At 58.2% G+C, this 230686-nt stretch carries 204 protein-coding genes, 1 tRNA gene and 11 pseudogenes (1 of these 216 cut by a window edge); 88 read left to right on the forward strand and 128 right to left on the reverse strand.

What is annotated here, in order from left to right:
• Positions 1 to 191: 191 nt before the first annotated feature.
• Both F8N62_RS14645 and F8N62_RS14650 read right to left on the reverse strand, forming a co-directional pair.
• A complete protein-coding gene (locus F8N62_RS14645; protein ID WP_150709252.1) occupies positions 192 to 1634 on the reverse strand; it encodes a catalase in 1443 nt (480 codons plus the stop codon).
• A 72-nt stretch (positions 1635 to 1706) separates the two neighbouring features.
• Positions 1707 to 2531 carry an alpha/beta fold hydrolase gene (locus F8N62_RS14650; protein ID WP_150709251.1) on the reverse strand — a complete coding sequence of 275 codons (825 nt, stop codon included), beginning with the start codon at positions 2529 to 2531 and terminating at the stop codon, positions 1707 to 1709.
• Positions 2532 to 2857: 326 nt separating this feature from the next.
• On the opposite strand from F8N62_RS14650, the gene F8N62_RS14660 reads away from it, so the two are divergent.
• Positions 2858 to 5662: an ATP-binding protein gene (locus F8N62_RS14660; RefSeq protein ID WP_150709250.1), complete on the forward strand. Its 2805-nt coding sequence runs from the start codon at positions 2858 to 2860 to the stop codon at positions 5660 to 5662.
• 121 nt (positions 5663 to 5783) lie between these two features.
• Here F8N62_RS14660 and F8N62_RS14665 read toward each other — a convergent pair whose 3' ends face one another.
• A complete protein-coding gene (locus F8N62_RS14665; protein ID WP_150709249.1) occupies positions 5784 to 7229 on the reverse strand; it encodes an ATP-binding protein in 1446 nt (481 codons plus the stop codon).
• Between the two features lie 175 nt (positions 7230 to 7404).
• A complete protein-coding gene (locus F8N62_RS14670; protein ID WP_150709248.1) occupies positions 7405 to 8355 on the reverse strand; it encodes a GlxA family transcriptional regulator in 951 nt (316 codons plus the stop codon).
• A 307-nt stretch (positions 8356 to 8662) separates the two neighbouring features.
• Here F8N62_RS14670 and F8N62_RS14675 point away from each other — a divergent pair, with 307 nt between their 5' ends.
• Complete coding sequence (locus F8N62_RS14675; protein WP_150709247.1) at positions 8663 to 9385, forward strand: pirin family protein; 723 nt, start codon at positions 8663 to 8665, stop codon at positions 9383 to 9385.
• A gap of 115 nt (positions 9386 to 9500) precedes the next feature.
• On the opposite strand, the gene F8N62_RS14680 is transcribed toward F8N62_RS14675, so the two are convergent.
• Entirely contained in the window at positions 9501 to 10376 is an 876-nt protein-coding gene (locus F8N62_RS14680; RefSeq protein WP_150709246.1) for a LysR family transcriptional regulator, read from the reverse strand.
• Between the two features lie 112 nt (positions 10377 to 10488).
• Between F8N62_RS14680 and F8N62_RS14685 the strand changes: the two genes are divergently transcribed.
• The 3 genes from F8N62_RS14685 to F8N62_RS14695 all read left to right on the forward strand — a co-directional run bounded on the left by F8N62_RS14685 (position 10489) and on the right by F8N62_RS14695 (position 13979).
• Positions 10489 to 11706 carry a YbfB/YjiJ family MFS transporter gene (locus tag F8N62_RS14685; protein WP_150709245.1) on the forward strand — a complete coding sequence of 406 codons (1218 nt, stop codon included), beginning with the start codon at positions 10489 to 10491 and terminating at the stop codon, positions 11704 to 11706.
• 118 nt (positions 11707 to 11824) lie between these two features.
• A complete protein-coding gene (locus tag F8N62_RS14690; RefSeq protein ID WP_150709244.1) occupies positions 11825 to 12763 on the forward strand; it encodes an NAD(P)H-quinone oxidoreductase in 939 nt (312 codons plus the stop codon).
• Positions 12764 to 13022: 259 nt separating this feature from the next.
• Positions 13023 to 13979 carry an alpha/beta hydrolase gene (locus tag F8N62_RS14695; protein WP_150709243.1) on the forward strand — a complete coding sequence of 319 codons (957 nt, stop codon included), beginning with the start codon at positions 13023 to 13025 and terminating at the stop codon, positions 13977 to 13979.
• A gap of 3 nt (positions 13980 to 13982) precedes the next feature.
• Here the strand turns inward: F8N62_RS14695 and F8N62_RS14700 are convergent, their stop codons facing one another.
• From F8N62_RS14700 to F8N62_RS14710, 3 genes are all read right to left on the reverse strand, one after another.
• Positions 13983 to 15797: an ABC transporter ATP-binding protein gene (locus F8N62_RS14700; protein ID WP_150709242.1), complete on the reverse strand. Its 1815-nt coding sequence runs from the start codon at positions 15795 to 15797 to the stop codon at positions 13983 to 13985.
• A gap of 162 nt (positions 15798 to 15959) precedes the next feature.
• Complete coding sequence (locus F8N62_RS14705; RefSeq protein ID WP_150709241.1) at positions 15960 to 16556, reverse strand: DUF6338 family protein; 597 nt, start codon at positions 16554 to 16556, stop codon at positions 15960 to 15962.
• Positions 16557 to 16726: 170 nt separating this feature from the next.
• Positions 16727 to 17755 carry an AraC family transcriptional regulator gene (locus tag F8N62_RS14710; RefSeq protein WP_150709240.1) on the reverse strand — a complete coding sequence of 343 codons (1029 nt, stop codon included), beginning with the start codon at positions 17753 to 17755 and terminating at the stop codon, positions 16727 to 16729.
• A gap of 166 nt (positions 17756 to 17921) precedes the next feature.
• On the opposite strand from F8N62_RS14710, the gene F8N62_RS14715 reads away from it, so the two are divergent.
• The 3 genes from F8N62_RS14715 to F8N62_RS14725 all read left to right on the forward strand — a co-directional run bounded on the left by F8N62_RS14715 (position 17922) and on the right by F8N62_RS14725 (position 19923).
• Complete coding sequence (locus tag F8N62_RS14715; protein ID WP_150709239.1) at positions 17922 to 18773, forward strand: 3-hydroxybutyryl-CoA dehydrogenase; 852 nt, start codon at positions 17922 to 17924, stop codon at positions 18771 to 18773.
• The gene (locus F8N62_RS14720) at positions 18760 to 19419 is read left to right on the forward strand and encodes a TetR/AcrR family transcriptional regulator (protein ID WP_150709238.1); all 660 of its coding nucleotides are present in this window, start codon (positions 18760 to 18762) and stop codon (positions 19417 to 19419) included. Before F8N62_RS14715 ends, F8N62_RS14720 begins: the two co-directional genes overlap by 14 nt.
• A gap of 90 nt (positions 19420 to 19509) precedes the next feature.
• Positions 19510 to 19923: a VOC family protein gene (locus F8N62_RS14725; protein ID WP_150709237.1), complete on the forward strand. Its 414-nt coding sequence runs from the start codon at positions 19510 to 19512 to the stop codon at positions 19921 to 19923.
• Positions 19924 to 20179: 256 nt separating this feature from the next.
• Here the strand turns inward: F8N62_RS14725 and F8N62_RS14730 are convergent, their stop codons facing one another.
• A complete protein-coding gene (locus F8N62_RS14730; protein WP_008032823.1) occupies positions 20180 to 20395 on the reverse strand; it encodes a TOBE domain-containing protein in 216 nt (71 codons plus the stop codon).
• Positions 20396 to 20760: 365 nt separating this feature from the next.
• Here F8N62_RS14730 and F8N62_RS14735 point away from each other — a divergent pair, with 365 nt between their 5' ends.
• The 3 genes from F8N62_RS14735 (at position 20761) to F8N62_RS14745 (ending at position 24764) form a co-directional block, all read left to right on the forward strand.
• Positions 20761 to 22830: a type VI secretion system tip protein VgrG gene (locus F8N62_RS14735; protein ID WP_150709236.1), complete on the forward strand. Its 2070-nt coding sequence runs from the start codon at positions 20761 to 20763 to the stop codon at positions 22828 to 22830.
• Positions 22827 to 24071 carry a DUF4123 domain-containing protein gene (locus F8N62_RS31890; protein WP_224791324.1) on the forward strand — a complete coding sequence of 415 codons (1245 nt, stop codon included), beginning with the start codon at positions 22827 to 22829 and terminating at the stop codon, positions 24069 to 24071. Before F8N62_RS14735 ends, F8N62_RS31890 begins: the two co-directional genes overlap by 4 nt.
• A gap of 345 nt (positions 24072 to 24416) precedes the next feature.
• Positions 24417 to 24764 (forward strand): DUF6124 family protein, encoded by a 348-nt coding sequence (locus F8N62_RS14745; protein ID WP_150709235.1) that lies wholly within the window; start codon positions 24417 to 24419, stop codon positions 24762 to 24764.
• A gap of 200 nt (positions 24765 to 24964) precedes the next feature.
• Here F8N62_RS14745 and F8N62_RS14750 read toward each other — a convergent pair whose 3' ends face one another.
• The 5 genes from F8N62_RS14750 to F8N62_RS14770 form a co-directional block, all read right to left on the reverse strand.
• Positions 24965 to 25762 (reverse strand): energy transducer TonB, encoded by a 798-nt coding sequence (locus F8N62_RS14750; protein ID WP_150709234.1) that lies wholly within the window; start codon positions 25760 to 25762, stop codon positions 24965 to 24967.
• Positions 25759 to 26205: a protein TolR gene (gene tolR, locus F8N62_RS14755; RefSeq protein WP_150709233.1), complete on the reverse strand. Its 447-nt coding sequence runs from the start codon at positions 26203 to 26205 to the stop codon at positions 25759 to 25761. Before tolR ends, F8N62_RS14750 begins: the two co-directional genes overlap by 4 nt.
• Before the next feature lie 13 nt (positions 26206 to 26218).
• Positions 26219 to 26920, reverse strand: a complete 702-nt coding sequence (gene tolQ, locus F8N62_RS14760; RefSeq protein ID WP_150709232.1) for a protein TolQ — start codon at positions 26918 to 26920, stop codon at positions 26219 to 26221.
• A gap of 74 nt (positions 26921 to 26994) precedes the next feature.
• On the reverse strand, positions 26995 to 28902 hold the full coding sequence (locus tag F8N62_RS14765) for a phytase (RefSeq protein ID WP_150709231.1): 1908 nt from the start codon (positions 28900 to 28902) through the stop codon (positions 26995 to 26997).
• Positions 28903 to 29010: 108 nt separating this feature from the next.
• The gene (locus F8N62_RS14770) at positions 29011 to 31530 is read right to left on the reverse strand and encodes a TonB-dependent receptor (RefSeq protein ID WP_150709230.1); all 2520 of its coding nucleotides are present in this window, start codon (positions 31528 to 31530) and stop codon (positions 29011 to 29013) included.
• A gap of 433 nt (positions 31531 to 31963) precedes the next feature.
• On the opposite strand from F8N62_RS14770, the gene F8N62_RS14775 reads away from it, so the two are divergent.
• Together F8N62_RS14775 and F8N62_RS14780 are read left to right on the forward strand one after the other, a co-directional pair.
• Positions 31964 to 32878, forward strand: coding sequence for a GGDEF domain-containing protein (locus F8N62_RS14775; protein WP_150709229.1), 915 nt, complete (start codon positions 31964 to 31966; stop codon positions 32876 to 32878).
• Between the two features lie 9 nt (positions 32879 to 32887).
• Positions 32888 to 33925: an AraC family transcriptional regulator gene (locus tag F8N62_RS14780; protein ID WP_150709228.1), complete on the forward strand. Its 1038-nt coding sequence runs from the start codon at positions 32888 to 32890 to the stop codon at positions 33923 to 33925.
• 66 nt (positions 33926 to 33991) lie between these two features.
• Here F8N62_RS14780 and F8N62_RS14785 read toward each other — a convergent pair whose 3' ends face one another.
• A complete protein-coding gene (locus F8N62_RS14785; RefSeq protein ID WP_150709227.1) occupies positions 33992 to 34186 on the reverse strand; it encodes a hypothetical protein in 195 nt (64 codons plus the stop codon).
• A 232-nt stretch (positions 34187 to 34418) separates the two neighbouring features.
• Here F8N62_RS14785 and F8N62_RS14790 point away from each other — a divergent pair, with 232 nt between their 5' ends.
• The 3 genes from F8N62_RS14790 (at position 34419) to F8N62_RS14800 (ending at position 38276) form a co-directional block, all read left to right on the forward strand.
• Positions 34419 to 34625 carry a hypothetical protein gene (locus F8N62_RS14790; protein WP_150709226.1) on the forward strand — a complete coding sequence of 69 codons (207 nt, stop codon included), beginning with the start codon at positions 34419 to 34421 and terminating at the stop codon, positions 34623 to 34625.
• Positions 34626 to 35109: 484 nt separating this feature from the next.
• A complete protein-coding gene (locus tag F8N62_RS14795) occupies positions 35110 to 36180 on the forward strand; it encodes a toll/interleukin-1 receptor domain-containing protein (protein WP_224791323.1) in 1071 nt (356 codons plus the stop codon).
• Complete coding sequence (locus F8N62_RS14800) at positions 36177 to 38276, forward strand: ATP-binding protein (protein ID WP_150709224.1); 2100 nt, start codon at positions 36177 to 36179, stop codon at positions 38274 to 38276. The genes F8N62_RS14795 and F8N62_RS14800 overlap by 4 nt, the downstream gene beginning before the upstream one ends.
• A gap of 21 nt (positions 38277 to 38297) precedes the next feature.
• Here F8N62_RS14800 and F8N62_RS14805 read toward each other — a convergent pair whose 3' ends face one another.
• The gene (locus tag F8N62_RS14805) at positions 38298 to 39185 is read right to left on the reverse strand and encodes a hypothetical protein (RefSeq protein WP_224791322.1); all 888 of its coding nucleotides are present in this window, start codon (positions 39183 to 39185) and stop codon (positions 38298 to 38300) included.
• Between the two features lie 361 nt (positions 39186 to 39546).
• Between F8N62_RS14805 and F8N62_RS14810 the strand changes: the two genes are divergently transcribed.
• From F8N62_RS14810 to F8N62_RS14835, 6 genes are all read left to right on the forward strand, one after another.
• On the forward strand, positions 39547 to 41856 hold the full coding sequence (locus F8N62_RS14810; protein WP_150709223.1) for a dynamin family protein: 2310 nt from the start codon (positions 39547 to 39549) through the stop codon (positions 41854 to 41856).
• A gap of 10 nt (positions 41857 to 41866) precedes the next feature.
• Entirely contained in the window at positions 41867 to 44119 is a 2253-nt protein-coding gene (locus F8N62_RS14815; protein WP_150709222.1) for a dynamin family protein, read from the forward strand.
• A 68-nt stretch (positions 44120 to 44187) separates the two neighbouring features.
• Positions 44188 to 44718: a hypothetical protein gene (locus F8N62_RS14820; RefSeq protein ID WP_150709221.1), complete on the forward strand. Its 531-nt coding sequence runs from the start codon at positions 44188 to 44190 to the stop codon at positions 44716 to 44718.
• Positions 44715 to 45422, forward strand: a complete 708-nt coding sequence (locus F8N62_RS14825; RefSeq protein WP_150709220.1) for a hypothetical protein — start codon at positions 44715 to 44717, stop codon at positions 45420 to 45422. Before F8N62_RS14820 ends, F8N62_RS14825 begins: the two co-directional genes overlap by 4 nt.
• Positions 45397 to 46128 (forward strand): hypothetical protein, encoded by a 732-nt coding sequence (locus tag F8N62_RS14830; protein ID WP_150709219.1) that lies wholly within the window; start codon positions 45397 to 45399, stop codon positions 46126 to 46128. Before F8N62_RS14825 ends, F8N62_RS14830 begins: the two co-directional genes overlap by 26 nt.
• A 5-nt stretch (positions 46129 to 46133) precedes the next feature.
• Positions 46134 to 47651 (forward strand): dynamin family protein, encoded by a 1518-nt coding sequence (locus F8N62_RS14835; RefSeq protein WP_191632331.1) that lies wholly within the window; start codon positions 46134 to 46136, stop codon positions 47649 to 47651.
• Between the two features lie 158 nt (positions 47652 to 47809).
• Here F8N62_RS14835 and F8N62_RS14840 read toward each other — a convergent pair whose 3' ends face one another.
• Both F8N62_RS14840 and F8N62_RS14845 read right to left on the reverse strand, forming a co-directional pair.
• Complete coding sequence (locus F8N62_RS14840) at positions 47810 to 48007, reverse strand: hypothetical protein (protein ID WP_150709217.1); 198 nt, start codon at positions 48005 to 48007, stop codon at positions 47810 to 47812.
• A gap of 151 nt (positions 48008 to 48158) precedes the next feature.
• Positions 48159 to 48377 (reverse strand): hypothetical protein, encoded by a 219-nt coding sequence (locus tag F8N62_RS14845; RefSeq protein WP_150709216.1) that lies wholly within the window; start codon positions 48375 to 48377, stop codon positions 48159 to 48161.
• A 541-nt stretch (positions 48378 to 48918) separates the two neighbouring features.
• On the opposite strand from F8N62_RS14845, the gene F8N62_RS14850 reads away from it, so the two are divergent.
• The 3 genes from F8N62_RS14850 to F8N62_RS14860 all read left to right on the forward strand — a co-directional run bounded on the left by F8N62_RS14850 (position 48919) and on the right by F8N62_RS14860 (position 51091).
• Positions 48919 to 49128, forward strand: coding sequence for a hypothetical protein (locus tag F8N62_RS14850; RefSeq protein ID WP_150709215.1), 210 nt, complete (start codon positions 48919 to 48921; stop codon positions 49126 to 49128).
• Positions 49129 to 49333: 205 nt separating this feature from the next.
• On the forward strand, positions 49334 to 50236 hold the full coding sequence (locus tag F8N62_RS14855; RefSeq protein WP_150709214.1) for an FRG domain-containing protein: 903 nt from the start codon (positions 49334 to 49336) through the stop codon (positions 50234 to 50236).
• 309 nt (positions 50237 to 50545) lie between these two features.
• The gene (locus tag F8N62_RS14860; RefSeq protein ID WP_150709213.1) at positions 50546 to 51091 is read left to right on the forward strand and encodes a hypothetical protein; all 546 of its coding nucleotides are present in this window, start codon (positions 50546 to 50548) and stop codon (positions 51089 to 51091) included.
• A gap of 173 nt (positions 51092 to 51264) precedes the next feature.
• On the opposite strand, the gene F8N62_RS14865 is transcribed toward F8N62_RS14860, so the two are convergent.
• From F8N62_RS14865 to F8N62_RS14870, 3 genes and pseudogenes are all read right to left on the reverse strand, one after another.
• The gene (locus F8N62_RS14865) at positions 51265 to 52356 is read right to left on the reverse strand and encodes a methyl-accepting chemotaxis protein (RefSeq protein WP_412071961.1); all 1092 of its coding nucleotides are present in this window, start codon (positions 52354 to 52356) and stop codon (positions 51265 to 51267) included.
• A gap of 207 nt (positions 52357 to 52563) precedes the next feature.
• Positions 52564 to 52830: pseudogene (locus F8N62_RS32295) on the reverse strand (PAS domain-containing protein); the annotation flags it as partial.
• A 140-nt stretch (positions 52831 to 52970) separates the two neighbouring features.
• Positions 52971 to 53549, reverse strand: coding sequence for a lecithin retinol acyltransferase family protein (locus tag F8N62_RS14870; protein ID WP_150709211.1), 579 nt, complete (start codon positions 53547 to 53549; stop codon positions 52971 to 52973).
• A 36-nt stretch (positions 53550 to 53585) separates the two neighbouring features.
• On the opposite strand from F8N62_RS14870, the pseudogene F8N62_RS14875 reads away from it, so the two are divergent.
• Together F8N62_RS14875 and F8N62_RS14880 are read left to right on the forward strand one after the other, a co-directional pair.
• A pseudogene (locus F8N62_RS14875) lies at positions 53586 to 54224 on the forward strand (tyrosine-type recombinase/integrase); the annotation flags it as partial.
• A gap of 294 nt (positions 54225 to 54518) precedes the next feature.
• On the forward strand, positions 54519 to 55973 hold the full coding sequence (locus F8N62_RS14880; RefSeq protein WP_057005066.1) for a tyrosine-type recombinase/integrase: 1455 nt from the start codon (positions 54519 to 54521) through the stop codon (positions 55971 to 55973).
• A gap of 205 nt (positions 55974 to 56178) precedes the next feature.
• On the opposite strand, the gene F8N62_RS14885 is transcribed toward F8N62_RS14880, so the two are convergent.
• The 17 genes from F8N62_RS14885 to F8N62_RS14965 all read right to left on the reverse strand — a co-directional run bounded on the left by F8N62_RS14885 (position 56179) and on the right by F8N62_RS14965 (position 73203).
• Entirely contained in the window at positions 56179 to 57381 is a 1203-nt protein-coding gene (locus F8N62_RS14885; protein WP_057005065.1) for an MFS transporter, read from the reverse strand.
• The gene (locus tag F8N62_RS14890) at positions 57381 to 58121 is read right to left on the reverse strand and encodes an alpha/beta fold hydrolase (RefSeq protein WP_057005064.1); all 741 of its coding nucleotides are present in this window, start codon (positions 58119 to 58121) and stop codon (positions 57381 to 57383) included. The genes F8N62_RS14885 and F8N62_RS14890 overlap by 1 nt, the downstream gene beginning before the upstream one ends.
• 42 nt (positions 58122 to 58163) lie before the next feature.
• The gene (locus tag F8N62_RS14895; protein ID WP_057005063.1) at positions 58164 to 59021 is read right to left on the reverse strand and encodes a cache domain-containing protein; all 858 of its coding nucleotides are present in this window, start codon (positions 59019 to 59021) and stop codon (positions 58164 to 58166) included.
• A complete protein-coding gene (panC, locus tag F8N62_RS14900; protein WP_126588901.1) occupies positions 59018 to 59902 on the reverse strand; it encodes a pantoate--beta-alanine ligase in 885 nt (294 codons plus the stop codon). Before panC ends, F8N62_RS14895 begins: the two co-directional genes overlap by 4 nt.
• A gap of 4 nt (positions 59903 to 59906) precedes the next feature.
• Positions 59907 to 60458: a glutathione peroxidase gene (locus tag F8N62_RS14905; RefSeq protein ID WP_057005061.1), complete on the reverse strand. Its 552-nt coding sequence runs from the start codon at positions 60456 to 60458 to the stop codon at positions 59907 to 59909.
• Positions 60459 to 60482: 24 nt separating this feature from the next.
• Positions 60483 to 61607 (reverse strand): acyl-CoA dehydrogenase family protein, encoded by a 1125-nt coding sequence (locus F8N62_RS14910; RefSeq protein ID WP_150709210.1) that lies wholly within the window; start codon positions 61605 to 61607, stop codon positions 60483 to 60485.
• Positions 61608 to 61649: 42 nt separating this feature from the next.
• Positions 61650 to 62450: a crotonase/enoyl-CoA hydratase family protein gene (locus tag F8N62_RS14915; protein WP_057005059.1), complete on the reverse strand. Its 801-nt coding sequence runs from the start codon at positions 62448 to 62450 to the stop codon at positions 61650 to 61652.
• Positions 62447 to 63520 carry an acyl-CoA dehydrogenase family protein gene (locus F8N62_RS14920; protein ID WP_057005058.1) on the reverse strand — a complete coding sequence of 358 codons (1074 nt, stop codon included), beginning with the start codon at positions 63518 to 63520 and terminating at the stop codon, positions 62447 to 62449. Before F8N62_RS14920 ends, F8N62_RS14915 begins: the two co-directional genes overlap by 4 nt.
• Positions 63520 to 64668, reverse strand: coding sequence for an acyl-CoA dehydrogenase family protein (locus F8N62_RS14925; protein WP_057005057.1), 1149 nt, complete (start codon positions 64666 to 64668; stop codon positions 63520 to 63522). Before F8N62_RS14925 ends, F8N62_RS14920 begins: the two co-directional genes overlap by 1 nt.
• Before the next feature lie 110 nt (positions 64669 to 64778).
• Positions 64779 to 66086 carry an amidohydrolase family protein gene (locus F8N62_RS14930; protein ID WP_057005056.1) on the reverse strand — a complete coding sequence of 436 codons (1308 nt, stop codon included), beginning with the start codon at positions 66084 to 66086 and terminating at the stop codon, positions 64779 to 64781.
• 113 nt (positions 66087 to 66199) lie between these two features.
• A complete protein-coding gene (locus tag F8N62_RS14935) occupies positions 66200 to 67477 on the reverse strand; it encodes a cytochrome P450 (protein ID WP_057005055.1) in 1278 nt (425 codons plus the stop codon).
• A 139-nt stretch (positions 67478 to 67616) separates the two neighbouring features.
• Positions 67617 to 68120 carry a carboxymuconolactone decarboxylase family protein gene (locus F8N62_RS14940; RefSeq protein ID WP_169850674.1) on the reverse strand — a complete coding sequence of 168 codons (504 nt, stop codon included), beginning with the start codon at positions 68118 to 68120 and terminating at the stop codon, positions 67617 to 67619.
• Position 68121: 1 nt separating this feature from the next.
• Entirely contained in the window at positions 68122 to 69297 is a 1176-nt protein-coding gene (locus F8N62_RS14945; RefSeq protein WP_057005054.1) for a thiolase family protein, read from the reverse strand.
• A complete protein-coding gene (locus F8N62_RS14950; RefSeq protein WP_057005053.1) occupies positions 69294 to 70196 on the reverse strand; it encodes a 3-hydroxyacyl-CoA dehydrogenase in 903 nt (300 codons plus the stop codon). The genes F8N62_RS14945 and F8N62_RS14950 overlap by 4 nt, the downstream gene beginning before the upstream one ends.
• Before the next feature lie 13 nt (positions 70197 to 70209).
• Positions 70210 to 71061, reverse strand: a complete 852-nt coding sequence (locus F8N62_RS14955; RefSeq protein WP_057005052.1) for a fumarylacetoacetate hydrolase family protein — start codon at positions 71059 to 71061, stop codon at positions 70210 to 70212.
• On the reverse strand, positions 71061 to 72125 hold the full coding sequence (locus F8N62_RS14960; RefSeq protein WP_020300781.1) for an amidohydrolase family protein: 1065 nt from the start codon (positions 72123 to 72125) through the stop codon (positions 71061 to 71063). Before F8N62_RS14960 ends, F8N62_RS14955 begins: the two co-directional genes overlap by 1 nt.
• Positions 72126 to 72471: 346 nt before the next feature.
• The gene (locus F8N62_RS14965; protein ID WP_057005051.1) at positions 72472 to 73203 is read right to left on the reverse strand and encodes a TetR/AcrR family transcriptional regulator; all 732 of its coding nucleotides are present in this window, start codon (positions 73201 to 73203) and stop codon (positions 72472 to 72474) included.
• 183 nt (positions 73204 to 73386) lie between these two features.
• Between F8N62_RS14965 and F8N62_RS14970 the strand changes: the two genes are divergently transcribed.
• Positions 73387 to 75018 carry an ATP-dependent acyl-CoA ligase gene (locus F8N62_RS14970; RefSeq protein ID WP_057005050.1) on the forward strand — a complete coding sequence of 544 codons (1632 nt, stop codon included), beginning with the start codon at positions 73387 to 73389 and terminating at the stop codon, positions 75016 to 75018.
• 128 nt (positions 75019 to 75146) lie between these two features.
• Here the strand turns inward: F8N62_RS14970 and F8N62_RS14975 are convergent, their stop codons facing one another.
• On the reverse strand, positions 75147 to 75947 hold the full coding sequence (locus F8N62_RS14975; RefSeq protein WP_126588877.1) for an SDR family NAD(P)-dependent oxidoreductase: 801 nt from the start codon (positions 75945 to 75947) through the stop codon (positions 75147 to 75149).
• A gap of 101 nt (positions 75948 to 76048) precedes the next feature.
• Here F8N62_RS14975 and F8N62_RS14980 point away from each other — a divergent pair, with 101 nt between their 5' ends.
• Positions 76049 to 76789 carry a DUF2889 domain-containing protein gene (locus F8N62_RS14980; protein WP_057005048.1) on the forward strand — a complete coding sequence of 247 codons (741 nt, stop codon included), beginning with the start codon at positions 76049 to 76051 and terminating at the stop codon, positions 76787 to 76789.
• 84 nt (positions 76790 to 76873) lie between these two features.
• Here the strand turns inward: F8N62_RS14980 and F8N62_RS14985 are convergent, their stop codons facing one another.
• The 4 genes from F8N62_RS14985 to F8N62_RS15000 form a co-directional block, all read right to left on the reverse strand.
• The gene (locus F8N62_RS14985; protein ID WP_057005047.1) at positions 76874 to 77449 is read right to left on the reverse strand and encodes an aromatic-ring-hydroxylating dioxygenase subunit beta; all 576 of its coding nucleotides are present in this window, start codon (positions 77447 to 77449) and stop codon (positions 76874 to 76876) included.
• A gap of 90 nt (positions 77450 to 77539) precedes the next feature.
• On the reverse strand, positions 77540 to 78940 hold the full coding sequence (locus F8N62_RS14990) for an aromatic ring-hydroxylating dioxygenase subunit alpha (RefSeq protein WP_057005046.1): 1401 nt from the start codon (positions 78938 to 78940) through the stop codon (positions 77540 to 77542).
• Positions 78941 to 79063: 123 nt separating this feature from the next.
• Positions 79064 to 80062 carry a fumarylacetoacetate hydrolase family protein gene (locus F8N62_RS14995; RefSeq protein WP_020300788.1) on the reverse strand — a complete coding sequence of 333 codons (999 nt, stop codon included), beginning with the start codon at positions 80060 to 80062 and terminating at the stop codon, positions 79064 to 79066.
• Positions 80059 to 80760: an SDR family NAD(P)-dependent oxidoreductase gene (locus F8N62_RS15000; protein WP_020300789.1), complete on the reverse strand. Its 702-nt coding sequence runs from the start codon at positions 80758 to 80760 to the stop codon at positions 80059 to 80061. Before F8N62_RS15000 ends, F8N62_RS14995 begins: the two co-directional genes overlap by 4 nt.
• A gap of 139 nt (positions 80761 to 80899) precedes the next feature.
• Between F8N62_RS15000 and F8N62_RS15005 the strand changes: the two genes are divergently transcribed.
• Entirely contained in the window at positions 80900 to 81298 is a 399-nt protein-coding gene (locus F8N62_RS15005; protein ID WP_020300790.1) for a Zn-ribbon domain-containing OB-fold protein, read from the forward strand.
• Positions 81298 to 82488: a thiolase family protein gene (locus F8N62_RS15010; RefSeq protein ID WP_020300791.1), complete on the forward strand. Its 1191-nt coding sequence runs from the start codon at positions 81298 to 81300 to the stop codon at positions 82486 to 82488. Before F8N62_RS15005 ends, F8N62_RS15010 begins: the two co-directional genes overlap by 1 nt.
• Positions 82489 to 82497: 9 nt before the next feature.
• Here F8N62_RS15010 and F8N62_RS15015 read toward each other — a convergent pair whose 3' ends face one another.
• The 6 genes from F8N62_RS15015 to F8N62_RS15040 all read right to left on the reverse strand — a co-directional run bounded on the left by F8N62_RS15015 (position 82498) and on the right by F8N62_RS15040 (position 87947).
• A complete protein-coding gene (locus F8N62_RS15015; RefSeq protein ID WP_020300792.1) occupies positions 82498 to 83283 on the reverse strand; it encodes an IclR family transcriptional regulator in 786 nt (261 codons plus the stop codon).
• Positions 83284 to 83371: 88 nt separating this feature from the next.
• Positions 83372 to 84958, reverse strand: a complete 1587-nt coding sequence (locus F8N62_RS15020) for an MFS transporter (RefSeq protein WP_020300793.1) — start codon at positions 84956 to 84958, stop codon at positions 83372 to 83374.
• Between the two features lie 38 nt (positions 84959 to 84996).
• Positions 84997 to 85881, reverse strand: a complete 885-nt coding sequence (locus F8N62_RS15025; RefSeq protein WP_020300794.1) for a fumarylacetoacetate hydrolase family protein — start codon at positions 85879 to 85881, stop codon at positions 84997 to 84999.
• 1 nt (position 85882) lies between these two features.
• Entirely contained in the window at positions 85883 to 86833 is a 951-nt protein-coding gene (locus F8N62_RS15030; RefSeq protein WP_032904513.1) for a VOC family protein, read from the reverse strand.
• Between the two features lie 66 nt (positions 86834 to 86899).
• A complete protein-coding gene (locus F8N62_RS15035) occupies positions 86900 to 87658 on the reverse strand; it encodes an SDR family NAD(P)-dependent oxidoreductase (protein WP_020300796.1) in 759 nt (252 codons plus the stop codon).
• Positions 87659 to 87710: 52 nt separating this feature from the next.
• Positions 87711 to 87947: a ferredoxin gene (locus F8N62_RS15040; RefSeq protein WP_020300797.1), complete on the reverse strand. Its 237-nt coding sequence runs from the start codon at positions 87945 to 87947 to the stop codon at positions 87711 to 87713.
• 361 nt (positions 87948 to 88308) lie between these two features.
• Here F8N62_RS15040 and F8N62_RS15045 point away from each other — a divergent pair, with 361 nt between their 5' ends.
• The 4 genes from F8N62_RS15045 (at position 88309) to F8N62_RS15060 (ending at position 92094) form a co-directional block, all read left to right on the forward strand.
• Positions 88309 to 89571, forward strand: coding sequence for an MFS transporter (locus F8N62_RS15045; protein ID WP_150709209.1), 1263 nt, complete (start codon positions 88309 to 88311; stop codon positions 89569 to 89571).
• A 27-nt stretch (positions 89572 to 89598) separates the two neighbouring features.
• A complete protein-coding gene (locus F8N62_RS15050; protein WP_020300799.1) occupies positions 89599 to 89919 on the forward strand; it encodes a 2Fe-2S iron-sulfur cluster-binding protein in 321 nt (106 codons plus the stop codon).
• A gap of 20 nt (positions 89920 to 89939) precedes the next feature.
• On the forward strand, positions 89940 to 91175 hold the full coding sequence (locus F8N62_RS15055; RefSeq protein ID WP_020300800.1) for an NAD(P)/FAD-dependent oxidoreductase: 1236 nt from the start codon (positions 89940 to 89942) through the stop codon (positions 91173 to 91175).
• 85 nt (positions 91176 to 91260) lie between these two features.
• A complete protein-coding gene (locus F8N62_RS15060; protein WP_020300801.1) occupies positions 91261 to 92094 on the forward strand; it encodes an oxidoreductase in 834 nt (277 codons plus the stop codon).
• 43 nt (positions 92095 to 92137) lie between these two features.
• Here the strand turns inward: F8N62_RS15060 and F8N62_RS15065 are convergent, their stop codons facing one another.
• The 5 genes from F8N62_RS15065 to F8N62_RS15090 all read right to left on the reverse strand — a co-directional run bounded on the left by F8N62_RS15065 (position 92138) and on the right by F8N62_RS15090 (position 97161).
• Positions 92138 to 92488: a nuclear transport factor 2 family protein gene (locus tag F8N62_RS15065; protein ID WP_020300802.1), complete on the reverse strand. Its 351-nt coding sequence runs from the start codon at positions 92486 to 92488 to the stop codon at positions 92138 to 92140.
• A 23-nt stretch (positions 92489 to 92511) separates the two neighbouring features.
• Positions 92512 to 93813 carry an MFS transporter gene (locus F8N62_RS15070; RefSeq protein ID WP_057005043.1) on the reverse strand — a complete coding sequence of 434 codons (1302 nt, stop codon included), beginning with the start codon at positions 93811 to 93813 and terminating at the stop codon, positions 92512 to 92514.
• A 32-nt stretch (positions 93814 to 93845) separates the two neighbouring features.
• Positions 93846 to 94634, reverse strand: a complete 789-nt coding sequence (locus F8N62_RS15075) for an SDR family NAD(P)-dependent oxidoreductase (protein WP_020300804.1) — start codon at positions 94632 to 94634, stop codon at positions 93846 to 93848.
• A gap of 166 nt (positions 94635 to 94800) precedes the next feature.
• On the reverse strand, positions 94801 to 95832 hold the full coding sequence (locus F8N62_RS15085; protein WP_020300805.1) for a hypothetical protein: 1032 nt from the start codon (positions 95830 to 95832) through the stop codon (positions 94801 to 94803).
• A gap of 51 nt (positions 95833 to 95883) precedes the next feature.
• Entirely contained in the window at positions 95884 to 97161 is a 1278-nt protein-coding gene (locus F8N62_RS15090; protein WP_020300806.1) for a cytochrome P450, read from the reverse strand.
• 182 nt (positions 97162 to 97343) lie between these two features.
• Here F8N62_RS15090 and F8N62_RS15095 point away from each other — a divergent pair, with 182 nt between their 5' ends.
• Entirely contained in the window at positions 97344 to 98009 is a 666-nt protein-coding gene (locus F8N62_RS15095) for a TetR/AcrR family transcriptional regulator (protein ID WP_020300807.1), read from the forward strand.
• 99 nt (positions 98010 to 98108) lie between these two features.
• Here the strand turns inward: F8N62_RS15095 and F8N62_RS15100 are convergent, their stop codons facing one another.
• The 8 genes from F8N62_RS15100 to F8N62_RS15135 all read right to left on the reverse strand — a co-directional run bounded on the left by F8N62_RS15100 (position 98109) and on the right by F8N62_RS15135 (position 109348).
• Complete coding sequence (locus F8N62_RS15100) at positions 98109 to 99713, reverse strand: phytoene desaturase family protein (protein ID WP_020300808.1); 1605 nt, start codon at positions 99711 to 99713, stop codon at positions 98109 to 98111.
• A gap of 97 nt (positions 99714 to 99810) precedes the next feature.
• Positions 99811 to 100632: an SDR family NAD(P)-dependent oxidoreductase gene (locus F8N62_RS15105; RefSeq protein ID WP_032904481.1), complete on the reverse strand. Its 822-nt coding sequence runs from the start codon at positions 100630 to 100632 to the stop codon at positions 99811 to 99813.
• A gap of 30 nt (positions 100633 to 100662) precedes the next feature.
• Positions 100663 to 101481 carry an enoyl-CoA hydratase/isomerase family protein gene (locus tag F8N62_RS15110; protein ID WP_057005042.1) on the reverse strand — a complete coding sequence of 273 codons (819 nt, stop codon included), beginning with the start codon at positions 101479 to 101481 and terminating at the stop codon, positions 100663 to 100665.
• Positions 101478 to 102449, reverse strand: a complete 972-nt coding sequence (locus F8N62_RS15115) for a hypothetical protein (protein ID WP_020300811.1) — start codon at positions 102447 to 102449, stop codon at positions 101478 to 101480. The genes F8N62_RS15110 and F8N62_RS15115 overlap by 4 nt, the downstream gene beginning before the upstream one ends.
• A gap of 46 nt (positions 102450 to 102495) precedes the next feature.
• A complete protein-coding gene (locus tag F8N62_RS15120; protein WP_020300812.1) occupies positions 102496 to 105027 on the reverse strand; it encodes an efflux RND transporter permease subunit in 2532 nt (843 codons plus the stop codon).
• A 35-nt stretch (positions 105028 to 105062) separates the two neighbouring features.
• A complete protein-coding gene (locus F8N62_RS15125) occupies positions 105063 to 106193 on the reverse strand; it encodes a WD40/YVTN/BNR-like repeat-containing protein (protein WP_020300813.1) in 1131 nt (376 codons plus the stop codon).
• A 95-nt stretch (positions 106194 to 106288) separates the two neighbouring features.
• Positions 106289 to 107656: a DUF1329 domain-containing protein gene (locus F8N62_RS15130; protein ID WP_020300814.1), complete on the reverse strand. Its 1368-nt coding sequence runs from the start codon at positions 107654 to 107656 to the stop codon at positions 106289 to 106291.
• 30 nt (positions 107657 to 107686) lie between these two features.
• Positions 107687 to 109348, reverse strand: coding sequence for a DUF1302 domain-containing protein (locus F8N62_RS15135; protein ID WP_149417026.1), 1662 nt, complete (start codon positions 109346 to 109348; stop codon positions 107687 to 107689).
• A 419-nt stretch (positions 109349 to 109767) separates the two neighbouring features.
• On the opposite strand from F8N62_RS15135, the gene F8N62_RS15140 reads away from it, so the two are divergent.
• Positions 109768 to 110613, forward strand: coding sequence for an SDR family oxidoreductase (locus F8N62_RS15140; RefSeq protein WP_020300816.1), 846 nt, complete (start codon positions 109768 to 109770; stop codon positions 110611 to 110613).
• A gap of 64 nt (positions 110614 to 110677) precedes the next feature.
• Entirely contained in the window at positions 110678 to 111562 is an 885-nt protein-coding gene (locus F8N62_RS15145; RefSeq protein WP_150709208.1) for a DMT family transporter, read from the forward strand.
• Here F8N62_RS15145 and F8N62_RS15150 read toward each other — a convergent pair.
• The 8 genes from F8N62_RS15150 to F8N62_RS15185 all read right to left on the reverse strand — a co-directional run bounded on the left by F8N62_RS15150 (position 111559) and on the right by F8N62_RS15185 (position 121309).
• The gene (locus tag F8N62_RS15150) at positions 111559 to 112344 is read right to left on the reverse strand and encodes a tyrosine-protein phosphatase (protein WP_020300818.1); all 786 of its coding nucleotides are present in this window, start codon (positions 112342 to 112344) and stop codon (positions 111559 to 111561) included. The genes F8N62_RS15145 and F8N62_RS15150 overlap by 4 nt on opposite strands.
• Before the next feature lie 2 nt (positions 112345 to 112346).
• Positions 112347 to 113534: a phosphotransferase gene (locus F8N62_RS15155; RefSeq protein ID WP_082643858.1), complete on the reverse strand. Its 1188-nt coding sequence runs from the start codon at positions 113532 to 113534 to the stop codon at positions 112347 to 112349.
• On the reverse strand, positions 113531 to 114568 hold the full coding sequence (locus F8N62_RS15160; protein ID WP_020300820.1) for an amidohydrolase family protein: 1038 nt from the start codon (positions 114566 to 114568) through the stop codon (positions 113531 to 113533). The genes F8N62_RS15155 and F8N62_RS15160 overlap by 4 nt, the downstream gene beginning before the upstream one ends.
• A gap of 209 nt (positions 114569 to 114777) precedes the next feature.
• Positions 114778 to 116139, reverse strand: coding sequence for a DUF1329 domain-containing protein (locus tag F8N62_RS15165; protein ID WP_020300821.1), 1362 nt, complete (start codon positions 116137 to 116139; stop codon positions 114778 to 114780).
• Positions 116140 to 116166: 27 nt separating this feature from the next.
• A complete protein-coding gene (locus tag F8N62_RS15170; protein WP_020300822.1) occupies positions 116167 to 117834 on the reverse strand; it encodes a DUF1302 domain-containing protein in 1668 nt (555 codons plus the stop codon).
• A 64-nt stretch (positions 117835 to 117898) separates the two neighbouring features.
• On the reverse strand, positions 117899 to 119389 hold the full coding sequence (locus F8N62_RS15175) for an aldehyde dehydrogenase family protein (protein WP_020300823.1): 1491 nt from the start codon (positions 119387 to 119389) through the stop codon (positions 117899 to 117901).
• Positions 119386 to 121005 (reverse strand): GMC family oxidoreductase, encoded by a 1620-nt coding sequence (locus F8N62_RS15180; RefSeq protein WP_057005038.1) that lies wholly within the window; start codon positions 121003 to 121005, stop codon positions 119386 to 119388. The genes F8N62_RS15175 and F8N62_RS15180 overlap by 4 nt, the downstream gene beginning before the upstream one ends.
• A 52-nt stretch (positions 121006 to 121057) precedes the next feature.
• Positions 121058 to 121309 (reverse strand): ferredoxin, encoded by a 252-nt coding sequence (locus F8N62_RS15185; protein ID WP_154220403.1) that lies wholly within the window; start codon positions 121307 to 121309, stop codon positions 121058 to 121060.
• 294 nt (positions 121310 to 121603) lie between these two features.
• Between F8N62_RS15185 and F8N62_RS15195 the strand changes: the two genes are divergently transcribed.
• Complete coding sequence (locus F8N62_RS15195; RefSeq protein WP_032904483.1) at positions 121604 to 122227, forward strand: TetR/AcrR family transcriptional regulator; 624 nt, start codon at positions 121604 to 121606, stop codon at positions 122225 to 122227.
• A 5-nt stretch (positions 122228 to 122232) separates the two neighbouring features.
• Here F8N62_RS15195 and F8N62_RS15200 read toward each other — a convergent pair whose 3' ends face one another.
• Positions 122233 to 123144 carry a LysR family transcriptional regulator gene (locus F8N62_RS15200; RefSeq protein ID WP_020300825.1) on the reverse strand — a complete coding sequence of 304 codons (912 nt, stop codon included), beginning with the start codon at positions 123142 to 123144 and terminating at the stop codon, positions 122233 to 122235.
• Positions 123145 to 123286: 142 nt separating this feature from the next.
• Here F8N62_RS15200 and F8N62_RS15205 point away from each other — a divergent pair, with 142 nt between their 5' ends.
• A complete protein-coding gene (locus F8N62_RS15205; RefSeq protein WP_020300826.1) occupies positions 123287 to 124192 on the forward strand; it encodes a helix-turn-helix domain-containing protein in 906 nt (301 codons plus the stop codon).
• A 39-nt stretch (positions 124193 to 124231) separates the two neighbouring features.
• Here the strand turns inward: F8N62_RS15205 and F8N62_RS15210 are convergent, their stop codons facing one another.
• From F8N62_RS15210 to F8N62_RS15245, 8 genes are all read right to left on the reverse strand, one after another.
• The gene (locus F8N62_RS15210; protein WP_020300827.1) at positions 124232 to 125158 is read right to left on the reverse strand and encodes a quinone oxidoreductase family protein; all 927 of its coding nucleotides are present in this window, start codon (positions 125156 to 125158) and stop codon (positions 124232 to 124234) included.
• A gap of 94 nt (positions 125159 to 125252) precedes the next feature.
• Positions 125253 to 126500, reverse strand: a complete 1248-nt coding sequence (locus F8N62_RS15215) for an MFS transporter (protein WP_020300828.1) — start codon at positions 126498 to 126500, stop codon at positions 125253 to 125255.
• Between the two features lie 11 nt (positions 126501 to 126511).
• Positions 126512 to 127333: an SDR family NAD(P)-dependent oxidoreductase gene (locus F8N62_RS15220; protein WP_020300829.1), complete on the reverse strand. Its 822-nt coding sequence runs from the start codon at positions 127331 to 127333 to the stop codon at positions 126512 to 126514.
• A 59-nt stretch (positions 127334 to 127392) separates the two neighbouring features.
• Positions 127393 to 128757, reverse strand: a complete 1365-nt coding sequence (locus F8N62_RS15225) for a phosphotransferase family protein (protein WP_150709207.1) — start codon at positions 128755 to 128757, stop codon at positions 127393 to 127395.
• Between the two features lie 38 nt (positions 128758 to 128795).
• Positions 128796 to 129245, reverse strand: coding sequence for a nuclear transport factor 2 family protein (locus F8N62_RS15230; protein WP_020300831.1), 450 nt, complete (start codon positions 129243 to 129245; stop codon positions 128796 to 128798).
• Positions 129246 to 129278: 33 nt separating this feature from the next.
• Positions 129279 to 130097: an SDR family NAD(P)-dependent oxidoreductase gene (locus F8N62_RS15235; RefSeq protein ID WP_020300832.1), complete on the reverse strand. Its 819-nt coding sequence runs from the start codon at positions 130095 to 130097 to the stop codon at positions 129279 to 129281.
• 64 nt (positions 130098 to 130161) lie between these two features.
• Positions 130162 to 131514 carry a DUF1329 domain-containing protein gene (locus F8N62_RS15240; protein ID WP_057005036.1) on the reverse strand — a complete coding sequence of 451 codons (1353 nt, stop codon included), beginning with the start codon at positions 131512 to 131514 and terminating at the stop codon, positions 130162 to 130164.
• A gap of 66 nt (positions 131515 to 131580) precedes the next feature.
• Positions 131581 to 133251, reverse strand: coding sequence for a DUF1302 domain-containing protein (locus tag F8N62_RS15245; protein WP_090234955.1), 1671 nt, complete (start codon positions 133249 to 133251; stop codon positions 131581 to 131583).
• Positions 133252 to 133480: 229 nt separating this feature from the next.
• Between F8N62_RS15245 and F8N62_RS15250 the strand changes: the two genes are divergently transcribed.
• From F8N62_RS15250 to folE, 3 genes are all read left to right on the forward strand, one after another.
• The gene (locus F8N62_RS15250) at positions 133481 to 133930 is read left to right on the forward strand and encodes a hypothetical protein (RefSeq protein WP_082643857.1); all 450 of its coding nucleotides are present in this window, start codon (positions 133481 to 133483) and stop codon (positions 133928 to 133930) included.
• Positions 133931 to 134125: 195 nt separating this feature from the next.
• A complete protein-coding gene (locus F8N62_RS15255) occupies positions 134126 to 137689 on the forward strand; it encodes an indolepyruvate ferredoxin oxidoreductase family protein (protein WP_057005035.1) in 3564 nt (1187 codons plus the stop codon).
• A gap of 84 nt (positions 137690 to 137773) precedes the next feature.
• On the forward strand, positions 137774 to 138331 hold the full coding sequence (folE, locus tag F8N62_RS15260; RefSeq protein ID WP_057005034.1) for a GTP cyclohydrolase I FolE: 558 nt from the start codon (positions 137774 to 137776) through the stop codon (positions 138329 to 138331).
• Positions 138332 to 138359: 28 nt separating this feature from the next.
• Here folE and F8N62_RS15265 read toward each other — a convergent pair whose 3' ends face one another.
• From F8N62_RS15265 to F8N62_RS15285, 5 genes are read right to left on the reverse strand one after another with little or no spacing between them, the layout of a single operon-like run.
• Positions 138360 to 139115 (reverse strand): SDR family NAD(P)-dependent oxidoreductase, encoded by a 756-nt coding sequence (locus tag F8N62_RS15265; RefSeq protein WP_126588869.1) that lies wholly within the window; start codon positions 139113 to 139115, stop codon positions 138360 to 138362.
• An 18-nt stretch (positions 139116 to 139133) separates the two neighbouring features.
• On the reverse strand, positions 139134 to 140186 hold the full coding sequence (locus F8N62_RS15270) for a phosphotransferase family protein (RefSeq protein WP_126588868.1): 1053 nt from the start codon (positions 140184 to 140186) through the stop codon (positions 139134 to 139136).
• Positions 140183 to 141478 (reverse strand): acyl-CoA dehydrogenase family protein, encoded by a 1296-nt coding sequence (locus F8N62_RS15275; protein ID WP_057005031.1) that lies wholly within the window; start codon positions 141476 to 141478, stop codon positions 140183 to 140185. The genes F8N62_RS15270 and F8N62_RS15275 overlap by 4 nt, the downstream gene beginning before the upstream one ends.
• Positions 141479 to 141502: 24 nt before the next feature.
• Positions 141503 to 142240 (reverse strand): SDR family NAD(P)-dependent oxidoreductase, encoded by a 738-nt coding sequence (locus F8N62_RS15280; protein WP_126588867.1) that lies wholly within the window; start codon positions 142238 to 142240, stop codon positions 141503 to 141505.
• Between the two features lie 50 nt (positions 142241 to 142290).
• On the reverse strand, positions 142291 to 144528 hold the full coding sequence (locus F8N62_RS15285; RefSeq protein ID WP_057005029.1) for a CoA transferase: 2238 nt from the start codon (positions 144526 to 144528) through the stop codon (positions 142291 to 142293).
• 192 nt (positions 144529 to 144720) lie between these two features.
• Between F8N62_RS15285 and F8N62_RS15290 the strand changes: the two genes are divergently transcribed.
• On the forward strand, positions 144721 to 145128 hold the full coding sequence (locus tag F8N62_RS15290) for a VOC family protein (RefSeq protein WP_057005028.1): 408 nt from the start codon (positions 144721 to 144723) through the stop codon (positions 145126 to 145128).
• Here the strand turns inward: F8N62_RS15290 and F8N62_RS15295 are convergent.
• From F8N62_RS15295 to F8N62_RS15305, 3 genes are read right to left on the reverse strand one after another with little or no spacing between them, the layout of a single operon-like run.
• A complete protein-coding gene (locus F8N62_RS15295; RefSeq protein ID WP_057005027.1) occupies positions 145125 to 145904 on the reverse strand; it encodes an SDR family oxidoreductase in 780 nt (259 codons plus the stop codon). The two genes, F8N62_RS15290 and F8N62_RS15295, sit on opposite strands and share 4 nt — an antisense overlap.
• A 24-nt stretch (positions 145905 to 145928) precedes the next feature.
• On the reverse strand, positions 145929 to 146957 hold the full coding sequence (locus tag F8N62_RS15300) for an aromatic ring-hydroxylating dioxygenase subunit alpha (protein ID WP_057005026.1): 1029 nt from the start codon (positions 146955 to 146957) through the stop codon (positions 145929 to 145931).
• 17 nt (positions 146958 to 146974) lie between these two features.
• Positions 146975 to 147916 carry a Rieske 2Fe-2S domain-containing protein gene (locus F8N62_RS15305; protein WP_126588865.1) on the reverse strand — a complete coding sequence of 314 codons (942 nt, stop codon included), beginning with the start codon at positions 147914 to 147916 and terminating at the stop codon, positions 146975 to 146977.
• A 376-nt stretch (positions 147917 to 148292) separates the two neighbouring features.
• Here F8N62_RS15305 and F8N62_RS15310 point away from each other — a divergent pair, with 376 nt between their 5' ends.
• Positions 148293 to 149474, forward strand: a complete 1182-nt coding sequence (locus F8N62_RS15310) for an HlyD family secretion protein (protein WP_057005024.1) — start codon at positions 148293 to 148295, stop codon at positions 149472 to 149474.
• Positions 149467 to 150993 carry a DHA2 family efflux MFS transporter permease subunit gene (locus F8N62_RS15315; protein WP_057005023.1) on the forward strand — a complete coding sequence of 509 codons (1527 nt, stop codon included), beginning with the start codon at positions 149467 to 149469 and terminating at the stop codon, positions 150991 to 150993. Before F8N62_RS15310 ends, F8N62_RS15315 begins: the two co-directional genes overlap by 8 nt.
• Here the strand turns inward: F8N62_RS15315 and F8N62_RS15320 are convergent.
• Positions 150981 to 151535: pseudogene (locus F8N62_RS15320) on the reverse strand (methyl-accepting chemotaxis protein); the annotation flags it as partial. The gene F8N62_RS15315 and the pseudogene F8N62_RS15320 overlap by 13 nt on opposite strands.
• A 50-nt stretch (positions 151536 to 151585) precedes the next feature.
• On the opposite strand from F8N62_RS15320, the gene F8N62_RS15325 reads away from it, so the two are divergent.
• Genes F8N62_RS15325 through F8N62_RS15335 form a run of 3 tightly spaced genes read left to right on the forward strand, consistent with a single transcriptional unit; the run spans position 151586 to position 154654 of the window.
• Positions 151586 to 153355 carry an acyl-CoA dehydrogenase family protein gene (locus tag F8N62_RS15325; protein ID WP_150709206.1) on the forward strand — a complete coding sequence of 590 codons (1770 nt, stop codon included), beginning with the start codon at positions 151586 to 151588 and terminating at the stop codon, positions 153353 to 153355.
• A gap of 17 nt (positions 153356 to 153372) precedes the next feature.
• On the forward strand, positions 153373 to 154206 hold the full coding sequence (locus F8N62_RS15330; protein ID WP_032902055.1) for an enoyl-CoA hydratase/isomerase family protein: 834 nt from the start codon (positions 153373 to 153375) through the stop codon (positions 154204 to 154206).
• A 10-nt stretch (positions 154207 to 154216) separates the two neighbouring features.
• On the forward strand, positions 154217 to 154654 hold the full coding sequence (locus F8N62_RS15335) for a hypothetical protein (RefSeq protein WP_032902057.1): 438 nt from the start codon (positions 154217 to 154219) through the stop codon (positions 154652 to 154654).
• Positions 154655 to 155001: 347 nt separating this feature from the next.
• Here F8N62_RS15335 and F8N62_RS15340 read toward each other — a convergent pair.
• From F8N62_RS15340 to F8N62_RS15365, 6 genes and pseudogenes are all read right to left on the reverse strand, one after another.
• Positions 155002 to 155166, reverse strand: a pseudogene (locus F8N62_RS15340) (PfkB family carbohydrate kinase); the annotation flags it as partial.
• Between the two features lie 108 nt (positions 155167 to 155274).
• Entirely contained in the window at positions 155275 to 156243 is a 969-nt protein-coding gene (locus F8N62_RS15345) for an LLM class oxidoreductase (RefSeq protein WP_044275553.1), read from the reverse strand.
• A 64-nt stretch (positions 156244 to 156307) separates the two neighbouring features.
• Positions 156308 to 156613 (reverse strand): ArsR/SmtB family transcription factor, encoded by a 306-nt coding sequence (locus tag F8N62_RS15350; RefSeq protein WP_017735055.1) that lies wholly within the window; start codon positions 156611 to 156613, stop codon positions 156308 to 156310.
• Between the two features lie 106 nt (positions 156614 to 156719).
• Positions 156720 to 157844 carry an alkene reductase gene (locus F8N62_RS15355; protein WP_032902060.1) on the reverse strand — a complete coding sequence of 375 codons (1125 nt, stop codon included), beginning with the start codon at positions 157842 to 157844 and terminating at the stop codon, positions 156720 to 156722.
• 166 nt (positions 157845 to 158010) lie between these two features.
• A complete protein-coding gene (locus tag F8N62_RS15360) occupies positions 158011 to 158313 on the reverse strand; it encodes a putative quinol monooxygenase (protein ID WP_150578558.1) in 303 nt (100 codons plus the stop codon).
• 181 nt (positions 158314 to 158494) lie between these two features.
• Entirely contained in the window at positions 158495 to 159490 is a 996-nt protein-coding gene (locus tag F8N62_RS15365; protein ID WP_032902064.1) for a zinc-dependent alcohol dehydrogenase family protein, read from the reverse strand.
• A 289-nt stretch (positions 159491 to 159779) separates the two neighbouring features.
• Here F8N62_RS15365 and F8N62_RS31895 point away from each other — a divergent pair.
• The 3 pseudogenes from F8N62_RS31895 to F8N62_RS31900 form a co-directional block, all read left to right on the forward strand.
• Positions 159780 to 159908, forward strand: a pseudogene (locus tag F8N62_RS31895) (Na+/H+ antiporter NhaA); the annotation flags it as partial.
• 97 nt (positions 159909 to 160005) lie between these two features.
• Positions 160006 to 160221: pseudogene (locus F8N62_RS15375) on the forward strand (chromate transporter); the annotation flags it as partial.
• Positions 160215 to 160433, forward strand: a pseudogene (locus F8N62_RS31900) (site-specific integrase); the annotation flags it as partial. The pseudogenes F8N62_RS15375 and F8N62_RS31900, both read left to right, overlap by 7 nt.
• Positions 160434 to 160479: 46 nt before the next feature.
• Here the strand turns inward: F8N62_RS31900 and F8N62_RS15385 are convergent.
• From F8N62_RS15385 to F8N62_RS15410, 6 genes and pseudogenes are all read right to left on the reverse strand, one after another.
• Positions 160480 to 160717, reverse strand: a pseudogene (locus F8N62_RS15385) (transposase); the annotation flags it as partial.
• 354 nt (positions 160718 to 161071) lie between these two features.
• Positions 161072 to 162334 carry an OprD family porin gene (locus F8N62_RS15390; protein ID WP_077748054.1) on the reverse strand — a complete coding sequence of 421 codons (1263 nt, stop codon included), beginning with the start codon at positions 162332 to 162334 and terminating at the stop codon, positions 161072 to 161074.
• A 104-nt stretch (positions 162335 to 162438) separates the two neighbouring features.
• The gene (locus F8N62_RS15395) at positions 162439 to 163614 is read right to left on the reverse strand and encodes a 3-hydroxybenzoate 6-monooxygenase (RefSeq protein WP_077748053.1); all 1176 of its coding nucleotides are present in this window, start codon (positions 163612 to 163614) and stop codon (positions 162439 to 162441) included.
• Positions 163611 to 164468, reverse strand: coding sequence for a fumarylacetoacetate hydrolase family protein (locus F8N62_RS15400; protein ID WP_020300858.1), 858 nt, complete (start codon positions 164466 to 164468; stop codon positions 163611 to 163613). Before F8N62_RS15400 ends, F8N62_RS15395 begins: the two co-directional genes overlap by 4 nt.
• Positions 164465 to 165511 carry a cupin domain-containing protein gene (locus tag F8N62_RS15405; protein ID WP_020300859.1) on the reverse strand — a complete coding sequence of 349 codons (1047 nt, stop codon included), beginning with the start codon at positions 165509 to 165511 and terminating at the stop codon, positions 164465 to 164467. The genes F8N62_RS15400 and F8N62_RS15405 overlap by 4 nt, the downstream gene beginning before the upstream one ends.
• Before the next feature lie 18 nt (positions 165512 to 165529).
• The gene (locus tag F8N62_RS15410) at positions 165530 to 166918 is read right to left on the reverse strand and encodes an MFS transporter (RefSeq protein WP_020300860.1); all 1389 of its coding nucleotides are present in this window, start codon (positions 166916 to 166918) and stop codon (positions 165530 to 165532) included.
• Between the two features lie 264 nt (positions 166919 to 167182).
• On the opposite strand from F8N62_RS15410, the gene F8N62_RS15415 reads away from it, so the two are divergent.
• Positions 167183 to 167929 (forward strand): IclR family transcriptional regulator, encoded by a 747-nt coding sequence (locus F8N62_RS15415; protein ID WP_032904489.1) that lies wholly within the window; start codon positions 167183 to 167185, stop codon positions 167927 to 167929.
• Between the two features lie 14 nt (positions 167930 to 167943).
• On the opposite strand, the gene leuD is transcribed toward F8N62_RS15415, so the two are convergent.
• Together leuD and leuC are read right to left on the reverse strand one after the other, a co-directional pair.
• Positions 167944 to 168588, reverse strand: a complete 645-nt coding sequence (gene leuD, locus F8N62_RS15420; protein WP_020300862.1) for a 3-isopropylmalate dehydratase small subunit — start codon at positions 168586 to 168588, stop codon at positions 167944 to 167946.
• A gap of 6 nt (positions 168589 to 168594) precedes the next feature.
• Positions 168595 to 170007, reverse strand: a complete 1413-nt coding sequence (leuC, locus tag F8N62_RS15425; protein ID WP_020300863.1) for a 3-isopropylmalate dehydratase large subunit — start codon at positions 170005 to 170007, stop codon at positions 168595 to 168597.
• Between the two features lie 291 nt (positions 170008 to 170298).
• On the opposite strand from leuC, the gene F8N62_RS15430 reads away from it, so the two are divergent.
• From F8N62_RS15430 to F8N62_RS15440, 3 genes are all read left to right on the forward strand, one after another.
• Entirely contained in the window at positions 170299 to 171894 is a 1596-nt protein-coding gene (locus F8N62_RS15430; protein WP_032904492.1) for a GMC family oxidoreductase, read from the forward strand.
• 49 nt (positions 171895 to 171943) lie between these two features.
• The gene (mdlD, locus tag F8N62_RS15435) at positions 171944 to 173269 is read left to right on the forward strand and encodes an NAD(P)-dependent benzaldehyde dehydrogenase MdlD (protein WP_020300865.1); all 1326 of its coding nucleotides are present in this window, start codon (positions 171944 to 171946) and stop codon (positions 173267 to 173269) included.
• A 236-nt stretch (positions 173270 to 173505) separates the two neighbouring features.
• Positions 173506 to 174942, forward strand: coding sequence for a carotenoid oxygenase family protein (locus tag F8N62_RS15440; protein WP_106118106.1), 1437 nt, complete (start codon positions 173506 to 173508; stop codon positions 174940 to 174942).
• A 155-nt stretch (positions 174943 to 175097) separates the two neighbouring features.
• Here F8N62_RS15440 and F8N62_RS15445 read toward each other — a convergent pair.
• Both F8N62_RS15445 and F8N62_RS15450 read right to left on the reverse strand, forming a co-directional pair.
• Positions 175098 to 176486, reverse strand: a pseudogene (locus F8N62_RS15445) (aldehyde dehydrogenase family protein).
• Positions 176487 to 176504: 18 nt separating this feature from the next.
• Positions 176505 to 178301: an FUSC family protein gene (locus F8N62_RS15450; RefSeq protein ID WP_020300869.1), complete on the reverse strand. Its 1797-nt coding sequence runs from the start codon at positions 178299 to 178301 to the stop codon at positions 176505 to 176507.
• Between the two features lie 114 nt (positions 178302 to 178415).
• On the opposite strand from F8N62_RS15450, the gene F8N62_RS15455 reads away from it, so the two are divergent.
• Genes F8N62_RS15455 through F8N62_RS15480 form a run of 6 tightly spaced genes read left to right on the forward strand, consistent with a single transcriptional unit; the run spans position 178416 to position 185646 of the window.
• Positions 178416 to 179879, forward strand: a complete 1464-nt coding sequence (locus tag F8N62_RS15455) for an MFS transporter (protein ID WP_224787691.1) — start codon at positions 178416 to 178418, stop codon at positions 179877 to 179879.
• A 19-nt stretch (positions 179880 to 179898) separates the two neighbouring features.
• Complete coding sequence (locus F8N62_RS15460) at positions 179899 to 180750, forward strand: fumarylacetoacetate hydrolase family protein (protein WP_020300871.1); 852 nt, start codon at positions 179899 to 179901, stop codon at positions 180748 to 180750.
• A gap of 1 nt (position 180751) precedes the next feature.
• The gene (locus F8N62_RS15465; protein ID WP_020300872.1) at positions 180752 to 181573 is read left to right on the forward strand and encodes an IclR family transcriptional regulator; all 822 of its coding nucleotides are present in this window, start codon (positions 180752 to 180754) and stop codon (positions 181571 to 181573) included.
• A gap of 29 nt (positions 181574 to 181602) precedes the next feature.
• Positions 181603 to 183258 carry a bifunctional 3-(3-hydroxy-phenyl)propionate/3-hydroxycinnamic acid hydroxylase gene (locus F8N62_RS15470; RefSeq protein ID WP_191632330.1) on the forward strand — a complete coding sequence of 552 codons (1656 nt, stop codon included), beginning with the start codon at positions 181603 to 181605 and terminating at the stop codon, positions 183256 to 183258.
• Between the two features lie 14 nt (positions 183259 to 183272).
• Positions 183273 to 184121 carry a VOC family protein gene (locus tag F8N62_RS15475; RefSeq protein ID WP_020300874.1) on the forward strand — a complete coding sequence of 283 codons (849 nt, stop codon included), beginning with the start codon at positions 183273 to 183275 and terminating at the stop codon, positions 184119 to 184121.
• A gap of 43 nt (positions 184122 to 184164) precedes the next feature.
• Complete coding sequence (locus tag F8N62_RS15480; RefSeq protein ID WP_047531102.1) at positions 184165 to 185646, forward strand: aldehyde dehydrogenase family protein; 1482 nt, start codon at positions 184165 to 184167, stop codon at positions 185644 to 185646.
• A gap of 63 nt (positions 185647 to 185709) precedes the next feature.
• Here F8N62_RS15480 and F8N62_RS15485 read toward each other — a convergent pair whose 3' ends face one another.
• A complete protein-coding gene (locus F8N62_RS15485) occupies positions 185710 to 186774 on the reverse strand; it encodes a hypothetical protein (RefSeq protein WP_020300876.1) in 1065 nt (354 codons plus the stop codon).
• Between the two features lie 306 nt (positions 186775 to 187080).
• Between F8N62_RS15485 and F8N62_RS15490 the strand changes: the two genes are divergently transcribed.
• The 19 genes and pseudogenes from F8N62_RS15490 to F8N62_RS15575 all read left to right on the forward strand — a co-directional run bounded on the left by F8N62_RS15490 (position 187081) and on the right by F8N62_RS15575 (position 205543).
• The gene (locus F8N62_RS15490) at positions 187081 to 188376 is read left to right on the forward strand and encodes a PucR family transcriptional regulator (RefSeq protein WP_020300877.1); all 1296 of its coding nucleotides are present in this window, start codon (positions 187081 to 187083) and stop codon (positions 188374 to 188376) included.
• 221 nt (positions 188377 to 188597) lie between these two features.
• Positions 188598 to 189593 carry a hypothetical protein gene (locus F8N62_RS15495; RefSeq protein ID WP_090406428.1) on the forward strand — a complete coding sequence of 332 codons (996 nt, stop codon included), beginning with the start codon at positions 188598 to 188600 and terminating at the stop codon, positions 189591 to 189593.
• Between the two features lie 96 nt (positions 189594 to 189689).
• Entirely contained in the window at positions 189690 to 190688 is a 999-nt protein-coding gene (locus tag F8N62_RS15500) for a transporter (RefSeq protein ID WP_032904495.1), read from the forward strand.
• A gap of 798 nt (positions 190689 to 191486) precedes the next feature.
• Positions 191487 to 191753: pseudogene (locus tag F8N62_RS32300) on the forward strand (HAMP domain-containing protein); the annotation flags it as partial.
• 69 nt (positions 191754 to 191822) lie between these two features.
• Entirely contained in the window at positions 191823 to 192611 is a 789-nt protein-coding gene (locus F8N62_RS32305; protein ID WP_371101270.1) for a methyl-accepting chemotaxis protein, read from the forward strand.
• A gap of 248 nt (positions 192612 to 192859) precedes the next feature.
• Entirely contained in the window at positions 192860 to 193612 is a 753-nt protein-coding gene (locus F8N62_RS15510; protein WP_150709205.1) for a hypothetical protein, read from the forward strand.
• 115 nt (positions 193613 to 193727) lie between these two features.
• A complete protein-coding gene (locus F8N62_RS15515; RefSeq protein WP_020300882.1) occupies positions 193728 to 193958 on the forward strand; it encodes an AlpA family transcriptional regulator in 231 nt (76 codons plus the stop codon).
• A gap of 4 nt (positions 193959 to 193962) precedes the next feature.
• Entirely contained in the window at positions 193963 to 194805 is an 843-nt protein-coding gene (locus F8N62_RS15520) for a ParA family protein (protein ID WP_020300883.1), read from the forward strand.
• Positions 194806 to 194890: 85 nt separating this feature from the next.
• Positions 194891 to 195100, forward strand: a complete 210-nt coding sequence (locus F8N62_RS15525) for a hypothetical protein (RefSeq protein WP_076964377.1) — start codon at positions 194891 to 194893, stop codon at positions 195098 to 195100.
• A 14-nt stretch (positions 195101 to 195114) separates the two neighbouring features.
• A complete protein-coding gene (locus F8N62_RS15530) occupies positions 195115 to 196701 on the forward strand; it encodes a ParB family protein (RefSeq protein ID WP_020300884.1) in 1587 nt (528 codons plus the stop codon).
• Positions 196698 to 197246 (forward strand): DUF2857 domain-containing protein, encoded by a 549-nt coding sequence (locus tag F8N62_RS15535; protein ID WP_032903632.1) that lies wholly within the window; start codon positions 196698 to 196700, stop codon positions 197244 to 197246. The genes F8N62_RS15530 and F8N62_RS15535 overlap by 4 nt, the downstream gene beginning before the upstream one ends.
• On the forward strand, positions 197243 to 198433 hold the full coding sequence (locus F8N62_RS15540; RefSeq protein WP_020300886.1) for an STY4528 family pathogenicity island replication protein: 1191 nt from the start codon (positions 197243 to 197245) through the stop codon (positions 198431 to 198433). The genes F8N62_RS15535 and F8N62_RS15540 overlap by 4 nt, the downstream gene beginning before the upstream one ends.
• Positions 198434 to 198697: 264 nt before the next feature.
• Positions 198698 to 199453, forward strand: coding sequence for a PFL_4669 family integrating conjugative element protein (locus F8N62_RS15545; RefSeq protein ID WP_020300887.1), 756 nt, complete (start codon positions 198698 to 198700; stop codon positions 199451 to 199453).
• A complete protein-coding gene (locus tag F8N62_RS15550) occupies positions 199450 to 199968 on the forward strand; it encodes a DUF3158 family protein (RefSeq protein WP_032903630.1) in 519 nt (172 codons plus the stop codon). Before F8N62_RS15545 ends, F8N62_RS15550 begins: the two co-directional genes overlap by 4 nt.
• Entirely contained in the window at positions 199965 to 200465 is a 501-nt protein-coding gene (locus tag F8N62_RS15555) for a single-stranded DNA-binding protein (RefSeq protein ID WP_224791321.1), read from the forward strand. The genes F8N62_RS15550 and F8N62_RS15555 overlap by 4 nt, the downstream gene beginning before the upstream one ends.
• Complete coding sequence (locus tag F8N62_RS15560) at positions 200386 to 200901, forward strand: TIGR03749 family integrating conjugative element protein (RefSeq protein ID WP_263597215.1); 516 nt, start codon at positions 200386 to 200388, stop codon at positions 200899 to 200901. The genes F8N62_RS15555 and F8N62_RS15560 overlap by 80 nt, the downstream gene beginning before the upstream one ends.
• Positions 200891 to 202411, forward strand: coding sequence for a TIGR03752 family integrating conjugative element protein (locus F8N62_RS15565; RefSeq protein WP_020300908.1), 1521 nt, complete (start codon positions 200891 to 200893; stop codon positions 202409 to 202411). Before F8N62_RS15560 ends, F8N62_RS15565 begins: the two co-directional genes overlap by 11 nt.
• On the forward strand, positions 202374 to 202790 hold the full coding sequence (locus F8N62_RS15570; protein WP_032903625.1) for a TIGR03751 family conjugal transfer lipoprotein: 417 nt from the start codon (positions 202374 to 202376) through the stop codon (positions 202788 to 202790). Before F8N62_RS15565 ends, F8N62_RS15570 begins: the two co-directional genes overlap by 38 nt.
• The gene (locus F8N62_RS15575) at positions 202790 to 205543 is read left to right on the forward strand and encodes a conjugative transfer ATPase (protein ID WP_150709204.1); all 2754 of its coding nucleotides are present in this window, start codon (positions 202790 to 202792) and stop codon (positions 205541 to 205543) included. The genes F8N62_RS15570 and F8N62_RS15575 overlap by 1 nt, the downstream gene beginning before the upstream one ends.
• A 37-nt stretch (positions 205544 to 205580) precedes the next feature.
• Here the strand turns inward: F8N62_RS15575 and F8N62_RS15580 are convergent, their stop codons facing one another.
• The 3 genes from F8N62_RS15580 to F8N62_RS15590 form a co-directional block, all read right to left on the reverse strand.
• Positions 205581 to 206315 (reverse strand): zeta toxin family protein, encoded by a 735-nt coding sequence (locus F8N62_RS15580; protein ID WP_020300911.1) that lies wholly within the window; start codon positions 206313 to 206315, stop codon positions 205581 to 205583.
• On the reverse strand, positions 206312 to 206560 hold the full coding sequence (locus tag F8N62_RS15585; protein WP_020300912.1) for a hypothetical protein: 249 nt from the start codon (positions 206558 to 206560) through the stop codon (positions 206312 to 206314). The genes F8N62_RS15580 and F8N62_RS15585 overlap by 4 nt, the downstream gene beginning before the upstream one ends.
• 365 nt (positions 206561 to 206925) lie before the next feature.
• Positions 206926 to 207183 (reverse strand): LasR-specific antiactivator QslA, encoded by a 258-nt coding sequence (locus F8N62_RS15590; RefSeq protein WP_076964374.1) that lies wholly within the window; start codon positions 207181 to 207183, stop codon positions 206926 to 206928.
• A gap of 169 nt (positions 207184 to 207352) precedes the next feature.
• Between F8N62_RS15590 and F8N62_RS15595 the strand changes: the two genes are divergently transcribed.
• From F8N62_RS15595 to F8N62_RS15605, 3 genes and pseudogenes are all read left to right on the forward strand, one after another.
• The gene (locus F8N62_RS15595; RefSeq protein ID WP_020300913.1) at positions 207353 to 207607 is read left to right on the forward strand and encodes a helix-turn-helix domain-containing protein; all 255 of its coding nucleotides are present in this window, start codon (positions 207353 to 207355) and stop codon (positions 207605 to 207607) included.
• A 105-nt stretch (positions 207608 to 207712) separates the two neighbouring features.
• Positions 207713 to 208669 (forward strand): TIGR03756 family integrating conjugative element protein, encoded by a 957-nt coding sequence (locus F8N62_RS15600; protein ID WP_032903622.1) that lies wholly within the window; start codon positions 207713 to 207715, stop codon positions 208667 to 208669.
• Positions 208666 to 209097, forward strand: a pseudogene (locus F8N62_RS15605) (integrating conjugative element protein); the annotation flags it as partial. The gene F8N62_RS15600 and the pseudogene F8N62_RS15605, both read left to right, overlap by 4 nt.
• On the opposite strand, the gene F8N62_RS15610 reads toward F8N62_RS15605, so the two are convergent.
• From F8N62_RS15610 to thrS, 10 genes are all read right to left on the reverse strand, one after another.
• A complete protein-coding gene (locus tag F8N62_RS15610; protein WP_224791320.1) occupies positions 209033 to 211375 on the reverse strand; it encodes a DEAD/DEAH box helicase in 2343 nt (780 codons plus the stop codon). The pseudogene F8N62_RS15605 and the gene F8N62_RS15610 sit on opposite strands and share 65 nt — an antisense overlap.
• Positions 211376 to 211969: 594 nt before the next feature.
• Positions 211970 to 212046, reverse strand: a tRNA-Pro gene (locus F8N62_RS15615).
• 89 nt (positions 212047 to 212135) lie between these two features.
• Positions 212136 to 212492, reverse strand: a complete 357-nt coding sequence (locus tag F8N62_RS15620; RefSeq protein WP_003179985.1) for a MerR family transcriptional regulator — start codon at positions 212490 to 212492, stop codon at positions 212136 to 212138.
• The gene (gene ihfA, locus F8N62_RS15625) at positions 212473 to 212775 is read right to left on the reverse strand and encodes an integration host factor subunit alpha (RefSeq protein ID WP_002553164.1); all 303 of its coding nucleotides are present in this window, start codon (positions 212773 to 212775) and stop codon (positions 212473 to 212475) included. The genes F8N62_RS15620 and ihfA overlap by 20 nt, the downstream gene beginning before the upstream one ends.
• 3 nt (positions 212776 to 212778) lie before the next feature.
• A complete protein-coding gene (gene pheT / locus F8N62_RS15630) occupies positions 212779 to 215160 on the reverse strand; it encodes a phenylalanine--tRNA ligase subunit beta (RefSeq protein WP_150709203.1) in 2382 nt (793 codons plus the stop codon).
• Positions 215161 to 215186: 26 nt separating this feature from the next.
• Positions 215187 to 216203 (reverse strand): phenylalanine--tRNA ligase subunit alpha, encoded by a 1017-nt coding sequence (pheS, locus tag F8N62_RS15635; RefSeq protein ID WP_150709202.1) that lies wholly within the window; start codon positions 216201 to 216203, stop codon positions 215187 to 215189.
• Between the two features lie 109 nt (positions 216204 to 216312).
• The gene (gene rplT / locus F8N62_RS15640; RefSeq protein ID WP_007905879.1) at positions 216313 to 216669 is read right to left on the reverse strand and encodes a 50S ribosomal protein L20; all 357 of its coding nucleotides are present in this window, start codon (positions 216667 to 216669) and stop codon (positions 216313 to 216315) included.
• Positions 216670 to 216697: 28 nt separating this feature from the next.
• Entirely contained in the window at positions 216698 to 216892 is a 195-nt protein-coding gene (gene rpmI, locus F8N62_RS15645) for a 50S ribosomal protein L35 (protein WP_002553160.1), read from the reverse strand.
• Positions 216893 to 216952: 60 nt separating this feature from the next.
• Positions 216953 to 217504 carry a translation initiation factor IF-3 gene (gene infC, locus F8N62_RS15650; RefSeq protein WP_176469887.1) on the reverse strand — a complete coding sequence of 184 codons (552 nt, stop codon included), beginning with the start codon at positions 217502 to 217504 and terminating at the stop codon, positions 216953 to 216955.
• Entirely contained in the window at positions 217504 to 219426 is a 1923-nt protein-coding gene (thrS, locus tag F8N62_RS15655; RefSeq protein ID WP_150709201.1) for a threonine--tRNA ligase, read from the reverse strand. Before thrS ends, infC begins: the two co-directional genes overlap by 1 nt.
• A 371-nt stretch (positions 219427 to 219797) precedes the next feature.
• Between thrS and F8N62_RS15660 the strand changes: the two genes are divergently transcribed.
• Positions 219798 to 220100, forward strand: a complete 303-nt coding sequence (locus F8N62_RS15660; protein WP_150709200.1) for a hypothetical protein — start codon at positions 219798 to 219800, stop codon at positions 220098 to 220100.
• Positions 220101 to 220391: 291 nt separating this feature from the next.
• Positions 220392 to 220604, forward strand: a complete 213-nt coding sequence (locus F8N62_RS15665; RefSeq protein WP_007905882.1) for a cold-shock protein — start codon at positions 220392 to 220394, stop codon at positions 220602 to 220604.
• Positions 220605 to 220676: 72 nt separating this feature from the next.
• Here F8N62_RS15665 and F8N62_RS15670 read toward each other — a convergent pair whose 3' ends face one another.
• Both F8N62_RS15670 and F8N62_RS15675 read right to left on the reverse strand, forming a co-directional pair.
• Positions 220677 to 220997, reverse strand: a complete 321-nt coding sequence (locus tag F8N62_RS15670) for an I78 family peptidase inhibitor (RefSeq protein ID WP_150709199.1) — start codon at positions 220995 to 220997, stop codon at positions 220677 to 220679.
• Between the two features lie 165 nt (positions 220998 to 221162).
• Positions 221163 to 221468, reverse strand: coding sequence for a hypothetical protein (locus F8N62_RS15675; RefSeq protein WP_150709198.1), 306 nt, complete (start codon positions 221466 to 221468; stop codon positions 221163 to 221165).
• 132 nt (positions 221469 to 221600) lie between these two features.
• Here F8N62_RS15675 and F8N62_RS15680 point away from each other — a divergent pair, with 132 nt between their 5' ends.
• Positions 221601 to 221813: a hypothetical protein gene (locus F8N62_RS15680; RefSeq protein WP_150709197.1), complete on the forward strand. Its 213-nt coding sequence runs from the start codon at positions 221601 to 221603 to the stop codon at positions 221811 to 221813.
• Positions 221814 to 221845: 32 nt separating this feature from the next.
• Here F8N62_RS15680 and F8N62_RS15685 read toward each other — a convergent pair whose 3' ends face one another.
• The 8 genes from F8N62_RS15685 to F8N62_RS15720 form a co-directional block, all read right to left on the reverse strand.
• On the reverse strand, positions 221846 to 222874 hold the full coding sequence (locus F8N62_RS15685; RefSeq protein WP_150709196.1) for a nucleoside hydrolase: 1029 nt from the start codon (positions 222872 to 222874) through the stop codon (positions 221846 to 221848).
• Positions 222875 to 222917: 43 nt separating this feature from the next.
• Positions 222918 to 223322 carry a D-ribose pyranase gene (rbsD, locus tag F8N62_RS15690; protein ID WP_150709195.1) on the reverse strand — a complete coding sequence of 135 codons (405 nt, stop codon included), beginning with the start codon at positions 223320 to 223322 and terminating at the stop codon, positions 222918 to 222920.
• On the reverse strand, positions 223319 to 224236 hold the full coding sequence (rbsK, locus tag F8N62_RS15695; RefSeq protein ID WP_150709194.1) for a ribokinase: 918 nt from the start codon (positions 224234 to 224236) through the stop codon (positions 223319 to 223321). Before rbsK ends, rbsD begins: the two co-directional genes overlap by 4 nt.
• Positions 224237 to 224285: 49 nt before the next feature.
• Positions 224286 to 225305 (reverse strand): LacI family DNA-binding transcriptional regulator, encoded by a 1020-nt coding sequence (locus F8N62_RS15700; protein ID WP_150709193.1) that lies wholly within the window; start codon positions 225303 to 225305, stop codon positions 224286 to 224288.
• Positions 225306 to 225308: 3 nt separating this feature from the next.
• Complete coding sequence (locus tag F8N62_RS15705) at positions 225309 to 226286, reverse strand: ABC transporter permease (protein WP_150709192.1); 978 nt, start codon at positions 226284 to 226286, stop codon at positions 225309 to 225311.
• Entirely contained in the window at positions 226283 to 227836 is a 1554-nt protein-coding gene (locus tag F8N62_RS15710) for a sugar ABC transporter ATP-binding protein (protein WP_150709191.1), read from the reverse strand. Before F8N62_RS15710 ends, F8N62_RS15705 begins: the two co-directional genes overlap by 4 nt.
• A 55-nt stretch (positions 227837 to 227891) precedes the next feature.
• The gene (locus F8N62_RS15715; RefSeq protein WP_150709190.1) at positions 227892 to 228848 is read right to left on the reverse strand and encodes a sugar ABC transporter substrate-binding protein; all 957 of its coding nucleotides are present in this window, start codon (positions 228846 to 228848) and stop codon (positions 227892 to 227894) included.
• A 186-nt stretch (positions 228849 to 229034) separates the two neighbouring features.
• Entirely contained in the window at positions 229035 to 229484 is a 450-nt protein-coding gene (locus tag F8N62_RS15720; RefSeq protein ID WP_150709189.1) for a hypothetical protein, read from the reverse strand.
• A 352-nt stretch (positions 229485 to 229836) separates the two neighbouring features.
• Here F8N62_RS15720 and F8N62_RS15725 point away from each other — a divergent pair, with 352 nt between their 5' ends.
• Positions 229837 to 230686 carry the 5' portion of an asparaginase gene (locus F8N62_RS15725; protein ID WP_150709188.1) on the forward strand. 239 nt of this gene lie beyond the right edge of the window, so 850 of the gene's 1089 nt are visible here — the first part of the coding sequence; it begins with the start codon at positions 229837 to 229839; the stop codon falls past the right edge of the window.

Genomic DNA, 230686 nt, shown 5'->3' on the forward strand with positions numbered 1-230686 from the left:
GGTGTACACACAACGCTGTAATGCGTGGGTTGGAAACAAAAGATCGCAGCCTTCGGCAGCTCCTACAGGTGTACACACAACGCTGTAATGCGTGGGTTGGAAACAAAAGATCGCAGCCTTCGGCAGCTCCTACGGGTGTACACACAATCCTGTAGGAGCTGCCGAAGGCTGCGATCTTTTGATCTTTTCGATCAGCCCAACGGCACCAATCGCTCCAGCGCCTCGGCCACACCAAACCCGTACGCCGGATCAGCCTTGGTGCAGTTGTCGATATGGCGCTGGCGGATCGCCTGCGGCACGCCGTTCATGGCCCGCGCGGTGTTGTCGAACAGCAGTTGCTTGCGCACCGGATCGAGTAATCGGAACAGGTTGCCCGGCTGTTCGTAATGATCCTCTTCCAGCCGATGGTCGTAGTGCTGGGCAAAGCCTTCCAGCGGCAGCGGCGGTTCGGCCAGTTCCGGCGAATCCTGCCATTCGCCGACGCTATTCGGAAAATAACTCGCGGTGCCCCCCAGATTGCCGTCGGTGCGCATGGCGCCGTCGCGGTGGTAACTGTGATGCGGACAGCGCGGCGCGTTGACCGGAATGTGATTGAAGTTCACCCCCAGGCGATAGCGCTGCGCATCGCCATAGGAAAACAGCCGCGCCTGAAGCATGCGGTCTGGCGAGAAGCTCACACCTGGCACCACGTTTGCCGGCGAGAAAGCTGCCTGTTCAATTTCGGCGAAGTGGTTTTCGGCGTTGCGGTTGAGCTCCATGACGCCCACTTCAATCAACGGGAATTCACCGTGCGGCCAGACCTTGGTCAGGTCGAACGGGTTGTGTCGATAGTTCAGCGCCTGCTGCTCTTCCATCACCTGAATGCACAGTTTCCAGCGCGGAAAGTTACCTTGCTCGATCTCCTCGTACAGATCGCGCAGATTGCTCTCGCGGTCCTGGCCGACCACCGCTGCAGCTTCGGCGTCCGAGAGATTTTCGATGCCCTGCTGGCAGACAAAGTGAAATTTCACCCACACCCGCTGATTGTCGCGGTCAATCAGGCTGAAGGTGTGACTGCCGAAGCCGTGCATGTGGCGGAAACTGGTGGGAATTCCGCGATCGCTCATGACGATGGTCACTTGATGCAGCGCCTCCGGCAGCAGGGTCCAGAAATCCCAGTTGCTGGTAGCGTTGCGCAGGCCGGTGCGCGGGTCGCGTTTGACCACGTGGTTGAGGTCGGAGAAACGCAGCGGATCGCGAAAGAAAAACACCGGCGTGTTGTTGCCGACGATGTCCCAGTTGCCTTCGTCGGTGTAGAACTTCACCGCGAAGCCACGGATATCGCGCTCGGCATCCGCCGCGCCACGCTCGCCGGCCACGGACGAAAAACGCACGAACAGCGGGGTTTCCTTGCCCACTGAGCTGAAGATATTGGCTTTGGTGTAACGCGTGACGTCATGGGTGACGGTGAAGGTGCCATAAGCCCCGGCACCTTTGGCATGCATGCGGCGCTCGGGAATCAGTTCCCGGTCGAAATGGGCAAGCTTTTCCAGCAGCCAGATGTCTTGCAACAACGCCGGCCCACGAGGGCCGGCGGTCTGAATATTGAGGTTGTCTGCCACCGGGGCGCCGGTGGCGTTGGTCAGCTTTTTCATCGTCAGGTTCTCGAAGGATTCGGCTCATCAGGAGCAAAAAACCGGCGCGGCTCTACGTCCGCGCCGGGCACATCAACCCTTGAGGAACGCCAGCAGGTCGGCGTTGAGCTGATCTTTATGGGTATCAGTCAAGCCATGGGGCGCGCCGGGGTAGATCTTCAGCGTAGAACCTTTCACCAGTTTTGCCGAAGCAATGCCGGCGGCCTCGATCGGCACCACCTGATCCGCGTCGCCGTGCACCACCAGCGTCGGGATGTCGAACTTTTTCAGGTCGTCGGTGAAGTCGGTTTCGGAGAACGCCTTGATGCAGTCATAAGCATTCTTGTGGCCGGAGGTCATGCCCTGCATCCAGAACCAGTCGATCATGCCCTGGGAAGGTTTGGCGTCCGGTTTGTTGAAGCCGAAGAACGGACCGCTGGCGAGGTCGATGTACAGCTGCGAACGGTCGGCCAGGGACGCTTCCCGAATGCCGTCGAATACCTCGATCGGCAGGCCACCGGGATTGGCTTCGGTCTTGAGCATCAGCGGCGGCACCGAAGAAATCAGCCCGGCCTTCGCCACGCGGCCGGTGCCATGACGACCGATGTAGCGTGCCACTTCACCACCACCGGTGGAAAAGCCGAACAACACGGCGTCTTTCAGGTCCAGCAGTTTGATCAACTCCGCCAGGTCGTCGGCGTAGGTGTTCATGTCGTTGCCGGTCCATGGCTGGCTGGAGCGGCCGTGGCCACGGCGGTCATGGGCGATCACCCGGTAGCCTTGGGAGGCGAGGAAGATCATCTGCGATTCCCAGCTGTCGGCGTTCAGCGGCCAGCCATGGCTGAAGACGATCGGCTGACCGGTGCCCCAGTCCTTGTAGTAAATTTCGGTGCCGTCTCGGGTGGTGAAGGTGCTCATGCGATGTCTCCTTGGCGAGTGTCGGGATGAATCAAATCGGTGTGCGCTACCTATGTCAGTCGGCGCGCCGAAGTGTGGGAGCGAGCCTGCTCGCGAAGGGGTTGCATCAGGCAACAACGGCGTTGAATGTGCCGGTGCTTTCGCGAGCAGGCTCGCTCCCACAGGTTGTGCACAAGCCCCGTGCGGCGGGCGTTGAATCAGCAGAGTCTTGGCTGTGGACATGCGGCTGCACGAGTTAAACGTTGTTAATTTTTGCTTGGCGGGGCCAAACCTGACGAATATGCTCGGAAACCGCGTACCAGACGGCTGCAAGCAGGAGTTCCCCGTTGACCCTTTCCCCCTCACAGGCCATCCGTTTCGGCCCTTACCGGATCTATCCCGGACAACGTCTGGTGATGGAGGCGGACCAGCCATTGCGCCTGGGGCGGCGGGCCATGGACATTCTGTTGATCCTGCTCAAACACGCCGGGAAGGTGGTCAGCAAACAGGAACTCATCGCCGGGGTCTGGCCCAAGAGCGTCGTCGAGGACATTAACCTGCGCGTGCACATGGCCGCGTTGCGCAAGGCCCTCGGCGATGGCCAGGCCGGCCAGCGCTACATCGTTACCGTAGCCCAGCGTGGCTACAGTTTTGTGGCGCCGTATGCGCTTGAGGACGTCGGGCAACAACCGGCCAGCGCAGCCACCGCGCCGAGCGGCCACAACCTGCCCGTGCGGCGGACGCGGATGATCGGGCGCCAGTTCATCGTCGACAGCCTGGTATTGCAACTGCCGCGCAAGCGCTTTGTTACCCTGGTCGGCCCCGGCGGGATCGGCAAAACCACCGTGGCCCTGCGCGTCGCCGAGCAATTGATCGGGCGCTACCGGGACGGCATTCGCCTGCTGGACCTGGCGCCGATCAATGATCCGTCGATGATCACCGCTCACCTGGCAACCTTGCTTGAACTGTCATTGCACGACGCCGAACCCATGAGCGGCCTCGCCGCCTATTTGCGCGACCGGCAAATACTGCTCGTCATCGATAACTGCGAACACCTGGTCGAGGCCATCGCCCTGCTGAGCGAAAGCCTGCTGCGCGCCGCGCCCGGGGTCCATATTCTGGCCACCAGCCGCGAGAGCCTGCGCGCCGAAGGTGAATACGTGCAGCGTCTGGACTCGCTGGACTGCCCTCCCCCGATCGCCGTGCTCGACCGCGCGCAGGCCCTGACGTTTTCGGCGCTACAGCTGTTCGTCGAACGGGCGATGGCCAGCCATGACAGTTTCGAACTGAGCGACGACGAGTTGCCGCTGGCGATTGAAATCTGCCGGCGTCTGGACGGCATTCCACTGGCGATCGAATTGGCGGCGGCGCAAGTCGGCGTCCTCGGCGTGAGCGGATTGCTCCTGCAGCTGCAAGGCAGTTTTCGCTTGCTCACTCAAGGTTGTCCCGCCAGCCTGGGCCGGCACCAGACGTTGCGCGCCACGCTGGACTGGAGCTTCGAGCTGCTCAGTGCTTGCGAGCAAACCTGCCTGCGCCGACTGGGTGTGTTCAGGGGGGGCTTCACCCTCGAATCGGCGGCGGCGGTGATCGTCGGCGAACAGATCGAACCCGCAGAAGTGTTTGGCTCGATCACACAACTGGTGGCCAAGTCGCTGCTGAACGTGGAAGTCGGCGATGAAGAAGTGTTTTACCGTTTGCTCGACACCACGCGCAGTTACGCGCTGGAAAAACTCGATCAGGCCGCCGATCTGCCCGATACCCGTGGACGTCACGCCGAGCGCTGCCTGGCCTTGATGCGCCAGGCCCAGCAGGAGTGGGAACTGATCCCGACGGGGACGTGGATCGAGCGTTACGCGCGCGGTCTGGAGGACATTCGCTCGGCGCTCGACTGGGGCTTGAACGCACAGGGGCCGCAAGCCTTGGCGATCCGCCTCACTGCGGCGTCGGCGCCACTGTGGCAGGAAATGTCGCTGCTCAAGGAGCATGGCGTGTACGTGCGCCAGGCACTGGCCTTGCTGGACGCCACGCCCGAACCGGATCCACGGCTGAAAATGGCCCTCAAGCTCGCCCTCGGCAGCGCCTGCTATCACACTCAGGGCGGGTCGACGGAAACCATCGAAGCCTTCGTCAGCGCCAGCCACCTCGCAAGGGAGTGCAACGATCTGGCCGGTCAGTTGCGCGCGGTGTCCGGGCACCTGGCGGTCAATCTCAGTTGCGCCCACTATCAAACGGCGCTTGAGCAGAGTCGCCAATTTGACCAGCTGGGGCTGAACGGCGATGCGCTGTTGTCTCTGAGTTCCCACCGCTTGCGGGTGCTGGCCCTGCACTTTGCCGGCGACCAGCAACAGGCGCGGACAGATGCCGAGCAGGTGCTGCAGCGCATGGCCCAGAGCGGACAACTCAATCGCTTCACCCATGGTTTTGGCGTGCACTACGATCAGAGCGTCGCCGCCCTGACGATTCTGGCGCGCATCCTTTGGGTTCAGGGCCAACCGGAACAGGCCTGGCGCACCGCCCGGCAGGCGCTGGACATAGCGCTGCAGATCGATCACGGCACCTCCATCTGCTACACCCTGGCGCTGGCCGGTTGCCTGATCGCGCATTACAACGGCGATACCCGCACCGCTCGCGCACTCTTGCGCCAACTGCTGGAACAAGCGCAGAAACACTCGGTGCTGCTGTTCTACACGTGGGCCCGGCACTATGCGCAGGTGATCGACCGCACCGAGACACACTCGCCGCTGCAACCCGGCGTGGGGCTGATCAAAGACATTATGGTCACGCTGGACGGCGCTTTCGTCGATGAGGATTTATTGCTCAGGGCGGACATGGGCACGGCGGGCTGGAGCACTGCGGAAATTCTGCGCGCCCGGGCCAATGCGCTGCTCGCCGAGGACTGCCCGCTGCAAACCGAAGCGGCCGAGGCCGTGCTGATCCGCGCATTGAACGTGGCAAAACACCAGGGTGCCCTCGCCTGGGAATTGCGCAGCGCCACCGCGCTGGCCGAAGTCTGGCAGGGCCAGGGTCGATACCGGCAAGCCCACGCGCTGCTGGCGCCGATCTACCAGCGCTTCACCGAAGGTTTCGCCACCCCGGACCTGACGAAAGTGCGGCGGTTACTCGACGCGTTGCAGAGCCAGATGCTCACCTGAAGGCACTGTTTTTTCTGTAGGAGCGAGCTTGCTCGCGATGGACGTTAACGATGACGCGTGTTCTCTGAATGCACGCATCGCTCTCAAGTCCATCGCGAGCAAGCTCGCTCCTACAGTTAAATTAACGGGTGCGGCTGATGTAACGGGCGTAACGTCGTTCTACGTCACGCAACTCACCGCTGTGTTCGAGTTTTTCCTCGGCGTAGGTGCGGGTAGTGTTGAGGAAACGGTAAAGGGTCAGACCGCCCCCCTGCTCCATGGACAACAGCGATTTCAACGCCAGGCTTTCCACCCCTTCGATCAGACGCCCGGGCAGCAGCACCGCGCAACAGATCACGCCAATCGCCGCGTCCAGGGTGAACGCCATTTTGAACACCGCCAAGCGCTGCAACACCGTTTGTTCCAGCGGGCTGAGCTGTTCGTAGCTCCAGTCCAGCGCCGCTTTCAAGGTTTGATGCCGGGCCACCGCGGTGCGCCGGCCCTGGGTCAGCAGTTGCAGGCAGTTATCGAGTTGGGCTTGCAAGCCCACCAGTGCCAACGCGTCGATTTGCGCGGCGGCCAGCTCAATCGCCAGCGGCAAACCATCGAGCCGGCGACAGATGTCCCCCACCACCTCGATGTCTTGTTCGCGCAGGACGAACCCTTGCTGGCGGGCACGGGCTCGGCTGACGAACAACTGCACGGCCGAATAGCCCATGGCCTCGGCGACGCTGTGCAACGCCGAAGCCGGAGGCACCGCCAGCGGCGACAAGCGCTGGACCGTTTCCCCCAGCGCCTGGAGCGGTTCGCGACTGGTGACCAGGATCGACAGCCGTGGCGCGGTGTGCAGCAACGCTTCAACCAACGTCCGGCAACGCTCGAGCAAGTGTTCGCAGTTATCCAGCACCAGCAACGTATGGCGCCGGGTCAACGCATCGAGTGTTGTCCCGACCTCCAGTTCCAGGGTTCGGGTGAGTTGATCGACCACTTGCGCCGGATCATCGATGGCGGCCAGATCCACCAGCCAGACGCCGTCCCGATAGTGCTGCAGCAGCAGTTCGGCCACACGCAACGCCACGGTGGTCTTGCCGATGCCGCCGGGACCGACCAGGGTCATGAAGCGTCGAACCGGCAACTGGCGCACCAGGCTGCCGACAATCGAGTCGCGACCGGTGACCGGCGTGAGCCGCGCGGGCAAGTTGTGTTGAGGTTTGTGCGCGGTATCGATCGAGGCCAGCGTGCTTGCGGGCACCCGCTGCACCGCAGCGATAAAGCTGTATCCACGCTGGGGAATGTTGACGATGTAGCGCTGGCCGTTCTGCCCGTCGCCCAAGGCGCGACGCAACGCGGCGATGTGCACGCGAAGGTTGATTTCCTCGACCACGGACGTCGGCCAGACCCGCCTGATCAGTTCGTCCTTGCTCACCACCTCGCCTGCGCACTGCACCAGCACCTGCAAAATATCCAGGGCGCGACCGCCCATGCGCAGCGGCCGGTCACCGTCGAGAATCAGCCGTTGTTGCCAGTGGAACGCGTACGGGCCGAATTGCAACACCGCTTCGTTATTCAGGTCTGTGAAGCTGTTCATGCTCATTCATGCGTGCAAACCGCAACGGCGCAAAGGACCTGGAATCCATTACGCGCCAGACTCGCACGCCTCCTTTGAAGAGAGTTCTGCGTATCTTGGCAGGCCTCAGTGACAGAACAACCGCCACGGTGGGAGCGTCACGGCCATCGCGGTGCGCGTAACGGACAAGAAGGCTCTAACTGAACTGTTCGCGGTACTGAGTGGGGGTCAAACCGAGCTTTTCACTGAACAGAAAACGCATATGCCGGACACTGCCGAAGCCACTTTTAAAGGCCACGGTCTTCAGCGGCAGGTCGCTGGTTTCCAGCAGATTTCTCGCGCAATCGATGCGTGCACTTTGCAGAAACTCCATCGGCGTCATGTTCACTTCACGGGCGAATACCCGGGCGAAATGACGCGGACTCATGGTCGCCAGGCCGGCCATGCGTTCGATGCTGAAGGCTTCATCCAGATGGTCGAGCACATAGTTCTGCACACGGGTCACCGGCGTTTCATGGGGCGCGACGGCGGCCATCAACGGGCTGAATTGCGCCTGCCCGCCCTGACGTTTCATGACGACCAACAATACCTTGGCCACGTCCTGGGCGACTTTCTTGCCGTGGTCCTCGGCAACCACCGCCAGTGCCAGATCGATGCCGGCGGTAACGCCGCCCGAGGTGATAAGGTCGCGGTCCAGCACGTAAATCTGGTCGGTCTCCACCGTGGCCTTGGGGAAACCCTTGATCAGCCGTTCGGTGTAGTGCCAGTGCGTGGTCACGCGGTAACCGTCGAGCAGGCAGGCATGTCCGAGCACAAAGGCGCCGGTGCAGATTGAGCCGTAGCGGCTTGATCGGGTGACGGCGCGCTTCAACCAGGCGAGCAGCGGTGGGTGTTTGTCGTCGTAGGCGCCGGGCCCACCGGGCACCAGCAGCAGGTCATACGGTTGATCGGCCTGATCGATGTGCAGATCGGCGTGAACGCTGACGCCATTGGAGGCACGCAACGCCCCGTGCTCGGTGCCGATGGTTGACAGCTGGTAACGGTCGGCGGGCGCCAGGTAGCGATTGGCGATGGAAAACACCTCCATCGGCCCGGCCATGTCGAGCAGGAGAAAGTCGGGGAAAAGCACCATTGCCACGGTTTTCATGGGTTCAAAATCACTGAGATCATAATAAGGTCAGCCTGCCCAACGCCGGCCCCTGTGGGAGCGAGCCTGCTCGCGAAAGCGCTGTGTCAGAAAAATAGATGCTGGCTGATACAACGCTTTCGCGAGCAGGCTCGCTCCCACAAGGTCAGTGCAAAGGCTTGCGGCGTAAGAATACCCGAATCTGGCATCACCCACTGTCAACCTGTACGAGACAGTATTTCAATTTCCATCTACTTACTGTCTTTTAGGGTAACCATTAACCTTCTCCTCACTCGGACGAATCACCGTCCCCACAGGAGATTTCATCATGCTGACCCTTCGCAAAGCTTCCGATCGCGGTGCGGCCAATCACGGTTGGTTGAAGTCGTTCCATACCTTTTCCTTCGCCAACTATCGCAACCCAAAAGAGCAAGGCTTTTCCGACCTGCTGGTGATCAACGACGACCGCGTGGCCGCCGGAAAAGGCTTCGGCCAGCATCCGCACCGCGACATGGAAATTTTCTCCTACGTGCTCGAAGGTGCCCTGGAACACAAGGACACCCTGGGCACCGGTTCGGTGATCCGCCCCGGCGACGTGCAATTGATGAGCGCCGGCAGCGGCGTGGCGCACAGTGAGTACAACCACTCGGCAACCCGTGGCGTGCACTTTTTGCAAATCTGGATTGTGCCGGAGGTCAGCGGCGCGAAACCGCGCTATCAGCAAGAGCATTTCAGCACGCAGAAAAAACGCGGACGCCTGCAACTGATCATTTCTCCCGAAGGAAAAAACGGCTCGCTGAAGGTGCGTCAGGATGCTCGGGTCTATGCCGGCCTGATTGACGGCAAGGAAAGCGCCAGCCTGGAACTGGCCGCCCATCGCTTTGCCTACGTGCATGTGGCGCGGGGTAGCGTTGAACTCAACGGCGTGCAATTGCAGGAAGGCGATGGCGTGCGGGTTCGGGATGAACAGCTGCTGACCTTGAGCAACGGCGTGGATGCCGAGGTGCTGGTGTTTGACCTGCGTCCGCAAGAGCTGCCGGAAATGCCGTAACGTTTGATAGGAAGATCAAGAGATCGCAGCCTCGCTTCGCTCGACAGCTCCTACGGGTACACGCGAATACCTGTAGGAGCTGTCGAGTAAAACAAGGCTGCGATCTGTTTATCCATCACTCCCCAGTCCCCGAAAACCCCGCAACAATTTCATCTATCACCACCCGCACCCGCGCGGTATGCCGCAAGTCCGCATGCGTCACCAGCCACACGTCGTACGGCACCGGTCGGGTGCGCTCCGGCCACAGCCTGACCAGCCCGTCCCGCTCGCCCATGTACACCGGAATTTCCCCCAGCCCGATCCCGGCGGCAATCGCACGGCGCACCAGCAGGCCCGAGCTCAGGCTCGACACGATCCGCCCGCGCCCCAGCGGTTCCGCCACCAGGGTGATTTCCTTGTTGCCCTGCAAGTACGGCTGATACACCACCAGATCATGCCCCGCAAAGGCCGAACCCGGTTCCGGCACGCCGTGGGCGTCGATGTACGCTTGCGAGGCAAACAAACCCACCGGCCAGCGTGCAATGCGCCGGGCAATCAGGTCCGGATTGTCCGGTCGGGTATTGCGCACGGCGATGTCGGCTTCGCGTTTCGCCAGGCTGAGAATCTGTGTCGAGGCATCGAGTTGCACGCGCACGTCCGGATGTTGCTCGTGCAGGCGGGCAATGGCTGGAATCAGGAAGTCGATGGCCAGGGAATCCGTGGTGCTGACCCGAACGGTGCCGGTCAGTCGATCGTCCAGCCCTTGAATCTGACGCTGTAGCTCCAGCGCGGAGTGCTCCATTTTCTCTACGGCCTTCAACGCCGCTTCGCCGACGGCAGTCAGGGCATAGCCGTCCGAGGTGCGCAGAAACAGCGTCGCGCTCAAGGACTTTTCCAGCGCCGTCACGCGTCGGCCAACAGTGGCCTGATCGACGCCCAAAACCCGTGCAGCGCCGCGTAGCGTTGATTCCCGGCAAACCGCCAGAAACACCTTGGCGTCATCCCAATTCATAGATTTCCCCCGTGATGCATATGCGCATCACCATAGCGCAAATTCGCTGCGTTAATGCATCGACCAATGTGGATAAGCTGGGCACCAGAGAACATTTCACAGGAGAGCTCCCATGCTCACGACAGCAACCACGCCCCGCAACGCCCTCTGGCTGCCGATCTTCGCCGGTCTGTGCGCCAGTCTGGTCAGCATCGGCCTCGCACGATTCGCCTACACGCCGCTCATTCCTTCACTGATCCAGGCCCAGTGGTTTTCCGCCAGCGACGTGGTCTACCTCGGTGCCGCCAATCTGGTGGGTTACCTGATCGGTGCACTGATCGGCCATCCGCTGGCCCGTCGCACCTCCAACAAAAGCGCCCTGCGCCTGATGATGGTGGCGGTGACGCTATCGTTTTTCGCCTGTGGCTTCCCGCTGTCGGTGAGCTGGTTCTTCGGCTGGCGCCTGCTGTCGGGCGTCGCCGGCGGCGCGATCATGGTGCTGGTCGCTGCGACCGTGCTGCCGCATGTGCCGGCGTCCCGTCGCGGGCTGGCCAGTGGTGCGATTTTTCTGGGTATTGGTTTGGGCATTGCCGGATCGGGGACGATTGTCCCGCCGCTGTTGAGCCTGGGCTTACAGGACACCTGGTTTGGTCTTGGCGTGCTGGCACTGGTGCTGACTGCTGCCAGCTGGTTCGCCTGGCCTTCAGCCGCTCACACTGCGCCCGCTACGTCGTCGGTCGAAGAAGCCAAGGTCCCCGTCGATCCACAGGTTTATCTGTTGTTCGCTCAATACGCGTTCATGGCCGCCGGGCTCGTACCCGCGATGGTGTTTCTGGTGGACTACGTCGCTCGCGGGCTGGGGGCCGGGTCGCACGTCGGCGCACTGATATGGGTGATGTATGGCGTCGGCGCGATCATCGGGCCGGTGAGTTACGGTTTTCTGGCCGATAAACTCGGTGCACGTCTGAGCATTCGTCTGGTACTGGTGGTGCAGGCGATTACCGTCGGGCTCTTATCGATTTCCAGCTCATTCACCGCACTGGCCTTGCTGGCGGTGATCCTCGGCTCGTTCCCGCCGGGCATCGTGCCGCTGGCGCTGGCCCGGGTTCACGAGCTGATCCCGAACCATCACCTGCAGCAGATCGCCTGGAGTCGCGCCACGGTCTCCTTCGCCACATTCCAGGCAATTGCAGGATTCGCCTATTCGGCGTTGTTCAATGCCAGCGGCGGGCATCATGGGTTGTTGTTCATTATGGCGGCGGGTGCGATTGTCGTGGCGTTGCTGCTGGAACAGGGCGTGCGGTGGGTGAACCGTCGTGACCGGCCGGTACCGGTAATCAGTTGCTCATGAACATCAACAGATCGCAGGCCGAGCGCGCGCCCCCGTAGGAGCTGGCGCAGCCTGTGATCTTTTGATCTACCGCGCAAAATCGCGGTCCCAGTTTCTACTGCCCTAAAAGGACGCCGACATGACTCTGCCCCAAACCATGACCCTGATTGAAATCACCGAACCCGGTGGCCCCGACGTGCTGAAGCCGCGTCAGGAACCGGTGCCCACTGCCGGCGTGGGCGAAGTGCTGATTCGCGTGCACGCTGCCGGGGTCAATCGGCCCGACGTGATCCAACGTGCCGGCAAGTACCCGATGAAACCCGGCATGAGCCCGATCCCCGGTCTGGAAGTGGCCGGCGAAGTGGTCGCCGTCGGTAAAGACGTCAGCGAATTCATCGTCGGCGATAACGTCTGCGCATTGACCAACGGCGGCGGCTACGCCCAGTACTGCGTCGCCCCGGCCAGCCAGACATTGCCAATACCTCACGGTATGGATTGGGTTCAGGCGGCGGCGGTTCCGGAAACGTTCTTCACGGTGTGGGCCAACCTGTTCGATATTGGCGGCGCCAGCAAAGGCCAGCGCGCGTTGATTCACGGCGGCACCAGCGGCATCGGCACGACGGCCTTGATGTTGTGTCGCGAATTCGGGGTCAAGGCCTTCGCCACCGCAGGCAGTGAGGAAAAGTGCGCGACGATCCGCAAGCTGGGGGCCGAAGCGATTAACTACCGCAATCAGGACTTCGCCCAGGTCATCGCGGAAAAAACCGCCGGCAAAGGCGTCGATGTGATACTCGACATCATGGGCGGCTCGTACTTGAACGCGAACATCGCGGCGCTGGGCATGGAGGGACGGCTGGTAATGCTGGGTTTCCTCGGCGGCGCCCACGCCAAGGACGTCGACCTGATGGCGATCCTCGGCAAACGCGCTACGATCACCGGCTCGCTGATGCGCTCGCGCACCCGCGAAGAAAAAGCCTCTATCGCTGAACAGCTGCGTGAATACGTGTGGCCGGTACTGGCTGCCGGGCGTTGTTTGCCGATGATCGACAAGGTCTATCCGTTGGTGGATGCGGCGTAGGCCCATGCGCGGATGGAAGCGGGTGATCACATCGGCAAGATTGTGTTGCGGGTGGAGTAAGCGACACAAAACCCCTGTGGGAGCGAGCCTGCTCGCGAAAGCAGTATGACGGTCAACATTGAAGCCGACTGATACACCGCTTTCGCGAGCAGGCTCGCTCCCACAGGTTGGAATCTGTGAACGGCTGTCGAATTTGTTCCCGCGTCCGGTTCGCTTCTGTTAAAAAACGCACTTCAGTCCTTTATCGGTAAACCAGTCGATGCCCGCCACCCTTCTCACCCGTCTGCGCCGACGCTGGCTGCCGCTGCTGTGCATGGCTGCGCTGATGGTCGGCCTGCCCGTGAGTTGTGGTGTGCTGAAGCACACCGAGCGCGAATTGTTGTTCCGTATCGAACCGGGTACCGCCGGCTGGTATCGAGGCTTACCCAAAGACGTCCAGGAGTTCGACATCCAGCCCGCCAGCTTCAAGGCCGGGCAAAGCCTGCATGCATGGTGGTGGCCGGCAGCGCGTCGGGATGCGCCGTCCATTCTGTATCTGCACGGTGTGCGCTGGAATCTGACAGGCCAGGCCTTTCGCATCGAACAACTGCGCGCCATGGGCTATTCGGTGTTGGCCATCGACTATCGCGGTTTTGGTCAGAGCAAGGGTGATCTGCCGTCGGAAGCCAGTGTCTACGAAGATGCCCGCGCCGCCTGGGATCGCTTCACCACGATGCAACCGGACGCCAGCAAACGGCTGATCTACGGCCATTCCCTCGGCGGCGCGGTGGCCATCGACCTCGCGGCTGAATTGGCCGCTAAAGCGAAAAAGGACCACGTCGCCGTCCCGGTGCGCGGTTTGGTGATCGAGTCGACCTTCACGTCGTTGGGCGATGCGGTGGCGCAGGTCGCCGAAAACAAACTGCCGGTGAAATGGTTGCCGGTGCGCTGGTTGCTGTCGCAGAAATTCGATTCCATCGACAAGATCGTCGACATCGACATGCCGCTGCTGGTGGTGCATGGCCTGGCAGACCCGTTCATGCCCTCGCGGTTCAGCCAGCAGTTGTTCAACGCCGCCAACGAGCCCAAGCGACTGTTGCTGGTGCCCGGCGGCACGCACAACAACAGCATGAGTCTGGGTGGCACTCAGTATCGCCAGGCTCTGGACAGTTTGATGAAGGCGAAAACACCACAGATCGCCGGGCCGACGCTGACTCGCACGGCTCGGGACTCCTGACCGTTAGCGATATCCTTGCGCCTGCAGATTGAACAACTGCGCATAACGCCCGCCCGCCGCGACCAGACTGTCGTGATCACCGCGCTCAAGGATCGCGCCCTGATCCAGCACGATGATGTGGTCTGCGTTGCGCACGCTGGAGAACCGGTGGGAAATCAGTAGCGTCATCCGGCCTTCGGTGTGCTCGCTGAAATGCTCGAAGACTGCCGCTTCCGCCGCGGGGTCGAGTGCTGAGGTCGGCTCGTCGAGAATCAGGATATCGGCGTCGCGGCGCATGTAAGCGCGGGACAAGGCAATTTTCTGCCATTGCCCGCCTGACAACTCCTGCCCACCCGCAAACCAACGGCCCAATTGCGTGGCATACCCGCGATCCAGACGCTCGATGAACGGCGCGGCCATGCCCTCGGTGGCAGCGGTCTGCCAGCGCTGCTCGTCGTTGAAGGCCAGGGTGTCACCGACGCCGATGTTCTCGCCCACGGAGAACTGATAACGGATGTAATCCTGAAAAATCACGCCAATGCGCCGCCGCAGCGCGTCCTCTTCCCACGTCTGCAAATCACTGCCGTCCAGCAAAATACGGCCCTGATCGGGGCGATACAGGCGGGTCAGCAATTTGATCAGGGTAGTCTTGCCCGAACCGTTCTCCCCCACCAGCGCCACGCTGTGCCCCGGCACGAGGTGCAGGTCGATACCCTCCAGCGCCGCGCGACTGGCGCCCGGATAGTGGAAACCGACATTCTCGAAGCGCAAGCCATCGCCAGGCACTGCGCCTACCGTGAGGCTGCCGGTATCAGCGACCACAGGTTCGGCCAGGTATTCATAGAGGCTCGACAGATACAGCCCGTCTTCATAGAGGCCACTGATGGCGCTCAAACTGCTGCTGACCGCCGTTTGCCCCTGCTTGAACAACACCAGGTACATGGTCATCTGGCCAAGGGTAATACTGCCGTGAACCGCGTCGACCACCACCCACGCATACGCCAGATAAAACGCCCCCGTGCCGAGCAAGCCGAGCACAAAACCCCAACCATCGCGACGCAAGGTCAGTCGCCGGTCCTCGGCGTACAGACGGGCGAACGTCCCGCGATAGCGCTGCAACAGCAGCGGCGCGAAACCGAACAGCTTGACCTCTTTGATGTAGCCTTCGTGGGACAGCAGCGTCTCGATGTAATTCTGCTGCCGACTCTCCGGAGCACGACGGGTGAACAACCTGAATGCATCACCGGAAAAATGCGCCTCGGCAAAAAACACCGGTAAGGCGCCGACCACCAACAGCACCAGCGCCCACGGCGAAAAATGCACCAACAACACCCCGAAGCTGATCAGCACGATCAGGTTCTGGATCAACCCCAACGATTTCATCACCAGCGCCAGCGGCCGGGTCGACGCCTCGCGCCGGACGCGCACCAGCTTGTCGTAAAACTCGGAGTTCTCGAACTGCACCAGCGATAACGTCTGGGCTTTCTCCAGAATCATCGTGTTGACCTTCTGCCCCAACTGCACCCGCAACAGCGACTGCTGGACCGACAGCGCCCGCTGAGTCGCGGACAGCAAAGCCAGTACACCGGCTTCAAACAGCACGTAACGCACCACGGGCCACAACGGTGCGCTGCCCTGTTGCGCGTGCAACTGCATGGCGAAGACCACCGCGTCGACAATGCGTTGCCCCAGCCAGGCGGCCAGCGCCGGGAGTACGCCTGCAATGAGGGTGGCGACCACCAAACCCAGAAACAACCCGCGAGAGGTTCCCCAGACCAAGAGCAAAGCGCGTCTGGCCTGGTCGAGCAATGAGGTGACACGGGAAAGGGTCGCAGGCATCTTTATCGGTTGCGCCCGCGCGGTCTCTCGTATTCTCTTCTTGAAGGTGGAGGGCCGATTGGAATCACCAATCCGGGGGGAGGAGGACCACCGTTATGCCAGTCCTCCATTAGCCGCCTCAGTTCCGGCGGCATTACATTCGGCATTTTGCATGTCATTTGATCACCCTATTTTTGTTGCAAATTCGACCCACTGAACCTTCGAAGCATCAATAACAATAACTTCGGCCTTGCCCGGTAAGGGATTGTCGTCCTTATCAATCCAGCTAGGAAACTCGAGAACAAACTGTCCGTTTGCAGGCTCCGATGGCCATTCGCTTGGCCAGCCAAACAGGCGCTTCCCTCCAATCAAATGCAGTATCACGAATCCCTGTCTCGATAAAAAAGCACTGTACCACTCGCAGGGGAACGAATTTTGGGTAGTAACTTTCAGCTTCCTGAGCAACGCATGCAGCTTGTCGCTGTTCGCGACGTGGCACGAAATAAACCCCAGCAGCAGCGCAATCATCGCTGACCACAGAGCCTCCGATTTCCTGCTCCATACGCCGATCGAAAAAAACCGCTCTCCCATCAGGAGCAACAACCCCTCCAAACCGACCACCAGCGACTGAATCACAAATGTAAAAATCAGCGCCTGCACTATCTGCCCAAAAGTGTCCGGACGCTTGAACGCCGTCAGCGAGTAAAAAATCCAGGCAGCCAAAAACCCCGGGAGTAAATACTGCAGCAACGGAATCACTTCCTTGACCAAGCCATCCATGTCATTTCCAATCCTTTGAAAAGTTCGACCCGGAGCCAATAAATACAGCACCTCTACGGTCTGTGTCATCCACGGCTGAACTGCAGTCGTCACAAGAATTCTCAGGACTACAAACGGGACTACACGCGAAAAATCCTCCTACATTCAACAAAGAAAAAATGGACGAAAACTCAGTCCAAGTCTGACGTCATGCGTTCGAGAAACCGTGCCCGATAACGCCCCGGACTCTCTCCCGTCCACTTCTTGAACGCCCGATGAAACGCGCTCGGCTCCTGAAAGCCCAGTTGCTCGGCAATGTCGCCAATGCTGGCTTTGCTCTGACGCAACTGTTCAAACGCCACGCCGCGCCGGACTTCATCCTTGATTTCCTGATACGAACACCCTTCCCGCTCCAGTTTGCGGCGGAAGGTGCTGGGGCTCAGGTGTTGTTCGAGGGCGAAGGCGTGCAAGGTCGGCCATTGGCTGTAGGAACTGTTGCGCAAGCGCTGGTGGACTTGCGAGGCCAGGCCATGCTGGTTGCGGAAGCGGATCACCAGCCATTGCGGTGCGGTGCGCAAAAACACTTTCAGCGAGGCCAGGTCCTGAACCACCGGCAAACGCAGGAAGTGACTGGCGAATTCGATTTCGGTGCGCTCGGCGCCGAAGGTCAGGTTCGGGCCCCAGAGCAAAGGGTCATCGCTGAGGGAAACACGTTCATGGCGAAAATCGGCGCGGTCAATGGGGATACGCCGACCGCCCAGCCAGCACAGCAAGCTGATCATCAACACTAGAAACGTCTCCTCGCCGAAACGCGCGAGATCATCGTTTTGCGCGCGGGTTTCCAGGCTGATGACGGCACGCTTGCCACGCACCGTCAGTGTGCCGCGAAAGTCGTGGAGGAACAGCGCAAAGTTGCTCAGGCATTGACGCATGGCTTTGTGCAGGTCGGGTTCCTGTATCAAGGCCCGGCAGATCAGGGCGAAGCTGCCCGGCGGCATACCGTGGGAATCGAGTTTGAAGAACTCGTCGTTGAGCTCGCGAATCTGGATCAGCCATAACGCAGCAAATGCATTGGCCGGCACGCGCGCCACCGGTTCCTCGATCAACGCGGGATTGATTCCCGCCTGTTCCAGCGCGGCCCTCAACCGCTTCGGGTTGTCCCCCAGCCCATGGGTCATCGCCTGCACGAAGTAGGCGGCTACCGAGTCCTTTTCTCGCATCTGAACGTTTCGCTCCCCATCACCCGAATGGCAAAAAACACCAGCACCGTTGAACAGTTCCGGCATAGGACAACCGCCCTGCCGGTTCTAGACTCGCGGCCAATAGTACGCCTTCGGCCGTTGCGGCGGCCAAGGTATCGCAGGGTTTGATCGGAAGGATGGGTAGATGAATCTGCAAAACATCGGCGTGATCGGCGCAGGCACCATGGGCAACGGCATTGCGCAAGTCTGCGCCGTGGCCGGCTTCAACGTGACCTTGATCGATATTTCCGAAAGCGCGCTGCAAAAGGCGCTCGCGACGGTCGGCAAGAATCTTGATCGGCAGGTCGTAAAGGCAACCCTGACCCAGGAACAGAAGCTCGCCGCCCTCGACAAGATCCGCACCAGCACCGATTACAGCAGCCTGAAAGCCGTGCAACTGGTGATCGAAGCTGCCACCGAAAACCTCGACCTTAAACTGCGCGTGCTGCAACAAATCGCCGCGCAGGTCAGTGCCGAGTGCGTGATTGCCTCCAATACGTCTTCGCTGTCCATCACTCAGCTCGCCGCCAGCGTCAGCCAGCCTGAGCGTTTCATCGGCCTGCACTTCTTCAACCCGGTGCCGGTGATGGGCCTGATCGAAGTGATCCGCGGCCTGCAAACCAGCGACGCGACCCATGCGCTGGCGCTGGACATGGCCACCACCCTCGGCAAAACCGCAATCACCGCCGGCAACCGTCCGGGGTTTGTGGTCAACCGGATTCTGGTGCCAATGATCAACGAAGCGATCCTGGTGTTTCAGGAAGGCCTGGCCAGCGCCGAAGACATCGACGCCGGCATGCGCCTGGGTTGCAACCAACCCATCGGCCCGCTGGCGCTGGCCGACCTGATCGGCCTGGACACCGTGCTGGCGATTCTCGAAGCGTTCTACGACGGCTTCAACGACAGCAAATACCGCCCCGCGCCATTGCTCAAGGAAATGGTCGCCGCCGGCTACCTCGGACGCAAAACGGGGCGTGGTTTCCATGCCTATGCCTGAGCGTTGCTCACGTTTTGCCGAATACCGGGACAAGGTGCTGGAGCTGTTTGCCAACAAGGGTTTCGGTCAGGTTGGCATGCGTGAGCTCGCGGCCTGCCTGGGCCTGGCGCCGGGCTCGTTGTATCACCATTACCCGAGCAAACAACACTTGCTGCTGGACTTGATTGAAGAGTTCTACGAAGAACTGCTGTCGACGCTCGGGCGCATCGATCAGAAGGCTTCAGCGAAACGCGACAAACTGCAAAACCTGATCCGCGCCCACCTGAATCTGCATCAGGAAATGCCCTGGCATTTTCGTCTGGTGGAGCGCGACAGCGGCTGTCTGAACGATGAGCAGCAAGCCCGCGTTCGGCAATTGCGCGAGCAGTACGAACGCACCTTGCTGCGGATGCTTGGCAGCAAATCGCGCCTGAGCGAACCGGCACAACGCGCCGCCGGACATGCCATCGCGAATCTGCTGAACAGCGCGCCGTGCTGGCTGGCGCAGCATGCGCTGGATGAACGCGAGCGAGAGGAACTGCTGGAAAACCTTGTCGGTGGCGCCATTGAGCGATTGCTGGCACCGCGACGCGCACCTGAGGCGATAAGCCTCGCGCCTTCCATAGAAAAAACATCTAAAAAAACCCCAGCATCCGCAGCGTTTTAGCGCTTTGCTACCCGAGTCAATACCATCGGAATGTACTGGGCGAATCTAACGCCGACCGATGAGTGCCCTTCAATGACCGGGAGCGCAAACATGAAAATCAATCCCTACCTCATCTTCAACGGCGACTGCAAAGCCGCGTTCACCTTCTATGCCCAGGCCCTGCAAGGCCAGATCGAGCTGATGATGACCTTCGGCGAAAGCCCCGCGCGTGAGCACTTTCCTGCCGACCTGCACAACCTGATCATCCACACCCTCCTGTCGGTGGGCGATCAGGCGATCATGGGCTCGGACACCACACCGGATCGCCCCACCGATGACATGGCCGGCTGTTCAGTCTCCTTGAACGTCGACAGCATCGCCGAGGCCGAGCGGGTATTCAACGCGCTGGCGGAAGACGGCAGCGTGCAGATGCCGCTGGAAACGACCTTCTGGGCGGCGCGCTTTGGCATGCTGGTCGACCGGTTTGGCGTGTCGTGGATGGTCAATTGCGAAAAGGATCAGTGAACTTCACGCGCAATATTCCTGCTCGGATGCCGACCTGATATCGCTGGTGCCCCAATCCCCATTGTGGGAGCGCCGTGTCAGAGCTTGGCAATCGAGACTTCGGTGGATTTTACGAACGCGATCACTGACGTCACCCAATCACCTTGTGGGAGCGAGCCTGCTCGCGAAAAACCTCCAGACACCGCGTTCACCCAGACGGCACGGGTAATCGTTGTCGGCCATCGCGAGCAGGCTCGCTCCCACAGGGATCGCCGTGTCAGAGCTTGGCAATCGAGACTTCGGTGGATTTTACAAACGCGATCACCTCGCTTCCCACTCTCAACTCAAGATCGCGCACCGAACGGGTGGTGATCACTGAAGTGACAATCCCGGAGGCGGTTTGCACGTCGATTTCCGAGACCACTTCCCCTTCTACGATTTCCTTGATGACGCCTTTGAACTGGTTGCGGACGTTGATCGCTTTGATGGTCATGAGGCGGCTTCCTGTGGGGTGTCGAACGCATCCGGGTAGATGGCCAGGCGTTCAAAGTGCACGCCAAGGAACAAGATTAATAGGAATATATAATTCTCTATTTATATCTTTCAGGAATATTAACTCCGCACATAATGCACATCCTGTAGCAGCAGCGCTCCTACAGTTCTACGCGGGACGGAGTAGGAAACGTCCGAAAACGCTTAAATTGGAATCTCGACTGACATCAATTCATCCCGGCTCTTGATAGGTTTGCACTAACCCGGCTCCGGGGCGTTTTGTGGTGATGGCCATGGAAGGTCACTAGCACTTGTTAAATCAGCGTTACCGGAGCCTGTGCCACGCCACAGGAAAAGGAACCCTGAATGCTCAACGCAGATCCTCACGCCCGTTTCAGCCTCACGATTGACGACCTTCAACACGACCTTCAGGTACTCAGATTCGACGGCAAGGAATTCATCAGCCAGCCGTACGCCTTTGAGATCGAGCTGGTCAGCGACCGATGGGATCTGGACCAAAACGACCTGTTGAACAAACTGGCCTATCTCGCTTTTAACGAGGCCGCCGACGGTATTCACGGGCAAATTTTTAGCGTGAGCAAAGGCAGTTTCGGCAACGGCCTGACCCGCTATAACGTGACGCTGGTGCCTCGATTGGCGTACCTGCACCACCGCATCAATTGCCGCATCTTTCAGCAAATGACCGTTCCACACATCATTGCGCAAGTCCTGGACGGCCACGGCATCCATCGGGATTTCCACCAGTTTCAACTGGGCGGCGTTTATCCGGAGCGTGAGTACTGCGTGCAGTATCAGGAGTCGGATCGCCAGTTCATAGAACGCCTCTGCCAGGAGGAAGGTCTGCACTACCACTTCCGGCACAGCCGCGAAAAACATGTGTTGGTGTTTGGCGACGACCAGACCGTGTTTCCCAAACTCGACCGTCCGACACGCTATAAACACGATACGGGCATGGTCGCCGAAACGCCGGCGATCAATCACTTTGACGTGAAAGTGAAAGCCGGTACCAGCCGCACCACTCGCCGCGATTACGACTTCAAGAAAGCGCGTATTTTACTGGAGGCCGAGAGCCGGCCTGATGTTTCCCGAACTCAGCCCGACCTCGAGGATTACCAGTACCCCGGCCGTTTCACCCAGCGCGATCGCGGCAAGCTCTTGAGCCGACGCGAACAGGAGCGTCACGGCGCCGCGCACCGTGTAGCACGAGGTAAAAGCGACCAACCGATGCTGCGCTCCGGGCATTTCCTGCCACTGTCCGAGCATCCCATAGAAGAATGGAACGACCTGTGGCTGCTGACCGAAATCGAGCATGAAGGCGAGCAGCCGCAAGTCCTGCAACAGTACGCGGCCTACACCGGCGCCGGCCTTGAAAACGGCTTTCAGGGGTATCGCAACCAGTTCGTCGCCACGCCTTGGGACGTGATCTACCGCTCGCCACTGACCCACGACAAACCGCGCATCGCCGGCGTTCAAAGCGCCGTGGTCACCGGCCCGGAAGGCGAGGAAATCCATTGCGACGCCTACGGTCGAGTCAAGGTGCAGTTCTTCTGGGATCGCGAAGGTCGCAACGACGATAAAAGCAGTTGCTGGCTGCGAGTCTCCGCCCTTCTGGCTGGCAATGCCTTCGGGGGCGTTGCCTTGCCAAGAGTCGGCATGGAAGTACAAGTCAGCTTTCAAAACGGCGACCCCGACTACCCCGAAATCATCGGCTGTGTCCCCAACAGCGCCAACCCGGTGCCCTACGAATTACCCGCCCACAAAACCCGCAGCGTATTCCGTTCCCGTAGTACGCCCGACAGCAACGGGTTCAACGAAGTGCACGTTGAAGACCGTGTTGGTCAGGAGTTGATTTACCTGCGCGCCCAACGAGACATGGAACAGCGGATAGAAAACGACAGCCGTCTGGAGGTCGGCAACGAGCAACGCACCACCGTCAAAGGTGACAGCGTTACCGTGCTGCAAGCCACGGAGCATCGCACCACCAGCGGTGACCGGCACACACAGCTCAAGGCCAACGACTATCTGCAAGTAGCGGGAAATAGCCACACCCACGTTGATCAAACACTGGCGTTCAGCGCTGGCCGGGTGTTTGTCGTTGAAGCCGACCTGATCGTTTTGAAGGCCAGGACCAAGGTCTTGATCGAAGCCGGTGGTGAACATTTACAAGTAGGTGGCGGCGGAATATTCGGCAGCAGCGCCGTCCAGATCGGTGGCGCGCCGATGCACGTGCCAGCCGCCTCGGTCGCTGCGCCTCGGTCAGTTAATGGCTTGTCCGTGCCACCTGAGCTGCCGCCGATGCTCGCCTCGTCCCAGCCCGCACTGATGGCAGCAAGCAACGCGTTGGCAGCGGACTTCTGCCCGATCTGCGAAGCCTGCCGTGAAGGCGTCTGCCCAACGCAAGGAACCGCCGCATGATCAACACACTCCCCCGTCAATGGATGAACGAACAGCGCCGCCTGGGCCATGAACTGTGCCTGGTGCTGGACTCGCAGAACGAGCGTGACACCCGTCAGCTGTTGATGAAGTCCAGCGGACATGACCAGTACCTGAGCGTCTACAACGGCACCACCCTCGTGAACATGGCCGACGCCGGGCCGTACATGTTCACCCTGGAACAGTCTGGCGACAGACGCCTCGACGACCTGCTGGACCATCCCGACCGCAACTGGGGTTGGCTGGCGAGCGTGGAAAAAGGTGCACTGCGCGAATGGGTCCAACACTGGCAAGAGCGGCTGATTGTCGGGACGCGTCCCTATCAGGCGCTGTATCGCTTTCACGACAACCGGGTGTTGAGTCGCGCGCTTAACCAGCTACCCGTCGAAGAGTCCCCAGCCTTCCTCGGGCCGGCGATCAGCGTGTGCTACTGGGACGGCACAGCCTGGAAAACCGCTCAAAACCCTGCACCCGGCACATACCCCGTGCCGGACAGCCCCCTCTGGCTGCGCACTCCCCTGCCCCAACCCCAAGCCTCGGAAATCCGCCGGCTCAACGCCCACCGTTATTTGCTGGCCGAGCATGTCGAGGCCTACGCCAACCTCGCCGAAGTGCATGACCCTGATGCGTGGTTGCGTACACAACATGCGGCGTGCTCTTTAGCGATTCAGCAGAAAAACGGGCTGCCGGATCGGCCGCCCTTGCTGGCGCAGATCTTCCAGGCCGGGAATCATTCGATGACCGGCGGGTACGTTCCGGCATGTTGGGCGGTGTTGCTGCGGTGGAAGACTGCGCAAGAATCGAAAAAGTCGCGGGTTACAGATATTGAGTTTGACTCGGTCGCTAGGTCGCTGGCACGAATCACTCAGCAGCTCAGGGATGAAGAAGATAATTTGCCGGGGCGTTCGGACGCTTATGGTCGCACTCGAGAGAACCTCATCAATGCACTGAGACTTGAACGGAGCAAGATAGAAACTACCGTCAACCGACTAAAAAAGATTCGACCTGAGAGGATTAGCGCACACGCGCTTTACGGATCGCTGTCGGAACAGCCCGAGCAACTGGAAGCAAACCTGGCGCGCTGGCTGGCGCATCCTGAGAACAAGGTGAAAGACCCGTTCGCCATGGCGCCGGAAGACCCGGATGAGGACGCGCTGACGGCTTCGATCTATGGGCACACCGTTGGCGCACCGTACACGCTGGATATCGATTCGATCTGTTAAACACCCCCTTGTTTAAAACGCCTCTAAGTAACGTCAAGAAAGCTACAGCGTCTTGCGTAATTCCCTACCGTTACGCCAGAATCCGCCGGCTTGTGCGCCTTGGGCATGGGGCTTATCGTTTTCCGGTCGCTGAAAAAAACAGCGATCGGGTTTGGTAGCCCGGATCCTCCAGGCGCATCGCGCCACCTCAGCAGAATTGTTTCTGCATCTTATGGTGGCCATGCGCGGGGCGTCTTCGGATGCGCCGGGTTCCTGGACCGGTCTACCAACCTGCGTATGGCTGCCACCCATCGTTTGGTAGCGAGGGGTGATGGCTCCTAATTTTGTTTTCCAGGAGTGTCATCAATGCCCAAGCCAACCCCCAATCCGCCCGAAACAGATCCAGCCTCCACCCACGAAAGCCTCAATTCAGAAAACCGCCACGAGGACCCCGAACGCATCCCCTCCTACGCCGACATTCGAGCCACCCCACGCACCCTTACCACGTGGTACGTCATCGATCCGCACCTCCATACCGAAGACTTGTTGGGCAACGCGTGCGAATCGCTGGCCTCCGCCCATGTGATGACCATGGATCTGGTCGATCACACCGAGGGGACCGCTCGCAATACCCTGTTGGGTATCGCGCAAGTCATCATGCTGGCTGAACTCAACGTGAATCGGGCGCTGGATCAGCTCGACCCGATTGAGTAAACGCCTACCTCTGTGGCGAGCGAGCTTGCTCGCGCTGGGCTGGGCTGCGGAGCGGCCCCAAAAGTCGGATAAAAACGCCGATTTTTTGTGCGTGCTACGCACTGGAGCGCCAGCCCGGTCAAGCGGGAGCAAGCTCCCTCGCCACAGGCACTAACTCAAGGCATCTTTCCTAGTCACAGACCCTGTGTTCGCTCACCCAATCACTTGATCCGGTAGTGAAACGTATTGCGCACCGCCGGCACTGAAACCACCTGCCCATCGACGACTTTGGGCTGATAGCGAAAGGTGTTCGCGGCAGCCAGCGATGGGCGTATGAACAACGGATGACAGCCATCGATCACCTTGGGGTTCTCAACCTTGCCCTGCGGGTTGACCGTGTATTCCACGGTGCAATCACCTTCGATATTTTTATCCAGCGCCCGTTGCGGGTAGTCCGGCGCTTCCTTGCTCAAAGGCAAATACTGGCGGCTGTTGGCGGCGGTTTGTGCCGCCTGTTGACGGGCGCGCTCGGCGCTCAATCGAGCCTGCTCGGCTTGTTGTGATTGCTGCTCGGCGAGGCGTTGTTGTTCAGCGTCGCGAGTGCGCTTTTCCGATTCCAGACGTTGACGTTGTTGCTCGGCCTGGAGCTCGCGTTTTTTGTCCTCGACCCGCTTACGCGCCAACACCGCCTGCTCGAGTTTTTGCGCCTGAATCTGCGGATCGACGGCGGGTTTGACGGGCGCTGCGACAACGGGTTCGGGCGGTGCCGGTTCGACCACTGCGGGCGCCGGTTCCGGTGCCACGGGCTGCGGCGCCGGCTGCAACATCATCAATTGGGTGCGCAGTACCGCAGGCGTTTCGACAGATGGTTTCTCCGGCGACCAGCCATGCATCAGCAACGCCAGAACGATCGCATGCAAAGCCACCGCGAGACTCGCCGCCACACCGTGCTGCCAGAACGAGCCGCGAATACTGCTCGACACCGCCATCGCCGGACCGTGCATGATCATCGCCGTCATTGCGGGGCCTCGGTCACCAGCCCGAGGTTGCTGACGCCGCCCTGTTGCAACGCCGCCATGGCCGCGACCACGCTGCCATAACCGGCGTCCTTGTCGGCGCGAATGTAGACCTGAGTGTCCTGCCGCTCGGCCACGATGTGCGCGACTTTCGCCCGCATGTCGTCGAGGCTCACGGCGCTATCGGTCTGATGTTCGGTGTCGAGTTCACCGCCGAGGTTCCAGTAGTAACCGCCCTCGGCCTTCACCGACAGCGTGAGGATTTGCTGGCGCGTGTCGGTGACCAGCGCTTCACTGGCGATCTTGGGCAGTTCGATCTTCACGCCCTGGGTCAGCATTGGCGCGGTGACCATGAAAATCACCAGCAGCACCAGCATCACGTCGATGTAAGGCACCACGTTCATTTCGGCCTTGGGCCCGTGCTTGCGTTGCGGTCTGATCAGCATATTCACGCTCCTCTCAGGCCGCAGCGGCCAGGTTCATCGGCGCGCCGTGCAAGGTGCGATGCAAACGAACCTGCAGCTCATTGCCGAAGGCGTAGTAACGGGTGAGCAGGGTCTGGCTGCGCGAGGCAAAGCGGTTGTAGGCCATCACCGCCGGGATCGCGGCAAACAGGCCAATGGCCGTGGCGATCAGCGCTTCGGCGATGCCCGGCGCCACGGTCGACAGCGTCGCTTGCTGCACTTGAGAGAGGCCGAGGAAGGAATTCATGATTCCCCACACCGTGCCGAACAGACCGATGTAAGGACTGACCGAACCGACCGTGGCGAGAACCTGCAAACCTTTTTCCAGCTGCACTTCCTGTTCACTGATGGCCACGTACAGCGCACGCTCGGTGCCCTCGAGCACGACCTCGGGGGAATTGCTCCCACGCTGATGCAGGTGAGTGAACTCGAGAAGCCCGGCTTGAAAAATCGGCACTACACCGCTCTCGTCAGAAGCGGTTTCCCGGTACAGCGGCTGTAAGTCCGAAGCGCCACGAAACCTTTGCACGAAGGCATTCATCTGCCGCTCGCGTTCGCGCAACACCCGACCGCGCTGGATGATCAAATACCAACTGAGCAAAGACGCGAGCAGCAGAGTGAGCATGACCGCTTTGACCAACAGGCTGGCGTCACTGATCAAGCCCCAGATGGTCATGTGTTCGAGCGTGGCCTGCATGATGAAACTCCTTGTTTTAAGCGCCGTTGGGCTATTGGATGAAAGTCCGATGACAGGTTGATGACCGGTCCGGATCAGGGCAGCTTCAGGGCCTTGGTGACCTCGGCCCATGGCACGAATTTGAAATTCTGCGTCTGTTCGGGCATACGCTTGCGGCCGTCCTGCACCACCAGCATCCCTTTGCTCAAAGGCCCGCCGAGGTTGACCGAGGTGACGTCCAGGCCATCGGTTTCCGACGCGCCGTCAATGCCGAGCTCAGCGTTCAAGCCAACACGAAAGGCACCGCGTGAGGCGAACGGTGGTTCGGCGTCCAGCACCAGGTAGCTGTCGTTGCCTTGGCTGGAGATCACCAGATAGTCGTGCGCTGCGCTTTGATACAGCGCCAGACCTTCCACATCAGCCTGCAGCTGCGGCCCGACCTTGATCACGCTGGTCAAGGTCGCCGGCTGTTCGGCGCGGGCGTCCACGGCCCACACGCCGACGTCTTCTTCTCCGAGAAACAGGCGTTGGCGCTGGTCGTCGGCCACGCAACCTTCGGGTTGGCTGTCGACTTTGAACTGGCGCACCAACTCACCCTGCACCGCGCCGTTCGGCGCGCTCAGGCGGTACTGCAAGAAGGTGCCGTCCTTGCCGTTGGCAATGGCGTAGATTTCGCCACTCGCGGGCTGGAACAGGCAGATGCCGTAGATGTCCTTGAGCGGTGTGGCGATTTCGCCCGCTTCGCGCAGCTCGCCGCTAAGACGGTCGATGCTGAACAGGCTGAGGCTGTTGTGATCGCGGTTGCTGGCGACGGCAAGGTCGACGGTCTGTTGGCCGAGTTTGAAATTCGGTCGCACGTCGACGTTGTTCAGGCGCCCGACCGGCAGTTCCTGCAGCAACTTGCCGTGCAGGTCATACGCCAGCAGGCCCTGCTTTTTATTGGTGCCCAGCACTCGACTCCGCGCCGGTTGCTGCGGGTGAATCCAGATCGCCGGGTCGTCGGCGGCGTCACCCTGACGACCGACCGGATCGCTCTGACTGAGTGCTTTTACGTTCGGCAGTACCGGCGCCAAGGGCACTGGCGTGGGTTGCCAGTCGAGCTCGCCCTGATACAAACGGCCATCGTCGTCATCGCGCAGCAGGATTTGCAGGCCTTTGTCCGTCGTGCGCAGCGCGAGGTTTTCCGCGTCCTTCACTCCCGGCAACGCTAAAGTTGCCTGAGCGGACCAGTGTTCGCCCTGCTGTTGATAGAGATGCAATTGCGCCGCTTTCGGGTCCAGCGCAACGAGACCACCGGGCAACACTGCCATGGCGCCAGCGGTTTTTTTTATCTGGCCGAACGGTTCGCGCATGGCCACCGGGCTGCGCGTGACATCGGCTTCGGGATGCGCCGGGTAAGCCCACCATCCGACGTTTTCTTCGTTGACCACCAACTGATTGGCGCCGTCATCGACCTGGCAATCCGTTGCCGAAGGTGGCAGCGGCAGACCGCGCACCCGTTGTGGCTGTGGATTAAGCGTCGCGCCGTTGCCCACCAGCCACTGCTCGCCCTTGCCCTCCTCGCCCACCAGAAACAGGAACAGATTGCTGGCTTCGTCGCGGTACAGGCACAGGCCGTTGACCGGGTAATCCCGCGTTGGCAGATACAGCGGTTGGCCCCAGCTGCGTTTGCCTGGATCGAGGCTGACCAGCAGCGCTTGCTGACGGCTGTTGTCGAGGCTGGCAACCAACACCTGTTGGCCGGCGGCGCGGCTGTCGAGGGTGCTGAATGATCCTTTCAGACGCGCCAGCTCCTGGCCTCGGGCATCGAGCAGCAGGAGGCCGTCACGGGCGCTGGCGGCGAGGCGTTCATTGGTGGCAGGGAGAAATGCCACGGCATCGACCGACAGATTCGGGGCCCAGGGTGTCAGGGTCAGGCTTGGGGTGGCCGCCATTAACTGGGTGGCGGTCAGGCTGATCACTGCGGCTAGCCAGTGACGTTTGGATGGAAACGAAATACTCATGAAAGTCCTTTGTCCTGGAATCGTGTAACGGCCTTCGCCAGCAAGCCGGCTCCTTCGGGAGCGATTGGCCTTCGCCAGCAAGCCGGCGCCTACAGAATTGATGCGCGGCTAGAAGTGGGTGAAGGTCAGGCCAAGCTTGTAGGTCGGGCCGTATTCTTCGTACTGGCCGTTGTAGGAACGGTGGCCGGTGTAGACGAAATACGGTTCGTCGGTGAGGTTCTGCGCCTCGAAGCTGACCTGCAGGTTTTTGGTCAGCGAGTAACGGGCGCTGAAGTCGACAAAGGTCTGGGCATCGACGTGCAGGTCATGGGCCTTGTCGTTGATCGAAGCCAGCTCGTAGAGGTAATCCGACTTGTAGTTGGCCGACAGGCGCAGGCTCAGTTTGTCGTCCTCCCAACCGAGCATCAGGTTGCCGACCGTGTCGGACTGGTTGGGCAAATCGATGCTGCGTTTGCGGATGACGCCACTGGCAGCGTCGAAGCCTTTGATCTCGGCATCCGAACGACTGAACGTGGTGTTGGCGCCAATCAGCAGACCGTTCCACGGCGCCGGCAGCCAGTCGAATTTCTGCGAGTAGGCCAGTTCGAGGCCGTAGAGTTTGGCGCTGTCGCCGTTGGCGAAGGTGTGCGCCTCGGCGAAATCGACCCAGGCGCCGGTGCCGGCGAGGTCGGTGTTGTAGACGAAGTTCTTGATGTCCTTGTAGAACACGAACGCCGAAACGGTGCCGGCGCGGCCCATGAAGTGCTCGATGCCGAGGTCGAGGTTGCTCGACTCCAGCGGCTTGAGTTCCGGGTTGCCGAAGGTCGCTTCGTCATCGTCGATCACAAACCCCGGCGCCAGTTGGCCGAAGGTCGGGCGCACCACGGATTTGGTCCAGGCCGCTCGCACCTGGGTGTTTTTGTCCAGTTGATAGCGCGCATGCAGCCCTGGCAACCAGTGGTGATATTTACGTTTGGTCTCGGTGGACTGGAACGCGCCGTCAGTCGCGCCGGTGCCCTTGGCTTCAAATTCGGTGCCTTCGTAGCGCATCCCGGCGATGAAGCGCCAATCGTCGATATCGATCGTGTTCATCAGGTAGCCGGCGTTGATGTCTTCGCTGATCTTGAAGTCATTGACCCGGGATTCGGTCTCGTCATAGAAGTCCGCCTGATTCAGGCCGCCGATCAATTGCTTGATCGCGCTGCCACTGATACCCGGTCCGAACTCGCCGAGGCGGTAGTCGACGTTGCCTTTGCGAAATTGCGTCAGGTTGAGCTGATCATCGCTGAAACCCAAGTCGTCGAAATCTTCGTAGACCCAGGCGTCGAGGTCGTTGTCCTTGTTGCGCCGACTGACCTTGCCGCCGAATTTGACTTGGGACGCATAGCCTTTGAAGTCGTAATCCCGGGCCAGGTCCAGGCGCAGGTTCTTCTCGGTATCAGTGGTGTTCTGCTTTTCCCACTCGACCTTGTCGAGGCTGAAATTGGCCGGGTCGTAAAACCCTTGGCCCACGATCGGCCGTGGTTTGTCTTTGTCATAGAAACCGCTGTCGGCGAAGTCATCGATGCCGTTGAACGCAGCGTTGGCGATATGGCCCGGACTGTCTTCGCTGGAGCGGCTGTAACCGGCCTGACCGCTGAGGGTCCAGAGGCCGATCATGCGCTCGCCGCCGAACACGTAGGACTGGATTTCCTGGGTCTCTTCGCGTCGTTTCAGTTTGCGCGCGCCTTCGGCGTCACCCAACTCGCCGGCGGCCTGTGGGTCGGCGAATTCGAAGGCGGCCGCGTTGCGCGTTTCGCTGTCTTTGTAGCGGCTGTAGAGGGTGCGCAGGTAGTAGCTGCTGAGGTCATCGGGTTTATAGTCGAAGTTCAGACCACCGCCGGCGCGTTCGCGGCTGATGTCGTAGTCGCGTTGCTCGAACTCCTCAAGTCTGGCGCCCTGCTGGAAATCCCAGGCGCCGCCGGTTTCGACGTTGTCCGAACCGAAGTCGCGCTTCTGCCAGCTGAGCGCGGCGGCGACACCGAAGTTGTCGATGCCGTCGCCGAGGCTGAAGCGATTACTGGCCGCACCGGAAAACTTCGGGCTGGTCTGGTGAGTGTTCTTGTCGTAGCTGGCTTCGCTGGTGCCGGTGTAGAACAGGCCCTTGTGATCGAACGCCGAGAGGCTTTTGACATCGACGGTGCCGCCCAGGGAGTTGGCGTCCATGTCCGGGGTCAGGGTCTTGATCACCGACAACGACTGCACCAGTTCCGAGGGCAACACGTCGAGGGCGACGGCGCGACGTTCGCTTTCCGGCGACGGCACCAGCGTGCCGTTGATGGTCACGCTGTTGAGGTCCGGCCCGAGGCCACGCACGCTGACAAACCGCCCTTCGCCCTGATCTCGCTCGACGCTGACCCCCGGTAAGCGCTGCACCGCTTCGGCGACGTTTTCGTCCGGCAGTTGAGCAACGCCATCGGCATGCACCACGCTCTTGATGCTGTCGGAATTGCGTTGCTCCTTCAGCGCTTGGTCGATGCTTGCGGCCTGCCCCACGACCTCGACGTGTTCGGTGGCTTCGGCGGCATTCAGACGTTCGCTGGCCATCGCGATGGCCAATGCGCTGAGCGTAAAGCTGACGAGCCCGGCAGTGCGGCTGCGCTGATACATGGTGGTCCTCCCCAAGAGTCCGAAAACGCCAGGCAAGTGGCCCGGCAACTGGGAGGGCAAGCTAGGGTCGGGGGATGACCGTTCTGTGACAGGGGTTGGCGGGGAGCGCTTGAAACCGGGGTTTTGCGGGGTTTCAGTTCGGTTAATGAGCTCAAATGACCTGAGCCGGCCGCTAACCCGTGGCGACGGGGGCTCCTGTGGCGAGGGAGCTTGCTCCCGCTCGGTCGCGTAGCGGCCGCCATGGTCTTGGCTGGATAACCGAGGTGGGATCGCTGCGCAATCCAGCGGGAGCAAGCTCCCTCGCCACAATGCATCACAGGTAAGAAAAATACGGTAGCGCCGTGAGCTGATTCGACCTCCCGCCCCCGTCACCCGACTGTCACAAACATCTGCTGTGCTGACGCCCACTGCCACTCGCCCAAGGATCCCGGCCATGTTTTCCGTGCTCAAACCCCATCGTTGGAAACTCGCTCTGCTGCTGTTAGCGGCGAACGCCGGATTGCTGTTGCACCTGGCGTGCGGCGAGTTGAAAAGCCTCAGTGAATGGGTCTGGCTGGACATCCTCGGCGAAGGCGGTTCCGCGCTGCTGGCGCTGGTCTGGCTGGGGCTGGTGCTCAAGAGCCGCCCGGCCGGGCGCGTGACCAATTACCTGGCGCTGGGCTTGAGCGCGATCTTTTTTTCCTGGTGGATCGACAGCCTCGACGAATTCATCCGCCTGCCGGACAGCATCACCTGGGACCACTGGCTGGAATCCGGGCCGATGCCGGTCGGCATGATCTTGCTGACCGTCGGCATTTATCACTGGCATCGCGAGCAACTGGCGATCAGCGCACAAATGGAGAAGCGCGAGAAGCTCTTTCGCGAGCACAGGCTGTTCGACAAACTCACGCCATTGGGCGGTGCCGACTACCTCAAGCGTCAACTCACCGACAGTCTTGAAGAGAGCCTGCGACAACAGCAGCCGCTGTCATTGCTGGCGCTGGACATCGATAACTTCTCGGCGATCAATCAGGCCTTTGGGCATGCCGAGGGCGACGCGGTGTTGCAGGCGCTCAGTCATTTGCTGCTGCTCAACCTGCGGCGCCAGGACCTGCTCTGCCGACTGGCCGGTGACCGTTTTGTGGTGCTGCTGCCCAACACCGGGGAAAGCCAGGCACGCCTGCTGGCGCTGGAGTTGCAACAGACGGTCCAAGGCCTGGCACACAGGACCCGCCAGCATGGCGAGCGCGTGCACCTGTCGGCCAGCACCGCCGTGGTGATGGCGGTGAACGAGGCGCCGGATGCCCTGCTTAAACGCCTTAACCTGGCGTTGGCGCGAGCCAAGCGGCCCTTGGCCAGAACGGCCTGAGGCGCCCCCATGACACTGAAGACCCCCTGGTACGAAGCCGACAGCCGTTTCATTCCCGGCCATTACCAGCCGGCCACCCTGATTGATCTGGCCTTGTCCCGAGACATCGACAGCCATCGCCTGCTGCGCGGCACCGGCCTGTTCCTTGAAGACATTCTGGCGGGGCAGACTCGCCTCAGCCCGCAGCAATTTTTCAGCCTGATCCACAACAGCCGCCGTTTGCTGGACGCGGACGACAGCAGTTTTCTGTTCGGCCAGCGCTTGCTGCCGGGGCATTACGGCCCGGCCAGCCACGCCTTGCGCCATGCGCAAAACCTGCATCAGGCGCTCGATACCCTGGTGCAACAACAAGCGCTGCTCAGCCCGCTGATGACGCCGCGGCTGGTGCTGGATGAAAAATACGCCTGGTTCTACTGGCTGGACAGTTGCGGTGCGGGCGAGCAATGGCGCTTCCTGCTGGAAGCGAGCATGACCTCTCTGGTGGCCATGAGTCGGGCAATGAGCGGCCAGCGGCTGCCGTGGGAATGCAGTTTCAGCCACGCCGAACCGCGCTATGTCGAGCAGTACTGGGTGCACCTGGGCGAGCACACCCGGTTCAAGCGTCCATTGGATATGATGCGCATCCCTCGGCAATACCTCGCGCTGCCGTGGCCCACCGCCTCCGCCACCGCCGGCCAGGTGGCCCGACAGGAAGCTCAGGCGCAGATCGAACAACTGGGTTTCGCCTCAAGCTTCGTCGATTGCCTGTATCGCTACCTGCAAACCCATGTGCGGCAGGCGCCGAGCCTTGAACAGGCCGCTCACGCCTTTGCCATGAGTCCGGCCACGCTCAAGCGCAAGCTGCAAAAACACGACACCGGTTTTCAGCAACAAGTGGACCTGGTGCGCAAGCATGTCGCGCTGTACCTGTACCAGATCAAAGGATTCAGTAACGAAGCCGTGGCGGAGTATTTGAGCTTTAACGATGCGGCGAATTTTCGGCGCTCGTTCAAGCGCTGGACCGGGAGTACGCCGAACCTGATACGGCAGTTGTTCACATCAAATTGAAACGCGCATGAAAAAGCCCAACCTGAAAAGGTTGGGCCGAGGCATTGAACATGTTCTTGTTTCCCTTTACTGGCGGGTATCCATCATCTTGTCCGCGAGCGCCTTGGCTCGTTCGATTAACAGATTCTGCCTGTCCTCATGAGTGGCCCCTCCTACTACCGGCGCTGTCAGGGTGCTTTCCGCAATCAGGGCAGCGCAGAAGTATTGATCCCAGACGGCTTTGGCCTCGGACGTCTGTGCGGTCATTCGGTCGGCGATCATATGCACCTCCATCTGATCAATTGACTCCGCCAGTCTACGCCCGATTCAACGCGAGCAACCGAGCGCCATTCGTCGCTTGCAAGCTCGCACTACAAAAAATTGACGGCGACTGGCCCATGGATTGCAAACGCGATCATAGCTAGCTGAGAACGACGTAATTCTGACGCAGCCAGCACTCATCAATATTTATGGACGCCAGCAAATGCGCTGGGTCGGTCACCGGAGACGTAACGTGTCAACTCTCAGTGAAATCGCAGCGAATCACGCGAAAATGGCAAAAAAACTGGCGGGAGAGTCGACTGAATTGGGTGAACGCCAACCGCTAGTGGTGGGTGGTTTTGAAGTTTCAACCGTTGATGAGCCACCGCACATGCCGCTGCATTTGATCGCGGGTGGGCAGGACAGCGTACTCGTACAGGCTTGCGTGTACGCGCGCTGAGTACATCGGTAACGGCCAATCGGTGCAGACTTGCTATGTGACCTCACTTGAAAGAGATCCCGCTGAAGCGGCCTCTCTTTCAGGGTAGTAATAGGTTGAGGTCAAGTGTTGCATTACTTGTACACATTAGAACTTGGCCTTGATTATTTTAGTGATCGGGGAACGCTTCCTACGCATCAGCATAAATGCGCAGACGCTATATATGGCGTTGTTTTTATCGCAATTGGTCAACACTTTCATCACCTCAAATAAAATAACTAATCATTCGCCCATCGCTCGCATACGACCCGAATTACACCCAGCAACCACGGGACATGATGCCGGCGCCAGATGTTTTTTACTTACGAATAAGTTACGACTTGTGCTTGTCCGAAACTGTGCTTTATTAAAGTAATGCACCCGTAGCCGATCCGATACTCGCGCTGTCCGGATCCCTCGCCGAGGGTTTGATATGGCGTATGTAGGGCTTCCCTTTACTCACGACTTGTTTGTCAGTTACAGCCACGGCGGCGATGACGGCAAGGGCAAGGGTTTATTGCAACCCTGGTCCGCAGTGTTTGTCGAGGCATTGGAGCGCGAGCTGCGACTGGAAAAACAGTTGTACAAAGAGCTCAGGATATTCCTCGACAAGGATGAGCGGCTTGGTCACGGCGTCGACCCGATGTCACCGCTTACAGATCAGCTACGTGAACACATCAACGAGTCGGCGCTATTAGTCATCCTGATGTCGGATCAATATCTGGAATCCGCTTGGTGTACCGAAGAACGTAACTGGTGGTGCCAGCATCAAGAAAAACTTGGCTTTGCCATCAATGAACGCATCGCCGTAGTTAAAATCTGGCCAACGACGGCAGCCTGGCCGCCCCCCCTCTCCGACTCGCGGGGTGAACACTTAGTAGGGTTCGAATTCCATACCTCGATCAGTGGAAGCGTCCGGCCACTTGGTTGGACGGACGAACCTTTCTCTTCCAACCCCACTTTTCGCAAGGCGTTACTTGGCATCGTGGCGCAACTGATAGCGAAACTCAGTGCTCTGAAAGTTCGACTTGAAGAGCGTGGTCGTACCGTGGCAGCCATCGACCACTTGCACCAACCCGGCGGGCAAACCCTCTATCTGCATGGCCGCGCTGACCAGGCTCAGGCTTGGGAAAAGGCAGGCCTCGCCTTGGCGGACAAGGGTTTTTGTGTATTGCCAGGCAGCCCGGATGAGGTTGAGGACAATCCACAAAAAATTCAGGAAACCCGTGAACGACGGGTAGAAATACTGAGCGACTGCGACGCGCTTTTATTGCTGGGCACTGCCAATGATCGGGCTCTGGATGCCGATCTAGTGGTGATCGGCAAGCATGATCGACAATCCGCGCGGTCACGCTCCAGTCGCCCGCTTCCGTGTGCGTTGCTCAACACTGTTGGCACGGCAATCATCACGCCGATGCGCCAGGCGTCCGCCCGTCATGTGCAAGCCGACTGGATCGACGGGACCAAGGACAACTGGACGTCGCAAATCCCGCAATGGCTGCAGGACAAGAGTCCTCTGACAGGTGGCCAGCCATGAGCACCGAGCAAGCCGATACGCTGGAGAAAATCTTCACTGTCATCCTTCCACCTCGCCCCTACCCCGGCCTGCGTCCCTTCGAAAAAAACGAATGGCCGATCTTTTTCGGCCGCGAACGGATGGCCGATGCGATCGTCAGCGAACTGATCTCCAAAAGATTGCTGGTGGTGCATGGCGATTCTGGCTGCGGCAAGAGTTCGCTGATCAGAGCGGCGGTTTTGCCACGCCTGGAACAGGAAAGCGCCCGAGCGGGATTGCGCTGGCGAACCTGCACCGCAATGCCCAGGGGCGGGCCGCTGCTGAACATCGCCGAGGCGCTGGCAAGCGTAGACGGGCGCGCTGACGACGATGAGCGAGTGATCACTCTTCGCCGGGTGCTTAATTTCGGTGCGGACGCCCCCAAAGAACTCGCGCGCCTGATGTGCCAGCGCGCCGGTGATCACGTGTGCATCCTGATCGATCAATTTGAAGAACTCTTCGAACACGCACGCAAAAACGGTCCCGAGGAAGCCCAGTTACTCACTCAATTTCTGATCGCGCTGCAGCAAAACCCGCCCCCCGGGTTGTACGTGGTGCTGACGATGCGCTCTGAGTTTCTCGGGTCCTGTGCGCACTACAAAGGCTTCGCCGAAGCAGTCAATGCAACGCAATACTTGCTGCCGAGGATGGATCACAGCGATTTGTTGAGGGCGATTTGCGAACCCGCCAGGTTGTTCGATGGCGAGATCAGCCTGCCCCTCGCCGAGCGTCTGATCGTCGATTCCGGCGGTGGGCAAGATCAACTGCCGCTGATTCAGCATGGGTTGATGCTGCTGTTCGAGCAGCACGTGGCCAAGACCGGGCAACAGGCGCAGACCGATACGACCTGGCGCCTGGGCATGGAGCAATATCAGCACACCAGTGGGCTGGCCGGCTTGTTGTCGGCCCATGCCGATGAAATTCTCGAACAGGCGCAAGCGACCCTGCCCAATGGCAGCCAGCTGGTCGAAGCGATTTTTCGGGCGCTGACCGATATCAATGCCGAGGGCCAAGCCATTCGGCGGCCGCTGACCTTTGCTGACTTGATAGCAGTAACGGGGGGTGAGGAATCTGACGTACGCCGGGTGCTCGACCTGTTTCGCATCGACGGTGTTTCATTTCTCAAGCCTCATGGGCAGGTTCCACTTGAAGCAGGAACATTGATCGATATCAGTCATGAGGCGCTGATTCGCTGCTGGCAAAAGATCGACGACCCGCAACAGGGCTGGCTGAAACGCGAGTTCCGGAGCGGGCTTGTCTGGCGCGCATTACTGGTACAGGCCGACAGTTTCGAGCAGGACGCCGACAATGTGCTGGGCGCGGCGGTAACGACTGACCGGGAGCGATGGATACTTAAATACAACCGCGAATGGGCGAAACGCTACGGTGGTGACTGGGATCGGGTGCAGGCGTTATTAAAGGCGAGCATCAAGGCGCGTAATCACACGCGCAGAATGAAATTGATCCGCAGAGCGGGCAGCTTAGTGGTGATTCTCCTGGGTTTGAGCGCGTGGGCACTGTGGCTTTTCGTACAAGGCAACAAGGTTGGCGAGGAGAAGGAGGTCATATCCTTTTCACAACAGGAGACCATCAACGTGATACGTGAAGCTCGGGACGCCATCGCCACCGAGCTGGCCTCGCCTCAAAAAACATCCAGCGATGAGTTATCCGCAAAATTGACCAAGTTTGATACCCAGCTCAATGTCCAGGCCAGGCAGCTGGAAACCATCAGCCTGGCGCCGCGCATCTATGTGCATATTGCCCATGAAACCCAGCGCAGAAGCGCTGAACAGCTCGGTTTCTTACTCGAGGCGAGCCAGGCGTTTGACTATGACTTAGTCGTTCCCAAGATCATGCTTTCAGAAATTTTTCCTCCGCGCTCGGTACTGCGTTGTTTTCGCGCCAGGGAATGCGCCGCGAACGGATACGCCTTGGTCAAAGTCATCAATGAAAGTTTGGAAACCCCTTCTGTGACGCTTGAAGATCTGAGCCGCATTTATGAACACGCCCCGGGCACTCGCCCCGAGCACTATGAGCTGTGGTTCGGTCTAGAGCCGATAGTGACGCGGCCCAAATAATCGTCGCAAGCCCCTGCGCCCCTACCAGAGATCCCGGGTATCCAGCCAGGCCACTCGCCCCGTCCGGCGTTTCATTTCCTCGTACATGTGGGAGGTGCCGCCCGGCCCGTCACCGCCACTGCCATTCCACAGGCAAATGAACCTCACCTTGCTGCCCCCCCACGCCAGCGCACTGAACAGCAGCCAGAGATTACAGCGCTCAAAAGGGTCTGCTACTTTTTCGGGGCTGGATTCAGGTGGCAAGCCAAGTTCGTCCGGCATGATGCGCGGTGCCGTGTGCAGGTGGCGCTTGAGTTCACAATAGCGATCACGCCACTGCTCTCCCCCGCAGGAAGGCAATAGGGAACGCTCGATAAACTCGGGTTCGGGCAGTGGCAGCATGAGTTGCAGGCGAATCCCGCGCTGTTGGCATGCTTCGAGAAACAACAGATCCCCGCCATTGGCACCTTGAGCCAACGCGAGGTCGCCGGGGCCTCCCCCAAAACGATCAAGCGCTGCTGCAATACTCGCGGCGGCAATAGCTTCCTTGTCTGCGGGAAAGCGAGGCACCGCGCGATCGGCTGTGTCGATCATGTGGCCACTGAAAAGGAACACTTGGCGGGGTTCAAAGGCTGACTCGCCGAGGGTTGTTTCCTGCTCGACCACCTTGCGATCCGGGCGAGCAAGACACAGGGCTTTCTTCTCGCGGGCAAACCGGTTGTCCGGATCGAGCGCCAGTACCGCGTCAAATTGCTCGCGTGCAAAATCCCACTGGCCGAACTTCAGCAGAGCCTCCCCGGCAGCGCTTTTCGCTTCGATCCGCAATGCAACCGTCGGTGCTTCTTCGGCCAGCACCAGCATGTCGCCCGGCAACAGTTTCCGTCGGGCGGTGTCCAGCCATCGGGACCAATCCTCATAGGCATCAAGCATCACGCGCACCCTGTCCGTAAGACACTTTCGATGGTGAACCCGTCGCCGGGACGCGGGAACACGTACCACCAATATAAGGCAGATGAGCGGGACGTCTAGCTGATCGCGCAGGATCGGGGCACTCGCTGCGTAGACGCAAGGATGGCCATAGACAATCGATATCAAAAGGCCATAAATTGACGGCCTTGGATCCAAGCCATTTCTAGACGAATGACAGCACTGGCTGCTGGGAAGCACCTCTCACACGTGACATTCGGGAAGCTGAATCCTGCGGACAGTGCAGTGCGACCCACTCGCTGAAACCTCATTACCGATCGGCGCCAGCATCAGCCGTCAGACCCTCAGAGAAAGATACCCATCAATGACCAACATCCTGACTCAAGGCCTCGAACAACGGCAGCAGAAAATCAACGTCGCCAAGGAGTTCCTCAGCCGTACCCAGAGCCTGTTCGATGAATTCGGAAGCGCCAAACTGCGAACCTCGCATGCCCGTTTTCCCGAGTTGCTGGATGCATTGAATGCCGATGCCATTCGCCTGGTCGTGCTGGGTGAATTTTCACGGGGCAAGTCGAGTCTTGTGAACGCACTGCTCGGGATTGAGCTGCTGCCGACCGCCCTGGAAGCCACCACTGCCATTAACACCTTTGTACGCATGCTGCCTGCCGATCGCACCGAGCGATTCATTCGTATCCACTTCCAGGATGGAAGACCGGTGCAAGAAGTACCCTGGAATGATGATCTGGCACTTGAACGCTGGGGCACAGAACTGGATGAAAGTCATGCCGATGTTCGGCAGACCCTCGATTACATCGAAGCATTCATGGATCACCCCTTGCTCGAAAAGGGGCTGGTACTGGTGGACACGCCCGGTCTGGAAACGGTGATCAAGCACCACGAGGCCATCACCCGCAAAGCCATTGCTGAAGCGCATATCGCCTTATGGGTTCAGAACACCACGCAGCTCGGTGGCGCCGCAACGGAATGGGATTTCCTGACCGAAACGTTGCGCAGCAACTTTCGCAAATTTGTCACGGTGATTGGCTGGTGGGACAAGGTGCTGGCACCTGACGACGCCCGTGAGCGCCGCGTGCCCGTAGAGCAGCGCATCCAGGAGAAGCTCGACGTTGTGCGGCACAATTTCCGCCGGCACCTGAAAGATGACGATGAATACAAGCTGTTGACCGACAGGAACCATCTGATTCCAGTCAGCGCCCACTGGGCCATGGATAGCGACCCGCAAAAGCAGGCTCAGTCGGGCATCGAACAATTGTCGCGGCGTATCGCTGAAATGTTTTCCAGCGGTGAAGCGCTGGAACAAATCTACAGCAAGCCAATGCAGCAACTGTCCCACATCCAGCTCCAGCTGGCGGAGACGCTGCAAGACGAGCTGCAACAACTGGAATCGGACAAGACACTTGAGGAGCGGGCACGTGAGCTTGTCCAATTCGATCTGGAAACCACGCTGCTCGAGCAGGAAGCCGATGCTGTCGCACGCGACTCCCGTGAAGAGCATCAGCGCGCGGCTCACACACTGGTCGATAAAATCCAGCGTGAATTGATTACCCCGCTGGTCGAACTCAAGGCCGATATCGAAAACCAGGTGAATGCGGGTTATGTCGAGCGGCAAATCAAAAAGCGGGTCAAAAGCGTGACCCTGCCCGACGATTTGCACGAGCAGTTCCTCTCCATCTCCGTTCAGGTGGGCGATGTCTGGAATCAGCAGAAGCAGGAACTGGCCAAGGCGCTCGACGGGCTGAGCGTCGATTACAGCACGCAGATGGAAAAGCACGCGGGCCGTATCAGAGGCGAAATGAGCAAGATGGATGTGCAGATGCCATCGCTCGACACCCAATTCACCCTCGATTTCAGTGCGATCGAAGAGCATCACCAACAAGCAATGGCCCTGGAGCAGGAAATTGCTGCCCGTCATGAACAGATCGACAGCATCGAAAGCGACCTGTCGAAGCACATGGCCAACGGGGCTCAGCTGGAGATGGCGCGCCAGTCGCTGTCTCGCGCAGAGCGCATGCACGATAACCTGGGCGGACAACCCGGTCCGAAAATGTCTTCGCGCCGCGAAGTCGTGAAGAAAGGTGGCATGTACAGCGACGACACCTATGGCGACGTGGCCTTCTCTGACAACAGTAACGTGCAGGCATGGAAAGAGGAGCGGGACAAGCTGCAAGCCTCGCTGGCGGACAAAGAGTTGCGTCTGGAGCAGATTATCGGCGAGGAAGAGCGCAAGACCGGCATGCGCATGACACTGGAAAAAGCCCAGAAGAAGTACGAGCGCGAAGTGTCCACGTTCGAGAAAAAGAAGGCTCAGATCGAACAACAGTCGCACGCTGCCGAGGGCGAGTTGGTCAAGGAAACGACCCAGCGCCTGATCAAAAATACCGCAGGCCAGCTGGAGCAGCGCATTCGTCACCTGCAAAACCACGTGAAGGACGCCGTTCATAAAGTCTTCGCGGATCAACTGCAGGCCTTGCAGGACTGCGTGAAAGAGCAATATCTCGAGCCTCTGAACGCCAAGCTGGAAAAACGCCGGGAAATCCATTCACTGCTGGAACAGGGCAAGCTCGATGTTGCCCAGCGCAGGGCACGACTGGAACACGCCAGTAAAGAGGTCGACGACCTGTTGACCCTCACCCACAACGCGTTGAAAGCCTGAAGGAGCAACCATGTCACAGCCCAATGCGTTCCTGTGCGAACTCCTGTCCAGCCTGCCGACGGACTGGCATGAGCCGGTAGAAGCCCTGGCCGCGGAAGTCCTGCACGCCGATACCCCTTTGCGCCTGGTGCTGCTGGGAAGCTTTTCTGTCGGCAAGAGCAGCCTGTTGAACATGCTGCTGCAAGAGCGCTTGCTGCAGACCGCGCTCGAAGAAACCACCGCCCTGCCCACCTTTATCGAATATGCCGCCGACCGGGGCATGTCGTTGATCGGTCAGGACGGCAGTCAATTACCACTGGATGAAGCACAGTTTACCCACGTCACTACGCACGCTCCGCAGGGAGCCGCGTGCGCGGTACTGGAACTTCCTCAAGCGTGGCTGAAGGGCGTGTCGATCATCGACTTGCCCGGACTGGGCAGCACTTCTTCCAACCATCGCGAATACACCTTGTCTCAGGTTCGCCAGGCCGACGCGGTGCTCTATTTGTTGAGCCCCCGTGGCCCCTCCGCCGCCGACATGGACACGCTGAAAATCGTCCAGCAGTCCGGCAAGCGGGTGAAAGTACTCGTTACCCACTGGGATGAAGTCGAGGCGGCTGTTTCGCGCGGTGAAAAAGCGCCTTCGCTGGAGCAGTGGACCCAGCAGATCGAGCGTGCAACCGGCTTGCGTGTGCGCTTGGCGGCCAGCCATCGCGAAGGCTTGGGGCGCGAAGACATTCTTGAGTTCGTCGAGCGTGCGCGTGAGGATCTGAACAGCATCCGACTGCGTCGTTTTCAGGCGGAGCTGCGTCCAGTCCTGCAGAATGCGCTTGGGCACAATGCCGAACAGCAACGCGCTTGTCAGGTCGACTCGGAACAACAGGCACAGGCCCTGCACCAAGAACTGATCGAGCGAAAGCAGCGACTGGCCGAATTCAAGTCCGGCTTGTATGGCGACCAGCAAGCAGATCGTGCCCGTCTCAGTCAGCAGGCCACCGCCAGCGTGCGCCAACAACGTCAGAGCCTTGCCCAGCAACTCGATGAAAAGGTGGGCGTCCTGACCGAAGAAACCGACTGGGATTGCTTTGGCCAACAAGGCAGCCAGCAGCTGGATGGCGCCGTGCGAAACATCGCCAGCCAGTTCAGCGAGCTTTCACAGCACTATGGCACGCTCGAACTGCCCGCGGCCGAGGTCGTCGAATTCAACCTGCGCTTGCCCGCTCCGGAAACGGTATCCGCCGAAGATTTCATCGATATCGGTCGCCTGACTCAGCTGCAACAGGCGTTGAACGAGCAACAGGACGCACAGCAAGCGATAGCCCAAAAACAGACATCTTTGCAAGTCCAGGACATGGACGAGTATGCGCAGAGCCTGCAAGCGCTGACCTGGCAACAGGAAACCCTGGCCACCCAACCGCTGCCGATGACCTTGCAACCGACAGGCAATTTCAACGGCGCCTTCTTTGGCAGGTTGGTGGGAGAAGTTGCGGACATTGGCTTGATGTTCGTCAATCCGGCAGCGGCCGGAGCAAAGATTGCGGCGCTGGTCGGCAAAGGGGCCAAGGTCGCCAGGATCGCGGTCAACACCGGGAAGCTGGCCAAGACCATCAGTACCACCGTAAAGGTCGTCAAAGGTGTGCAACAGGGCCAATCGACCGTCAAGGGCGTCCCGCAACCGGTCATGGACAAACTCGGCGGGCTGGAAATGCTGTCGCTGGGCTACTGGGGCGAGCGCGTTGGCAATGCCTTGGGTGGCCCAGCCGAAGTTCAGGTGGTGGACCCTCATGCCATGGCCGAGCGCGAAGCGGCAATAGCGGATCTGGAGCAGCAGCGCCAAACCCTGCGCCGAGCCTTGGCACGCAATGAAGATATCGCCAACGAACGCCAGCTGACCGGGTGGGCGCTGGAGCAGAGCCAGAAAGAACAGACGCGGTTACACAGCGAACTGGAGCGCCTCAAGCTGCAAGCCGAACAACAACACCGACAGGCCCTGCAGCAATTGCAGCAGGCACGCATGGACCAGTTGCGCCGGAGTTCGGAAAAGGCCAGGACGCAGTGGCTGCAAAGTTTCGACCGCCAGGCCTCGGCCATGGACGAGCTTTTGCACCATCAGGTTCGAAGTTATTGGGAGGATCGAGTACAGGCGCTGCTCAACGAGCGTTTGCAAGACATCGATCTGCTCAATGCCCAGACCCAGGCCAGCGCGCAGGATAAACAGGCCTCACTGATTCGTTTGCGCGATCAGGCGCAAGCCCTTGAACGCACCCTGGAAACGCTGCACTGAACCAGCGCGCCCGCATCGCATGAACGGCGAAGCGGGTGCTTTGCGAATATTCCCGAGAACAACTTTGAATGACCTCTGCCAACCCATCAGCCAGCTCAGTCACCCACTCATCAACCAGGCAAGCGCTCGACCCTGGCCCGTCGGAGCCGCTGGAGCAATTTCTCGGCTCGTTCACCGAGACCACCGTGGTGTTTCGCTATCTCGATTTACTGGCGGAACGCACCCAGGCCCTGGAACAGCGCATCGGCCTCAACGAGCTGCATCAGTTGCGTCGGGAAAACAAGCATCTACGCGAACAAGTGAAGAAAGGCGCCACCGCCAGCATGGACTTGCTGACCCTTTACTTACCCATCATCTATCACAACTTCTGGAACACCGTGCGCCCTGACGAGTTGGCCATGCTTGCCGGCAGCAGCCAGATCCCTGCGATTCCTTCGCCTTACACCGAACCGGACGGTTGGCTGGTGATGTCCATGAAACAGCGCTTCCTTCAACTGTCCGGGGAAGCCCGGGCCAGCGTCATCGCGTTCTGTCACCAGATGCCCTACCCACTGACGGTGCGCCGTTCCATGCAGTCGTTGCTGGAGCCTTCGGTATGAACGAGGACACGCCACGGCTCCCGACGCCGCTCCTGCAAGGCACGGTTCGCTCAACCCTGTTGGCCCTGCTGGAGTCTGACGATCATGTGCAGCAGGCGGTCCGCCAACTCTGCGCCCCGTCACCCTCGCCCCCCCTCGCTGTGGTTGAGCATCAGGCGTTCGGCCCGGAGCGCGAACTGCTCGACTGGATCAGTACAGACCCGGCGCTCAAGCAGGCTTGGCTGAGCGTTGACGAACCTGTCGAACGCCAGTTGGTTCGGCTGATTGCCATGGCCTCGCAATGGGATCAACTGCTGCTTCTTTGGGATCGGTTGGCCAGCCGCTGCAAGGACGAACAACGCGGTGCCTCAGCGACCGAGGAGAACGTCCTGGCCCGTTGCCTGGCGCTGCACAACCTTGTCTGGCAGGAGCATCAGGCCAGCCTGCAGGCAACTGGCGACAACGGCGGTACACGTCAAAACCGTTGCGGACATCGCTACGATGCAAGCGCAACTGCTGCAACTGCAAAGCGAGAAGCCAAAGTTGCGCGAGAAAAAAAACAAACCCGCTACATCCAACCTGTTTCCCCCGTACCTGAGCCATTTGCTCAAGCACGTTCAGGACACTTGAGTGAAAACCGTCGGAAAGCAACGCATGCCGCCTGCCTTGAGCCATCAGGGCGACAACCAGAGAAGGCCAATGCAAGACATAGTCAGCAGTCTTGAACAACAGCTGTTCGAAGACATCAGGCGCATTCATCTGCCAGACAGCCACTCCGCTGCCCGCCATGCAGGACAGCGGCTGAAGGCTGTGGCCGAACACGCCCCGGTTTTTCTCGCCGTGCTGGCCGAACCCTGGCTCGAGGGGCCCGTGAGTGAACGCACAGCACAGTTGCTGCTCGACTGCGCTCGTATTCATCTCTATGCACGCATCCTTGATGATGCGCTCGATGAAGGCCTGGCCGTCTGCCGACAGAACCTGCTTCGGGCCCAACCGATGTTCTGGCAAGCCGTGCAACGTATTGGGGCGAGCGTGTCAGTCACCGTTGCCAGCGAAGCCGAGCAGTTGATTTACCAAACCGTATCGGCGGTGCAGCACGATGACCTGTGGCGTGATCCGCAATTGTGGGGTCCGAAGAACCACCACCTGTTGCTGGTACCGTTGCTGTTATCGGATAACAGCGCGGCGTACCAGGCATGCCAGGCCGGGCTGTCGAACCTCATCGCTTTGGTGCAAGCGGGCGATGAGTGGAAACAGGGCGCGCTGGCTGACAGCACGCTGCGCGGCCGTCTGCTCGACTTCGTGACGCAATGCCTGGATACCGAACAATTGGCCACCCTGAGCCGCCTGGGTTGGCAAGATGCGGCCGAACGCATCGTCTGGAACGCTGAGCAATTGATCGGCGTGCTATCTGAACCATCCTGCGTATGAATGCCATGACTCCCAATGCAGTGCCTCGAAACACCGGCTTCACCCGCTCGCTGGCGGTGCAGCAGCACCTGCTGTCCTTCAGCGCAAACATGATGACGCAGATCCAACCGCAAGACGGATTCCTCACCGCCAGGTTCGTTGGTGAGTTTTCCGCGGGCAAGACGCGCCTGCTCGCAGAGTTGTTCGGCGATCAGATCCCGCCGGCACTGTTTCCGGTCAGCTCGCTCGAACGTCAGACTCGTTTGCCACTGGAAATCACCTACGGCGACTCGCCAGCCCTGACCTTGATTCAACGTGAGCATGACTACTCATCGGCCGAAACCCTGGAAGCATTTGCGCACTTTCCCGAACGCCATGAACTTGCTCACCTGGACCCGATGCAGCACCGGTTGCGCCTGACGATCAATGAACCACGACTGATTCTGCCTGATGGCGACGGCTACAGCGCCGACAAGAGCCCCAAGCGCCTGTTCCTGATCGACACGCCCGGCTGGAACTCGGGTGATGACGAGATCGCGGAACTGAGCGCTGCGTCACTGATGACCGGTTACCACAACCTGGCCGTGATCTACGTTTGTCAGGCCGCCCGGCTCGATGGCGCAACCAATGCCGATCACTTGCGTGATTTCATGTCGGCCCTGGTCGATGCCGACTTTTTTGATCAGGCCAAGCTGTTGATGGTCATTACCGCCTGCCCGGACAAGGATGCCGCGCACCTTAAACAGCGTGCGCAGGATCTTGCCTATCGGATATGGAGTGAGCTTGATGGTGAAGCCAACACGCTGAAACTGGATGTTTTTTGCGTGGACTTTCAGGACCTGCCCACCCGCGATCTGCATCGCTTTCGCGATCGATTCTGGGACTGCTTGCTCGCACCGCTCAAACACGCGACAACCCCCGTCAATACCAACCCATGGGCGGCAGCCCTCAAACGCTGGCCCGCCGATTGGGATATAAGCCCACAGTTACTCGAATCCGCTCAACTGCTGGAGCGCGGCAAAAATCTGCTCGACAGGGCACGCGTCCGTGAAGAGTTCGTGGAGGGCATGAACATGTACCGGCTGATGGGTTTGAAGCCCGCCGAGCTTCGCGAAAAGGTGCTGAAGTCCTGGCTTCGGCAATTGGCATGCGACATTGCAACGCTCAAAAACTGGACCGTGCCCTGCCTTGCGACGGGACATCCATTGGAACAATGGTGGCTGCATTATTGGCAGGTAGAACTGGAACAGTTGATCAGCCCGGTGCGTAACTTCTTCGCCACTGCGCAACGCACGATCAATCGACTGACACCGGATATCGAGGACTTGCAGCTACACCTGACTCAGCAACTTGCTGCACAGCATGACGTGGCTACCGCGACGCTCACCGGCAGCTTCGCCTGCCTGGTTCAAAGCATGCCTGCGCTTTGTCATGAACCTGCGGTAGAAAACCGCGTCGCTACGTTGCTGTCGTTATCGCTGCTGCAAAGCCGCTACGAAGACTATTACTTCCAGCACCGGGCGGAGTTTGCTGCGGGTACGTAAATGCGTTGATGGAAGGGATGTTTGCTAGGCGCCATAGTCCGACAGCTCAGACAGATCAAGTAGCGGTTTGGAACGGCGCGGCTTGCCAATGACGCTTGATTCCAGTGCCTGGTCAGCTAGGCGCTGACCTGCAAAAAGTTAGCAGGCGGGGAAAGAAATCAGGGTTTGGGACGCTCGCTCGATAGCGGGTTGGCGGCCTCTACGTCGGCCATCTCTTCGTCAACAGGTGCATCGTCATCCGCAGGCAGTGGAATCGCAGCCTCATTGCGCTTCGGATCGTGGCCGGTTTCGTTGTCCGTGACGCCTGTTACACCTTTCTGGGAAATGTTACCCGGTGCATTCTCATCGATGTCCATTCTCGCTCTCCATTCTGACGCGCGGGATGTCCGTGCTTGAAATTGAGAGGTTGAGAGCACTTGAAAGTGCTGATTTCTGGACGAGCGGCGGAAGAACAACCCGATGCGACGACCGAATGGTCGACGGCGAGTGAGAATGTGACAGCGAAACTCAAGCGACCTTTAGTGTCTCGACAAATACTCGACCATCCGCCATTCGATGCAGATACTCGCGCCATTTTTTGAAGGCTTGTTGCTGCCTATTGGAGACTTCTTGCCACTGAGCGCCGCCGATGAGTTCGACCGAAATCGACATCATCTGCGAAGTCGCGAGATCAAGTTCATCAATGAGTTCACGGCCATTAGGCATATCGAGAATTAGAGATCGCATAGAAGCCTGTCCTTTTTGGGTTACTACATCGACTTTCTAACTGTTTGATCGTGCGGGAGTTCCGACGAACGGCATGATTCGATTTACGTAAAATTAATCGACGATGCTGTCTGGCCATACGTGTAACAACTAAATCGCTCGGGAACAGGGCGTTGGCAAGGCTATCTGATATGCGAAAACGCTACGAAGGAAGATAAACATCCAACAGGTTTGGTGCTAAAAGCAATGCGATAAGGGTTAACAGAGGCATGAACGCACACATGAGAACTAGCCAAAATTTCTGGTGGGGGTTTTAGTCAGGGTTTTTTTTGATATGAAAAAAGCCGGTACTTTCCCCTAGCACCCCATGCACGCAGTACCCACGTAAGACCTTGTGAAACGGCCGTAAACATTGGCGCTCGCTGCAACCGAATGCCCACAAGTGCTTACAAGTGCGTGAGAGAGTCACGCAAAAGTCACGCACCCTCTTCCGGCGTTCTGCCGACCGAACACCACCCCTACCATGTACTGCTACGCTCTCCTCCATCCAAGGAGGAAAACCATGCCGAACTCTGACCTATTCCCTTCCCTGCTCTACAAGATCAATGAAAATCAGCTAGCCCTCGAAGCCGCTATTCTCGAAATCTCCAATTGGGTCGAGCAGCGAGGCGGCAGGGAAACCGCTGAAAACGTGCGCGGCGCCCTGGACGCCATCGACCGGAATGAGGAATTCATAAAGCTGACGCTGGCAATAATTATGTCGTCCGAGTGAGAGGTGACGGGCAACATTCGACCCGTAGCTGCCGATGATGACCGCCAAAAAAACGGCCTAAAAGCTGTCACCCTGACTTTTCTGCGAATCGAAATGTGATTCCATAGAAGATGAGTTACGATATCGACTATATTACAAACCCAGTTGTTGGGGGGGTGTTAGTTGGGCCTCCCCGGCTATAAATGATTAAAATTAAGATTGTATTATGACGCGTATTGTCGGACTGACCAAGAAGCATGGAGCGTATGAGGCGCGAGATCTAATTTCGTACCTTACTTTAATATATGATCTTGCCGATGAACCTACTGGCCCGCGTTGTTATCGTGGTCAGTCTGACATTGCATGGAAGGTCAGGCCGTCTGTCATGAGAGAGTTAAAGCCAGATGCTGAAAATCAGATATTAAGTGAGCTTTTGGTAGAAGCACCAAGTGAGTTTGGCTCAGACAAAAGCATGTTTGATAAGCTTGTGCGAGCACAGCACTACAGCTTACCTACACGACTTCTCGATGTTACTCTAAATCCACTTGTAGGATTATATTTTGCTTGCAACGAGGAAGTGCACCCGCAAAAAGATGGCGTAGTGCAAATTTTTGATTTCAACAGAAATCGAGAAAAATTTGCAGATAGTGACACCATCAGTATCATTTGCAATCTGTCGAGACTGTCTGACAACGAAAGGAAGAAAATATCAATTAAGTATAAAGAAATTGGAACAAGGGTGGTCGACTGGAACAAGTCTTATAAAGATAAGTTCCGTGCGATGCCTGAGGTCAAGAGGCTTATGCAATTTGTTCGGGTTGAGAAACCCTATTTTCTAGATGTAATTAATCCATTAGATTTGGTCAAATATTATTTTGTATACCCATCTAAAAATAATAAGCGGGTGATTGCCCAGTCAGGTGCTTTTATAGCCGCGGGGCTCTTGGAATACCGTTCGCTCGAACAGTCCTTAGGGCTGAAACACAAAAAAATTATTATCCCTGCCGAGTGCAAAAAGGACATAATAATTCAGCTAGACGCCCTGAATATCAACTCTAGAACAATGTTTCCTGAGATTGAATTCACTTCAAAATACATTAAACAAAAGTGGACTATTAAATCGGATTAGCTTTCGCAGGGGACTTTGACCGTCCGCTTCTGGCCGATTGCTACCCATCGCTTAGGGCAGTAAAAGACCCAAAGCTAACGGTAGCGACAGGCTGAAATCGGCCAGAAGCGGACACTCAAGGGCGTCTACGATAAGCGTGTCGATTCATTCCATAGAGCGCGAGTCAGTGGTTTTCGTGTTATGACGCTAAGTGATTTGACAGTTCATCAATGGAAGATGCCAAAAAGGAATTAAAATTCTCTCAAGGTTGACGCGTTACAGGCACGGCCTTAAATCTAACGTTAGGCACCATTGAGGAGTTGAAACAACATGGAACGTTATATTGAGTTCGACCGCTTTATTGACCTGGAAACATCTCTCGAGCAACTTCTCGCTCAGGTTCAGGGGGCGCCAATGACGGCAACATGTTGGAAGTGGGCGCTCATCGCTGCTCATTCTGCCCTACAGGGTTCTGTATGCATTGCGCTTCGAGGCAGCGCAGGTTTTGATACGTGGAAGCCGAAGCACCTCAAGAAGTGGTTAGAAGCGTATGAAGACAAAGTGGATTTACCTGATCCTCACCTCGATTACTTTATGGAACTATTCGACAGACTATTTGGTAGCGAGTCTGGAATAGACAGGGACTTGATAAACTGGCTAAATGAATCCAGAAATAATTTTATTCATTTTAATTCCGATCACTACTCCATAGAGCGCAAATCTATTGTTAATGCAATTGATGAGTCAGTATCCGCGACGATTGCGGCACCGACACGAAGCAAGGGGGTTTTTTTCTATGAGGAGCGGCAATCCGAGCGGTTTTACGCGCTCTGCCAGAGCATACGCACAAGCCTTAAGATGTTAGCAGATGACTAACAGTAGGTTTCAGCGGACGTCATCTGAATCGCCCCTAGTTTCGTAGACGCACGATGACCGCTTGTGGCCGATTTCTGCCGGTCACCATTGACTGAAATCGACCCAAAACGAACTGATACAAACGCAATTACATAGCCCACGCGGGGCGGGCCGTTGTTGAGTAGGTTAATTGGCTAGCGGTTAAATCGTTCGACCAATGAGTACTGGGTCGTAGCTGTTTGAGTCAATTCCTTACTCAGTTCTGCCGAATTCCTCGCTTGTTCAGAAGTTTGATCTGCCAAATTTGCGATGGTCGTGATGTTGCGGCTAATTTCCTCTGCGACGGCGGTTTGCTCTTCTGTCGCCGCAGCAATCTGGGTGGTCATATCAGTAATGTGCGCTACAGCTTCACTGATACCGACCAATGCTTTATCTGCCTCAAGCACCCAGGCGACCCCTTCTTCGGCCTGACGATGTCCGATTACCATGGTCTTCACGGCATTGTTGGACGAGATTTGCAGTTTGGAGATCAGGTTATGGATCTGGGTGGTTGACTGAGTAGTGCGCTGTGCCAACTGACGTACTTCATCCGCAACCACGGCGAAGCCTCGACCCATGTCTCCAGCGCGTGCGGCTTCGATTGCGGCATTCAAAGCCAGCAAGTTGGTTTGATCGGCAATGCCTTTGATGACGTCGACAACCGTCCCGATTTCATTGCTGTCTTTGGCTAATTGCGCGACCGTCTGCCCCGTCTCACCTACGACGACGGAGAGGCGCTGGATGGCTTCTCGGGTGTCTCGGGCTACATCGCGTCCACGTCCTGTCAGTACATTGGCTTCTTGAGTAGCATCAGCGGTTCGCTGGACGTGGCTCGCGACCTCTTGTGTGGTCGCCGCCATCTGATTTACGGCGGCTGACACTTGCTCAGTCTCGACTCGTTGGCGTTCAAGTCCCCTCGAACTATCGGAGGCAAGGCTGTTAGATCTTCCGGCCAGGCCGGTGAGTTGCTCTGCGGTGTCTTGCAACCGAGTCAGGCAAGTCTTGAGGCGCAATATCTGGCTCGCAAACGCGGTTTCAAGGCGTGCCTGAGGACCGCGCTCATCGCTATACATTTTGGCGATCAACTGGTCAGAGGTTGTGAGGTCAACCATTTTCAGCAGATGCAGCGCCCCTTGGTTTTGCCGGCGCGAGACAATCAATCCGATAGGAACCGATACCCCTACCGCTAGGGTTATCGCCACAGGAGTGCTGAATAATAGTCCCGCCAGGCTACCCACTAGCCCCATCGTCAGGAGCGGCAGCCAGTCCAGGAGGACGGGTTGCCATTTGTCACTGCTGGGGACGGCTGATTTTCCTAGGCTTAGGCGCTTGTAGAGGCCTTCGGCACGGCGGATTTGTTCGGCTGTAGGTTTAACTCTGACCGATTCATAACCAACGAGTTGGCTGCCTTCGAAAATTGGAGTGACGTAGGCGTTGACCCAGTAATGGTCACCGTTGCGGGATCGATTCTTGACGATCCCCATCCAAGGCTTGCCTTGCTTGAGAGCACCCCACATGTGGGCAAATATGGCGGAGGGTACATCAGGGTGCCGAACGATATTTTGAGGCGCTCCTATCAGATCCGACTTGTTGAATCCGCTGATCTCGACGAAGGCATCATTGCAGTACGTAATGACGCCTCGTGCGTCCGTTGTTGAGATGAGTTTTTGTTGCGATCCTAGGGCTATCTCTCGTTGAGTAACCGGTTGATTGTTTCTCATCTGTATTGCTCCTATGCCCTAAGTCAGAGGCATCGGCAACTATGATGAAAACATGAGTGAGTATTTCCATAAGGACGAGCTGCGCGTCGGATAGTGCATTTCTGGGCCGCAACCGAGCATACTTCACCAACGCTCGACCGTCATTTTCTGGAAAAAAGCTTTTTGGCGGCAAAGACAGCGACTGCACCCACGAGTCCTACAGGCCCACCAATTACGGCAGCTGCACCAATCAAGGCGGATTTCCCCGTCACTTTCAGAGCTGCCTCCACCGGCTTCTCTGATTCCGAAGCCGCGTCAAATCCGTTTTTCAATGCCGATCCGACAGCCAGCGCGGTGACCACAGCACTCCCGCCAGGAATGATATGAGCCACCTTACTTCCGGCCACAGAGAGCACAGACCGAACTTGCTCGCTGGTGGTCGTCCCATCGATGCACCAATTTACGAAATGCTCGCAATTGTTCGTAACCAGGTTGTAAGAGTTTTCACCTAAACGTGTATACCCGCGAGCGATGCGCTCCTCAGCGTCATGCACCGCAAATAGATGCGGTTTCACTACGGTCGGCATACCCCCGCTGAATTTTTCAAGACTCACTCTGCAGATAGGCCCAGAGACACTGTCCCCAAAACCAGAATAATGGAGAACCTCGCCGGCACCAATATAGATACCATGGTGCGTATACCCGCACCTCACGCTGACCAGATGATCGCCCCTGCGCATAGCTTAATCCCTGAAAAATATCAGCGATGATGGCATAACCCGGCAGCCAGCACCATCAATCGCATCGAGAAGAAGCAGCGCAAGCGCCACACCGTGGAGGGCTTGAAAGCCATCCGGGAGAAGGCGCCTGAATGGTTGATGAACGCAATCGACCTGGCACTAATCACTGCCCAGCGCCGCACAGACATCCTCGACATGAGGTTCGACGGCGTTCGGGAAGGATTCCTCTACGTCGTGCAGAAGAAAACAGCCAAGGCCAGTGACGCGGCCTGGATTCGCTTTCGCGTGACGCCAGAGTTACAGGCGGTTATCAGCCGGTGTCGTGACAATGTCGCTTCGCCGTACCTGGTGCACCGTAAGCCCGAGCGCAAGAAACAAAAGCAGGCAGAGACCAAGGCGCACTGGACGAAGGTTGAGGAGAGATATTTGACTCGGGCGTTCAAGGACGCCCGAGAGGCGGCGGAATGCTACAAGGGGTGGAAGGAAGAAGAGATGCCGGGCTTCCATGAAGTCAGGGCGCTGTCACTGCACCTGTACAAGAAAGCCGGAAAGGATGGGCAGAAGATTGCCGGCCACGCCAGCGAAGAGATGACCCGAAACTATCAGAAAGAACATGACGAGGTGATCTGGTCGGATGCAATACCCGACCTGAATATCAGCGAAATCACCGGATAGTTTTGCGCAAGTTTTGCGCGGGTTTTGCGCAGACACAAAAAAGCCGATCTGACTGATCGGCTTAAGTGTCTGATTTTACTCAGGAATAATGGTCGGGACGGAGTGATTCGAACACTCGACCCCTAGCACCCCATCTCCTTTTTCATACTTCTTGAAAGATTCCAAAATTTTACTCTGGATTTTTCTAAGCTAGTATTTACTTGAGCTCCAGCGGTGTTCTGCTCTACGAGAGTCCAGGAACGTCCATCAAGAGCCGACGTTTTTGTGGGGGTAAAAGTAGGGGGAGTCCATTTCATGGCCAAAATCACCATCAAAGAACTTGAGTCGCTGACCGTCAATGATGCCGGCCGGATCCTCCGCGAGGATGGTAATCTCGCCGGTCGAATCTCAGTCCGCAAGGACGGCGTGTCAGTCAGCTTTTTCTACCGTTATCGCTGGGGCAATCAAAACAAAGAGTACGCCTGCGGAACCTGGCCGCGCAAATCCCTGACGGACATCCGCAAGGCCCGCAACCAGGCCCGGGCGCTCATTGATGAGCAGATCAATCCCAGCGAGCAAAAGAAAACCGCCAAGGCCCAGGCATACGCCGCTACTAACGTAGAGGCTGAACAAGTAAAAACGACGAAGGTGAAAACGCTGACCGTCCAGGATCTGGCCAGCGCGTGGCTGCTGGATGGCGTAGCGCGGAAAGATGGCAATGCTGAATTGCAACGACGCTTTAACAAGGACCTTTATCCGGCACTCGGCAAGACCGCGGTGAGCAGCGTCTCCGAACACGATGTTCGGGCGCTGATCCGCGCCGTGGTCAACCGCGGCGCTCACCGGCAAGCCATCAGTTTCTTCGCCGACCTCACTCAGATGTTCAGCTGGGCCAGAAAACGTCAGCCCTGGCGGGCCTTATTGATCGAGGGCGATCCGACGGAACTGGTCGACATCTCCCCTCTGATCCCAGCCGACTACGAGGCCGAAAGAAGCCGCATCCTTTCACCGGCTGAGCTGTTGGAACTGCACAACCGCTTCCAGCAAATGACTGCCGATTACAACGCCCTGCCCGCCGGGCAAAAATACGACGGCATACGGCCGCTAAAGAAAGAAACCCAACTCGCACTCTGGATCAGCCTGGGTACGCTGTGCCGGATTGGCGAGTTGCTCCAGGCCGAATGGAAAAATGTCGATCTTGACCGGCAGACCTGGTTCCTCCCCAGTGAAAACGTCAAAGGCACCCGGGGCAAGAAACAGGACCACCATGTGTTCCTCTCGCCATTTGCCCTGCATTTCTTTCAGGAACTCAAGACGCTGACGGGAAACTCTGAATGGTGCTTTCCCAACAAGCAGGATGATGGGCATGTGGATGTGAAAGTGGTGAGCAAACAGGTCGGCGATCGTCAGGCTCGGTTCAAAAACCGTAAGGCCCTCTCTAGACGGCGTCATGACGATACCCTGGTGCTTGCTGACGGCCAGAACGGTGACTGGACCCCGCATGACCTGCGCCGTACCGGCGCGACCATGATGCAGGCCTTGGGGGTCAGCCTGGACGTCATCGATCGCTGCCAAAATCATGTGTTGGCCGGCTCTAGGGTGAGGCGTCATTACCTGCATCACGACTATGCCGAAGAGAAGAAAAGCGCCTGGAACCTGTTGGGCGATCGGCTCAGTGCCGTTCTTTCCTCAACCTACGAGCATCCTCCGGTCGAGTCGATGATGTCCTTTCCAGACTACGCAGCCGCAGAGACTCTGCCGTCGTCATAAGTCGAATTCTTATAACGCTGAACTCCTTGTAGTTATGTATATATCGCTGAGAGCTCGGTTCGGGTCGATTCCGACCCGACATGACACGCAGCAATCGGCCAATAGCGGTATAGCTGGTTCTGTTATTTTCCCGCTGACAGATCGTCGGAGAGCTTACTTGCACGTCAGTTATGTGAAACAGAGGTATGCTATTAAACAACTAACACTAATCGCGTATACGCCCCTTCCGCCATAGGCAGAGCACTACCAGAAACCCGCCCATCGACATCAGTGCTGCACAGAGAAATATCGCAGCAAAACCAAAACCTGACGCAACCAGGCCCATCACCGGACCGGCCATCCCCACTGCAATATCGAAGAATAATGAAAGGGCGCTGAGCGCCGAGTTACGGTTCGCGGCCGGAGTGCTAGCCAAAGTCTCCACCCCAAGCCCCGGATAGACCCATGACACCCCTATCCCGGTTAACGCCCCGCCGGCAATGGCCAGCGCAGGCGAAGGCGCGAGCCATATCAGCAGCATGCCCAATGTCTGCACAAGCAGGCAGCCGCCCACCACTTTGTACCCTCTGAATCGCTGCAGTATTCCTGGCGACGACAATCGGGCAACGATAAAACCTGCGCCGAAACCACTTAAGCAATAGGCGGCGTAATCCCAGCCGAGACTATCGAAATACAGTGCGACGAACGCCGTAAGCCCGCCAAATCCCACCGAGCTGCAAACCAGGACCAGGCCATTGGGCATGACGGCGAACAGGACTCGGTGAAATGCCAGACGGGCGCCTGCAACCAATGGCGCTGGGCGCTTGCCCAGAGCCAAAAGCAGGAACGCCAAGCCAAGCAACACGGTGCACAACCCCACACTGGCGATACCCATCGAATTGCGCAGCAGCACACCCAGTGGCGCGCCAACAGCCGTGCCGCCGTAAGCCGCTATTCCGTTCCACGACATGACCTGTGCCGCCCGCGGGGCACCACATAACCCGATGGCCCAGGTGCAGCAGGGCGTGGAGATCATGGCCGTGGACGCCCCCAACACCAGCCTCCCCAGCAGTAATAGCGTCAGGGTCAACCAGGGTTGGGTGGGCAGGATAATGGCGAGCGCCGTCAGGGCGCCGCTCAACATCAAGCCACTGAACCCGCACACAACCGCGTATTTGGCACCCAGGCGATCGGCCACACCACCGGCCAAGGGGCGGGCCAGGAGCGTCGCCAGGTATTGCGAGCTGATAACCACGCCGGCGAAAACCGAGGTCAGGCCCAGGTCATTGAGGACATAGCCCGGCAACACCGCAAGCGGCAAGCCACTGCATATGTACGAGATAAAGTTGAAGCTGATAATGGACAGGATCAACCAATCGCTGCGGATTGCCTTGCCGTTGCTACGGATTGAAACACCGATATCGCTCATCACTCATGCCGCTCTATACCTCGTATGACATCCGCCAGTAGCTGCGGGTGTGATACGAACGGCTCGTGCGCCGTATCTATCTCGATAACCACGCCCGCGCCAGCACGTTGCGCAAAACGGCGTTGCCAGTCGACGGGCAGGATGTTGTCGCGCAGTGTGATGATGTAACTCGCCGGAATCATTCCCAGGTATCCCGCACGACTGATGGAGTCTGTCGCCACACAGAGTGGCGTCGTGTCCTGGCTCGCTTCGCTTAACAACCAACTCATGGTTTGCTCACTCAAGTCCTGACCGAACATGGCCACCGCCAGCGCTTGAGGGGTTGTGTGCGCGGGGTCCAGCGGCCAGCCGACATGTTCCGGGCTTTCGCCATGCAGCGTTGTGCCAAGTAACTCCAGAATCGATTGGCCTTCACTGGGCAATGCGCAGGCCAGGTAAACCAGCTGCGAATATAGTTGCGGAGCAGCCAGCACCATCATTGGCAGCACGACCCCCGCAATGGAATGCCCAAGCAACACGGCCTGGTTCACACCGAGTGCATGCAGGTCGTCATTAAGCTCCTTGACCACATCGTCGAGCCGCAGGGACGCAACATCTCGACCGCGCTTCTTGCCGCACCCAGGCATATCCAGAGTGATCACTCGTTTGAAACATCCGGGTTGTTGGTTTAACGCCTCCACAAAAGGCTTCCAACACCACGAGCCATGGTTGCCGCCATGCAGCAATACTAAATCAGTCATGCGCACACTCCTTGCTGCGGGCGCCGGTGGTCCCTGTTTTGATCACTTGATTGCATAGCAGCCCACGGCGACGACGTATCCATTAACCCGCTGCAGAAAAGTCCTCTTGTATTCATTCTGCCCCGTCATAGGGTTACGCCATTGATAAGTGATCTCCCCTGCTTCATGCGTGTTCATCTGCTTGAGTATGTCCTCGCCAATCGGCTTGCCGTCGGTAGAGCGCAATGACTTGAAGTCGGTGCCGATCAGCCGGGGCGAAAAGCCGTGAGCGATGAACCGCCTGGTTTTCAGGTCCACCACAAAGGCATAGAGATCATCCTGGGTGAGCTGCTTATCGTGCTGATTAATGCGCCCGACAGTGGCTTTTGCGTCGCTGGCAACTTGCGCCGAAATCTGGCGCAGCAGCTGTTGTGCCTGTTCAGGGCTGGACCGTGGCATGTAGTAACCCACGGAGATCACCCGATCTTTCACACGTTGATAGAACACGCGCTTACGCTCGACCTTACCGTGTTGCCAGTTCCACCAGCGGTATTCGGCGCTACGCACGATGCCGTCGTCTGGCTGCGAAATCGCTTGCTGGAATGCAGCCTTGAGGTCGTCGTCCAGAACGCTGACCACCGGTTTTCCGACCAGTGAAACCGAAGGCCCTCCGCTGGCAAGCATCACGCCGGAGGTATCGACAACGTAGATGTACAGCTCTCCATCGACATAGGCTCCCTGGCGACTGAACTCAGCCAGGGCGGTGTCGCCCTTGGCTTTGTATTCGGCGACAGCTTTTAACAGCAAGGCGTTGGCACGCTGGGTGTCGGCACCATAGGCATCCACTGGCGCTTGTTGAGCCATGCCGACAAGAGAGACAAGGCACAGGCCAAGAACAGTGAACGCTCGATAGAGGCTCATGGGTGTTGTTCCTCTGGTGATCTTTTTGATGGCCGAAGGTCCACCGTCAGATTGTCAATGAGCCGCGTTTTGCCGATGCGCGCCGCCACAAGAATCACAAAGTGAGTATCGGAGCTGGTCAGAGGTTTTAAATCCTGAGCATTCCTGACTTCAAAGTATTCCGGCTGAAAACCGGCGTCGCTTATACGTTGATGACATTCAATCAACAGGTGCTCAGTCACCCGCCCCTCAACCTGGATACTCGCCTCCATTTGCTTCAAACAAGCGTAAAGGACGGGGGCCACCGAACGCTCATGGTCACTCAGATAGCCGTTGCGCGACGATAATGCCAAGCCGTCCGCGGCCCGGATCGTCGGTGCACCGACAACGTCAGTCACCATATTCAGATCCCTGACCATGGAGCGGACGACTGCCAGCTGCTGATAGTCCTTTTCCCCGAAAACAGCCACGTCTGGCTGAACAATGTTCAGCAGCTTGACGACGACAGTGGCCATGCCATCAAAGTGACCAGGACGTGCCGCAGCGCAAAGACCTTCAGACACGTTCGGCACACTGACGATGGCCTGATTGAGCATTCCATCTGGATAGATCTGTTCGACAGCAGGGGCAAACAGCGCATCACACCCGGCGTTGACCAGTCTTTCGCGATCGGCGTCGGGGGTCCGAGGATAGTTGGCCAGATCCTCATTCGCCCCGAACTGGAGTGGATTGACGAAGATGCTGGCGACCACAAAATCGGCTCGCTGCTTTGCGCAATGAATCAGGGCGATATGACCGTCATGCAGGTTGCCCATTGTCGGCACCAGCGCGACTTTCTTGTTTTCACCTCGTGCACGGGCCACGAGCGCACGAAGCGCGCTAACCGTATCGACTGTCAGCACCGCTTCACGCCTCTTGGACCAATTGAGCTTCGATTGCTTCAAGCAAACGAGGATCATCAGCCGCGATGTCTGGAGCGAAACGGGCAACGACCGTGCCCTGCCGATCAATCAGAAACTTTTCGAAATTCCAGAGTACGTCCGTTGTGTTGTCTGACTTGATGCCATAACCCGTCAAGCGCTCTCGGAAAGGACCTTCACCCGTGGACTCGGGCTGTGCAGCAGTCAGCTCGGCGTAGAGAGGATGCTGGTCCGCGCCGACAACCGAGATTTTCGAGAACAACGGAAAGTGAATGTCATAGTTCACTGAACAGAACTCAACGATTTCCACATCGCTACCCGGTTCTTGCTCCTTGAAGTTGTTGGCGGGGAAACCCAGTATTTCCAGGCCTTGGGATTTTTTGTCTTGGTACAGTTTTTCCAAGCCCTCGTATTGCGGGGTCAGCCCGCATTTTGAAGCGACATTGACCACCAACAGGACCTTGCCCCGATAGTCGCCAAGGGTGCGGACGCTTCCATCGATCTGCTTCAGCGAAATGTCGTAAAGGGAATTACTCATCTGTTTGCCTCATGCAAATGTGCTTCAAAGGGTACGGCCGATAATTTCTTTCATGATTTCAGAGGTGCCGCCATAGATGCGCGCGACCCGGGCGTCAACCCAGGCGCGGCTGATCTTGTATTCGCTCATGAAGCCGTAGCCGCCATGTAATTGCAGAAACTCATCAAGCAGCTTGCCTTGCATCTCCGAGCCCAGCAGCTTGGCCATTGCCGCGATTTCCGGCGTCAGTTCACCGCGCATCACTTTGGCCAGACAGTCGTCGACGAACACCCGCAGCATGGTGGCCTGGGCCTTGGCTTCAGCGAGTTTGAAGCGGGTGTTCTGGAAGTCGAGCACCGGTTTTCCGAAGACCTTGCGCTCCCGGGTGTAGCCGATGGTTTCTTCCAGCAGCGTGTCGATGGATTGCGCGGCACGGATCGCGATGATCAGGCGTTCCCAGGCCAATTGATGAGTCAGGTATTTGAATCCCATGCCCTCCTCACCCAATCGATTGCCGACGGGCACCCGGACTTCATCAAAAAACAATTCGGCAGTGTCTTGCCCTTTCAGGCCAATCTTTTCCAGCAGACGCCCCTTGGCGAAGCCGGCTCGGTATTCCTCAACGCAGATCAGTGTGAGTTCCTTGGCCGCCGGATCAATCTTGGTGGCGGTGACCACCAGTCCGGCATTGCCGCCGTTGGTGATAAAGGTCTTCTGGCCGTTGACGATGTAGTCATCACCGTCACGCCGCGCCGAAGTGCGCATGGCACGCAGGTCGCTGCCGATACCCGGCTCGCTCATGGCGATGACGCCGATCAACTCACCACTGACCATACGTGGCAGCCATTGCTGCTTCTGCTCTTCGCTGCCATAGGCAACGATGTAAGGCGTGACGATTTCCGAGTGGGTGGTGAAACCCACGGCGGTAGCGTTGGCCCGCGCCAGCTCTTCGATCATCACCGCCGAGTGACCGAAGTCGCCTCCGGGGCCACCGTATTCTTCAGGCACCGTGGAGCATAACAAGCCGTTCTCACCGGCCTTGAGCCAGACTTCCTTGGGAACGATGCCGTTTTTTTCCCACTCATGCAGGTAGGGCACGATTTCGCGGTCGACGAAACGGCGGGCCTGATCACGGAACATGTTGTGGTCTTCTCGAAATACGCCACGCATTTTGCTTACTCCAGATCGATTCTTGTATTAGGCGATGGGTAATCAGCGGTCCTGGTAATTGGGATCGCGCTTGTCGACAAAAGCCGCCACCGCTTCATGATGGTCTTCGGTGTGATGCGCCAACGCCTGATACGCCGCCGACAATTCCAGCAGCGAATCGAGGCGCATATGTTGGCCTTCGCGCAGCAGACGCTTGCACAGGCGTAACGCATGACCCGGGTTGCTGGCGATTCGGCGCGCGAGCGCCTGCGCTTCCGATTGCAGCGTTTCGTGGGTGCAGACTTGCTCGACAAGCCCCCATTCCAGCGCCTTGGCTGCATCGATAGCGTCACCGGTAAACGCCATCAGACTGGCTTTAGGGATACCAATGATGCGCGGCAACAGCCAGGCGCCGCCGTCACCCGGAACGATGCCCAGACGCACGAAACTCTCGGCAAAGATCGCCTTGGGCGCCGCCAGCCGGATATCGCACATACAGGCAAGATCGAGGCCCGCACCGATCGCCGGGCCGTTAACCGCGGCGATCACCGGGATATCCAGCTCATAAATCGCCAGGGGAATACGCTGAATGCCGTCCCGGTAGGTATTGCGCAGTTCATACGGCGAGCCGGCGAAAATGCCGCCGCGCTCGTGCATGTCCTTGACGTTGCCACCGGCACAGAAAGCGCTGCCATTGCCGGTAAGCACCATTACCCGTACCGACATGTCACGGCGCAGTTCAGCGCAGAGATCGACAAACTCCTGGATCTGCTCGCGCGTCGTCAGGGCATTGCGCGTGTCGGGATGGTTCATGCGCACGGTGACGATGCCGCCCTCACGCTCAATCTGTAGAAACGGGCTCATACCGGATTACTCGCGAGACGGGTTAAGGGTTGTTGGCCATGGCTGGTGAGCAAGGGCCAGTATCCATCGCTGCCGCCTTGGCATATCTGAGTACCCAGGCGTTGACTCCAAAGGCTGGCCGAGCCGAATTCACTGCGCCACGCCCACAACCGACGGGTGAGCAGATGCAGCGGATATTCCTCGGTAAAGCCAATGGCGCCATGCACTGAATGGGCGATGCTTGCGCCGACGCTTGCGGCTTCTGCGGTGCTGATTTTTGCCGCGGCAATGGTCAGCGCCGCGAGCCCCGCACTGGATTCCGTGAAGGCCGCCTCGGCCGCGATGCCGGCGGCGGCAGCCTGCTCAGCGAACACTGCAAGCTGTTGTTGAATGGCCTGGAAAGAACCAATTGCCTTGCCGAACTGCTTGCGTTCACCGGCATAGTTGGCGGTCATGTCCAGTAGGGCGTGCAAAGCCCCGGCGGTCTGCGCCGCGCGCAGCATCGCGCCGCCCAGTTCCAGGACGTTGGCGTCGAGCCCGCCGGGCAACGGTGCTTGTGCCAGTACCTGGGCACTGGTGAAACCCAAATCATCGCGCGGTTCGCCTGCCACATTCAGACTCAACGTCAGTTCACTCGCCGCGATTCGCGACAGCAGCACCACATGCGCCACGCCGGTTGGGCTATTGGCGATGGCGACGACCGCTTCAACGTTGCGCCCCCAAGGGACCGAGTAGACGGTGCCGTAAACGCGCTCGCCCTCAAGTACCAGATCGGCGTTGGCGGCCACGCTGATGGCACCTGCCCTGCCCTCCAGGCCAGCCCTGCTCAGCAGCCAATTGCCGAGCAGGGCTTCACCCAAAGGTGCAGGTACTGAAAAGCGCCCAGCGGCACGGATCAGCACATACATATCGGCCCAACTGGCCTCAGCGCCGCCCAGCGCTTCGGTGACACCCGCCAGGGTGAAGCCCGACTCGTCCAGCGCAGCCCATAACTCGGCCGGCCATTCGCCGCCTTCACAGCTCATCACATAAGCCGGCGTCGCCAGATCGGCAAACAGGCGTTCAATCGTCGCTTCGAATATCTCGCGCATTATCGCAACCCCAGGCCGCGGGCAATGATGCCGCGCAGAATTTCGCGAGTGCCCCCGCGCAGTGAGAATGAGGGCGCCATCTGTGTCAGGTAGGCCAGCACGCGTGCGTGCTCGCTGCCGCCGTCCTGCCGTGGCTCGGTTTCCAGCAACAGCTGGGCTACTTCGGGAATTTCCTGCTCAAAAGCATTGCCAAGGTCTTTCACACAGGAGGCCGCCCAGGCTGGATGTTCACCCGCTGCCAACTGTGCCGTGACCGACAACGACATATTGCGCAGCGTCAGCAGCTTGGCTGACAGTCGCCCGATCTCCCGCGCTTGTAGTGCGTCAGGGGACTTGCCCACCGCGTCGATCAGTGTTTTCAACAACGCCATACAACTGAGGAAGCGTTCAGGGCCGCTGCGTTCGAAGGCCAGTTCGGCGGTCACCTGGTCCCATCCCTTCCCTTCAGTGCCGATCAAAGCGTCGGCGGGTAGCCTTACATTGTCGAAGAACACTTCGTTGAAGTGCTCGCCACCGGCCAGGTCGCGAATCGGGCGAATGGTGATGCCGGGCAGGCTCAGGTCGACGATGAATTGCGACATGCCCTCATGCCGGGCCGCTTGTTTCTCACCGGTACGCACCAGGGCAATCATGTACTGCGAATGGTGCGCGTTGGTGGTCCAGACCTTCTGGCCATTGACGAGCCAGCTATCGCCATCACGCACAGCAGTGCTTTTGATCGAAGCCAGGTCCGAGCCGGAATTGGGCTCGCTCATGCCAATGCAGAAGTAACTTTCACCCCGGCAAATGGCTGGAAGAAAGTGCTGTTTTTGTTGCTCGGTACCGAAGCGATTGATCAGCGGCCCACTTTGCCGGTCGGCGATCCAGTGAGCCGATACCGGCGCACCGGCGGCCAGCAATTCTTCAATGATCACGTAGCGTGCAAAAGGACCCGCCTCGCCACCGCCGTAGGCTTTGGGCAAGGCCATGCCCACCCAGCCCCGCGCGCCGAGCTTCTTGCTGAATTCAGCGTCGAAGCCCATCCAGGACTGTGCACTCAAGGTCGGTGGGTAATCGGCCAGTGTGTCGAGAATGAACGCCCGCACTTCGGTGCGAAGCGCTTCCGCCTCGGGAGGAATATTACTGTAGGAAAATTGACTGATGGCCATATGCGCTCTCTAACGCTGAACACAGGCGCAATCGCTTCGAACGAAGCGACCACAGATCGGCAACCGCTCCACAGTCGCCGTTGGCCGGCGACTGTAGGAACAGCGGCAACTTACAACGCGGTTTGCGCGTCAGCCTCGGCAAACATCGCATTGATGTCGCCGGAGGTGACCGGCTTGTTGTCGTGACGACCATGATCGGCACCACCCAAGCCCAGTGCTGGCTCGGTGCTGACGTGCGTGGCCTGAGCCCGCAGCGCGCCGACCGTGCAGTTTTCCCGACCGTGGATAGCGAACGGATCGAAGGAAAACTCACGCATTGCGTTCAAGTGAGTGACTTTGTCGATCATCTCTTTAGGCAGGTGCTGCAACCCTTCCCAAGCGGTTTCCGGCGAGTTCGGCCAGGTGCAGTCGGAGTGCGGGTAATCGCTTTCCCACGTAACCATCTCGGCGTTCAGATAATCGAGGTTCTTCAGGCCGAAATTATCTTCAATGAAGCAGGTGATGAAGTGCTTGTTGAAGATGTCGCTGGGCATCTTCCCGTCGAAGTTGGAATTGGTCCACGCGTTATGGTGACGGTGGGTGAAGTCAGCACGCTCCAGCAAATAAGGAATCCAGCCGATGCCGCCTTCGGAAAGCGCCATGCGCAGGTCCGGGAATTTCTTCCACATCGGCGCCCAGATCCAGTCTGCGGCGGAGTTGGCGATGGAAATCGGCATGGAGGTGATCCAAGCGTCGATAGGCGACAAATCCGAAGCGTGTTGAGCTTTCACGCCGGTACCGATATGGCAGCAGATCACCACCTTGTTATCGCTGCAGGCTTTCCACAGCGGGTCCCAGTAATCGCTATGGATCGACGGGTAGCCATGAATAGCCGGGTTGTCCGACAGCGAAAGCGCGTGCACACCTTGTCTGGCCAGACGTTCGACTTCGGCAGCCGCGGCTTTCATGTCCCACCACGGCACGATCATCAGCGGAATGAAACGGCCTGGCGCAGCGTTGCACCAATCGTGCAAATGCCAGTCGTTGTAGGCCTGGATGGCCGCCATCGCCACGTCTCGGTCAGCGTGTACCTGGAAACGCTGTCCGGCAAAACCCGGAAAGGTGGGGAAGCACAATGAACCGAGTACGCCGTTGGCGTTCATGTCGTCGACGCGGTCCTTGATGTTCCAGGTGCCACGGCGCATTTGCTCGTAGCCCAGCGGCTCCATGCCGTATTCCTCTTTTGGTCGACCGACCACGGAATTGAGGCCCATGTAGCCAGTGGCCTGTTCCTCGAAGACCCACACATCACGATCACCCTTTTTGACCACATGCGGCTCACGACCCTTGAAGCGGGCGGGCATGTGGCGAGCAAAAGCATTCGGCGGCTCGATCGCGTGGTCATCGACGCTGACAAGAATCAGATCTTCAACTTTCATTGTTTTCCCCTTCGCATTCGGGCTTGTTGTTGTGCCTGAATCATAGTGCACATCTCTATTTAATTAAACACATTTTTTGAATCTGTTCATATTAAATCGAGTGCGCATCTCCATCAGTCCCACAGCACGTGCAAATAGTGCGGACCGCGCAGCTGTGCGCCGACGATCTGCGGCCCGGGTTTGTCAGGGTCGAGACGGATGTTGGGCATCAGGTCGAGGATCGCATTCAGTGCGCAGTTGATCTCGGTTTTGGCCACGAATTGACCGATACACATGTGTGGGCCAAAGCCGAAGCCAAACGAAGGTTTGGGCTTGCGGTCGATGTCGAATTTATCGGCGTTTTCGAATGCATCTTCGTCGCGATTGGCCGAGGTCACGATGCATTGCACCATTGCCCCTTTGGGGATGGCTACACCGCGGATCTCCAGGTCCTTGGCGGCCTGACGCACCTTGAAGGTGGCCACAGGCTCGAAGCGCACCGCCTCGTCGATGGCCTTGTTTACAAGGCTACGGTCATTACGCACCCGCTCCAGCACCTCCGGATTTTGCAGCAGCAACGACATCAAGGTACCGAAGGTGCGAGTCGTGGTTTCGCTGGCAGCCGGGAGCAGTGAGCGTACAAAGGTGGCGATTTCATGATCGTCCAGCGACCGTCCTTGATACTCCGCGTTGATCAGCCGGCTGATCAGGTCATCGCCCGATGCGCCCTCGGCGCGACGCTCGGACACCACCACTTTCACCACATCGTACAGAGCCTGAGCGGCCTGCATGGCCGCGCCGCGGGCCGCGGCGGCTTTTTCCGGATCGACTTGCGGGCCCGCCAGGATGGCCAGCGCCCAGGCCGCGTACTGCTCGATCTGCTCGGGACGATCCTCGGGAAAGCCGATCAACGCGTAAATCACCCGGATCGGAAAATACAGGGCAAAGTCCATCAGATCGGCACCCTTGGCCGGGACCATCGGCTTGAGATACTCCTCGCGAATCACCCGATCGATCTTAGTTTCTTTCCAGCGATTCACCGTCTCGGGCATGAATACCGGTTGCAGCAGATTACGGATGTTCTTGTGAGCATCCCCGTCCATTGCAGTGAGGATCAAGCCATCGAAAAACGCACCCAGCCCCTCGGCGATAAAACCGCTGGTAAAGGTGCCGGCGTCACGCATGACCGCCATGACATCGTCGTATTTGAACAGTGTGAAGGTTGGCCGGCTGGCATCCAGGCCGGCAATCGACGGCACGCCCAGACTTGCCATGAAGTTGCCTTGCAGCACGGGCGAATTGGCGCGCATATCGCGGTAAGTCGCGTGCAGGTCGATATCGCTGGTACCGCGATAATTACTGGCTACGTCGGTGAAAGCCTTCGTCAGATCGTTCTGCACCGGTGTGGACATGATCGTCTCCGCTATTTTTGTCATTATTTTTTGTCAGGTAGCTGCTTAAGGCCATACCTTCTGGCTGATAATAGGCCTGACTAGATCGGTATTGGACACTTATTAATAATTCGATCAACTATTTGTGCTGCGAGACGTGTCAATAGGCCTGCTGCACCAGTGTCATGCGGCCACCCGCCAACATCAGGGCGCAGTACAGCCCCAGCTCTGCCACCTGGGCGTCAGAGAAAAACTCCCCGAGTCGCAAGAAATGCGTGTCGTCGATCTCCAGGTAATCGCTGGCAAACAACTCGGCATAACGCAACGCGGCACGTTCGGCTGGCGTGAAGGACTCGCTGTCCGTCGCCATGCACGCAATATCCTCTTCAGTAACTGAGTCGGACTTGCGCGCCAGTTGGCAGGCCTGGCAAGTGGTGATGCTGGCGATTTTCAGCCGCACCAACTCGCGTAAACGCTCATCGAGCAGGCTGTCGCTGTGCAGGCTCTCCATCAAACCCAGCCAGGCCAGGGCTACCTTGGGTCGGTGAGCCCAGACCTGCACCGGCGTCGTTGAACTGAGCATGCGACTGCGCCGGCCCCGCTCCACCGCGTCTTGCAACGCAGCCGGCATGGCATCCAGTGGGATCAGCGGTAGGCGCGCCATCTCAATCGAGCCGTTCGATAATGGTCGCCGTGCCCATGCCGCCGGCGCAGCAAATGGCTTGCAGGCCAAAACGCCCGCCGCGGCGCTCAAGCTCGTTCAACAAGGTGGTCATCAAGCGTGCACCACTGGCGCCCAATGGATGACCGAGGGCAATAGCGCCACCGTTGACGTTCAACTTGTCGTGCGACACACCGGTCTCCTGCATCCAGGCTAGCGGCACCGAGGCAAACGCTTCATTGACCTCGAACAAGTCGATGTCGTTGATGTTCAGCCCGGCCTGGCTCAACACCTTTTGGGTGGCAGCAATCGGCCCGGTGAGCATTAACGTCGGATCGGACCCGACGGTTGTGAACGCCACAATCCGCGCTCGAGCCCTGAGCCCGAGTTTTTTCGCGGTTTCGGCACTCATCAACAGCAATGCCGCTGCTCCGTCGGAGATCTGTGACGAGTTGCCAGCGGTGATTCGACCGGTGTCCGGACGAAAACTGGTTTTTAGCGTCGACAGTTTTTCCCGCGATGTATCACGGCGAATGGTTTCGTCCTCGCGCAACACAGCAACTGGCTCCGTCAGCACTTGCTCTCGTAGCTCCTCGACCGCAACCGGCACTATTTCATTATCGAAATAACCAGCATCGGACGCCGCGGCAGCACGCTGATGGCTGGCAAAAGCGAAATCATCCAGCGCATCGCGACTGAGCGCCCATTTGTCGGCGATACGTTCAGCAGCCTCGCCCTGACTGGTCAGTTCATAGCGTTGCACTGCCATCCAGCCAAACGCTTCGCCGTGAATTTCACGGTTACTGCCCATGGGCACGCGGCTCATGTTTTCCGCACCACCTGCCACCACGATATCAGCGGATCCAGCCGCGATGGCGCCAACGGCCAAATGCACGGCCACTTCGCCCGACCCACATTTACGGTCGATGGTCAGGCCCGGCACGGTGACCGGCCAACCGGCACCGAGCAAGGCTGTACGGGCGATGTTGGCGGACTGCTCGCCAATTTGCGTGACATTGCCAAATATCACATCGTCGACCAACGTCGGCGACACATCGACCCGTTCCAGCAACCGGCTGAGCACCAGCGACCCGAGGTGATCGGCGCGCACGCCGGCCAGGCTGCCGCGGAACTTGCCGATTGGCGTGCGTACCGCATCAACTATGACGATGTCTTTCATAACGCACTCGCCTTGAGCCCTGAACCTGGTACTTGTTTACCGTCTTCGTAGCGGTAAACCCCCTGCCCTGACTTTCGCCCCAGTCGCCCGGCAGCGACCATTTTGATGATCAGCGGGCACGGCCTGAATTTCTCACCCAGGGTCTGATGCAGATAACGCAGAACAGACAGCCGCGTATCCCAACCAGTCAGGTCACCCAGCTCCAATGGGCCCATCGGATGGTTAAAGCCCAGGCGCAGAGCCGTGTCGATGTCTTCAGCGGTCGCGGTGCCTTCCTGCAGCATCCACATTGCCTCGTTGCCCAACAGCGCAGACATGCGACTGGTGGTCAATCCTGGTGACTCATTGACGATGATCGAGGTTTTGCCAATCTGCTCGCACAAGGTACGCGTGCGCGCCACGACCTCATCACTGGTAGCCAGCCCCCGCACGAGCTCCACCAGTTTCATTTTGTGCACCGGATTGAAGAAGTGCATGCCGATCACGCGATCTGCACACTCCACTGACGCCGCAATTTCGGTCACGCTCAGGGCCGACGTATTGGTCGCTATAATCGCGTCCGGTGCCAGCAGTGGCGCCGCTTGCGCGAGCACCGCCTTCTTCACTGCCAACTGCTCTGAGACTGTTTCAACCAGCCAATTGGCGCCACTCGCCGCTTCAGTCAAGTCGCTGCAGGTCAGTAGATTGGCCAACGATTGCCGGGCTTTTTCTTCGCTGACTTTGCCCAGGCGCACGCCATCGGCGAGGATTTTTTCGATGCTCGCCCTGGCGTTTGTCAGGGAGGCGGCATTGGTATCGACCAACAAGGTACTGAAACCGGAGCTGGCGAACGCATGCGCAATACCGGTGCCCATCAGACCCGCACCGACGACGACTACTTTTTCTTTATTGGCGTTCATGTTTGGCTCTCGATTAGGCGCGGTTCTTTTTACTGACCACATTGCGCAACGTGCCAATGCCTTCGACGCTGGCTTCGACCACATCGCCTTCCTTGAGGAACAGACCGGTGCCCATCCCCACTCCCGCCGGCGATCCCGTGAACAACACATCGCCACAGGCAAAACTCGAGCGCTGCTGGACAAAGCGGATCAGATGATCAACACCCCAGGTCATTTCGCCGGTGGAGCCGTCCTGGCGCGTCTCACCATTTACTTTCAAGGTCAGGCGCAGCGTTGGTGACCCTTGCGCAAATTCATCCTTCGTGACGATCCAGGGACCAAGTCCAGTAGTCCGATCCTGGCTTTTGGCCGCGAACAGATCCATGCCGATGCCCGCCGGCCCACTACGCTGCAGATCGCGCGCGCTGACGTCATTGCCGACGGTGTAACCGAGCACGCAGGCAAGCGGGTTTTCCAGGTCAATCTCGTCAGTACCGATGACCGCCACCAATTCAACTTCGTGATCGAGCTCCTCAGTCAACGGTGGAAAGCGGATCGGGTCATTGGCGCCAATCAGCGCGCCATAAGCCTTGAGAAAGGCGACTGGCTGGGACGGCGCACTCAATCCAAACTCCACCAGATGCTTGGCGTAATTAGCGCCAGCCACGACCACCCGGTTGACGGGTTCTATCGGCGGCAACAGGCGCACTTTGGAAAGGGGGAGCGCTGGCCCGGCGAATCGCAACGAACTGATGCCGCGTCCGGCAGTCACGCCGGGCGCCCAATCTTTGAAATTGCCGGAAATTGGCGTCACCTGGTCCTGGGCCTCATCCACGACAGCCCAAAAAACGCCGGTAGCAAAATACTCACATCGTGCCAGCTTCATCAGGCACCTACCTTGCCCAACTTGGCAGGATCGATGTGCAGCAAGCGGCATGCGTTTTCATAGCGAATCTTGCGCAAGTCGGCGTCGGACAACTTCAGGCCATGGGTCAGGTCGTGACGCACGGCATCGCTACCGCCGAAGTTGCTGCCGTACAGCACATGGTCTGCACCGATGATATCGACCAACGCCTGGCGCATCGGTACTTCATGCAGCTCAACGTCGAAGTAGAAGTTTTTCATGTACTCGAGCAGCGGCTTTTTGTTGTATTTGACGTCGAGGTTCTCGTTGGTCTTGGCCAGACGACCGAGCTGGTACGGGACATAGCCGCCGCCATGGGTGATGTACACCTTAAGGTCAGGGAAGCGATCCAGTACGCCGCCGCAAATCAGGTTCCAGAAACAACGGCTTTCGTCGTACTGCATGCCAACGATGGCGGTGGTTTCGTAACGGTCGTCGTTGGCGTTCTTGCCCCAGGTGACCGACTGGTTGTAGCCGTGAATAAACATCGGCAGATCCAGATCACAGAGGGTTTTCCACACCACGTCGAGTTCCGGCGAATCGAACTCCAGGCCGCCGAAGTTGGCGCCGCCAGCGACCAGACCTTTAGCGCCCAGTACGGTGCAGGCGTAGCGCAATTCAGCCGCCGCCGCTTCTGGCGCATTCAAAGGCACGTGAGCCCAGAACATCAAGCGATCAGGAGCTGCGGAGCAGTATTCAGCCAATGTCTCGTTGACGGTACGGGCGAAAGGCACGGCGAATTCGGCTTCGGTCCAGTACATGTAGCAGTGGGACGGTACGGACACGACCTGCAGGTTTTGTCCCGCCGCATCCATGCCAGCCAAGCGCACTTTCGGATCAGCCCAGCGCGCAAAATACTCTTCAAGCTTGGGCCCCTTGCCGGAGCGCACGGCAGCCTTACGCTCTGGCGACCCAAGACCGAGAATCCAGTCACCGACACGCAGCTTGATATCGCCATCGGCGTGCTGCTCAAAGAACGGCCCCCAGTGAGGGTGCTGGTTGTAATAGCCAGGGTGCGGTGCGTGGGCGTGAAGATCGATAAGCATGTCTAGGTACCTCGAAGTTGGCACTTTTTGTTGGTTATTTGTGCGGTGCCTTCACGTGGCCTGGATCAAATTGCCGCGAAAAGGGGAAGCCGACGGCTCACTGCCAAGACCAGAGCTTAAGATTAAATTGAGCAGAAATCAAAATACTGTTCAATTTATTTTATTTGCGCGCGGAGAGGCCTGACCCAGAGCCCTCGACTCGCGTCGAAAAATGCTTAGAGGGGTCCAAAACTTCGAGTCAGCCTCGAAAAAGAGTGGAATGCAGGAGGGGAAAAATTAGCGTACGGAAACGCAAAGCCCCCGATAAACGGGGGCTTTTGTTTGCGCGATGGGTAGTTCTTTAAGGTCAGCGGCGGGTGCGCGAGGTAGAACCCATGATCAGCGCGCCCAGGAGTTTTTTCACCCGGACCGGGAACAATCGACGCCCCGCGGCTTCTGGCACGAGGATTTCGCTCAACACGTAACGAATGATCATTTCGCAGATCAGCTCACGGTCAAGACGCACCCCGAGGCGTTCGTCCCAGTCGTCGAAAACGATGCCCAGGCCATCCTGAAAGCGCACGATCGAATCGTGGAAAATCCGTCGGAAGAAGCCCAGCGCGTAGTCGGGTGCAACCACCAGAAGACGCCGAGCCCGACTTTGCTCCAGGTAGTTGTCGAGATAGGCAAACAGCGCATTCAAGCGCGCTTCAGGATCACTGATGTGACCGAGTTCCTGGGACAGCGAGCTGTGAAAGCTTTCGCGCTTGTGGCGTGAAAAGGTGTCCAGCAAGTCCTCTTGCGAAGCGAAATAGCGATAAAAGGTGCCACGGGAAACGCCCGCTACCTGGCACACATCCAGGATCGAAATACGATCCGCGCCAGACATCAGCACGACTTCCTCAGTGGCTTTAAGGATGTTGGCAATGGTTTCTTCCGAACGGCGATTCGGCTTGACTTTGGTTCCTGCCACTGAGTTGGCAGCAGCACGTCGCTCGACGGGTTTAGCCGGGCTCGCCCCTGCTTCAGGTGGCGCATTTTTTTTGGGTTTGCTAGCCGGCGCTGGCGCCTCTGCTTTCTTGGGTGCGGCTTTTGGCATGGCGTGACAGGCTCATGAAGAGTAAAGATTGTGCAACGTTAGCACAGGATCTGTGCATAAATAACACTATATGTTCAACTTATTGCTAAAGACATTTAAGACGTTTGTATTTAGAATCAGATTCTCTCTTCAAAATAAAATCAGGCAACCCGACCGCTTACGGATGCCTAAAGGAGAAAACTGATGGGTAGCAGTGGAAATCCAGACACCTGGGCAGTGGGAGAACGAGACACTGTCATTGACGCGTTAGATCGCGCGGTAGCAAGGCATCCAGACAAAATATTGCTGGATTTCAGCGGTGAGTTATACACATATGCTCAGGTTGACTCACTTTCCACCAAGATGGCCAACGCACTTGCCACCCTGGGCGTCAAGGCCGGTGAAACCGTGCTGACGATGCTGGATAACAATATCGATGCCGTCACCACCTGGCTGGCCATCAACAAGCTCTGCGCCGTGAGTGTGCCGATCAACACCGCGCTCAAGGGCGAGTTCCTCCGCCATCAGATCGCCGATACCGGCACCTCGGTGGTAATTTGCGAAGCAGCCTACCTGCCACGCATCACCCCGCTCGCCTCACAACTGCAGGACGTCCACCACATTCTTCACCGTGGCACCCTCGAAGCAGTTCCTGATTGCCCGATTCGTATTGCGCCACTGGATGAATGGCGTGGCCATGACGCCACCCCACTCGTCAATAAACCGCAACCTTCAGACCTCGCCTGCCTGATTTACACCTCGGGTACAACGGGCCCTTCCAAGGGCTGCATGATCAGCTACAACTTCATGTGCAATCTGGCGCGCCTGCAACTACGTGCCGGTCCGGCCAGTGCCGACGACGTCACCATCACGCCGCTGCCGCTGTTTCACATGAATGCGCTGTGTGTATCCATCATTGCCAGCATTCTGGTGGGCGCGCGCGCCGCCATTCTTGCGCGGTTCTCGGTCTCGAATTTCTGGCCGGAAGTGGAGCGCTCGGGCGCGACCATTGCCTCGATCCTGGGTGGCATGGGCGGCCTCCTCGCCCAGGCGCCAGATAACGAAGCGATGTTGCGCTGCGTCGGGCAGATCCATACCGCCCGTGGCAACCCTTATACCGAAGAAACCAAAAAGATCTGGCGCGAGCGCTTCGGCACCAAGCTGGTAGGCGGCAACGGCTATGGCCTGACCGAAGCCTGCGTTATCACTTCGCTGGCTGCCGGGGAATACGCCGCGCCCGGCTCGTCGGGTAAACGTATTGCAGATTTTGACGTTAGGATCGTCGACGACCTCGATCAGGAAGTACCGCCCAACTCCCCTGGCGAAATCGTGGTGCGCCCGCTCCGTCCCGACATCATGTTCCAGGGCTACTGGCGTCGTCCGGAGGATACCCAGAAGCTGATGCGCAACATGTGGTTCCACACCGGCGACGTTGGCAAATTCGATGATGATGGCTTCTTCTACTTTGTCGACCGCAAGAAGGACTACATGCGTCGCAGGGGGGAGAACATTTCCAGCTTTGAAATGGAAGCAGCCTTTGCTTCTCACCCGGCACTGGCCGAAGTGGCGGTGCATGCCGTGCCTTCTGATAAAGGCGAGGATGATGTGAAGGTGACTGCCGTACTGCATGAAGGCGTGACGCTAGACCCGGAGCAGCTGTTCCATTGGGCCACCGACTCGGTGCCCTACTATGCCTTGCCGCGCTACATCGAGTTTCGCAGCAGCTTGCCGAAAAACCCGCAGGGGCGGGTGTTGAAGTATCTGCTGCGCGATGAAGGTAAAACCGCCGCCACCTGGGATCTGGAAACCACATCGATCGTGGTGTCCAAAAAGTAACGGTCCTGCCCGGTATGTCTCGTCGATCCAACGTCGAAAGCCCGCTTTGAAGCGGGCTTTCGCGTCTCTTGGGCCTGGAGCCTTCTTTGCAGGAGCGAGCTTGCTCGCTCCTGCATCAACCGGGGTAATCAATACTCGCGCACGGGAATGCCTTTGGGGCGGGAGTTGTAACCGGGTAAGTGCAGGCCACCATCGACGTGAATGGTCTCGCCAGTGATAAAGCGCGACATCTCCGAAGCGAGGAATACCACCACCGGCCCGATATCAGCTTCAGGCTCGCCACAGCGCCCCAACGGACGCATCGAAGCGGACATTTCGGCAAACCCCGGGTTCTCTGCAGCGAGTTTGTGAAAGGTCGCACCCATCGCAGTCGGTGCGATGGCATTGGTTCGAATGTTGAACCGCCCCCATTCAGAAGCCGCGCTACGAGTCAGCCCCACGATCGCTGCCTTTGCCGTGTTGTAGTCGCCGTGCAACCAGGCGCCGATCTCGATATCGATGGAATAGAAGTTGATAATCTTGCCGCCGCCTCTCGCTTTCATGTGGGGCAGTGCGGCTTTCATCGCCCACCAGGCCGCCCACACTGTAGAACCGAGGGTTTTCTCCAGCATCGCGTCGGTTTTTTCTTCCAGAAGGACATTGGGTGTTGGCGCAAAGGCGTTGTTAACCAATATGTCCAGACCACCGAACTGATCAACGGCCAATTGCACGGCAGCTTCGATATCGGCCTTGCTGCACACGTCGGTCTTGATGAACACCGCTTGGGCACCCAGCGCTTTGAGTTCGGCGACTATGGCCTCGCCACTGGTGACATCCAGCTCGGCGACCACCACAGCAGCGCCCTCTTTGGCAAAGTTCAGCGCGATACCGCGGCCTATTCCGCCACCTGCACCGGTAATCAACGCGACCTGTTCGTTTAGCAGTGCCATAGCCACTCCATTTCTTGTTTTTTAGTGAACATTTTTGGTTATAGTGTTCAAATATAGCTGATTTCGTCAGCCTGAACAGCATTGAAGCAAGGATATTGAGGATGAGTGTATTTCGTCGCCGCGTAGACATCATTGCTCATCCCGGCAATGGCACGGGCGAAGTCCGAGCCGCGCTGGAAGACGACTTCCACCACTTCCGTGTCTGGGTCTGCCACCATCAAGGTGAAGTCACCGCCATTGGCGGCGAAGCGCTTCGCTACCCTTATTCCTTGTGCCCTCAGGCTTGCGATCAATTACAGCACCTGGTGGGCATGAAACTGGACCGGATAGCCCACTCGGTCACCCGTCAGACCGATGCCAGTCATCAATGCACCCATCTGCTGGACCTCGCGGGCCTCGCTGTCGCGGCGGCCGCTCGAGGCCCCCACCAGCGCCGTTATGACATCAACGTCGGCCAGCGTATTGCCAATCACACTCGCGCTACGTTGCTGTGCGACGGCGTTGAAAAGCTGAGCTGGGAAGTCGATGGCACCCTGATCGAAAGACCAGCCCCCTACTGCGGCATCAACCTTCGCGAAGGTATGGCACGCTGGGCACTGAGCACCCTCAATGAAGAAGCCGCCGAAGCGGCTCTTTTGCTTCGCCGCTGCACCCTGATTTCGATGGGGCGTGCGTACAACCTCGACGCCCAGATTCACGCCGCTACCAGCGCCCTCTGCTACAGCCAGCAACCCGAACGTGCGGAGCAGGCACTGCGCATGAAAGGCTCGACTCTGGATTTCAGCCACGAGCAGCTCAAGTTGTGCGCAGAGGATCAGCAATGGCTGAGACAACAGCAATAGCCGCTTCGCTCTTGCGTCAAGAACAGAGCGGCCAATGCCTTCAAGGTACGGCGATCCGGGTTCAAACCAGACCGCCGGTACGAACTAGAGGAAGACGGCCAGATTGGGTGTTCCAAGCACCGCCTGGTCAATGATGACTTCGCGCCGCGCCAACTTGAATCCCACTTCACTCAGGCGCAGCACATCACGCCGTTCGCCACTGATAATGTCGACGTGGTGGTCCTTGAACCGGCTACGGGTCAGCAGCAGGTAACTGGTCACCACAAACTCATCGCTCTTGTCGGTTTCTTCGACAAACACGTTGGTCACCAGACGTCGGGTACGCGAAGGAGGATCTTCCGCCCAGGCACTTTTGCCGGACAGGCGCAGGATTCGGCCCATGATCGAGCGGTAGTCATCGTGGTAATGCTGAACGCTGCGCACGATGGTGGTTTTCAACTCGGCGGCCAAGCGCGTCTGGCGTAGCGGCACTGTGTACACCAGGTCGGTGTCCAGGCGTTCGGCCCACTCCTGCAGGCGAATCTGGTCCAGCAGCGTGGCTTCCTCGTAGAGAAAGGTCACCACATCGTTGTAAATCGGCGAGCCTACCGGTACTCGCTTGGTACCGACTGGGGAACCCGGCTGGATATCCTCCACACCGCGTTGTTGAACCTGAGCCATGAGTCATTCCCTCACTTTTATTCTTGTTAATGCGGTTTCCAGCAACTGCGGCCCCTCAGGACCGCAGTCATACCAGGCGTAACAGACGCTTTACTTGTCGTCCGATGCAGTCATCAGCTCATGCCAGTACAACCACCAGTGCCACTGGGTATCGTCCTTGGTGAAACCTTCGTTGACGATGCCCGGGCCAGGCCAGCCTTCCGGCGCCCCCGTTTCAAAGACTGCCTGGTACTTCATCGTGCTCTTGCGGCCCATCGCCCCCTTGGCAGCCAGCGTCATGTGCGGCCAGGTATCGGAGTCATCCTGCTCGACCATGCCGGACGTGCCGAACAGCTGGATGGTTTGCTTGAGCATCTTGTCGCGCAATTCCGGGGAAGCGTCTTTCTCGGCAAATACCCAGTTGACGAACTCGAGCTTGTCCGGACCTTGCGGCACGTAGGCGTGCAGGGTCATCGAGCCGACGACAGTGCCATCCGGCTGCGGAATGTAGACAAAACCGAAAAGAATGTTCGGGAACATTCCACCGACTTGCGGCGGCATGCTGGTGAGCACTTTCAACTGATCTTCGGTCAAGTTGCGTGCCAGCTGTTCGACCATGTCGGCGGTCATGCCGGCAGGCGGCAATGCTTCGAGCTTCTGCTGCACACTCAACTCTGCCGGATCGAGGCCGGTCAGGCGCTTGATCTTGCGCGCCAGGTCGATGCAGCGCAGGGCATGGCCATGGGGCGAGCTGATTTCAACTCCGATCATTTCCGGGCTGAGGTCGGCTGTTTCACCCTCGCCTTTCTTGGCGTAATTGCCCACTTCGCCCAGCCAACGGTGCAAGGTCAGTGTGTGGAAACCGTCAGCCGCCGATTGCTCGCCAGCCGTTTTCCAGTTGGCGTTAACGATAAAGCGCTGCGGTGGGCCGAGTACTTCCATGCCCTTGTCGGAGCGGCAGAACAGCATGTCGTAATACCACTTGGCATCGCCGAGGAATTCGTCAAACGACGGCCCATCGATATTCCAGGTCGCAAAGACCAGACCGCCGTACAGCGTGACCCGTGCCTTTTTCAGGCCCAGTTCTTCTTTTGGCAGCATCTTGCCGTGCATGCACTCACGCTCGACGGGTGAGCCGACAAAGTCGCCATTCGGGCGGAAGGCCCAGCCGTGGTAGATGCATTTATGAATTTGCGTGTTGCCACAATCGGCGGTGCTGATGCGCATGCCGCGGTGCGGGCACACATTGAGGTTTACAAACACCTCGCCCTCTTTACCACGGGCAACAATGACCGAGTCGGAGCCCAGGTCGCGGACCATGAAGTCCCCGGAATTGGGGATCTCCGACTCGTGACCCAGGAGTACCCAGATCTTGCCGAAGATTTTTTCCATCTCCAGCTCGTAGATTTCGCGGTCAGACAACACGCGCATTTGTACTTCACGGCTAGAGGGATAGATGAGGTCAGAGACCTTGGTTCCATCAGACAATACGGGGCTTGTTCTTGTTAGCATGATTGCCTCCTGATCAGAGCGTCACGACAGTAGTCGCAGCGAAATATAAGACACTTTCTCTATTTATGTACATAGAATTCACTTTGTACTTGTAAGTGAATTCTTCCGTCATTCACGTACGCGTCAATCCTTGTTCGATGCCTTGCCCGCTTGAGTGCGCAGCACACCAATGCCGTCGATCTCCAGTTCAACCACATCGCCAGGCTTCAAATAACGCAATTGCTCCAGGCCGCAGCCGTTGCCGACCGTGCCGGAGCCCAGAAACTCGCCGGGGTACAGGGTTTCCGAGCGGGACACGTGGGCAATCACGTCTTCGAAACTCCAGCGCATATCGCGGGTATTGCCGCGCCCCCACTCCTCGCCATTGACCCGGGCGACCATGTTCAGGTCATAGGGATCACCCAGCTCATCGGCTGTCACCAGACAGGGGCCCATGATATTGGCGGTATCAAAATCCTTGCTCTTGGCCGGGCCGAGCATGCCGGGCATTTCCAGGGCCTGGGCGTCGCGGGCACTCATGTCGTTGAAGATGGTGTAGCCGACGATATGCGCCCGGGCGGCTTCACGGCTGATGTCCTTGCCGCGCTTACCGATGTAGCAACCGAACTCCAGTTCGAAATCCATCGCCCGGCTGTAGCTCGGCCATTGAAATTCATCGTCGATGCCAATCACCGCGAAACGGTTGCCCTTGTAGTAAATAGGCTGCTTGTTGAAAGTCTCGATGACCCGATCGTCAGCGCGGGTGTTCATCGCTTTCAGCGTGGCTTCCGGGTCTTCGGTACGCAGCGCACGGGCACGACGGGCCGCCGCGAAGCTCTGGCGCAGATGCAATTCGAAGCAGGAACAGTCGCGCATTTGTGGAGGCGGCTGGATCGGTGCACGCAGCTTCACGCTGGCACGCTCCAGCACCGCCGCCGAGGGTGCCTTAGCGACCAGTGAGCGGGCCAATTCCAGCGCCGGTTCGCCGGCCTCTACCAAAGCCAGAATGCTGCTCAACGCCACACTGTCACGACCTTCCAGCAAGCGGTAAGCGTGTTGCAGGTCGAGTACCTGCTGATCCCGATTGAGCAATGCACCCGCGCGCTCAAACCCTTCGGCGTCGGTATACGTCACCAGTCTCATACGCGACCACTCACGGGGAGCAGCGCACCGGTTACTGCTGCGGCTTCGTCGGATAAAAGAAACGCCACTACCGCCGCCAACGCCTGCGGAGTGACCCAGCGGCTGCTGTCAGCATCAGGCATGTCGGCGCGGTTGGCGGGGGTGTCAATGATGCTCGGCAGCACAGCGTTGACCGTTACACCACGATCCTTCAGTTCCTCGGCCAACGCCTCGGTCAACCGGGCCACACCGGCCTTGGAGGCGGCATAAGCCCCCATACCTGTTGCGGCTTTGACAGAGGCCAGCGCGCCAATGTTGACGATGCGCCCGGCCTTGGAATCCAGCAGGTGTGTCAACGCGGATTGAGAACTGACCACTGCGGTACGTACGTTCATCTGATAGAGGCGATCCCAGGTCAGCAGGCTGCCACCTTCGACGGTCTCCCAGGCAAACCCGCCCGCGACATTGACCAAACCGTCGATGCCACCCAAATGCCCCGCGACCTGCTCGAACGCAGCGCTGGCCGACTCGCTCGAAGTCAGGTCGACACCACCCAGGCACAGCAGGTTTTCCGTATCCAGCAAGGCAGCTGGGGCCTCGCTACGATCCAGCAACGCCACCCGGGCGCCTCGCGCCAGCAGAAATTTGCCAAGTGCGCTGCCGAGGGCACCAAACCCGCCGGTGACGACTACCCTCTTGTCCAATAGTGATTGGGACATCGCGAAATCCTCTTGTTGTTGTTTTACGGCGCGAACGGTCGATTCGCGCCTTTGTCCGGATGAATATATGACACTTTTAGAAAATATGTACAAATGATACCGTATGACTTCAAGTCAAACACTCACCTGCGGACCGCTGATGCCTAGAAAACTGCCTGCACTCAACGCCGACAACCGCGCCTTCTGGCAAGGCGGTCAACAGGGCGAACTGCTCGTTCATCGCTGCGCAGCCTGTAGCCGGTATTTCCACCCGCCCGCCCCGCTCTGCCCGCATTGCGCAAGCTTCGACGTGGCGCCGCAAGCGGTGTCCGGCAAGGGCACCGTACTTAGCTTCACCATCAACTATCAACCCTGGACCCCCGACCTGGAGGTGCCCTATGTGGTGGCGATCATCGAGCTCGTTGAGCAACCCGGCTTGCAGTTCGTGAGCAACGTGGTGGGCATGCCGGTCACGGATGTACATATCGACATGCCGGTACGGGTCAGCTTCCTCAATGTCGAGGATGTGTGGTTGCCTCTGTTCGAGAAGGATCAGTGATGTTCGATCATCGTTATGAAAAAGACGTAGCCATTACCGGTATCGGGCAATCAGAGATCGGCCGACCGTCTACCAAGTCAGCGATGCGCCTGACCCTGGACGCCTGCCTGGAAGCCATTGCGGACGCCGGCCTGCAACGTAGCGACATCGACGGCGTGGCCTGCTGGCCGGGTGATAACAACAATGGCGACCCGTTCTCACCGGTCGGTCCCAGTGCGCTGAAGAGCGCCCTTGGGCTCAACGTCAACTGGTTCGGTGGCGGTTATGAAGGGCCCGGCCCGCTTACCGGGGTCATTAACGGGGCCATGGCGATTGCGGCGGGCCTGTGCAAGCACGTACTGGTGTTTCGCACCATCACCGAAGCGTCAGCCCGTATGCTCAACAAACAGGCCGGCGCACTGACCAACAAAACCCAGGGTCGCGACAGCAGCTACGCCTGGCAGTGGTTTACCCCGTTCAATGTGCAATCGGGCATCAATCTGATGGCGTTGTATGCCCAGCGTCACTTCCATGAATACGGCACCCGACCGGAGCAGCTGGCGCAGATAGCCCTGACGTGTCGCCAGAACGCCATGCGCAACCCCAAGGCGCTGTACCGCACGCCGATGAGCATGGACGACTACATGGCATCGCGAATGATTTCAACGCCTCTGCGCATGTTCGACTGCGACGTGCATTGTGATGCGTCCACCGCCATCATCCTGTCCCGTCGTGATATCGCCCAGGACCAGCCAAATAAACCAATTCGCATCGAGGCCATGGGCGCAGCGTTGAACCAGCCCTGGTCGTGGGATCAGATCTCCCTGACCAAAATGGCCGCCTTCGATGTTGGCGAGATGATGTGGGCACGCACCGACTACACCCCGCAGGATGTTGAATCTGCGCAGTTGTATGACGGATTTTCGATCTTGACCCTGATCTGGCTTGAAGCCCTGGGCCTGTGCCCCATTGGGGAAAGTGGCGCGTTCGTCGAGGGTGGCACGCGCATCGCACTGGAGGGCAGCTTGCCCATCAATACCAATGGCGGGCAGCTGTCTGGCGGACGCACCCACGGCCTGGGTTACGTGCATGAAGCCTGCCTGCAACTGTGGGGTCGTGCCGAAGGCCGGCAAACCCGCGAACACCGCGTCAGTACGGTGGCAGCCGGAGGCGGCCCGCTGGGGGGTAGCCTGCTACTGGTTCGCGAGTAACGGCGCGCCTCAGTAGAGTACGCCGGCCACTTCGCTGCAGAACTCGATCAGCGCCTTGCCCAGTTCGGCAAGGCCCTCTTCATCCCGTTGGCCACGGAACATCACCGCTGACACGGTGAAATCGATGCTGTTGGTTGGTGAGAAGACCGGCGCCGCAATGGCAAGAATCCCCCCCGAAAAATGCCCATCGTCCATTGCCCAACCGCGCTCGGCGGCCTCTCTCACTTCTTCGCGATAGACCTCGAGCGACAGCGGCTGGGCCCAGCGAATCGTCTCGAAACTGCTCTGTACTTCCGGATCGTCGAGGTCGATCTGCGTAGCGAACAACCGGCCGCTGGCGCCCATCAGAATTGGCAGACGCTGACCTTCAGCCATGTCGATACGCACATCGGTCGGGCTCGCGGCGGAACTGACAATGACGATGCGGTCAGGGCTCATTTTGCGCCACAGGGTGATGGTCACCCGCTGGCGTGCAGCCAGGTTCTGCAACAGGGGTTTGGCCATTTGCACGCGGTGACCCTGAGTCACCAATTGTTCAACCAGGCGCGCCAGGCCCAGGCCCACGGTGTAACGCTTGGAAAGGGCACTGAAATCGACCACCTCCTCTTGCACCAGGGTGCGCAGGATGTTGAAGCAGGTACTTGGATTGATTTTCAGTTGCCGGGCGATGTCCACTGAACGTTCCGGCGTGCCCACCTGACTGAGATAGCGCAAGATGCGTATGGCGTTGGATACAGGCTTGACGAGGGTTGCGCCGGCCGATTTGCTGCTGTCGTTGACGTCAGTGAGTTCCATGCCCAATCCAGTAACTTTAGAGTGGCGCCATTCTAACCTGAGAATGATTGGCGCCGTAAAAGTTTTATCTGGGAATTACTCGAACACTTCAATCGGTTAATTTCACTGGCGGCTGATAGATCAAACGACGGGTTTGCAGATCTTCGCGACGAAAACGCTCGATGAGACGCTCTTGGGCCTGGTCGGCCTGGGTCACCCGAACCTGTTGGCGCAAGTATTCCAGCCATGACTCGACAATAAAGCGCTCGCTGTAGAGTTGCGGGTCCGCCATGTCGCGGTACAAACGCCAGTTTTGCGCACCGTTGCGCCGTCGCGCCTTGCCTACCGCGTATACGGCAGCCAGAAATTCATCGCGGTCCGGCGCCGCCACCTGGTACACAATCTCCACCGATACCGGTCCTTCGGAATGGGACACCGGACTGGCCAGCTGGAGTGTGTCGGTCAACTGCACCTCGGCAAAGTCTGCTTCCTGGCCCAGTTCCACATGGCCATTTCGGGTCAGCGCGATGCCGACCAGCAACAACAGTGTCGAGAGCAGCAAGCTCTGGCTCAATCCCAGATACTCGGCCAATGCCCCCCATATCGCACCGCCGGCCGCCATCGCGCCCATCAGGATCAACACATAGACCGATGCGACCCGTGCGCGCACCCAATTGGCGGCATAGGTTTGCACCACCGTTGAAATGGTCGCGTTGACCGCCATCCAGCCGAACCCTGCCAGCAGCAGCATTGCGCAGACCGCGTAGCGGTTGTTGGATAGCGCGGCAGTGAGGGTGGCGAGGGCAAAGGAAATGGCGCCGCAAACCAGCAGATGACGCATGCCCAATACGCGATACAACCGCGGCAAGCTCAGCGCAGCCAATACTGCACCGGCACCAAGAAACGCCATGAGCAAGCCATAACCACCAGCGTCCATACCCAATTCCTGCTTGGCCACCAGTGGCAGCAAGGCCCATAAAGCACTGGCACTCATGGTGAACACAAGAACCTGCTTCATGGCGCTGAACAGGACCGCTGAATGCCGGATATAGCGCAGGCCACTGCGCATGCCACCGGTCAGGGTTTCCGGTGGCAAGCCCACGGCAGGCGGGTTGGGCGCGATACGAAAGAGGAAGAGGAGCACCGCGAACATACACAGCGCGATCACCAGAAATACCGAGGTCGTGTTCCAGTATGCAATCAGTGCACCCGCCAACGCGGGGCCCAAAGCCCGGGTGGCATTGATGGAAATTCCGTTCAAGGACACTGCAGCCGGCACCTGGTCGCGAGGCAGTACGCCGACCATGGTCACCATCCACGCCGACATGCCCAGCGCACTGCCAGTACCGAGCACAAAGGTAAACGCCAACAAGCCCCAGGTTTCCATGTGCGCGCTGTACGCCAGCACACACAACACCAGTGCGGCGAACAGCATCATGCACTGGGTAATGATCAGCCAACTGCGACGGTCTACCCGATCGGCAATCACCCCACCGGGAAAGGCAAACAGAAATACCGGTAGGGTCACGGCGGTTTGCACCAGAGAGACCATGGCTGCCGACGTCGTCAATGTGGTCATGATCCACGCCGCGGCGACCGTCTGCATCCAGATAGCCATGTTGACCACTGCGGCTGCCAGCCATAAACCGCGGAACGCTTTGTTGCGAAACGGCGCCCACGCCGAACCCTCGCTCATCATCACTCCTCAGCGGCTACGCCAGTCAGTTTCAGGGATTACTTGTCCAGCGGCTGACCCAGTCGCCCCGCCGCACGGGCGGGGATGAGTTGGCGTGGCGCAGCGATGGTATTGCTCTGTCGACCGATACCTGCAATCTCAGCCTCGACCCGATCACCCGGCCGTAAAAAACGCCCGCTTTCCAGTCCTACGCCGTGGGTGGATCCGGTAAACACCAGGTCGCCAGGACGCAGACTGATGCGTGCATCCAGATAATTGAGCAACTCATCCAGGGGAAAAATCATCTGCCGGGTATTGTCCTGCTGGCGCAGTTCATAGTTAACGCTCAGGCGCATATCTAAAGCCGGTTGCCCCGTTACACCCAGTTCGTCCGCGGTCACGATCCATGGACCTACCGGTGTGGTGCGGTCCATGGCTTTCTGGGTCAACAGGTCCAGACGACCAATCTGCTTGCCGGCATCGCGCGCACTTATGTCATTGCCCACCGTATACCCCAGCAGGCAGTCGCTGGCATGCGGTTCATCCAGCAACGGGCGGCCCACTACGGCGACCAGTTCCACCTCGTAATCAAGCTGGGTGGTCAGCGGCGAATAATCGATCTCGTCATAGGCACCAACCAGCGCTGACTCCGGTTTCATGTACGCCAACGGGTGCGCCGGAGAATCACTGCCAAGGCGCTTGAGGTGGCTGAGGTAATTGAGGCCCACACCAAAAACCCGGCTACCGGGTTCCAATGGCGCAAGCAGGCGCGCAGCCGACAACGGCAACCATTCGCCACTCGGGTCGAGGGCGTCTGGCGCAAGATCCGCCCCTAGCCCGGCCCAGTGGGCGAAAGGAGCATTAATTCGCCGAAAGCAATCAGCTTGCGCATTCAGCAACGCCCAGAACGCTTGCCCGGCAACTTCGACCCGCGCCAGACGCATGTCAGCGCTTGGCCAAGTAGGTCGGCAGGTACTCGGCGTCGAGCACTTCTTCCGGCGTCTTGACGCTGGCGCCGAGAATTGGCCCGACCATTTCGTGGCCCCACAGGCTGAGTTTTTCTGGATTCAGCTCATAGGGATCGCCTTGCCATGGCTCGATTTCAGCAATGGTCTCGAAGGCGAACCCGGACGGATTGAAATGGTAGAACGACAGATGGGGGTCCTGGGCATGTTGGCCGAGGGTCATCATCATCGGCAGTTCACGCTGACGCACGATGTCGTAGGTCTCACCGACATCACGCACGTTGCGTACAAACAGCCCGACATGCTGCACGCCCATGCGACCCGGTCCGTGACCATAAGCGATGTCATGGCTGGTGTGATGGTTGAGTTTGGAGCGGAAGAAACCGGTTCGTCCCTTGCCCGCACCAGCGCCATACCAGCTGAAACCCATGACATTAAGCAGGAAGTCTTCCAGTTCCGGAGTGTAGTCCGGGGTGATCAGCACCACATGACCCGCACCCCGTTCGTCGGCAAGGAAACCACTGTGCGGGCGGCCCGGCTGGAACGAGCGCGGCAGCCATTTTTGCCCGTAAAACAATTCGTGCTGATACCCCACCGGGTCACGAAAACGCACTAATTCACGCACGCCACGCTTTTCGCACAGCTCAGCATCACCGCGAGTGAAGTCGACATTGGCGGCTGCCAGCTTCTTGATGCCGTCCTCGAACGCCATGCGCCCCACCGCTTCCCAACCGATGTAGACAATGCGGTCTACCTTGCCAGGATGAAAAGCGAAGCGATGCCGACGATCATCGATCTTGAAGTACAGCGAATCGGGATCACTCTCGGGGTTCTTGCCTATGCCAAAACCCATCACCTGAGGGCCGTACTCACGCCACGCTTGGAGATTGGGGGTCTCAAAGCCCATGTAACCGATACCGATGATGTCCACGTTATTCACCTTGTTATTGTTCGAGATGAAAGGGTGCCGGTAGCCCATGCCAGGGCGCCGCGCGTGCTAGATCGCGAGTAACCCGCCATCGATGACGAAGTCCGAACCGGTAATGAATGAAGCCTCATCCGAGGCGACAAAGACCGCCATTGCCACCACTTCCTCGGGTTCGCCGGGGCGATCCATCAATACGCCATCCAGCAGCATGGCGCGCATTTTGGGGTCTTCCAGAAAAGGCCGGGTGCCAGGCGTCGCGACAAATCCCGGGCTCAAACTGACCGCACGTATACCGAACGGCGCCCCTTCTACCGCCAACTGGCGAGTGAAGGACACCACAGCGCCCTTTGCAGCCGAATGCGCGGAAATGCCGGCCACTTTCGAGCCACCCCATGCAGCGGTGGACGATACATTGATGATCACTCCGCGCTGTTCGGCCAAGTGGTGCCATGCATATTTGGTGGTATAGAACAGCAGGTCGATTTCGTTGCGCATGGTGTACTGCCAATCTTCGATCGACAGCTCGCTGACCAGCCCGAAGCGTGCGGCGGAAGCGTTGTTGTACAGGATGTCGATGCGCCCGTGTTCAGCCACGGCGGCATCGATCCAGGCCTTGGCCTGTTCATGATCACCCAGGTCCACGGGTGCCGAGCCGTACAGGGTAAAACCCTCGGCCTGCATCAACGCTGCAGTCTCCTCGTGACCTTCGGCATTGAAATCGCAACCGACCACAATCGCCCCTTCACGGGCAAAACGTAGCGCCGCAGCCCTGCCCTGGCCGCCGCCTGTACCGGTTATCAGCGCGACCTTGTTTGGTAATCGACCCATTAGCACATCCTCACCTCAGTGGTTATCACGTTTGCGGCAGGCGCTCACGCCATCAAACGGCTTCGTCATCCGGGGTGATGGGCTCAAGCCAGATGGCCTCCGCGGGGCAAGCGGCTGCACCCTCACGAGCCTCCTCCTCCAACTCCGGCGGCACGCGGGCATCGTCGAGGTACACCATGCCATCGGCATCAAGCTTGTACAGGCTGGGGCAAATCGCAGCACACAAACCATAACCACAGCAGCGGCTTCGGTCGGCCACCGCTTTGAACTGCGCTTTTTCTGAACTCATTTTTTTCTCCTTTATCAGGTTCAGCTTTTGCAAATTATGAACACTTATTTATTTTATGTGCAATTAATTTTTAACGCGGATATGCTGAGGCTCATCCGCTGTCCCTGATCATTGCCTTGGCTTAAAAAAAGGGAATCGCAGCAGGATGTTGAACACGGCTGGCTTCAGAGTGATTCAACCGTGGGTGCAACGCATGAAATTCGTTTGTCCGTTAGTCAGATAGCTGCGCTGGACAAAGCCGAATTTCTGATTTTATTCTGATTAAAAAACCAGATTCTGTTCAAAGAATCTGCTGGCGGTGATTCACATCACCACTTGTAGCAGTGCTTGGCTCAACAAAACCTATAAGGAAGCCAACTCCATGCACCCGTCTAGAAACAAAGCGGCAATCGATCTGCGCGAATTCCGCCAAAGCTGGAAAATCCTGATTTTGTCGGTCGCCGGAGTGGCCATCAGCATCAACGCCGCCCTGCTCTATGGTTTCGGCACACTGGTCGTGCCGCTCGGCGATGCCTTTGGCTGGAGCAAAAGTGAGCTGCAAGCCTGCATCACCTTTCTGTTTGGCGGCGCGGTGGTGTCATTGCAGTTGGTGGGTTGGTTCAACCTGCGCTACGGCATGAAGCGCGTTACCGTTATTTCCCTGCTGTTGTTGTCACTCGGTTACCTGGCAACCACGCAGCTGACCCAATCGATCTGGTCGATGTACATCGCCTTTGCACTGCTGCCCATCGTCGGCATGGGCGCGCTGGCCGTAACCTGGACCCAGCTGATCAGTCTTTGGTTCGACAGCAATCGCGGCCTGGCGCTCGCCATTGGTCTGTCCGGGACTGGTGTCACTGCCGCCATCATTCCCCGGCTGATGGCCTGGGGCATCGAGCAATGGGACTGGCGCGCGGCCTTCGTGATTCTCGCGCTGCTCAATCTGTTGGTGCTGCTGCCGCTGATTCTGCTGTGGTTCAAACTACCCTCTGTTGCCGGTCACCGTGACGGCGGGCGTGCGCTGGAGCAATTGCCCGGCATGTCTTTTCGTGAAGGCATGGGCTCGCTGAAATTCTGGACCTGTAACCTGGCGCTCAGCCTGGTGATTTCTTCGATTGTCGGCATGGTCACCAGCACCGTACCCATGCTGCAAGCCCGAGGCCTATCCGCGGGGGACGCGGCCACCATTTTCAGCTGCTTTGGTATTTCGCTGATCTTCGGCCGCATGCTTATCGGCTATCTGCTCGATCGTCTGTGGCCGCCGATTGTGTCTGCGATCAGCCTGGTGCTGCCCGCTATCGGTTGTTTCATCTACCTGAGCCCGACCACCGAATTTGCCCCGCTCATGCTGGCGGCGGTGCTGGTTGGTTTTGGCGCCGGGGCGGAGTTCGATATTGCCGCGTTCCTGATTGCCCGCTACTTCGGCTTGCGCGAATACGGCCGCCTGTTCGGCGTGCATCAGGGCCTCAATACCGTGGCTTCGGCGCTGGCGCCGTTGCTCTTTGCGTACATGCTGGCGCGCACCGGATCGTATAACGCCATGCTGGTTTATAGCGCCGCCTGCTGCCTGATCGGTCCGCTGTTGCTACTGACCCTTGGGCGAGTGCCGCACTTCAACGTGCAAACCATTCCCAGCCAATCCTGAGCCCCCTAACAAGAATCGGAGCAGAACATGCCCACATTGACATTTATTGAACACAACGGCACCGCCCATCAAGTCAAAGGCGACATCGGCCAGTCGGTGATGCAAGCCGCGACCTTCGCCTCGGTGCCGGGTATTTCTGCCGACTGCGGTGGTGCCTGCAGTTGCGCCACCTGTCACACCTATGTCGACGAGGCCTGGCTGGGCAAGGTGCAAGCGGCGGAAGGCATGGAGAACGACATGCTCGAGTACGCTTTCGAACGTCGCGACAGCAGCCGCTTGAGCTGTCAAATGATCATCAGCGAAGACATGGACGGCATGGTTTTGCACCTGCCGTCGTCGCAATTCTGAATGCGCGTGAAGGAGTTCCCATGACCCTCGCCTCAGTCGTTATCGTCGGTGCTGGCCAGGCCGGATTTCAGGTCGCTGCCTCCCTGCGCCAGGAAGGCTTTGACGGGCGCATCACCCTGATCGGCGATGAGCCAGGCCTGCCCTACCAGCGCCCGCCATTGTCCAAAGCCTATCTGCTCGGCAAGATCCAGGCGACCAATCTGCTGTTTCGTCCTGCTGATTTCTACACCACCCAGCGCATTGAACTGCTGCATGACCAGGCGACCGCGATCGACCGCCTGAACCGACGCGTGGTGTTAGCCTCGGGTGCTGCTGTCAGTTACGACCATCTGGTACTGGCGACCGGAGCCCACAACCGCCCCCTGCCGGTTCCCGGCGCAGAGTTGCCGCAAGTGTTCGGTATCAAAACCAAAGCCGATGCCGACGCCCTGGCGCCGCTGGCGAAAGAAGCGCGCAACGTGGTGGTGATTGGAGCCGGGTTTATCGGCCTCGAGTTTGCGGCGGTGGCCGCTGCCCTAGGGGCTAATGTGCACGTACTGGAGCTGGGCGAGCGTCCCATGGCTCGTGCCGTGTCGCGGGAAATGTCGGAATTGTTTCGCCAGGCCCATGAAGCGTGGGGCGTCCATTTTGACTTCCGCCAGGGTTTAAGCCGCATCGACGGCGATAACGGCAAGGTGTGCGCGGTACAAACCGGTGACGGACGTGCACTCCCTGCTGACCTGGTGGTGTTTGGTATCGGTGTGATTCCCAATGCGCAGCTGGCGACTGAAGCCGGTCTGGACATCGAGAACGGCATCAAGGTGGACGCCAGCCTGCTGACCTCTGACCCGCAAATTTCCGCGGTAGGCGATGTCGCCAGCTTCCCGTGCCTGCAAAACAATGAGTTACACACCCGCCTCGAGTCGGTGCAGAACGCCATCGACCAGGCCCGCACAGTGGCTGCACGCTTGATGGGTAAACCGGCACCTTATAGCGCCCTGCCCTGGTTCTGGACCGATCAAGGCAACTTGAAACTGCAGATCGCCGGACTCTCGCATGGCTATGACAGTACCGTCGTGCTCGGTTCAGTCGAAGAACATCAAGCGTCTGTGCTGTGTTTCCGCAATGACCGTCTGGTGGCCGTGGAGTCCTGCAATCGCATGGGCGATCACATGGCGGCGCGCAAGATTCTTGCTCGCGCGCCCAAGCTGACGGCAGTTGAGGCCGCCACTGACGGGTTCGATCTGAAAGCTTGGGAAGCGGCCAACCGCGACTGAACGTCGTACTGATCTTTCACACCCGCTGCCGCGCCCGCCTTAAAGCTGACGCGGCATTTTTTTGCACAACGACTGGAGCGATGCAATGAACAAAGTCTGGTTTATTACCGGTGCGGCCCGAGGCTTGGGTGCTGCCATTGCCAAAGCCGCATTGGCTGATGGTGACAGCGTGGTGGTCAGCGCCCGGCGTATCGAACCGCTGGAAATTGTCTTTGCCGAGTACGGCGAACGCGTGCTGGCAGTGGCCCTGGATGTGACCGACGAAGCCCAGGCACTGGCTGCCGTAGAAACTGCCGTGGCGCGTTTTGGCCGAATCGATGTGCTGGTCAACAACGCCGGTTATGGACAACTGGCGCCGTTTGAAGACAATTTCGCCAGCGACGCCGACCAGCAGTTCGCGACCAATGTGTTCGGTGTGTTCAACGTCTGCCGCGCCGTGCTGCCTGTCATGCGTCAGCAACGCAGTGGCCGGGTGTTCAACGTGTCTTCAATGGGTGGCATGGTCGGGATGGGTGGTGCGGCGCTGTACTGCGCGTCTAAATTTGCTGTGGAAGGTTTTTCCGAATCCCTGGCCCAGGAAGTGGCGCAGTTCGGGATCAAGGTCACGCTGGTGGAGCCCGGGGTTTTCCGTACCGACTTTCTCGACCCCAGCTCCGCGGTCTTCGGTACACGCGGGTTGGAGGATTACGCTGCATTCACCGCCAAGGTCAAAGGCGCTTCGGCCGCCTACAACCATCAGCAAACCGGCAACCCGGCTAAACTGGGCGATGCGCTGGTGCTCCTGGCCAACAGCGAACATCCACCGTTGCGTTACCTGGCGGGTTCAGACGCTTATCAGCAGGTCAGCGACAAGCTCAACAGGATGCTCGCGGAAATCGAGCAATGGCAGCAGCTGTCCCATTCCACCGATGGCGTCTAGGCGACGACGCGCACAGCCTTTCTGACAAGGCTGTGCGCAACGATTACTGGTTGATGAAGTAACGTACGGACAACTTTCCTTCTTCAAACCGATACAACTCGATCGTCTCGATACCGCCTTCCTGCTCGCGAAAGGCGTTCAGGTGATGGCACGCCGCTTCATTGCCATTGACGATGCACTGGCGCACTTCAACGCGAATCTTCGGTTGCTGCTGCGCCCACATGCCTTCCAGTACCTGCCAGGCATCGGCCTGGGGCTTGCCGACGTATTCGATACTCAAGCCGTTGGCCGAGACGCTGCGGTAGTGAGCGAAAAAGCCGTCTTTGTCGCCCCGGTTCCAGCAGTCGATCTGCCCGTGCAGAAAGTGCTCGATGGTGTGTTTGTCCATGCTCATTTCACGTTCATCCTCAAGTGGGTTCAGGCATGTGGTCGTAGCTGGAGGTTTTGCTGACGGGCGAGGAATTTTGGCTCCATTCTCAACCACAGCAGAATGGTCGGGCCGACAATGGCGCAGCAGAAACAGCACACCAGCACAGCGGAATAGCTGCCGTACAGGTCATAGAGATGGCCGAACAGCATGGGTACCAGACCGGAGACAATGGTGATCAGGCACAGGTGCAGACCAAATATCCGCGCGTAGTCTTTCAAGCCGAAATAGCGCGCCATCAGGAATGCCGCCAGATCGAACTCAGCTCCGGCACTGGCGCCGATGCACAGGGTCGCCAGCACCAGCAACGGTGTGTTTTGCGCCCCGCCAAAGAGAAAGATCGCGCAGCCCAATGCGGGTAGCGCCAGGCTCACGGCGGCCACTACTGAAGGTGAATAGCGGTCCAGCAGATAACCCACCAACAAGCGCCCGCCGATGATGGAAATACCAAAGGTACTGAAGATCTGACTGGCTTGCTGCGCACTCAGGCCCTTGCTTTGCAGCATCGGCACCATGTTGGTGACCATGCCGACGGTCAACGACACCGACAATATCAATGCAACGTTAAAGCCCCAGTACATCCCTGAGCGCACTGCTTGTTTGAAGGACATGCCGGACAGCTCCGGAAGTTCCTTCTGCGTTGTCGCGTCAGGACTGGCGAGCAGCGCCGGCATGCGCAGCCACATCAATGACAAGGGCAACGTAAACAACAAAGGCATCGCCCCCAGCGCAATAAACCCGGCTTGCCAACCGTAGGCGGCAATCAGCCGCGACAACAGCGGTGGCAGAATCATCGCCATCAGCCCGGTGCCACACAGAATCACGGCCAGCGCCAAACCACGGTTACGCTCGAACCAGAGGTTGACCAGTTGCGTCCAGGTGATCGCAATGGTTCCGGCACAAATGATCGGCATGCTGAAAAACGCCAGGTACAACCAGCCGATCGAACCCTCAATCCGCGTGATCGCAAAGTAACCGACGATCTGCAGCACGATCGAAACAATCGCTACCCGGCGCAGCCCGAACCGACGGTACAGCCAGCCGACCAGTTGCGTGGAAATCGCCACACCGGCGAACAGAAAGGTGATGGAGGCCTGCAAGTCGCCCCGGCTCCAGCCGAACGCCTGTTCCAGCGGAATCACCAGGGTGCCGAAGGCGTACAGCAACGCAGCGGTAATACTGGTGCAGATGCCAAACAGGCCCAGGACAACCACGCGCCAGCCGCGCTTGAACTCGGAAAAATCATTGCCGGCGTGGGCCGTGGTGTTGCTACTGCGTGTATCCGATGTCATGACCTGACTCCCATCGCGGACGTGCGGGTTGATTAATGGCCCTTGAGGATTTCTTCGACCTTGGGCAGCGCGATCATGGTGGCGCCGCCATCCACCAGCAGCGAAGTGCCAGTGATATAGGAAGCCTCGTTGGAGGTCAGAAACAGCACGGCGTTGGCAATGTCGGCGGACTCGCCCAGACGCCCTACCGGGAAATGTGCAGCGAGTTTATGCGGCAGTTCATTGCCCAGGGTTTCGAGCATGTGATCAGTGCCGATCAGTCCGGGCTCGACGACGTTGACCAGAATATTCATGGCACCGAATTCCACCGCCAGGCCGCGGGCGAAGGCATTCATGAAGGCTTTGCTGGAACCATAGGCAATCAGGCGAGGGGTGTATTTGCGGTTGGCTTCGCCGGACGAGATGAAAATCAGCCGGCCTTTGTCGGCTGCTTTCGACAGATAAGGTGCGCAGTCCTTGGCCAACCAGAACAACGATTGAATATTGCTGCGAACGATGTGATCAAACGTATCATCGGCCATTTCGGCGATCAGCCCGTGACTGGTATCGGCAGCGCAATGCACCACGATGTCCAGGCCACCAAAGTGCTCTACACCATCTTGCACCATTGACTTGATCGCCTCGCGGTCGGCGATGTCGCCACCGACCAGGCAGGCTTGCGCGCCCAGGGCCTTGATCTGTGCGATCGTTTCTTCACCGTATCGAGCGGTGCGTGCCGACACCACCACCTTGGCGCCTTCTCGGGCATAGGCCAGGGCAATGGCGCGACCCATGCCTCGACCTGCACCGGTGACCAGCACGACTTTGTCGCGGAATTTCATCGTGATTCCTCATTGTTGTTATTGGTGGAGGCTACTGATACAACGCGTACGCTCCCCTGTAGGAGCTGCCGAAGGCTGCGATCTTTTGATCTTGCCTTCAAAAGTCAAAGTCAAAAGATCGCAGCCTTCGGCAGCTCCTACAGGGGTAAAGGTTTCGGTCAACTGTTTACAGGTCTTTGCCTGGCACATTGCGGGCCGAGCCATTACGCCGGTCCGATTCACCCCAGCCCAGCCAGTGTGAAGGCTCACGGGTATCGCCAACCCGACGCCAACGGCCTTCCTGCTGCGCAGTGATCGGGAAGCCACCGACGAAGTCGATCATCTCGCCCTTCTCATCAGGCAAAAACTCCCACTCTTCCTTGCCTTCCAGCACGATTTTCGCGGATTTGAGGAAGTAGCTTCCGTCCTTGTGTTCGGTGTTTCCTTCGATATCGGTGGTGACCCGAACCTCGCCTTTTTCATTGTTGAAAATGGCGTAGCCCAAGTGGTCGTGACCGACCATGAAAGAGCCGGTATCCCAGGTGCCATCTTTATAAACGGTGACGAAGGACCACCAGATCACATGCTTGTTGTTGTTCACCACCAAGTCTTTCTTGAAGTGAATGGCGCCGCCTTCGGCCATGTAGAACTGGTCCAGCGCCATGGCGCCTTTCACCGGACGCCCCTCGCAGACACCGGCGATATCCCACAACTGCGAAACATAAAAGGTGCCCCATTCCACGCCTGGCAGGTACCACTGCAAACCTGGGCCAAGCAGTCGGCCTTCGAGGTGAAACAGGCCTTCTTCCTTCCAGGTCAGGCGTTCGCTGCTGGCGGTGATCTCCCAAGAGTTGCCGGGTTCGCCCGGGTGGCTGGCCCAACGTGCGACATCGCCTTCCAGGCTGTGTACCGGCAGTGGTGTCAGCGCCTGGCGGGCCATTTTTTCGTGGTCCATGCGCAGGTTGACGTTATCGACGTGATTGTTCAGGTAGAAGAACTTGGTTGGGTTGGGGGTGCCATTGGGCGCCATCAGCGACCGTACGAATGAGTAAATGTTGCCTTGCTCATCGCGCACAGAACCGAACGGCGAACTTTTGCTCAGGTGCAGGCCGAAGAAGCCGCGTTCGGCTGACATCGAAGCGCCGGTGACCTTGTGCGGCCCAACCAGTTGTTGAAAGCCGAAATCACCGCGTTCTGGAATGGTTTTAAACGTTCTCATGATGCCCTCTGTTGTTTTTGTTGAGGCAGGGAAACGGGATTACAGCGTGATTCAGTCCCAGATCACCGGGAGCGTGGACACGCCTCGCAATTGCGCTCCGCCGATCTGCGGGACGGGTTGGCTCGGGTCGAGTCGCAAGTTGGGAAAGAGGTCGAGGATGGCGTTGACAGCGCAGCTGATTTCCACTTTGGCGACGAACTGACCGATACACATGTGCGGGCCGAAGCCAAAACCAAAGGAGGGTTTTGGCTTGCGATCAATGTCGAATACCTCAGGGTTTTCAAACGCATCTTCGTCGCGGTTGGCGGACACCACCATGCACTGGACGAACGAACCCTTGGGGATTTTCACGCCGTGAAATTCCACTTCCCGGGCGGTTTCGCGCACCTTGAAAGTGGCCACGGGTTCAAAGCGCGTGGTTTCGTCCATCAGCTTGCCGATCAATGAGCGGTCGGCCTTGACGCGTTCCAGCAAGCCGGGCGTGGTCAAGAGCAAAGTCATTACCGAGCCAAACATGCGCGTGGTGGTTTCGCCCGCGGCTGGCAAAAGCGAGCGAGTGAAGGTGATCACCTCGTGGTCATCCAGCGTGCGCCCTTCGTACTCCGCGCGCAGCAAACGCCCGACCACATCATCGCCCTGGCTGCCCTCGGCACGACGTTGCACCACCACCTCGGCAAGCGCGTCGTACAGACCTTTGACAGCGATGCCGGCCTGACGTCGCGCTTCAACCATTTTGCTCGGGTCAATCTGGTTGCCGCCGACAATGGCCAAGGCCCACGCGGCGTATTGCTTGTACTTGGAGGGCTCATCCGAGGGGAAGCCCATCAAAGCGTACATGACGCGAATCGGCAGCTCGAGGCCGAACTTCATCAAGTCGGCCTTCTTTGCCGGCAACATCGGCTGGATGTACTCCTCGCGAATCACTTGATCGATCTGCGGGCGCCACTTGTTCACGGTCTCCGGCATAAAGGCCGGTTGCAGCAAGGCGCGCACCTTACGGTGCTCGTCACCGTCCATGGCAAGAATGATCAAACCATCGAAAAACGCGCCAAGACCTTCGGCAATAAAACCGCTGGTATAGGTCGCACCATCGCGCAGGACAGTCATTACATCCTGGTATTTGAACAAGGCGAAGGTCGGGCGAGTGCCCTGCTGGGTGCCGGCATTCGTCGGCACGCCAAACTGGGTGATGAAGTCGCCTTCATAGATGGGCGATTTCAGCCGTTGCTCGCGGCACACCGCGTGAATATCCAGGTCGGTGCCCCGATACATTTCCGACACAGCGGAGTATGCGGTTGCCAGGTCCAGTGCTGCGCTTTCGTTGCTCATCAGGAGCTCCTGTCTTGTTTTTATTCTTCTTGCACACCAAGATTGTCCGGCTGCCGACCCATGGTATGTGGTTGTGTCTGCGCCGGTAGTCCGCTTCGTTTGACTTGGGGTCAAACGAAGGCCCCCGGGGAAATGCTTCAAGGTGTGAATAACCTGGCCAAAACTGGCATGAGGAGGACGAGGTGGCGGTAAAGGCAGGAGAAGGTGGCGAACAGGGCAAACGCAATACGATGAATCGCCTGCTCGCGGCAGCGCGCGTGGAGTTCGCCAGAAAAGGCCTGGCCGGTGCGCGCGTGGAAGAAATTGCCCGGGAAGCCGGCGTTACCAAACAGCTGGTCTACCACTACTACAACTCCAAGGAAGGCCTGTTTGTAGCGGTACTGGATGAGTCTTCGGACAACATCATGTCCGAGCTGGTCAACCTCAATGTCGAAGAGCTTTCACCGCCAGTGGCGATGCGCGCCGTGCTCAATCATTTTTTTGACCAGTACCGTCTGGACCCCTTCCTCGGCAGCCTGGCGCTGGAAGGCATTCGCTACCATGACACCCACGAAACACCTCGCAACCATTTTCTGGAAATGGCACCGAAGCTGATCGCCAAGCTCGACGCGATTTTGTTGCGGGGTGCGGCCAGTGGTGATTTTCGCGCAGACATCAACCCGCGCCTGTTGTTGGCCAGCGCTTCGCTGGTGACTACTGGCTGGTTCACCAACCGCTATTCGATGTCGGCACTTGCCGGGCTGGATACGGACTCGGAGCAAGGCATGGCCACCTGGCGTCAGTACTCGGCGGATTTTGTGCTGGCGAGTATTTCGCTGGGCGCAGAAAAAAACGTCGACGGCGTTTAAGCACCGTTCACACACTCTCGCCCAATGAGCTTTCCCTGTGGAAGCAGGCTTGTTCCCACAGGGGGGGGTTGCTTAGGGGCTTGGAATCAGCGACCCGCTTCAGTCAGCCTTTTTACGCAAATACTTGCTCACCCGCTTGGCCGCCAACCGCCCGGCCATGCCGTTTACCCCACCGCCCGGATGAATGCCGGCACTCCCTAAATACAGTCCCGCCACCGGCAAGGTATCGCCTCCCAAACCGTACGCCGGGCGCATGGTGCTCGAGCGCATCGAGGTGGTGTCGATATGCACCACGCAGCCATTCACCGTGTTCAAGCGCGCAGTAAAATCCGGAGCAGCCTCGATATGTCGGCCAATCACCTGCCCCTCGATCCCATCGATGTAGTCATACAGCTGTTCCTGCACCTGGTCGGCCACCCGCTCACGCAGCGCGTCCCAACCTTCATTGGGATTCACCGGCATCACCGGCGGATAGATGTACAACACATCCTGCCCGGTTGGCGCTTGTGAAGGGTCGGCCGCACTGGGTGCGGCCACGGTGATATAGGGCAACTTCGGTACTTCACCACGGGCGCAGGCGGCGAAGTTTTCCAGCACGGCTTCTTCGGTGCCGATCAGCATGACGGTTTTACGCAAATCCACGCCATCGCCGCGAATGGCAGCAAAACGCGGCAAAGAAATCTGCCCACGCAGGGCAACATCCACCTTCAATGGTCCCGACCCTCTGCCGTTAGCAGGTGCCATGGCGATACGGGTCAGCAGGTGTTGAGGGATTTCACCACGGGTAACCATGTCCAACGCCGGCTTGGGGTGGCAGCCGGCAATGACCGCACGTGCGGTGAACTGACGACCATCAGCCAGTTTCACGCCTTTGATCAGACCGTCCCTGGCAACGATTTCACTGACGCTGGCCGACACCAGCACTTGCCCGCCCAGCTCTTCCAGTCGAGTCTGCATGGCATTGCTCAACTGCTGCATGCCACCCAATACCCGGCCCACGCCAAAACGATGAAGGAAACCGAGCAAGGCGTAATAGATGCCACCGCCATCGGCGCTGATATCCCCTGCCAGCCCAGTGAGTGCACACATCGCGGAAATGGTCACCGGATGCTCGAAGCGCTCACGTGCCGCCTGCAACGCGGAGCCTGTCATCAGCGCCATCAGCTCGGGTTTCAGCGCTTTGTGTTTGATGGCGGTGCCAAGCATTTTCAGCTTCACGCCGAGGTTTGTTTTGGCCGGGTCGACACGCATCATCGGCAGCGCGATATCGAGGAACATGTCGATGACTTTCATGAACTGCAGAAACGCCTCGGCATCCTTGCTGCTGAACCGGCGGATCTCGGCGGCGGTTTTCTCGCGATCGCGCCAGAAGATCAGAGATTGGCCATCCGGATGCAAGTACACATACCCCGGCGCAAGCTCTATCGATTTGAAACCGTGTCGATCAAGTCCCAGCTCCGCTGGCACATGGGAATGCACGCGCATCGACATCATGTCCAGGGCACAGGGATGAACCAGATGCTGCGGCGCTTCGGGTATCAGGTAACCCGAGGAGGCCATCCCGCCGACCTTGTCCAATGCCTCCAGAACCAGCACCTTCTTGCCTTCCAGGCCCAGGTAGCAGCCAGCCGAAAGGCCATTGGTGCCACCGCCGACGATGATCACATCAAAATCCGTAGTGCTCGCATTTTGGTTCTGGTTCATCAATTAATTCCAAGTCGAGTTCAACCACAGCGGCGCGCGGCGGCTATGGCGGCAAAGATCAGCCGCGGCGCACCGCACGGGATGCGCCGGGCAAGGGTTACATGCCGGTGCGGCCCATCTGCGCAAACAGCGCGCGCATCGCCACCAGGGAGGGGGTGTGGCTGCTGAAACCACCATCAGCGACCAGCGTGGTGCCCGTGACAAATGAGGATTCGTCACTGGCCAGGAACGCCACCACATCGGCAATCTGCCGAGGCGTGCCCAGCTCGGCAGTGCAGTGGTTGTCGCGCAGGATGTCGAGCAAGGGTTCAGGCATGGCGTGTTCCGAAGGCGCCAGGCCGATCTGCACGGCGTTGCCGCGAATGCCTTGTTTGCCGTATTGCGAGGCGACCATGCGCGGCAGCATCATCAGCCCCGCCTTGGAGGTGGCGTAGCCGGTCAGGGACATATCGCCCTGCATGCCCAGACCCGAGGTGGCGAAGATAATCGAGCCCTTGCCGTTCTCCAGCATGACCGGAATCACATGCTTGGTGCACAGCACCGCGCCACGCAGGTTGACGGCGATGGCGCGGTCCCAGGCCTGCATGTCGAGGTTGACGAAATCGCGGTCTAGCTGACGTTGCTCGGCGTTCAGGATCGCCGCGTTGTTGTGCAGAATGTCGATACGGCCGAAATGCTGTTTAACCTGAGCAACCATCGCGCGCACGGCGTCTTCCGAGGAGACGTCGGTGGCGATCGCCAAGGCTTGATGCCCCTCGGCGAGGAGTGACTGGGCCACAGCTGTGGCCCCCTCGAAATTGATATCGACCACCGCAATACTTGCACCATGCGACGCCAGCACCCGTGCGCACTCAGCGCCCAGGCCGCCACCGGAGCCGGTAATAATGGCCACTCGTCCTGCCAGTTTTCCTGTGCTCATGCTCTGTTCCTTATTGTTTTGAGTGGCGCTTTACTCGCCGGTAAATCGCGGTTCGCGCCGTTCACTGAACGCCTGGGCCGCCTCGCGGGCATCCTTGGTCGGGGCCAGCAAGGCGAACAGATCAAGCTCCAGGTCCAGGCCACGTTTGAGGTCCATGTCCAGCGCCGCCCGTGCTGCCTGTTTGACAAACGCCGACGCGGTGGGTGGTTTGACGGCGATGCGCTGAGCAAAGGCCCGTACTTCGTCCAGCAGGCTGGCGTTGTCGCTGGCCAGGCGGCTGACCAGACCAATGCGCTGCGCTTGTTCGGCGCCCACCCGGTCACCGGTGAGCAACATGTCCAATGCCTGACCCGGCGCCACCACTCGGGACAGTCGTTGCGTACCGCCGCCGCCGGGAATCAGCCCCAGGCCGGTTTCCGGCAGGGCGAACACGGCATCGGGCGCGGCGAAGCGGATGTCACACGCCAGCACCAGTTCCAACCCACCGCCCATGCAATAACCATGAATGGCAGCGATCACCGGTTTGCTGATGCCATCCAGCGCTTCGATCCAGCGCACCTGTTCCATGCGCTGCCGCACTTGCAGGCTCGATTCCGGGCCACGACGCTCCTTGATATCAGCACCCGCACAAAAGCCTCGCTCACCTTCCCCGCGAATCACGATCACGCGAATGTCCGGGTCTTGCTGCAACAGCGCCAGTGCTTGCGGCACGCCCTGACGAATATCGTCGTTGATGGCGTTGATCTGCCGGGGCCGGGTCAGTACCACCCAACCCACCATGGCATCACGCTCAAGGCGCACCGCATCGTTGATCAAAACGGGAGACTGCGGTTCTTGCGCTGTGCTCATACAGGGCACTCCTCGAACTCGAAGACCTGGCCATTGAGTTCTTGTGGGTCGATCTTGATCAACGCACGGCCGCCGACGGCCTCGGAGGATTCGATCCACTGGAACCGCGTGCCGCGTGACCGCAGATCCTCGGCCTTGGCAGCCAGATCGTTGACACCGATGCGGATGTAGTACGGACCCGGCCCCCAGTTATTGACGTAGTGGCCGGCGTCGGTGTTCCAGTAGGTCGCCTCGAGGACATCGAGGGTGGCACTGTTCGGCACGGTGAAACCCATACGCGCACGGCGGTAACCTTCGCTGCCGATGCTCTCGACCGGCCCGCTCGGTTCCCAATCGAGGTTGGTCGAGACCTTACGCAGGGTTTCATCGAGGTCGCGTACCAGGAAGCCACGGGCGGTGACGCGGACCATGTCGCCGGGCTTGAGATCACGCGGCTGCATCGGTGGCAACTGATACGTTTCCGGCGGCATCTGCAAAGGCTCGGTCGGCATGATCTCAATGCACAAACCGCCATCCACCGTGGGCTGGTAATACGGTTGCTCGGGAGTGGCACCCAGCCATAAGCGGTCGAAGGGCATTTCCGGGGTGCGCTGCGCCATGCGGAAAGGCAAGCGACGACGCATCAGTTTGTCTACCAGCGCGTCGAACTTGTCCCCGTGCAGGGCCAGCACGATGGAGTGCGTGATCATCGGCCGATGATGCCCCTGGAAATCCTTCAGGCTTTCCAGAAAGTCATGGAACAACGGATCACCGGGGTTCGGCCGATCCAGGTGCCACTGCGGTTCGATGCGCGTAGGCGACACCGCGAGGGATTTGTGTACCCGCAGGAAATGCGCAATATACGGGTGATTATCGAACGCCTGGCGCCAGCGTTCGTGTTTGTAGATGCCGAGCTTGTCGACCAACATTTCCGTCATGCCGTCCGGGTCCGGAACCATCATGTCGGCACTCATCAATAACTCGAACATTGTTCTCTCCTTGCAGTTGCCAGCCAGGTCTGTGCCCGGCTATTAGTCAGCGGACACGCCGGGGTAAGGCGAGCTCGGTCAATTGGGGTGCAGGTGCGCTGGCCGCGGGTTTGCGCGGTTCCTGTTGGGCGCGCGCGTCCTCCAGATCGAGGGTCACGCCGGCCTTGGAGTTGCCTTTCGGGTTGAGCAGGTAATGCGAGAGGGCCGGGATCAGCACCAGCGCACCGAGCATGTTCCACAGGAACATGAAGGTCAGCAGAATGCCCATGTCCGCCTGGAACTTGATCGGCGACCAGGCCCAGGTAATCACCCCGGCGGCCATGGTCAGGCCAACGAGCGCCACGACCCGACCGGTGAAATCCAGCGAGCGGCGATACGCAACCGCCAGGCTTCCACCGCGTTCCTGCACCGCCAGTTGCACACTGAGCAGATACAGCGCGTAGTCCACGCCGACACCGACACCCACGGCGATTACCGGCAAGGTGGCTACTTTCAGGCCGATCCCCAACCAGACCATCAGCGCCTTGCAGATGATCGTAGTCATCAGCAAAGGAATCAGCGCCACCAGGGTTGCGCGCCAACTGCGGAAGGTCAGCAGGCAGAGCAAGGCCGTAGCGCCATACACGGCCAGGTACATGGTGATGATGCCCTTCTCTACCTCAATGTTAGTGGCGGCCTCGATCCCGGCATTACCCGCAGCCAGGAGGAATTCCACAGGCTGCTCGGCGCCAGCGGGTGTGTTGTTTTCCTTGGCGAACTCTTCAGAAACTTTCAACACCCGGCTCAGTGTGTCGGCTTTGTGATCAGCCAGGTAGGCGATCAATGGAGTGACCGAGCACTGCTGGTTGGTGATGCCCGGTGCAGAAATCATCGCGGCATCCACCGCCGAGTTGGTGATCGCCTGGTCGCGGCTGATGCTCAACCATTTCGGGCTGCCTTCAGCCATGCCGGAGCTGATCATGCGCACGGTTTCGGCCAGCGACTGGGTGGTTTGTACACCAGGCGTCTGGCGCAGGCGCCAGGCCAGTTTGTCCATGCTTTGCAGCGACTGGTACAGACGGCAGCTGTCTTCGTTGGTCTTCATGATGACCACGAACTGGTCACTGGAAAGTCCGTAGTGGCTGGTGATGTAGGCGTTATCGCGGTTATAGCGCGAATCCGCACGCAACTCCGGTGCACCGGGATCCAGATCACCGACCTTGAGGTGCATCATCACCACGCTGCCAATCAGCGTCACCACCAGCGATACGGCAATCACCGCCGTGGCCATCGGCCGTTCGGTGAAGCGATCCAGGCCGCTCCACAGACGCCCGAGAAAACCGCGGTTTTCTGCGCCGGCCTGATCTTTGGCGATGGCGATACGCGCGGCTTTCTTACTGACGCCCAGGTACGACAACGCCACCGGAATCAGCAGCAACTTGGTGAAAATCAGCACGGCGACACCAATGCTGGTGGTCAGTGCCAGGTCGCGAATCACCGGAATATCAATGATCACCAGCACGGCAAAACCAACGATATTGGTCAGGAGCGCAGTCAAGCCAGTGAGAAACAAGCGGCGGAAGGTATAGCGCGCAGCAATGTATTTATGGGTGCCACGGCCAATGTCCTGAAGAATGCCGTTCATTTTTTGCGTGCCGTGGGAGATCCCGATGGCAAAAATCAGGAACGGCACCAGGATGGAGTAAGGGTCCAGTTCGTAGCCGAGGAGTTGCATCAAACCCAGCAACCACACCACCCCCGCCACTGCCACGCTCACCAGCAGCAAGGTACTGCGCAGGCAGCGTGTATAGAAATAGACGAACAACCCGGCGATCAGTACCGATGCGCCAAAGAACAGCATGACCGAATACAGGCCGTCGATCAGGTCGCCCACCAGCTTGCTGAAACCCACAATGTGGATGCCCACTTTGTCACTTTCCAGCGAGCGAATCTGCGCTTCCAGTTGCTTGGAAAAATCACCGTAATCCAGGGGTTGTCCGGTCTGCGGATTGGTATCGAGCAGCGGCGCGACAATCATGCTCGACCGGCCGTCGTTCGCCACCAGGTTGCCAATGATCCCGGAACGCATAATGTTGCGGCGCAAGGCCGTGATCGATTTGTCACTGCCGTCGTAATCCGATGGCATGACCGCACCGCCATCAATGCCCTCCTCCGTCACTTCTTTCCAGCGAACGATGGGCATCCACAGCGATTTCATCCAGGAGCGGTCGATGCCTGGAATCAGGTACAGGGTGTCGTTGACCTTTTGCAGCGCCAGCAGATAGTCGGCGTCGTAGATATCACCGGATTTGTTTTCCACCACGACGCGAATGCTGTTGCCCAGGCCTGGCAACTGGTTTTTATACGCCAGGTAATTCTTGATGTAAGGGCTGGAGCTGGGAATCATTTTTTCGAAGCTGGCATTGACTTGCAGCCGTGTAGCGAAGAAGCCCAGCACCACAGTGGCGAGCAAGCAGGCAACGACGACCACCATGCGATGACGGAATATGACCCGTTCAAACCAGCCACCGGAGTTTTTGTCAAAGTCCTCCAGGTTGGCAATCACTGGCATCCCGCTGTTGAATTTTTGCTCGACCATTTTTTCTTTCTCGTAGGGGAATCGTGCCGGGGGCTTTAGTTGGCCTGGGCGATATCGATGACCTTGGCGCCGCTGAAGCGCGTGACAAGCAGGCTCCCAGCCTGTTTGGTGGCACTGGCTGCATACACCTCGCCTACCCGCGCATCTGCCAGCGGGGTGACCTGCAAACTCTGCCGGTCAACGCTGACCAGTTGCCCACCCTGGCTCACGACGATCAAGGCATCACCCTGCTCGACAATGCTGACCAGGCTGCTATTGAGATTGGTTGCCACAGGCTGCCATTGCTGGCCGTCATCACGGCTGGCAAACAGGTTGCCGCGCAGCCCGTACGCCAGCAGCAGACCGTCGAAGGCGCGGACGCCGAAGTAAGTGCCGGTGTAGGGCGTATCGATTTTCACGAAACGTTGTTGCGGACCATCCAGACGCAGCAGCAAACCCTGCTCCCCGCCGATGTAAAAAGTGCCCGCTTGTTCCGCCAGTCCATACAGGTGCATGCGCCGATCGTTATCACTGCGCTCGGTCCACGGCTGCCAGTTCTGGCCGTCATCCGTGCTGTGCAACAACATGCCGAAGGCACCCACGGCAAATCCGTTGCCGTGCTCATCGAACATCACATCGAGAAAGGGTGCGGCCAACACGTCCGGCGTCGCCGAGGTACTGGCGGCCATAGCCACTTCCTTAAGCATCTGGGCTGCGGCTTCATCACCTTGTTCGGCCCGTGGGCCGTAGTAAGCGTTGAGCAAGGTCAACAAGCGGCGCCCGTCGAGCTGCACTTGCCAGCTTTGACCGCCATCGGTGGTGTGCATGACCACCGCATCGTGACCGACGATCCAGCCATGACGCTCGTCGCGAAACCGCACTTGCACAAGATCGCTGGACACCGGGCTATCGACCTGTTGCCAGGTGCGGCCCTCATCGATGGAGCGCTGGATCAACCCGTGCAGGCCGACGCCAATCATCGCGTCGCCCGCTGTGGCGACCGACAGCAAGGGTGCGGGCAGGTGTTCATCGATCCGCTGCGCCGGCACGTCGAGCGAATCGGCCGACAACGCGACGGCGCTGTAGGCAGGCGTCGTCAGCAATGAGCTCGCGCCGACCGCAAACGCGACTGCCAGGAGCAGACGCGAAGTGCAGAGAAGAAAAGAAGCAGGGCAAGGGCTAGTCATTATTTTTATTCCTTAACCATCCCGCGTGGCAAACACACCTGTTCTGCCTGCCCGGCTTGATGCGCAAACCGGCAGGCAGGACAGGCGAAATCACATCAGCGCTGGGTGACCCGAGCCACAATGGCTTCAGGATTCATGTCACGCTCGGAGAGTGGTTTGTCGATGAACTTGTAGCCGCCCTTCAAACCATCGTTGAGCAACGCGTACATGCCTTTGTTGAAGTCATACACGACGTTTTTCACGTTATAGGGAATGTTTTTGTCGTAGAGCTGGACGCCGCTGAGGAAGATCGAGCGATACAACGCGCCGCTCTTGTCCCAGGCGTCATACAGGCCGACGCCGAAAGTATCTTCATCCAGGTAGTAGGTGCGTTTGCTGTAGACATGGCGCATACCCGGCTTCAACGTGGCTTCCACGACCCACACCCGATGCAGCTCCCAACGCTCGTTCGCCGGGTTGGCGTGGTGCGGCATGAACTGGTCTTCCTGCTTGCCGACGCCGAAGTAGAATTTGTAGGCGTTGTACGGGATGTACATTTCCTTGCGACCGACCAGCTTGTAGTCAAAGCGGTCCTGGCTCCCGGAAAACATTTGCAGTTCGTCGAACAGCGTCACGCCACCCTGGCTGGCAACGGGTGTATCAAAGGCAAATTCCGGTGCGAGTTTTACCCGGCGCTGGCCTGGGGAATAACTGAACGAACGACGGGCCTTCGCCAATGGATCGAGGAAGTCAGTGAGCACCACCACTTCACCGGAGCGCCGCGCCGGATAGTCGTTGCGCGAGAACACTCGTGCGTACATCAGTGGATCGCGATCCGCCTGAGTCACCTGGTAGTACGGGGTTTCTTCGAATGTCGCCTGTTCAGCGGTCTTGGTGATCGAGCCGTTGGCGTCGACTACCCAGCTGTTGGACGAAGTCGTGGTCGAGTAGCCGGTGCCGATTTTGTAGCGCACCTGCTGGTTCCACATCACTTCATTGCCGGTCTTCGGAATCGGGAACGGCAGGCCGCCACGGCAAGATGGATCAACGGCCAGGCCATCTTTCTGGATCGCGCAGCTGCTGGCGTTTCGCACGGTGGCATCGAGTACCGCTTTGGGATAGGCAGTCGTGCGATGGCTTGGGTAAATGTCGATGTAGTAAGTCGGGTATTTCTTGATCAGGGTTTTCTGCCCCTCACTGAGCTTGTCCGCATACTTGTCGACGTTTTTGGCGTCAATGCGAAACAGTGGCTTTTCATCTTTGAACGGATCAACCCAAAACCCGCTGTCGGGCTTGAAACCCGCCGGAGCGGTGGTAAGGCCGCCCTCGTAAGCGGGGATCGTGCCATCGGCGTTACCGGCCTGAATCGCTCCGAACTGCGTCAGGCTCTTACCCAGGTCCGAGGCGTCGCCAGCAGCGGCGGCTGTGAGGCTACAGGTCGCAAAACTCATCAGGACGGCAGTTAATGCAAGTGGACGTTTCATGAACACGTTCTCCGATTCTTGTTTGATTTATCAGAAGGAGGTCTTGAAGGTAAAAGCCAGCCAGCCGCGGTCTTCACCGCCTACGTTGCCGTTACCGGCGACGGTGCCATTGGCCAGGTTCTTCGGTTGGGCCGCTGTGTCGGCATAACGCAGGCCGAACTCATACAGCTGGGCATAAGTGAGTTTGACGCCGACGGAGTAAGCCAGCGCGCCTTCGCTGCCGCCACCGGCTGTTGGTGCGTTGCCATGCAGGCCGTAGTTGACGGTGAGAGGTACATCCATGTCCCAGGAGGGGAAGATCGAGATGTATTGCGGAGTGTAGTTGACCGCGACCGCATAATAATCTTTCGAGGAGCAGCCATCCGACTCGCTGCCGGACCCGGCGATACCTGGCGTTCTGGCATTGGTACAAGCGGCTTTTCCGACACCTTTATAGAGCTCTTCGTGTTCAGTCACGCGATCCAGGTGGCTGTAGGCGAACTCACCCACTAGGGTCGCGTTGTTCGAAATGAAGTTACGCGGCACGCCGTAAACGGCGTTGGCAATAAAGTGAATGGTGTCGCCGCGCGGGCCTTCGTCGTCCAGCGCGCTGACGCCAGTGGCATTCAAGGCACCGTTCATGCGGTAGGACAGTTCAGAGCCGACCGCAACCGTGTTGAAAACCCGAGCAAAACTGACGCCTGCCAGCTTCACGCCACGCGGGTAAACAACCCGGTACGAACCCAGCGCTGCCTTGACCTGTGGGGCCAGCCAAGGCTGGTAGTCGTCGAACTGGCGATAGTAGGCGCCGAACGTCGATTCGACATCTTCAACGTTGAGTTTGGCCATCACGCCCCAGTTTTTGCCATCGCGACCGAAGCGCGAATCCTGACGCTGCAACGTCGCTCCGTTAGGCGCTACCGGCAGTTGGTCCGGACCTTCGAACAAAGGGTCGGCCGCGCCGAAATAGGTACCCCCATAAGGAATGCGCGTGGGCTCCCATTCGTAGAAGTATTGACCGGCAACCGAAAGGTGATCAGTGACCTGGGCCTTGGCCGAGATCTGCCCCACCGGCAGAAACACTTCCTTGGTTTCGATACCCGGGCTGGTCGAGGCTTTCACGCCATCGCTGGGGGCCTGGGAGTAGGACACGGCGTGAGCGCCGAACAACAGGCTTTCACCCCAATAGTTGGTGTGACGACCGACTTTCACGTTGACCGGTGTGTCGCCGATGTTGAAGTTGCGCCAGACAAAGGCATCGAGAATCTCTCCCGACGGGCCGTTCATGTAGCGCTTCACTTCGTCGCTGTAACGATTGTTGTGATAGCTGGTGGCGTAGCCGGGAACGTTACTTTTCACATCGTGATCGTTATAGGCCTGGTCAAACCAGCCGGCACCACTGAGGCGTCCACCCCACTCGTTGAGGTAGGAAAAGTCGAGTTCGCTCAACACATCGAGACGATTTGTAACAATGTCGCCTTTATCGAACTTGCCGTCGGACTCGTCGAAGTTCGGCGTGTTCATGATGCGACTGTCCTGACTGTCAGTCCGCATGCCCAGGTTGTAGCGGACCGTGTTGTCCCAACGCAGGCGATAATCAGGGTTCGGCAGATCGAAAGAGAGCGCCATGACGCCTTGAGAGCCGCCAACCATCATCAGCGTAAGCGCACCTTGAGCCAGTACCAGCCGACTCTGCTTGGTCTTATGATTCATACACACTACCTTTTATTGTTATTTTCAGTCGCTATGTGCGTTCAAACGGTCGCTCCAGCGATATGCGCTACCCCACAATATCGTTGAATGTCTCGCCTGGACAGTCCGCTGAAGAGGTCTGGCACGCATCCAGACCCACTTTCCTCCTCAGTTGAAAGTCACCGTAACGGATCACAAAATAAAATTCCACATAAAGATTTGCATTCTTCATATAGAATTTCACACCCGTCAAGGTGAAGAATCGTTCCAGCAAAGGCGTTTCGCCGGTAAATACTGCACACAAAACAGATAACCGTTCAAATAAACTTTGACGCTTTTGTGCTTTGGGCTTTCAATAGCCCCTGCCATCCCACAGAACGCCTGGCGTTGCGCGGGTAAAACGGCAGTGAACCGCCAGAAGAAAAACAAGAGGAGCCACCATGAATATTGATTTGAGTGCCAAACGCGTGATCATCACGGGCGCTTCGCGGGGCATTGGTTTGGCCATCGCCCGGGCATTCGCAGCTGAAGGGGCGCGGGTAGCGATATGCGCCCGTAGTGCGTCAGACGTCCGGGAAGTCGGCGCGCAACTTGCGGAACACGCCCAGGCGGTGATTGCCCGGGCTGTCGACGTGACGGACAGTGAGGGGGTCAAGGCGTTTGTTGCTGAAGTTGCACACGCGTGGGGCGGGGTCGATGTGTTGGTGAACAACGCCGGTCAAGGCCGTGGCGGCAACCTCGACACCCTCACTCCGGAAGTCATCCTCGAACATGCCAACATTCTGCAGATGGGGCATTTCCGATTCGTGCAGGCGGTGGTGCCGTTCATGCGTGAACAGCGCTGGGGACGGATCATCGAAATCAACGCCTTGGCCGGGGTGATTCCGACGCCCGACGGAATTCCCTCAGTAATCAATCGCGCATCGTGCATCGCCCTCTCCCGCTCATTGGGCATGTCACTGCCCAAAGACAATATCCTGGTCAACAGCCTGAACATGGGTTGGATCGATACCGGTCAATGGGATCGTCACTACAAGGAAATGGGACCTGGCGTCAGTCGCGAGGAGTTCGACGCCATGGTGATGAAGGTGGTACCGCTCGGGCGTTATGGCAAACCTGAAGACGTTGCCGGTATGGCGCTGTTCCTGGCCAGTGAATATGCCAGCTTCATCAGCGCCGCCTCGATTGACATTGCCGGCGGCATGGGTGGGCAGATTGCCTACTTTCCAACCCTCAAACGCGATTTTGCCGCGACGATTGCGGCACGTAACGCTGCCAGCGAATAACACCAAAACATATCGACAAACTCTCCGGTGCGTAGTGCGCACCCTCAACGTTGGCGCCCCCGTGATGAACTTGCTGTTCCCTGTTCTTGCCACGCTGATCTGGGCCGCCAGTACCGTGGTCAATTGCCTTTCGGTTGGGGTGATTGACCCCGCAGCCATTTCCTTTTACCGCTGGCTGGTCGCGTTGCTGGTGTTGTCACCGGTGATGTTGCCCAAGGTCTGGCGGTTGCGGCAGCAGATTCGGCCGCACCTGCCCAAGTTGTGGCTGCTGGGCTTGCTCGGCATGTCGCTGTACCAGTCGCTGGCCTATTTCGCCGCGCACACTGTCAGCGCCACTTCCATGGGCCTGATCCTGGCGACCATGCCCCTGCTCACCGTGCTGCTCGCCTTTCCCCTGCTCAATACCCAACCGACCGCGACGTTATTGGTCGGTGCTCTGGTGTCGTTTGCCGGGCTGACGTGGTTGCTGGCCGCAGGCGACCTGCCCTCGCTCTGGGCACACGGGGTTGGCCAAGGGGAATTGATGATGTTGCTGGCCTCGCTGTCGTACGCGTTGTACTGCGTGCTGGTCAAGCGCTGGCAGATTCCCCTGCCGACCTGGGAAAGCCTTTACGTGCAAATAATCTGCGGCACCCTGCTGTTGGTGCCGCCCTTTGTGCTGGCCCCTTCGATAGCCCTGACAACCGCAAATGTCCCGCTGGTGTTGTTCGCGGGTCTGTTTGCCTCAGCGCTGGCGCCCGGCTTGTGGATGCGTGGTTTGCAAACCCTGGGGCCAGAAAAAACCGCCGTGCTGATGAACCTGGTCCCGTTATTTACCGCGGTGTTGGCGATTGTGTTGCTGGGGGAAACATTGCACCTGTACCACGCGGTCGGAGGCGGATTGATTTTACTGGGAATTGGATTGGCGCAATGGAAACCCGCGCGGGTAGTGACCGAAGTCGTGACCTAGGCGACCAGCAAGGTATCGCGCAATGTCTGCAAGCCTTTCTGGCTCAAACCACTGAAGCGCTGCAGGTAAAGATCCAGTCCACCGTACTCGGCGTCGATCACTGCATACGCAGCATTCAAGTACTCGGGACGGGCATCCAGCACTGCATCAATGGCCGCCTCGCTGACCGCTTGGCCGACCAGGTGGCTCACCGTGGTGCTCATGGCCTGCTGACGCGCCACCTCCAGCTGACTGAAGCGACGTGCCGAGAGCACATAGTCGGCCATGATGTGCTCCGGTGCGACGCCCAGTGCGTGCAGCAGCAACATCACCGCGACCCCGGTGCGGTCCTTGCCCGCCGTGCAATGAATGAGCACCGATGCATTGCGGGTAGAGAACAGCTCGAACAGCGCTGGCAACAACGGCGCCAACAGGTGCGGAAGTTGCCGGTAGACCTCCAACATCATGTTTCGCGCGCCCTGAGTCTCTGGATTATCAGCGAGCATGGCGGCAATCCGTGGGTCGGCACGAACATCACCAAGCACCTCCAGGTGGAGTTGCGCGATAGCCGAATCGGGTACGCCGCTCGGGTAACGCTCACGCTCTGCGGCGCTGCGTAAATCGCAGACGGTTGTCAGGCCGATCCGCCGCAAGGTCTGCCAGTCTTCAGCGGTCAGTCGATCCAGCTGTTCTGCCCGTAACAGGTAATGGTCGCCGATACGACGACCACAACCGGTGGGAATACCTTTGAGGCTGCGAAAGTTATCCGCACCCTGCAAGCGCAACTCTTCCTGCCCGACCATTCTCAATCCTCCAGTAGATGTTGATAGGCCTGCGTTAACGGACGCGCGCCCTGCCCCAGTGTCGGCGTACGGCGAGGCTTACGCCCATGTGTGAGCAAACGCACGGTATCAAAATCTTCTGCAGCGGCGAAGAAACGTTCCACCATCGGCAAACCGTCCTGCCCCCAGTCATCCATATTCGACATCCAGGTCTGCATCCCCCAAACCGGCCAACGGCGAAACTGTTCCCAGGCAGCGTCCTGGTCAAGCACGCCTTCGGCACCGAGGCTGATCAGTTTTTCGCGGTACACCCGCAGCAGGCGTTGCGCATCGGCGCGCCGTTCCTCGACGGTTAAGGCCCCCAGCATAAAATAGGCGATATCGCGCCATGGCCGGCCACGCCTCGACAGTTGCCAATCCAGCCAGATACGTTGGCCGTCGCTGCGTAAAAAACTGTTGCCCTGATGCGAATCACCATGGATCAGGCAGCTGGGTGACGACTGTTCGCGCTCGAAAGCTGCCAATTCATCAAACGCATGGCTGAACAACTCCGGTGTCTCATACATCCATTTCGGCAACAGGCGTTGGTACTCCGGTTTGCGCAGATTGACCTTGATGTAGTTGTACATACGCAGCAGGCCGTCGCAGTCCACCGGGTTGGCCATTGACACCGGCAGCCAGCCCTGGCCCCGTAGCTGCGGACTGTTCCAGGTGGCAGCATGCAACGTCGCCAGTGACTCCAGCCCCCGAGCGACGCCATCCACGCCCAGGTGATCGGTGCTATGGCCAAATTTCCCGGCGGCCAGACCAAGGTCTTCCATCATCACCACGCCTCGACCGCCGCCATCGGCGTCCCAGTCGGTGAGATAGGTGTCTGGCAGTGGCGCATCGGACCAGCCGTGCGCCAAATGATAAAAGCGCGCTTCCAGCTCACAGATATCGCCGCTCTCGAAACCCTCGGACCAATTCGACTTCAGGCACACGTGCGCAGGAATACCCGCGTGCTGACCGACCTCATTCAACTCAAGCCTGACGCGGAATTTGGTGGTGTGACCGTTTCGAACTTCCACTGCCGTTAACGCCAGCACCTCGACGCCCGGATAACGCGGCTGCAATAGCTGAGTTAGCCAGGCTGCGGTAATTTCGCTCAGGTGCCGTGGCAACCGTCCGCTGCGCTGCGGGTAGGGCCGCCCCAGCGAGCTATCCGTCACGGCGTCAGCACCCGACCAGCGTTGGCCGGCACCTTCAGCTTGAGCAGTTCGATCGCGTTACCGCTGCGAATCCGCTCGCGGTCTTCAGCGGACAAGCCGATGCCTTCGGTCAGATCGCCATGGTCGTAGGCCCCGCCAAAGTTAGTGCCGTACAACAGGCGCTCCGCCCCCACCACCTCGGCAACGCCACGACGCAAGCCCGGCGCATGAACGTCAAGGTCGAAGTAAAAGTTCTGCAGGTAATCCATCAACGGACGCTGATTGCGCGAGTCCGGTGCCATGGCCCGGTTCAGTTCGCTCAGGCGCCCCAACTGGAAAACCGCCATGCCACCGGCATGGGTGATGTAGGTTTTCAAGGTCGGGAAAACATCCAGCGCGCCACCGCAGATCAGGTACCAGAAGAACAGTGTTTCATCGACGCAGTCACCGACGATGGAGGTGGTTTCAAACTTGTCGTCCGTGTGTTTTTCGCCCCAGTAAATCGACTGATTGAAGCCATGCACCATGATCGGTACATCCAGCTGGGTGAGTTTTTCCCAGACGGGGAACAGGCGTTCGTCGTGAGCCTCCAGGCCATTGAAGTTGGCCCCGCCGACGCACACACCCTTGGCGCCCAACTGAGTCACTGCGCGTTCAATTTCCTTGGCCGCATTCAGCGGATCCGCGAGGTTGGCGTGGCACCAGAAATCGAAGTGGTCGGGATCAGCCCGACAAAATGCCGACAACTCGTCATTGCAGATGCGCGCGTATTCGTTAGCGAAATCTCCCGCCCAATACATAAAGCAATGAGACGGCGTGGACATCACCAGTTTGTCGACACCCCGCTCGGCCATCAGCTGGCGACGGCTGGCGTGGCTCATGCGCGCGAGGATATTGGCCTGCGCTTCGGCATCCGTCGCGGCTTTGACCGGTTGCTTGGTGCCGAGGGAAAAATGCCCCACGGTCAGCCCCTGCACTTTCATGAATGGCCCCCAGAACTCGTGACGGTTCAGCATGCCCTCAGTCAGCAAGTGGGCGTGGACATCAATCAGCATGGCGTTCTCCTTGTTGTAATTAGCCAGCAGACCGAACGACCCGCTCGCAGGGCATCCGGATCAATTTAAGGGATAACTGCACCCTCAATAATATAAACACATTTCTAATATGTGTTCATTTAAATATGAGTCGCAGGGCTACCTTTTATAAAATCCGCACAAAAAAAAGCGGCCCTCTCAGGCCGCAAATGCGTGTTCAACCGATGAAATCAGCGTTGGGTCTCCTGGGAAACAATCGACTCAGGCTTCATGTCACGCTCCGATAACGGCGTGTCGTGCACCCGATATCCGCCCTTGAGGCCATCGTTGAGCAAAGACCACATGCCTTTGTTGAAGTCATAGCTGACGTTTTTTACCGTGTACGGCAGGTTTTTGTCGTACAGCTGCACGCCACTCTGGAACAGCGCGCGATACAGCACCCCGCCCTGGTCCCAGGCGTCATACAGGCCGGCACCAAACGTGTCTTCGTCGAGGTAGTAGGTGCGCTTGCTGTAGACGTGGCGTTTGCCCGGTTTCAGAGTCGCTTCCACCACCCACACCCGGTGCAGTTCCCAGCGCTCGCAAGCCGGGTTGGCATGATGCGGCTTGAACTGTTCTTCCTGGCCGCAACTGAAGTAGAACTTGTAGGCGTTGTACGGGATATACATCTCCTTGCGGCCCACCAGTTTGTAGTCGAAACGGTCCTGGCTACCGGAGAACATCTGCAATTCGTCGAACAGGTTCACACCGCCCTGGTTGGGCACCGGCGTGTCGTAGGCGAACTCCGGCGCCAACTTGATGCGGCGCATGCCTGGGGTGTAGCTCCAGGCACGCCGTGGCTGGCTTTGCGGGTCGAGGTAGTCAGCGAGGATGATCAGTTGCCCGGCGCTGCGGGCCGGATAACTGTCCAGTGCCCAGGCGCGGTAGTACAACTGCGGATCGCGATCGGTCTGTTGAGTCTGGTAGTACGGCGCCTCCTCCATGGTCGCGGACTCGGCGGTCTTGGTCACCGAACCCTGAGAATCCACTACCCAACTGTTGGACGAAGCCGTGGTGGTGTAACCCGTTCCCTTGTAGCGCAGTTGTTGATTCCAGATGACTTCATTGCCGTTCTGCGGAAGCGGGAACGGCAGCCCGCCTCGGCATGCCGGATCGACTGCGAGGTTGTCCTTGGTCGTGCGGCAGTTACTGGCGTTGCGCACAGAGGCATCGAGCAACGCTTGCGGGTACGCCGCGGTCCGGTGGGTCGGGTAAATATCCAGGTAGTAGTCGGGAAATTTACTCAGCAGCATTTTTTGCCCGCCGCTCAAGCGGTCGGCGTATTGCTCCATGTTTTTCGAGTTGATCCGCAGCAGCGGTTTTTCATCCTCGAAGGGGTCGGCCCAGAAGCCGCTGTCGGGCTTGAAGCCTGGCGGGCTCTGCGTCAGGCCGCCGGTATAGGGAGGAATGCTGCCATCGGCATTGCCCGCGATAATTGCGCCGAACGGCGTCAGGGTTTTTCCGATCTGTGCAACCTGGTCGGCCGGTGCCGCAGCCAGGCTGGCGGTGGCGATGCTCAACAGCGCCACCGCCCATGCAAATTGTCCTTTCATAAACAGATACTCCGCTTCTTGGCTTTTTTAGATGGAGGTTTTGAAGGTGAAGGCCAGCCAGCCACGGTCGGTTCCGCCCACGGCGCCGTTGCCCCCGACGGTGTCCCCGGGAATGTTCTTCGTTTGAGCGTCTGTATCGGAATAACGCAAACCAAATTCATAACGCTGGGCATACGTCATCTGCACGCCGGCAGACCAGGTCAGCGCGCCTTCGTTACCACCGCCGGCACTGGCTGCGTTGCCCGACAGGCCATAATTGACGGTCAACGGTACGGTCATGTCCCAGGACGGGAGTACCGACAGGTATTGCGGTGTGTAATTGACGGCGATGGCCGCGTAATCCCGGGTCGAACAACCGTCGCGCTTGTCCCCTGAACCGGGTGTGCCGACGCGGGGGTCAACGCAGTTATTGTTGTTTTCACCCAGATAAAGCTCTTCGTGCTCGGTCACTTTGCGCAGGTGGCTGTAGGCGAACTCGCCGATCAGCGTGGCGTTGTTGGCGATAAAGTTACGCGGCACACCATACACAGCGTTGGCGACGAAGTGGTACGTATCGCCACGCGGTCCTTCGTTGTCGGAAGGATCAACGCCGACCGCGTTCAACGCACCGCCCTTGCGATAGGAGATCTCGCTGCCGATCGACACCGTGTCGAGCACGGTCGAAAGACTCAGGCCGACCAGTTTGACGCTGCGCGGGTACACCAGGCGGTAGCTGCCGGTAGCGGCCGAAACTTCTGGCGCCAACCAGGGTTGGTAGTCATCGAACTGGCGGTAGTAAGCGCCCACCGTCGATTGAATCGCCTCGACGTCGTATTTGGCCATTACGCCCCAGTTGGCGGAGTCACGACCGTATTTGGACTTCTCCCGGTTAAAGGAAAAACCAGGTGCTACAGGCAAACGGTCCGGGCCTTCGAAGAACGGGTCCGCTGCGCCGAAGTAGGTGCCGCCGTACGGAATGCGCGTGTAGTCCCATTCGTAGAAATATTGAGCGGCCAGTGTCAGGTTGTCGGTGGCCTGAGCTTTGACGGATATCTGCCCGATGGGCAAGAACACTTCCTTGGTTTCAATGCCAGGACTGGTCACTGCCTTGGCACCATCCAGAGGCGCTTGCGAGTAGGAAATCGCATGGGCACCGAACAGTAGCCCCTCGCCCCAGTAATTGGTATGCCGGCCGATCTTGACGTTCACCGAAGCATCGCCCAGGCGCAGGTTTTTCCAGACGAAGGCATCGAGGATTTCCCCTGAAGGGCCTTCGACGTAACGCTTCACTTCAGAGCTGTAGTGGTCGTTGTCGTAGCTGGTCTGGTACCCGGCAACATGACTGCGCACCGTGTCATTGTGGTACGCCTGGTCGTACCAGCCGGCGGCGCTGAGGCGTGCCCCCCAGTCTTTACGGTAGGCAAAATCGAGTTCAGTGAGCAAGTCGATGCGGTTGGTGACGATGTCACCCTTGTCGAACTTGCCGTCCGATTCATCGTAGTTAGGGTTGTTCATGATGCGCCGGTCTTGCCCCTCCGTTCGCATCCCCAGGTTGTAGCGCAGGGTGTTATCCCAACGCAGATGAAAGTCTGGATTAGCCAGTTCGATCGGCGCAGCCATCACCGCTCCACCGTAACCAAACGCCATTTTCCCTACCGCCAGCAGTACCATGGCCCGCTGGGCTCGCATGCGTCCCTGTTTGCTCATCTTTTTCATGCAAACCACCTTTTGTTTTTATTGTCAGTCGTTTTGTCTGCTCCCCGCTCGCGGGGTGTCATGGCTAGCGGCCGATGGGGTAGATGATGGATTTCTCCTGGGTGAATTCTTTAAGCCAGTTCGGCCCGAACTCACGGCCCAGTCCTGAACGTTTGAAGCCGCCGATGGGCGCATAAGGCAAGCTGCCGCTACCCCCATTGAGGTACACACTGCCGGCACGAATTCGTCGAGCCATGGCATAGGCGGTGGCGGCATCTGCAGAGGAAACAGCGGCGTTGAGGCCAAACCGCGAATCGTTGGCAATGGCAACCGCCTCGTCATCACTGTCGAAACCGATCACCACCCCCACCGGCCCGAAGATTTCCTCCTGGGCGATGAGCATGTCGTTGCTTACGTCATCGAACAGGGTGATGTCGCTGAAGAAGCCCTGGCGCAGATGCGCAGGTCGTCCACCACCGCAGACCAGCGTGGCCCCGGCGTCGCGGCCGCTGGCGATGAAATGCTCGACCTTGGCGCGCTGCGACTCGCGGATCAGCGGGCCCATCATCACGCTCGGGTCCGCCGGGTCACCGACCTTCCACTGCCCGGCAATGGCTTTGGCGCACTGCACGAATTGCTCGCGTACCGAGTGATGCACAACGAAGCGGGTGAGCAATGCACAGCCCTGCCCCGCGTTGACCGCCAGCCCGGCGACAGCTCCCAGCGCGGTGGCCTGAATGTCGGCATCGGCGCGCACGATCAACGCCGATTTGCCGCCCAGTTCCAGATGCACGCGCTTCAGGGTCGGCGCCGCCTGACTCATGATGCTCATGCCGACCGTTTCCGAACCGGTGAACGAGACCATGTCCACCCGCGGGTCGCTGCTCAACAAGCCGCCCACTTCAATACCGCCGGTGACAATGTTGAGTACGCCCTGGGGCAGGCCGATTTCTTCAGCGATCTGACCGAACAACAGCGCCGAGTACGGGGTAAATGGCGAAGGCTTGAGCACCAGGGTGTTGCCGGCCAGCAAGGCCGGAAACACCTTGGCCAAGTTAAGAAGAAACGGAAAGTTATAGCCGGTGATGCCGGCCACCACGCCGATGGCCTCACGCTCCACCGTGCCGCTGCCGAGAATCATCGGCCCTGCCGGGTTGAACGGATTGGGATTGGCCTGCACCGGAATCTGCAAGCTGTCGCTGTGCACAGACTGCTCGATCGCGGTCAGCACATGGCCCAGCGGCATGTCCACCTGCATGGCATAAGTCACGCCTTGGGAACAGCCGACCTCAGCGATAATCAGCGCGGCAATTTCCTCCCTTTTTGCCACCAAAGCTGCGTGCATCCGCCGCATGTACCCGGCCCGTTCGGCCATGCTCAACCAGGGCCAAGGGCCGTTATCAAAGGCGTTGCGTGCGGCGGCGATGGCTGCGTCGGCGCTCTGCAGATCACCATTCGGTGCATGACCGATGACCGCTTCGGTGGCCGGGTTGAGCACTGCTTCGCGCGGACCGTCAACATCCACCCACGCGCCATCGATGTACAGCTTGTCCAGCTGGGTAAAGGGAACACTCATGGTGTTGGATCTCCTGAGACTTTGCCGGTGATAATTTCTGCAGCGCGCATGGCAATGGCCATGGCCGGGGCATTGGTGTTACCGGAAACCAGGCACGGCATCACCGAAGTGTCGACCACACGCAGGCCCTCGACGCCGCGCACACGCAGTTGCGGATCGAGCACCGACGCGCTGTCGGCACCCATGCGACAGGTCCCGGAAACGTGATAGGCGGTCTGGCCGAAGCGGCGGAACGCAGCAAGAATTTGCGCGTCGCTTTCTACCTCCGGTCCCGGTGTCAGCTCGCCGACAATGAATGGCTTGAGCACCGGCTGTGCAGCCAGACGGCGGAACCAGCGAAACAAGGCAATTGCGGAAGTGCGATCGATCTCGGCGCTCAAATAATTGGCGTTGATCCGGGGTGGAACCGTGGCGTCCGCCGATTGAATGCGCACCTCACCCTGGCTCTGCGGACGCAGGAAATAGCCACCGATGGTCAGGCCGGGCTCCTTGTCGATTTCGACCTTGTTACCGTCGCCATCCATGGAATAGAGGCTGACGCCGATTTGCGCGTCCGGACGATCCAGCTCCGGGCGCGTCTTGATGAAACCACCGGCCTCGTGAGCGGCGTGGGTCATCGGTCCTTTCTTGCGCAAAAAGTATTGGGCCACTGCACCGAGTAACCCAATCCCATGGAAGCAGTGATTGAAGCTGCCACGGGTGACCCGATACTGCATGGCCATGTACACGTGCTCACGCAGGTTACGCCCGACCTCGGGGGCGTCGTGCAGCACACTGATACCCAGCGAGTTCAACAGTGCGGCCGGGCCGATGCCAGACAGTTGCAACAGCTTCGGCGATTCAATGGCACCGGCGCACAACAACACCTCGCGGCGCACTTCGAAGCGTTCCTTGCCGGCGCTGTTGTTGACCTGCACGGCACAGGCACGGTGATTGCTGAACTCGATGCGTTGAACATCCGTGCCGGTCATTAACGTCAAATTCGGACGTGCGCGCACCGGATCGAGAAAGGCCTTGGCGGCACTGAATCGCTGGCCTTTCCAGGTGGTTTGCGGCTGATAGCCGAAGCCACCCTGAGTGACCGAGTCGATATGATTGGTGTCTTCAGTGCGCGCCACACCCAGCTCACCGGCCGCGCTGATGACGGCATCGCACAGGGCGTGGCCCGATGGGTGCACCGTGACTTTGAGCGGGCCACCGACTCCGCGCCATTGGCTCTTGCCCAACTGGTGGTCTTCGAGGGCGACAAACTGCCGGCCCATGTCTTTCCAGCCCCAGCCCGCGCAGCCTTGCGCTTCCCAATGATCATAATCAGCGGGTGCTCCCCGTACATAGACCATGCCGTTGACCGAACTGGAGCCGCCAATCGTTTTGCCTTTGAGCCATTGCTCATCGCTCATACCCTCACCGCGTGCAGCCTTGTAGCTCCACACATGCGGATTGCCGGGGCTGAGCAGTTTGCCAATGCCACGGGGCATGGCAATCAACGGACTGGTGTGATCCGGTCCGCTCTCGATCAGCAGCACCGAAACGTTCGTGTCGGCAGACAAGCGATTGGCCAGGACGCAGCCGGATGACCCCGCACCGATGATGATGTAGTCGTAGGTTTTGCTCATTGTTGTTCTTCTTTTGCGGGTTGCTGAAAGTCTTCCATTACCAAGGCGGCACTCACCGGTGTTCGTCGGATGTATCGCGAACCTCGATGACCCGTTCCGGGCAGGCACGGGCACCGCGGGTTGCCAGCCGCTCTTGCCCAATCGGCACACTTAAGCCGTTGCTGGCGATGTAGCCGTTGTTATCGAGTGGATAGAGCGCGGGCGCGACGTTGTTGCAGCGGGCATGACCTACGCAGCCGGATTGGTTGATAGGCGTTTTCGCCGTGGGCGGTGAGCTCTGCCCATAGATCGAAATCGCGGGCAAGGTGCTTGGGAATGTGCGCAGGAACAGGTGCAGGCGTTTCAGGAGCGTTATTCATTATTGTTCTCCAGGTCTCTATCGGACTGGAGAAACGGTAAGGCCGCAGACGCAAAGCCACAACGAACAGAAGCGCAAATCTGTACGGCATAGACGGAATTAATTAACACTTTCGCCGAATATGTTCTAAAAATAATCCTGCTGGTGCAAAAAATCCTCTGTCATTGTGTTCTGATCACCGCCGGGAAGCTCTTGTACCCGCCGTCATGAAACCAATAAAAAGCGCTGCCGAGGTTAAGAATGTCTCACCTAGCTTCCGTGCAAACAGCCGATAAAAATCACGCCAGTCAACGCCACGCCTTGCGTTCCCAACGCACCCGGGAATTGTTGCTGGACCACATGTATCGCCTGGCGCTGGAAAAGGGCTACGAAGGAATTACGGTCCAGCAATTACTGGACAGTACAGGGGTCGCGCGCTCCACCTTCTACGCGCACTTTCGCGACAAGGAGGACCTGATCGTCGCCGGGTACGAAGCCATTGGCGTTCCCTCGACCAAGGTCACCGAAGTTGATGGCGACCGCCGTGTCCTGCTGGATGTTTCGGCCTGGCTGTTCAGCGCCACCGAACGTCATGCGGCACTGACAACGGCGTTCTTCAGCGGCCCGGGACAGAACGTGATTCTCGCGCACCTGGAAAATATCCTGATCATCCAGGTCCGGGAACACTACCGGAAACAGGGCCTGTACCAAATCGATCAACTGCGTGGCGAGGCCGCCGTGCGCTGTTTCGTCGGTGCCCTGGTGGGGCTGTGGTTGTGGTGGGTGCGCCACGACTATCCGAACCCGGCGCGGGAAATGACCGAAACCTTCGACAGCCTGATGAACAACGGCACCTGGCCGCCTGACAACAACGTGCGCCAGTAGCGGGATCAAGAGGCGCAGGCCATGATCAGAAACTGTCGGAATGCCTGGGTCGGTGCCGACAAACAGTTATCCGGCAGCCAGATCAGCCCCAGTTCCATGGGTGGAATCACATCCACCAGCGGCCGGATTTCAATCTTCTTGCCTTCCAGAGACCAGGCCCGGTACAGCATGTCCGAGAGAATGGTCACACCGAAACCATGCCCCACCAGCCCGCGCAATGCCTCCATGGATGAGGTACGAAAAGCCACCTTGGGTGCCAGTCCGCGGGATTCCCAATAGCGCATGGTCGAGGTCTCCCCCTCATCGACCGTGGCCAGGATATAGGCATGCTCGGCGACGTCTTCGAGATTGATCGAGGTGGCAGACATCAATGGGTGCTGACTTGCCAGCCAGAGTTGGCGGCGCGAACGAATTAGCACATGGTGAGCGAAACCGTGCAAGTTCGGCGTATTGGAGACAATTGCCAGGCCCAAGTCGAGGTCGCCATTGCTCAGGGCCGCTTCAATGCTCTGGCGGTCCATGTCGATCAGGTCGATCTCTACCTGAGGGTAGCTACGTTTGAAGCGTGCCAGCAGCGCTGGCAGAAAGTAACCGAGCACCGTGTAGGAGGCACCCACACGCACGGTTCCTTGCATCGCATGGCCGAGAAACAGCGGTTCACTGAGAGCGTCCTGCAGCGTGTCGAGAATGTGCCGCGCATGCTGGGAAAACTTGTTGCCTTCAGCGGTCAGCGCCACGCCATGGGGCAAGCGGTCGAACAAGCTGACGCCCAAGGACTGTTCCAGATGCAACACCGCCGCAGTAATCGCCGACTGCGATACATGCGCCTTCAGCGCCGCCTGGGAAAACTGGCCGGCGTCGGCGGCGGCAACGAAATAGCGCAGTTGGCGCATGGAAATATCTTTGCCTTTCGTCATCTGATTTTCTGATACCTGCCGCCTGAATATATGAAACAGCTCGGTCCACGGGCTGGTTACACTCGAGACCGGGTAGCTGCCCTGACGTATCGTTATCCTTCGAATTTCAGCGCCAATAATAAAAATGGCTGAAGGTTGAAAAATGAACGCGATCCACTACAGCGAGTACGACTGTGAAGCGTCAGGTAATTTCCTGACCGAAGCTTCATTGGCCAGGCAAGGCTTCGACATCCGGGTCGAACACGCGCAATGGTCCAACACTGGCACTGCCTTGATAGAAACCGGCGACAGTTGCCTGTTGCGCTTGATGCTGCCGGCCAGCTCGCAGATCAAGCCTAACTGCGGCGGTTTTTCCAGCCACGGTGCGCCTCAATTCCAACCCCTGGGCAAGCTGTTGTTCATTCCCCATGGCACCGAGTTCCACCTGCGTCACGATGCCGGAGAGCAAAAGGCCCTTGTGTGTCTATTCGACCCCTCCTCACTCGGCGTCCTGGGCAGCTATCGCTGGAACTGGCAGGACAACGTCAGCGCAGCCATGCTCAACCTGCAAAGCGGCTACTTGCACGCCTCGTTGCAACGGCTGGCCGAAGAAGTCGCCAACCCCGGCTTCGCCAGCGAGCTGCACACCGAGTGCCTGCTCACCAGCATTGCCTTGGACCTGCGCCGCGAATTTATCGACGCGCCCGACGATGCCACTTGTTCCTCACACTGCGCTGAAAAACTCAGCCATCGTCAACTCAACATCCTGCGTGAATTGCTCGACAGCGCCAGTGACGAAGGCCGCTCACTGGGCCACTTGGCGCGGGCCTGCGAACTGCCGTTGCGGACCCTGTCCAGTCGCTGCAAAAACACCACCGGCATGACCTTGCGCCAGTACGCCGCGCAAACCCGTTTGCAAAAAGCCGTGGCGCTGTTGGCTGACCCACGGTTGCTGATCAAACAAGTGGCCTATCAGGCCGGCTTCAACAACGCCGCCGCTTTCAGCGCGGCCTTCCGTAAAGAGCTCGGTGTCACACCCGAGGAATTTCGCCACCAGCGCCAGCGCTGAAAGGCACCCGGACAAGGGCGCCTTCCAGCAATACGGGCTTTAACGACGAATCGTGGCGGTGATTTTGGCGTGTGGCCCATTGACCTGCGCGGCCCAGGCTTCAGCCGCCTGATCGAGGGTAAAATCCAGGTAATCCACCTGAATCTGCTGCTCTTTGGCGATCTTCAGCAGACGCAGCCAGATCTGTTCACGGTCTGCGGGCGGGCGCTGGCCAGTGCCGATGCACGACAGATTGCGAAACAACAGATCGGCAATATCCAGATTGAGCTGGCGGCCGGCTCCCGTGCCAATGGTCATGATCCGTGCGCCCCAGTTGGTGGCCTTCAGCGACGTCAACATCGGTTGACCGCACACGAGGTCGAGCACCACATCAAATCCGCCATCGGCCGCATCCTTGAGCGCCGCGACGTCATCGCTGCCACCCAGGGTCACCACTTCATCGGCAAGGCCTCGCGACTTCAACCGCCCCAGTGCTTCAGCGGACCGGGCAGCACCGACCACTTTGCCTGCACCCAGACCGCGCGCCAGTTGCAGGGCGATCTGGCCGAGCGTGCCGGTGGCGCCCAGGATCAGCACCTTCTCACCCTTCTGAATCGCGGCTTTTTCCAGGGGCACGATGGCGCCGGTCGCAGCGATGCCCATGCTGATCGCGGTTTTATCGTCCACGTCGTCCGGCACATTCCATACTTCGGCTTGCGGCACCAGGGTGCGCTCTGCCCAGGCACCAAACGGCAACACCGAGCGCTCGCCGAAATACACCCGGCGGCCATCCGGCGCACGGCCAACGCCTTCTCCGCGAATGACACAGGGATATTCAACACCCAGACGGTAGGCGCCGAGTACATCCCAGCCACCAAGGCCAGCGGTATCGACATCGATCAGCACCGAGCCGTCTAGCGGCTGCGGATCACGAAACTCGCCCACTACCGGCGGCGCATTGCGCTCGGAAATGATTGCTGCACGCATGGCATTCTCCTTGTCTGTTTTATTGTCAGGCTGCACTCGAGGCAATAATTGAACATTATTCTGTTATTTGTCTATATTTACTTCGGCAGCTTCTCTAACTGGCAACTAATGGCTCGGACTGATATCGCGGATACCCACCCAATGTCAGCAGCAGCAATGGGCCGACGACAAAGCAGATAAAACTGAACAGCAGCATGGCCGAGTAGCCACCGGTGAGCTTGAACAACCCGGCGAACAGTAACGGCGAGATCGCCGCACCTGCGGTAATCAAGCCCAGGTGCGCGCCAAACAAGCGGCCGTAGTCGCGCATGCCGAAGTAACGGGCGATCAGGAAAGCAGCGATATCGAACTCGGCACCGGCACCCACGCCGACCAGCAACGTGGCGAGGGTGTACATCGCAATACTGGAATCCCCATAGGCAAAAATGCCGCAGGCAAATGCCGGCATCAGCAGCGCGACAGAGGCAACACCGGGCGCCCACAACCGGTCAATCAGGTAGCCCACCAATAGTCGGCCAAGGATCAGCGACACGCCGAAGCTGGCGAAAATCTGACTGGCCTGCAGGGCGCTCAGGCCACGGTCCTGCAGCAACGGCACAATGTTGGTGACCATGCCCACCACGCACGACACCACCAACGTCATCGACAGGTTGCACACCCAGAAACGCCAGGAGCGCATCGCCTCGCGCAGCAGTAGACCGCCGGTTTGTTCGCTGGTGGCGGGGAGTTGCGTCGAGTTGTGGCTGACATTGGTGGTCGGCAACAACCAGCGTAAGGCCAAGGGCAACGCCAGCAGCACCGGCAATACACCCAGCGCGAGGAATCCCGCCTGCCAATTCCACCGGCTGATCGCCCAGGCGGTGATCAGCGGAAGCATGATGGCCGCCAGTCCGGAGCCACTGAGGATGATCGCCAGCGCCAGACCACGGTTTTCCTCGAACCACAAGTTCACCAGGTGCGACCAGGTCACCTGCAACGTACCCAGCCCGGCTAGCGGCACCAGGAAAAAGCCAAGGTAGAGGGTCCAGATCGAGCCATTGATACAGGTCAGGGTGAAGACACTCAGGGACAACGCGAGCAGCGACAGCAACGTGACCCGGCGCAAGCCGTAGCGCGAGTTGAGCCAGCCGGCCAATTGCGACGCGACGATGGTGCCCAGCGATAACGCGGTGATCGCCGCCTGCAACTCCGCCCTGCCCCAGCCCATGGCCTGTTCCAGCGGAATCACCATGGAGCTGAAGCTGTACAGCAGCAACGAACTGGAACTGGTGGCAACGCCCACCAGCGCCAGAATCAGCACCCGCCAGCCGCGTTTGAATTCTGCGTTATCAAAGCCTTTCATGGTGTGTGACCTCAGTCGTTGCCAATAAACACAGCCGCTTGCGCGCTCTTGCTCAGTACCTGGGCACGACGTGCCGGGCCAGGTGCGGTCTCGACCTGAACAAGGGTGTCTTCGGGGTGAATCAGCGTCGGGCCATTACCCAGTTGCTCAAGCGCCAGAAGCGCCAAGTCATCTGCTTTGGGCAAGGTCATGGTCAGGGCGTCGGCAATGTTCAGTTTGACCATGGCATCGCGCATGGTGGGTGTGTCGACAGTGCCGATGACCAAATTGAGCACGTCGACGCCACGGTCTTTCCACTCCGCCCATAACGATTCGCCGAGGTTCAGCGCAAACCCTTTGGTGGCGGTGTACATCGCCAGTTTGCGAATACCCCCCAATGCAGCCTGGGAACCCACCAACAGCAAGCCGCCCTGCCCGCGCTCCAGCATCGCGGCACCAAAGGCATGGCTGCATTGCATCACGGTCAAGCAATTGAGGCGCAGCAACGCGCCCCAGTCCTCGGTCGAGGTATCGAGGAAGCGCGTGATGTAGGGATCGCCACCCGCGTTGTAGATAAACAGACCAACTTGACGTTCACCGACAGCCGCGAGCAATCGCTCACAGGCATCGGGCTGAGAAAGGTCCTGGATTACCACCAGCACTTCGATGGCGTAACGTTGCTCCAATTCGCCTTTCAATTGCGCCAGGGCGTCGCCACGGCGCGCCACCAGGACGCAGTTGAGGCTACGCTCGGCGAGGGCACGGGCAAACGCCGCGCCCACACCATGGGAGGCACCGGCAATCACCGCCCACGGACCATACCGATGCAGGAAGGCATTATCAGGAACAGACATAAACACTCCGAATACGAAGGCCCGGCGACCAGCCACCGGGCGAGAAAGGTTTCACCCTGTCAGGCCACGGGTGGCAGGTCGATGTGGCGGGCGGAGGCGCCAATGGCGGTGCTGCCGTAGACCAGGACGCGCCGCTCGATGTGCGCCATGAACAGGCGCAGCAAAGGCCCGTCGTATTCAGGCCCGGCGCTTTTGACAAAGGCTTCCAGCGCTGCATCAATCTCGCTGTAGTCACTGAAGGTGCGGTCCAGCAGGACTTGCGCCTCCTGTTGTTCCAGCTCGCGCAAGTGCAATTCCATGGCATCGCCACGGCCCAGGTACTCCACCAGTTTGCTCACGGCGCGCAGCTTGGTTTTCTGGAAGTCACTGCCGACTTCCACCTGCGCCAGGGCATCGGCGAGCATGGTCAGCAACTGGGCATTCGGGCCGCTGCTGACCATGTCCAGTTTCGGCGTTTGCAGAGGCACACCCATGGCTTCGGCCAGCGCATGCACCACCACCCGGCGCAGGGCGATGTCAAACTCGGTGTAGGTGTCATGTGGGTCGCCCGGTTGTGGCGTGGCCACCGACGCCGAGAACTGCATCGTGCTGACGGTGGCAAACAGTGCCGTGTGGTAACGCACCACATCGGGCTCCGCCGGTTCGCCGGTTACTTGCTGGTAGTAGCGATACAGGGCGGCGAAGCTGTCCCCGAGCGGCTCGTAATTGTCACGCATGCGCGCCGACGCCAGGTCGGCCAAGGGATCGCCGATCATGGCAAATTCGAAATCGTAGAGACCCTGTACCTGTCCGCTCTCGAACAGATATTGCCCTGAATCGTACTGCACGAAAGCAGGCCGGATACGGTGCTGCGGCACATTGCGGCGCAACCAGCCGAGGGCGAATTCAACCAGCGGCTGAGGCCTGGTTTTATTGCGTGCATACAGCGGGTAGTAAGCTTCCAGACCTGCGAGGGTAATGTCCTCGGCACTGGTCGGCAGGTGAATGCCCTGCTCAATGAAGGGTTGCAACGGCAATTGGTGCATGCGCGCCATGGCGTCGACCCACTGGCGTGCGACAGCATGGCGCTCGGCATCACTGATCGCCGTGCTGATATCACGACTGCCCGGCAATAACTCCATCACGATGGCTTGCGGGTCTTCGCAGAAGCCGTAGATACGCGGCACCGGCACACCTTGCTGGCCGAGCAAGGTGAGAATATCCGCCTCCCGGCGCAGATCCGGGAATGGGCTGACATCACCACCTCGCTCGCCACGAATATGCAATTGAAGGGTTTCGCCATCGCGTTGCAGTTCAAGGTTCCACGCCGGACGCCAGCGCAGCAGGCGTTGCATGGCCGTGATGTTTCCGCCCAGCAGCCCTTCGACAAAGGTGCGCAGCTTTTCTTCGACCGGATCAACAGTCGTATTTATTGTTGTTGGCATACGGGGTATTCCTCAGGCGCTGATGTCCAGCGCCGCTCTCAATGGGTGCTGGTGCTACCAGCGTTCGGCCCGCCTACCTGCTCCAGCGGCACGCCCTTTTTCTTCGCCAGGTCGGCGGTGTCCAGGTACTCGCGCCAGGCACAGATCAGTCCGTGTTCGTCCAGCTCATACACCGCCACCATCGAGTGCGGCATGGGGACGCCGTTGCTGACGCAGTAATCGTCGCGTTCGGTCATCACCACGCGCTCCGAAGAGACGATGTGGCGCGTGGTGCAACGGTTATGCGTGACATAACTCATCTGTCGCTCTATCTCCCGGCGTAACGCATCGCGCCCCCGGATCACGGGACCACCGGGCACCCACAGTTGCCAGACGGCGTCGTCGGCGAAGGTGGCCATGATGCGTTCGATATCGGGGCGGCTGCCGTCGCTGCCATCGCCCCAGGCGGCCAGCATGTCGAGGATGAAGCGTTCCTGTTCGAGTGCCATGAAACGGGCTCCAGTGCAGTGAATGGATCGGGATCAGACCGAGGTTTGAGGCAGCAGGAAGTTGCGCACCACCGGCACCATCGGTGTGCCGCAACTCATACCGCCGTCCACGCGCATCAGCGTCCCGTTGACATAGGCGGCGTCGTCGCTGGCGAGGAAAGCGGCCATGGCGGCGATGTCTTCCGGCTCGCCCAGTTGCGGTACGTTTTGCAGGTCGAGAAAGGCCGACTTCATCGCCTCGTTGGCCCAACTTTCCATGGCTGGCGTGCGAATCACTCCCGGCAGGATGCCGTTGCAACGAATGCCGCGTTTGCCAAAGGTGGCGGCAATGCTTTGCACGTACCAGTTGAGCGCGGCCTTGGAGGCGCCGTAGCTGAACTGAGAAATTTCGCCGGCAATCGAGCTGGTGGACGAGGTGAACAGAATCGAACCGCTGCCCTGGGCGAGCATGTGCGGCAAGGCGTATTTGCACGCCAACACGCCACCCAACACGTTGACCCGCATGCAGTTGTGGAACAGCTCGGTGTTGAAGTTGATGAAGTCGATATCGCGGGTGGTGGCCGGGTTTCTGTACACGGCGTTATTGAACAACACGTCGATACGACCGAAGGTCTCGACAGTCTGCTCGACCATCTCCCGCAAGGCGCCTTCCTCACCAACATCCACTTGCATGGCCATTGCCTTGGCACCTATTTCAGCTGCCACGGCCTGCGCCGATTCGGCGAAAAGGTCGGTGACCACTACCGTGGCGCCCTCCCGGGCAAAACGCAGTGCCGAGGCGCGGCCGATGCCACTGCCGGCGCCTGTGATGACGCAGACCTTGCCGTCTAAACGTTGCACAATCTCGCTCATAAAAGGGTCTCGGGACGGATAAAAAAATCGGCGCCTGTGACAAGCGCCGAAAAGGAGCATGAGGTCAGCGGGTCTGGCCACCGGCAATGGTCTGCGGATTGGCTTCACGCTCGGCGACCGGTTCCTGGCGGTAGCGCGTCGGGCCGTTGCCGAACATGCCGTACTGGTCACGGGTGAAGTCGTACAACGAGTAGGAATCCTGTTGCGGGTTATTGGGAATGCCATACGCCTCGATGTTGTATTGCGAGCCGGTACGGAACAGCGCGCCGCTGTCGTCCCAGGCGTCGTAGACCGCAGCACCAAAGGTGTCCTCGTCGATGTAGTAGCGGCGTTTTTTCTGCGCGTGGCGGACGCCGTCCTTGCGGGTCGCTTCCACCACCCAGACACGGTGCAGTTCCCAGCGTTCACACGCGGGATTGATGTGTTTGGGCATGAGTTTCTTGTCCATGTCGCAACCCCATTTCAGCGTGTAGTTGCTGTAGGGGATGAACATTTCCTTTTTACCCACCAGCTTCCAGTCGAAACGGTCCATCTTTCCGGAGAACAGGAAGATTTCGTCGTAGAACGCCACCCCGCCGAACGCCGAGTTGGGGGTGTCGTAGTTGAATTCCGGAGCCTTGCGCACGCGGCGCTGGCCGGTGCTGTAGCTCCAGGCGTAGCGGGAGTCGGCGACCGGGTCGAGATAATCCCAATACCCGGATGCCTGGCCGGCCGTACGGGCCGGCGCGACGATGCGCGACCAGATACGCTGGGCGATTTTCGGATCACGCCCGGGAACATCCATCTGGTAGAAGGGTTTTTCGCCGGTGGACCGATTGGTGTTGGTTAGCGTCGCGTGGCCTTCATTAACCACGTAGGCACTGTGGTTCCAGTCCCAGCCATTCACGCCCTGATAGTTGAGGATGTAGTTCCACATCAATTCCCGGCCATCTCGCGGCAGCGGGAATGGCAGGCCGCCCCGGCACCCTTCGCTGATCGACAGCCCGTCGTTCTCGGTTTTGCAGTCCTTGCGGCTGGCGTTGCGCTGGGTGGCTGCCAGGAAATTCGCCGGAAAGGTTGCCGTCCTGTGGGTGGGGTACACCTCAAGATAATAAGTGTCGGGGTTCTGCTTGAGCAGTTGCAGCTGCCCGGCCGCCAATTGGTCGGCGTACTGGTCGGCGTTAGCCGCCGTAATGCGCAAGCGGGGTTTTTCATTGGCAAACGGGTTGGGCCAGTTGCCGTCGCCGGGCACCAGCCCTGCGGGCACTTTCAGGCCACCGTCGTAGGGCGGAATAGTGCCTGCCGCGTTACCCGCCACAATCGCGCCAAAGCTCGTGAGCTTACCGCCCAGGTCGGCGGTGGTAGCGCCCTCATCGGCCACAGCCGCCCCCGCCAAAGCAATGGCCACAAGGCCCATCGCATATGCATTAACCGTCATAACGTTCTCCATTCAGATGGGTGATCGCCGAGTCCGGTGATCACTGCATTGCAGTTCAGGCGCGGCTCAGAACGCAGTGCTGAGGGTCAGCGAGACCCAGTTGCGGTCGGTCAGGCCGACGTCGCCGGTGCCCCCGACGACGGTTTTTCCGACGCCGGCAACGTCTGCATATTTGCGTTCGCTGCCGTAGCCGATGTACGACAGAGTCACGTCGACGCGCTCGTCGTAGGTGCCCTTCACACCTGCTTTCCAGGTGTATTTGCCTTCGTTGCCACCGCCCGTGGCGGCATTGCCGTTGACGCCGTAATCCACACTCATGGGCGTGGAAATATTCCAGCCAGGGAACACCCCAAGCCATTGCGGCGCAAAGCTAACGGCCAGGCCGACATAGTTCTTGGTAGCGCAGCCGTAATGCTTGTCCTGCCCCGCCGGGCAGCCGCCATAGCCTTCTCCTTTGAACAGTTCCTCGTGCTTGGTCACCCGTTGCACATGACTGAACGCCATTTCGGTGATCAGGCTGCCGGTGTCGAAGTAATCGGTGCGCGGCAGCAACCACAGGCCGTTGACCACCATGTGCCACGTGTCACCGCGAGCGCCCTGATTGTCGGCAGTGCTGATGTTGCTGGAGACCAGCGAGGTGTTCTGGCGATACGACAGGTCGACGCCGAGGGAACCTCCGCCCAATACCGGACCTGCGGAGTAACCCAGGCCATAGAGCTTGACGTTCTCGGCGTACACGTAACGGGCGAAGGTCGGCGCTACTTGCAGGCCCCACGGGTTGTAGTCATCGAACTCGCGATAGAACGCGCTGACCTCCGAATGCAGGAAGTCGAAGCTGTAGGTGCCCATCACGCCCCAGTTGCCCCTGTCCTTGGGTTTGACCGGATCAATCAACGGCCGCGAAACACCGCTGAACAATGGCAAACGGTCCGGCCCTTCCAGGGCGACGTCGGCGGAGGCCAGATAGGTACCGCCTTCAGGCGCGCGCGTGGTGTCCCATTCGAAGAAGTATTGCGCTGCCAGCGACAACTTGTCGGTGACCTGAGCCTGGGTTGAAATCTGCGTCAGCGGCAGGAAGATTTCACGGGTCTCGGTACCAGGGTTGCTCACCGCCTTGCGCCCATCCAACGGTGCTTGCGAGTAGGACACCGCATGCCCGGCAATCAGCAGGCCGTTGCCCCAGTACACGGTATGCCGGCCGGCACGCACGCTGACCGGAATCTCACCCAGGTCGAAGCGGGTAAACGCAAAGGCGTCCAGCAACTCGCCGCTAGGGCCACGGTGATAGCGTTTGGTGAAGCTGGAGTATTTACCGTTGTTGTAGCTCGGCGTGCTGGTACCGGGGAACGCACCTGGGTAGTAAACATTGCCGGGGCTGGTTTCGACATCAGTGTTTTCATATGCCTGGTCGTACCAGCCAGCGCCGCTGATGCGAAAGCCGTTGTACTGCTTGTACGCGACCTCCATTTCGCTCATCAAATCGACACGATTGGTCACCACATCGCCCCGATCAAACTTGGCGTCGGACTCGTCGTAGCTGGCGTTATTGGCCAACGCGGAGTCGCGCCCCTCGGCCCGTATGCCCAGGTTGTAACGTACGGTGTTGTCCCAGCGCGCGGTCCAGTCCGGATTGCCGGTATCAAACTCGGCGGCCTGCACAGCGCCAACAGTCAAGGCACACCCGGTCACGCTGAACCAGACAGCCAGGCTTAACGGCTTTAGCTTTGCGTCGATCATCAACACTCCCATTACTTTTTATTGTTGTTGGCAGCCGAAGCGTTGGGCCGTCTGGACCGCGCCAATGAGCGCTCGTCTGTGGGCTTTCGGTATGGACTGAAGTAGACGGGACGGGGAGGTTCGAGACAACGATTGGGAGTATTGCTGAAATGCATTTTGGTATTGGTCAAATACTCCCGACCTATACTCAAAGGTCCTGGATCGTACTTTTTGAGTACAGGAGGTGACCATGAAATCGGGAACCCGGACAGCGACACTCCTAGCCGCTGCGATGATCGTCGGCTGTACGACTTCATCAAGCCAGACAGTGACTGTTCCCTTGAACGCTACACCACGCAACGGCGGTCAGATCGCCAATGCAACGCTGGCCGTTCAGGGCAATGAGACAGCGTTTTCCTTTGTCGTCAGTGGAGTTCCAAGCGGCACCCTTCGGCCCTTGAATCTCTACACCTTTATCAACAAAGGCAGCTGCGAGCGCCCCGGGACTGTCGCCTATGCAATGAATGACCGGATCAACACCAATCGCATTTCTGCAACGCGCGGCTGGACCTATTCACGAAGTGCGCCAGTGACGCTGGCAGAGCTGCTTTCTGGTGGATATTACTTAGTAATAAGGACCACTCCGGCCGATGGCAACGTGGATATTTTCTGTGGGGATATCAAGCCCGAAACAAGGTGAAATGACACCAGACCGATAACCGGCTTTATCTACAACAGCGTGAAGAACAGTGTGCGTTGCGGTATTTGAATATCCGATACCGCCCCATTGTTTTTGTGATTTTACGATGGCAAAACTGCTCCCTAGACTCCAGCCAATAACTAGGCAACGCCGCTCTCCTGGCGCCGCCATGACAATAAAGCCTGGAGGATGAACATGAGTGCGCCCCCGTCTCTGGATGACAAGTACGTCCAGCACACTGGAAAAGTTTTGCTCACCGGGATTCAGGCGCTGGTGCGTCTGCCGCTGATGCAGCGCCAACGCGATCTGGCCAATGGCTTGAATACCGCCGGTTTTATTTCCGGGTACCGTGGCTCGCCGCTGGGTGGTTTCGACCAGGCATTGTGGAAGGCGCGCGACTACCTCAAGGAACACCACACGGTGTTCCATCCAGGCATGAACGAAGACCTCGCTGCTACCTCAATCTGGGGTACGCAACAGGTCAATCTCTTCGAAGGCGCCACCTACGATGGCGTGTTTGGCATGTGGTACGGCAAGGGTCCGGGCGTCGATCGCTGCGGCGATGTGTTCCGCCACGCCAACGCCGCCGGCACCTCGAAATTTGGCGGCGTGCTGGCCATTGCCGGCGACGACCATGGCGCACGCTCCTCCTCGCTACCGCACCAGACCGAACACATTTTCAAAGCGGTGATGATGCCGGTGCTGGCGCCATCGGGGGTGCAGGAATACCTCGACTACGGCATGCATGGCTGGGCCATGTCGCGCTATTCCGGCTGCTGGGTCGCCCTCAAAGCGGTGGCCGATACCGTAGAGAGCGCGGCCGTCGTCGACATCGACATTCATCGCGTACAACCGATCATTCCCGATATCCCGCTGCCCGAAGGTGGCTTGAATATCCGTTGGCCGGACCCGCCCCTGGCACAGGAACAGCGCCTGCTGGAACACAAGCTATATGCTGCCCTCGCCTATGCACGGGCCAACCGCCTCGACCGTGTCGTGATGGACTCAGCGAAAGCGCGCATCGGCATCATCACGTCAGGCAAATCGTACCTCGACGTTTGCCAGGCACTGAAAATCCTCGGCATCGACGAAACACTCGCCCAGCAGATTGGCCTGCGGGTCTACAAGGTCGGCATGGTTTGGCCGCTGGAGGCTGAAGGCGTCCGGCAGTTCGCCGAGGGCCTGGAAGAAATCGTGGTGGTGGAAGAAAAACGCCACATGATCGAGTACCAGTTGAAGGAAGAACTCTACAACTGGCGCGAGGATGTGCGCCCGCGCATCGTCGGCAAGTTTGACGACAAGGGTGAGTGGAGCCTGCCGCACACGGGTTGGTTGCTACCCGCCATCAACGACCTGACCCCGGCTATGATCGCCCGGGCGCTGGCCAAACGCATTTTGCGCCTGCATCAAAGTGGCCCGCTGCAAGTGCGCCTGGCGGTGCTGGATGCGCAATTGGCGAGCAAAGACCAGTTCAGTAACCTGATGGAACGCGTGCCCCACTACTGTTCCGGTTGCCCGCACAACACCTCGACCAAAGTCCCGCAGGGCAGTCGCGCATTGGCCGGCATCGGCTGCCATTACATGGCCGCCTGGATCTACCCGCAGACCCAGACGTTCAGTCAGATGGGGGGCGAAGGCGTGGCGTGGATCGGCCAGGCACCGTTTACCACTACTCAACATGTGTTCGCCAACCTCGGTGACGGAACCTATTTCCACTCCGGCATTCTCGCGATTCGGGCTGCCATCGCGGCCAAGGTGCAGATCACCTACAAGATTCTCTACAACGACGCCGTGGCCATGACCGGCGGCCAACCAGTGGACGGCAGCCTCAGCGTGGCGCAAATCAGCCGGCAACTCGTTGCAGAAGGCGTGCAGCGTGTGGTGGTGGTCAGCGAAGATGTCGAGAAGTATCAGCACATCCATGATCTGGCAGACGGCGTGCCGGTGCTGCGTCGCGACCAGATGGACGAAGTGCAGGAACAGCTGCGCCAGTTCCAGGGCGTATCCGCAATCATCTATGACCAGACCTGCGCTGCGGAAAAGCGTCGGCGTCGCAAGCGCGGCAAGTTTCCGGATCCGGCACGCCGTGTCGTAATCAATGAAGCAGTGTGTGAAGGCTGTGGCGATTGCAGCAGCAAATCCAACTGTATGTCGGTGGTGGCGGTGGAAACCGAGTTCGGCCGCAAGCGTGAAATCGACCAGTCCTCTTGCAACAAAGACTTCACGTGTCTCAACGGTTTTTGCCCGAGTTTTGTCACGGTCGAAGGTGGCACCTTGCGCAAACCCAAGGCCTTGGCGGCCGCGAAGGATGACGTGTGGGATTTGCCGACGCCCGCGACCGTCGCGCTGGATGAGCCTTACAGCATCCTGATCACTGGCGTGGGCGGTACGGGCGTGGTGACCATCGGTGCCCTGCTGGGGATGGCGGCGTTCATCGAAGGTAAAGGCACGCTCAATCTGGACATGGCCGGCATGGCGCAAAAAGGCGGCGCGGTGTGGTCGCACATCCGCATCGCCGCGCACCAGGAACAATTGTTTGCACCGCGGATTGCCGAGGGTGAAGCGGGCTTGCTGCTGGGTTGCGACCTGGTGGTCAGTGCCAACACCGAAACCTTGTCCAAGCTGCGTCACGGCGTCACCCATGCCGTGGTCAACAGCGAGGAAAGCATTACCAGCGCTTTTGTGCGCACCTTCGCCCAGCAAGCGGAAAGTGGTGATTTGCTCAAACACCCGGACCCGAAATTCCAGACCCAGAGCATGTCGGCACAAATTGTCGAAGCAGTGGGCTCCGACCAGGCGGACTTTGTCGACGCCAGCAAAATTGCCACGGCGTTGTTGGGTGATTCGATAGCCACGAACACCTTCATGCTCGGCTATGCCTACCAGAAAGGCTGGTTGCCGGTGGGTAAAGCGGCGCTGCTACAGGCCATCGAACTGAACGGCACCGCGGTGCCCTTCAACCTCTCGGCCTTTGACTGGGGCCGGTGCAGCGCCCATGACTTGCCACGGGTTTTACGCAAACTGGAAGCCGGCAAGGTGCAAAGCCCGGACCGCTTACTGTCGCAAAGCCTGGAAGAAACGCTGGCACGGCGCATGGAGTTTCTCACTGCGTACCAGAACTACGCCTATGCCCAACGCTACCGGTTTCGTGTCGAGCAATTCATCAAGGCGGAAACCGCACTGTTCGGACAACCCGGCAAGCTGTCGGCGAGTGTCGCCCGATATTACTTCAAAGTGCTGGCGATCAAGGATGAATACGAAGTGGCGCGCCTGTTTACCGATGGACAATTCCTGGAAAAAATCCAGGCCGGCTTCGAGGGCGACTACCGCCTGCGCTTCCACCTGGCACCACCGCTGCTGAACGATAACGGCTCCGGTCGCGAACCGAAAAAACGCAGCTTCGGCCCGTGGATGCTGCAAGGCTTCAAGCTGCTGGCCAGGCTCAAGTTCCTGCGTAATACCTGGCTTGATCCGTTCGGTCGTACCCATGAACGCAAGGTGGAACGCAACTGGCTGGCCAGTTACGAACGCGTCCTCGATGAAGTACTCACTGGCTTGACGGCCGACAAGCTGAGCCTTGCTCAGGAGTTGGCGGAGTTGCCAGACAGCGTTCGCGGTTATGGTCCGGTGAAAGAGCGTTTCCTCGGCCACGCCGAAAAGCGCCAGGCGCAATTGCTTGAGCAATGGCGTAATGGTCCGAGTGTCACGTTTCACGATGCCAGCCAGGTCACCGGCAAAATCGCCATCACTCAACTGTAAATATCCCGGCCCTGGGCCAGGTGCCAGGACCCGGGTTGCATGCGATGCCGCCCGGGAAGTTGGCTAAAACAATAAGGTCGACCCATGAACGAAGAGCTGGCCAGAAACTACCGGGAGATTCTTCACGGAGTGGGCGAAGATCCAGAGCGAGAAGGCTTGCTGGACACGCCAAAACGCGCGGCGAAAGCCATGCAGTACCTGTGTCATGGCTATCAGCAAAGCCTCGAACAGATCGTCAACGGCGCGTTGTTTGAATCGGACAACGATGAGATGGTCATCGTCCGTGACATCGAACTGTACTCACTCTGCGAACACCACCTCCTGCCGTTTATTGGCAAGGCCCATGTCGCCTATATTCCCACTGGTAAGGTGCTGGGGCTGTCGAAAGTGGCCCGCATTGTCGATATGTTCGCTCGCCGTTTGCAGATTCAGGAAAACCTGACACGGCAGATTGCCGACGCGATTTCCCTAGTGACCGATGCCGCCGGAGTGGCGGTAGTGATCGAGGCAAAACACATGTGCATGATGATGCGCGGTGTGGAGAAGCAGAACTCGGTGATGAGCACCTCGGTAATGCTCGGCGCGTTCCGCGAGTCGTACAACACCCGCCAGGAGTTTTTGCAGTTGATCCGCGGTCGCTAGGAGAGGCGCCAGGCGCCCCACCTTCAACTCAACTGAGCATCAGCATGCCGCCATCAATCATCAACGTTTGCCCGGTGACAAATCGCGAACCGTCTCCGGCAAGAAATACCAGCACAGGCGCCAGATCCCGGGCCGGTTCACCCAGCTGTCCGCCGATGGGCACTTGCCTTGTCATGTAGGCATCGTGCTGCTGCAATTGCTCGGTGCTCATGCTCGCGCGAGTCGCCTCGTACATCGGCGTCCACATCGCCGGGGCGATAGCGTTGACGGTAATGCCCAAGGGGCCCCATTCCCGCGCCACCGTGCGCGTCCACGCCAGCACCGCCCCCTTGCTGGCCGCGTAATGGGCTTTGCCGGGCTGTCCGATGACGCCTGCCGCAGAGGCGAAGTTGATGATCCGCCCACCGCTGCCCTTCAGCAGCTCATAGGCCGCGCGGTTGGTCAGGAATGTGCCACGGGTATTCACCGCAAAGACTTTTTCCCACTCGTCCAGCGTGATGCTGTCGGCACTGGCATTCGGCGCGATACCCGCAGCATGTACCAGCACATCCAGACCATTGAGCCGTTCGTTGGCCCAGGCGAAAGCGGCATCCACGGATTGGCTGTCAGCGATATCGCAGACTCGTGTATGCGCCCACCCGCCACCGTCCCCCGTCATCAAGGCGGCTTCGCCCAGGTCGAGGCTGACGACATAGGCTCCCTCCTCCACAAATGCTTTGACCACTGCCGCGCCGATACCCCTGGCGCCTCCCGTGACGATGATTCGTTTACCGGCCAGTTGCATGGGCTTTCCCTCTGGTTATCAGGCGGTTTGATCGATGCGCTGCAACGCCGTAGCGAATAGATGCAACGCTGAGGCGTGGTGTTTTTCACCCGTGACCATCGAGGCTTTACCCGCACACGCACGGGCGTAACTGACTTCGAGAAAGATGCCGAGTTTGAAACCCGCCAACACCAGGTACCAGGTGAAGTCCGCCAACGAGCGCGAGCTGCCGGCGTGGTAATGGGCGACCAGTTCGTCGCTGCTGCAAAAGCCGTCCCAGGGATGCACTTCGATGGTGCCGGCACCACGACCGTCGGCACAGGGCCAGGTGACCACCAGCCAGGCAAGGTCGAGCAACGGATCACCGATGGTCGCCAGCTCCCAATCGACGACCGCGGCCAACTCCCCGCAGTCATGCCGGAACATGACGTTGGACAGGTGAAAGTCGCCATGTTGAATACCGGCCTCAAACTGCTGCGGGCAATGATCGCTCAGCCAATTGGCCAAACGTGCAAGTCCCGGCAGGCTGCTCGCCCCCGGCCAACCGGGGTAGTCTTTGACGCTGTCCAAGTGTGCCAGCCAGCGTGAGACCTGACGCTGATGAAAACCGTCCGGGCGGCCAAAGTCCGCCAGCCCCACCGCCTGGTAGTCAATGTCGCCCAGACGCAATAGCGCATCCACCATGGCAAAGCCCATGCGCCTGCGCAGCGCCGGCCGTTCAGCATGGGGTGCTGGCAATCCTGCGGCGCTATTGGGGTTGAAGCCCTGCACTGGTTCCATTAAATAAAAACTGGAGCCCAGAACGGCCTGGTCAGTACAGTCGGCGATCAAACCGGCATGGGGCACTTGCGATCCGGCCAATACCTTGAGCAGGCGCGCTTCACGGACGATGGTTTTACCGCCGACTTCGCGCAGTTCCAGGGAAGGCCGGCGCAACACGAATTCACGCACGCCTCGCCGAAAGCGCAGCAGCAGATTCTGCGTGCCGCCGGCTAAACGTACCGCAGCCTTGATCGGGCCACTTTCCAGGTCTTGGGTGTCCATCCAGTCGGCCAGGCGCTCGAGGTCGACCAGATCCTGCCAATCGTTCATACGTCGCGCTCGCCGAGACTGGCCAGCACGCCGGCGTATTTTTCCCGGGCGCGGGCCGCGGCGGTGGGCCGATGGTAATCGGGGAACAACTCGTCGCAGGGCTGATAGTCGCGCAGCAGCTGTTTGGCCACCGTGACTTTGTGCACTTCGGTGGGCCCGTCGGCCAGCCCCATCTGGAAGGAGCGGACGATGTACCCGGTAAACGGCATTTCTTCGCATACCCCTAACGAGCCATGTACATGCAGGGCGCGCGCGGCGATGTCATGCAAAACCTTGGGCATGGCGGCTTTCACCGCAGCGATGTCCTTGCGCACCCGCTTGTAGTCCTGATACTGATCGATGCGCCACGCCGTACGCATCACCAGCAAGCGAAACTGCTCCAGTTCGATCCACGAATCGGCAATTTTTTCCTGGACCATCTGCTTGTCCGCCAGGCGGCTGCCCTGGGTACTACGCGACAGGGATCGTTCACAGAGTGCATCAAGGGCTTTTTGCGCCTGGCCGATCACCCGCATGGCATGGTGCACGCGGCCACCACCGAGCCGCACCTGAGCCACGACAAATGCCTGGCCGGGCGCACCGAGCATGTCGCCCGCAGGCACTCGCACCTTGTCGAATGACAGGTAAGCATGGGTGGCGGCGGGGTCATCGGCGATACCGACGTTACGGATAATGCTCACCCCGGGCGCGTCAGCGGCGACGATGAACATCGACATGCCTTCATACACCGATACGCTTTTATCAGTGACCGCCATCACGATATAGAACGCTGCGTAGCGGGCATTGGAGGCGAACCATTTTTCGCCGTTCAGCAGCCAGTCATCGCCATCGCGCACCGCTTCGGTGGTGAACACGGCAGGATCCGCGCCACCTTGCGGCTCGGTCATGGCGAAGCAGGACACGATATCGCCATCGAGCAACGGTTGCAGGTAGCGCTGCTTCTGCGCCGGGGTGCCGTAATGGGCGAGGATTTCCCCGTTGCCTGAATCGGGGGCCTGGCAGCCAAACACAATCGGGCCGAACAGCGAGCGGCCGAGAATTTCATTGATCAATGCCAGGCGCACCTGGCCATACCCTGCCCCGCCCAGTTCCGGGCCCAGGTGACACGCCCACAACTTGCGAGCCTTTACCTGCGCTTGCAGCGGTTTGACCAGTTGCTTGAACAACGGATCGTGGATATTCCACGGGCTGCCCAGCACATGATCGAGGGGCTCGACTTCCTCCCGTACAAACTGCTCGATCCAATCCAGTTCCGCCTGTATCTCGGGGTCGGTCTGAAAGTCCCAGGCCATGGTGTGTCTCCTAGCAAATAGCGATCAGGCCAGCAGCATGCCGCCGTCGACCAACAGGGTTTGGCCGAGCACATAGCTGGCCAGCGGCGAGGCAAGGAACAGGGCCACGTTGGCCATGTCCTGGGGCGTGCCCAAGCGCCCTTGAGGAATGGCGCGCAATGCGCCTTCGAGGCGCTTGGGGTTGCTGGTGGTCACCCGCGTCAGCTTGGTTTCCACCAAACCGGGGGCAATGCCATTCACCCGGATGCCGTCACGTGCCCAGGCTTCGGCCAGGGTGCGAGTCAGTCCGAAAGCACCGGTTTTCGAGGCGTTGTAGGCCGGGTTGCCACGCGTGGAGTGGAAGGCGGCAGCGGAGCTGACAGTGATCATCGAACCCTTGGCCTGCATCAGCAGTGGGTGAAATTTCTGCGCGCACACCATCAGGCTGGTGAGGTTGACGTCGAGTACTCGCTTGAAACCCTCGGTGAGAAATTCCTGACGGTCGTAGAGCACCGTGCCTTGTGCCTGCACCAACACATCCAGGCGGGTGAATGGCACACAGACCCCTTCGATCAATGCCGCATCCGCGACGTCTACCTGGGCGTAATGCAGGCCTTCAAGATTAGAGTCAGGTGAGTCGTTATAGGCCGCCGCCGAGGCACGCGTACCCCAGACATGCACCTCGGCACCGCGCTGGCGAAAGTTCTGCGCAATGCCATTGCCGATGCCACTGGACCCGCCAACTACCAGCACGGTTTTACCGCTGAAATCCAACTCGTACATGGGTATTCCTTGTGCTTGTCGAAAAATCCTGTCGGGCAATAGGCCCACCGTTACAGCGCCACCAGGCCAACCGAGGCCAATCGTTCGAGCTCGCTGCCGGTAAAGCCGAGGCCTTCCAGAACTTGCCGGGTATGTTGGCCGAGGGCGGGTGGCGGACGCTGCAGCGATAACGGCAAGTTGCCGAAGTCCCAGAACGCGCCGATCTGTTGCAGGTCACCGTAAACAGCATGTGAGTAATGAGCGTGCAGACCCGCTTCGGCGTGTTCGGGGCTGTCGAGAAAGGCATCCATCTGCGCTTCCAGCACTGCCTGTGCAGGAACCTGCGCTGCGACCAATGAGGCGAGCGCCGCTTGCCGGGTCTGATCGGCAAACCAGGTTTCGGGCTGATCATCCACCAGCCTCTCGAAACGTTGCACCTCATCCGGTTGCAGCGCTGCCACCACCAGCCAGGAATCGCTACACCGATACAAACGATGGGCATCACTCAGACCGGTCTGTTGCGCGTCCAAATGATCGATTGGTGTGAGGCTGCCGTCTTCCAGCACCACCGCTTCGCTCATCGACAGCATCGTGGCGCCCAGCAATGACGAGCTGACCATTTGTCCGACGCCACTGCGGTTGCGCTCATACAACCCCAGGAGCAAGGCGTAGAGCGAGGACAGACCGGCAAAAAAATCACCCACGCCGAAGCGCAGCCACATGGGCGCCTGGCCCTCACCGCCCTGCTCGACTTCCCAGCCGCAAGAGGCCTGCATCAGTTGGTCAAAGCCCGGCCAATCCGTGCGCGGTCCGGTCGGTCCGTAGGCACTGACATGGCAATACACCAGCTGCGGGTTGAGCGCTTTGAGGCTCTCGTAGTCGACCTTGAGCTTGCGTGCGGCGGGAAGCCGCATGTTGTGGTGTACCACATCGGCCCAACGTGCCAACGCCTCTACGGCGGGCTCGGTCTGCCGATCGCCCAACTGCAACGCGACGCCCAATTTGCCACGCTGGGTACCGCTGAAAATCCGCTCCAGGCGGCGCATGGCATCGCCCTTGGGCGCCTCGATTTTAATGACTTCTGCCCCCAGGTCCGCCAGCAACATGCAGGCAAACGGCCCGGCCAGATAGGCGCCCAGATCCAGTACTTTCAGACCGTGCAGCGGAGGCAAGGGCGCCGGACTCGACCTGGGCAGTTGCGAAGGGATCACAGCATCGGCGCCAGACAGTCCGGCGTTCCCCTCACCTGCCAGAGGTGCGCTACCGCCAACTCGTGCGGGTGGCTGCACCTGCCAGGCAGGGCCTGGTTGCAGTGTTTTGCCCAACTGCACATCGTCGACTTCAACCACATAGCCATTCAGGCGTGCTTGTTCGTCGAAGTAGATATCGCCAAATGGAGCGGCAATTTGCGCAGCAACGTCGTGCTGCCAGAAATGCTCGACCCATTCCTGTGCCGACCGTGTGGCAATGATCGCCTTGTTGGCGCCGAAGTTTGGCGCCACATGGCTCGATGGCCACAGCGCGTTCAAGCGAGCCACTTCGGTTTCGCCGAACTCACTGAGTGCCGCGGCCATCCAAGGGGATTTGTCCGGCGAATAATGCACATGCAACCAGCGGCCATCAGCGCACTGGTGCAATGGAATTGGAATGTGTTTATCCAGACCTTTGGCAAAGGCCGGGGTCGGTGTTTGTGCGCGGTTCCAATGCATGGTCATTGGCACCAAGGCTGCCTGAGCCAAACTCGTATGAGCGATGCCGCCGCAGCCGTCACGGTCGCGCGCCAGTAACCGCGCCATCACCCCGACCACACACAGCCAGCTGGCCAGCCAATTGGCAAATGGCATGCGTACGAACACCGGGCCGGGGCGATGCGCCGGCTGTTCGTCCAACAGGCCCAGGCGCGCCAGGATAAGCGTTTCCCGGGGAATGGAATTCGCCAGTGCATGCCGATGGGGCCAGCCGCTGATCGCTGAGATAACCAATCGAGGGAAGTCTGCAGTGAGCTGCGCGTCTGCCAGACCATGGGCCTGCGCTACCGCGGGGGTGAAGTCATGCAGCAGCACATCGGCGCTGGCTAGCAACGAGTTCAGTTGCTGGCGATCTGCGGCATTTTCCAGGCAGAGGATGACACTTCGTTTGCCACGGTTAAGCACAGCAAACAGCGCCTGTTTCTCTCTGGCACGGTTGGCGGGTGGCTCGATCATCACCACTTCGGCACCCGCTTCGCAAAGATGCATGCCAGCGGCAGATCCGGCAATGCCGGAACACAGACTGATGACGCGAATTCCTTCGAGGATTGCCTGGCTCATTCAGCACCTGTCTTCTTCTGCGCTTAGCGTTTTGCAGCAGAGCTGCAGAACGAATCCATGGCGTTACCCTAAGCGATCGGCGATAAATTCCATAGATAGATTAGTATTCCGAATATAGAATCATAAGCATGAATATGAACAATAAATAACAATTCGTCTAAATATCACTAAAAGCCGATTAAGGGCGTTGCGATGATCCTGCGCATGGACCACTTCACCATCGTCTCCGACCAACTGGAGGCGACACGAAATTTCTATGTTGGAGTACTCGGGTTGGTGGAGGGGCCACGCCCGCCCTTCCCGGTTCCCGGATTCTGGCTGTACACCCAGGAACAACCAGTTCTGCATGTGGTGGGCGTATCACAAATGCCGGAGCCGCGACGTGGCGTGCTTGACCATATGGCGTTTCATGCCCAGGGCTTGCAGAGGATGTGGAAACACCTGAGTGAGCACGGCGTGCGATTCAAAGTGATCCGTGCGCCCGGCGCCGAGCGCACGTGGCAGCTGTTCATCCAGGACCCCAATGGGGTTGAAGTGGAGTTGGATTTCGACGCCAGCGAAGTGCCGCCCGCCGACTGGAAAGAACGCCGGGGTGGCTAAATCAATCCGGCATAGCTGCCGCCGTCGATCTGCAAATTTTGCCCGGTGATATAGCCGGCTTGCGCCGAACAGAGAAATGCGCAGGCCGCTGCCAGTTCGCTCGGCTGGCCAAATCGTCGTGCGGCTATCGGCTTGAGCATTTCCACCCGTGCTTGCTCAAAACTGAGCTGGCGAAGTTCCGCCAGTTGCTCGGTCATAAAGCGCAGACGGTCCGTCTCAATGCGCTCCGGCAGCAGATTGTTGATCGTCACATTGTCCCGCACCACCTCGACCGACAGAGCTTTGCAAAAAGCGGTCAGCCCCGCACGCGCCGCCGTGGACAAACCCAATGGCAACCGGGGCGACTTAACCATCGCCGAGGTGATATTGACGATACGGCCGAAACCTCGCGCACGCATACCAACGACCACCGCCTGAATCAGCAGGATACCCGAGAGCATGTTGGCCTCAATGGCCGCCAGCCAGGCAGCATGATCCCAATCCTCCGGACGACCCGGCTCTGGCCCGCCGTTGTTGGTCACCAGAATATCCATCACCGGACAGGCAGCCAGCAGCGCCTGTCGCCCGGCGGCGGTGGACAGGTCGGCCACCACGGTGCGCGGCAGCCGGCCGGTGCTGCGCAAGATGTCCTGCGCAGTGTGTTCCAGGCTCTCGGCATCGCGGCCGTTGATCAGCACCTCACAGCCCTCCTGCGCCAATGCCAGCGCACAGGCTTTGCCAAGTCCCCGAGAGGATGCGCACACCAGAGCAATACGTCCGCCAATACCCAGATCCATTGCAGCACTCCTCGTACATTGGTGTCAGTCGTTCATGCCGAGCAAGGCCGTGATGTCGCGCCCGGGTTCAGCATCGCCGCCGTAGGTGAATTGGCCAGCGCGCTGGCGTTCGGCCAACTGCTCCATCTGGTAGCGATAACGGGTACCCGGCGTATCGAAGCGCGAGTGCAGGTCGCGACGTGGGTCGACCTCGAAATAACGTTGGTTCTGCGGGCGCACCACCGAGTTGTCCTGGGGCTGGATGATGTAGTTGATGCGCGGCATCACATAACGAAAAGGTGCGGGTGCAGCGGTGGTGTTGAAGGTGACGTCACACCGCGAGCGATGCTTGCCCACCGGCAGGAAGGGTTGCAGGTTGGGCACGTCGTAACCGGGGCGAAAGCGCGGATAGGAGATGCATACGTTGCTGCGTAGATGAATGTGCAGCACGGCGCGAAAATCCTGATACCTGGCGCGCACGCCGCCGACCCAGCGCATGATCGGCGCCACTGACTTTTGCGCCACGGTACGGGTGCGAGTCACGGTCTCGGAGGTCCATTGCACTTCCACCACGTCCGACTCGCTTACACCGTCGCCAATGGTATTGGCATGCAGGAAATCGGCATGGGTCAGATCAATCAGGTTTTCCACCGACAGCGCCGAGGTCGCATCAAACCGCACGGTTCGCTGGGTGTAACCGGGAAGACTGCCATCCTGGGGTAGAAACGGAATATGCGGGAGCAACTGCATGTCGGCAGCGTCCGGATTACCGTACCAGACCCAGATGTACCCGTAGCGCTCAACCAGCGGATAAAAGCCCCGTCCCCCGGTAAACGCTGTGAGTGTCAGCTCTTTATGGGGGAAATGCGGGTGAAACTCGGCCGCCACCGCACGCCCGTTGTCGCGCCACAGGTAATAGGGCTGAGCATGAATGATCCGGCGAATGGGCCGGGTACCCAGGTCGCGGCTATGGGACACCGGGAACCAGGTGTCACGCAGGTCGTAGTTGATTGGCGTCCAGTCACCCCGAACTTTGCCAGGGATCGTATCGGTGGAGGAAGGCACGGCATGCATGGTGGGAGCTCCTGTGCTCAGACGACTGCGCTGACGGGAATCAGGGTCGGTTGGCGCAACTCACGCAGTTCGCGGGATGAGGTTTGCAACAAGGCCGCGACGGCTGTGCCGTCGATCCGGCTGTTCACCTGGAACGGCGCCTGTTTGCGCAGGCGGGCCAGACGCCAACGCAGGGGTGCCCTGAGGTGTACGTGCTCATGCACAAAACCACGCCAGCACAAACTGGTTGTGCCACGACGGTTGGCACCGGTGGCGATCATCAGCGTCACCAGCGGCAATTCATCTTCGCTCAGCAAATCCACTCGAACAGTACCGCCGTTAAAGGGGACCGCGGTGCGCACGATCAAGGGGTAATCCACCACAAACTGCGAAGGCAGGATTTGTGTGGTCCATACCGCACCTCGCTCCAGAACCACCCGCCCCTGCTCGCTGCGCAGATCGCCAAGGAAAAAATCGGTGAGGCGCACATGGGCAAACCCGAGCAAGCATTCCGGGCCGTCGAGCATCGCGTCCAGGTACTGGTCGTGACTCATGTTGACGATGGTGGAACCGGTAAATTCGCGTCCGCCCGGTTGGTAGTCGCTGCTGGGCAATTGCCCTTGCGGTGCCCCTTCACCCAACCACACATGGACAAAACCATTCGCCTCGCTGACCGCAAAGGCACGCGCGGCATAACGTGCAGGCACACGCTCATCGGTATGCAGGTTGGGGATCTGCGTACAGCCACCACTGGCGCCATCAAAGGTCCAGCCGTGATAACCGCACTGCAGACCGGACTCGACGACTCGCCCCAAAGCCAGCGGCACCCGCCGATGTGGGCAACGGTCTTCCAGGGCAAAGGCCTGGCCGGCTGCGTTTCGGAACAGGACCAGTTCCTCGCCGGCAAAGGCCACGGCCAATGGCACTTGATCTTTCACGGCCTCGCAAAGCGCCATGGCCCACCAGCCAGGGGTCATCATCGGGCTGCCTCTTTGTTATTGGTCTTGGGCAAATGCGTTGAACGCAGTCAGCGCTAACGGTAGTGCTTCGCGGCAGAGAGAGCAAACACAAATAAACAGTATTTTGTTTTCTGTTGAAATTATTTACAGCCAACGAAAACCGCAAGATGTGGCCACAACCCTCTACGAACCTTGGTTCAATAGACACATTTCCGCTCTTTAGGCCACCTACAAATGGACATTTCTTCTATTAGTGATCATGTTCTAATGGAAAATAGCTAGCGAGCAATCCATAAGCCTGATTACCATTAGCTTGCTCATTAACTCCAAGGTGCGCTGACGATGACCCAATCCACCCTCGGCTTTGTCCTCCATGACGTTGCGCGCGAGGTGAAACATGGCTGAGCCGACATTGCAGCGCCCTGCCGTGCACGCCGAAGCCCGACCGCTCGAGCCCGTGGAAAAACCCCGGATGCAGGCGCCCGAGGCTTCCGCCCTTGATGGCGATGCTCAAGAACCGAATGACACGGCGCGCCAACGCTGGCGCATCGGTCTGTTTTTGCTGGCACCGATCAGTGTCGTGGCCTGCGCCGCCTGGTATGTGTTGGGTGGCCAGGTCGTGAGTACCGACAACGCTTATATCCAGGCCGAGCGGGTGGGAGTTTCAACCGATGTCGCCGGGATCGTCGCGGCCATTGAAGTCAGTGACAACCAGACCGTGAGCAAAGGCCAGGTCTTGTTCCGCCTCAAGCCCGAGCCGTTTGAAATCGCCGTGGCCAGCGCCAGGGCGCAGCTGGAGAACGCGCGCAACCAGATCCTCTACCTCAAGGCGAGCTACAACCAATCTCTGGCCGAAATCGCCCAGGCTGAAGCCAAATTGCCGTTTTACCAGACCAATCTGCAACGGCTGGAAAAGCTGGTCAGCGTTGCCGCCGTCTCAAGGACTATCTACGACGACGCCCACCAGGACCTCGACAATACCCGTCAGCAAGTATCGGTCGCCAAGGCCCAGGCTGCCGCGGCGTTGGCCCAACTGGGTGGGCGCCTGGACAGACCACTTGAGCAGCATCCTTCCTACTTGCAGGCGCTGGCGGCCCTGAATGAAGCCGAACGCAACCTGCGAAACTCCGTGGTCATCGCCCCGTTCGACGGCGTCGTCACCAACGTTGACTCGCTGCAAGTGGGCGCGTATCTGCAACCACCCCAATCGGGCTTCAGCCTGGTCTCCAGCGAGCGACTGTGGGTCGCGGCGTCCCCGAAAGAAACCGAGCTGACCAACGCCCGGATTGGCCAGGGCGTCACCATCGAGGTAGACACTTATCCGGGTATCACCTGGCATGGCACCGTGGAAAGCATCAGCCCGGCCTCCAGTTCGAGCTTCTCCCTGCTGCCGGCCCAGAACACCACGGGCAACTGGGTGAAAGTCGTGCAGCGCATTCCGGTACGCATCCATATCGACGATGCTGTCGGCAAACCGGCGCTGCGCCATGGCATGAGCGCCGTGGTAGATATCGACACCGGCACCGCACGAGGCCTGCCCAAGCCACTGGCAAACCTGCTCGCACGCCATCATGAATGACGTGTCCGGACCGCTGCCGCCCTCGCCGCTGCGGGTACTGATCACACTGTGCGTGGTGCTGGCGGTGGTCATGCAGGCGCTGGACACCACCATCGCCAACGTCGCACTGCCCTTTATGCAGGGCAGCGTATCGGCCAGCGCCGATCAGATTAACTGGGTGCTGACTTCCTACATCGTCGCCACAGCCATCATGACGCCGCCCTCGGCATTCCTTGCCCGACGCTTCGGTCGCAAGCGCGTATTGCTGTGGTCGATCTTCGGTTTTGTATTGGCCTCGGTGCTCTGTGGCATCGCCCGCTCCCTGGAAGAAATCATCCTGTTCCGCCTGCTGCAAGGGGTGGCCGGGGCGGCATTGGTGCCCTTATCGCAAGGCATTCTGCTGGATATTTACCCGCAGAAAGACCGAGGGTCGGCAGTGGCCCTGTTCGGGGTATCGGTCATGGTCGGCCCGGTATTAGGTCCGATGCTCGGCGGCTGGCTGACGGAACACCTCAGCTGGCGCTGGGTGTTCTTCATCAACCTGCCTATCGGGTTGCTGGCCTTTATCGGCATGACCCGCTTCATACGGGAAACCCCGGCCGACAAGACTGCACGCCTGGACTGGCTGGGCTTTGGCTCGCTCAGCGTGGCGATCATGTCGATTCAATTGTTCCTCGACCGCGGCGAACAACTGGGCTGGTTCGACTCCGGGGAAATCATCCTGGAAGCGCTGGTGGCCGCCGTCGCTTCGTACATCTTCATTGTCCACACCTTCACTCATGACAAGCCCTTTATCAGCCTGAAGCTGTTCAAAGATCGCAATTACTCGGTGGCGGTGGTGTTTATCTTTATCATTGGCATCACCTACCTGGCCTCGCTGGCACTGATGACACCCTACCTGCAAACCCTGATGGGGTACCCGGTGCTCACCGCCGGCATGGTCATGGGGCCACGCGGACTGGGGACGATGCTCAGCATGTTCCTTGCCGGGAAGATCATCGGCAAAGTGGATATTCGCTGGATACTGTTTTGCGGTTTGTTGCTGTCCGCCTGGTCGATGTACATGATGACCGGCTGGACGCCGGCCGTGTCCATCGACACCATCATCTACGTCGGCTTTATTCAGGGCGCGAGCCTGGGTCTGTTGTTCGTCCCGCTGACCACCATCGCCTTTACCACCCTGCCCCCGCATTTGCGAGGCGAAGCCACGGGCCTGTACAACCTGTCACGCAACGTCGGTTCGAGCGTTGGCATCTCGATCGTTACGGTGCTGCTGGCGCAAAACACCCAGATAAACCATGCCGAAATCGGTGCATACGTGACGCCGTTCAACCGCCTGTTCGATGCCTGGCCTGTCAACCATCAGCTCAATCCATTGACCGCCAGCGGGCGTGCAGCACTGGATGGCTTGATCACTGTGCAGGCCAGCTGGGTGGCTTACCTGGATGACTTCAAGCTGCTGATGTGGTTATCCATCGGCGTCATACCGCTGCTGCTGATATTCAGGACGGCGAAGTCTCAAGCGAATCAGGCCTCGTAGCGAAAACGTCCCACCGCCACATTCAGCTCATCGGACAGCTCGCGCAAAGACACCACGGCTCCGGATACCTGATGGGTGATCGCATCACCCTCGCCGGCCATGCGTGCGATGTGCTCGACGTTGGCCACGATGCCTCGCCCACCCTCGCTCTGCACGCTTACCGCATCGGCGATCCGGTCAACCCCGCGCGTAGAGTCACCCACCAGTTCCGTTGCCTGCTGCAGGGTGCTTTCCAACTCACTCAGCAGCCGGCCGCTTTCTTCCAATGCCACAGTGCCCGCGCTCAATGCCTGGTCGACGATCCCGGACTGGCTCTCCAGCTTCAACGTCAGCTGGTTGATCGAGTTGGCCGCCAGCGCAGAGCGTTGTGCCAGGTTACGCACTTCGTCGGCCACCACGCTGAAGCCGCGCCCCCTCTCTCCGGCACGCGCCGCTTCGATGGCCGCATTGAGCGCCAGCATGCCCGTCTGCGCGGAGAGGTCCTTGACCTGACCGATGCTGGCGGTAATCGCTGTCGTACTTTCGACAAAATCGCCCACCGAAGCGCGAACCGGTGTTCAAAGGTCGTTAACCAATAAGGCAGGGGCAAGAGATGCTGCAGTACCAAGCACCACTGGAGGAGTTCAACTTCCTCGCTCACAAGGTTCTTCGACTTTCAGAGCTGTTGCCTCTGCTGCCAGAGCACCACCATATCGACGCCGACCTGTTCAGGGCCACTCTGGAGGTCGGTGCCGAGCTCACCCAAGAGCAACTGCTGCCCTTGAACGGCAGCGGCGATGCCGAGGGTTGCAGGCTTGAACAGGGTGGGGTCAAAACCCCACAGGGCTTCAAGTCAGCTTACCGCCTGTTTCAGGAGAACGGCTGGCCTGCTCTGACGGTCCCACTGTCCATTGGGGGGCAAGGTTTCCCAGGAACGGCAGGTGTCTTTTTTGACGAGATGCTCGCCTCCACCAACCTGTCTTTCAGCATTTTCGCCAACGTGCGCGAAGGTGTTCTCCGTTGTGTCGACCGATTCGGCGATGAGCGGGTTCGATCCCTGTTTTCCGACAAGCTAGCCAGTGGCGAATGGCTTGGCACCATGTGCCTTACCGAGCCTCAGGCTGGCAGCGATCTTGGTTTGATTCGCACGACTGCAGTCACACAGTCGGACGGCTCCTACCTCCTGAGTGGAACCAAGATATTCATCTCGAACGGCGATCACGACCTGACCGAGAACATCGTTCACCTGGTGCTCGCCAGAACGGAAGGGGCCCCGGCAGGTACTGGCGGCCTCAGCCTATTCGTCGTGCCGAAATACCAATTGGAGGTTCCTGCCTCAGCCAACGGGGTGTCGGTCATCGCGCTTGAGCACAAGCATGGCATTCGTGCCAACGCCACATGCGCCCTGGCATTCGAGAATGCCAGGGGCTACCGCGTCGGCGAATTGAACCGTGGCCTTGCCTGCATGTTCCTGCTGATGAACAGCGCACGGCTCGCCGTCGGTGTCCAAACCGTAGGTTTGACCGAGGTCGCTTACCAGAACGCGCTGCGCTACACCCAGGAGCGCTTGCAAGGCCGCGCGCTGAATGGTGCCACGCACCCCGATCAACCCGCTGACCCTCTGTTAAGTCATATTGGCGTCAAGTCGAGCCTTGTTCAGCAGCGGCTGTTTATTGAGCCAGCACGCTTGCTCTGCGCCTGGGTCGGCACCCTGCTTGATGAAGCGCGTTGCCACCCGGATGACGCGCGACGTAAGCAGGCCTCACAGCTGGCAGAGTTGTTGACCCCCATCGTCAAGGGCTACCTGTCTCAGCACGCGGGTACACATATCTCGTCCGCTCTCCAGCTGTTCGGTGGGCACGGTTACATCGTCGAAACCGGCATGGAGCAGCTGCTGCGCGATGCGGCCATCTGTCCGATCTATGAAGGCACAAACTACATCCAGTCTCTGGACTTGCTGGGGCGCAAGACCCTGAGCGATCAGGGACAGCGCTTGGGGATCTTCCTCAGCCACATCCCCGCGCTAGCCGAGCGTCTGCGCCAGCGTCCAGGACTGGAAGGGGTCGTCACGACCTTGGCGTCATGGGGGGCCGAGTTCGAACCATTGGTTCAGCAACTATCGGTCGATACGGTTTTCAACCGGGACGTTGTGGGTTTGGTTGCGCCGGACTTCCTTGAACTGCTGGGTACCGTTGTTTTTGGCTATTTGTGGGCATGGATCGCGGATGCCGCCGCGCCGTCAACTTCTGATGAAAAATTCCTCAGAAGCAAACCTGCCCTGGCCCGTCGGGATGCCGGGAGAACGCGCGGTCTACAACCCACGGTTGCGCTTCCCGCTCAATCAGCGCGTGGCGTGGCATTGATCATCCGCACAGAACAATAACAAGAGGGCTAGCTGCTATGGCTTTTACCCAAATCGACTACGAGACACACGGCCCTATCAGGGTCATCCGTTTCAATCGCCCAGACAAGCGCAACTGCATTGGGCCAACCACCCACTTGGAGCTGGTGGAGGCCTGGACACGTTTCCGGGATGACCAGAGTGCTCTGGTTGCGATCATCACTGGTGCCGGCGACAAAGCTTTCTGTACCGGTGGAGACCTTGAGGCAGGATTTGACCTGGTGCCTTCCACCGCGGACGAGATTGCTGCGCACGACCGCGGCGAGCGCCCGGGTATTCTCGGACCCAGCCGTTGGACGGACATCTACAAGCCCGTGATCGCTGCTGTGAATGGCGCTGCCTACGCCGGCGGCCTGGAATGGGCCTGCTTCGCAGACATGCGCATCGCCGAGGAGCACGCCTCCTTCGGTGTGACCTGTCGCCGCTGGAACATTGGCCTGGCCGATGGCGGCAGCCAACGCCTGCCGCGCATCGTGGGGTTGGGCAGGGCAATGGAGCTGATCCTGACAGGCAAGGTCATCTCGGCCTCTGAAGCCCTCTCCATTGGCTTGGCCAATGAAGTGGTCCCCAAAGGGCGCTCACTGGAGCGTGCGATGGAGCTGGCCAAATTCCTCTGTGCCCTCCCTCAACCCGCCATGTGCGCGGACAAGGAGGCCGCGATCCGCGGCTATGGTCAACCCCTGGCTGAGGGCTTGCGCATCGAGGCGGAGTGCTTCAACCGTTCCATCCATCAACCCGAGACCCGCGAGGGGCTGCGTCGCTTTCTTGAGCGCGATCATCCCGACAGACGCTCCGATGCACCAACTAAGACGCCAGGTTTGATCAGGGACTGAGGAGAACACCATGCGATTTAACCTTTTGCTTCAACTACATCTTTTCGCCGTGGCCTTCTGGCTGGGCGTCGTAGCGGTCGAGTACCTGCTTGAACGCACCCGAGCACAGAGTCGGAGTCAGGGCTTCACAGTCGCCAGGCTGCACAGCCAGATCGATCTGTTCTTCGAGATGCCCGCCTTCAGCGTGGTGCTGGTGACCGGATTGCTGCTCATCGAGCCTGCGCGCTTCGACGGCATTTATGCCCTAAAAGTTGTGGCAGGAGGCATCGCTGTTCTCGGCAATGCACTGTGCCTTGTGCCCGTACTGAAGCGACGTGCATCCGCAGAGACAGACGACCTCGCCGATGTCATTTATCAGTCCAAGCTGATCGACCGGATCTCCTTGCTGGCCATCCCGGCTGGGCTAATGGCACTCGCCTGCGGTGTCTATTTGATGGTACTTCGCTGACCCTTTGATAGGTCACGTGGGCTGCGGAGGGTTGGTCACCGACCTCTGATAGACGAGTGACATCTGCACCAGCAGAGCCATGATGGGCTATTCGCGCGTCGGTTCCCAATTGCTATTACGTACTTTACGCACCTGGTCATTCGAGGGTTTTGCCGACGCCGGTTCGACCGGTTTACTATTGTTCGGGTTGCTTCGCAATCGCGGTATGAGGGTGCTTCTTTCGGGATGAATGGGTCGGGCAGTTGCCCGATCCGGTTGATTATCAGTGCCGTTGCGTAGCATCGCCTACCAGCTTCACCGCGACGTTACCTGAGCCATTCCGGCCGGAGTCAAACGGCTACATGTTGTCAATCCGGCATCACCTCCCTTGCAATCAATGCCCCCGGATACTGAATCACCCGCCCGGCCAGCCTATGGCCTTCGGCAGCTGCATGTTGTGGAGTGCCGCCGTCCAGCCTGCTGGCGAGATAACCCGCGTTGAACGAATCGCCAGCGGCCGTGGTATCAACCAAGCTCAGTCACACGAGCAGAGAACCCCTGCTGGTCCTTGTTAAGCAATACTGCCTTGAAACTCATGAGCAATCCCCACGGATAATGATTTGATGCCTCACCACGCCGGCTTATGCTGACATGACGAAGTCAGGTAGAACGAACTGACCGAGTTCCTCAATGACCTCACCTGCGGGGCGTTGGCCGTATTTCAAATTGATGATCACATGGTTAACGCCGATCTCCTGCAAGCTGTGCAGCAGCGGGATCAGGTGATGTCGCCCCAGTTGATAGCCCAGGTGGATCGGCCGAGGTGGTGTCTGCGGGTTATCTGTCAGGTCGATGTATAGCGACTGGGTGAAGGGTTTGAACAGTTCACCACATTCGGCACGAACCGCCTTGCGCCAGTCCTCGACAATCAGCTGCTGAGTCTTCGGTGCACGCGGATAGCTGATCCAGCCATGACTGCAGCGGGCGATCCACTCCAGCGTCTGGCGGCTATGGCCGGTGACGAAGAAAGGAATTTCCGCCGTCGTCGGCTTGGGAATCAGATCGGCCCCCTCAAGCGTGCCGCCGGACCAGGTCAAAGGCACGAAACTGCTGCGCTGAACCTCGCGAAATACCTTGAGGTATTCGCGGAACAGGCTGTCGCGTTGCTCCGGGTCGACACCGAATGCCGGAAACTCTACTGGACGGTCACCGGAAGCCACGCCGAGTAACAGGCGGCCACCGCTGAGCTGATCGACACTAGTTGCGGCCTTGGCGGTGTGTAGGGGATTGCGGATTGGCAGGATGACCGACGCGGTGCCCAGCGCAATCGAGCGAGTGTGTGCCGCCATAAAACCCAGGTAGACCCAGGGATCGAAGACCTGGCCCGAATCACCGAAGCTGGGGTCGCGTAACGGCACGTCGCGAAACCAGAGGGCAGAGAAACCCAGCTTCTCGGCGCGTTGGGCCAGGTTCACTTGGTCGAGCATACTCGGCGTATCGCCGGTAAAGGCTTCGAGGGGGAAGAAAAGACCTAGGCTCAGGCGGCCTTGGCGGTAGGTGTGCTGAAAGCCAGGTTGTTGCTGATAGGGAATGGAATTCGGAGTTAACATCTTCTCTCCTACATATTTCAAAATATAGATTTTGAAGGGCTGAAAAAACGCCTGCGAGCAGGCATCAAATCAGCGCTTTCAAGGCCACCTGGAACGCCGCGATGTTCTGCTCATGGCGTTTGTAATAAGTCCAGGGACCGATGCGTTGTGAGGTCACCAGTTGCGCCCGCTGCAAGGCAGCGAGATACAGCGAGACGGTCGACTGCGACAGGCCTACCCGATCCTGGATGATGCTCACGCAGACACCGACCTGCTCAGGATCCACCTCCTGCTCGGGGAAATGATGACGCGGATCCTTCAGCCAACTGAGGATGTTCAGGCGTGTTGGGTTGTCTAGCGCCTTCAGCGCTTCGCTTACGTCGATACTCATAGGTCACGCACGATAACTATTTTTTGCTATATTACGATATGCCCGCTCAACCGACAATGCGCCGGCCCCCGAACCGTATCGCTCGGGGGCCGGCACCTCGAGCGGACTATCCGCCATAGGTCGGATAGTCGGTGTAGCCGACAGCGGTTCCGCCGTACATGCTGGCCGGATCGACCGGGTTCAGCGGCCAGCCATTGGCAATCCGCTTGGGCAGGTCCGGGTTGGCGATGAACGGACGGCCGAAGGCGACCAGATCGCCCCAGCCCGCCTCGAGCACACGCTTGCCTCGCTCGGCGGTGTATTTGCCGGCATAGAGGATGCGCCCGCTGAAGACCTCGCGCACCGCGCTGCGGAAGCTTTCCGGCAGCTCCGGTGCGTTTTCCCAATCCGCCTCGGCCAGCGACAGGTAAGCGATGCCGACTTCTTCCAGCACCTTGACCGCTTCGACATAGGTCTCGTGTGGGTTTTCTTCGACCAGGCCGAGATATACGCGGGCCTCGTCGGTGCTGGCGAACAACGGGGCGAAACGCACGCCGAGCCGGTCTTTACCGACCACCGCGGCCACCGCCTGGGTCACCTCACGGAGGAAGCGCAGGCGATTTTGCAACGAGCTGCCGTACTCGTCGTCGCGCTGATTGCTGTGCGCGGAAATGAACTGGTTGATCAGATAACCGTTGGCGGAGTGGATTTCCACGCCGTCGAAACCGGCGTCGAGGGCGTTGCGAGCGGCCTGTGCATAGAGCTGTACCAGCTCCTTGACCTCGGCGGTGGTCAGTGCACGTGGCATCGAAGGCGGCGCCAGGGCGCCGGTGCCGGGACCTGTCTCGATGAATACGCTGACGCCCTCGGCCGGGATCGCCGATGGCGCCACCGGGGCTTCGCCATTGGGTTGCAACGAGGTGTGCGAGACCCGGCCGACATGCCAGAGCTGAGCGAAGATGGTGCCGCCCTCGGCGTGTACCGCATCGGTCACTTTGCGCCAGCCGAGGATCTGTTCGGCACTGTGGATGCCCGGGGTCCAGGCGTAGCCCTGGCCGCGCGGCTCGATCTGGGTGCCCTCGGTGACCATGAAGCCGGCACCGGTACGCTGGCGGTAGTAGGTCGCCATCAGGTCATTGGGAATGTTGCCTGGCTGCGAGCTACGCGAACGGGTCAGCGGCGGCAGGACGATGCGGTTTTTCAGGCTGTAGGGGCCCAGCGTGGTGCTTTCGAAAAGAATGGAATCTTTCATGTGTAACTACCTATATATTTGCGTTTGTAGATAAATAGATGCTAGTGCCTGGACAGGCACCTCTCGAGCGCTCCGTTTAGAACAGGCCGGTGGACGTCCAAGCCCAGTCGCGTCCCTGCCGCCGCAAAGCGGCAGGGACGCGACTGGAGCGCCTTGTTGGGTTTGCTTAGCCGGGTAGCTTGGCCGCCAGGACGTCAACCTTCTCGATTGACGGCGGTTTGGCAAACAGCTCGGCAGCCTTTGCCATAAGCGCCGCTGCGACCTTGCCCGAAAGATGAGCCTGCCGACCTGCTTCATCCGGGAAGGCGTCAAAGATGCCAAAGGTGGACGGCCCCAAGCGGATTCCGAACCACGCCGTAGTGGCTGGCTCTTCCTCCACTATTGGAAGGCCATTCAAGAGAAAGTTCTCTACCTCTTTCTCTTTCCCAGGCTTTGCTTCCAGACGAACGAACAACGCTACTTTGACCATGACGTACCTCCTGTTGTTACGACGACATCACCATGCGTGACGTATTCCAGTAAGCCCAACGCGATATTCGCCGATTTGCCGCCCAGCTCCAGCGTGGCGGGGATGAAGGGGCAGCGTCGAGTCATTTCCGCAGTCGCGGGAAAGGCGACTCTGCCCTCTCCTGGTCTTTCACGAACTGCCTCTACCGAGATACCGTGACGACGATCTTGCCGAACTGCTGGTTCGATTCCATGTAACGGTGCGCTTCGACGATCTGCTCGAAGGGGAAGGTCTTGGCAATGATCGGCTTCAGCTGTCCGGCCTCGAGGCCGCGCGTGATAAAGGCTTGCGCAGGCGCCAAGCGTTGCGGATCACCGGTCAGTTCGAACAGCGTGTAGCCGCGCACGCTCAGGGCCTTGTTCATCGCTACCAAGGCCGGGAACGGCGTCTCCTGACCGCTGAGATTGCCATAGATGAAAAGCAGGCCCTGCTGACTCATCGCTTGCGCCAGTGTTTCGACTTGCGGCCCCGCGACCGGGTCGAAGGCGATGCGCGCGCCGCGGCCGTCGGTGATCCGCATTACCTCCGCGACCAGGTCCTGCTCCTCGGTGGCGATCACATGCGCCGCCCCCGCCTCGCGTAGCGCCGCCTCCTTCGCGCGCGTCCGGGTCGTCGCGATCGGAATGGCGCCGACGCTGTTGGCGATCTGGATCGCGGCCAAGCCGACGCTGCTCGAAGCCGCCGTGATGATCACCGCATCACCGCGCTTGAGTTGGGCAATCTCGATCAGTGCGCCATAGGCGGTCAGATACTGCATCCAGATCGCCGCCCCCTTCACCGCGCCGACGCCCGCCGGCCGCTTCAGAACCCCCGTGGCCGGCACGATCGCCTGCTCGGCATAGACGCCAAACTTGTTCATGGAAAAAGCCGGAATCACGCTGACCGCTTCGCCAACCTCGAAGCCGTGAACGCCGCTGCCCAGCGCCTCGACGATGCCGGAAGCTTCGTAGCCGAGCCGGGCCGGCAGATGCGTCGGCTCCAGGTACACACCCGAGCGGAACATGGCTTCCGCGCGATTCAGGCCGATCGCCTCGACGCGGATGCGCAGCTCGCCGGAGCCCGGAGCGCCAACTTCGAGCTCTTCGATCTGCAAGACTTCGGGGCCGCCGATCTGATGAAAACGGACAACACGGGTCATTTTGGGTCTCCTTCTATTGAGGGATGGGAGCAGCGAGCCAGCCCTTGGCTGGCGCAGGTTAGCCGCCCCGCGCGTTACAACGTCGCTTCGGTCTGTGTGTCCGGTGCGTGGCTACTTCACGGACATGCAAATGCTATTCGCCATATATAGATTTGTAAATATGTAATTTTAATAATTTTATGCCCGTCCCTGCTCCCCCTATCTACGCTGCCTATGAACTCTCCCTGTCGAAAAAAATGCTGCCATCCGCTAAGTGCGCCACGGCGTGGTTCGCTCTTCGCCGGTCATCTGGGTCGCCTATGTAATCATGCCGTTATTTGCGCTCGCCAATGCCGGCGTAAGCCTTGATGGCGTCAATCTGGCCAATGAAGGCTCTTTGACGGTCATGCTCGGTGTGTCGTTGGCACTGCTCCTGGGCGCAAGAGCGCCAGCTATTCAGCCCAGCAGGTTTGCCTCACTCGGACGGCCGGGTACCTGGCAAACCTTCGGCTACTTTCATGCACGAAGGCAAACGCATGACAAACACCCACACTGACCACCACAGCCCGTGGTCTGTCTTTCTCATCTTTCTGCGCCTTGGACTGAGCTCCTTCGGCGGCCCCATCGTGCACTTAGGCTATTTCCGTGACGAGTTCGTCACACGACGGCGCTGGTTGTCCGAACGCAGTTATGCAGACTTGTTGGCACTGTGCCAATTCCTGCCAGGGCCTGCAAGCAGTCAGATCTGGATGTTATCGATCGGTGCCAAAACCATGTACTGGCCGGATCTCGGGTGAGACGTCACTACCTGTATCATGATTACGCCGAAGAAAAGAAGCGCGCTTGGAACCTGCTGGGTGATCGACCCAGTGCAGTTTTGTCCTCCACTTACGATCATCAACCGACCGAATCAATGATGTCTTTTCCAGCGTACGCCGCCACTGGATCACTACCACTTTCATAAGCCGGCATCATTAGTGCTGAGTTCTCATAGATTCGTAGATTACGTCCATGCAGCGACCCAGCACTTCATTAAACAACCAGCGAAAGAGATCGCTGTCGCGAAAACGGCCGTGTGGATTTTTAAAACGTCGAATGATTGGGTATTTCATCTTCAAGGCTCAACCGGCAGAACCAGCGATACGCCATATTCAATGGGCCTTCGCACAATCGCGGCTCTGAGCGAATGCCGTAGCAATAGCCCACGTCCAGCATGCAGATCATCAGTTCAAGATCAATCGACGGACGGACGGCCTATCTAGCTATAGAAATCCGCGAGAAGCGGACATCTAGCGTGAAATCCACGACTGCCATTCTTGGGTCGTGTTTCCCCCGGAACTCGTACCAGAGCCAGTCAAAACTTTGTGGGATAACACATCCAGACAGTGCTCACAGTTTCCTTGGGTGTCCCAGGATCGCGCGTGGATATCGACTGTACTGACCGTGCTAACAAGCAAGGTCAAGCTCCTGCAAAACCTTCCCCCCACTAAGTAGTGGGGTGCAGCCGCGAGGGGGGGGGCTGAGCAGAAGACCCACAGTGACCGCGCACGGGTCCTGGGGTTAAGCCTGATGTTGGCACGCAGGGCTGGGGCGAACGCAACGCTATAGGAGCTTCCAGGTATAACTGAGGACGACGCGATACTCGTCAATATCAGTTCTGTAATTAGACCGCGCTACCGCGTCGCGAAGCCTGATGCCGAATCCCTTGACAGGCCCGCTCTGGAAAACATAAGACATATCGATATCGCGTTCGCTGTCTTTACCTTCATAGCCGCGCCCTGTCTCAACGTTGTTCCCCACGACGTATCTAGTCGAAAACAGCAGGCCCGGTACCCCCACCGCCGCAAAGTCATAGTCGTAACGCACCTGATAAGACACCTCGTCTTGTGATGAAAAGTCATAAGTGGGCAGTTCATTGGCCAAGGGCGCAATATTGGCGAACACCCGGGGGAACGCGGTGTCACCGTACATTCTTTGGTACCCTACGGTCACAGCATGCCCGGACCTTGCCACCCCGAGTGTGCCATACAGAGCGCGGTTATCGACCTTCCCGATTAGGTGATCACCATCTTCAACAGCATCATACTGTGCCAACGTACCGCTTAGTGACCAACGCCCCACTAACTGCTTATGCTTAATGCCAACATAACTCTGCCGGTAAATGTCCTCCAGTTGGGCGTACCAACCACTGACGGTGGTACGTGACTCATTAAAACTATAGTCACCCCCCATATAATTAAAGGCATCACTGGGCGACGCGCGTTGCGGGATATAGCCCAACATGGCGATCAATTTTTCGTCCCCGGCTTCATTTCGAAGGCTAGTCGATTTGATACGCCCGCCTTGAAGGGTCAGTCCAGCAAGTTCGCTACTGGAAAAGGAGACACCCTGATAGGATGGTGGAAGCAACCGAATGTCGCTGAAGGGCAACACGGGAATGTCGGGTTGAAGTTCACCCAGTCTCAGCTCGGTTTTAGAAAACCTGGCTTTTAAGGTTGGCCCCAAACGACTGTAATCGTCGGCAGGGGCCCCGCTATCCTTGATAGACAGCAAGCCCGTCCCTACCCGCCCACGGCCACTATCGAGTTTGAGACCCAAGGTGGCAACAGCATCGATACCAAACCCAACAGTACCTGGGGTATAACCGGATTTGAAATTAAGAATGAAGCCTTGAGCCCACTCTTCAGCCTTGGGTTTCTCGGTCCCACGAATATCTAAGTAGTTGCGTTGAAAGTAGTAATTTCTGGCTTGCAGTGTAGCGGTTGAATCTTTAAAAAAATCCGAATCCTCAGCCCATGCCAAGCCCGGCGCACAAAAATACAGTAACGCCGGCCACACGAGTGGCGCGCAATTTTTGTTGTTCACGATTTCACCCTTTTTATTTTTATAGAATGATCATTGCGTGCAGCTGAAAGCGACGATCAACCCGGCAACTGAGCACCGTTGAATAATTGATCGTCACTGGATTTCTAAATTACCGCGTCATACAACCAAGAGAGACCGGCATACGCCTGTTCAGGAGTACGGGTGCCGAGCATGTTGTTACGTAGTTCGGCCGCAACTCCCTCGGCGTGGTAGAACTCACCATGAACACGTGCCATGACCTGACAACGGCCCGTGCGAAGGTATCGGCGAGCCTGATAGGCTTTAAAAGCCGACTCAAAATCACCCTGACACTTTTCGATCTCCTGTGCGAGTACGACGCCATCCTCCATCGCCATACACGCCCCTTGTGCAAGGTATTGCAACATGGGATGCGCTGCATCGCCCAGAAGTGTGGTACGTCCCTGACTCCAGTTTTTCACGGGTTCACGATCGCACAATACCCACATCCGCCAGCTTTCAATTTTGGACAGGAGCGTTTGTACGGTGTCACACGTGCCGGCAAACCGACGGCGTAATTCTTCAGGGTCGCCCTCGGTGTTCCAACCCTCTACATAGCGGTCGCTGTGGAAGACTGCCACCAGGTTGAATAGTTTTCCACCTCGAAGCGGGTACTGGACCAGGTGGGACTTTGGCCCCCCCCAAAGAATCATCGAGTTGCGTCGAAACTCAAGCGGCACGTCCTCAATGGGCAACACCGCCCGGTACGCAATGTGCCCGGAGACCACAGGCGCACCGTCACCGACAATTTTCTCTCTGACTTTCGACCACAATCCATCTGCGCCAATCAGTGCGCAACCCCGAATGGTTTCACCTTGGTCAGTGGTCACGCATACGGACAGGCCATCATCTTCGTAGCCCACCACTTTTGTGGCGATCCTGAATTCGACATCAGCGGACTCGCGACACGCGGCCAGAAGAACCGAATGCAGGTCCGCACGATGCACCAAGGCGTAGGGATACTTGAAACGTTCCCGAAACGCTGCGCCTGTCGGGATGGTGGTAACCATCTCAGCGCTGACACTGTCCATGAAGATCAAATCATCGGGTAACACGGTCAGTTCGCGTACTTGATCAGCAACGCCGAGCGTCTCCAACACGCGAAAACCGTTAGGGCCCACCTGGATCCCCGCACCGACTTCGCGAAACTCTTCGGCCTGTTCGATCAAGAGCGTTTTGAAGCCCTTATGTGAGAGTGCCAGCGCTGCTGCCAGACCACCAATGCCCCCCCCAATGATTACAATTGGATCTTGTAGGCTCATGACGACACGACCTCGACAACAATTTCACCAATCCCTTCAATTCGTGCTTTGATCTGATCACCGTGAACAATGGGACCCACACCTTCGGGCGTTCCGGTGTACAACAAATCACCCGGCTCAAGTGTGTAATAGGTCGAGGCGAATTCGATCAGCTCTGCCACGTTCATGATCAAATCCCGAGTATTGGCGTGCTGGCGTTTCTCACCATTAACCTCCAGCAGCAACTCCAAGCCCTGTGGGTCGCTGAGCTCATCAGCCGTGACAAGCCATGGCCCCAACACCGAGTAAGTGTCCAACGATTTGCGCAAGCTTCGCTCTTCAGGCCCGCGGATCGTGATGTCCAGGCCAATGCTGTATCCGGCAACATAGGCCAGTGCGTCTTTCGCCTTCACATCCTTGGCACGCTTGCCAATAACAGCGACTAGCTCGATTTCGTGATCGGTACGGCGCTCTGGAAGATTAATCACAATCGGTTTACTGACACCGATCAGCGAGCTGGTAGCTTTCAGGAAGAGGCCCGTCTCCTGGATTTTTCGGACATTGGCACGTGTAAACGTCTCCGTGTCTGCGATGGCTTCATCAAGGTGAGCTTGATAGTTGACAGGCGCAGCCACAATTTTGCCTGGGTTACCGACGGGGCTAAGCAGCTCGACATCGCTTAACTTGAAGACCGCTGCGCTTCCCTTGGCAAGCGAGATTTCGGGGCGTAGCTCGGCCAGGTTAGCGATCAGCAGGTCATGGCGCGGAAACGGATAACGGGCAGGTGACAAAATACGCAGTGCTTGGGAAACGTCATAGACAATGTCGCCCTCAATCAGGCCCAAACGGTTATCGTTAAACAGACAAATTTTCATGGTTTTTCTCCTGGTGTAGTAGTTGCGCTCGGATTGATTTCGCTGCGCCAAAAACCGAGGTGTTCTTGCAACGGTCGATCGGAAAAGCTGAACAGTACGCATTGCTCGTCCGCCTCAAAACAACGCCATGCCCAACCCGGAACAACAAATACGTCGTCCTTGCAGGCTGTCCACGTTTGGTCACCGACCTGAACGCGCAGGCTGCCTTCAACCACGCAGCAAACAGCTCCGTCGGTTTCACGAAAGCTCGTGCCCTTGAACCCTGCTGGGAACATCTGCATAAAGGCACCCATCGAGCGAATCGGGGACAGCCCATTCGTTGGGTTGGTAAACATCAGTTTGAAACCGTTGCACGCGTCCCACTCATCGACGAGCGACAACTGTTCAAGCGCTGCACGCGTGCGCGAATAGGGGTAGTGAAAAAGTGGGCTGACGGGGCCGCCGTGGGTGTCGCCTACAGGTCTCAGGCCAGCGGCGAATCGCGCATTGGAGTCGCCTGTCGGGCGTGTCAGGGCCTGACGTAGATTCGGGTCATCAGCAGAGAAACCGGCGTTGAGCATTTGCACAACAGGCACATCCAGGCCGTCCAGCCACATCACAGGTTCCGTGCCCTGCGCACCATGGTCATGAAAAACGTTCGTGGGCGTGATGACAAAGTCACCCGGGTTCATTAGTACCTTTTCGCCATGCACCGTAGTGAACCCACCCTGGCCACTTAAAATCAGTCTTAGCGCAGACGCCGTATGGCGATGACTGGGGGCGACCTCCCCGGGCAGGATCATTTGAATACCCGCATAGAGGGATGACGTTATCTGCGACTTGCCCCGAAACTTAGGGTTTTCTAGGACAAGCACACGGCGCTCCGCATCTTCGGCGGAGATGACCTCACAGGCCATTTTCATATTTTGGCGAATGGTTTCGGCGCGCCAGATTACGGGGTCCGCCGTCTGCTTGGGCTCGCGCGGGGTAAGCCCGCGCAATACCTCCCAGAGGGGCGTCATGTTGTCATGGGCAATGTGATCTCTAAAGGCATTGTTACTCACAAATATCTCCTTACCTATCTATCGAACTTCGTTCAGCCGTGCATCGCTACGGTCTTGGTTTGCGGTCCGTGCGATGTGGCGACGGACGAGGGTCAGCGCGACAAAAAGAATCAACATCATGGCTGCTATAAAACCGAAGAACCGAGTGCCTGTGCTGGCAAGAATCCAGGGGCCGATGAAAGCGCTCAGCACCGCGCCCAGCCGTCCGAAAGCTGCGGGCAAACCGACGCCACTTGCACGCATTGAGGTAGGGAATATCTGCGCCGCCAGCACGAATAGGATTGCTTGTGTGCCCGGTACGCAGAGGCCGAGCAGCAGCAGGCTAACGGTGATGATAGGGAGCGAATTCGCAGCAGGTTGCAACGGCGTTACCATCAGCGCAGCGCAGCAGGCCAACGCCCCCGCCGCCATGCAGAGCATGGTTTTGCGCGAACCGAAGCGACTGAACAGCCAGCCGCCGCCCACCCCTCCAATCAGGCCACCGAGGCTGAACAACGCCATACTTGCGCTGGACATACTGACGCTGTAACCGGCCTCGACGAACAGGGAGGGGGACCAGGTAAACATGAGGTAGCTAGACAGAATCACGGTAAAGAAAGCGACCGCCAGAACCCGTGTGTCGCCGGCATATTCGCTGGCCATTAACGTTCGCACCGAAGCCTTCTTGACTGCAGCCGCTTCGCCGCTGTCCTCCAACGTGGTGGTCAATGACACCGCATGCCCCAGGTGGCGAATGATGTTCAGGCACGCTGCCGGCTTGATGCCGCGCGCCACCAGAAATCTCAGCGACTCTGGGACGCCAATGATCAGCGTCAGCGCGACGATCAACGGCGCACACCCCGCAATCACGAAAAAACTGCGCCAGCCAAGGGCAGGAAGAATTTGCGCCCCTAACAGGCCAACGACAATACCGCCAAAAGGCAACGCGCTCATCCCGATGGCGAGGGCAAGGCTGCGCCGGCGCAAAGGTGTGTACTCAGCCAGCATTGCCGTGACGTTAGGCATGGCTGCTCCCATGCCCAACGATGCAATCACTCGGCAGACGCCCAGAAAGACGATGTCATCGGCGAGCGCGCCCAATAACGTCATCAGGCCAAACGTTACGCTGGACGCGATGAGGGTCCATTTTCTGCCGATGCGGTCGCCCAACAGGCCCCCGAGGGCCGTCCCCAGTGCCATGGCCACGAAACTGAATCCAAGCACCGGTGCAAAGGCTGCGCGGCTGATACCCCATTCGGCTGAAATGGAGGACAGCGACAGGCTAAGCACCTGCGCGTCCACGCCATCGAACACCATGACGAGGGCGACCAAGAAGAGAATTCGCTTTTGATAGGACGTCCACTCTCCGTGATCGAGAATAGGGGCGATGTCGAGGACGGGGGACGATGGCTGCGCTAGCTGGCTCATGATGGAACCCTCACACCTTAAGGTGTTTTGTATTATTTGTTGTAATACGATAATTATGTTTTTTCCAAAAAGTGTCAACGCTTTTATCTTATGGCGCTATTTTTGTTTTTACTCACCTCGTGGTCGAGCTTGGCGGTAACATGCGGGCTCCGTCAAGCACACCTTTCTAAGGGGGCAGGGTTGATAAAGCAGCAGGTAACCGGCGCGTCAGCCATGCAAGTCTCAGGCGCAGAAGATCCCAAAGGCAGCTCCCAGGATCGCTTGATGCGCCTGCTCGAATTGTTCAGTGGAGACAGCAAATCTGATTGGTCTGTGGACGAAGCGGCGATCGAGTTAGGACTATCGGCGAGCCATACGTACCGTTACTTTCGAACCCTGTCGGGTGCCGGATACATCAGCGCCTTTACCCCGGGGCGCTACGTGCTGGGCCCAGCAATCATCGCGTTGGATAGAAAAATGCGGTTGGGTGATCCGATGATCCAGGCTGCAAGGTTGGTCATGGGTGACATGCTGAATGCGGCCCCCGCTGACAGCATCGCGATTTTATGCCGGTACTTCCAAGAGCACGTCATGTGCGTGCATGAGGAGTTCACCACCCGTTTCAAGCAAGACATCAGCTATGAGCGCGGCCTCCCAAGGCCCCTTTACCAAGGCGCAGCCTCAAAGGTCATCCTGGCGCACCTGCCATTGCGCCAGGTCAAACCCTACTACGAAGGCGTAACGGGCGAATTCGAGCGCTTTGGCCTTGGGGCCAATTGGGCGCAAGTCAAGCAGACACTGAGATCGCTGAGAAACGAGTCCGTAGTCATCACTTCAGGCGAATTGGGCAATAGCGCTGCGGGTATTTCAGCCGCCGTTTTTGACGATAAACGGGTGATCGGCAGCATCAGCATCGTGATACCCGTCGTCGATGCCTCCCCGGAAGTCAGAACACTGCTCGCGCCTATTGTTGCGAAGGCCGGGGCCGAGATGACGCAGAAAATGACGGTGTTGGCGTCTTCTGGATCATGAAATACACAACGCCGTCAGCTCTCTGGAAACAGCCAAGGCTCGGTGGCGCGTCGCTTGCTTTCGTATAAGCGCACGTCGTCGGCTTGAGCGAGCGTCAGGCTGATTTCATCGAGCCCCAACATCACGCATTTTTTGCGGAATGCATCGATCTCGAAACGGTAGATCACGCCCTCAGGCTGGGAAACGGTTTGGTCCGCTAGATTGATCTCAAGTTGCAACGCAGCATCACGGGCCGCGAGTGAGAACAGGTGATCCATTTCATCCTTGGTCAACACGATGGGCAGCACGCCGTTCTTAAGGCAGTTGCCATAAAAAATATCTGCGAAACTGGTGCTGAGCAGCGCTTTGAACCCGAAATCACGCAAGGCCCACGGCGCGTGCTCGCGGCTCGAACCACAACCGAAATTATCTCGGCACAGCAGGATTTGCGCTGACTTGAACCGGGGCTGGTTGAGCATGAACTGCTCGTTGAGCGGTCGTACCGAGCAGTCGTCCCCAGGTTGGCCTTGGTCTAGATAACGCCAGTTATCGAACAGGTAATCGCCATAGCCATATTTGCTGATCAATTTCATGAATTGCTTCGGCAAAATGGCGTCCGTGTCCACATTGATTCGATCAAGCGGCGCCGCTACTGCACAAAACTGCTTGAATGGTTTCACGGCCTTTCAACTCCTTATCTGGGCAGCGGTTATATCAACGAAATGTCCTGCCAGGGCCGCCGCTGCTGCAGTGACCGGGCTCACGAGGTGAGTTCTGCCACCCTGCCCCTGACGCCCCTCGAAATTGCGATTGGACGTAGATGCACAACGCTCCCCAGGGAGCAGCCGGTCCTCGTTCATTCCCAAGCACATCGAACAACCGGGCTCGCGCCATTCAAACCCAGCGTCGATGAATATCCTGTCCAAGCCCTCGGCTTCAGCCATGGCTTTGACCTGTCCTGATCCCGGCACCACCAATGCTTGTTTGATACGCGTGGATACTTTTTGACCGACTACAACCTGGGCAGCTGCCCGCAGGTCCTCGATGCGTGCATTGGTGCAGGAGCCTATGAAAATCTTGTCGAGTTCGATTGAAACGATGGCTGTGCCCGCTGTAATCCCCATATAGTCGAGCGCGCTGACCAAGGCCTGACGTTTAGCGGGGTCTACTTCGTCCGCGGGGTCGGGCACCTTTTCTAGAACATCGCACACCATTTGCGGAGAAGTTCCCCATGAAACTTGAGGGGCAACTTTTGCTGCATCCAGGTTCACCACCTGTTGGAAAATTGCCCCAGGGTCGCTGTGAAGCGTGCGCCAAAACGTAGCGGCGGCCTCCCAGCCTGCGTCTCGCGGCGCATGAGGTCGGCCGTGCAGGTAGGCCAGTGTGGTCTCGTCTACACCGATCAGCCCGACGCGAGCTCCGGCTTCGATTGCCATATTGCAAAGGGTCATCCGCGCTTCCATGGACATGCTACTGACCGTGCTGCCCGTGAACTCGATTGCATGACCGGTGGCCCCCGCAGTACCGATTTTGCGAATCAAGCTCAGGGCCAAGTCTTTTGCGGTCACGAACGGCTGCAATTCGCCGTCGATCTGAACCTTCATCGCCGCCATGGGTGAAACACGCAGGCACTGGGTGGCGAGAACGTGCTCGATCTCGGAAGTGCCGATGCCAAATGCCAAGGCCGCGAAAGCACCATGGGTACTGGTATGAGAGTCGCCACAGACGATGGTCATTCCCGGAAGACTGGCGCCAGATTCAGGCGCGATGACATGCAAAATGCCCTGCCTTTGATCACCCATTTTAAAGTGGCGCAGGTTCAGGTCATCGCAGTTACGCTCAAGCGTCTGAACCTGAATTTTCGCTACCGGATCCTGAATGCCCAGAGCCAAGTCCCTAGTCGGCACATTGTGGTCCGAGGTGGCGATGATCGTGCCGCTTCGCCAAGGGTTCAGCCCCGCTGCCGATAAACCTTCAAAAGCCTGGGGGCTGGTGACTTCATTGATCAACTGCAGATCGATGTAAAGCATCGCCGAACCGTCCGGGTCATGACGTACGACGTGCGTTTCCCAGAGTTTTTGCAGCAGCGTTTTGGGCACTGGAGGCTCCTCTTGTCAGATCGATCATTACGGACCTGCCTGGCCGGATTGTAGGCAAGCTTGCTCAGACAATATAGAGCGCTTTTATCGTAATGCGCTATTTTTGATTTTTAAAGAGTGGCAAAGTACTATGTGTTGTCCAACTGTACTGTTCAGATTTGTAAAATCTGAACAGCGAAAGCGCCCGCTTAAACGATTCCTGATCTCGGCTTTTGATAGCGATGTCTGATAGGCAGTGCGCTATCCCCCCTCAATACTCATCCGTTCAAGAGCGATCCGCAGTGGGTAAATATGACAACTAAAAGCTTTGACGTGCTGATTGTAGGAAGTGGTGCAGCCGGATGCGTGGTGGCCAGTTATCTGGCCGAGAACAGTCGGGCCAGCATTGCCGTGATCGAAGCCGGCGGCAAGGATTCCGACCCGCTGATCCATATTCCAGCCGGCTTCGGCACCATCCTGGCCAAGGATAAACACGTGTGGACCCATTCCACCGTCGCCCAGCATGGTACTGAGCGACGCTTTCGCTCCGGCAAGGTGTTGGGGGGAGGCACGTCGGTAAATGCCATGGCGTATGTGCGTGGCCAAAAACGCGACTTCGATGCGTGGGACGAAGCCACCGCAGGCGACGGGGACTGGAATCACGCCAGCATGTGGCGTGCCTTCATCGAGCAAGAAAAAAACGACACGTTCCATGATGAACATCATGGCACCCAAGGCAATCTGGCCGTGCAGCTGCCCAAAGGGATCAACGAACTGAACCAGTATTGCCTGAAGGCATTTCAGGAATACGGCCTGCCCTACAATCCGGATTACAACGGCGCCAGCCAGATCGGTGTGTCACCGGTGCAATCGAACATCGAGAACAGTCGCCGTTGCAGTGCCGTAGTCGCGCACCTGCGCCGTCATCTGGAGAGTGGCCGCGTCACCTTGCTGGCGAACACAACGGTCACTCGGGTGCTGATCGATAGCCACCGCGCGGTAGGGGTCGAAATACTCCAGGGCGGGACTACGCAGCAAATCCAGGGCAAGCAGGTCATACTCAGCGCCGGGGCGGTACACAGCCCGAAGATTCTCATGCATTCCGGCATAGGCCCCAAGACCCAGTTGCAGGAATTCGGCATTGAGGTGATGGTCGATTCCCCCGGCGTGGGCGAAAACCTACATGACCACCCTATCGTACCGCTCAGCGCCTATGTGAAAGGGAACTTGGGCTATCAAAGCGTTGCCCAGGGCCTTGGGACGCTGAAGGCAGGGATCCGCTACATCCTGACCAAAGACGGCCCGGCCGCAGGCAGCGGTATCGAGACGGTCAGCTATTGGGATCCCCTGAACTTACAGGGCGACCCTACCGTTCAGTGCTATCACGTACCAATCATTTCCAAAGACGGCTTGAGCCCTACCGGTACGCGCCCCGGCGTGACCTTCGAGTTAGTGGTGCTTCAGCCTAAAAGCCGCGGCTGGGTACGTTTGGCTGACGCTGACCCTACCTCTATGCCGCTGATCAACCCAAATTTCATCGGCCACGAATACGATTTGAAAGTGGCCGTTGAGTCGGTGAAAGCCATGCGCCATGTCCTGACTCAGGAATCGCTAGCGCCGGTGATCGACGAAGAGGTCTCACCGGGTCCCAGCGTGCAATCCGATGAGCAGATTGGCGAATGGGTCAAACGCGTCGCCACCACCATGTGGCACCCGGTCGGCACCTGTCGCATGGGCAAGGACGAAGGTGCCGTCGTTGATGGTCGCCTGCGTGTGAAAGGCGTGGAGCATCTGCGTGTCATCGATGCCTCGATCATGCCCAACATTACTAGCGGCAACACCAACGCGCCCACTCAGGCGCTGGCCCTGCACGCTGCCAAAATGCTCTGTGAAGATTACTTTCGCTGATCTGCGTGACGCTCATAAACATCCACTGAATTCGATAAGGTGACAACCCATGAACTATCCAAGCTCCGAGTCCATCGATGCAGTATTCGAGTCGCAGCGTGCCTATTTCGCCTCCCGCCAAACCCACCCCATCGAGTTTCGCAAACACAGCCTGGAGCGCCTGAAACAGGCAGTGCTCAATCACAAAGAGGCGCTGTACGTCGCACTGGACGAAGATTTAGGAAAACCCAAGGCCGATGTGGACCTCGCGGAGATCGGCGCAGTCCTCCACGAAATCGATTTCGCCCTCGCCCACCTTGACGAGTGGGCGACACCAGAAACGGTACCCACCGCAGACCTGATTGCGCCGTCCCAGTGCTATGTCACGCAAGAGCCCTTTGGCGTTACTTACATCATCGGGCCGTTTAACTACCCCGTAAACCTGACGCTGACGCCGCTGATAGGCGCAATCATTGGCGGCAACACTTGCATCCTTAAGCCCTCCGAAACCACCCCCAACACTTCACTGGTCCTCGAGAAAATCATTCAGGAAGCGTTCTCTCCCAACTACATAGCTGTGGTTCAGGGTGGACGCGATGAGAATACTCACCTGCTGAGCTTGCCGTTCGATTTCATCTTTTTCACGGGCAGCCCTAACGTCGGCAAGATAGTGATGCAGGCAGCCGCCGCGCACCTCACACCAGTGATCCTGGAACTAGGCGGCAAGTGCCCTTTGATTGCCCTGGCCGATGCCGATGTCGATCTGGTGGTGTCGCAGCTGATGTTTGGCAAGTTCATCAACAGCGGCCAGACCTGCATCGCACCGGATTACTTGTACGTCCACAGCAGCATCAAGGATGAACTGCTAACTCGCCTGACGCAGCGCATTCAGCAGGACCTGCCCGACATAGGTTCCACGGGAAAAGTCGTCACGAGCCAACAAGTATCGCGTCTTCAAAACTTGTTGAGCAAGAGCGCGGGCAAGGTGCTGGTCGGCGGCGATGCAGACCCAGAACGGCGCGTATTCAGCGCCACCGTGGTCGACCAAGTGCAATGGGACGATGCGCTGATGGCCGAAGAGCTGTTTGGGCCCATTTTGCCGGTGCTGACTTTTGATTCGGTGGATAATGCAGTCGATCTCATCAATCAACATCACTCCAAACCACTGGCCGTGTATGTGTTCACAGGCCACACAGCCAATGCCAACCCCGTCATCGACCACATTCAAGCCGGCGATGCTCAGGTCAACGGCGTGCTGGTGCACGCGTTTTCGCCATACCTGCCGTTCGGTGGGGTGGGCGGTTCAGGGATGGGCGAATATCACGGCCGATACAGCTACCTGGCATTTACCCACAAAAAGTCTGTACGGATAGTTGAGTCTGGCAAGCCGGTATAAATAAAACACCAACTCCGCGAACCTGAGGCAGGTCAACGGCAGGTATTCTTTGCAATCCTGCCTTGATCGCGCGACCACATAAACCGTGACGAGCTCAACATAAACAACTGCATGCACCTCAGTACCAACACTCCATAAGAATTCGTACTCACAACCCGGAGACAGCAATAACACCAAAGGCTAGCATTCTATTAACCCTTAATAAGACACCCCTATTAGCCTTCGGGAGATACATCATGTGGAACAATAGCAGCCCCTTTTTACAAGGTATTCGCCAACCCCTCTCCAACGAAATCATCGCCAATGAACTTCGCATAGAAGGTACTGTGCCGCCTGAACTTGAGGGCGTGCTTTTTCGAACCGGATCCAACCAGCGTTGGGAGCCTGCTCGCCCTGACCGATACCACTGGTTCGACGGAGATGGCATGGTTCATGGGTTTTATATCAGCAACGGCGCTGTCAACTACCGCAATAAATGGGTGCGCACCGAGGGTTTCAAGGAAGAAGAAGCAGCCGGTAGATCGCTCTACAACGGTATTTACGGGTCTTACGAAGTAGCTCAACCACAGCTTGAAAAGGGGCCGGCTGCCGTCAAGCAAGTAGCCAACGTCAATGTCGTGGAAATCGACGGACGCGTATTGGCTCTGCAAGAGGCGGGTAGACACTATTATGAACTTGACCGAAACACCCTGGAAACCATTGGTACCTTTGATTTCCACGGCGCAATTGATGCACTGGTTACCGCGCATATCCATACCGACGCCGCAAAAAATGAACTACTATTGTATACGGTCGAACCCGAAACCCGCCGATTCGTCTGTGCACTGGCTGACAAACAAGGGAACATCCTGAAACAGCACGTCGTTACACTTGACGCCCCCGCCTATATTCACGACTTCATGTTCACTGAAAATCATTTTGTCTTCTTCTTTGGGCCCATCAACTGGCGTCCAGAATCACCCGACCGAGTTCCTGCAGGCAAATCTGCGTGGACGTTTGACCCAAAGCAGAGCAATCGAACCCTGGTGGTCCATCGGCAGACCGGTGCAACTCAATGGTTCACCGATGAAGCTTACCAAACCACACACTTCGTCAACGCCTACGAGGAAGATGGCAAAATAATCGTCGACGGCTGCGTCAGTGACCTCCAGTTTGTCGATGATATAAAAGTCGAGAATTTCTTTCCGTTTCCTTTTCCTGACGCTGGACGCTCGCCGTTCACACCTCCCGCGCTGTACCGCTGGACCCTGGATCTCGATGCCGGTCAGATGACACGAGCACGGGTCGGAAATTTCTCCGTCGAATTTCCTAGGATCAATGAAAAACTCCTGGGTGCAAAACACCAATACGGCTACTTTGCCGGTGTACACCAGCCCAAAAGTGACAGCCACGATTTCAATTGCCTGATAAAGCACGATTTTATTTCAGGCAAAACCGAGTACCAAACACTGGAAGGTGACAGGGACGTGTCCCCTGCCGAGCCGATATTCGTGGCCAAACCCGATGCGGTGAGTGAAGACGATGGTTGGTTGCTGGTCGTCTGGTGGGATCCCCAGACAAACAAAAGCGAACTGGTGATCCACGACGCGAGCGACTTCACGGGCGCACCATTGGCACGGGTAAAGCTGGATCATCATATACCGCTGGGTTTTCATGGGAACTGGATCCCATAACCCACCGGTAGAGGTCTAGCCGAGCGTTCTGGCAACAGCAACGCACAACTGACTGCCCTGCAAATAACGTATCGCTGCAGGGCAGTCTTTGTATGAAGGAACGCCCCTTTCAAGGGGCATTCATGCCATACGATCAGTCCACTAAAACCCTGACCTTAAAACGGATAAGCGCGACGTTTGTGTTGCACCGAGTTCCAGTGATCGCTGGTCAGCTCCGCGATGATCCAATCGCTGTTGAATCGCCCGATACCACTGTTTTTCTCGCCGCCAAACATGTTGTTCGGATCATCATTGACCGAGATGTCGTTGATGTGAGTCATGCCGGCTCCAGCGCATGTGCCTCGTCACGCGCAGTGATGATCGGCGCTACAGGACAAAATTGCTCAGCCTGGGCCAAGTCACTCATGTTATCGACATTGACGAACACATGAGGCGGCAGTACCTACCCGTGTGCAGCGCCACCGAGCAACAACTCGATGCTTTCGGCTTTCGCCGCCTCGATCCGGGCCACTGCGCCCTCCAACTGGCGACGGTTGATCAGCGGGCCAATGACTGTATCTGCAAGGTCAGGATCGCCGACTTTCAACTGGCGAACGCGCTCGACAAACGCTTCGACGAAATCCTTTTGCAACGAGGCGTCGACGATAATCCGGTTACTGCTCATGCAGATTTGACCTTGGTGCAGGAAGCGCCCCACAACGGCGGCGTGCACCGCCAGATCGAGGTCCGCGTCATCAAGCACCACACACGGAGCATTCCCACCCAACTCCAACCCGACTCGCTTGAGCGTCGGGCCTGTGACTGCCAACGCGCCCAATGTGCCGCCCGACCCGAGTCGATCCCGTGAAGAAGATGAATTTTGGAATCGGGTGCAGGGTAAAGGCATCACCCAAATCAGCCACGTCTCCCACGACCACGTTCAAAACTCCCGGCGGAAAACCGGCCTCTTCGTAAATTTTCGCCAACAACAAACCACCGGTCACCGGCGTATCGTCGGCAGGCTTCACGACGACGGCGTTACCGAGTGCCAGCGCCGGTGCGATAGACCGATTGGAAAGGTGCATCGGCCAGTTCCAGGGACTGATAACCCCGACCACACCCAATGGTTTACGGTAAACGCGGCTTTCTTTGTCGGGGGTGTCGATTGGCAGAATGCGGCCGACGACTCTCGAAGGCATGGCCGCGGCCGTGATCATGGTCGAACGTACCGCTGACCACTCGATTTCGGCTTTGGTACGCGTGCTGCCTGACTCACGAATCAATCAGTCGACAATTTCTTCGTGCCTGGCTTCCAGTACGCTAACGGCGCGCATGAACAAGGCTGAGCGCTCATTAGGTAACGTCTGCGCCCATGCTTTCTGCGCGGTTGCTGCCGCCTGGTAGGCGTCGTCGAGGTCGCTAACATCACCCAGCGAAAGCTCGGTCAGCAGGGCGTTGTCATAAGGGTTGCGGTTCTCCAGGACCTTGCGCGTACTTCCGGAACGCCAGGCCCCGGCGATGTATTGGCCAGTAAAGTTTTGCCACGGTGTTGGGCGGTCAGACATGGGTGTTCTCCGGTTGATTCAAAGTAGGTCAGCGCCAGTATTCTTCTTGCTTGCCAGCCTGGAAGTCGCGAGGTTTTCCAATTGCTGGTGCAGTGCAAGGGTGTGATGTTCATCAGTTCGGTGGTGAGCGAAAAGCTGAGCAATCGCTGCGCATTCGAACGCAGCAATGAGCAGTGGAGAGGCCTTTTTTTCGAGGCTGATCAGACTTGTCAGAAGACCCCTGACTTGATCATAAATTCGTGCCTGAGCAGGTGGGGCAGGTGTATCCGAGATCTTCAGTGCGAGCCGCGCAATGCGCTTGCACAGGCGCTTGCGCTGGGAGCCTGGCGATGAAGGAACCAACCATCGGTAGGTCAGCACGGCAGTGAACACCCCGCCCAGAATTGCCAACATCTGCAACAGGGTATGTTCAAGGGAGGTGTCTACCTGCAATCCAGGTTGAGCGATTAACAAAAAGGTCATGTTCAGGTCGATGGCCAGTTTTGCTGTACCGGGCCGAGCCATGAGCAACGCTCCGATCATCAAAAACGGTGCGATAACCAAGGCCAGCTCCCACACCGTTCCCACTTCAGGTAACAGCCAAAAACGGCAGGTCACGCCAAGAACGGCTCCAGCGGTCGAGCCAACAAGTACGTCTTTTAACGCCGCACTGGCGTGGCTATGGCTGGAGAACAGCGAGGCGAACAACACGGCCGTCATGACCATCATTGGACCGTCTGACCAACCCAGGCCCCACCACATTGCGGTGGCGATGGACATCGCAATCAAGGGTCTGGAGCCCGCGAGGCATGTTGCGTGCCAGTCGCGCTGTTGAGTTGATTGCAACGCTTCCCTGCCTGGCGTTTCACAAGCATTCAACGCTGCAAAGACGCGTTGTAATTTTTCAACGAACAGCGTGCCTGCGGCAAGGTTTTCAGTGTTTTTGTGGACCTCATTGATCACCGCGAGCACCATTGCAGCTGCCGATTCAGGATGAGTTGCTACCAACAGGTCAGAGGGAAATCGGAGTTTTTCGCCAACATCGAAATGGCTACTTACGAGCAAATCGACAAGCGCGCCCAGCGTGTCGCGAGTGCGAAAGACCCGTAAACGCATTGTTCGAGAACCTGTAGCAATTTCATCCAGGCACAGATCAAGCGCCGCTAGTTCCTGCAACAGCGCACTAAAACTTTTGGCATCGTGTGCAGTGCCTGCCTGCAACCTTTTGAGGCTGTAGTGAACGCTGGCCACAATCAGCGCATCGAGTCGGTTGTACACGGATTCCAGGGACGCGGACTTGCCTGTAAACGTCCATGAAAAACAAGCTGAAGCCAACACGCCGATGACGGTGCAATAGATTCTGCCAAGGGCTAGGTCCACATCGAGCACGGGGTCTTGAATACCAAACAGCGCGACGATCGCTGCGGTGTAGCCTGCCAGCACAAAACCGTAATTTCGAAAATGTCGAAACAGGTTTCCATACCCGGCGCACGCTGCGATCCAGGCTGCCAGTACGAGCATTAGCCAGTGCTGCTGATCAAAGAACACCGTCAGCAAAAGTCCGCCTGCCATGGCTCCCACCACCGTACCGATCAGCCGCGCGCCGATGCGTTCGATCAAGAGGCCTCGCGTAGGTTGCGCCACCAGCCAGACTGTCATCGCAGCCCACCAAGGATGGTGCAGGTCCAGCATTTGAGCGATGACCAGCGCCAAGAGAGCTGCCGTGGTTGTGTGCAGACTGAAAATCAGTGCTGACCGAGAAGGCCACTGAAGCTCGGGCTGCATGCCAAAACGGCCTATCAAGCGACCGAATGATTGAGTGATCCACTTATTCATTTGATGAACTGACATCCGCAGCCTGATAAGGGAAACGCAGCCGCACGCGGCTCTCATTGCCATGGTGCATGCCGACGAGAAACCAAAATATCATATTTCCTGCTATTTAGGATTTTGGTTTATTTTATCTTTACAGGATTTTTGCTTCGTAATAGATTTAGCCTCAGTCAAGGGCACCTGCCTGCCCAGACAATAAAAACAATAAGAGGCCAGTTCATGCATACGCCTACACCCAGCAATATCCTCTGCGACGTCGTTGACGCCCTCCCTGTCAGCCGGTTGCAATGGGAGGGGCTCGCCCTCTGCGTACTGGTCGCAGTGCTAGACGGATTCGACACCCAGATCGTCGGTTTTCTGGTGACTGCCATGGCATCAACCTTGAACGTAACGCCCCAAGCCTTGGCACCGGTGTTCGCGGCGGGTTTATTTGGTTTGATGCTCGGCGCACTGCTACTGGCCCCTATGGCGGATCGCTTGGGGCGCAAGAGAATTCTGGTGTTGTCGATCCTGCTGTTCGGCACATTCGCGTTACTGACCGCTTTTGTTAACAACGTCTCGCAGTTGCTCGTCGTGCGCTTTCTGACCGGCATAGGCCTCGGCGGGGCAATTCCCAACCTGGTGGCGCTGATCTCTGAATACAGCCCGCGACGTTACTCGCGCAGTGCCGTGACGCTGCTGTTCTGTGGCATGCCACTGGGCGCCATGCTGGCTGGCTTGACGGTCGACCAACTGCTCGCTACCTGGGGGTGGGAAAACCTTTTCCTGATCGGTGGCGCGCTGCCGTTGCTGGTCGCCGGCGTTGTGGTGTGGCGGCTTCCAGAGTCGGTTGAGTTCCTCAGTCGCCAACCCGGCAGTCGTGCTGCCCTCAGCGCTATCATTAAACGGCTCGCACCCAACCTCGCAGAACTGCCCGCCAGTCTTGGCCAACTACGCCAACAGGCAACCTCCTCTACCTCCCTGAGTCGTCTTTTCACAGCCGGCATGTGGCGCCGCACCCTGCTGCTTTGGCTGCCGTATGCCATGAACTTGCTGATTTTGTACTTCATTATGAGCTGGATCCCGACGCTGTTAGTGGCAGCCCATGCACCGCTGAGCATGGGCATTCGCGCCATCATTCTCTTCAGCCTGGGAGGTGTGATCGGCTCGGTCGTACAAGGCTGGCTGATGAACCGCTGGGGGTCGGTCAACGTATTGACCATCGAATTCATGGGCTACCTGACAATCGTGCTGGCGCTCAGCCAATTGCCTGTTTCTATTTATTCGCTTTTCCCCGCAATGTTGTTGCTGGGCATTTTGGTGCAAGGCGCGCAGGCAGGTCTTAACGCTTTGGCCGCCGAGTTGTACCCACAGGAAATACGCTCCACAGGCATCGGCTGGGCACTTGGCGTCGGGCGAGTGGGTTCCATTACAGGGCCCGTTTGCGGCGGCTTGATGTTGGCAGCCGGCTGGGTTTTGACAGAGATCCTCAGCGCAGCGTTGGTTCCGGGAATCATCGCGCTGACGGCGATTACCTTGCTACGACTTGACCCCGCGAGCAAACAACAACCCACACCCTCACAGTCTGTTACACATCATTGATGCAACCAGAGGCATACCCATGAAAATCGCAAGCTTCGTTTACCAAAACCGTTCCACGTACGGCATTGTTAAAGGTGACCACGTCATTGACCTGGAATCACTCAAGTCTCACCTGGGTGCGGACCTCAAAGAAGCCATCGCGCGCAATCGACTGAGCGAACTGGGGGCTGATGCGCTGAAAGACCTGCCTCGCCTGGCATTGAGTGAAATCACCTTTTTGCCGGTCATTGCCAACCCAGGCAAAGTGCTCTGCATCGGGATCAACTACGCCACGCATGTGCGCGAGACTGGTCGGGACATGCCGACCTACCCGATGATTTTCACCCGCTTTGCCGACAGCCAGACCGCACACCTGCAGCCCATCGTTCGCCCAACCGTGTCCCACAAGCTTGACTTCGAAGGTGAACTGGCCGTGGTGATCGGCAAGACCGCTCGCCACGTCAAACCGGAGGACGCCTTGGACTACGTCGCCGGCTATGCCTGCTACAACGACGGCAGCGTACGTGACTGGCAGAAGCACACGATCCAGTTTGTTCCAGGGAAGAACTTCCCGGCCACCGGTGGATTCGGCCCATGGATGGTCACCAGCGATGAAATCGTCGACCCGCAGGACCTGGAACTGACGACTCGTTTGAACGGCGAAGTGATGCAACACACGCGCACCAGCGACATGATTTTCGATGTGCGCAAGTTGATCGAGTACTGCACCGCGTTCACTGAACTGGCCCCTGGAGACGTAATCGTCAGCGGCACCACCGGCGGCGTTGGTGCATTCCGCGAGCCACCAGTCTGGATGAAGCCGGGCGATATCGTCGAAATCGAAATCGAGCGCATTGGTATCCTGCGCAACAGTATTGTAGACGAGAGCTGACATGCAAAAACCGTTTGATTCCGAAGACACCACCGAGCACCTGGCAGACAGCAAAGGCTCCAGCCTGGAGCGGATGCTGCGAATTCTCGACCTGTTCACCGAGCACCATCCCATCTGGACGGTCGACGGGATGGGAAATGCGCTGGGGTTCACACGCTCCACTGCCTACCGTTATGTACGCGAACTGGCCGAGGCCAATTTGCTGTTTCAGGTGGAGGCCGGTCGCTATGCGCTGGGCGCGAGAATCATCACCTGGGATCGCCAACTGCGCGTCAGTGATCCGTTGGTACGCGCGGCGCACTCCCTGGAGTCGACCTTTCCGCAATGGGGTGCCGAGCAAGCCTGGTTGGTGTGTCGGCTGTTCAAGGATCAAGTGGTCTGTATCCATCAAACCGGCAACCTTTCCAACCAAGTGAGCTACTCGCGAGGATCGCCAAGACCTTTGTTCATGGGAGCGACCTCTAAAGCGATCCTCGCCAACATGGGCTCACGGCATCAAAGCCAACTGTTTCTGGAAAACCCGAGTGACATCGAGTCCAGCAACCTTGGCAAGACTTGGGAGGTGTTCCGGCGCTCGCTCCAACGCTTGCGCCGCCAGGGATATGTGCTGAGCACCAGCGAAGTCGATGCTGACGTCTTTGGCCTCGCGGCCCCCATATTCGATGGCGACGGCAAAGTGGTGGGCAGCATCAGCTGCGTGCGCCCGACCTCGCAACGCGATAGCGAACAGGATGAAGTGCAAGGCCAGCAAATCCTCGCCCTTGCCGACAATCTTTCACAACTCATGACCGCGCTGGCGCACAGACCAGAAGTACTGGACTGACCAGCCCGGCGGTCACCGAGGGAATAAAAATGACAACCCTTACACCCGTGAATACTGACGTACTGATTATCGGTGCCGGCCCGACAGGACTCACGTTGGCCAACCTCCTCGGACAGGCCGGCGTGCGTACGACCATTCTTGATCGTAAAGCCGGCACCGTGACTGAACCGCGTGCCGTTTCGATCGACGATGAGTCGCTGCGAACCATGCAGGCAGCCGGGCTGGATGAAGCCGTGTTGGCTGACGTCGTCAAAGGCTACGGCGTTCACTACTTCGACAAGCCAGGGGGACGTTGCTTTGGCAAGGTCGAACCTGTCGGCAAGCAATACGGCTACCCCAAACGCAATGCGTTCAGGCAACCCCTGTTCGAACGCACGCTGATGCAAGGTATGGAGCGTTTCCCTAGCCTGACTCCGCTTTTCTGCCATGAACTGATCAACTTCACACAGAACGCCTCAGGCGTTCTCGCTCGAATACAAAATGCGGCCGGTGACACGGTTGAGGTGCACGCCCAGTACATGGTTGCCTGTGATGGCGGCAGAAGCCCGGTTCGAAAACAACTGGGTATCGATATGGTGGGTTCCAGCTTCAAGTCCCGATGGTTGGTCGTGGATCTGGATCAGGACGATGACCCGTTCTGGCAGACTCGTGTGTATTGCGACGCGCAGCGACCTGTCGTAGAAGTGCCCGGCCCTCATCAGACACGTCGCTTCGAGTTCATGCTCAAAGACGACGAGACTGATGAGCAAATGCTCAGCGACGCTAGCCTTGGCAACTTGCTGCGGCCGTTCCGGGGTGAAAAAGCTTATTCGCTGGTGCGCAAAGTGGTCTACACCTTCCACGCCAGGGTTGCCTCTCGCTGGCAGGAAGGTCGTGTTTTTCTCGCCGGTGACGCTGCGCACCTGACCCCACCCTATGCGGGCCAAGGCATGAACAGTGGTGTGCGTGATGCGCATAACATCGCCTGGAAACTTGTGGCGGTACTCCGGGGACAAATGGCGAAAAGCGCCCTCGAGACCTATGAAAGCGAACGCCGCGATCATGCCTGGGCGCTGATCAAGCTGGCGCTGAATCTCGGGGTGGTCATGGCGCCGGCTTCAGCCTTGCGCGCCAAACTCATTACCAGCACCTTCCGCGTGATCGGGCTGATCCCGCCTCTGCGCGATTACTTTCTGCAAATGAAGTTTAAACCAAAGCCTCGTTTTACCCAGGGCCTGGTGTTATCCCAAGGTAAGGCCGGCAACCTGCGCGCCGGGACCATGCTGCCGCAGCCGACTCTTTTCGACTCTCACGGCTGCGCGCAACTGTTGGATGAGCACATCGGCCCGGGCTTTGCCTTGATTCAATATGGCGATCTGCGCAGCCAACGCATGGATCAACTGCAGCACCCGCTCTGGACCCACCTGGATGCCAAGCGCATCGTGATCATTCCACAAGACGCTCCGCTTCCGCCCCCTTTGGCGGGACTCACGATCGTACATGATCGCAACGGTGAGTTAAGCGCACTGTTTGCCGAGGCCAGCACCTTCCTGCTGCTACGTCCCGACCGCTATGTCGCCGCCATATTTGACCAGGCTCAGGAGTCAGAAACAGCTCTGGCTCTTCAGTCCTTGTTGGGCATTGCACAGGCTACGACAGTCGCCGTCGCGGCTGCCAATACCGCCCATTCCCCAGTTACTCTTTGATCGCGGAGTTTTCCATGACGACCCTCCAGACTTCGACCCCTGCTCAACTGTGCTACCTGCACCTGGCAAGCAAAGAACCTCAACGCCAGGTAGATTTTTATACGCGAATGATGGACATGCGCGCATCGCCACAAGCAGATGGCAGCCAGGTGATGCGGGGGCCGAAACGAGCGGCAATCATTTCGCCAGCCGACCATAGCGGCCTGCTGGCCGCTGCCTTCAACCTCCACTCCAACGCCAAACTGGAAGCGCTGCGTCAGAACCTGATTGAGCGTGAATGCCAGATGGATCCGGTGACCTCGCCTTTACTTGAGCCAGGCGCGTTTGCCATTCGGGATCCACAGGGTCGCCAGACAATATTCGGCGTAGTACTTCCCGATACAAGTGCTGAACTGCAAGGCATGCCGTCGAGGTTGCAGCACGTTGTGTTCCAAACCACCGAGCTTGAGACGATTATCGACTTTTACGTCAACACCGTTGGCTTCACCATTTCCGACAACGTGGTCGACCAGGAAACCGGCCAGCTCATGGTGTGTTTCCTGCGCTCCGACGACGAGCATCACTCCCTCGCCTTTTTCCGTGGGTCGAAGAATGAATGGGACCACCATTGTTACGAAACCAATGAGTGGAATGACATTCGTGATTGGGGCGACCGGTTTGCCAAGGAGCGCATCAGCATTTTCTTCGGCCCTGGCCGTCATGGTCCGGGCAACAATCTGTTTTTCATGGTGGTCGATGCCGATCGGAACCGACTGGAATTCTCGGCCGAACTTGAACTGGCGCCAGCAGACCGTGAAGCCGGCGTATGGCCGCAGAGTGAGCACACTCTTAACTCCTGGGGCCGCGCCTGGATGCGCACCTGATTTTGCAGGGAAGTCAATCCATTAAATTGATCGAGTCGCCTAAATGAACAACCAGAACGCACCCGCTCCATTTGCCATTCAAGGTCATCAATACATTAACGGCCGCTGGCAGCCAGGTCGCTCAACCAAACGCCTGGACAACCGCAACCCCTTCAACAACGAGTTGCTGTTGGACATGCCGCTCGCCTCGGTCGCCGATCTGGATGAAGCCTATCTGGCCGCCGAAAAGGCACAGCTGGAGTGGGCTGCGCTACACGCCGGCCAACGGGTTATGTTGCTTGAAAAGCTTGCCGTTATCGTTGCGCAGCGCAGTGAAGAAATTATCGACTGGCTCATCAAAGAGTCGGGCAGCACTCGAATCAAGGCTGGCATCGAGTGGCAAAGCACGCTGAACCTGGTCCGAGAATGCGCGAGCATGCCGATGCAAGTAGAGGGTCGGATCTTGACCAGCTACAAGCCCGGCGAACAGAGCTTTGTGTTCCGTGATCCACTTGGCGTTGTGGGGGTGATCAGCCCATGGAATTTTCCGCTTTATCTAAGCATGCGCTCCGTTATTCCGGCCTTGGCATTAGGTAATACCGTAGTGCTGAAACCTGCGAGTGATACCGCTGTCAGCGGCGGATTGTTGATCGCCTACCTACTGGAGGCGGCGGGCTTCCCTGCGGGCACCATCAACGTTGTTGTGGGCGCCGGATCGGAAATCGGTGACGCCTTCGTGGAACATCGAGTACCCAGGCTGATCTCGTTCACCGGTTCTACGGACGTGGGGCGCAATGTCGGGCGCATCGCCACGGGTGGCAAGCACATCAAACGCGTTGCTCTTGAACTCGGTGGTAACGCGCCACTGGTGGTGCTGAATGATGCCGACGTTGAAGTGGCAGCTCACGCAGCCGTGGTCGGCCGTTTCCTGCATCAAGGGCAGATATGCATGAGCGTCAACCGAGTGATTGTTGATCGCACCTTATACCCGGCGTTTGCAGAACTTGTGGTGGAGAGGGTCAGCAAGCTGAAAGTGGGTAACCCTAATGATGCGGACACCGTGATTGGGCCTGTCGTCAATCAATCGCAATTGAATGGCCTGTTACGCAAGATTGATCAGGCACACAGCGCTGGCCTGACTAAACTGTTCGGCGCTTCAGCCAACGGTCTGTTGCTCCCACCGCATGTTTTCGGCAACGTAAAAGCCGATGACGCCCTGGCGGTAGATGAAACATTTGGCCCACTGTTACCAATGCTCATAGCCGACGATGAAGCGCACGCCCTGCGACTTGCGAATGCCAGCGAGTATGGGTTGTCCAGTGCGGTATTCACCCAAGACATGGCGCGCGGGTTGCAGTTCGCTCGTGGCATCGTCGCCGGCATGACGCACATCAACGACATCACCGTCGATGACCAGCCAAACGCGCCCTTCGGAGGTGAAAAGAACTCCGGGCTCGGGCGTTTCAACGGTCATTATGCCGTCGATGAATTCACTCGCGCACACTGGGTGACCTGGCAGCCAGGTGGTCACCACTACCCTTTTTAATGCACCACGCAGTCAGCCCCTGTCGGGGCTGATTGTCATGCAGGGCAACAAGGTGAGTTGGCGTTACTCGTCGCCGCCCAAAGCCGCTACCTGAGCCTCTATGGACTTGATGCTTTGTTTGTCGGCTGCATTTTGCGGTGTAACGCCATCGCCCAAAGCGGCATGAAAAGGGCAACCGACAAATTTAGGATCATTCTTGTACGTTTCGACGTAATGCTCGGGGAATTGCTTGTCCAGCGCCTGGATGCCCTTTCGCACTTCGGCTTTATCTTCACTGGACATGTTCATCCGCTCTTCGATATAGGCTTCAGTCGGATCGTCGGCATTCATTTCCATCATGCCCATCATGTAGCCGGCCAGTTGCGGCAAAAGCTGGGCCGCGGCGGGGTCAGGGCGGTCGACCTGCATGGTGTCGAGCGTGGTGGTCAATGACATGGCGCGCAGTAACTGATGGCCAAACCAATGCAACTCCTTGGGGAAGAAGCGGAAGACAAACTGCTCATGAATCGCCGTGATAATGAGATTGCCACGTTCAAGCTTGGGTTTTGGAGCATTTTCGAAGGCTTCGCAAAATTCCACGAGCGCGTCGAAACTATCCGGGTAACCAGTGATCGGCTGATCGTTTTCAGCACGGAAGAGTTTGCACATGTCACGCCAGAACAAGTGCGCGGCAATCTTCTCGTTCTCGGAGAGGCCCGGGGCGCCCATCTTCAACTTCAGACGGTGCATTGTGATGGCGGTGAATGCACAGACGTACACGTAATCGTCATTATAAGAAAAGGCACCGGGATACTGCTTGGCCCAATGCGCATGAAGATTATTAATACCTTCAACCGACTTGATGGTGCGGCTGTCTTCAGGACCGTAGAACCACCACAGCGCATTGGCGCTGCCGGTCTGCTCTACACGCGAGGTGGACCGTGAAACGACTTTGCCACCGTCTTCACGCCAGACCGCTCTGGAGCCCCAATCGGTGACGACAAAATTAGGGAAGGTCAACGCGTAGATGAAGTTCTGCATGAAGTCGTTCAGCCCGTAGCTGTTCGATAAACGCCAGATTTCAATGTAATCCTTGCTTGGGTCGAGGCTTTGGATTTTGGCTTGAATCCACTTTTTAGGGGCAGACATGTAGATCCTCTCTTCGCTTGAGTGCACATAGTGAATACGAAAATAGAGGCCTCTGATCAGCGGCCTTCAGTCGTCAGACAGAAGCGCTCATGGCGCAACGTCTGGGTGCTCTCGATTTAAAAACACCACCACTTACGATAGGGCCTCGCCCCGGGCCAGTCTCCGGTCTGTCCATCCAAGCTCGACGGCGTTTTTGGTATTGCAGTATCACCGCGACGCTATACTGCAATCACAGTGCGCTGGATCCCCACGGGCGGCTGCGTGATGCGTACATAAATAATCATTACGACTCACAGGGAGTACCGTTTGACTACTGATCTCTATTCTCACCTGCAGCCAAAAGGCTCGGTCGAGGACGCTTTTTCCAAGGCGGTGATTGGTCAGCATCATCTGACCAATGCTGTGTTGAAGATGGGTGAAGGTGCGGTGGCCTGGGCGCTTGAGGAGGCCGCCAGTTCCCTCAAGCGCTTGCAGGACGAATTTCAAACGGTGCCTGACTTGCCGACGCCAGAGATACGCCTCAACCTTGAAACGCTCATCCTCGATATATTCATGAGTTCGTTATCGAGAAACAGTGAGCACTTTACGCTGAAATTGATCCCTTCAATGGCGCGACAAGCTGCACGTCGCGAAGTACCGTTCAGCAGCATCGTCAAAAACATGCGAGCCAACCAGACTATCTGGGTCAATCATTTTTTCACCGCGTCGGCGTCCAGGACTTTTGCACCCTCAACGGTTCAACGGTTAGTCACCAACGGTGCATGCGTGGTGGATGAAATCATCGAGCACTTTGTGCTGTGCTACCTGGACGAGCGTCAGGTGCTGATGGAAAGTCAAATCGCGAGACGCCGCGCCCTTGTGGAAAAGTTGATCGGCAATGCGGGCGCGCTTCAACCATTCGAGCTAAAGCAAATCAAAAAAGATCATGGCCTGGATCTTGAGCATTTCCATGTCGGTATCATTATTTCTGATCTCAACACCAAGCTCAGCTCAGACTTGGGTGAGTTACAACGCAATTTACAAGATGCAATCATCGGCGATACACCGCTGGTAGTTTCCTTCACTCAGCATTTGACATGGGCTTGGGTCAGTACACCGCGCGCCCCTACTCCGACCCAACTGAAACGACTTGAAGAAACACTGGGGCAATTAAGTGGAACTCAATGTGCACTGGGTGAACCAGCGAAGGGCCCTGCTGGGTTCAGGCGTACTCATCTTCAAGCCAGAGATGTCAGTAGCGTTGCAATCCTTTCCCCAATCAAAGGCGTCATGCGCTGGGCTGACCATGTCCTGACGATCCTGGTCGGTCAGGATCTTGAAAAGGCCGCGTGGTATGTCGACTCCGTGCTCGGACCTCTGGCAAACAAATCAGAGAAAGCCGGCGGCTACCGCCAAACACTCAGCGCTTACTTGCAGTCAGGCAACAGCTTGCTCCACGGTGCTGAAGCGCTAGGTATTCACCGCAACACGCTAGTGTATCGACTGCAACAGATAGAACTACTGCTGGGTTGTCCTATCAAGCAACGAGAGCTCGAAATACGCTGCGCCTTGCACCTGATCACCCAGTACGAGGGCCGTGTCCTCAAGCATGAAAGGGAATAGAAACAGGTAAACAGTGAGATTGATGTATCCCAGTCGATAGACCATCAACGCACGTTTCAAGCGCTCGAGGGCCGCCGTACTGCAATACCAAAACCAATCATTATTTTGGTTTTCCGGCCTAATGACTGCGCTCGGTACTTCTTCTAACTTGTAAGCCATCCGCAGGAAGCGCAATGACCATGCGCCCAGTGAGATGACAACAAAAATAAGAGGAAAACCCGATGACCCGCAAATGGATCGCCGCGCGTATTGATCAGCTCGACCCTGCTACCGACTATGACGAGATCTGGAAACTCTCTGCGGCTTATCGGCCAACCGACTTCATCATGAATCTTGTGTACGCCGTCACTTTCCCTCACTTCTTCGTAAGGGAACTGGACGCGTTGCCTCTCATTGACAACGGTGACGGGAAAATTCTAAAAAACTCATTCAGACGCTCCGATGACACATCCTGGAAGATGCAGGTTTGGTGGCATTACGGTTCACACCACGACAAGACCCGCGAAAACGTTGAGTCGATAAACAAAATACACTCCCACTACGCTCAGCGATTTGGCGAGAGCTTCAGCCGCAACGACACCTACGTCTACACGCTTTGCTATGAAGCAGCCGGCATGCATCGCCTGATGCAACGCGTAGGTATGGCGGGCATGAGCGAAAAAGAGAAGCTCGCCGCTGTTAAATACTGGCACCAGATGTCAACCATTTTTCGCAACGCCGGGACGGGCGAAGCGATTACAGGCTTCCCTGATTCCTTTGATGGAATCATGGCCTTCATGGATCGCTGGGAAAGTGAGGATGTTCCCAAACACGACATGGGCCCACCGGCGGCGCGAGCAATAATCCAACAGTTCGCCGATCGTTATTTTCCAAAGTTCTCACACTCTCTGGTATTTGCCTGGGTGATCAGTCTTTATCCCGATCATCTGATCCGCGCCTACGAACTCAAACGACCCTCACCGTTGGCCAGGAAAGCATTGCGTTTGTTTACTGCCGGTTTTCTGTGGATGGGGGAAAAGGTGATCCCTGATCCGAAGGACACCTTCACGGAACGCCGGCAAGTGGCGCATGCCGCCAAGCGCGCTGCGGGTGCATCTAAAACACCAGATCAGCAGAGCGAGCAGGCGAAAGTCGCGGGTTGCCCTTTCCATCGATTCAGAGCAAAGCCCTCAGCGTCTGATGCCGCGAGCCCAGGTACCACGCAAGCAAAAAAATAATGTGCCAAAAGCACATTGGTACCAGATTGCTTGATGCAAAAGCACTCTGGGAATTACCAAATAGCGCCAAAAAAAATAACAATAGAGCCAACAACGATGAACACAATAAAAAAAATTTGTCCAGCCTTGCTAGTCCTCGCCACTCTCTCGTCCCTAGAAACTGTAGCCGCCAACGGCCCTCCACCGCCTAGCGTTGGGGAGCCGAACGGGATCAATCTGGGAGGCACCAGTTTTTACGATGGATTTGCCGGCCTGCCCGGCTTTTCGTTCCAGCAATACTTGAAGTACACCAGCGCCAGTTCGATTCGAAATAACTCGGGTAAGGAAATCAAAGACTTTGATAACCCGAAGATCAATGTCACCAGCCTGATCAACCAACTCAGCTATTACTCGCCCAACACTATTGGCGCGGGCGCACACCTGGGCTGGAACATCATTGTGCCGATCGTTTCACTCGACGGTGACTTTGGTAGCAACGGTCCACAACTCAAGGACAACGCCACTGGAGTTGGCGACGTCACCACCGGCCCGCTGGTGCAGTTCGATCCTATTGTCGATGAGCATGGACGACCTATTTTCGTCCAGCGCCTGGCACTGGATGTGTTGTTACCCGTCGGTAAATACGATGAACACAAGGACCTCAACCAAGGATCTAACTTCTACTCGATCAATCCTTACTGGGCGGCGACCTGGATGCCCGCACCCCGCTGGGAAGTGAGCTGGCGCTTGCACTATCTGCAAAACTTTAAAAACAAGGACCCAGCCAGCAGTTCAGTGCAACTGTTCGAAGGTCAGCCTGTGCGTGATACCCAGGCAGGCAAAGCGGCATGGATTAACTTTACTGCCTCCTATGAAGTGATACCCAACGTCTCAGTTGGCCTCAATGGGTATTACTTCAAACAAATAAGTGATGATGAGGTCAATGGTCACCGCCTCGCCGACTCTCGCGAAAAAGTGCTTGGGATTGGCCCTGGGGTGTTCTGGAAAGTAGGCGATGGTGATGGTGTCTGGTTCAACACTTATCGTGAGACCGAAGTAGAGAACCGCGCACGCAACGACTACGTCGTGCAGGTACGTTACGCGCACACCTTTTGAGGTCAAGAGCATTATCCTCGATGTAGCGATACGTCGAGGTGGCGCTCAACTCTTCCCCGCCACGGACGCGTTGGCTTCCAAGTTAACCGTTCGTCGAAATAAATATTGGATATGGAAGTGGGTCGACAAATGGAAGGTGGGCCTCAACGAGCTGAACGGCAATCTGCAGGTAACTCCTACCGAGCACAATAGCCGTTCGTGTGTCTTTTGCGTTTGTCCGGCTGCACTGAAGATTAGCGCTACCGAGAACATATCCGTCGTTCACACCGAGATCGCCTATGACTTGTGCTACCTCAGTAATGCTTAATTCTACACAAATTTCAGATCCGCGTTTCGCCGATTATCTCGCCTACTCCGCAATGCCGCGAGTCGCATCAGGATGAAATTAACCCTGCATCGTTTCTGCTGAAAGACCACGCCAATAAAACGAGATCCATGATGCAATATTCGCTCGCAGGCAAAATGATGATGACGCTCACACTGGTCATGCTTTGCGTTTCACTCGCTGTCGCGACGCTCAACTATCAATTCACGTCTCGGGAGTTGAGCAGACAGCAACTCAGGCAAGCCACTACGTTACTTGAGCTTGCGGCACAATCCCTAAGCGAACCGCTCGCGAGTGGTAATCAGGCTCAGATCGAAAACTTGCTGAATGAACTGTTGCGCGCCCCCGATGTTAATGGACTAACGGTGCGCGATTCCCGTACGCAACGTTCAACTTCTGTCAGTCAGAAAAACGCGGCTAATGTCTCCTTCCGGCTCAACACACAGGTAATGCATCATGGTCAGGCGCTGGCTATGCTGGATATTGAGTTCAACAACCAGGCGCTGAGAACGACCCTGAAAACTGTATTACTGCAAAACTTGGCAGTCACCGCAGTTTTGTTGCTCGCTACCTTGGGGACTGTGTGGCTATTGACCCGGCGTCACATTCTGCGACCAGTCAAAGAGGTCAGCCTTTGCCTGGCGCAGATAGCACGAGGTGAAGCTGACTTGAGTAAACGCCTAGATGCCAGTTGCCCTGATGAAATTGGTGAGTTGGCTGGCAACTTCAACCTAGTGCTTGAACGGCTATCGAACCTGATTGCGGATGTCGGGCTCGTCTCTAGCGCTCTCGATCAGCATGCCGGTGAAATGGACATAACAACTGGTCACACCTCGCACGCTACCGCCCAGCAGGTTCAGCAGGTCGAATCCGTAGCCGCTTCCGTGCAGCAACTCGCTCGATCCGCCATCCAGGTTGCCAGACACGCCTCGAGCACTAGCGCACAAACACGCGAGTCGGCAGCCCATGTCTGCGAAGGGAACGCCATGATGGACGCCAGCCAGCAAATGGTCGAACGCCTGGGGACACAGATAGCCCATACCGCTCTGAAACTGGGTGACTTGATGCGAGACAGCGAGGGGATCGGTGCGATGGTGGTCACTATTCGCGGGATCGCCGAGCAGACCAACCTTCTCGCCCTGAACGCCGCCATCGAAGCCGCACGAGCCGGTGAGCAAGGACGAGGATTTGCCGTGGTCGCTGACGAAGTCCGTGCCCTGGCGCTAAAAACCCGCCAGTCGACCGAAGTCATTGAAAATATTGTCACCCAGTTACAGGGCGCAGCGCATCAGGCACGAGAAGCCATGGAGGGTTGCCAGAATGCGCTGCAGGATGCGGTGGGCACCTCACGGCAAGTCGGTGAGTTCCTGACGCGAATCAGCGAAAACATTCAGGGCATCAATGAAATGAACCAACACATTGCTTTGGCTGCTCAGGAGCAGAGTACTGTCGCGGAAACGGTGAACGAAAATATCATCACCATTCACCGACTGAGTGATGGAGTCTCCCACTATGTCAATGACCTGGCTGATGGAGCACGACTCCTGAATAAGCAAAGTCAGTTGCTGCACCACAGAATAAGCTCTTTCAAAGTCTAGCGATGCATAGGTTATTGGGAGAAGCACCGTGGTGCTGTGCGTCTAAATCGTCAATTGAAACAAGCGTAAGAACTCGATAACCAGAGTGCATTAGGTGCTTAATGCTCGGATCTCTCACGAAAAAAAGGATATCGATTTACCAACAAATAAAACCGAATCAAGGGACAGTTGCCGCACGGAAGCCCAGCTAGTAAAGGCCATAAAAACGTAGTTAGCGGATCTGCTCCCTCGAATATGAGGCTGCTCCTATGTATGAACCCGACAGCTACAACGTTTTTGCAAAAATTTTTTATCGGCCCATTGACGCAGCTATACGCTGGTGCAATCTCATGGCTCATGAAACCCAAATACTAGAATCGGCTTGGGACAGTCCTGCGCTCCTGTCAAAATACTTCCCCCAATGGCCGTGCCTACAGGCAAATACCGAAAAAATTATAGATGCCATTCGCCATGGCGACCTGGCCTATGGCTGCTTCGGCGTGTCGGTCACGATTGGCACGCCCATCGATTGCAGTCAGATAACTATCCGCCATACTGACCTCAGAGTTTGGATGGCGCGCTACTACCCTGACCAAAGACCAAGCTTTCTTTTCGAACAGTCCTTCAACCAACAAGGAGCTATCAGCCCTGGCACCTATCTGGCCTTACAAGCCGACCGAGATGCAATGCAATTGCGGATAAAAAATATAGAAGCGTCTTATCAACAACTACTCGATGAGCTTGAGGCAATGGGGTTGGAAAGAGAAAATATCCATCAGTTACTAAAGTCCAACAGTAAACTCAGTGACCGCAGTGAAATCGGCTACCTGAAAGTCATAGGGGCGTTGCTTGAACTAATCTTAGGACACTCGCCATCAGGTAAACCGCACTCAGTATTTGATAGTCAATCCTCCATCGTCAATTCCATCTCAGCTCATCGCAAAGACGATCCTGGCCTGAGCAAACGCACGCTGGATGCAAAGTTCGCCGCAGCCAATCGCATACTCAAAAAAGGTATCTGAGTGGAGCAATTGCACTGCAATACCTCTGATTGCAGTGCAATGACTCTCCCCCACTTCTGCTATTCAATTCAGGTCACTTCCCACCACGCGCCAATCGGCGCCAGGAGTGACCAGCATGTCCAGCCAATCCTTACCCATCGTTGAAGCACCTCAACTGCAGGTAGAACGCCACATCATGCGACGTGACGAGGTGGAGCGAAAAACCGGCTTCAAACGCGCGCACATCTACAACCTGATGAAGGAAGGTAAATTCCCTCAGGCTAAACGCATTGGATTGCGGGCAGTCGGTTGGGACTCGCTAGAAATCGAGCAGTGGGTCGTTGAACGCTTAGGCAAACAGGCCTGATGCCATGCGTGTGGTATCGGTGGTTTCCACCAAAGGCGGGGTGGGCAAAACCACAGTAGCCGCCAATCTCGGCGGCCTACTGGCTGACGCAGGCCTACGCGTCCTGCTACTGGATCTGGATAGCCAACCCACCCTCTCCAGCTATTACGCCTTGAGCCAGAAGGCTGATGTCGGTGCGTACGAGTTCATCGCACTCAACCTAGCTATGCCTGCCCAGATTATTTCCAGGACAGTGATTGCAGGGCTCGATCTGATCGTCTCCAACGACGATCAAGGTCGACTGAGTACCTTGCTGCTGCACGCCCCTGACGGGCGATTACGCCTACGCAATCTGCTCGACAACTTCCGCGCCCGTTACGACCTGCTTTTGATCGACACCCAAGGTGCGCGTAGCGTGCTGCTGGAGATGGCCATCCTGGCCTCCGACCTTGCCCTCTCTCCCATCACCCCGGAAATGCTCGCCGCCCGCGAACTGCAGCGTGGCACCTTGAAGCTACTCAGCGAACTCGAACCTTTCCGCCACCTGGGCATTCCACCCCCACCCTTACGACTGCTCCTGAACCAGGTGAATGCCATTCGAGTGGACACCCGGATGATCATCCGTGGCCTGCGCGAGACCTTCGCAGGGGCTAACAACATCTCGGTTCTAGACACCGCAATTCCGGAGCGAGTGGCGTACCTCAACGCCGCCTCCCTTGGCCTACCGGTCCACCGAGTCGAGACACGCCAGTCACGGGAACGACGCTCGCCATCCGCGATGGAAACCATGCAAGCGCTGGCCATCGAGTTGTTTCCGGAATGGCGCGAAGCGATTTCTAGGGTGGGCAGGTGCACGGAGGTTAAATGACACCATTCACCATGCCGGCACTTCTCGCCCAATCATTGTGTTTGCTCGACCTTATAGCCAACAGCGTTTGGCAAGGAGTCTTCTGATGTTGGATCAACTTCCCATCATCGCTCCACCATTCACTCGACCACACCACCCATCTGGCGATGAATACTGCACTGTCGTCTTTCGCCTGCAGGGTGGACGCTCGGCCATGGGTTGGCTCCTCGCAGAGCTTTCCAGACATTTCGAAGGTTCGGGGACTGCCAAGATCGTCAAGTTCGAGGTCGGTGACCATTTGCGTAACCGGCGTTAACTGAGGTTGTTCCGATGAAGAAGCTCAGTCAGGCGCAGATCACCGACAAGCTGCACCAGGACCACTTCCCTCGAGGTCCAGAACTGGAGCGGCTATCCGATCCACTTACTGACACGCCTATGCTGGTCACTCTGGAGCAGTTGCGGCCCTACGAACACAACCCTCGATTCATTCGTAATCCGCTGTATGACGATATCAAGGCTTCGATCCGTGAACGCGGGCTGGATCAACCACCGCCGATTACCCGTCGCCCGGGAGAAACCTATTTCATCATCCGCAACGGCGGTAATACGCGCTTGGCGATTCTCGGCGAGCTGTGGCAGGAAACTCGCGACGAGCGTTTCTTTCGGATTCACTGCCTGTTCCGACCTTGGAGCAATGAAACCAACGCCCTACTCGGCCATTTGGCGGAAAGCGATCTGCACGGCCAACTCACGTTCATCGAACGGGCTCTGGCGGTAGCCAAACTCAAAACCATGCTTGAATCGGATGGCCCACAGCTCTCACAACGGGAGCTGGCTCGACGTCTTGCCGCTGGGGGCTATCCGATTTCACAGTCGCACATCAGCCGGATGCTGGACACCCTCGAACACTTATTACCCGCCATTCCACAAACTCTGTATGCCGGGTTGGGTAAGCCTCAGATAGAGCGTCTGATCGGTCTACGTAGTCAGGCTGAGCGAATCTGGAACCGTTATCCAACTGCCACAGTTGCATTTGCAGAGTTCTGGCTGGAATCCATGGGTTACTTCGATTGCGATCCTGAATCCTTTGATCTTGAGAAGATCCAGGATGAATTACTCGAACGCATGAGCCGCTTGCTCGGACAGTCCTACCGTATGCTGGCCCTGGAGCTGAGCGATACCCAACGGGTCGTATCCACGCCTGGGGCTGTCACTACCAGGCCCTCAGAGAACATCTATTCGCCAAGCGAACATGAAGCCGCGGCAGAACCGCCCTCCTCCGACACTGAATCACAATCAACCCAGGTCGAGAGCAGGATAGAGTCAGTTTCAGAAGAACTGCTCGCAGAACCCGAAACAAATGTTTCACCAGCGGTCAATCCTCGATCACGCGTTCAACAGATTCGTGAGCAAATCGATCGCGAGATAGCCACCAAAGCGACGTCTCCAGTCGAAACCTGCCCAATCGACGACCTCTGGACGATCACACCAACGCTGGATACACCCGAACAACTGCGTTTAGCCATTGCCGGACTGGCGCGAGAAATGGCGGCCTATGCCGGATACCCCGAGAGCATCATCGGTCAGCCGCTTGGCTTGGGCTTCGCCCTGAACATCGAGCGAGTTGATCTTGCAGCGCCTCACGCAACCGGCGTTCACCTACTGCTCATGGCCCTGCTGCGCGCTCAAGACGACGTCAACTGGGAAGATCGTAAGCAACTGCCGTCAGCGCTGTTCGGCCAATTGTTGCTGGGGATCTATCAACTCCCGCTCACAAATCGTCCCGCCGTGGACGTGGGACTGGAGCGGCTGCCCGACAGGCTGTTAATCAAACTGTATCGCCTGATCCGCCTGGCCCGGCGTCTGATCGACTTAACGATTCCCCCTGAAGATAGCTCACCGAAGGAGCTGCCATGAACCTGTCCTTCAATGTGCTCAACCAGGCCATGCTGACCCAGATACTGCATGAGCTGCGCCAGGGTAACCTGCAGCGCTGCAAGGCACTCGGACTGGGTGAGGACGACATCTACCTGTTGCAATCCTTACCGCCCACTACGTTGTCGCGCCTGGCCCATGCAACCATCCCCTGGGTTGAGATCAAGATTGACTCGCCGGTGCTGCATCGGTTGATCGAGCAAGCCGAACGTGACGAGCAGAACGAGCGCTTGATCAACCGCGCGCTCAAGCTCGGCGCCAGCAGCACCATCATGTACCAATGCTTTGGCTTGGCGCATTCGGAAACCGCCCTGCGTCGACGTCTGCTCAAGATAGAAACCCGAAAAGGTCGCCCTCAGAATTTGAGCGAGGCGCAGGAGCATGCGCTCTGGCAGCGTTGGTGCCAACTACGCGCTCAGGACAGTACCGAGGACCAGCTCGACGCCATGATGATGCTGGCGGAGGAGCAACAAGTCAGCTTGACCATCGTCTGGCAACAAATCGACCAGTACAGCAACGGCACATGAACACAGCCCCTTCCAGTCGTTGGCAGCGTGTCCTGCAGCAATGCACCCAGCATCTGAGTGAACGCTGGCCCGTACGCCCTACCACTGAACAACCCTCCAACCAGGCCCTGCAAGCTGGCTTTCTATTCAGTGGCCAATCTCACGAAGTCGTGCCACGTCGGCTGCTGTTGGATAGTCGGTTGACGCCGTTGGAACGCAATGCCTGGCAGGTGTTTCGACTCATGCTGCAAGGCCAGGGCGTGGTCACGCCGCGCTATGAGGATTTGCAGCCTTACCTGTCGAGCGTGCCCTACGGTGCGTCAGCCTCCCGTGAAACCATTGCTCGGGTGTTGACGATGCTCAGGTTGACGCGCTGGCTCAGTTTGGTGAGTCGCGGACGCGATCAGCTCAGCGGACGTCTTCAAGGTTTTCTGTATGTTCTGCACGATGAGCCGTTAACCCCCGCCGAAGCCATGGAACTGGATCAGGATTACCTGGCGCTGGTCGGGCATGCCCTCGGTCATGCGACGAAGGCGGTGCGTATTGTCGCTCAGCACGTTGTGGAGGAAGTCCGCCAGGACACGAATATCGATCGTGATCGGTTACCGACGCGGCTCGACAGCTGGGGCGAACACTGGACGCAGCAAGGATTGGATCAGCCAGCCGTTGATGCCTTCCACGATTCCGAACGGGAGGAAGATCACCGCGTTCGGAATCGTGCAGGCCCTCGTTCGGATTCCGAACCGGGCCTGAACGTCAATGTTTCAGACACCGTTCGGAATCCGAACGCCGCCTGTACTGTATTAAAAGAAAGTATTTGTACAGTACCGCGCGCGACCGCAGCGGTGGATAACCTGCACTGGCCCGCTGCGCTGCACCTGAGCCCAAGCGAGCGTCAGGCCGTCGCCGTGGCGCTGAACAAACTCAAACCAGCGGATCGGCAGGCGGTGCTCAACGAAGCGGGAGCACGTTGTGCGGCCGGTGGAATCCGCAAGCCAGCGGCGTATCTGATGGGCCTGATCCAGCGCGCACTGAAAGGTGACTTTCGTCCTTGGGCAGGTCAGGCCGAACCTTCACCCATTGCAGAATCACCTCCACCCGCTCCCTCGCGGCCATCTCGACAACAGGGCGAACCCGCGTCTGCCCTCGCACAAGCGTGCCTGAATGAGCTGCGCCAACTGCGTGGCAAACGCGGTGGACCTCAGTAGATTTGATGCCAGTGGCATCAAATCCATGGTGTTCCACTCTACGAACACATCGGACCAAACTATGAAACTCTTAGGGAAAAGCCGGGACATCTCTTTCGATGAACGTAGACGTCAGTAGATTTGATGCCGGTGGCATCAAATCTACTGACGTCTCCATAATTAGCCCTCTTAAACCAAACCGAACAGACCGCATTCAGTTTTTTGGCTGTCCTTGACCCTCATCTGCCGCAACGTTTCCGTCCAAGCGAATGCGAGGACAACGCCGTGGCCGATCATTACCAACTCAACCTGGGTTCATTGCGCAGCAGCATCACCCTGACCCTGCACACTCACCACGCCGCCCGTATCTGGCAAGGGCGGACCGCACGCGAAGGCGTTCACTCGATCATGGGCATGGCCGGCTACATCAGTGTCACCAACCTGATCAAACAAACCGCGGCTCAGGACGATCCCTATGCCGACTGGGCCATCGTACAACTCGAAGAAAAACTGATGCAGGCCAAGGCTGGGATGCTGGAACTGACCCAACAGCTGGATCGGATCAGACAGGACCTGCCGACACAGATCGACATGGGCGACAACCTCAACATCCACCCCGTCACCTTGCCGTTGTACATCGGCAGCCAGCTGGGTTTTCTGGCGGTCTACCTGCTGACCGACTACGACACCCTGGTGCGTCGTACCCTATTGGCCCATCACACAGCCTTGATCGGCCGCGTCGACATGGAAGCCTGGATCGATGACGGCGCCCATCTGCTGCGCAGCCTGTTCGGCCAGGCGCAGCGCTATCGGCATTCTGGCGTCACCCGTGATGACATGGCAGCGAACAATGCCCGTGCTCTGGCGGCCATCGAGAAGATGGGTTTGCCCCCCATGGACATTCTTGAGGGTCATCGCCGCTCCCAGTTCGCGCCACCGATCATTCGTCGTGGTGCTGTGGCAGTGGATGACGCGGACGCATTGGCAGAGGAAGCGAGAGAGCCATCTGCGACGGTGGATGAGCCGGAGGACGAAGCATGAATCTCATGATCCCGGCTCAACCAATGCCCTTCGAAGCGTTAACACCGGATGCCTATCGACAGCTCGAACACGCTGCCTCCCTAAAAGGCCTTTTAAAACCTTTTAAGGGTAAGGGGGAGTTGGACCACCTGGCGCAGGTGGCGAGGGAAATCGAGGCGCAGTTATGTCACCTGATGGAAGCTGTTGTGCAGCAAGCCGGACAGCCCCCGTACTCACTGCTGGATATTCGATTGGTGCTGCAGAACACCAGCGCGGGCAGCACCTTTTTGCGTTGGCGAACCCGTGACTTCGCCCGCATGGGGGTTGCGGTCTGGGAACGCCAGGTCCGCAACAAGACCCAACCGCAGGCCGTACGCGAGGGGTTGCACCGTTTCGAATGCAACCGTATTGCACTGAACCTGCAGATGAGCGTGGTGCATTCGCTTTACCGCCAGGCCTCGACCTGCGCGATCAAAATGGCCAGTGCCGAACGGCTGCTGCGCCAGTTCACAACCGCAGCGGAGATATCACGATGAGTACTTTTTTCGTCGGCGAAGGCAACATCGGCAGTGCGCCAGAGTTCCAGGAATTCGCCTCAGGCAATGACGAGCCACGGCGTTTGCTACGGCTGAATGTGTACTTCGACAACCCCGTGCCACGCGAGGGCGGCTACGAAGATCGAGGCGGCTATTGGGCGCCGGTTGAGCTCTGGCACCGCGAGGCTGAACACTGGAGCACGCTGTACCAGAAAGGTATGCGTGTGCTGGTCGAGGGCCGCACGATACGAGATGAGTGGGAGGACAGCGAAGACAACGCGCGGGTGACCTTCAAGATCGAGGCCCGTCGAGTCGGCATCCTGCCTCATCGAGTGCACAGCGTGGTCATGCGGGAGCGATCCAATGACCCGACTGCAGCTGCAATCGGTCACGACGGGCGAGATCATCCTCCTGGATATCGCGGCCACTCCCGGCGATCAACCGCTGGAGCCCGTACGTATTCTCAAGAATGCTCAGGGGCAAGCTACCGAGGCTGAATCTAGCACCGTCCCTGTTCCAGAACGCACACCGATCCCGGTCGCTTTGACGCGCTACGCCGCGCAAAGCCTGTACGCGCCGCTGCGCACCGTGGAGTCCCTGCCCGGTGTACGCCGCGTCCCGCTCAAGCTGCGTACCGAACTGCCGACCCTGCTGCCGACCGAAAACGTGTCCAGCACACCCATCGCCGTCTGGCGACTCGGTGATTACTGGGTGACGGCGGTGAAATTGCGCAATCGTGGTTCAGAGACGGTGCAACTCGATCCACGTCGACTTCAGGCCAAGCTGTTCGCCGCGGCCTTCCAGCATGCTTTCCTCGGGCCTGTCGGCAGCGCTGAAGACACCACGATCGCCTACCTTGTCACCCGCGGTGCCGGCCTCGAGCAAGCCGTGCTGCTACCGCCCGTTGCGCGAGGTGCTGACGATGAAAGCTAACGCCTTGCTCAAATGGCTGGTACCGGCTGCGCTGCTGGGCGTGGTACTGATCATCCTGAAAACCTGGGTCCCGGGTGGCAGCACACCTTCTCCAGAGCACCCAGTTGATCAGGGCAATATTCAATTATCCGCCGAGCAAGCCAAGTCGCTCGGCATTGCGGGCGATACCCCACGCGACACGGTCGCCACCCTGGTCGGCCAGGTGAAGGCCATGCGCAGCGACATGCTCGGTTTGAAGAAACACAATGACTCACTGCAGACGGAAAACAACCGCCTACGCGAGCGGGAAAACAGTGTCGATTCGCGTATCCAGACCGCGCTTGGCAGTGTGACCCAGCAGGTCGACGAAGGCCGCCGCCAAGCCAACGAGGCCCGACTCAAAGCGGAACAAGACAGTCGTCAGGCTCGCGGCCTGCTCACGCAATTGCAGGATCAGTTGTCGGGGCTGACCGGCAAAGGCAAGGATATGCCAATCGGATTGGGGCTCGAGCCTGGCGACGGTGCTCAGTTTGACGGACAGCATCCTGCCAATGATGCGCTGCAGTGGATTGAACCCTCGGATGCTTCGGGCACCGACACCCGAGGCAAAACCAAGACCTCCTCCCTCGCATTGAGTCTGCCTACCGCCTTCAACTCACTGGAAGGCTTGAAAGACAATCCTATTGATCGCAGCCAGAAACAGCTACGTGCAGTCACCAAGGGTGAGCGTGACCTGACGCGATCCGTTGACCGAACCGAAGGGGCGAAGCCGGTCTACACCATCCCCGAAAACGCGACATTGATGGGCTCAGTCGCCATGACCGCGCTGATCGGCCGCGTCCCGGTGGACGGCACTGTGAATGATCCCTATCCCTTCAAAGTGCTGGTCGGCCCTGAGAACCTGACCGCCAACGGCATCGACCTGCCAGACGTCGCGGGTGCCGTAATGAGCGGCACCGCGTCCGGTGACTGGACCCTGTCTTGCGTACGTGGACAGGTCGAGTCAATCACCTTTGTGTTTACCGATGGCACCATCCGCACGGTACCTCAGCCGAAAGCAGTAGCCAGCCGCACTGCCTCCACCACCCAGAGCTCAAACACCGACAAGATCCGCGGCGGACTCGGTTACCTGTCCGATCCGTATGGCATTCCTTGCATCGCTGGCGAGCGCCGCTCGAACGCTCAGCAATACCTCGGCAGCCAGAGCCTGATCACTGCCGCCGGCGCCGGTGTCGCCGCCCTGCTCGGGGATGAGCGGAACAACAGCAGCGTGATCAGTTCAGGCGGCAGTACCCTCGGGGTCACCAGTAGCAGTGGCAACAGCGCGCTGAATTCAATTCTCAGCGGCGGGGTCAGCGACATCCGCGAGTGGGTCAACAAGCTGTATGGCGAAGCCTTTGCTGCCGTGTACGTGCCACCGGCAGCACAAGTCGCGCTGCACCTCGACCATGAGATCACCATCGACTACGAGCCCAAGGGCCGGAGCGTTCGCCATGAAAAAGACCATGCCTCCCTGCCTGACCTGGATTAGCGTGTTCTGCTGGGTCCTGGCGGGGTGCTCCACCGACAAGGAGACGCTTCTGCCCCATGGAGAGCAAACCATGCTGGACATCTGGAACGGCGCCGGTTCGCAAGGCACTCAGCAGCAACTGCTGGATGCTCGGCAGCAGTTACGCCGCCCGTTGGCTCAAGCAGATTTCTCCTTTTCTCTCCAGGAACCGTACACTCGCACAGCGGCGAACGAGATCCGCAACCTGTTCCCTCGCTTGCCCAATCCCGATCTGGTGCTATACGTGTATCCGCATCTGAGTGGTACCGAGCAGGCACCGATCCCAGGTTACTCGACCGTCTTTCCGTTCTACCAACGTGTGCAGTACGCATTACCTGGTGAACGTCAGGAAGACCTGTAGTGCGTAGCGGCGATTCGGGCAATCGCACTCCCACGTGGAAAGGCTGGCGCAATCCATTGCGCCCTCGCGCGACCTTGGCCGATGAGGCCGCACTCTATGCGCACAACCCCAGCTTCACCGATTACCTGCCTTGGGTCGAATACCTCGACACTGAGCAGTGTTTTCTACTGGATGACAATCGCTCGGTGGGTGCGGTGTTCGAGTTGCTGCCCATCGGCACCGAAGGGCGCGAACCCGATTGGCTGATGGCGGTCCGCGACGCCCTCGAAGACGCCCTGCAAGATAGCTTTGACGAGCTGGATCAAGCGCCTTGGGTGGCGCAGTTTTTCTGTCAAGACGACAACGACTTCACACCCTACCTGACCCAGCTCACCGATTATATTCAGAACAGCGCGCGAGGTACGGTCTTCACCGAGGCGTATTTGCAGCTCAGCCGCCGTCATCTGAAGGCCATCGCCAAGCCCGGTGGTCTGTTTGAGGATCAGGTGGTGACGCGCCTGCCCTGGCGCGGCAATAACCGACGGGTGCGTCTGGTGGTCTATCGCTGGCTTGAATCTGACGCTGAGGAGACGGGACTCACCCCGGTGCAATCCCTGCAACAGGCTTGCGAACGTATCCGTGCTTCGTTGCAGGCGTGCGGGGTGCACTCAACGCGAGTCGATGGCCGAGGTCTGTATGCCTGGTTATTGCCCTGGTTCAATCCGGCCCCCAGGCTCACTGATGAAGCGCCCGAAAATTTCTACCGCCGCGTGGCCTATCCGGAGTCGGGTGACGGTGAGTCGCTGGATCTGCCCTTCGATCATGACTTTGCCGAGCGGCTGTTCTTCAACGAACCGCGTTCGGATGTGCAGCACGGACTCTGGTTTTTCGACGATCAACCCCACCGGGTGATAGTGGTGGACAAACTGCGGCGGGCACCATCGATTGGTCAACTCACCGGCGAAACCCGCAAGGGTGACGCGGTGAATGCGCTGTTCGACCAGTTACCCGAAGGTACGGTGACGAGTCTGACCTTAATGGTCAAACCACAGGATGTACTCGAGGATCAGTTGAACCGCCTAGCTCGCAAAGCCATCGGTGAAAACCTGGCCTCGACCCAGACTCGTCAGGATGTCGAAGAGGCTCGCGCGATCATCGGCCGCCAGCACAAGCTGTACCGAGGAACCCTGGCGTTCTACGTACGCGGTCACGATGAACAGCAATTGCACCAGCGCTCGGTCAGCCTGGCCAACGCGCTGTTGGGCGCGGGGCTGCAACCGGTAAGTGAAGGCGATGAGGTCGCCGCCTGCAACAGCTACCTGCGTTGGTTACCGATGGCTTACAACCCGGCCCGCGACACGCGTAACTGGTACACCCGCCTGATGTTCGCCCAGCACCTAGCGAACCTGGTTCCGGTCTGGGGCCGCAGCACCGGCACCGGCCACCCGGGCATCACCCTGTTCAACCGCGGCGGCTCGCCATTGAGCTTCGACCCATTGTCACGCCTGGATCGGGCCATGAACGGTCATCTGCTGTTGTTCGGCCCCACCGGTGCCGGGAAGTCGGCGACCTTGGTCACCCTACTGATGCAGGTCATGGCCGTGTACCGCCCTCGCCTGTTTATCGTAGAGGCCGGCAACTCATTCGGCTTGCAGGGAGACTACTTCGCGACACAGGGCCTGTCGGTCAACAAGATCCAATTGAAACCTGGCGCCTCGGTCTGTCTCGCCCCGTTCGCCGATGCTTGGCGCCTGGTCGAGCAGCCGGATCAGGTGGCGAGTCTGTCGATCGATGAGCTGGACGATGAGGTGGTAACCAGTCACGAAGACCAGCGCGATGTTCTCGGCGAACTGGAAATCACTGCCCGCCTGATGATCACCGGCGGCGAGGCCAAAGAAGAGGCGCGCATGAGTCGAGCCGATCGCAGCTTGATCCGCGAGTGCATTCTCGATGCGGCGCAGACCTGCGTCGCGGCGGGTCGCCAGGTACTGACCCGCGACGTACGCGACGCCTTGCTGGGCATCGCCGCCGACCCGCACTTGCCGGAGAAACGTCGCGAGCGTGCCCAGGAAATGGGCGAGTCCATCGACCTATTTTGCCAGGGTTTCGAGGGTGAACTGTTCGATCGCGAAGGCACGCCTTGGCCCGAGAGCGATGTGACCATTGTCGACCTTGCCACTTACGCGCGCGAAGGCTACGAGGCACAGATGTCCATCAGCTACATCAGCTTGATGAACACCGTGAACAACCTCGCCGAGCGCGACCAGTACCTGGGCCGACCGATCATCATGGTCACCGACGAGGGTCATATCATCACCAAGAACCCGTTGCTGGCGCCGTTCGTGGTCAAGGGGACGAAGATGTGGCGCAAGCTCGGCGCTTGGTTCTGGCTGGCGACGCAGAACCTTGCTGATTTTCCCACGGCTGCGCAGACCATGCTCAACATGATCGAATGGTGGATTTGTTTGAATATGCCGCCCGCGGAAATCGAAGAAATCGCACGGTTCAAGAAGCTTTCACCTGCGCAGAAAGCCCTGTTGCTCTCCGCCAGCAAAGAGCCGGGGAAATACACCGAGGGAGTGGTGCTGTCGAAAAAGCTCGAGACGCTGTTTCGAGCCGTGCCACCCAGTCTTTACCTCGCTTTGGCCATGACAGAGCCCGAGGAAAAAGCCGAACGCTGGACACTGATGCAGGAGAATGGCTGTTCGGAGTTGGAAGCGGCTTACCGGGTAGCTGAACGGATCGATAGCGCACGAGGAATAGAGCCCATATAAGGGAGGTGTGGCGCTCCCAGCTTGGCCAATCCGGCAGCTAGCCGTTGGACACCTTTTCAACGTAGGCATCCATGAACCAGTCAGGGACCTCATCAACCTTGAACTCAAGGTCCGTCCCATCCGTAACTTCGGCCAGCAGCACCAGATCGGCACCGGAGTTATCGAAGATGTAGGCCCGGTCCGAAGCAGCAATAGCCACAGGCAGCAGGCTCAGGCAACGGCCGTAGCGCTGTACAATTTTTTCTGTGGGAACTGGGTGCCCACCTGCCGCGACACGGTTCCTGACCCTGTTGATATTGATGTCAGGGTCTTCAGTTGCCACAAAGTACAGGTAGGTTCGGTATCCAGACTCTCTTGCCTTGAGCATAAAAGCGATTTTGTCGTCGCTAGACATCACCGTTTCGAAGGTGAAAGACAGCTGGTCTTCGAGGAGCTTGTTCCGGATGAAGTCAGAGAGCACGGAGGCAAAATAGGAGTTCATCGCGACCGTCTGGAAATTCAGGCCGTTGCTGCTAAAGCCTATGTTGGTCGCCTCCTCATCGAGCCGGGCAGACCTGACCAGCCGATGCTCCCTAATGAAACCGAGGACCTCATCACCCTCAACTTCCAGTTGAAAATCACTGAACTCCAGACGACCGCTGTCTTTGGCAGCCTTCTCGATTTCATCCGGGTTAATGTAGATACCGATCAGGTGGGAAGGGATGGCACTCTTCATCGTGCTCTTGCCGGAGCCGTTGGGTCCAGCAAAGACCCTCAACCGAGGGACAGTCATGAGCAACGGCGCACCTTAATGACGCCACCCAGAGTCACTTTGTGCTTGGGCTTGGCCACCCGAATGACTTTGTGCTTACCGTCAGCAGTCGTTTCAACAAGCATGCCGTTCATGACTTCCATCACACTGCGGCCGGCAGCCAGGGCGTTGATATAGGCGGTATTGATGGCGCCTTCAGCCATGACCGGGATCTTATCCTCCAGTCGGCTCACCAGATCGTCACTCAACACTCGTTTGGCTTTCATATCGCGCTCCACGTTCTCAGAGCGTGCAGAATCTGCACTTAATCAGAATCTTAGCTACGTAAACCTGTTTGTAACAGGGCGAAAGCTACTTCTGTCAGCCTTCATTCTAGAGGAATGGCGTCTGGAACCATACCTTTCAAGAGATTTTCACGTTCGATGCATGACCGGTGGCATTTGAAGCAAGTGCCGCCCTTGGTGCAGCGCCCAAATAAGGGAAGCACAATCCCCCACCGAGTTGTTCAGCCGGTGGAAAAAACGCGCCAGCGAAGCGGCAATCGTTCTTAAACTGCATGGTCTGTGTCGATGCAGCCAGGTTGAGTGCAAACGGGCGATCAAGACGATGCAATCGCCCATAAGCAACAGGGTTACTGTGACACGCTCCGAAGCCGTTGCTGAATTCTCAACAGAAAACCGGCTTCGAAGGCATCTTGGCAGTCACCGACAGGAAAGGTCTTGCGCGTTTGCGCCAGTTCCCACCACAAAGGAATATCGGTCGTTGCCTCAAGCCAAGCCTGGGCACATTGCACACCACGCTCGATCATCGGCGAAAATTCGCTGCCCCAAGGTGTCAGAAGACTTGGGCAACCATCCGCCGCAGGAATTGAAATGTAGTTTTGGTCCATACACACCCTAAATTTCTGATTTATTGTTAGATGCTGGGCGCAGCTTCGAAAAGCGTAACGACACCAAATGAACGCTCGATACCAGGCATGAACACCAAATGGCCTAGTTGAATGCCAATGTAGACTATATCCCGTGGATTGAGAGTCCCTCAAGGCGCAATTTGCGCGCATGACTCAAGACTACGAACAACTTCGTCTGCAACTGGCGGAGAACATCCGCTGGATGCGGCGCGTAAAGAACCTTACCCAGGAGCAGCTGGCGCTCATGGCCGAGGTGGATCGCACCTACGTCAGCCAAATCGAACGATGCGCGGGCAACCCCTCGCTGTTGGTCCTGTGCAAACTCGCCAATATTTTCGAAATCACCACAGATCAACTACTTGTAGACGCCGATACCCTGCGCAGCTCCCTTCACGTCAAATAATAGACCCACGCCTCACAAATCCGATAGATCCGCCTTCATAATTCCCACTGACAGTCTTCAGTCCCTAACCGAACCTGCCCAGGCCATACACCGAGAGCCTGGATAATGCCTGTTGCCTGCTCGTCACTTCCGCCCACAAAACTAAGGCCCTTGGCGCTAAGCATTCTGCTGGCGTGCGGCCCAAGCATGGCGCTGGACACCGTCAGCATCACCTCCTCCGTGCTTTCGCCAAACTGTCTCGAATACAGGGTCGTCGGCATTTGTTTCTGGCTACTCTGCACGCCCTTCGGCTGCACAGTCAAAACCTCGACCAAGGTTCGTCATTTCATTCCTGAACTGGTCGTCTCGAGCTACGCCACCACCGGCAATAACCCCTGGACCGAGATGACCACCCTCTCCGCTCCCATCAGCGGTGCAGAAGGTGGCGGCAACCTGATCACGCCGAACGCCCGCCGCGACAACCTGCCTCGATTCAAGAACGTTGATGGCATCGGCCACCCCGGTGGCTGGGTCGCAACGCAATTGGCTTCGCAATCCGGCTATGCCTGCGCCAGCGGTGCAACTGCATTAATGCCTTACTACCTGAGTACCCTGGACTCACTGGCCTGGCGCCATGGCATCCCAGAAAGTTTCTACCCCGAATCGCTCATGCCGGGGATCCGTGAAATTGGTCGTCAGGTCTCGGGAAACATGTGGGGCAACGTTTATCCCCGGCAGGGCTTTCTGGTACAGCCCGACGATTTCAAGGCGGCCGCAGTCATGGCGCAACGCGCCGGCGATGTGATTACCCACAACTGGCAGCCGCATGTGTACTTACCACTCACGCCCGCCAAACGCGACGGCTACTGGCCGCCTGGCCCGATCGTTGAAAACGACGCTTCGACCCACAAATGGCAATTGCTCTACCCCCAGGTGCAGCCCACGTGCGCCATCTTCCCCAGCGATCCGGTACAGAGCGCGGATGGCGGCTACGCCTGGTCGCTGTGGCGTCCCTATAGCTGCTGCAAACGTGAGGGACAGACCTTCCTGTTCAGCATCGACTTCGAAGGAGGTGCTTCATGAGTCGGCTTCTCGCGCGGCCCTGGTTGGGCACGATGAGTCTGTTGCTCTGTGGACTGCTCGCCATTGCCACACATGCCTACGCCGCCGAGGGCGATTACCGTCTGGGTACTCAAGGTGAAGTACTCGACGACCGAGTGATGTACACCATTGGTGGCGGCTCGGCAGTCGGCTCACCGAGCTCGCTCTACCGACCCAGTGGTCTCGGTGTCGGCGGGTCATGGCGGGCGAACATGATGTGCGGAAACATGAGCCTCACCAACACCCTGCAAAACCAGCTGAACGGCGTCACCGAAGGTTTCCAGCAGATCATGGGCAGCATCGTGCAGAACGCGACCCAAGCCGTGATGTCGCTGCCGGCGTTGATCATCCAACGCGCCAACCCCGGCCTCTATGAGTTGTTGAGCAACGGGGTGAACCGTCTACGGCTAGCAGGACCAAAGGGTTCGCATCCAGGTACTGCTCAAACGAGCTCTCTTCAGCGAAAATGATCTTCACCCCAGGGCAGGAGACTTTGTAGCTGTCGTTCAGTAACCGTATCGTGATGTCAGGAAGCTGACACTCCGTGCCATCTGCTGCTATGGCGATGACAGGCACTTCTAGTGTCAGATCGTCGGTCCGCTGAGGCTTGCCAAGCTCGACATCAAGCAGGTTGAAGATCTCACCATTGAGCGCCAGCGAAATTTTCTGCTCGTTTTCGATCGCAATGGGCTCAGGCCAATCAGCATAGAAGAGTCCAGTTGGCCAGGCTCCCTCAATCTTCTCCGAGCGAATCACATCCTTGAGCACTTCAGAAGGGTTGATCGTGGCATCGTTGAGTTTCTGCGAGGCACGTTTGCACCACTCAATCCAGTAAATGATGCTGGAAGAGTTCATCTCCCAGATTTTCCCCTTGTGAGAGCAGCCAACGGTGGTGCGCTGTCCATCTTCGTAGCCCGTCGCGAAGATGTTGGACTTCTTCGCCGTGCCGTTCTCGATTTCACTGATGACGGTATTGATGTCGCGCCCGACGTGCATCGTGAATCTCAGATCCTTGCGTGTCCTGGACAGCCCTACGTTCTGCAGCTTCATGAGCTTGATGTCGTGCAGAGTTCGGAATGTAGGCTCGCCGTTGATTCGCCTGGCATCTTTTGCAATCAAATTCAAAAACCGCGTCGCTTGCGACTCATCACCGGAGGAGTGAATGAATAGCGTCTTGTCGGGCGCGTGGTAGTACGCTAGGTAGAGAATCCAGTTGGTGTCAACGATCGCTGATGTCTGAGCCCATCCGACGGGAGATTCTCGTCGCGTCACCATGATGATGGTGTCTGAATCGTCGTTGATAGAAAGGAACTGCAGCGGTTCTTTCTTCTGCGAGAAGTGGTTGGCTTTCTCTGGCCGCCACTGGTCGCGCTCCACATGGTAGGCGATCGCACTGATTTTGGGGTTGGGGTTCAACCCGAAAATGTCCTCGGAGTCAGCATCATCTGGGAACTGCTCAGTGAATGTCTCCTTCTCGACCTCGCGGGCGATCTTGTCATGGCTCACGTCTCGAATCACGGCGCTCCAATCAGCACTTTCCTTGTAAAGCACCGACATCTGGTAATCGACTTTCTGGTTGGCGATGTTCGAGACGAATTTGGCATCACCTAGCGTGTCATCAACCCGGGTTAGACGACCGATGAACTGTAAGGTGACGGCCGGACTGCGATGCTGGTCGTGAATAGCCGCGATTTTCAACTCAGGCAGGTCAAAGCCTTCGCCCAGCATGTCCACGCAGACGATGATCTTGTATTTCTTCTCGACAATTTCACCCAGCAGTTTGACCCGATTCGGCACCTTGCTGTGGATGAGAATGGGTGAGAGGTCTTCATGCTTTTTGTAGAGTTCAAACAGGGATTCAGCCCGTTTTTGAGATCGTGCACGTACCATCAGTAGGTGGTTGAAGCCTTGTTCTCGATCGCCTCGTAACAACTCTACCGCCTTATCAGCAACCACTTGGTCAGCCAGTTCCAGGTTGTATTCGCGCACCGGGTGAAATTCGATCGCTTTGAAGTAGCCATCGATCTGCGCATCCTTCAACGGGTAGTTGTAGATAATTTTGCCTTCAAGAGGCTGGTTGTCCTCCCTGAAAGGCGTAGCAGTAAACTGCAGGCATGGCTTCTCTTTGAACGCGGTTTTCACCCTGCCCCACGTCATGGCGGCCACATGATGCGTTTCATCGATGATCAGGTGGCTGCAGAGCTCAGCTAAGGCTTGAAGGGACTCTGTGTCGAATCGCTGCAATGCTTGCGGGGTAGCGACAATTACATTCGCCTCGGCAAGCTGTTGCACATCTTCAGCCGACATTCCTGAGCCGATCGCCCTCACCACAGGGTTAAGTGCTGTGGCAGAAACAGCACCGATCTCCCGAAGTTTTTTCAGCCCGAGGCATTTTTCGACAAGCTGGGAGCGCAAGGCATCTGACGGGACGAGTACCAATGTCCTTGCCAACCGCCCTGCGATAAGCAAACCAAGCATGGTATCGGTCTTGCCGGTACCCGTTGGCATCACGATCGTTGCGGTCGTGGCCGGAGACATCACCAGGTGGCCCAGTGAAGCGTATAGGGCGGCAAGCTGAGGCTTACGCAAGCCTGGCGTATTGGTTTCCCGGACTGCCAGGTTGAAATTGAAGAGGTGTTGCTGCCAGCTTTGATAGACGTCTAAGTACTTCCCTGTAGCATCGGCCATTGCATTCACCACATTGAATGTGAAAATCAGCGCTGATTAGTCAGTGGCCACATGCTATCAGTGAACATCATCTTAGGTGTACCCTGAAAAGCAGCGCTCAAACCCGCCACCCGCTCTGCCTTCATCAACCGAAGATCGAGGCCAAAAAGTCTAATCTGCGATGGAGGTACACCGAAAGCCATCCGAATCCATCCTGGTCCCTGTCAGAAATCGCCATTCGCGATCGCTCGTACACCCGGTGCGAATGGGGGCATAGCGAATTTTTTCGACCTGTAACTCCCGCTCTAGAGCCTAGTCAAAATGTTCTTTGGAGAGAACGACCTTGACTGTATTTACAGACTTAGGGATTACCACGCTTTGCGGCGCGACTCTGCATCAACCGCAACCGCTCTCCAAATCGGCAACCCTTTAACAAGCGTCTTCGCGCCTTCAGGCTCTTGTACTGATACGACCTGCCCGGGGAAACGAGAGTCGAACGCCTCTCAAGTGGCATATCTACCGAGATCCAAGATATCCGTGGGAGTAAATGTGGGAGTATTTTTTAGACATGAAAAAGCCCAACCTTTTCAGATTGGGCTAAGTCATTGAAAAATATGGTCGGGACGGAGTGATTCGAACACTCGACCCCTAGCACCCCATGCTAGTGCGCTACCGGACTGCGCTACGCCCCGACTAGGCGTGAATCTCGTTCCTCTTCTCGAAGAACGCTCAAGAATATATCGCAAGCTTTTGAAAACTGGAAGTATTCAAAAGCATGTTTTTATTTCTTGAGCACCACCAGCACGTCTTCCAATTCGGCAATCATCTGGCGAATCATCTGCTTGTATTGAGTGGTATCGTCTTTGGCCTCATCGCCGGACAAGCGCAAGCGTGCGCCGCCGATGGTGAAACCTTGATCGTAAAGAAGCGCGCGGATCTGCCGGATCATCAGCACGTCCTGTCGCTGATAATACCGGCGGTTTCCGCGTCGTTTGACGGGGTTGAGTTGAGGAAACTCCTGCTCCCAATAGCGCAGCACGTGCGGTTTTACGGCACACAGCTCGCTGACTTCACCAATGGTGAAGTAGCGTTTGCCTGGGATGACGGGTAGCTCGTCGTTATGACTTGGTTCCAGCATAAGCCTCAACTCGGGCCTTCAACTTCTGCCCTGGACGAAAGGTGACCACACGGCGAGCCGTGATCGGGATTTCTTCACCCGTTTTCGGATTGCGGCCAGGCCGCTGGCGTTTGTCCCGAAGGTCGAAATTGCCGAAACCGGACAATTTGACTTGTTCGTTGTCTTCGAGAGCGTGCCTGATTTCTTCAAAAAACAGTTCGACCAATTCCTTGGCCTCCCGTTTATTCAGGCCCAGCTCTTCATACAGACGTTCCGCCATTTCAGCTTTCGTCAGAGCCCCCATACGTCACTTCCTTAACGTGGCGTTCAACCTTTGTTCGAGCGAGGTGAGGATGTTTTGCGTCGTGGTATTCACCTCATCGTCATTAAGAGTGCGCGATGGATGCTGCCAGGTCAAGCCAACTGCAAGGCTTTTTCTATGCGGATCAATACCTTTACCCTGATACACGTCAAATAGCCTGAGGTCTGTCAGCCATTCGCCTGCATTTTCACGGATTACGTCCAATACGGCACTGGCTGCAACACTGGTATCGGCGATCAGGGCCAGGTCACGCCGCACTTCAGGAAAGCGCGATAACTCCTGGAATTTCGGCATTTTACCCAACGCCACTTCGGCCAGAACCAGCTCGAAAACAAAGACCGGACGGTCGAGACCGAGAGTTTTCGACAATTCAGGGTGGATTGCGCCAACGAAGCCTACCAGTCGACCTTCACGCTCAATGCGCGCGGTTTGGCCTGGATGCAACGCAGGGTGTTTGCCCGGCACGAAAGTGAACGAGTCCAGTGCACCGGCAAAGCCCAGCACCGCTTCCACATCGGCTTTGACGTCGAAGAAATCCACGACATCGCGACCTTGCGCCCAGCCTTCCGGCAAGCGGCTGCCGCAAACAACACCGGCCAGCATCGGCTCTTGCTTCAGGCCTTCCAGTTGACCGACGAAACGCAGGCCACTTTCGAACAGACGAACACGATCCTGCTGACGGTTCAGGTTGTGCTGAAGCGACTTGACCAGACCTGGCCACAGCGACGAGCGCATGGCGGCCATGTCGTTCGAGATCGGGTTGGCCAGGAGCAGTGGCTCTACACCCGGATTAAACAACTCGAATTGTTTCGGATCGATGAAGCTGTAGGTAATCGCTTCCTGATAGCCACGAGCTACCAGCAGGCGACGCAACTCGGGCAGATCGCTGCGCGCTTCAGCCTTGGCTTGCGGCGCCAGGCGGGCTTGCGGATAACGAACCGGCAGACGGTTGTAGCCATACAGACGAGCCAGCTCTTCGATCAGGTCAACTTCGAGACTGATGTCGAAGCGATGGCTTGGCACTTCAACGCGCCACTGCCCTGCCCCATCGGCAGCAATCTTCAGACCCAGGCCGCTGAGCAGACGCTCGACTTCGGCCGAATCCATCTCCATGCCCAGCATCTGCGTGATGCGTTGCGCGCGCAGAGTAACCGGCGCAATCGAAGGCAGGTGCTGTTCGCTGACGGTTTCGATGATCGGGCCAGCTTCGCCGCCAGTGATTTCCAGCAGCAGGCCAGTGGCGCGCTCCATGGCTTCACGGGCCAGCTGCCAATCCACGCCACGCTCGTAGCGGTGCGAGGCGTCGGTGTGCAGGCCGTAGGAACGGGCCTTGCCAGCAACGGCAATCTGATCGAAGAACGCGCTTTCCAGAAAAATGTCGCGAGTGGTCGCGGTGTTGACGCCGCTGTGCTCGCCGCCCATGACGCCGGCAATTGCCAGAGCGCGGGTATGGTCGGCAATCACCAGCGTATCGCTACGCAGGCTGACTTCCTGGCCGTCGAGCAGTACCAGCTTCTCGCCTTCTTCGGCCATGCGCACACGGATGCCGCCATTGATTTCGGCGAGATCGAACGCATGCAGCGGCTGACCCAGTTCCAGCATCACGTAGTTGGTGATGTCGACGGCAGCGTCGATGCTGCGCACATCAGCACGACGCAGACGCTCGACCATCCACAACGGAGTCGCTTTGGACAGGTCAACGTTACGGATCACACGACCCAGATAACGCGGGCAAGCGGCAGGCGCCAGCACCTCAACCGAGCGCACTTCATCGTGCACGGCTTGTACCGCAGGCACCACCGGGCGGGTTACCTCAGCGGCATACAGCGCGCCGACTTCACGGGCCAGACCGGCCAGGGACAGGCAGTCGCCGCGGTTCGGGGTCAGGTCGACCTCAATGCTGGCATCGTCCAGGCCCAGGTATTCACGAATGTCCTGACCCACCGGCGCATCGGCCGGCAACTCCATGAGGCCGTCGTTGCCTTCGCCCACTTGCAGCTCGGCTTGCGAGCACAGCATGCCGTTGGACTCGACGCCACGCAGCTTGGCTTTCTTGATTTTGAAGTCGCCCGGCAATTCGGCACCGATCATGGCGAACGGGATCTTCAGGCCCGGGCGCACGTTTGGCGCACCGCACACGACCTGGAAAGTCTCCGAGCCATTGCTGACTTGGCACACGCGGAGTTTGTCGGCATCCGGATGCTGCTGGGTGCTCAGCACCTCGCCAACGATCACACCGGTGAATTCGCCGGCGGCCAGCGTAACGCTATCGACCTCAAGACCAGCCATCGACAGACGAGCAACCAGCTCGTCTCGACTTACCTGCGGGCTAACCCAGCCACGCAGCCATTGTTCACTGAATTTCATCCTGCTCTCCTAAGAATTCGTTACGACTAGCGAAATTGCGCGAGGAACCGCAAGTCGTTGTCGAAGAACAGACGCAAGTCGTTCACGCCGTAACGCAGCATGGCCAGACGCTCAACGCCCATGCCGAAGGCAAAGCCCGAAAACTCTTCCGGGTCGATACCGGACATGCGCAGCACGTTCGGGTGAACCATGCCGCAGCCCATGACTTCCAGCCAGCCAGTCTGTTTGCAGACACGGCAGCCTTTACCGCTGCACATCACGCATTCCATGTCGACTTCGGCGGATGGCTCGGTGAACGGGAAGTACGAAGGGCGGAAACGCACGGCCAGTTCTTTTTCGAAGAACACCCGCAGGAACTCTTCGATGGTGCCTTTCAGGTCGGCGAAATTGATGTCGCGATCAACCAGCAGGCCTTCGACCTGGTGGAACATCGGCGAGTGAGTAATATCCGAATCGCTCCGGTACACACGGCCAGGGCAGACGATGCGGATCGGCGGCTGTGTCGATTCCATGGTGCGGACCTGTACCGGCGAGGTATGGGTGCGCAACAGCATGTTGGCATTGAAATAGAAGGTGTCATGCATCGACCGGGCCGGGTGGTGGCCTGGGATGTTGAGTGCTTCAAAGTTGTGGTAATCGTCTTCAACCTCAGGGCCTTCGGCAATGCCGTAGCCGATGTGAGTGAAGAACTGTTCGATGCGTTCCAGAGTACGAGTAACCGGATGCAGGCCACCCGAGGTCTGGCCACGGCCAGGCAGGGTCACGTCAATGGACTCGGCAGACAGTTTGGCGGCCAGGTCGGCCTCTTCAAACAGTGCCTTGCGGGCATTGAGAACCTCTGTGACACGCTCCTTGGCAACGTTGATCAGCGCACCGACTTGCGGACGCTCTTCTGCCGGCAAATTCCCCAGGGTCTTCATCACCTGAGTCAATTCACCCTTTTTGCCAAGGTAGTGAACCCGGATTTGCTCCAGGGCATTGATATCTTCAGCGCTTTGCACAGCCTCTAGTGCTTGAGAGACGAGCGCATCCAGGTTTTCCATGTACAGACTCCAGATACAAAATAGGGGAAGAGCTTGAAGGCTCTTCCCCTATTTATGACGTTTAACACCTGGCCCCACAGAGGTGAGGCCGGGTGACTGTCGGGGGTACTTAAGCCAAGGTGGCTTTAGCTTTCTCGACAATCGCAGCAAACGCCGCTTTTTCGTTCACTGCCAGATCAGCCAGAACCTTACGGTCGATCTCGATGGACGCTTTTTTCAGGCCGGCAATGAAACGGCTGTAGGACAGACCGTTGATACGTGCACCAGCGTTGATACGAGCGATCCACAGAGCGCGGAACTGACGTTTTTTCTGACGACGGTCACGGTAGGCGTATTGGCCTGCCTTGATTACCGCTTGCTTGGCAACACGGAATACGCGCGAGCGAGCGCCGTAGTAGCCTTTAGCAAGTTTCAGAATTTTTTTGTGACGTTTACGGGCAATGACGCCACGCTTTACACGAGCCATGAGTTACTTCCTCTATTCTTGACTAAAATTAACGAAGGCGCAGCATGCGCTCGACTTTTGCCACGTCAGACGGATGCAGCAAGCTGCTACCGCGCAGTTGACGCTTACGCTTGGTCGACATTTTAGTCAGGATGTGGCTCTTGAAAGCGTGCTTGTGCTTGATACCGTTAGCAGTTTTCAGAAACCGCTTAGCAGCACCACTTTTCGTTTTCATTTTTGGCATGTTCGGATACTCCGCATTCAGTTGATAAACATAATCAGAAGGCCTGCCGTGCCCTGATGATTACTTCTTCTTTTTCGGGGCGATGACCATGATCAGCTGGCGTCCTTCCATCTTAGGATGCTGTTCGACCGAACCGTACTCGAGCAAGTCACCTTCAACTCGCTTGAGGAGTTCCATCCCCAGCTCCTGGTGGGCCATCTCACGGCCGCGGAATCGCAAGGATACCTTGGCCCTGTCCCCATCACTCAGGAAACGTACCAGGTTGCGCAGTTTTACCTGGTAATCCCCTTCCTCCGTCCCTGGACGAAACTTGATTTCTTTAACTTGAATCTGCTTCTGGTTTTTCTTGGCCGCGGCAACCTGCTTCTTCTTCTCGAAGATCGATTTGCCGTAGTCCATCAGTTTGCAAACAGGGGGTACTGCATCGGCGGAAATTTCCACCAGATCCAGTTTGGCCTCTTCAGCCTTAAGAAGCGCGTCTTCAATTGACACAATCCCAAGCTGTTCACCTTCAGCCCCAATTAACCGAACCTCGCGTGCCGAGATATTCTCGTTGATCGGGGCTTTCGGTGCAGCTCGTTTATCTTGTCTCATTTCACGCTTAATAGTAATTACTCCGAATCTGGGCGACCACGCCGGGAAACCGCTTGCGCGAGAAACTCAGCGAACTGGGCGACGGGCATCGAGCCCAGGTCAGCACCTTCACGAGTACGCACAGCGACAGTCTGCATCTCGACTTCCCGATCTCCGATAACCAAGAGATAAGGAACCTTGAGCAAAGTATGCTCGCGGATTTTAAAGCCGATCTTTTCATTTCTCAAGTCAGACTTGGCACGAAATCCGCTTTCGTTGAGAGTTTTTTCAACCTCGGCAGCGAAATCGGCCTGTTTGTCTGTGATGTTCATGATCACTGCCTGGGTCGGAGCCAGCCACGCAGGGAATGCCCCTTCGTAGTGCTCGATCAGGATTCCGACGAAACGTTCGAAGGATCCGAGGATCGCCCGGTGCAACATTACCGGGTGCTTGCGACTGTTATCTTCGGAGACGTATTCGGCTCCCAGACGGACAGGCAGGTTAAAATCGAGCTGCAGGGTACCACACTGCCAGACGCGACCAAGGCAATCTTTCAGCGAGAACTCGATCTTCGGACCGTAAAAGGCACCCTCGCCCGGCTGCAAATCATACGGCAGGCCAGCGCTGTCAAGGGCTGCAGCCAATGCTGCTTCGGCGCGATCCCACAGCTCGTCGGAACCGACGCGTTTTTCCGGACGAGTGGACAGCTTCATCTCGACGTCTTTGAAGCCGAAGTCGGCGTAGACGTCCATGGTCAGCTTGATGAACGCAGCGGATTCCGCCTGCATCTGCTCTTCGGTGCAGAAGATGTGGGCGTCGTCCTGAGTGAAAGCACGCACACGCATGATGCCGTGCAACGCACCCGATGGCTCGTTGCGGTGGCAGGCACCGAATTCGGCCAGGCGCATCGGCAACTCGCGGTAGCTCTTCAGGCCTTGGTTGAACACTTGCACGTGGCAAGGGCAGTTCATCGGCTTGATGGCGTAATCGCGGTTTTCCGACTGGGTGGTGAACATGTTGTCGGCGTAGTTGGCCCAGTGCCCGGATTTCTCCCACAGGCTGCGGTCAACGACTTGTGGAGTTTTGATCTCCAGGTAACCGTTGTCGCGCTGAACCTTGCGCATGTACTGCTCGAGCACCTGGTACAGCGTCCAGCCGTTCGGGTGCCAGAACACCATGCCTGGCGATTCTTCCTGGGTGTGGAACAGGCCCAGACGCTTGCCGATCTTGCGGTGATCGCGCTTTTCAGCTTCTTCGATGCGCTGGATGTAAGCCGCCAGCTGCTTCTTGTCGGCCCATGCGGTGCCATAAACGCGCTGCAATTGCTCGTTCTTGGCATCGCCACGCCAGTAGGCGCCGGACAACTTGGTCAGCTTGAAGGATTTCAGGAAACGGGTGTTCGGCACGTGCGGGCCGCGGCACATGTCGACGTATTCTTCGTGATAGTACAGGCCCATGGCCTGCTCGTTCGGCATGTCCTCGACCAGGCGCAGCTTGTAGTCTTCACCGCGGGCCTTGAACACTTCGATCACTTCGGCGCGCGGAGTGACTTTCTTGATCACGTCGTAATCTTTTTCGATCAGCTGCTGCATGCGCTGTTCGATGGCGGCCAGGTCGTCCGGAGTAAAAGGACGCTCGAAGGCGATGTCGTAATAGAAGCCTTCGTCGATGACCGGCCCGATGACCATTTTAGCGGTCGGGTACAACTGTTTGACTGCGTGGCCGACCAGGTGGGCGCAAGAGTGGCGAATGATCTCCAGCCCCTCTTCATCCTTTGGCGTAATGATTTGCAGCGTGGAATCGCTGTCGATGACGTCGCTGGCGTCAACCAGCTTGCCATTGACCTTGCCGGCCACGGTGGCCTTGGCCAGACCGGCACCAATGGATGCGGCGACCTCGGCTACGGAAACCGGGTGATCGAATGTACGTTGACTGCCGTCGGGAAGAGTAATAGTTGGCATGGCGCCTCCTCTCCTAGTGGTGACCCCTACCAAAGGTCACGTGGGTTGGGATGAGCCAGTACAAGATCCGGTCCAGGCCATTCAATAACGAACGCCTGCCTTACAGCGGCAGGAGCCTTGCGGCCAACCGGAAAACCGAACCAGAGTGACTGGGATTCAAATCAGGGTTATTCGAGCATCTGCCGCGCCCGGACTGAAGGACCGTGGAGCTTGCAAATACCCGAGCGGGGCATGCTAGCACAGATGAACGGTCGACGCGGGCCAAGGTTTTCCGCTGGGGCAGAACGGCGATTTTTATGACAGAGTGCTGAACTAGAACACCGTTTCACCCCTCAGATAAAAAGACATTGACCCACAAGGAGCATCTCAGCATGCGTCTGAATCGTTTATTCGCAATCGTCGCCCCCATCGTCCTGCTGCTGCCATTGGCGGCCCATGCCGACTGGCCGAAAGGTGAACGCGAAAAGTACATGGCTCAGTGCACCCAGGCAGCTACTCCGCAAATTGGCGCTGCGGCGGCAAAAGCTCACTGCGCTTGCGGCGCCGATGCGATCAAGTCATACCCGGCCGCCGACATTCAGTCATTGATGGACAACACCGCCAGCGATGCGATGAAGCAAAAAGCACTGACCCAGATTTCAGCGTGCAAGGCCGATAACAAGGCGAAAAAATAAGCCCGAAAGGAGACTTTGAAGGCCCCTAAAGCCGGTGAAAAGCCCTCGAAAAGCGCTTTTTCGTACAAATTATGCAGGTTTTACAGGTTTTTTTATCGTCTTTACTTTCAGCTGAAAGCCTTGTAAACCGGGGCTTTCAGCTACATCAAGCAACAAAGAAAGCGCGTCTGTAGGGCAAACAGCACGTCCGGGGGGCTCCCAAAGCGAACATTTCGACTATGATACCCCGGTGTGCCCAGTTGGCCTGAGCAGCACAGTACTGAAAAAATATATGTTTCTTGGAGATACACCATGTCTAATCGCCAAACCGGCACCGTTAAGTGGTTCAACGATGAAAAAGGCTTCGGCTTCATCACTCCTCAAGGTGGCGGTGACGACCTGTTCGTACACTTCAAAGCTATCGAAAGCGACGGTTTCAAAAGCCTGAAAGAAGGCCAGACCGTTTCCTTCGTGGCTGAGAAAGGCCAAAAGGGTATGCAAGCTGCACAAGTCCGCGCTGAGTAATTTTCAGCCGCACTAAAAAAACCCCGTCCATGTGACGGGGTTTTTTATGGGTGAAGCAAAAGCCCGACGCGATCAGCCGCAGTTGATGCGCGTGATCACCAGGTTGTTGTCGGTATTCAGGTTCAGCCGATCGGAGCGGTACTCCAGGGTCACCATATCGTTTGGCTTGAGGATACGGGCATTCTGCGCGCCTGCGCGAATGCGCGCCTGTTCCAGCAGTTCAGGTGAAGCCTTTTTGCCAATGGTGAATTCGGCTGCCTTTGCTTCGCAACGGCTGTGACCCGTATCAGTCGTCGTGACAGGGTCTGTTGCCGACTCGGTAGATGGCGTGCTGCAACCCGCCAGCAGGCCAGCGGCCAACAAAGTACCCAATGACGCGAGCTTCCAAGGCATGAAGCCTCCTTCTTTCAATAGATGAGCTGAGATCGTGCGACCGCCAATCTGGCGTTTGGTTTCACTGACAGTGCCAGCATCCTGCCCCCGATCCGGACAAGTGGCGAGTTTGCCTGAGCGTCCCTTGTCGTCCATCCCTCAATCGTGACTGAATATGAACAGCCTTCAATAGACGTCGATGTAGTCGAACGGCGGATTCGGCCAGTTCTGCTTCAACGCATTGAAAATCTGCGTAACCCAGACCTCATCGCTGGCCTTGATTCGCCCGACATAACCAGACCCTTTGGCCCACGTCTCCAGTCGAAACAACAGTCCGCCAATATCAGTGCCGCCCACGACGCCCGATGAAATATAGGCGATGCCGGCTTTCGTCACCCGCAATTGAGTATGTTCATCATCGCTGGCGGACGCGAGCAGCAGGCGCACCGACTCCAGGGTCAAGCCGTCAGGAGTGTTCAAATCGATCTGCACAGCGCGGTCCTTGAAGATTCATCAAAGGCCAAGTGTCGCATAGCCCTCCTCTCATGCCTAAGTCGGAGTGCCAAACGCAGCGCAAAATGGTTAACTCAACAACCAGACTTTCCCGAATTCACGAGCGCCATCATGACCACCGTAAGCATCGACGCCGACATCAAAGCCAAATGGCCGCAAGGTCATAGCTCCTATAGCCCGGGCAGCCCGGAAGAGTTGGCGATCATTGGTATCGATCTTTTGGTCAAGGAACTGGGGACTGAAGCGGCACAATCCTTTATCGCCCAGGTGTTCGAGAAGTACCCGACCGACTACAAAGGTGCGCACTACAACGAAAGGGAGTGAAACCCGCAGGCTCGCACCTGCGGGTTTGAAGTTTATTTCAGACGAGCCAGGCGCTCGGTCAGCAGGTCGAAGAAACCTTGGGCGTCGCCGCTTTCCACCCAGAAAGCATTTTTCGGCGCTTTTAGTCCGTCATACCAGTCGACGATGGTTTGACCGAAGGTCGGGCCTTCGCGACTGTCAACGACCACGTTGACCGACCGACCGGTGAAAAGCTCCGGTTTGAGCAGGTAGGCAATTACCGTAGCGTCATGCACCGGGCCACCCGCAAGACCATAGTGCTCCATGTCACCCTTGACGTATTCGTTAAGAATATCGCCCACCAGTTTGCTGGCGTTGTTGTTCAACGCCGCGATCTGCTTCAGGCGTGCTTCGCTGGTCAAGACCTTGTGCGTGACGTCCAGCGGCAGATACGTCAGCTTGACCCCACTTTTAAGCACCACTTCAGCAGCCTGCGGGTCGGCAAACAGGTTGAATTCAGCCACCGGAGTGATGTTGCCTCCGTTGAAGTGCGCGCCGCCCATGATCACCACTTCCTTGATGCCCTGAACGATTTCAGGCTCCTGGATCAACGCCAGCGCCAGGTTGGTTTGTGGACCGAGCATGGCGATGGTGATGCTGTGGGGTTTGGCAGTTTTCAACGTGTCGATCAGGTAGTTGACCGCGCCACCTTCCGCCAGACCTTTCTTCGGCTCATGCACGGTGACGCCCGACAGGCCTTCCTTGCCGTGAATGTTCTCGGCATAAATCGGTGTGCGCATCAGCGGTTTCGGCGCACCGGCGTAAACCGGCACCTCTTCGCGCCCTGCCCACTCGCGCGCCAGTCGCGCATTTCGCGACGTCTTGTCCAGGCGCACATTGCCGGCGACGGTGGTCAATGCGCGAATGTTCAGTTCCTCCGGTGAGGCCAGGGCAAACAGCAAGGCCACCACGTCGTCGGCACCCGGGTCGGTGTCGATGATCAAGTCGATCTTTTCCGCCGCCTGGGCGCTTGTTGCGGTAATCAGGGACAAAAGCAGCAGACTCCGGAGCAGATGGTGCAGTTTCTGAGCATAGCGGTGCATAGCGCACTCCTTGTGCGTGGGAAATCAGAAAAACAATGGCAAGTTAGAACGTTACTCCCGCCACCAGCACGATGTTGCAGTACGGCTGACATTCGCCTGTACGAACAATCGCCCGCGCTTGACGGCTCAGGACTTTAAACTGGTCATGACTGAGCAGCTCACGCAGACCCAGCGCGCCTGCGGTATTCAGCTCATCCAGAGTAGCCAGCGCCGACGGTTGCTTGTCCAGGATCTCCTGGGCCAACACGTGGCTTTCGACCTGCATTTCGCTGAGCACAACCTTCAGGGTGCTGATGAAATCCGGAATGCCGTGAGTCAGGGCCAGATCGATCAATTCGACCCCCGGCGGTACCGGTAGACCGGCATCGCCAATTACGACCCTGTCGCCATGCCCGAGAGAAGCGATCAGTCGCGATAATGCGACGTTGAGCAAAGGTGTTTTCTTCATGGTGTTTTAAAAGCCTGTACATCGGACAAATCGGGAATCGAGGGTTGCGCCCCTGCTCGGGTCACTGACAGAGCGGCGGCGACCTGACCGAAACGGATCGCTTCACTCTCGCTTTTACCAACAGCCAGTGCGGCAGCGAAACCGCCTACAAAAGTGTCGCCAGCGGCCGTGGTATCCACCGCCTTTACCTTCGGCGCCGGGAAATGCTCGAAGCTTTTGCCATTGGCAAAGAGTGAGCCCTGGGCACCGAGGGTGATGATCACCTTGCCGGCACCCATGGCGATCAACCGGGCCGCTGCGGTTTCCGCAGTCGCCAGCGAGTCCACCGGCAAACCGCTCAGGGCCGCCGCTTCGCTCTCGTTGGGGATCAGGTAATCGATGGCGGCGTACCAGTCAGCAGGCAGTGGCCGACTGGCTGGCGCAGGGTTGAGAATCACGGTTTTGCCCAGCTCCCGGCCGCGCTTGAGCGCGTGCCCGACTGTGGCATCCGGCACTTCCAGCTGACAGATGATGACATCCGCCGCCTGCAACACTGCATCAAAACGATCAATCACTTCTGGCGTCAGCGCGCCGTTGGCCCCGGCAACGATCACAATCGCGTTCTGGCTATTGTCATCGACGACGATCAACGCCACACCGCTGGCACCGTCGACCGTACTGACTGCCTGACAATCGATCCGGTCAGCTAACAGTGCCCCGCGCAATTCTTCGCCATAGGCATCGCTGCCCACGCAACCGACCATCGCCACCTGCGCACCCAAACGGGCCGCGGCAACCGCCTGGTTGGCGCCCTTGCCACCGGACACCGTGGCAAACGACTCGCCGATCAGCGTTTCACCGCCACGGGGCAACCGTGAAGCCCGAGTAACCAGGTCCATGTTCAAGCTGCCAATTACCACTACTTTTGCTGACATACATGACTACTCATCAATTCTGTTTCAGTGGTGCTTTGAATTAGCGGTTTCAACGAAATTGGGCGAACACACCGGCCAGCGGCGCAGTCGATTCGCGCAGGACAATGCTCGGCGTCACGATCCGTTGATCGGTGGCCATGTCCGGGGTGGCGATCCTGCGCAACAGCACTCCGGCCGCCATTTCACCCAGCTGCAGGATCGACTGGCCCACGGTAGTGAGCGCCGGGTAGACATAACGGCTCATCTGGATATCGTCGAAGCCGATCACCGACAGCTCGCTTGGCACACGAATATGGCGCTCGGCGGCGGCGCGCAGCACACCGATGCCGATCATGTCGTTGCCGGCGAAAATGGCGCTGGGCGGATTTTTTTCCAGCAGGATCGCAGCGGCGCTGTAACCGCCGGTGCTGGTGAAATCGCTTTCCAGCATACGTTCGCCAGGCACTTCGACCCCCGCCTCTTTGAGCGCGCGGCAAAACCCCGCCAGACGCATCTGCGCCACGCTAGTGCTGGCCGGGCCGCCAATAGTGGCGATGTCCCGGTGCCCCAATTCCAGCAGGTGCCGCGTTGCCAGATAAGCACCGTACTCGTGATCGATGCGCACCAGGTCGGCATTCACGCCATCCAGCCCACGGTCGACGATGACCATTGGCGTGCGCACACCCGCCAGGCCTTCTGCCAGCCCCGCATCACCACCGGCGGACGCCACAATCAGCCCGTCGACGCGCTTTTCCAGCAACACGCGCAAATAGCTGCGTTGCTTGTCCGGGTTGTCGTCGGAATTGCAGAGAATCACGCAATAGCCATTACGCTCGCAGTAATCCTCGATGCCGCGCGCCAGTTCGGCGAAGTACGGGTTGAGGCTGTTAGGCACCAGCAGGCCGATGGTCGCGGTGGTTTTGGCTTTCAACGAACGGGCCACCGCGCTGGGTACATAGTCGAGGCTTTTGATCGCGGCCTCGACCTTGACCCGCACCTCCTCGCTGACCGGCCGGGTCTTGTTCACCACATGGGAAACCGTGGTGTAGGAAATGCCCGCGAGCGCCGCTACATCCTTGATTGTCGCCATGACTCAGGTCCGCCGGCTTGCGCGCTGACTGCGATAGGTATCGAGCACCACCGCCACCACGATGACCGCGCCGGTGATGATGCGCTTGGTCGGCTCGGTCGCACCGATCTGCGCCAGACCGGCGGCCAACACCGAAATGATCAGGACGCCGAAAAAGGTGCTGATGACCGAACCACGCCCGCCCATCAGGCTCGTTCCGCCGATCACTACCGCTGCGATCACTTGCAGCTCCAGGCCAGAACCGGCATTCGGGTCCGCCGCTTCCAGACGCGAAATCTGAAACAGCGCGGCGATCCCCGCGAGCAATCCCATCAGACTGAAGACCAGGATCTTGTAGGGTTTTGGATTGATCCCCGCCAGGCGTACGGCTTCTTCGTTGGTGCCAATGCCGATCAGGTAGCGGCCAAACACCGTGCGGGTCAACACAGCCTGGGCAATGATAATGATCAGCAAGGCAATGATGAACGACGGCGAGATACCGAAGGCAATCGGGTTGGACAGCCAGGCGAAGGCATCACCGATGTACGCCGTGCGCGAACCGGTCATTTGGTACGCCACGCCGCGGGCCATTTCCAATACGCCAAGGGACACGATGAACGACGGAATCCGCCAGGCCACGGTGATCGAACCGGTGAGGGTTCCGGCCAGTGCCGCTGCCGCCATGCCGAGCAATGCGGCCGGCAGAACGCTCCAGCCCCAGCCGAGAATCGCCACACTGACCGTAGACGCGGCGAGTGCCAGCACCGAACCCACCGACAGGTCTATGCCGCCGATGATCAACACGAACGTCATGCCGACCGCCAGCACCATCAAGTCCGGTATCTGGTTGGCCAGGGTGCTGAACGTGTCATAAGACAGAAAATGGCTGCTCAACACCGAGAACAGCGCGACCATCGCCAGCAAGGCACCGGCCAGGCCCAGATAGGTGCCGAGGCCGTAAAAATTGCCGCTGCGTTTTCCGGCCGACGTTGCAGTATTCATGGAAGATCCCTAGGCGCTGCTTCGTTGAGCAACGCATCACGTTTTTGGTAGCCGGCAAAAGCGGCGGCAAGCAAGTCATCCTGGGTCCAGCTGTCGCGCTCGAATGTCTCGATCAGACGCCCCGCCGACAGCACGCCGATCCGGTCGCAGATCAGCATCAATTCACGCAGGTCGCTGGACACTACCACCAGCGCCTTGCCCTGACGGGTCAGTTGACCGAGCAGTGCATAGATGTCGAATTTTGCCCCGACGTCGATGCCGCGAGTCGGCTCGTCGAACAGCAACACCGAGCAATCGCGCTCAAGCCAGCGGCCAATCACGACTTTCTGCTGGTTGCCTCCGGACAACTCCGAGACCAATTGCGTCGGGCTGGAACTGCGGATGCGCATCGCGTCGATCTGACGCTGGGCCAGTGACATCTCGTCAGTGTTGTTAACGAAGCCAGCGCTGGAAATCACCGGCATGTTGCCCAAGGCAATGTTGGCACTGATCGACTGGGTCAGCAGCAAGCCTTCGCCCTTGCGGTCTTCGGTGATCAGGGCAATGCCATGACCCACCGCATCCGCCGGTGAACGAATACTCACAACCTGTGCCGGCGAACCCAGCGCAACCGTGCCGCTGTCCGCCATGTCGGCACCGAAGATCAAGCGCAGCAACTCGGTGCGCCCTGCCCCGATCAGACCGGAAATACCGTAGATTTCACCGGCACGCACTTCGAAGGACACGTCGCGCACCTTGTCCGAGCGGGTCAGCCCCTGGACCGTCAATGCTGGAGCGCCGATTTTGCGCGGCCCCATGTCGATGTGTTCGCCGAGTTCACGGCCGACCATCAGGGTGACCAGTTGCTCACTGTTGTAATTGGCCATCGGCTCGACGCAAACCAGATTGCCGTCGCGCAACACCGCAATGCGCTGAGCGACCCGCGCCAGCTCTTCAAGGCGGTGCGAGATATAGATGATCGATACGCCGCGCGCTTGCAAACGCGTGATCTGCTCAAACAGCATTTCGACTTCACGCGCGGTCAGCATCGCGGTCGGCTCATCGAGGATCAAAACATGACAATCGCCGATCAGGTTGCGGGCGATCTCGACCATTTGCTGGTGACCGATACCCAGTTCACCGACCAGCGTGTCCGGATCGATCGCGTCGAGCCCGACCTGCGCCATGGCGTCTATGGCCGCCTTGCGCAGTTGCTTGCGGCTGATCCAGCCGCCATTGCTGGGCAAATTGTCGAGAAACAGGTTCTCCGCCACCGACAAGGTCGGCAACAGATTGAGTTCTTGCATGACCATGCGAATGCCCAGGTCTTCAGCCTGGGTGCGGCTGCCTGGGCGGTAATCCTGCCCCTGAAATTGCATCTGGCCGGTGCTCGGCGTGACCAGCCCGCCGATGATTTTCGACAGCGTACTTTTGCCGGCGCCATTCTCGCCGGTCAGCGCCAACACCTCACCGCGCACCAGCGTCAGGTCGATGCTGGTGAGGACAGGTTGCGCGTAGGTCTTGCCGATGCCGCTGACCGAGAGGACAGCGTTCGGAGCGGAAACTGACATAAAAATCTCCATGCGCTCCCCCGGACGGGCGAGCGCCGTTTTGTCGCCAGAAGGACTACTTGGTCACCAGCTCTACCGGAGTTTCGATGACGCCGTTGGTGCCACCGTCGACTTTCTCACCTTTGATGATCTTCAGCGCGGTCTCGATGCCGAATACGGCCTGCCGGGCAGCGAACTGATCAGCGGTAGCGAGGACGCGACCATCCTTGAGCATTGGCTTGATCGCATTGATATTGTCGTAGCCGACCACTTGCACCTTGCCGGCCTTGCCCGCAGCGCGCACGGCGGAAACCGCGCCGACCGCCATGCTGTCGTTGCCGGCCAGCAACGCTTTGACTTGCGGATATTCGCTCAGGATCGACGCTGCAACCTTGTTGCCTTTATCGATTTCCCAGTCACCGGACTGCAACGAAACGACCTTGATCTGCGCCGCTTCCATCGCGTCCTTGAAACCGGCGGTGCGAGCCTGGGCGTTGGTGGTGGTGGACACGCCTTCGATGATGCCGACTTCGTCACCGGCCTTCAGTTGTTTCGCCAGGTATTCGCCCACCAGACGCGCGCCTTTGCGGTTGTCGGGGCCTACGAACGGAACAGTGATATTTTTGCTTTTGACGACCGCTGGATCCAGCTGGTTATCGATGTTGATCACAGTGATGCCGGCATCGATGGCTTTCTTGATCACCGGGACCATGGCCTTCGAATCAGCGGGAGCGATGACCAGCGCATTGACTTTGGCCAGAATCATTTGCTCGACAATGCGCGTCTGCCCCGCAGTGTCCGTTTCGTCTTTGATGCCGTTGGAGATCAGGTCAAAATCGGCGGAGTGATCTTTCTGGTAGGCCTTGGCGCCATCTTCCATGGTCAGGAAGAATTCGTTGGCCAGGGATTTCATGACCAAGGCGACTTTAGGCTTTTCAACAGATTCGGCGAAGGCCGAGGAGACAGGCAGCGCGGCGGATGCGGCAGCCAGCATAGCGACAGCGAGAAGACGTCCAGCGAATGGCAGCTTCATGGGTTCACTCCGATCTTATGATTATTCTGAGCAACGCTTGCGCTGGCGTAAGCTTCACCGCGATTAGCGATGGAACACTCCATCGGCAGCACCGCGCAAACGTTTGCGAAGACCGAACTATGCGAACCCTGCTTGCATTTGTCAACGACCGAAAAGCACGCTGAGTGCTTCGGTCGACATCATCGGTCAGGCCGTGGTGCTGATCACACCGCCCGAGCTGGACCCCTTGGCCAATTCCTTGACCAGATTGCCCGACACTTCCAGCAACGCACCATTGGTGTCGGCGAGCTGCCCCTGAATCGACATGACCACCGCGGCTTTGGCTTCGGGTGTCGAGTATGACGCAGCCTGCGCAGCTGCCAGTTGCTGCTGTTGCTCGCGCAGTTGCTGCTGCAGTTCCTGCATGCGCTTGAGCAACATTTTCACCGCGATGCTTTGATCGCTGCCACTTTCTTCTTTAGCTTCGGTCGGGGCGCCTCCGCCGGTTCGAACCTGGGTTTTACCCCCCTCTTCCTCGCTGCCCAATGCCTGGGTCGAAGCCTGCGAAGTCGCTTCGCTCAAGGCGTTGATCGTCGCAGTGGACTTTCCACCAATAGTGATTGCGCCTGCATTGGGAAAACCGATCGAAAACGACATGGGAACACTCCTGAGAAAAAATCCTTTGAAGGGCATCGACCCGCACGTGGATTTCTTTAGTGATGGATCGCCGTCTGCCAAGACGAGTTGCTTCCCGACCGCCGCACGCCCTTTCGGTGGGCCGAACACAAATGCCGGAGATCGTCGGAAACCCGGACAAAATCTGGTATAGGTTTTTTTGGCGAACTTAAATTAATTGATACAAATCATTAAGTTAAGGCTGTTTTTTCAATTCAGGATATGACTGGTACAGATCCTGCTCCCTCATATCCACTCCAGACATGTTTACCTGTCCGGGGGCGCATCTAGATGAACCTGCATCCGCACCGTCTCACGACTAGAGAGAAAAATAATGACAATTGCTTTCAAGACTTTCGTTCCGGGCGCCTTGGCCCTGCTGCTACTGCTTCCTGCTGCCCTTCAGGCCAAAGAAGCCGAAACCCAACAGAAACTGGCAAACGTGGTAATCCTGGCCACCGGCGGCACCATTGCCGGAGCAGGTGCGAGCGCCGCGAATAGCGCGACCTATCAAGCGGCAAAAGTCGGCATTGAACAGCTGATCGCCGGGGTTCCGGAGCTGAGTCAGCTGGCTAATGTTCGTGGCGAACAGGTCATGCAGATTGCGTCGGAAAGCATCACTAACGACAACCTCCTGCAACTGGGCCGTCGCGTCGCCGAACTGGCCGACAGCAACGACGTCGATGGCATCGTTATCACCCACGGCACCGACACCCTGGAAGAAACCGCCTACTTCCTGAACCTGGTGGAAAAAACCGACAAGCCGATCATCGTTGTAGGCTCCATGCGCCCGGGCACCGCGATGTCTGCCGACGGCATGCTGAACCTGTATAACGCCGTGGCCGTGGCCAGCAGCAAAGACGCGCGCGGCAAAGGTGTGCTGGTGACCATGAACGATGAAATTCAGTCGGGTCGCGACGTCAGCAAAATGATCAACATCAAAACCGAGGCGTTTAAAAGTGCCTGGGGTCCGCTGGGCATGGTGGTCGAGGGCAAATCCTACTGGTTCCGCCTGCCGGCCAAGCGTCACACCATGGACTCGGAATTCGATATCAAGAACATCAAGAGCCTTCCTGATGTCGAGATCGCCTATTCCTACGGCAACGTGAGCGATACTGCCTACAAAGCGCTGGCCCAGTCCGGCGCCAAAGCCATCATCCACGCCGGCACCGGCAATGGCTCGG

The sequence above is a fragment of the Pseudomonas fluorescens genome (genome assembly GCF_902497785.1).
GTDB classification, from domain to species: domain Bacteria; phylum Pseudomonadota; class Gammaproteobacteria; order Pseudomonadales; family Pseudomonadaceae; genus Aquipseudomonas; species Aquipseudomonas fluorescens_BO.

Coding starts and splice junctions, on each gene's coding strand:
- F8N62_RS14645 (WP_150709252.1), bottom strand. CDS start 1,634: ATGAAAAAGCTGACCAACGCCACCGGCGCCCCGGTGGCAGACAACCTC.
- F8N62_RS14650 (WP_150709251.1), bottom strand. CDS start 2,531: ATGAGCACCTTCACCACCCGAGACGGCACCGAAATTTACTACAAGGAC.
- F8N62_RS14665 (WP_150709249.1), bottom strand. CDS start 7,229: ATGAACAGCTTCACAGACCTGAATAACGAAGCGGTGTTGCAATTCGGC.
- F8N62_RS14670 (WP_150709248.1), bottom strand. CDS start 8,355: ATGAAAACCGTGGCAATGGTGCTTTTCCCCGACTTTCTCCTGCTCGAC.
- F8N62_RS14675 (WP_150709247.1), top strand. CDS start 8,663: ATGCTGACCCTTCGCAAAGCTTCCGATCGCGGTGCGGCCAATCACGGT.
- F8N62_RS14680 (WP_150709246.1), bottom strand. CDS start 10,376: ATGAATTGGGATGACGCCAAGGTGTTTCTGGCGGTTTGCCGGGAATCA.
- F8N62_RS14685 (WP_150709245.1), top strand. CDS start 10,489: ATGCTCACGACAGCAACCACGCCCCGCAACGCCCTCTGGCTGCCGATC.
- F8N62_RS14690 (WP_150709244.1), top strand. CDS start 11,825: ATGACTCTGCCCCAAACCATGACCCTGATTGAAATCACCGAACCCGGT.
- F8N62_RS14695 (WP_150709243.1), top strand. CDS start 13,023: ATGCCCGCCACCCTTCTCACCCGTCTGCGCCGACGCTGGCTGCCGCTG.
- F8N62_RS14700 (WP_150709242.1), bottom strand. CDS start 15,797: ATGCCTGCGACCCTTTCCCGTGTCACCTCATTGCTCGACCAGGCCAGA.
- F8N62_RS14705 (WP_150709241.1), bottom strand. CDS start 16,556: ATGGATGGCTTGGTCAAGGAAGTGATTCCGTTGCTGCAGTATTTACTC.
- F8N62_RS14710 (WP_150709240.1), bottom strand. CDS start 17,755: ATGCGAGAAAAGGACTCGGTAGCCGCCTACTTCGTGCAGGCGATGACC.
- F8N62_RS14715 (WP_150709239.1), top strand. CDS start 17,922: ATGAATCTGCAAAACATCGGCGTGATCGGCGCAGGCACCATGGGCAAC.
- F8N62_RS14720 (WP_150709238.1), top strand. CDS start 18,760: ATGCCTATGCCTGAGCGTTGCTCACGTTTTGCCGAATACCGGGACAAG.
- F8N62_RS14725 (WP_150709237.1), top strand. CDS start 19,510: ATGAAAATCAATCCCTACCTCATCTTCAACGGCGACTGCAAAGCCGCG.
- F8N62_RS14730 (WP_008032823.1), bottom strand. CDS start 20,395: ATGACCATCAAAGCGATCAACGTCCGCAACCAGTTCAAAGGCGTCATC.
- F8N62_RS14735 (WP_150709236.1), top strand. CDS start 20,761: ATGCTCAACGCAGATCCTCACGCCCGTTTCAGCCTCACGATTGACGAC.
- F8N62_RS31890 (WP_224791324.1), top strand. CDS start 22,827: ATGATCAACACACTCCCCCGTCAATGGATGAACGAACAGCGCCGCCTG.
- F8N62_RS14745 (WP_150709235.1), top strand. CDS start 24,417: ATGCCCAAGCCAACCCCCAATCCGCCCGAAACAGATCCAGCCTCCACC.
- F8N62_RS14750 (WP_150709234.1), bottom strand. CDS start 25,762: ATGACGGCGATGATCATGCACGGTCCGGCGATGGCGGTGTCGAGCAGT.
- tolR (WP_150709233.1), bottom strand. CDS start 26,205: ATGCTGATCAGACCGCAACGCAAGCACGGGCCCAAGGCCGAAATGAAC.
- tolQ (WP_150709232.1), bottom strand. CDS start 26,920: ATGCAGGCCACGCTCGAACACATGACCATCTGGGGCTTGATCAGTGAC.
- F8N62_RS14765 (WP_150709231.1), bottom strand. CDS start 28,902: ATGAGTATTTCGTTTCCATCCAAACGTCACTGGCTAGCCGCAGTGATC.
- F8N62_RS14770 (WP_150709230.1), bottom strand. CDS start 31,530: ATGTATCAGCGCAGCCGCACTGCCGGGCTCGTCAGCTTTACGCTCAGC.
- F8N62_RS14775 (WP_150709229.1), top strand. CDS start 31,964: ATGTTTTCCGTGCTCAAACCCCATCGTTGGAAACTCGCTCTGCTGCTG.
- F8N62_RS14780 (WP_150709228.1), top strand. CDS start 32,888: ATGACACTGAAGACCCCCTGGTACGAAGCCGACAGCCGTTTCATTCCC.
- F8N62_RS14785 (WP_150709227.1), bottom strand. CDS start 34,186: ATGATCGCCGACCGAATGACCGCACAGACGTCCGAGGCCAAAGCCGTC.
- F8N62_RS14800 (WP_150709224.1), top strand. CDS start 36,177: ATGAGCACCGAGCAAGCCGATACGCTGGAGAAAATCTTCACTGTCATC.
- F8N62_RS14805 (WP_224791322.1), bottom strand. CDS start 39,185: ATGCTTGATGCCTATGAGGATTGGTCCCGATGGCTGGACACCGCCCGA.
- F8N62_RS14810 (WP_150709223.1), top strand. CDS start 39,547: ATGACCAACATCCTGACTCAAGGCCTCGAACAACGGCAGCAGAAAATC.
- F8N62_RS14815 (WP_150709222.1), top strand. CDS start 41,867: ATGTCACAGCCCAATGCGTTCCTGTGCGAACTCCTGTCCAGCCTGCCG.
- F8N62_RS14820 (WP_150709221.1), top strand. CDS start 44,188: ATGACCTCTGCCAACCCATCAGCCAGCTCAGTCACCCACTCATCAACC.
- F8N62_RS14825 (WP_150709220.1), top strand. CDS start 44,715: ATGAACGAGGACACGCCACGGCTCCCGACGCCGCTCCTGCAAGGCACG.
- F8N62_RS14830 (WP_150709219.1), top strand. CDS start 45,397: ATGCAAGACATAGTCAGCAGTCTTGAACAACAGCTGTTCGAAGACATC.
- F8N62_RS14835 (WP_191632331.1), top strand. CDS start 46,134: ATGACTCCCAATGCAGTGCCTCGAAACACCGGCTTCACCCGCTCGCTG.
- F8N62_RS14840 (WP_150709217.1), bottom strand. CDS start 48,007: ATGGACATCGATGAGAATGCACCGGGTAACATTTCCCAGAAAGGTGTA.
- F8N62_RS14845 (WP_150709216.1), bottom strand. CDS start 48,377: ATGCGATCTCTAATTCTCGATATGCCTAATGGCCGTGAACTCATTGAT.
- F8N62_RS14850 (WP_150709215.1), top strand. CDS start 48,919: ATGCCGAACTCTGACCTATTCCCTTCCCTGCTCTACAAGATCAATGAA.
- F8N62_RS14855 (WP_150709214.1), top strand. CDS start 49,334: ATGACGCGTATTGTCGGACTGACCAAGAAGCATGGAGCGTATGAGGCG.
- F8N62_RS14860 (WP_150709213.1), top strand. CDS start 50,546: ATGGAACGTTATATTGAGTTCGACCGCTTTATTGACCTGGAAACATCT.
- F8N62_RS14865 (WP_412071961.1), bottom strand. CDS start 52,356: ATGGGGCTAGTGGGTAGCCTGGCGGGACTATTATTCAGCACTCCTGTG.
- F8N62_RS14870 (WP_150709211.1), bottom strand. CDS start 53,549: ATGCGCAGGGGCGATCATCTGGTCAGCGTGAGGTGCGGGTATACGCAC.
- F8N62_RS14880 (WP_057005066.1), top strand. CDS start 54,519: ATGGCCAAAATCACCATCAAAGAACTTGAGTCGCTGACCGTCAATGAT.
- F8N62_RS14885 (WP_057005065.1), bottom strand. CDS start 57,381: ATGAGCGATATCGGTGTTTCAATCCGTAGCAACGGCAAGGCAATCCGC.
- F8N62_RS14890 (WP_057005064.1), bottom strand. CDS start 58,121: ATGACTGATTTAGTATTGCTGCATGGCGGCAACCATGGCTCGTGGTGT.
- F8N62_RS14895 (WP_057005063.1), bottom strand. CDS start 59,021: ATGAGCCTCTATCGAGCGTTCACTGTTCTTGGCCTGTGCCTTGTCTCT.
- F8N62_RS14905 (WP_057005061.1), bottom strand. CDS start 60,458: ATGAGTAATTCCCTTTACGACATTTCGCTGAAGCAGATCGATGGAAGC.
- F8N62_RS14910 (WP_150709210.1), bottom strand. CDS start 61,607: ATGCGTGGCGTATTTCGAGAAGACCACAACATGTTCCGTGATCAGGCC.
- F8N62_RS14915 (WP_057005059.1), bottom strand. CDS start 62,450: ATGAGCCCGTTTCTACAGATTGAGCGTGAGGGCGGCATCGTCACCGTG.
- F8N62_RS14920 (WP_057005058.1), bottom strand. CDS start 63,520: ATGCGCGAGATATTCGAAGCGACGATTGAACGCCTGTTTGCCGATCTG.
- F8N62_RS14925 (WP_057005057.1), bottom strand. CDS start 64,668: ATGGCCATCAGTCAATTTTCCTACAGTAATATTCCTCCCGAGGCGGAA.
- F8N62_RS14930 (WP_057005056.1), bottom strand. CDS start 66,086: ATGAAAGTTGAAGATCTGATTCTTGTCAGCGTCGATGACCACGCGATC.
- F8N62_RS14935 (WP_057005055.1), bottom strand. CDS start 67,477: ATGTCCACACCGGTGCAGAACGATCTGACGAAGGCTTTCACCGACGTA.
- F8N62_RS14940 (WP_169850674.1), bottom strand. CDS start 68,120: ATGGCGCGCCTACCGCTGATCCCACTGGATGCCATGCCGGCTGCGTTG.
- F8N62_RS14945 (WP_057005054.1), bottom strand. CDS start 69,297: ATGAAAGACATCGTCATAGTTGATGCGGTACGCACGCCAATCGGCAAG.
- F8N62_RS14950 (WP_057005053.1), bottom strand. CDS start 70,196: ATGAACGCCAATAAAGAAAAAGTAGTCGTCGTCGGTGCGGGTCTGATG.
- F8N62_RS14955 (WP_057005052.1), bottom strand. CDS start 71,061: ATGAAGCTGGCACGATGTGAGTATTTTGCTACCGGCGTTTTTTGGGCT.
- F8N62_RS14960 (WP_020300781.1), bottom strand. CDS start 72,125: ATGCTTATCGATCTTCACGCCCACGCACCGCACCCTGGCTATTACAAC.
- F8N62_RS14965 (WP_057005051.1), bottom strand. CDS start 73,203: ATGCCAAAAGCCGCACCCAAGAAAGCAGAGGCGCCAGCGCCGGCTAGC.
- F8N62_RS14970 (WP_057005050.1), top strand. CDS start 73,387: ATGGGTAGCAGTGGAAATCCAGACACCTGGGCAGTGGGAGAACGAGAC.
- F8N62_RS14975 (WP_126588877.1), bottom strand. CDS start 75,947: ATGGCACTGCTAAACGAACAGGTCGCGTTGATTACCGGTGCAGGTGGC.
- F8N62_RS14980 (WP_057005048.1), top strand. CDS start 76,049: ATGAGTGTATTTCGTCGCCGCGTAGACATCATTGCTCATCCCGGCAAT.
- F8N62_RS14985 (WP_057005047.1), bottom strand. CDS start 77,449: ATGGCTCAGGTTCAACAACGCGGTGTGGAGGATATCCAGCCGGGTTCC.
- F8N62_RS14990 (WP_057005046.1), bottom strand. CDS start 78,940: ATGCTAACAAGAACAAGCCCCGTATTGTCTGATGGAACCAAGGTCTCT.
- F8N62_RS14995 (WP_020300788.1), bottom strand. CDS start 80,062: ATGAGACTGGTGACGTATACCGACGCCGAAGGGTTTGAGCGCGCGGGT.
- F8N62_RS15000 (WP_020300789.1), bottom strand. CDS start 80,760: ATGTCCCAATCACTATTGGACAAGAGGGTAGTCGTCACCGGCGGGTTT.
- F8N62_RS15005 (WP_020300790.1), top strand. CDS start 80,900: ATGCCTAGAAAACTGCCTGCACTCAACGCCGACAACCGCGCCTTCTGG.
- F8N62_RS15010 (WP_020300791.1), top strand. CDS start 81,298: ATGTTCGATCATCGTTATGAAAAAGACGTAGCCATTACCGGTATCGGG.
- F8N62_RS15015 (WP_020300792.1), bottom strand. CDS start 83,283: ATGGAACTCACTGACGTCAACGACAGCAGCAAATCGGCCGGCGCAACC.
- F8N62_RS15020 (WP_020300793.1), bottom strand. CDS start 84,958: ATGAGCGAGGGTTCGGCGTGGGCGCCGTTTCGCAACAAAGCGTTCCGC.
- F8N62_RS15025 (WP_020300794.1), bottom strand. CDS start 85,881: ATGCGTCTGGCGCGGGTCGAAGTTGCCGGGCAAGCGTTCTGGGCGTTG.
- F8N62_RS15035 (WP_020300796.1), bottom strand. CDS start 87,658: ATGGGTCGATTACCAAACAAGGTCGCGCTGATAACCGGTACAGGCGGC.
- F8N62_RS15040 (WP_020300797.1), bottom strand. CDS start 87,947: ATGAGTTCAGAAAAAGCGCAGTTCAAAGCGGTGGCCGACCGAAGCCGC.
- F8N62_RS15045 (WP_150709209.1), top strand. CDS start 88,309: ATGCACCCGTCTAGAAACAAAGCGGCAATCGATCTGCGCGAATTCCGC.
- F8N62_RS15050 (WP_020300799.1), top strand. CDS start 89,599: ATGCCCACATTGACATTTATTGAACACAACGGCACCGCCCATCAAGTC.
- F8N62_RS15055 (WP_020300800.1), top strand. CDS start 89,940: ATGACCCTCGCCTCAGTCGTTATCGTCGGTGCTGGCCAGGCCGGATTT.
- F8N62_RS15060 (WP_020300801.1), top strand. CDS start 91,261: ATGAACAAAGTCTGGTTTATTACCGGTGCGGCCCGAGGCTTGGGTGCT.
- F8N62_RS15065 (WP_020300802.1), bottom strand. CDS start 92,488: ATGAGCATGGACAAACACACCATCGAGCACTTTCTGCACGGGCAGATC.
- F8N62_RS15070 (WP_057005043.1), bottom strand. CDS start 93,813: ATGACATCGGATACACGCAGTAGCAACACCACGGCCCACGCCGGCAAT.
- F8N62_RS15075 (WP_020300804.1), bottom strand. CDS start 94,634: ATGAAATTCCGCGACAAAGTCGTGCTGGTCACCGGTGCAGGTCGAGGC.
- F8N62_RS15085 (WP_020300805.1), bottom strand. CDS start 95,832: ATGAGAACGTTTAAAACCATTCCAGAACGCGGTGATTTCGGCTTTCAA.
- F8N62_RS15090 (WP_020300806.1), bottom strand. CDS start 97,161: ATGAGCAACGAAAGCGCAGCACTGGACCTGGCAACCGCATACTCCGCT.
- F8N62_RS15100 (WP_020300808.1), bottom strand. CDS start 99,713: ATGAACCAGAACCAAAATGCGAGCACTACGGATTTTGATGTGATCATC.
- F8N62_RS15105 (WP_032904481.1), bottom strand. CDS start 100,632: ATGAGCACAGGAAAACTGGCAGGACGAGTGGCCATTATTACCGGCTCC.
- F8N62_RS15110 (WP_057005042.1), bottom strand. CDS start 101,481: ATGAGCACAGCGCAAGAACCGCAGTCTCCCGTTTTGATCAACGATGCG.
- F8N62_RS15115 (WP_020300811.1), bottom strand. CDS start 102,449: ATGTTCGAGTTATTGATGAGTGCCGACATGATGGTTCCGGACCCGGAC.
- F8N62_RS15120 (WP_020300812.1), bottom strand. CDS start 105,027: ATGGTCGAGCAAAAATTCAACAGCGGGATGCCAGTGATTGCCAACCTG.
- F8N62_RS15125 (WP_020300813.1), bottom strand. CDS start 106,193: ATGACTAGCCCTTGCCCTGCTTCTTTTCTTCTCTGCACTTCGCGTCTG.
- F8N62_RS15130 (WP_020300814.1), bottom strand. CDS start 107,656: ATGAAACGTCCACTTGCATTAACTGCCGTCCTGATGAGTTTTGCGACC.
- F8N62_RS15135 (WP_149417026.1), bottom strand. CDS start 109,348: ATGAATCATAAGACCAAGCAGAGTCGGCTGGTACTGGCTCAAGGTGCG.
- F8N62_RS15140 (WP_020300816.1), top strand. CDS start 109,768: ATGAATATTGATTTGAGTGCCAAACGCGTGATCATCACGGGCGCTTCG.
- F8N62_RS15145 (WP_150709208.1), top strand. CDS start 110,678: ATGAACTTGCTGTTCCCTGTTCTTGCCACGCTGATCTGGGCCGCCAGT.
- F8N62_RS15150 (WP_020300818.1), bottom strand. CDS start 112,344: ATGGTCGGGCAGGAAGAGTTGCGCTTGCAGGGTGCGGATAACTTTCGC.
- F8N62_RS15160 (WP_020300820.1), bottom strand. CDS start 114,568: ATGCTGATTGATGTCCACGCCCACTTGCTGACTGAGGGCATGCTGAAC.
- F8N62_RS15165 (WP_020300821.1), bottom strand. CDS start 116,139: ATGAAAGGACAATTTGCATGGGCGGTGGCGCTGTTGAGCATCGCCACC.
- F8N62_RS15170 (WP_020300822.1), bottom strand. CDS start 117,834: ATGAAAAAGATGAGCAAACAGGGACGCATGCGAGCCCAGCGGGCCATG.
- F8N62_RS15175 (WP_020300823.1), bottom strand. CDS start 119,389: ATGAGTGTTCCCTTTACCCAGCTGGACAAGCTGTACATCGATGGCGCG.
- F8N62_RS15180 (WP_057005038.1), bottom strand. CDS start 121,005: ATGAGCAAAACCTACGACTACATCATCATCGGTGCGGGGTCATCCGGC.
- F8N62_RS15195 (WP_032904483.1), top strand. CDS start 121,604: ATGTCTCACCTAGCTTCCGTGCAAACAGCCGATAAAAATCACGCCAGT.
- F8N62_RS15200 (WP_020300825.1), bottom strand. CDS start 123,144: ATGACGAAAGGCAAAGATATTTCCATGCGCCAACTGCGCTATTTCGTT.
- F8N62_RS15205 (WP_020300826.1), top strand. CDS start 123,287: ATGAACGCGATCCACTACAGCGAGTACGACTGTGAAGCGTCAGGTAAT.
- F8N62_RS15210 (WP_020300827.1), bottom strand. CDS start 125,158: ATGCGTGCAGCAATCATTTCCGAGCGCAATGCGCCGCCGGTAGTGGGC.
- F8N62_RS15215 (WP_020300828.1), bottom strand. CDS start 126,500: ATGAAAGGCTTTGATAACGCAGAATTCAAACGCGGCTGGCGGGTGCTG.
- F8N62_RS15220 (WP_020300829.1), bottom strand. CDS start 127,333: ATGTCTGTTCCTGATAATGCCTTCCTGCATCGGTATGGTCCGTGGGCG.
- F8N62_RS15225 (WP_150709207.1), bottom strand. CDS start 128,757: ATGCCAACAACAATAAATACGACTGTTGATCCGGTCGAAGAAAAGCTG.
- F8N62_RS15230 (WP_020300831.1), bottom strand. CDS start 129,245: ATGGCACTCGAACAGGAACGCTTCATCCTCGACATGCTGGCCGCCTGG.
- F8N62_RS15235 (WP_020300832.1), bottom strand. CDS start 130,097: ATGAGCGAGATTGTGCAACGTTTAGACGGCAAGGTCTGCGTCATCACA.
- F8N62_RS15240 (WP_057005036.1), bottom strand. CDS start 131,514: ATGACGGTTAATGCATATGCGATGGGCCTTGTGGCCATTGCTTTGGCG.
- F8N62_RS15245 (WP_090234955.1), bottom strand. CDS start 133,251: ATGATCGACGCAAAGCTAAAGCCGTTAAGCCTGGCTGTCTGGTTCAGC.
- F8N62_RS15250 (WP_082643857.1), top strand. CDS start 133,481: ATGAAATCGGGAACCCGGACAGCGACACTCCTAGCCGCTGCGATGATC.
- F8N62_RS15255 (WP_057005035.1), top strand. CDS start 134,126: ATGAGTGCGCCCCCGTCTCTGGATGACAAGTACGTCCAGCACACTGGA.
- folE (WP_057005034.1), top strand. CDS start 137,774: ATGAACGAAGAGCTGGCCAGAAACTACCGGGAGATTCTTCACGGAGTG.
- F8N62_RS15265 (WP_126588869.1), bottom strand. CDS start 139,115: ATGCAACTGGCCGGTAAACGAATCATCGTCACGGGAGGCGCCAGGGGT.
- F8N62_RS15270 (WP_126588868.1), bottom strand. CDS start 140,186: ATGAACGATTGGCAGGATCTGGTCGACCTCGAGCGCCTGGCCGACTGG.
- F8N62_RS15275 (WP_057005031.1), bottom strand. CDS start 141,478: ATGGCCTGGGACTTTCAGACCGACCCCGAGATACAGGCGGAACTGGAT.
- F8N62_RS15280 (WP_126588867.1), bottom strand. CDS start 142,240: ATGTACGAGTTGGATTTCAGCGGTAAAACCGTGCTGGTAGTTGGCGGG.
- F8N62_RS15285 (WP_057005029.1), bottom strand. CDS start 144,528: ATGAGCCAGGCAATCCTCGAAGGAATTCGCGTCATCAGTCTGTGTTCC.
- F8N62_RS15290 (WP_057005028.1), top strand. CDS start 144,721: ATGATCCTGCGCATGGACCACTTCACCATCGTCTCCGACCAACTGGAG.
- F8N62_RS15295 (WP_057005027.1), bottom strand. CDS start 145,904: ATGGATCTGGGTATTGGCGGACGTATTGCTCTGGTGTGCGCATCCTCT.
- F8N62_RS15300 (WP_057005026.1), bottom strand. CDS start 146,957: ATGCATGCCGTGCCTTCCTCCACCGATACGATCCCTGGCAAAGTTCGG.
- F8N62_RS15305 (WP_126588865.1), bottom strand. CDS start 147,916: ATGATGACCCCTGGCTGGTGGGCCATGGCGCTTTGCGAGGCCGTGAAA.
- F8N62_RS15310 (WP_057005024.1), top strand. CDS start 148,293: ATGGCTGAGCCGACATTGCAGCGCCCTGCCGTGCACGCCGAAGCCCGA.
- F8N62_RS15315 (WP_057005023.1), top strand. CDS start 149,467: ATGAATGACGTGTCCGGACCGCTGCCGCCCTCGCCGCTGCGGGTACTG.
- F8N62_RS15325 (WP_150709206.1), top strand. CDS start 151,586: ATGCTGCAGTACCAAGCACCACTGGAGGAGTTCAACTTCCTCGCTCAC.
- F8N62_RS15330 (WP_032902055.1), top strand. CDS start 153,373: ATGGCTTTTACCCAAATCGACTACGAGACACACGGCCCTATCAGGGTC.
- F8N62_RS15335 (WP_032902057.1), top strand. CDS start 154,217: ATGCGATTTAACCTTTTGCTTCAACTACATCTTTTCGCCGTGGCCTTC.
- F8N62_RS15345 (WP_044275553.1), bottom strand. CDS start 156,243: ATGTTAACTCCGAATTCCATTCCCTATCAGCAACAACCTGGCTTTCAG.
- F8N62_RS15350 (WP_017735055.1), bottom strand. CDS start 156,613: ATGAGTATCGACGTAAGCGAAGCGCTGAAGGCGCTAGACAACCCAACA.
- F8N62_RS15355 (WP_032902060.1), bottom strand. CDS start 157,844: ATGAAAGATTCCATTCTTTTCGAAAGCACCACGCTGGGCCCCTACAGC.
- F8N62_RS15360 (WP_150578558.1), bottom strand. CDS start 158,313: ATGGTCAAAGTAGCGTTGTTCGTTCGTCTGGAAGCAAAGCCTGGGAAA.
- F8N62_RS15365 (WP_032902064.1), bottom strand. CDS start 159,490: ATGACCCGTGTTGTCCGTTTTCATCAGATCGGCGGCCCCGAAGTCTTG.
- F8N62_RS15395 (WP_077748053.1), bottom strand. CDS start 163,614: ATGAGCCTACAAGATCCAATTGTAATCATTGGGGGGGGCATTGGTGGT.
- F8N62_RS15400 (WP_020300858.1), bottom strand. CDS start 164,468: ATGAAAATTTGTCTGTTTAACGATAACCGTTTGGGCCTGATTGAGGGC.
- F8N62_RS15410 (WP_020300860.1), bottom strand. CDS start 166,918: ATGAGCCAGCTAGCGCAGCCATCGTCCCCCGTCCTCGACATCGCCCCT.
- F8N62_RS15415 (WP_032904489.1), top strand. CDS start 167,183: ATGCGCCTGCTCGAATTGTTCAGTGGAGACAGCAAATCTGATTGGTCT.
- F8N62_RS15430 (WP_032904492.1), top strand. CDS start 170,299: ATGACAACTAAAAGCTTTGACGTGCTGATTGTAGGAAGTGGTGCAGCC.
- mdlD (WP_020300865.1), top strand. CDS start 171,944: ATGAACTATCCAAGCTCCGAGTCCATCGATGCAGTATTCGAGTCGCAG.
- F8N62_RS15440 (WP_106118106.1), top strand. CDS start 173,506: ATGTGGAACAATAGCAGCCCCTTTTTACAAGGTATTCGCCAACCCCTC.
- F8N62_RS15450 (WP_020300869.1), bottom strand. CDS start 178,301: ATGAATAAGTGGATCACTCAATCATTCGGTCGCTTGATAGGCCGTTTT.
- F8N62_RS15460 (WP_020300871.1), top strand. CDS start 179,899: ATGAAAATCGCAAGCTTCGTTTACCAAAACCGTTCCACGTACGGCATT.
- F8N62_RS15465 (WP_020300872.1), top strand. CDS start 180,752: ATGCAAAAACCGTTTGATTCCGAAGACACCACCGAGCACCTGGCAGAC.
- F8N62_RS15470 (WP_191632330.1), top strand. CDS start 181,603: ATGACAACCCTTACACCCGTGAATACTGACGTACTGATTATCGGTGCC.
- F8N62_RS15475 (WP_020300874.1), top strand. CDS start 183,273: ATGACGACCCTCCAGACTTCGACCCCTGCTCAACTGTGCTACCTGCAC.
- F8N62_RS15480 (WP_047531102.1), top strand. CDS start 184,165: ATGAACAACCAGAACGCACCCGCTCCATTTGCCATTCAAGGTCATCAA.
- F8N62_RS15485 (WP_020300876.1), bottom strand. CDS start 186,774: ATGTCTGCCCCTAAAAAGTGGATTCAAGCCAAAATCCAAAGCCTCGAC.
- F8N62_RS15495 (WP_090406428.1), top strand. CDS start 188,598: ATGACCCGCAAATGGATCGCCGCGCGTATTGATCAGCTCGACCCTGCT.
- F8N62_RS15500 (WP_032904495.1), top strand. CDS start 189,690: ATGAACACAATAAAAAAAATTTGTCCAGCCTTGCTAGTCCTCGCCACT.
- F8N62_RS32305 (WP_371101270.1), top strand. CDS start 191,823: ATGGACATAACAACTGGTCACACCTCGCACGCTACCGCCCAGCAGGTT.
- F8N62_RS15510 (WP_150709205.1), top strand. CDS start 192,860: ATGTATGAACCCGACAGCTACAACGTTTTTGCAAAAATTTTTTATCGG.
- F8N62_RS15515 (WP_020300882.1), top strand. CDS start 193,728: ATGTCCAGCCAATCCTTACCCATCGTTGAAGCACCTCAACTGCAGGTA.
- F8N62_RS15520 (WP_020300883.1), top strand. CDS start 193,963: ATGCGTGTGGTATCGGTGGTTTCCACCAAAGGCGGGGTGGGCAAAACC.
- F8N62_RS15525 (WP_076964377.1), top strand. CDS start 194,891: ATGTTGGATCAACTTCCCATCATCGCTCCACCATTCACTCGACCACAC.
- F8N62_RS15530 (WP_020300884.1), top strand. CDS start 195,115: ATGAAGAAGCTCAGTCAGGCGCAGATCACCGACAAGCTGCACCAGGAC.
- F8N62_RS15535 (WP_032903632.1), top strand. CDS start 196,698: ATGAACCTGTCCTTCAATGTGCTCAACCAGGCCATGCTGACCCAGATA.
- F8N62_RS15540 (WP_020300886.1), top strand. CDS start 197,243: ATGAACACAGCCCCTTCCAGTCGTTGGCAGCGTGTCCTGCAGCAATGC.
- F8N62_RS15550 (WP_032903630.1), top strand. CDS start 199,450: ATGAATCTCATGATCCCGGCTCAACCAATGCCCTTCGAAGCGTTAACA.
- F8N62_RS15555 (WP_224791321.1), top strand. CDS start 199,965: ATGAGTACTTTTTTCGTCGGCGAAGGCAACATCGGCAGTGCGCCAGAG.
- F8N62_RS15565 (WP_020300908.1), top strand. CDS start 200,891: ATGAAAGCTAACGCCTTGCTCAAATGGCTGGTACCGGCTGCGCTGCTG.
- F8N62_RS15570 (WP_032903625.1), top strand. CDS start 202,374: ATGAAAAAGACCATGCCTCCCTGCCTGACCTGGATTAGCGTGTTCTGC.
- F8N62_RS15580 (WP_020300911.1), bottom strand. CDS start 206,315: ATGACTGTCCCTCGGTTGAGGGTCTTTGCTGGACCCAACGGCTCCGGC.
- F8N62_RS15585 (WP_020300912.1), bottom strand. CDS start 206,560: ATGAAAGCCAAACGAGTGTTGAGTGACGATCTGGTGAGCCGACTGGAG.
- F8N62_RS15590 (WP_076964374.1), bottom strand. CDS start 207,183: ATGGACCAAAACTACATTTCAATTCCTGCGGCGGATGGTTGCCCAAGT.
- F8N62_RS15595 (WP_020300913.1), top strand. CDS start 207,353: ATGACTCAAGACTACGAACAACTTCGTCTGCAACTGGCGGAGAACATC.
- F8N62_RS15600 (WP_032903622.1), top strand. CDS start 207,713: ATGCCTGTTGCCTGCTCGTCACTTCCGCCCACAAAACTAAGGCCCTTG.
- F8N62_RS15610 (WP_224791320.1), bottom strand. CDS start 211,375: ATGGCCGATGCTACAGGGAAGTACTTAGACGTCTATCAAAGCTGGCAG.
- F8N62_RS15620 (WP_003179985.1), bottom strand. CDS start 212,492: ATGCTGGAACCAAGTCATAACGACGAGCTACCCGTCATCCCAGGCAAA.
- ihfA (WP_002553164.1), bottom strand. CDS start 212,775: ATGGGGGCTCTGACGAAAGCTGAAATGGCGGAACGTCTGTATGAAGAG.
- pheT (WP_150709203.1), bottom strand. CDS start 215,160: ATGAAATTCAGTGAACAATGGCTGCGTGGCTGGGTTAGCCCGCAGGTA.
- pheS (WP_150709202.1), bottom strand. CDS start 216,203: ATGGAAAACCTGGATGCGCTCGTCTCTCAAGCACTAGAGGCTGTGCAA.
- rplT (WP_007905879.1), bottom strand. CDS start 216,669: ATGGCTCGTGTAAAGCGTGGCGTCATTGCCCGTAAACGTCACAAAAAA.
- rpmI (WP_002553160.1), bottom strand. CDS start 216,892: ATGCCAAAAATGAAAACGAAAAGTGGTGCTGCTAAGCGGTTTCTGAAA.
- thrS (WP_150709201.1), bottom strand. CDS start 219,426: ATGCCAACTATTACTCTTCCCGACGGCAGTCAACGTACATTCGATCAC.
- F8N62_RS15660 (WP_150709200.1), top strand. CDS start 219,798: ATGCGTCTGAATCGTTTATTCGCAATCGTCGCCCCCATCGTCCTGCTG.
- F8N62_RS15665 (WP_007905882.1), top strand. CDS start 220,392: ATGTCTAATCGCCAAACCGGCACCGTTAAGTGGTTCAACGATGAAAAA.
- F8N62_RS15670 (WP_150709199.1), bottom strand. CDS start 220,997: ATGCCTTGGAAGCTCGCGTCATTGGGTACTTTGTTGGCCGCTGGCCTG.
- F8N62_RS15680 (WP_150709197.1), top strand. CDS start 221,601: ATGACCACCGTAAGCATCGACGCCGACATCAAAGCCAAATGGCCGCAA.
- F8N62_RS15685 (WP_150709196.1), bottom strand. CDS start 222,874: ATGCACCGCTATGCTCAGAAACTGCACCATCTGCTCCGGAGTCTGCTG.
- rbsD (WP_150709195.1), bottom strand. CDS start 223,322: ATGAAGAAAACACCTTTGCTCAACGTCGCATTATCGCGACTGATCGCT.
- rbsK (WP_150709194.1), bottom strand. CDS start 224,236: ATGTCAGCAAAAGTAGTGGTAATTGGCAGCTTGAACATGGACCTGGTT.
- F8N62_RS15700 (WP_150709193.1), bottom strand. CDS start 225,305: ATGGCGACAATCAAGGATGTAGCGGCGCTCGCGGGCATTTCCTACACC.
- F8N62_RS15705 (WP_150709192.1), bottom strand. CDS start 226,286: ATGAATACTGCAACGTCGGCCGGAAAACGCAGCGGCAATTTTTACGGC.
- F8N62_RS15710 (WP_150709191.1), bottom strand. CDS start 227,836: ATGTCAGTTTCCGCTCCGAACGCTGTCCTCTCGGTCAGCGGCATCGGC.
- F8N62_RS15715 (WP_150709190.1), bottom strand. CDS start 228,848: ATGAAGCTGCCATTCGCTGGACGTCTTCTCGCTGTCGCTATGCTGGCT.
- F8N62_RS15720 (WP_150709189.1), bottom strand. CDS start 229,484: ATGTCGTTTTCGATCGGTTTTCCCAATGCAGGCGCAATCACTATTGGT.